Genomic DNA, 230,686 nt, shown 5'->3' on the forward strand with positions numbered 1-230,686 from the left:
TGTGCCTGCGGGTTTTGTCGCCATATCGCTGGCAGCACTTGAACAGCTCAACCCTTTTTCGGCGCTGCATGTCATGACGGTGGGCGTCATCGGCTGCATGATGCTGGCGGTGATGACCCGCGCAACCCGTGGTCATACGGGTCGTGAACTGGTGGCTTCGCCCACAACCCAGATTGCCTATCTCTGTCTGATCCTTTCAGCTCTGACCCGTCCTTTTGCGGAGATGATGCCGAATTTCTTCCACACTTTCCTGGCCGCTTCAGCACTCTTATGGATGCTGGCTTTCGGGCTGTATGTTCTCGAATATGCACCCATGCTGATGACGAAACGACGCCAGCGTACTGAATAATGGCTGGTGAAAATAGGCCGCTGGAGCGCATCCCGAAAAGTGGGATGCCGCTCTAGTCATTTGCTTTTACGCATTTCCGAACGCAAAAACGCTACGCACTTTTGCTGGAAATGCTCTAAACGGCCCATTCCACATCGGTGGTAAACGCAATCGTCAGCCAGCGATCAGGGCCTTCGCCGCCAAGCGCATCGCCGATTTCGTCACGCAAAGCATCCCATTCTTCGAGCTTTCTTGCGGGCTGATCGGGTGGCACGATGAAGTAGAGTTCTATCTGCTTGCCACGCCCGACCTTGGCGACATAGGCACGATAAGACTTGAAGCCGTTGCGCTCCACGACGTGCTTTGCGACCTGATCCACATGCTGCTTGAGATCGATAGGTGTCACAAGCAACATGTCCGCCAGTGCCTGTTTGATCGTCCCAATCGGCATCGGAATGATGGCGATACAGACGAGGGCCAGCACAGCAGGGTCGATATACGGCGTTATCCAATGGAACTGAGTTCCCTGAATGGCGTAGCCTATCAGGAAGGCGATGAGCAGTGCTGCGGTAATACCGCCTGACATGATCCAGGCTTTGGTATCCAGCGCAATGAAATCGGATTTGAGCTTGCGGTTGGCACGGGTTTCAAGCCAGGCCATGCCGAGGCAGGCAATAAGAGCAACGACGGCATAGAAGATCGCGTAACTGAATTCGAGATCACGACCGCCATGCATCAGACTGCCGATGGCATTGATAAGCGCATATATTGCAACGCCGGTCAGCATAATGCCATTAAGGCCCAGAACCATAGGTTCAAGATGCCAGAAACCCATGGTGAAGCGATCACGCAATTTTCCGCTTGGAGGCTTTGGTAGTGCAGACAGTGCAATTAACCGGGCAACAACAAGTGCAAGCCCGCTCATGGCAGCATCTGCAAACATGTAAACACCGTCAAAGACAATAGAAAATGAACCAGACAAAAGGCCAAAGACGACGCCAAAGCCTGCAACAAAAATAGTAACTGCTATGGATATTTGAAGAATAGATTGTTCACTACGCAATTTTTACTCCGAATTGACACGCAGTACGCGGCAATAGACGTTGGGAGGAGAAATGCGATTGCCGGACTGCGGCTGAAATCTATAGGAATCTTCTTGAAGAGGCAAATCGGCCTCGGGGTAACTTATTCAGAATGAGAGCCCCCCGGTGGTTTTCCGGGAGACTCTTTGGTGAGATTACTGCGACTGCTGGTCCTTGACGAAGGTGTGATCGGTCTCACCCCTGAAGAAGTCACGCCCATAAATGAGCAAGCAGAGAACAACTCCTGTGGCAAAGGCCCAACCTGCACCACGCGTTGCAAGAACTGCACCCGTAACGCCAGCAATGCCGAGATCGCGCTGCGAACGGGCTTCCATCACGCCGATACGTACCGAAACATAACCTTGGATGAGCAATGTCAGGGTGAGCGCCACACCGAGGATCGGCTGCACGAGCGTCACGATTGGCATCAGGAACAGGCCCGTATTGGTGCCCCAGCGGAAAGATCCAGCGCCACCGAAGATCGAGTGCATCGACTTTTTGCCCTTGGAGAAGCGTTCGCAGATGACAACCTGCATCGCAGCCCATACGGGTCCGCACATGGTAACATCGGGGCCAAGTACCGACATGCCGGTGTTACGCATACCGAAAACAAGGTGAGCGCGATTGGCATTATAATCGATCTTTTCATCTGGACGATGAAGCTGTGCTTCTCCGAGGATCGACTTGGTTTTCAGTACGTCGCCAAAGAGAACGATATAGGTTGCGAGAACCGTTGGCAGAGCCGTCAGGAACATTGACAATGGCGGCAGGCCCAGACCAAAGACCGTGTACTCGCGCCAGAGTGTTGCGAAATCCGGAGACGAAATCGTCCACTGGAATTCAGGCCATTTGGCTTCGCCAAACAGTGGAGCGATGACAACGGCGAGCAGGATACACGGCAGAATGCCGAGTTTTCCAATCAGGCCGAAAATGCCACCTTTGCGCGACAGGCGGGCGAATTGCGGTGAGAACATCAGATAGAAGCAAAGGCCGATAGAGATCGCGATGGTGAACGGGAAAATATCGAAGTTGCCGCCGATCTTGAAGACGGAAATAACTGCTGCAAAGCCTGCGCCGATAATAATGCCGGATTTAATCGCTTGTGGAATGGCGGCAATAACGCGATTGGCGATGCCTGTAGCACCGATCAATATTGACAATAGTCCCAGGGTCATCTGGAAGGAAACAAGCGCGTGGATGCGCTCCGGACCTTCGGGGAAGGTGGCGCAATAGGCCATGATGAGCGGGACGGCGGGTGTAATCCAGCCCGGAACGACAGGGTCACCGAGCAGGTGATGCGTGAGGTAGAACAGGCCGTTGAGGACGACAACGGCTAGGGCCACTTCAAAGGGCATGCCCAGCAATTCAGCCATCAGCGGAATAGCGGCCAGATCGACCGCGCACATCAGAAGGCCCTGACAATAATCAGGCCACTCGAATTTATAATGAACGAAAGGCAGACGGATTTTGAACGGTCCGGCAGGCCAATATGGCTGCTCCTGACCGTCGATGCGTTCAGTGCTCAAGATTTTACTCCGAATAGACGAAACAGGGCTCCGGAAGAGCGGCTAATCAAGCCCACTCGTCCGGGATGCTGTTTTAAAAGAGGGTGTGTGCTCAGAATGCTTCGCGATAAAGCGCCAGCGCGTCAGCTTCGGTCACATCGACAGGGTTGTTACCCAGAAGACGTGTCTGAAGCATTGCATCTCGTGCCAACATTTCGAGGCTTTCTTCGGTGACATCAACGTCGCGCAGACGGCGCGGTGCGCCGGAGCGGTTCATCAGATCTTCCATATAATCAACGAAAGCAGCCGAACGTTCCTCTGTCGTGCCGTCCGATTTGCCAAGAAGCAGGTCGGCAAGTTCTGCGTAAAGCTCAGCAGCACCCGTCATGTTGAAGCGTAGGACCGGTCCGAGCATCAGCGCGTTTGAGAGACCGTGTGGCACATGATAGTGACCGCCAAGCGGATAGGCCAGGGCATGAACCGCGCCAACCGGCGAGTTCGAGAAGGCCTGACCGGCATAGTTTGCGCCAAGCAGCATGGCTTCGCGGGCGTGACGGTCCTTGCCGTTTTCGCAGGCTGCAACCAGATTGGCTGACAGCAGCTTCAGTGCTTCGCGCGCAAAAGCGTCGGAAAGCGGGTTCTTCTTGATACGGCTGGTGTAGGCTTCAATCGCGTGAACCATGGCGTCAATGCCGGTGGCAGCCGTGTGAAGCGCTGGCAGGCCGCAGGTCAGTTCTGCATCCAGAATGACGAAATCTGCATAAAGCTGGCGGGAGACGACACCCATTTTGGTGGTTTCGCCGGTGGTCAGGATCGTGATGTTGGTCACTTCAGATCCGGTGCCAGCAGTGGTCGGGATCTGAATCAGCGGCAGGCGCGTGCCCTGCACTTTGCCAATACCATAAAGCTCGGACAGTTCCTGCTCGGAGACGATAAGCACCGCAGCAAGCTTTGCAATATCCATAGAAGAGCCGCCGCCGAGGCCCAGCACGATATCGCTGCCGGCGGCCTTGGCCTGATCAACACATTCGAACAGAACCGATTCCGGCGGATCAGCAACGACGGCATCGAAAATGCTGATGCTGAAGCCTGCGTTTTCCAGCGAAGCGAGCGCTTCTTTGAGAACGCCAGCCTTGTGCAGGCCCTTGTCGGTTACGATGAGGATTTTGCGTTCTGAGAAACGTTCGCCCAGAACTTCGCCGAGACGCTTTGCAGCCCCCCACTCGACAAGCATTGAGCCGACCGTGTCGAACGAAAATGGCTTGATACCTATAGTCATTATTTCCACCCTTATTCAAATTTCCCCAGAGCCGAGGTCTCTCATTCCTCGCCGGCACAGAGGCGCTGGGTTTCAAGCGGTCCGGCTTTCGCGTAGAGGAAAGCCAGACCGACAGTTTTCCGATGCAGCCGGTGCATCGGTCGTCTGAAGAGATGCTTGGGAGGATCTCTTCTTAATTGTTCAATATATTGAACAATGTTCAGGATTTAATAAAGCGATACAGGAAATGAAGCGCGGCTGTCAATTTATCCCTTCGACGAACATCAGGGATTTTAATCAGTTCAATTGATGTCCGGGAGATGTCGTTTCGTAGGGCATTGATTTCGTTAAGCTCTTTGTCTGTCATCTCACACGGCTTTGTGAAGGCCTGGTATGCCCACGAGCAAATTCTCGGTACTGGACGGCTTGACGAAGTGAATTGTAAGCTCGGAAACATGACCGTTCATGCGAGCAAGGGAGGGCTTCATGGAAGTTACGATCATCACAGGCGCATCCGATGGCATAGGTGCCGAAACCGCGCGCCAGATAAGCATGCGTGACGGGAACAAGGCAGCGCTGGTTCTGGCGGCGCGTAACGTCGAAAAGTTGCAAGCGCTTGCTGCAGAAATAGAGCAGTCAGGCAGTAAAGTTCTGGTTGTTCCGACCGATGTTACGGATCGCAATGCCTGTATTGCCCTCATTGAAAAAACGGCTTCTTCTTTTGGTCGAATTGATACGCTGATCGTTAATGCGGGCATGTCGGCCCATGCCAATTTTTCCGAGATCAAGCCGGAAGATTTGCAATGGATGCATGATCTGATGGAGCTCAACTATTGGGGCAGCGTCTGGCCGATCCATGCAGCACTCCCGCATCTGGCCAAAACCAAAGGCCGCATCGTGGCGGTTTCATCTGTTGCCGGATTGATTGGCGTGCCGGGACGTACAGCCTATAGCGGCACCAAATTTGCGCTTTCAGGGTTTTGTGAGGCGCTGCGTTCCGAGCTTGATCCAAGCGGTATTTCGGTGACGATTGTTTATCCGGGCGTCGTCAAAACCGACATTCGTAAGGTTGGCTATGGAGCCAGTGGGGGCGCTCTCGGGGTGAGTGGCGTTCGCGAAGACGATATGATGTCTGTTCAGCGGGCCGTCGAGCTGATGCTGGATGGAATCACCAACCGCAAACGCGAAGTGTTGATGACGCGTCAGATGCGTTTGGGGCGCTGGTTGAAACTATTGGCACCACATCTGGTGGATCGCATGGCATTGAAGGCCATAAAGCCCGACTTTCGACCCAGGCCTATCACGCCTGTGGAATAGTCGGCTACATATCCCTGCTATTCACAGGCTGCCCGGGGTAAAAGCCAGATTAAATTTTTTTGAACCGTCTATCCATTGACGACTTTTTAACTTCAGATACTATATCTTGTGTTCAAGGTTCTTACGATTCGTGAGGATCAAAAGCGAAGATGGGAATACGGTGCGCGGTATCCATGATGGATGTTGTTAAGCCGTAGCTGCCCCCGCAACTGTAAGCGGCGAGCTCAATCCAGATGTCACTGGCACAGGCCGGGAAGACGGATGCGAGCGATGAGCCGTGAGCCAGGAGACCTGCCTTGAACGAGAACGTCCACGGGCGGGGTGTCCGGTTGGCGCGCGATAAGTTGTGGCATTGTTTTGCCATGTCTTTTGGTGCCCCGTATATCCCTCTCATAAGCTTCGGGGTGACAAGCATGTCGAGTAATTCAAGACCAAACAGTTCCGGTCCGCCCGGTGCGGGCTAGTTTGAAGGATTCGCGCTCTTAAAGCGCGTTGAGCCTCTCAGTTTTCGTTGCTTTTCACGCGCATTTCGTCATGCGCGAACGCTTTTTTGCGCCTTCTTTCGTGTGAGGCGCAGTGGATCAAAACGTCTGTCTATATGCATTCTCCAACGCCAAATGCTTCTGCGACAGTGCTGGAAATGCTCCATCCCCAGTGAGGAAAAAATGAACGTTACCGTCTATAGCAAGCCCGCCTGCGTCCAGTGCACCGCAACCACCCGCGCGCTCGACCGTCAGGGCATTGAATATGATGTCATCGACATTTCCGCCAATGCCGATGCATATGATCTCGTTCAGGGCCTCGGATACCGTCAGGTGCCGGTTGTTGTTGCTGGTGAATCCCATTGGGCCGGTTTCCGTCCGGATATGATCAGCTCGCTGGCGTAACGCCGGTCTGCTGCCGGGGTTTGTTATGGGCCAGATCGTTTATTTTTCCAGCCGTTCGGAGAATACGCATCGCTTTGTGATGCGTCTTGGCATGCGTTCAAAGCGCATTCCGCTGGAAAGCTATGAAGACGATACTGGCCTGTTACGGGTCAACGAGCCGTTTGTGCTCGTGACCCCAACCTATGGCGGCGGTGGCGCGAAAGGCGCTGTTCCCAAACCGGTCATCCGCTTTCTCAATGATGCGGATAACCGATCCCTCATTCGCGGCGTCATTGCCGCCGGGAACAGCAATTTCGGCGAAGGCTTTGGCCTTGCAGGTAAAATAATTTCGGAAAAATGTCAGGTTCCCTACCTCTATCGCTTTGAGCTTCTGGGAACGGATGAAGACATTGGCAATGTTAAAGACGGGATGGAACGATTTTGGACACGGCAGACACAACCCTGACCCGTGAGCGCGAGACGGTCGCCGCTTCGGAAAAGCACGAACCATCTACGGGATCGGGCAGCAAGCCACAGAAGCTTGCTGAGACTTCGCTCGATTATCACGCGCTCAATGCGATGCTGAACCTCTATGATGACGAGGGGAAGATTCAGCTGCATCGCGATCGCCAGGCGGCGCAGCAATATTTCCTGCAGCACGTCAACCAGAATACGGTGTTCTTCCATAATCTGCGTGAGAAGCTCGATTATCTGGTCGATGAAGGCTATTACGAACAGGAAGTGCTGGATCAGTATTCCTTCAATTTTGTGCGCGATCTTTTCGATCATGCCTATGACAAGAAATTCCGCTTCCCGACCTTCCTCGGCGCGTTCAAATATTACACCAGCTATACGCTGAAGACGTTTGACGGTAAGCGCTATCTCGAGCGCTACGAAGATCGCGTCTGCATGGTGGCGTTGGCGCTTGCGCGTGGCAATGAGCAGCACGCACGCGAAATGGTCGATGAGATTATTTCGGGCCGTTATCAGCCAGCAACACCGACCTTCCTCAATGCAGGCAAAAAGCAGCGCGGCGAACTGGTCTCGTGCTTCCTGTTGCGCGTTGAAGACAATATGGAGTCGATTGGTCGCTCGATTAATTCGGCACTCCAGCTTTCAAAGCGTGGCGGCGGTGTGGCATTGAGCCTGACCAATATTCGTGAATCCGGTGCGCCGATCAAGCAGATCCAGAACCAGTCTTCCGGCATCATTCCGGTGATGAAGCTTTTGGAGGATTCATTCTCCTACGCCAATCAGCTTGGTGCGCGTCAGGGCGCGGGCGCGGTTTATCTGCATGCCCATCACCCGGATATTATGCGCTTCCTCGATACAAAGCGCGAAAATGCAGACGAAAAAATCCGCATCAAGACGCTGTCGCTTGGCGTTGTGATCCCGGACATCACGTTTGAACTCGCCAAAAACGACGAGGACATGTACCTCTTCTCGCCTTATGACGTCGAGCGCGTCTATGGCGTGCCGATGACCGAGATTTCGATCACTGAAAAATATCGCGAAATGGTGGATGACGGTCGTATCCGCAAAAAGAAAATCAACGCGCGTGATTTCTTCCAGGTGCTGGCGGAAATTCAGTTTGAATCCGGCTATCCTTACATCATGTTCGAAGACACGGTGAACCGCGCCAATCCGATTGATGGCCGCATCACCATGAGCAATCTCTGCTCCGAAATTCTTCAGGTCAGCGAAGCCAGCATCTTCAATGATGATCTGTCTTATGAGCATCTCGGCAAGGATATTTCCTGCAACCTCGGCTCGCTCAATATTGCAGCAGCCATGGATAGCCCAGATTTTGGCAAGACGATTGAAACCTCGATCCGTGCATTGACGGCTGTTGCAGACATGAGCCATATCGGCTCCGTCCCTTCGGTTGCCCGTGGCAATGACGAAAGCCATGCCATCGGTCTTGGCCAGATGAACCTGCACGGCTATCTCGCTCGCGAACGCATCTTCTACGGTTCGGAAGAGGGCGTCGATTTCACCAATATCTATTTCTACACGGTGGCCTATCACGCTGTCCGCGCTTCCAATCTGATCGCTGTTGAACAAAAAAGCTCGTTCAAGGGCTTTGAGAAATCGAAATATGCGACAGGTGAATATTTCGACAAATATACCGATCAGGTCTGGGAGCCTGCGACTGAGAAGGTGCGTCAGCTCTTTGAAGATGCCGGTATTGCAATCCCGACACAGGAAGACTGGCAGGAACTGAAAAAGGCCGTCATGGAAGGCGGACTTTATAATCAGAACCTGCAGGCCGTGCCGCCAACAGGATCGATCTCCTATATCAACCACTCGACCTCTTCGATCCACCCGATTGTTTCCAAGATCGAAATTCGCAAAGAAGGCAAGATTGGCCGCGTTTATTACCCGGCTGCTTTCATGACGAATGATAATCTGGAATATTATCAGGATGCCTATGAGATCGGCGCAGAAAAGATCATCGACACCTATGCAGCGGCAACGCAGCATGTCGATCAGGGTCTGTCGTTGACGCTGTTCTTCCGCGATACCGCGACGACACGCGATATCAACAAGGCGCAGATTTACGCGTGGAAGAAGGGCATCAAGACGATTTACTACATCCGCCTGCGCCAGATGGCGCTCGAAGGCACGCAGGTAGAAGGCTGCGTTTCCTGCGCCCTTTAGGATCCCGGATATTCAGACTCCGGCGGCCTGTAAATGGCGTTGTTCTGCGAGCCGGTGCTCACGTACTTTATGTACGCTGCGCTCCGGTTCTCGAACCCCACCATTTTCGGCACGCCTTAGCCAGAATCTCACGCCGATCCCAATCAAGGTAGAGACAAATGAACATGCAGTTCAAAAACAACAATGCGAAAAAGCCGGCGGTTGTGCGGGCGATCAACTGGAACCGGATCGAAGACGACAAAGACCTTGAAGTCTGGAACCGTCTGACGGGCAATTTCTGGCTGCCGGAAAAAGTGCCGCTTTCCAATGATATTCAGTCTTGGGAAACGCTGAAAGCTGAAGAAAAGCAGCTCACCATCCGCGTGTTCACAGGCCTGACGCTTCTGGATACCATCCAGAACGCGGTTGGCGCGGTAACCCTTATGGAAGATGCATCGACCCCGCATGAAGAAGCGGTTCTCTCGAACATTTCTTTCATGGAAGCGGTTCATGCGCGGTCTTACTCGTCGATCTTTTCGACGCTGTGCCTGACGCCAGATGTGGACGATGCCTATCGCTGGTCGGAGGAAAACGAGTTCCTGCAAAGGAAGTCGCAGCTGATCCTCGACAATTATAACGCTGAAGATCCGCTCAAGAAGAAGATCGCCAGCGTGTTTCTGGAAAGCTTCCTCTTCTATTCGGGCTTCTATCTCCCAATGTATTGGTCAAGCCGAGCCAAGCTCACCAACACGGCTGACCTCATCCGCCTTATCATCCGCGATGAAGCCGTTCATGGCTATTATATCGGCTATAAGTATCAGCGTGCGCTTGAGAAGCTTGATGAAGCCAAAAAGCAGGAAATCAAGGATTTTGCCTTCGATCTGTTGCTGGAGCTATACGACAACGAAGTGCGCTACACCGAGGCACTTTATGATGGCGTCGGTCTGACCGAGGACGTGAAAAAGTTCCTGCATTACAATGCAAACAAGGCGTTGATGAATCTGGGTTACGAAGCTCTGTTTCCGGCGGAAGCCTGCAAGGTCAACCCGGCGATCCTTTCAGCACTTTCGCCAAATGCTGACGAGAACCACGACTTTTTCTCAGGTTCGGGTTCATCTTATGTGATCGGCAAGGCTGTTGCCACCGAAGACGACGACTGGGATTTCTGAGCTAAAAAAGCGCGCTGTAAAAACAGCGCGCTTTTTGTTTCGTTCTTATGGTTGGTTTAGCTCTTTGGGCTCAGATCAATCGAGAACCATTTTTCAGACATTTTCGAGAGTGTCCCATCGGCCTGCATCTCGCCAAGTGCCTTATTGAGCTTGGCTTTGAGTTCCGGCTCATCCTTGCGCAGACCAATACAAACATTCGTCGCCTGAATGCCGCCGACCAAAAGCGGGCCGGTGATCTTGAGCGCGCCATTGCTTTTCTCTGCACGATCCCGTGCAAAGACGACATTGTCATATTGACCGTCGAGGCGACCGGATTGCAGATCGAGTTTGACCTGCTCGGAGCCTTTGTAAGAACGGATCTGAGCGGCATCGCCAAAATTCTGCTCAACAAATTGCAGCTGGCTGGTTGAAAGCGATGCACCGAGCGTCAAGCCTTTTACAGCTTCCTTGATGTCGGCGATGGCCTTTTTGCCTTCTTCGGTATCGGTGTTGAGGCTCTCTCCCGTATGCGGAAGGTTGGCCAAGGGACCTTCAGCGGGCACGAGGAATGTATTGGGCGTGATCACATAAGGATCGGAGAAGTCGATGACCTTACGGCGCTCTGGATTAGGGCCCATTGTCAGGACCACATCGAATTTGCCAGCAAGAAGCGATGGGATCTGACCATCCCAGTCCTGCGCAACAATATTGCATTCCAGCTCGGCGCGCTTGCAGACTTCCTTGATGACATCAAGATCAAGCCCCTGAAGTTCACCGCCGGGCGTGGTCAGATTGAAGGGCGGAAAAGCACCTTCAACGCCAACAGTTACGGATTTCCATTCCTTGGCGAGAACGCTGCCGCTGTAAAGAACGGACAAAGTGCAAAGGCTGATAGCTGCTATTTTCTTGATCATAGTTCCCTCGTTCCTGGAGTGGTTCCCGCTAAAGTTGGAACCGTGTCTCACTATTTGTTTTTACGCATCATCCCACGCAAAACCGCTCCGCAGTTTTGGCTCAAATGCTTAATCGATATTGGGATGCGTTCTTCTTCTGAGAACCATTTTTCGCACCCATCTCATCTATGAGTGTGGACCCGCTGTCGGGGGATGAAAAGCAGAATAGTGTTCACATATATGAATTTAATTCTGATTTTCCGAGCAGAATGATGTTGCAAGGCAGTGCAGAAACACCCGGCCCGAATCCCGAACCAGGTGCAATGTTGTGATAAGAAAAATATAATCTTATCAGCTGTTTAGCGTTGCATAACGCGCTATGTCCGCATGAGTTGCGAACCAGATATCCTTGTGTTGACGAATGTGGCCAATCAGCTCTTTGAGTATCCAGATGCGGGAGCGGTGACCGATAATGTCAGGGTGCATGGTCAGCTGGAAAATTCCGCCTTCTTCATAGGCCGCATCAAACTCGCGGATGAAGATCTGCAGAATATCGTGTGGCGCAATTTGCGGACGCAGGCCACCCCAACGATCCATCACCAGATAAGCGGCATCGTCGCGAATCCATTCGACAGGCAGCTCGGTTACGCCGCAGGGTTCGCCGTTCAGCAGAAGCTCGTAGCAGTCGACATCGGCCATAAGAGATGAGTCATAAATCAGGCCCATCTCGGCTGTGATTTGCAGCGTGTTGTCGCTGAAGTCCCAAGATGGTGTCCGGATGCCGACAGGCCGCACGCCGGTAATCTTTTCCAGCGCATCGGCGGAGCGGTGCTGTAGATCGCGCTCGGTATCGCCATCAAGCAAAGTATTCCGCTCATGAATCCAGCCGTGGAGCGCAATCTCGTGTCCTTCACCGATCAGGGCGCGCTGTTCTTCGGGATAATGGATCGCCGAAACTGCTGGCACAAAGAATGTAGCGGGGATGCTGTTTTTACGCAGCAATTCACGAACCCGTGGAATGCCTTGTCTTGGTCCGAACTGGCCTTGCGAAAGGGCCGAGATAGAGCGGCCGCCGTCCCGCAGTTCGAATGTGTCATGGTCGGAATCAAACGACAGGCCAACCGCACATTTGGCACCTTCAGGCCAGGCAGATGGCTTCAGGCTGCGTCCGGCACGCGCACGGTTCATGATCGTTTGCAGCCGTTCTTCCGGCCATGTCCATGTTGGAACGGGTGTTTCGGTTGTCATGTTGTTGGCCCTCCACTGACCGACAAGGTCTGGCCGGTGATCCAGCTCGCGTAAGGGGACGCGAGGAACAGCACGGCATTCGAGATATCTTCCGGCAATCCGATCCGGCGCAGTGGAATTTCGTTGAGCATGGCGGCTTGGCCGTCTTCTCCATAGGACGCCCACTGACGCTCATAATCGGGGCTCGTGCGCAGAAAGCCCGGCGCCACAGCATTCACATTGATGCCGAATGGGCCGAGCTCATGACCAAGCTGACGGGCGAGGCTGATGAGCGCTGCCTTGGCGCTGGCATAGGCCTGAATTCCGGTGAGGCTTACGCCCAGACCGGCACCGCTGGAAATGAAGACCATCTTGCCTGTACCACGGCTTTTCATGGCCGGAACGATGGCGCGCGCAACGAGAAATGCACCGCGCACATTGATGTCGTAGATGCGATCCCAATCTGCAGCGGGCACGTCTTCAAGTGGGCGCTTTTTCTGACCCAGAACACCACCAGCCACGTGGACGAATACATCGAAACCGCCTTCGGTCTCGGCTTCTGTGGCCAGTTCCGCAATTGCTGTCTCATCCGTTACATCAAGATGAACCGCGCGGATCGACCCGCCGCGTGCAGGACGCGCTTCGCTCACAAGGCTTGCCAGTTCGTCATCAAGAACATCGGTTGCCGTCACATGTGCGCCATCGGCAGCAAATGCTTCGCATATTGCCCGTCCAATTCCCCTTGCGGCCCCAGTGACCAGGACTCTTTTTTCTTTGAAATGAATATCCATTTTACTGCTTGTCTGTTGTGGATGGTTTGTGTCCGAGGCGCGCGCTCAATTCGGCGGCATGTTTGACCACCGCGTCGATCATGCGCTGACGGCAGGCGGTAAAGCGCGATGAAATCGTCGCCATATTGAGCGTGGCAATGACTTCACCACTGGCGTCAAAGACTGGTGCGGCGACGCCTGAGCCGCCGATGACCGCCTCTTCGTCGCAAACCGCGTAACCGTTTTCGCGAGCCGCATCGATGATACGGCGGATTTGCACGCGATCGATCACGGTCTTGTCGGTGAGCGGTATGATGCGTTCTTTGGCGAGATAGCTTGCTGTCTTTTCGGGCTGCCAATGCGCGAGAAGGATGCGGCCCATCGCAGTGCAGTAAGCGGGGTCCGAGCCTGTGAGGTCAGAATCGAAGCGCACCACCTGATGGCTCGCACTCTTGGCTAGAAGCTTGACGCGGCCATCCTTACGGCGCGCGCCGAGAAACACGGTTTCCCCTTCACTGTCGCGCATGGCATCCATAATCGGCTGAGCGGTGGCAATCAGATAGGCGTCGCTACCGCTGCACCAGCCAGGGCCGTTCCTGAAAGTCTCGTGGATTTTATAGGATTCTGTGTCGTCGCGAACGACATAGGCACGGGCTACCAATGTGGCGAGCAGATTGAAGGTGCTGCTCTTGGGATAACCCAGCTCCGCAACGATTGCCTTCAGCGTTACCGGTTTATGGGCGCGGGCAAGGAACTCGAGGATTTCGAGAACCCGAACTGCGGATTTCACTTCGCCGTTATTTTCAATGTTCATATATGTGAACCAAATTCCTGTTGTGGAATAATGTGACAGACATACCATCACATGGCAACACAAAAGGAGCACGTTTTGAAATGAATACAGAAAACAAGGTTGCCATCGTCACGGGGGGCGCGCGTGGCATCGGAAAGGCTTGTGCTCTTGACCTGGCGCGTGCCGGTTATCACGTCACACTGGTCGATTTGCTGGAAGCGGAACTGGCGGATACGGCTGCCGAAATCGAAAGCCTTGGTGTGCGTGCGCTGCGATGTGTTGCGGATGTCTCAAGTCATAAGCGGGCAGGCGAAGTTGTCGCCGAAACTGTAGATGCGTTCGGTCGCGTCGATTTCCTTCTCAACAATGCGGGGCGTTCCGCACCTGTCGGCATTCTTGATATTTCGGAAGACGAGTTCGATCGGGCTATCGCGATCAATCTGAAAAGCTGCTTCAACTATATTCAGCATACTGCACCACATATGCTGAAACAGGGCGGTGGCCGAATTGTTTCGATGTCGTCGCTCAATGCCTATTCGGGCGGTGTGACGGCTGCAGTCAGCAAGTTCGCTTATGCGGCAGCAAAGGCCGGTATCCTTGGCATGACTCGTTCCCTTGCCAAGGAACTGGGACCAAACATTGCAGTGAATGCCATTTGCCCCGGCGTCATTCGTACCGAGATCGATACGAATGTAACCGAACGTGCGGATGAGGTTATCAGGGGTATTGCGTTGGGACGACTTGGTTGTGCCGACGATGTTGCCCGTCTGGTGACTTTTCTGGCGACCTCCGAGCCTTGTTTCATCACGGGACAAGCATTCACGGTTGATGGCTTCCAGTTCAATGTTTGAACTTTTGCGCGCGAGACATGGATGAAGCTGGGCTCGAAAGCGCTCACCCACCCATCGGAGGCTGTGCCGGTTCTCGCCGGGGCGGCCTCTGGCTGGGACCTGGCAGGAATCTGTCTGCGAGAGGTTTCCTGTCGGGATCTGCATAAATGCTTATCAATCCGGCAACTCTTGCTGGCCATAATGTCGATTTTGATGGGGCTTTTGAGCAATTTCACTTATATCGGTTGCCACAAGTTTAGAGTACCTCTAGGTACAGCTCGGGAGGAGCGCTCTCTTCTGTGGCAGCAGTCAGATCGGATTGTTTCAGCCATAAAAGCCGATAAAAGCGGAAGCCAGAATGAAGGGCTTCTCTATTGTCCTTGATCTGCTTCTTCCATCCAAAATGTTAAAACCTGAGCCGAGAGCGTGAACCTCAAGTTGAAGAACCACCACGACATCTGGGATATTGTCGACGCGAAAAGCGCCGCCTATTTCGAACTGAGCGATACGGTTTGGGACAACCCGGAAACGAATTACGAAGAGTACAAGTCCAGCGACGCTCATGCAGCCATGTTGCAGGCGGAAGGTTTCCGCGTAGAGCGCGGCATTGCTGGTCTGCCGACCGCTGTGATGGGTGAGGCGGGCGACGAGGGTCCGGTCATCGCCATTCTGGGTGAGTTCGATGCGCTTCCGGGGTTGAGCCAGATTGCCGGTGTTACTGAGGAACAGGCGATTGAAGCGGGCGGTAATGGCCACGGCTGCGGTCACAATCTGCTTGGTTCAGGCTCCTTGCTGGCAGCAAGTGCGGTTAAGGATTACCTTGCTGCCAATGGTATCAAGGGCCGTGTACGTTATTATGGCTGTCCTGCTGAAGAAGGCGGGTCGGCCAAGGGCTTTATGGTACGCGAAGGTCTGTTCGACGACGTCGATATTGCGTTCTGCTGGCATCCGGCGCCTTTTGCGGGCGTAAACGATCCGGTTTCACTGGCCTGCAACGAAATCAATTTCAACTTCACGGGTCGCGCCGCCCACGCAGCTTCCGCTCCGCATCTGGGACGCAGTGCGCTCGATGCCGTCGAGTTGATGAATGTTGGCGTCAACTATATGCGCGAGCATATGCCGTCTTCGGCGCGCATTCATTATGCTGTCACTGATACAGGTGGTTTTGCCCCTAATGTCGTGCAGGCCAAAGCCAGCGTGCGCTATCTGATCCGCGCGCTCGATTTGCCGCAAATGCAGGTTCTGTTGGAGCGCGTTAAGAAGATCGCCGAAGGTGCAGCTCTGATGACCGAAACTTCGGTCAAGAGTGACATCGTCAGCGGCGACGCTAATCTTATTGGCAATCCAACGCTGGAACAGCTGATGCAGCGCGAGCTTGATCGCCTTGGTCCGCCGGTTTTTGATGAGCAGGACCGCAAAACTGCACAACAGTTTCAGGCAACTTTATCAAAAGAAGATATTTCCGATGCGTTCCGCCGTTTTGGTGTTGAACCAAAGGCAGAACTTGCGCTTTGCGAAGGCGTCTATGCGCCTTATAAGGGCGATAACTCACTCGTCGGCTCGACGGATGTGGGAAGTGTAAGCTGGGTTGTTCCGACCGTGCAGATGCGTGGTGCAACCTGTGCAATTGGTACGCCGCTTCATTCATGGCAAATGGTGGCGCAGGGCAAATTGCCTGCGGCGCACAAAGGCATGGCGCATGCGGCAAAGGTTATGGGAAGTACGGCTATCGAACTGTTCCTCAATCCCGAACAGATCGAGAGAGCCAAAAAAGATCATGAGAAGAAGCTCGACGGCGCCGTTTTTGTGAATCCTATTCCCGATAATGTTCAACCTGCCTTACCTGTTTCTGATAAGTGAAGCCGAGCCTAATAGAAATACCCGGAAAACAATATGACGTTCATTTCCTTATGCCCCACAAGGCCTGACGCATCATGAAGGCGTTTCTTGATATCTTAAGCTTCGGGCCTGACGGCTGGGGCCATGTGCTGATGATGGCCGCACTGGTGAGTGTATCACTCGCCGTTCTCGGTTTTCTTCTTGGTGCAATCATCGGTGTTTTTGCGGCTTGGGCGAAGATTTCCGGCGGTCTTGCACTGCGCGGCATTGCCGACGGTTACACGACAATCATCCGTGGCATTCCGGATCTGCTGGTCATTTATCTGTTCTATTTCGGTGGCAGTGCTGCTGTGACCGCGATTGGCCGCATGTTCGGCGCACAGGGTTTTGTTGGTTTTCCGGCATTTCTAGCGGGTGTGCTGGCAATCGGTATTTCTTGCGGCGCACATCACACGGAAGTTTTCCGTGGTGCATTCCGTGCGGTTTCCAAGGGCGAGCTTGAAGCAGCTTCGGCTTGCGGTATGGGACAGGCGCTCAAGTTCCGCCGGATCATTGCTCCCCTGGCGCTGCGTCACGCTCTGCCGGGCCTTGGCAATGTCTGGCAGGTTGCGCTGAAGGAATCCGCGCTGATCTCCGTTGTCGGCGTCGTGGATATTCTGCGTCAGGCTCAGATTGGTGCCGGCTCGACCGGTCTGCCGTTCAATTTCTATCTCATTGCCGGTGCGTTGTATCTGCTGATTTCATCGGTCTCAGGCACCATCCTGCAAAGAGCTGAACGCCACTTCTCGCGTGGCGTCAGGAGGGCAAAATGAACCTCGAATTTTATTCTGAAGCCTTCATGCAGATGCTGAGTGGCGTGCCACTCACGTTGCAGCTCGCTGCAAGTTCGATCGTATTTGGCGCTATTCTGGCACTGCTTTTTGCCATGATGCGTTTGTCGGGTATTGCTGTTCTTGACTGGATCGCCCGGCTCTATGTATTCGTGTTTCGCGGTACGCCGCTTCTGGTTCAGATCTTCATCATCTATTACGGTCTCAGCCAGTTCCCGGCCATCCGCTATTCGTTCCTGTGGCCGATCCTGCGTGAACCTTACTGGTGTGCGATCATTGCGCTGACTTTGAATAACGCGGCTTACGCCAGCGAGATTATTCGTGGCGGTCTTCTGTCCGTGCCAAGCGGTCAGATTGAAGCTGCAAAAGCCTGCGGCATGTCGCGTTTCACCTGCTTCCGCCGTATCGTCATGCCACTGGCAATCCGTCAGGCACTGCCCGGTTATGGCAATGAAATGATCTCCATGGTCAAGGCAACATCGCTGGCCTCCATCATTACACTGATGGAAGTGACCGGCATCGCCGCCAAGCTGATCGCGGAAACCTATCGTGCGATTGAGGTATTCGTCATTGCAGGTGCCATCTATCTCGCCATCAACTTCGTTCTGACGCGCGCACTGATGTTCGCGGAATACAAACTGACGCCCTATCTGCGCCAGCCCGTCGTCAAGATCACCACCGAAGGAAAAATATCGTGAGTAAAGTCGTCTCTCCCAATGCCGCGATTAAGACGAATGTGGCACTCAAAGTTGAAAATCTGCGCAAGAGCTTCGGCGCCAATGAGGTGCTCAAGGGTATTTCACTTGAAGCACACGAAGGCGAAGTGATCTCGATCCTCGGCTCTTCCGGTTCCGGCAAGTCAACTTTCCTGCGTTGCATCAATCTGCTGGAAACTCCAACCTCGGGTACTGTAACCGTTTCCGGCGAGACCATTCGCATGGCGAAGAACTCGAAGGGCGAAGCCTATCCGACCGATAAGAAGCAAGTTTCGCGCATTCGATCTGAGCTTGGCATGGTGTTCCAGAGCTTCAATCTCTGGTCACATAAGACCATTCTCGAAAACATCATCGAAGCGCCGATCTATGTTCAGGGCCGTTCGCGCGCTGAATGTGTGGAAGAAGCAGAAGCACTTCTGGCCAAGGTTGGTATCGCTGACAAGCGCGATTTCTATCCGGCACATCTTTCCGGTGGTCAGCAGCAGCGTGCAGCAATCGCGCGTGCGCTCGCCATGAGGCCGAAAGTCATGCTCTTTGATGAACCGACATCGGCGCTCGACCCGGAACTGGTTGGCGAAGTATTGCGCGTTATGCGTGGCCTTGCTGAAGAAGGCCGCACCATGCTGGTCGTAACCCATGAAATGGGGTTTGCCCGTGACGTGTCCAATCGTGTGGTGTTCGTGCATCAGGGATTGGTTGAAGAAGACGGTGCGCCTGAAGAAGTATTCGGAAATTCGAAATCCGAGCGTTTCCGCAAGTTTATCAGCCATGAAAATGCAGCCTGATTATTTTAAACAACGCTGATTTGTGCCAAAAGGCGCGTCAGCAAATAACTGCGTAAGGTTAAGTCAAATGAAGACCCAAATGAAAACTGTGGGATTGTTCAAAGCCCTGTTCGTTTCTGCGCTGGTTCTCACGACCGCTTCTGCACATGCAGAAGAAAAGAAGTGGACCAAGATCACGATCGCTACAGAAGGCGCTTTCCGTCCGTATAATTTCACCAAGCCGGATGGCACGCTGGATGGTTACGAAGTCGATCTCTACAAGGATCTCTGCGCGCGCATGAAGGTTGAGTGCACGCTCGTTGCACAGCCTTTCGATGGCATCATTCCAGCGCTCAATGCTGGCAAGTTCGACGCGATCATGGCTGGTCTGACCGCGACCCCAAAGCGTGAAGAAACGATCGACTTCACCGTTTCCTACGGCCTGACGCCGCAGACCTTTGCAACGCTGAAGGATAGCCCGTTCGCCAAGCTGCCGCACACTGGCGAAACGCTTTATCTCGCAAAGGATGAAGCAGCGAGCCAGAAGGCAATTGACGACGTTGCTGCTGAAATCAAGGGTCGCACCGTTGGCGTTCAGACAGCTTCGCTCGGCCTTTCGCTCCTCGACAAGTATTTCAAGGATTCAACCGATATCCGCGAATACAAGACCACCGATCAGCATGATCTTGACCTCAAGTCGGGCCGCGTCGATCTGGTCGTTGCTTCGCTGGCTTATTTGACCGATGCAGCCAAGAAGCCAGGCAATGAAGACATCGTCATGACCGGTCCTTACTTCAAGGGCGGCATCCTTGGCCGTGGTGTTGCCGTTGGTATCCGTAAAAATGAGCCTGAACTGCAGAAGATGTTCAACGAAGCCATCGAAGCAGCCAAGGCTGACGGCACGATCAAGACGCTTTCTGAAAAGTGGTTTGGCTTTGACGTAACGCCATAATCGGGACAGTTTTAGAGCATGATTCCGAAAAGTGGGAACCGGTTTTCGGATAAAATCATGCTCAAGCAAAAGTTTAGAGCGGGATAACGATTCAACTTAAAAACATCACGCTCTAGTCCAATTGAAACGCCGCCCAATGGGCGGCGTTTTTTATGGCGGATAGCTTATGCCGACGCCAAGCTTTTAAATTGATTTTATGTGTTATCCAACGCACAACCATTCATAGGGTTCTGTATGCCTCTGGATGTTGAGTGAAGAAAGAAGCTGCCGCATTGACCGACGATATTGCCCATACCGAGCTGATCGCTGTTTTGACCGCTGTCACAGGTGAGCAACCACGTGTCATGACCGTGCGTCAGGGGCAGGCTTTGCCCTCCGGGCCGTTCGAGACGGAGCACCGTTCGTTGCAGGCTGGGCTACGAGCCTGGGTGCAGACCGAAACAGCACATCCCGTCGGCTATCTCGAGCAGCTCTATACCTTTGCCGATCGCGACCGTCACAGGCAGGGTGAACGCACGATTTCAATCAGCTATCTCGGCCTCGTGCGCGAGGATGATGCCGCGGGTCAACAGGCCAGCTGGCGCGGCTGGTATGACTATCTGCCATGGGAAGACCATCGGCAGGGTGTGCCGGACGTTGTTGGCCATTTGAGCAATGGTCTGCGGGTCTGGTCGCATCAGGCGGCATCCGCAGAATTGACCGCGCAGCGCTTGCGGCGCATTGCCTTCTCGTTTGGACTGAATGGCGAGCGCTGGAATGAAGATCTCGTGCTTCAGCGCTATGAACTGCTCTATGAAGCCGGTCTGGTGAGCGAGGCCGGAAAGGGCGATGAAGAAAACGGCCGCCATATGTTTGCCGATCATCGCCGAATTCTTGCGACAGCCATCGCGCGGTTGCGGGCCAAGATCAAATATCGCCCCGTTGTTTTTGAATTGATGCCCGACAGTTTCACGCTTTTGCAGTTGCAGCGCACCGTTGAGGCATTGGCCGGATTGCGGCTGCATAAACAGAATTTCCGTCGTCTGATCGAACAGCAGGATCTCGTTGAAGAAACCGGCGAAAGCGACAGCGAAACCGGCGGTCGCCCGGCAAAACTGTTCCGTTTCCGCTATTCGATTGTCGAGGAACGCGCGCTTTCGGAGCGCCATCTCGCAGGAACAAAGCTCCCGATCTCTCGCGATTGACAATATACTCGAATCGAGTATAACTGCACATCTATGAAATACTCATTATGAGTATAATAGGATGTTCCGCTGTAGCGGGATTTTATGCGCTGCTCGGGAGGCCGCCATGAATGAATTCGTTTCCGTATCAAAGCTTTATGATCGCGTAGCCTCGGTGCTGCCCAAGGCTGAATGGATGGGGTTCGAAGACGATGTCGCGGCAATCCTTGAACTCAAGCGCAAGCGGAATGCAGTTATTCTCGCGCATAATTACCAGACCCCGGAAATCTTTCACTGCGTAGCGGATATTGTTGGCGACAGTCTTGCGCTTGCCCGCAAGGCGATTGATGTTGAGGCCGATGTGATTGTGCTCGCGGGCGTCCATTTCATGGCCGAGACGGCCAAGCTGCTTAACCCGAAAAAGACTGTTCTGATCCCCGATATGGGCGCGGGTTGTTCGCTTGCGGATTCGATTACGCCGCAAGATGTGGCGCTTCTGCGCGAGGCGCATCCGGGCGTGCCGATCATCACCTATGTCAACACATCGGCTGCGGTTAAGGCGGCATCCGACATTTGCTGCACATCCGGTAACGCGAAGAAGGTGGTCGAGTCGCTCGGCGTGCCGCGTGTGCTGATGATCCCTGACGAATATCTTGCGCAGAACATCGCGCGGGAAACCCATGTGGAAATCCTCGCCTGGCACGGCCATTGCGAGGTGCATGAGCGCTTTACCCCAGACGATATTCGCGAACTGCGTGAAAACCATCCCGGCGTGATGGTACTGGCGCATCCGGAGTGCCCGCCGGAAGTGGTGGAAGCCGCAGATTTTGCCGGGTCAACGGCTGTCATGTCGGATTTTGTCGGCGAGAAGAAGCCGCAACGCGTGGTGCTTCTCACGGAATGCTCGATGAGCGACAATGTGGCTGTCGATCATCCGGATGTCGAATTCATCCGGCCCTGCAATCTCTGCCCACACATGAAGCGGATCACACTTGCCAATATTCGGCAGGCGCTTGAAGAAAACCGCCATGAGGTAACAGTCGATGCGGCGATTGCCGAGCCTGCGCGCCGCGCGGTTGAACGGATGCTTGCGGTATGAGTACAGCACCTGTGATTGTTATCGGCAGCGGCCTCGCCGGACTGATGACAGCGTTGACCCTTGCGCCGCAACCTGTGCTGCTGGTGACAGCGGGCACCTTTGCGTTCGATGGCTCGAGCGCGCTGGCGCAAGGCGGCATCGCAGCAAGCCTTGGTGACGATGACAGCCCAGCATTGCATCTGGCGGATACATTGGCTGCAGGAGCCGGTCTTTGTGACGCAGCTGTTGCAAAAAATATAATTGAAGCTGCTGCGGAGGCGATTGCAACGCTTGAAGATTATGGCGTTCGCTTCGACAGCAAGCCGGGTGGGTCTTATGCACTGGGTCTTGAAGCGGCTCACAGCCGTCACCGCATTGTCCATGTAGATGGTGATGCGACGGGGGCGGGCATCATGCGTGTGCTGGCTGCCAAAGTGCGGGCAACGCAATCGATAACAATCAAAGAAAATACCCGCGCGCTGCGGCTTATCAAGCAAGACGGACGCGTTGCAGGCGTTGAACTCGAAGGCATTGGACCAATTGCAGGCCGTGCTGTGGTGCTCGCGACTGGTGGCGTAGGTGGGCTCTATGAGGCAACCACTACACCGCTTGGCAATCTAGGGCAGGGAGCGGCACTTGCTGGGCGCGCTGGTGGGCTGCTTGCCGATATGGAATTTGTGCAGTTTCATCCGACGGCCTTAGCCGTTTCAGCTCCCCGATTGCCATTGATCAGCGAGGCTGTGCGTGGTGAAGGGGCGATACTTGTCAATGATCGTGGCGAGCGCTTCATGCGGGATATTCCGGGCCAGGAATTGGCGGCGCGCGATATCGTCGCGCGGGCAATTGGGCAGCAACTTGTGCAAGGTCACAAAGTGTTTCTCGATGCACGTGCGTCATTAGGCAAGGGCTTTGCAAAGCGGTTTCCCGGCATTGATGCGCTCTGCAAGCAATACGGCATTGATCCGTCTTGCGATCTGATGCCGGTGCGGCCTGCCACACATTATCATATGGGGGGCGTGGCTACCGATAGCGATGGCCGTACCAACCTTCCGGGGCTATGGGCTGTGGGTGAAACTGCCTCAACGGGCCTTCATGGTGCAAATCGTCTGGCGAGCAACTCGCTTCTTGAAGCAGCAGTCATGGGGCTTCGTGCAGGCCGCGCCATTGCATCTACACCGCATGCTGCCACGCTGCCGCTTGCATCGAAAGCCAAGTCATCATCATCCAGTCTGCCTTATGTGAGATCGATTGCATCCCGGCATTTGGGCCTGTTGCGCGATGACGAGGGCTTACGATCGGCAATTACAGCGCTTCTGCCGCTTGCACAGACGGATGACGCGGCTGCGGTAGCACTCGTTACGAGTGTTGCAGCATTTGAGCGATGCGAGACTCGCGGCAGTCATGCGCGGACAGATTTTCCGGGAAAAGCGGCTGCGACCGAGCGCAGCTTTTACACATTCGAGCAGGTTTTCGCACTCGCTCGCGAAGTTGCTTTGCCTGAACCTTTATCGAGGATCGCATGATGGATTTGCCACGCCTTTCCCCATTGCTCATCGAACCGCTGGTGCGCGCCACGCTTTTAGAGGATCTCGGGCTTGCAGGTGACATTACCAGCAATGCGGTTGTGCCTTCGGACCATCGTTCGACCATGGTTTTCAGCCTGCGTCAGCCGGGTGCGATTGCCGGACTGGACGTTGCCGAAATGGCGTTTCGGCTTGTCGATCCTGCGGTCGCCTTTGAACGAATGGTCAAGGACGGCGATTTTCTGACAGAGGGCACGACGATTGCTCGCGTATCCGGTTCGTCGCGGAGCATTCTTGCGGCCGAACGTACCGCGCTGAATTTTCTCGGCCATATGTCCGGTGTTGCGACCGCAACGGCCGATCTGGTCAAGGCTGTTCAGGGCACGAAGGCCGCAATCGTGTGTACGCGCAAGACCATGCCGGGTCTGCGAGCCCTGCAAAAATATGCCGTGCGGGCAGGCGGTGGCATGAACCATCGGTTTGCGCTTTATGATGCGGTGCTCATCAAAGACAATCATATCGCAGTTGCAGGCAGCGTTGGCGAAGCCATCCAGCGTGCCAAAGCCAATGCAGGCCATATGGTCAAGATTGAAGTGGAGGTCGACACATTGGAGCAATTGCTTGAAGCAATGGCAATTGGTGTCGATGCGGTATTGCTTGATAATATGTCGCCCGCGCAATTGCGCGAAGCGGTGAAAATCATCGACGGTCGGGCGATTGCCGAGGCCTCGGGTGGGATTACGCCTGAAACTGTTGCGGCAGTCGCCGCCAGTGGTGTTGATCTCATTTCCGTGGGATGGACGACACACAGCGCGCCCAACCTCGATATCGGTCTCGACTTCAGCTTTGCCTGACAGGCTATTCGCTTAAGTGATGAGCGAAACTATTGCCGGTATAGTCTGATCGAAGCAGCCCAGCTTCACTCAGTCGTGGCATCAGCTCGTCAAGCGCGATGTGCATGGACGATGTCGAGCCGCCGGGTGCTGTGATAAAGCCGTCAATCGCTCCAGCATCAGACCATTGGCGGATTTCGGCAACCGCATCATCGACCGTTCCGATGATCTGCCAATGGGCGGCGCTGATAACTTCTGGTCTGCGGAGCAGATCATCAAGGCGGAGCGTCTCTTTTTGCAGAAGACGCTGCAACAATCCGGCATGGGTTTTGCTGTGCACTTTTTCTGGTGGTGGCGGCAAATCGGACGGGCGGATCAATCGATCTTCAGGCCAGTCTGTGAGATCAAGACCAGTCATATCCCGAATATAAGCAATCTTGCGGGTGCGGTCGCCACGCGCGTGGGTATAGGAAAACAGCTCTTCAGCTTCCTTCCGTGTTGGCGCGAGATAGAGGCTGAGGCCCGGAAGCAGGCGCACGTCATCCGCATTGCGGTCATGGGATTGTGCAAGGGAACGCAAGTTTTTGCGTAGATTGATGGCCACATCGATGTCCGGTGTTGCGGAAAAGATTGCATCGGCAACCGAGGCAGCGAAACTGCGCCCGGCGGGTGAGGCTCCAGCCTGCACAAGCGGGATCGGCACATTCTCAAGAGATGGAATGTTGAGCGGTCCTTTGACCTTGAAGAAGTCGCCTTTGTGGTCGATCGGTTGAATGCGCGCTGTGTCTGCATAGGTTCCGCTGGCCCGGTCGCGTTTGAGGGCTGAGCCGGGAAAGCTTTCCCACAATGCGCGCACGACTTCTGTAAACTCTGCCGCTCTCGCATAGCGCTCGTCAGATGTCGGCATCTCATCAAGGCCGAAATTCACATTGCCATCCAGTGCTGTGACGATGTTCCAGCCAGCACGACCATTGCTCAGATGATGCAGTGACAGAACCTGCCGTGCCACAGCATATGGCGGCATGAACGTGGTCGAGATGGTTGTGAGCAACCCGATCTTTGAGGTTTCACGGGCAAGCGTCGCCATCAGCAATGTTGCGTCGAGACTGGCAAAGCCCGGCGTAGTCTCCATGATCTGGCTGTTGAGAAACAGACTGTCGGGGCGGAATACAAAGTCGAGTTTGGCTGCTTCCGCACGTTTGGCGATATCGAGATAAAAGTCTGATCCGAATGCGCCTTCGATGTCGCTGTTTGTATGTCGCCAGCCATCACCGCTCAGCCAGGTGGGGGCGAGAGACATACCAATATGGAGCGTTTTGCAAGGAGCCATGATCAATTCCGGTTCAGGTTTTAAGCCAAAAACCGCGAGCCGAAAGCCCGCGGTTGTTTTGTTCGATTTTGAGCACGTTCCGAAAAATGAGAAATGGTTTCCGGGTCGTGCGTAGAAAGCAACCGATCAGAAGCTGCCTTTGATGCCGACACCAAATGTGCGTGGCAAGGTCATGCTGGCTTGCGTCGTTGCACCGCTGATGCCACGCGTTGCTTGCAGAGACGTTGGCGCGCGCTCGTTGAAGATGTTTTTTACAAAGCCATAAAGCTGGAATTTCTCAGTGAAATCATAGCTCATGCGGGCATCGGCAATCGTATAAGCACCAACCCAGTATGCCTTCGTGTTTGCAACATCTGAATAATAACCGTCCGTATGGCGAACATTGCCCGAGACGTTGAATTTTTCAGTTACATCCCAGCTCGCGCCGAAGTTCAGCATATAGCCGGGAGATTTTGCGAACTCATTGTCTTCATACGAAGCATTGCTGGAGATTTCATCGATCTTGGTGCGCAAAATGCCCGCACTCGACTTGAGCGTCAGATTGTCGAGCACTTGATAGTCTGCACCAATTTCAAGGCCGTAGGCATGAGCTTTTTCGGCGTTGATGGTGTAAGACTGGACGATATTATTCGGCAGGACAACGGGAATGTTATACTGCGCATTTTTCATGTCCATGTAGAATATGTTGGCGTTCAGAACGAGCTTGTTATCCAGCACTTCAGCCCGCGTGAACAGCTCATAGTTCCACAGAGTTTCTTCATCGAACTTGTTCCACTTGCTGGATGCAGGGTTCGTTGTGTTCATATAAAGCGACACGCCGCCCGGATTGTATCCGCGACTAACAAGACCACCGACTGTCAGATCGGGTGTGATAGCATAGGCCAGCGACACTTTAGGCAGGAAAGCCGAGAAGGTTTCATCGAAGTTGACGGGCTCATAGGAATAGACAGAAACACCATCACGCTGAATGTTATCCTGCTGGTAGCGCATGCCACCGGTAAGGGTCCATTGATCATTCATGCGCCAGCTTAACTCACCGAACAGGCCGAGATTTGTCTTCTTGTCATCGAATGTGGAGAGATAATTATTGGTGGTTTTATTGCTCGCATTCAGCAGATAAAGCGCTTCGTCCGTTTTGGTGTGTGCGTAATAGATGCCTGCTACGCCGCTGATAACGTCTTCCTGATCGCCATAGGTAACGCGAGCTTCATTTGAAACATTGGTCTGGTCGATATTGGCATCGCCACCGTTTACAATACCCGTCGAGCGTTCGACACTGGAGTCGGAAAACTGCGTCTGGTTGAAGAGTTTAAATCCATTATCGAGATCATAGCTGACGTCCAGTATGCCGGTATTGGTACGCTGATCCCATGTCGGCATGCTCTGTCCGTTATAGTCCAGCTCATAATAGAGAGGTGTTGCGGCCTCATAGGTCGGGCGATTGCTCTTGTTGAAAGAGTAGGTGAGCTTTGCTTCAAGGCCGGGGATCTCGGCAGGTTGCCACAGAAGCTTCGAGCGTATGTTCAGTGACTGGAAGTCGTGATCGGTGCCCGAAGAATAGAAGCCCGGATTGATATAGTCGATGAAAGTATCGCGACCCGAATAATCAATCGCGAGACGGCCAGCGACTTCGTCTTTATAAAGCGGACTGTTCAGCATGATCGAGGTGCGCTTGGCATTGTAATTGCCAATCTCGACCTGATAAGCGCCTTCCTGCTCGAATGTTGGGTCTTTGGTGTTGACGACGATCGCACCAGCAATAGCATTTGCGCCCTGCGATGTGGTTTGTGGGCCACGGAAGACTTCGATGCTGTCAACATCCCAGATTGGTGCTGAGCCAAAAATGAACTCATTGTAGTTCAGATAGTGGCCATCGAGATTGATCGTCGCGCGGGGGACAGTGCCGGAAAAGAAGGCCGTTGCACCATTGTTCGGTCCCTGGCTGTCCTGACCGCGAATAACGGGCGCGCCGACGGTATCGGTGTAAACGACATTGGGTGTGCCGCGAACAGCTTCTGAGACAGAAGAATCGCCAGTTTTTTCTTTAGCGATTTCCTTGGCGGTAATCACGGTGACCGATGAGGCGGTGTTCTTGATATCACGCGCGATTTTTTCGCCGGTAATGACCAGCGTATCGAGCACCAATGTTTTGGATTCGCCTGACGTCTGGGCATCCTGCGCAAGGGCAGGCGAACCAGCAAGTGCCACAAGCGTCAACGCGCTGACACTATAGAAAAAGCCACGGGTAGAACGGATATTCATAGGTCGCCCCAAACATGAGTGTGTAAGTCATGTTCTGTTATCCCCATGATGCCAATTCCGCAATAAGGAATGCATACCGCAATACAGTATGAGCGCAAGCTGATTGTTGATGTTGCACATTAGCAACGCATTGACCTGTCGCCCCTCGCGAAGCACAGAGTTTTGAAACGCAATCATGGAAATAGCTTTCAGGCCGGGCATGACTTTGTGTGAGCTTGAGGCTAAACATCGCTCAAAGCGGAACAAAAATGATCGAACGGTTTTGATGATCTGGAATCGTTCTGATGGGAGGCGGAGCATTTGAAAGAACAGGATGAATTTCCGGCTGATGAGGCTGAGACCGTGGGAGATAAACGCTCCGGTACGATCCAGTCGGTATCGATTGCAGCACGGTTTCTCAAAATTCTGGCCAATGCCGAAAATGAGCTCGCCTTGGGAGAGGTTGCAAAGCGGGCAGGCACAGGCGGATCGACGGCGCATCGCTATATGCAAAGTCTTGTGAAGGAAGGGCTTGCAAAGCAGGACCCGGTCAGCGGATTTTACGATCTCGGACCAACGGCACTCAGCATTGGCATTGGAGCGTTGAAGCGGGTCGATGCGGTGGAAATCGCCGCACAGCATATGAAAGCCTTGGCACAGCGTCATGCCATGAGCGGCGGCGTGGCGATCTGGACGGATCGTGGCCCAACTTTGGTGCGCTGGTATCGAAGCGCCTATTTTTCGGTAAACCCGCTGGCGCTCGGCGATACTTTGCCGGTCGATAACACGGCCTGCGGTCTGGTCTTTCAGTCGTTCCTGCCCAAGAGCAGCATTGATGCGGTTCGCAAGGTTCAGCCTGCCAGTTTTCGTGGCACGCCACCCACTAAAGCTGTTCTCGATAAGGTGCGCAGTGACCGCTGGTCAGAGATGACCAGCCATCTTTTATCGAATGTGACCGGGCAGGCGTCACCTGTATTAGATGCACAGGGCGAAATTGTTTGCGTGATGACGACCGTCGCCGATCTCGGCCAGCTTCGTACCGATGAAGAACGCAGAGCACTTTTTCATGAAGCCTGCATTGTCAATCAATCTACGGGCGGCCTGATTGTCGACACGCAGCTGGAAATGCCTGAGAGCTAAGCAGCGCTGCTTTTAGGAACAATGAGCGGCGTACCGGAAACAGGGTCTGGGATGATGATGGAGGTAAGGCCAAACACATCTTCGACCAGTTTTTCTGTAACGATATCGGCAGGCTTGCCCTGCGCAATCAAAGCGCCTTCGCGCATTGCGATCAGATGGGAAGCATAGCGGCAGGCATGATTGAGTTCATGCAAGACCGCCACGACGGTTCGTCCCTGCTTGTTAAGTTGTGCCAGAAGATCGAGCAACTCGATCTGATGCGCGATATCGAGATAGGTCGTCGGTTCATCGAGAAGCAATATCGGCGTGTCTTGCGCCAGCACCAAAGCGATCCAGACGCGCTGACGCTGGCCACCGGAGAGCTCATCCACAGGCCGGTCCGCGAGTTCGGTGATCTTGGTCGCTTCCATGGCTCGTGCCACAGCCACTTCATCCGCTTCGGACCATTGCCGCAGGAAGGATTGATGCGGGTAACGGCCACGCGCAACGAGATCGGCAACCGTGATCCCTTCAGGTGCAATCGAGCTTTGCGGCAGCAGGCCGAGCCGGCGCGCGGTTTCCTTCGCGGGCAGGCTCGCAATGTCGCCGCCGTCCAGAATGATCTTCCCGGACGTTGGTTTCAACAGCCGTGATAAAGCCCGGAGTAGTGTCGATTTTCCACACGCATTCGGTCCTACAATGACAGTAAACGATGCATCAGGAATAGACACGGACAAATCAGTCGCGACTGTTCTCTCATCATATTTCAGCGTCACGGTATCAGCGTGAAGGCGATGCATCATTGCTTTGGTTCCGGTGGCAAGTCAGTAGAAATCATTGGTGTGTTGGATGTGATCTGTATTGCATTGCAGAATGCGTTCTGCAATATGGAGTAGAATAATCATATTTTAGTAGAGTGTTTTCACTTTGCCAGAACCGCAGAAAAACGATCTCCGGTAAGGATCGGTCATGAAACCCTGGAAAATCCTCTTTTCATTCCTGACTGTGCTTGCGGCTTTTGCGCTGCCATTTAAAGCCGCGCTGGCACAGGATGATCAATGGCCCCGCACGATCAAGCACTATTCTGGCGAGCTGACGCTAAAGTCAAAGCCTGTGCGGATTGTTTCGACCGCTCCAAGCCTCACGGGAATTCTGCTTGCAATCAACGCGCCGGTTATCGCAAGCACAGCGACCACCCCAAGCATGCTGACCGACAACAAGGGCTTCTTCTCGCAATGGGCCAAGGTCGCGGATGAACGTGGTGTTGAGGTGCTCTATTCCAACCTCGATTTCGATATTGAAGCAATCATTGCGCTGGAGCCTGATCTCGTCGTGGCATCTGCGACAGGCGCCGATAGTGTTCTTCAGCATTATCCTGAGCTGAAAGCGCAGGGCATTCCAACGATAGTCGTCAATTATTCCAATCAGAGCTGGCAGGATATTGCAGCCGAATTTGGAAAAGCTACCGGCCTTGAAGATGAGGTCGTTGCAGCAGTGGCGCGCTTTAACGATTATGCCGCCAAAGCTGCAGCCACCATCGCGCGTTCCGAGGTGCCCGTCAGCATTGTCGGGTATAATATTGGCAACAGCTATTCGATTGGCAAAGAAACAAGTGCTCAGGGACAATTGCTTGAAGCGCTTGGTTTCAAGGTCGATGGGTTGCCTGAAGCGCTGGCCAGGCAGGTGACGCGCAGTTCCGATTTTGATTTCATTTCACATGAGAACCTGTCCGCGGCGATCACCGGAAACACGGTGTTTCTGCTTCGCGGCGTCGATGCTGACGTAACGGCTTTTTTGAATGATCCGGTTCTGGCCAATCTGCCTGCCGTCAAGGATAAACAGGTTTACTCGTTGGGTGCTACTTCTTTTCGGATAGACTATTATTCTGGGATTCAGCTGATTGATATTGTTGCCGCGCATTTTCGTAAATGACGTCTGATCTGACATCACTTTCTGATAGAAGCCGGGCTTTGCGCGTCTCGTTGCGCCAGCGGCGAATGTGGGGTCTTGGTGCTGGTCTGCTTGTGCTTGGCATCGCGGTTCTGGCCAGCCTTGCGCTTGGCTCCCGGTCTATACCTCTTGGCGGTACATTGCAGGCTTTATGGTTGCCTGATCTCCAGAATGATCAGCATCTGATTATTCGCGAATTGCGTATCCCGCGCACAATCGTTGCGATCCTCGCGGGCCTTGCTTTGGGTGTCGCGGGTGCCGTGATGCAGGCGGTCACACGTAATCCGTTGGCAGAGCCGGGACTGCTTGGCATCAATGCAGGTGCGGCGGTCGCCGTCATTCTTGGACTTGTTGCCTTCAACCTGACATCGATGGCGCAATATGTCTGGTTTGCATTTCTCGGGGCCGGACTTGCTGGCGTTGCCGTCTTCATTCTGGGACGAAGCAACGGAGCAGGAACCAATCCGGTAAGGCTTGTTCTTGCGGGCGCTGGCGTGTCCGTGGTGCTCGCATCAGTTACAGGGATCATCATTATCAATGCGCCATTGGCCGTTTTCGACCAGTTTCGCCACTGGTCTGCCGGTTCGGTCGAGGGCAGAGGTTATGATGTGATTACAGTCCTGGCCGTTTCCGTCGTGCTTGGACTGATCATTGCCTTTTCCATAGCTGGTAAACTGAACGCCATCGCTCTGGGCAAGGAGCTGGGAGCTGCACTCGGCGTCAATGTATATACAACATGGTTGCTGTCCTGCCTGACTGTGATGCTTTTGGCAGGTGCTGCCACTGCAGGCGCAGGGCCGATAGGCTTTGTTGGTCTTGTCGCGCCGCATCTCGCACGTGCAATTGTTGGGCCGAATTATCGTTGGATTTTGCCCTATTCGGCATTGTTTGCTGCCATTCTGCTGCTCGGTGCGGATATTATCGGACGGGTGATTGCAGCTCCTTCGGAAGTGGCTGCCGGTATCGTTTCAATGCTTATCGGTGGCCCGTTCTTCATTTTCGTCGTCCGCAGATTTCGGTTGTCCAAGCTATGAGCGACACGAACAAATCCGTTTCACGCATTGGCGGCTTCTCCATTCAGTGGCGAATGAGAGCGCTTATTATCTGTAGCCTGTTGCTGCTTACCGCTTTGATACTCGGCATTCTGCATATCGGCACAGGCACAATGTCTTTCACGCCAAGTGAGATCATCAAAAGCCTTTTGGGTGATGGTGCCAGCCCGACAACCGACCGCATCATCATGCGCGTGCGTCTTCCGCGTCTCGTGACCGCACTCTTTGTGGGTGCTTCGTTGGGAATGGCCGGATCGATCTTTCAGTCGATATCACGCAATGCACTCGGATCGCCGGATATTATCGGTTTCACGACAGGAGCTGCGACGGGCGCAATCGTCCAGATTATTCTATTCAATGCAGGCCCGTTTGAGACAGCCTTCGCAGCAGTGCTGTCGGGTATAGGAACGGCGCTTATTGTGTTTCTGCTGTCAATGAAAGGCCGCACCACCGGCGGCTACAGGCTTATTCTGGTGGGGATCGGAATCGGAGCCGTCCTCTCGGGCGTCAATACGGTCCTGTTGGTCGTGGGTGATCTGGATCAGGCGGCTTCCGCACAGCTCTGGCTGGCTGGGTCGCTCAATACGAGAACATGGTCACATGCGATTCCAGCTATTCTCGGCTTTGTCATCGTCGTACCGATTGCGATCTATCACGCGCAGCGCATTAATCTGCTCGAAATGGGTGATGATGCAGCAAGCCAGCTCGGCGTCCCGGTTGAAACCACGCGTCTGGTCATGGTTCTGGCTGCGGTCGGGCTGACATCGGTCGCGACAGCTGCCGCCGGACCCGTTGCCTTTATCGCGCTTGCAGCGCCGCAGCTTGTGCGACGGCTAACCCGCACATCGGGCGTGCCTCTGCTCGCCAGTGCTTTAATGGGGGCAGTTCTGCTTGTGGGAGCGGATCTTGTCAGTCAGCACTTCCCGCTCAATGTGAAAATGCCAATCGGCCTGACAACAGGTTTGTTGGGTGGTGTGTATCTTCTCTGGGTGCTCGCGCGCAATCGCCGGATTTCCTGAGAATATATCTCAACGTCGGACCGGCTGATCGAGCCGGAATCAATAGAGATGAATGCATCTCGAACGCAGATCTATCTGCTCGCTCATGTCCATCTGTATGTTTTTTGGAGAGTTCTGATCGGAAAACTGGAGCGGGCGAAGGGATTCGAACCCTCGACCCCAACCTTGGCAAGGTTGTGCTCTACCCCTGAGCTACACCCGCTCGCGCCAGTCATTTCCGTCAGGCAGGCGCTATATGGACTAACGACTTTGAGATTGCAACAGGGAAATTAGCGGAAAACGCTGTTTCTTGCGAAGAAACTCCTGAATCCAATCTAATTATATGAAATTATTGTATTTATTTTTGTTTAAAGAGCTGTTGATCAGGTGTTGATGGGTAAATGGAGCGCAACTTTTGCGCTTCCTGTTGGCTGTCATCCACTCTGGGGCGCAGCAGATTCCCGTGTTGAGTGATTCACCTGCACGGACTGGACGCCCTCAACCAGCCTTTGAGAAAGTCTGCGATATTGCGTGTTTAGCTCGGTGCATTAAGAGTATATAAAATCACGAATAAACAGAGTGAAACAGTCTGGAACCTTGGGGAATAGGGTTAAGCATGCCTTTGACATCGCATGAACTTCACGACTATCTGAAAAATCTCGATATCGAGGTTACAACGGTGGAGCATCCACCATTATTCACGGTTGCCGATTCACAGCACCTGCGCGGGGAAATCGCCGGTGGGCACACCAAGAACCTGTTTCTGAAAGACAAGAAGGACAATTTCTTTCTGGTGACGGTAGACGAGGAAGCTGTTGTCGATCTCAAGTCGATCCATCAGATCATTGGTGCCAGCAGCCGCGTTTCCTTCGGCAAGCCTGAAAAGCTGATGGAATATCTCGGTGTCGTGCCGGGTGGCGTGACGGTGTTTGGTGCGGTGAATGATACCGACCATAATGTTCAGGTCATCCTCGACGCTGGTCTCATGGAAAACGACGTCATCAATGGCCATCCTTTGACCAATGAAGCGACGACATCAATCAAACGCGATGATCTGATGCGGTTTCTGACTGCGACGGGGCATGAGCCACGCATATTGGCTGTTTCAGAGGATGCTAAGGCAGCATCATCGGTGTAGACTGCACATTGACGTCTTGATTGCGAAAGCGTCTTGAAATTGGCCGCTGCAAATACGAACTGAAATATCGAAACCAGCCTGGTGCTGTCCTATATGCAAGCTGGAAGACATAAGGAATATCAGATGACGAGCCAGAACAATCCTTATTCGAGTGCAAGCGGACAAATGACAGGAAACGTGTCGTTTGGCACCACAACACCAGCCGTTGGTGGTGGCGATCTTATCAAGGACACCACGACTGCGGGCTTTCAGGCGGATGTTCTGGCGGAATCGCGCAATCAGCCTGTGCTCGTTGATTTTTGGGCACCGTGGTGCGGCCCCTGCAAGCAGTTGACGCCAATTATCGAGAATGCCGTGCGTGAAGCGGGCGGCGCGGTCAAGCTGGTGAAGATGAATATTGACGATCATCCGTCAATCGCGGGCCAGCTCGGCATTCAGTCAATTCCGGCGGTCATTGCCTTCGTCAATGGCCAACCCGCAGATGGCTTTATGGGTGCTTTGCCGGAATCCAAAGTCAAGGAATTCATCGCTAAGATTGGCGGCCCAAGCGATCAGGAAGCAGCGATTACCGAAGCGGTGAATGCCGCCACAGAACTTGTTGAGGCTGGCGATTTTGTGCAGGCTTCGCAGATATTCTCGTCGATCCTGCAAGTTGCACCTGACAATGTGGATGCCGCCGTTGGTCTTGCAACATGCCTGCTTGAATCGGGCGATGCCGATAAGGCGCGTGAGATTCTGGCGAGCCTGCCCGAAGACAAGCAGGATGCAGCGCCTGTCCGCGCACTTGAAGCACGTCTTGCGCTTGCAGATCAGGTGAAACTCATCGGTGATCCGATTGAACTGGAACGCCGCGTGCAGGCCGATCCAAAGGATTATCAGGCACGGTTTGATCTTGCGCAGGTGCGCAATGCGCAGGGACGTCGTGAAGATGCGGCTGATGAATTGCTGGCGATCATGAAAGCGGATCGTAGCTGGGAGGACGATGGAGCGCGCAAACAACTTTTGCAGTTCTTCGAGGCGTGGGGCAATACGGACCCGGCAACCCTGGGCGCACGCCGCAAACTTTCGTCACTCCTGTTTTCCTGAATGGGACGCTGCGCAGCTTAATTTTGACGCGCCTCTCGACAAGATTGAAGGGGATGCGTTCTAAGGGAGAGTGTAATGCAAGTGGGCAATGCCCGTTACCGGACGGGCGCTGATATACCGGAGCTGGTGTCGATCTTCCCATTGAGAGGCGCGCTGCTTTTGCCCGGTGGACAGCTGCCGCTGAATATTTTCGAGCCTCGCTATCTGGAAATGGTGGAAGATGCGCTGGCCGGAAAGCGGATTATCGCGATGATCCAGCCGCGCATTGTGGAAGGTCCCGATGACAAGGATGAAGACGAAGACGATAGCAACAGATTTGACGAGACTGCGCGACCGCAGTTGAGCCAGGTTGGTTGTCTTGGGCGTATAACCACATATGCGGAAACCGGCGATGGGCGTGTTCTCATCACGCTTCAGGGCATATGCCGGTTCCGGGTGCTGGATGAAATCAACTGCCGCAAGCCTTATCGTCAGTGCCGGATTGCACCATTTTTGACGGATCTGGAAACTGCGCCCGATCTGGGTGAGATCGACCGTGATGCGCTGCTCCATGCGTTTAAGGATTATCTTGAAGTGCATAATCTTGAAGCCGATTGGAACAGTATCTCGCGTGCGGGCAACGATACATTGGTCAATGCTTTGTCGATGATGTCGCCTTTCGGACCTGCCGAAAAGCAGGCATTGCTGGAAGCACCTGATTTGAAGACACGTGCAGCGACACTAATCGCTATTACGGAAATGGTCCTTGCGAAGGTTAAGGATGATTACGGCTCGCGTCTGCAGTGAGCGACGAGAGCGTGTCGCGCTTAATCGCACCCATGACGCTCGCTCTAGATTCTTTTAATTGCCGCATGTTCGCGAACGCTCGATGAATTCATTTAAGCGCGACATGCTTTAGGAAAAAACCAATGACTGAGAATGAAAATACCGGCAACATCGATGTCAAACTGCTTGAATTGCTCGTGTGCCCTCTGACCAAGGGGTCGCTGAAATATGATGCAGAAAACAGCGAACTGATCTCCGAGAAAGCCAGGCTTGCCTATCCGGTTCGCGGCGGCATTCCGATCATGCTGCCGTCGGAAGCGCGCACTCTTGAATAGATCGCGCGTGGTCTTTGATCGAGACCTGTAATTTCTGTTATATAATTTCTACATATCCTCTGTTCTTTTTCATAAATTTCACACTGCTGCTTGTTGCTTGCCACGCGAGGGGGCTCTATAACCCTCGCGGAACTTGAAAGCACGATTGCGGAATCTGATTTCCCTGCCGTTATTGTGCGAGAAAAAACAGAGGCTTGGCATTATGGCATCCAGAAAACTCCTTCTCCTGCCCGGTGATGGCATCGGTCCTGAAGCAATGGCTGAGGTCCGCAAAATTATCGCTTTCCTCAACTCGGGTCTTAATCTCGGTTTTGAAACCGATGAAGGTCTGGTTGGCGGATCGGCATATGATGCGCATGGACAGGCTATTTCTGATGCCGATATGGAAAAGGCGCTTGCTGCGGATGCTGTGCTCTTCGGTGCCGTTGGTGGTCCGAAGTGGGACAGCGTGCCTTATGAAGTGCGCCCGGAAGCAGGCCTCCTGCGTCTGCGCAAGGATCTGGCACTCTATGCCAATCTGCGCCCGGCAATCTGCTATCCAGCGCTTGCCCATTCATCGTCGCTGAAGCCGGAAGTGATTGAAGGTCTGGACATTCTGATCCTGCGCGAACTGACCGGCGGTGTTTATTTCGGCGAGCCGAAGGAAATCATTGATCTGGGCAATGGCCAGAAGCGCGGTATCGATACGCAGGTTTATGATACCTACGAAATCGAACGCATTGCCGATGTGGCTTTTGAGCTTGCGCGCACGCGCCGCAACAAAGTCACGTCGATGGAAAAGCGCAATGTGATGAAGTCTGGCGTCTTGTGGAATCAGGTCGTTACGGCTCGCCACAAGGAGAAGCATTCCGATGTTGAACTTGAGCACATGCTGGCCGATGCTGGTGGTATGCAGCTCGTCCGCTGGCCAAAGCAGTTCGACGTGATTGTCACCGACAATCTGTTCGGCGATATGCTTTCTGACGTTGCAGCAATGCTGACCGGTTCGCTCGGCATGTTGCCATCGGCTTCGCTTGGCGCTGCTGACGCCAAGACCGGCAAGCGCAAGGCGCTCTATGAGCCGGTACATGGTTCCGCACCTGACATTGCAGGTCAGGGCATCGCCAATCCGATTGCAATGATTGCCTCGCTTGCCATGTGCCTGCGCTATTCGTTCAATCTGATCGATGAAGCTGATCGTCTGGAAGCAGCAATCGCCGGTGTTCTCGATGATGGTCTGCGTACTGCCGACATCTGGTCGGAAGGCAAGACCAAGATTGGTACCGTCGAAATGGGCGATGCGATCCTCGCAAAGTTCAAGGCGCTCTCGGCTTAATCACCGATTGTACGATTATTAAAAAGCCGCCGTGACGTGTTCACGGCGGCTTTTTGGTTTTAAGTATTAGAGCGCATCCCGAAAAGTGTGAAACGGTTTTCGGACAAAGATGCGCGTTAAAACAAATATTTAGAGCGCCGATCTGACCCAATCAGATCGAAACGCGCTCTAATCGAACTGAAGCGTAAAATCCGCAAACACACCAGCGATCAGAAGCGCGATGAAGAAATACTGAAATCCCTTGCGCTTGAGGCGCATGGCAAAGAGTATGGCTGCAGTTTCAACTGCAAACAGGATAAATTCGCCCAGATAGGACTCTTTGTTGTCAACTGAGAATTGCGGACCCGTGCCATTCAGGAACTGGACGAGGTTGAGGAAGATAAAGAGCGAGAAAAGCCATATCTTTCTTGATAGAAAATAGCTTTCGTAATTGCCATATTCTTTAATTTCATCCGGTGTCAGAGTAACGCATACGAAGAAAAGACCAAAGACATAGAGAAGGTCGAGTACATATGTGTATACATTGTAGCTCTTTGTCCCGCTTTGGAATAAATACTCCCACCAGAACTGGATGATCCAGAGAAAGACAACGACGACCCACCCAATATGCATATAGGATATCTTATGCTTGTTGGGGTGTTGGACGAATTTGGATGCGAAGATGAGTAATCGTGACAGGCACAGACTGATGCCCATACCATTGATAATTCTCATATGAGAAAAAGCATCAGCCGCGCTGATAGTGGTTTCAACTCCAGAAGGCAATTTCCACCTGTATCTATAGTCTCTCGAACATGATCAATAACTACCGTTTCCTGATGAATAGCGCGTTGTTTATTGAAAATGAAATGAATTGTTCTGTTGTGGTAAAGCGGTTGTCAGTACATGGCAGCGCTGTGCAGTTGACTGGATAGTTGGAAATAAACGCCCGATTTCCGGCTGCTATTTCCGACAAAGACATTAAGAATGGCAAGCATGTTGAACACCCTTCCAAATCTGAGCGTCCTATATGACGCATTGCTTGCCCGTGACGCAGCTTACGAGGGCAAAGCCTATGTTGGCGTCCTTTCGACCGGCATTTTCTGTCGGCTGACCTGCCCGGCAAGAAAGCCGCTTAAAGAAAACTGCCGGTTTTTTGCTTCTATTCCCGAATGTATTGCTGATGGTTTCAGACCTTGCAAAAGATGTCACCCGTTGCAGCCTGCGGCGGAAGCAGACGTGTCTGTTGAACGTTTGCTGAAGGCGCTGGAAGCGCAACCGCAAAGGCGCTGGAGCGAGGATGATGTCGCCGGCATGGGGTTGGATCCATCCACGGTGCGCCGCAGTTTTAGAAGACATTTCGGCATTACGTTTCTGGAAATGGCGCGGCAGGAACGATTACGACAAGGGTTTCAGGCTTTGGCGCAGGGTGAGCGCGTCATTGATGCGCAGGTCGATGCGGGTTTTGAATCGCCGGATGCTTTCCGCAATGCCTTTGCCCGCATTCTGGGGCTTCCGCCAGCACAGTTGCAAAAGGATGGTCTGCTCCGCGCTGACTGGATCAGGACGCCGCTCGGTACAATGATTGCAGTATGCGATCAGTCAGCTTTGCATCTGCTGGAGTTCGCTGATCGTAAGGCGCTGCCGCAAGAGCTTAAAAAGCTGCACAAGGCCTGCCATGGTGCAATCGGGATAGGGCGATATCCGTCGCATAATGTGTTGGAACAGCAGCTTGATACGTTCTTTGCAGGACGATCCGCCGATTTCGATATTCCGCTGGTGCTGCATGGGAGCGCATTCACGCGCGACGTCTGGCGCGAATTGCAGAATATCGGGGCAGGCGAGACACGAAGCTATAGCGAAATTGCAAGGGCCGTAGAAAAGCCGCTCGCAGTACGCGCCGTAGCGCGCGCCAATGGCGCTAATCAGATTGCCATCATCATTCCTTGCCATCGCGTTATTGGTGCGGATGGTTCGTTGACGGGCTACGGCGGAGGTCTTTGGCGCAAGCAGAAGCTGATCGAGATCGAGGCGCAGTACCGTTGATCGTCTTCCCAAAAGAAAACGCCGCCCAAATGGGGCGGCGCTTTAGCTTTAGAGCGCATCCCGAAAAGTGTGAAACGGTTTTCGGACAAAGATGCGCGTTAAAACAAATATTTAGAGCGCCGATCTGATCCAATCAGATCGGCGCTCTAAAAGTCTGACCGACTACTCGATCTTGTTGAGGTCGACGTCCTTGGTTTCCTTGACGAACATGATGCCAATAACCAGTGTGATCGTTGCAAGGATGATCGGATACCAAAGGCCGTAATAGATATCGCCCTTAGCCGCACTCATTGCGAAGACGGTTGCAGGCAGAAGGCCACCGAACCAGCCGTTGCCGATGTGATATGGCAGCGACATACCGGTATAACGGATGCGGGTCGGGAACATTTCAACGAGGATAGCGGCGATCGGGCCATAGACCATCGTGACGTAAATCACGAGGACGGTAAGAATGGCGATCGTCATAACCCAGTTAATCTGAGATGGATCGGCAATCATCTTGAACGCGCCGGCATTCGGGATGGTGTAGACAGCCTGTTCAGGCTGTGCTGCAGCATCGGCTTCTGCCTGCGTGATGATCTTGGCTTTGACGAGATCGGCGCTCGACATGGTTGCCTTTTCACCGGCACGGACAGCTTCAGCATTCAGTTCCAGTTCCGGATTGGCTGCGATGAAGGCATCGAGCTTGGAATCTGCAATTTTTGCTGGGCTACGAACGAGCGGCCAGCCTGCTTTCTGCAGGGCAAGGTTGATGTCGTGGGTCAAAGCGGCCTGCTTGGCAGTTGCTTCCGCTCCAGCCTGGATCGCATCAAAGGACGTCACAGTGGAATCGCCGATTTTGATGGTTGCAGGCTGTCCGGCAGGACCGGTTACGACGTCGTAAGGAACAGCACTGCGCGACAGGAAGCTCGTCGCGATATCACAGGAGCTGGTGAACTTCGATGTGCCGGTTGCATTGAACTGGAAGTTACAGTCGCCAGGTGCCGCAGAAACGGTGGCCCGGATCGTCTGTTCAGCTTGAGCAAGAGCCGGGTTGGCTGCATGAGTCAGTGCTTTGAACAGCGGGAAGTAGGTGACTGCTGCAAGAAGCAAGCCCGCCATGATGATCGGCTTGCGGCCAATCTTGTCCGAGAGCCAGCCAAAAACCACGAAGAAGCCGGTGCCGATAATGAGCGCGGACGCGACCATGATGTTTGCCGACTGGTTCTCGACCTTAAGTACGTTCTGAAGGAAAAACAGTGCGTAGAACTGGCCGGTATACCAGACGACAGCTTGCCCCATTGTCAGACCGAACAGAGCGATAAGGGCAATTTTGGCATTCTTCCACTGACCGAATGCTTCGGAAAGCGGTGCTTTGGAGATCTTTCCTTCTTCCTTCATCTTCTTGAAGGCAGGGGATTCGCTCATCTGCAAACGAATCCACACTGAGATGCCCAGCAGAATGATCGAAACCAGGAAAGGAATACGCCAACCCCAGGCAGCAAAGGACTCAGTGGTCATCACGTTCTGAATGCTCAGGATGACCATCAGCGAAAGGAAAAGCCCCAACGTTGCCGTTGTCTGAATCCATGACGTATAGAAGCCGCGACGGCCATTCGGTGCGTGTTCGGCAACATAGGTTGCAGCGCCACCGTATTCACCGCCGAGTGCCAGACCCTGCAACATACGCAGAATGATCAGGATTGTGGGCGCGACGATACCAAGGGTTGCCGATCCAGGCAGAATACCGACGAGGAACGTCGATGCACCCATGATAACAATGGTAACGAGAAAGGTGTATTTACGACCGACGAGATCGCCAATGCGTCCGAAGACAAGCGCGCCGAACGGGCGGACGAGAAAGCCTGCTGCGAATGCGAGCAAGACGAAGATATTGCGGGTTGTTTCCGGATATTCATTAAAGAACGCCGCGCCAATAAAGGCAGCCAGTGTTCCGTAGAGATAAAAGTCATACCATTCAAATACTGTGCCGAGTGAAGAAGCGAAAATTACCTTCTTTTCTTCACGCGTCATTTTTGGCGCGCCAGCCTTGGCGCTCGATTGAACTGACATAAGTAAGGTTCCTCCCAACAGCATTTTTGCTGACGTGTGCGGACGTTCTCCTCCAACTTCCGCGCACTTTTCCACGAGCGCATGATGAACTGAATCGTTTAATCCGTTTATTATCTTTTAGTATGAGAAAGGCTCGGCCTTGACTAAGGGGTGAAAGTTCAAATTCAGCGGGTCAAAGACAAATTGGATTGGTACTGTTGTTCGAGGTAGAATTTCACTTGGCAGTTATTCTAGGAGAGCAAGAAATGGACCGTTTTGTCGGTGGTTGTCTGTGTGGAGATGTTCGGTTCGCTGCATCCGGGCCCCCCTATCGCGTTGGCATCTGTCACTGCCTCGATTGCCGCAAGCAACATGGAGCACTGTTTCACGCCTCGGCAATTTTTCCCGAAGCTGCCGTTACCATCCATGGCGAGACGCGCGATTATGAAGGGCGGTTTTTCTGCCCTCGCTGTGGCTCGTCTGTTTTTTCCCGTTCAGATGATGAAGTTGAGATCAACCTCGGCTCGCTCGATGACATCGATCAGTTGACGCCGACCTATGAGCTCTGGACCATTCGGCGTGAGTCCTGGCTGCCGCCGTTTCCACTTAAAAGACACTATGAACGTGATCGGATTGGTACGACTCGGAATGAAGACTAGATCAGGCGATCTGGACGGAAGGTAAATTGCGCATTTTTCCTGTCTGTTTGGCACTGGAATGCCTTTATTTTAGGTGCGACTGGCTGCGCAGTGATGATGAAATTGGAATGAATATCCAAATACGACGCAAATCGGCCAGTTTTCGTCGAATTGGCTTTTTTCCTTGGGCTTTGAGTGCTAAGTCGCTCTCGCGATAAATGCCGACAAATTCCCAGAGTTCAATTCATCCGCATACCCCCAAATATCGCAGTGACGACATTGGCAGATTGATTTATGTCGCTGAGCGAACATTGAGCCAGAGCCTGAAAGCCCCAACCATGACTGCACGTCTTTCATTCGCGCGTGAGCGTATCAACGTTCTTCTTCTCGAAGGCATCAACCAGTCCGCCGTCGATTATTTCAAATCGTCTGGCTACACGAACGTCGTTCATTTGCCGAAAGCGTTGGACAAGGCTGAGCTGATTGAGGCGATTTCATCCGCTCATATCGTGGGTATTCGTTCACGCACGCAGCTCACTGACGAAGTGTTTGAAGCAGCGCAGCGCCTGATTGCTGTCGGTTGCTACTCGGTTGGCACAAATCAGGTGGATCTGAAGGCTGCTCGCAAACGCGGCATTCCCGTTTTCAATGCACCGTTCTCCAACACACGCTCTGTGGCTGAGCTGGTGATTGGTGAAATCATCATGCTGATGCGCCGCATTTTCCCGCGCTCCAATGCGGCCCATACGGGCGGCTGGGACAAGAGCGCGACAGGCAGTCGCGAAGTGCGTGGCAAAACGCTGGGTATCGTCGGCTATGGCAATATCGGTTCGCAGGTCGGCAATCTGGCTGAAAGCCTCGGCATGACGGTCCGCTATTTCGACATGACCGACAAGCTGCAATACGGTAATGTTATTCCGACTGAAACGCTCGACGAACTGCTCGAAATTTCGGACGTGATCAGCTTGCATGTACCATCGAACAAGTCGACGGCCAAGATGATCACCGAAGCCAAGCTGCGCAAGATGAAGAAGGGTGCCTTCTTCATCAACAATGCGCGCGGTTCTGTGGTCGATCTGGAAGCGCTGGCCAAGGTTCTGAAAGAAGGCCATCTCGCCGGTGCGGCAATTGACGTGTTTCCGGTTGAGCCTGCCTCGAACAAGGATCCGTTTATTTCGCCGTTGCAGGGGCTGGAGAATGTCATTCTCACTCCGCATATTGGCGGCTCGACTGAAGAAGCGCAGGAACGCATTGGTTTGGAAGTCACCCGTAAGCTGGTGGAATATTCCGATGTTGGTTCGACGCTCGGTGCGGTTAACTTCCCGCAGGTGCAGCTGCCTGCGCGTCCGAATGGCACGCGTTTCATGCATGTGCATGAAAACCGCCCGGGCATTCTCAACAGTCTCGTGAATATTTTCTCCTCGCATAATATCAACATCGTCAGCCAGTTTCTGCAGACCGATGGTGAAGTTGGCTATGTGGTGATTGAGGGTGACGCGATGGAAGAACATGCCGAAGACGTTCTTCAGGCGATGCGCGAAATTCCGGGTACTGTGCGGACGCGTCTGCTTTACTGATTAAGCAGCATGCCATTTGAAGGCCCGCGCAGCATTCGCCGCGCGGGCCTTTGCATTTCAATATCGCAACGTAATAAGCGGTATTGTTCCTGTATTTTTGAGCAGTTTTGTTGCGCTTCTCTTCGAGAAATCATTGACTCTTTTTTCAAAGGGCTTAAAAGCGCAATCGGAAAAGGAGACAATCCCGTGAACGCTTCTCGCGCATCACATAGCCTGTGTGGACTGAATGGCCTCATCGCCATCGGTGCCCTCATGGCGTCCGTTTCCAAAACTACCACGGCCACTTGCATTAAAACGACCACCAAAACGGTCTGACCCCTTGGCCTGCTCGCCCTCTCTCCCCGGGTCCGGCCCAGGGAAAAGGCCCGCTGGTCGCGGGTTTTTATGGAAGCGGAGAGGACAGGAGAAGGTAAATGGGTTTTAAGATTGCAGTCGTCGGCGCCACCGGAAATGTCGGTCGCGAAATGCTCAATATCCTCGAAGAACGCGGTTTTCCGGCTGATGAAGTCGTGGCTCTCGCTTCGCGTCGCAGCCAGGGTACGGAAGTGTCCTATGGCGACAAGACGCTGAAGGTGAAGGCGCTTGACCAGTACGACTTCTCCGACACCGACATTTGCCTCATGTCCGCTGGTGGAAATATTTCCAAGGAATGGTCGCCGAAGATCGGTGCGCAGGGTTGCGTCGTTATCGATAATTCCTCCGCATGGCGTTATGACTCCAATGTGCCGCTCATCGTTCCGGAAGTGAACCCTGACGCGATTGAAGGCTTCCGCAAGAAGAACATCATTGCCAATCCGAACTGCTCGACGGCTCAGCTCGTTGTAGCTCTGAAGCCGTTGCATGATGCAGCCAAGATCAAGCGCGTTGTAGTCTCGACCTACCAGTCGGTTTCGGGCGCTGGCAAGGAAGGCATGGATGAGCTGTTCCAGCAATCGCGCGCTGTGTTCGTTGCTGATCCTGTGACAGCACAGAAGTTCACCAAGCGCATTGCATTCAATGTGATTCCGCATATCGATGTCTTCATGGAAGACGGCTACACCAAGGAAGAATGGAAGATGGTGGCCGAAACCAAGAAGATGCTCGATCCGAAGATCAAGCTCACCGCGACAGCTGTACGCGTTCCTGTCTTCATCGGTCATTCCGAAGCCGTCAATATCGAGTTTGAAAACCCGATTTCAGCAGAAGAAGCCCGTGAAATTCTGCGTGATGCACCGGGCTGTCAGGTTGTCGATAAGCACGAAGATGGCGGTTACATCACGCCTTATGAATCGGCAGGCGAAGACGCCACCTATATCAGCCGTATCCGTGAAGATATCACCGTTGAAAACGGTCTGGCACTGTGGGTTGTTTCCGACAATCTGCGCAAGGGTGCAGCGCTCAACACGATCCAGATCGCAGAACTGCTGGTCGCTCGTGGCCTGATCACGCCAAAGGCGCTTGCTGCTTAATTGATACTGCAGTTTTAAAAACCAAAAGCGCCGGTTTCCCGGCGCTTTTTTTGTTAGAGCGGTGCCAGTTAAAACGGAGTTGCGTCGGATAATGCGAAAAACAAAGAGATAGAGCATTTCCAATGATGCAAGAAAAACAGGAAATGCTCTAGCGCGGAACACTGTCCGTAAGATTGCTGCGAATATCGAGCAATCGCGTACGTAAGTCCTTCAAATCGTCCAATGGCTGACCCAGCGCGCAGAAAATCTGCTCCGGGATACTTTCCGCAGCTTCGCGCAAGGCCTGTCCCTCATCAGTCAGTGTGATGCGCACCTGACGTTCATCCTGTGGATCGCGGCGGCGCTTGATGCGGCCAGCCGTTTCAAGGCGCTTGAGGAGAGGGGTCAGTGTGCCGGAATCAAGGTTCAGCTTCCCACCGATCTCCGATACCGTCTGATCGTCTTTTTCCCAGAGGACCAGCATGACCAGAAATTGCGGATAGGTCAGGTCGAGCTTGCTCAGGATGGGCTGATAGGCACGCGTCAGCGCATTCGCGGTTGAATAGATCGCGAAGCAGACCATATCTGATAAGTGCAAGTGGGAGTCTTTGTGGTCGCTGTTCATGATCCACCTTCCTTACCGCGACTATAAGCTATGCACAATTGAATTGCGCGTCACATAATCGTGAAAAACGATTTTGCAAAATTAGATTGCGAACAATTTAATTATTTGCAACTTTGTTCGCGAAGATAAGTTCACAAACAGGAGAAGTCGTATGTCCATTCTCTATACAACACAGTCCACCGCAACGGGCGGACGTACCGGCAGTGCCAAGACCGCTGACGGACGTCTTAGCGTCGTTCTTGATACGCCAAAGGAATTGGGCGGCTCGGGCGGTGAGGGCACCAATCCCGAACAGCTTTTCGCCTCCGGCTATGCAGCCTGCTTTCTCGGTGCTTTGAAATTCGTGGCTTCCAAGGAGAAGGTTTCGATTTCAGCTGACAGCACTGTGACCGCGACGGTTGGCATCGGTCCGCGCGACGACGGCACAGGCTTCGGTCTTGATGTTGCTCTTGAAGTTGCTCTACCGGGCGTGGACAAGGCCAAGGCCGAAGAGCTGGTCAATGCAGCACACATTGTCTGCCCTTATTCGCACGCAACCCGCGGCAATATCGATGTCCGTCTGAGCGTAGCTTAATCTGAAGAATATAAAAGGCGCCCTTTTCGGGCGCCTTTTTGGTTTTATGGTATCCTGCATATTTTCAGCAGGAAGTGACTTCGATGGGAATTTTGCCCAACATGGATGAGCTCCGTTCTACCTGTGCGAGAATGGAGCAACGATATCTCTTGAACTCATCAGTCGAAACGTCTTATCGCCGGGTTAGCGAACGTTTTGCTGCTGATCTGGCAGATGAACGAGACGTCATACTCAGTCGTTGTGCAGCTCTCATGGCTATCAAATTTCTGATCGAAGAGAGAGCGCTTTGATTTTGGCGAGTGCATTTTCCACTTGTCCATGGGTCTCCGCGGCCAATGGCAGAATGGGTCGTGGCGGCTCGATCTTTGCAAGGCCCAGAAGGTCAGCAATCACATACATGACGCGGAAGCTGCCGAAGGTCTTGAACAAGTCCCAGAGAGGTTCAAATGCTGCATTGATGCGTTCGGATTCAGCCTGATTGCCGCTTTGTGCGGCGCGGACCAGTGCTACTGACTGAGCCGGCAGAAGGCCAGCAGCGACACTGTAGAAAGCGTCAGCTCCTGCGAGCAGTGCATCCTTTGCGCCCCAATCACCGCTATAACCGATGGCGAAGTCATCTGGTGTTGCAGCACGCAGTTTTGTGATTTCTGCCACATAGCCGTCATCGGCTGGCAGAGGCATTTTGATTGCTTTGATGTTTCTGAGGCCCCCTAGTCGCGCAATCAGTTCATCACTGAAAATGAACCGGGTGGTGCCGGGATTATTATAGATACACAGCGGCAAGTCAGTCGCTTCTGCAACCGCTTTGAAGTGCTGAAAGCCTTCCTCCTGCGTTAGCGGCGTATAGGAGACGGGGGCAAGCAGCAGCGCATCAGCACCGGCATCCGCAGCATCGCGCGCAAGCGCACTCGCCTCATCGGTGCGCAATGCACCCACGCCAACGATGATCGGCGTTTTCCCGCCAATGCATTTAACGGCTGTTTTCACTGTATGCCGACGCTGTTCACGCGTGAGAAAGGCATAGCCGCCGGTGCTTCCCAGAAGGCCGATTGAATCCGCGCCCGCCTCGTGAATGCGCTCAAGGAAACGGCACAGCGCCTCCTCCATGAGATTGCCGGTTGCGTCGATTGGCGTGAGCGGGAAAGCGGAGAGGCCTTTGAAAATCTTCATTGCGGTACTCGTTTCTCAAACAGTTTCAGCGTGACAGAAGCAGACGGATACCGGCAAGACCAAAGACTGCAGCCAGTACACCTTCGATCCAGCGACGGGCGCCGCGATATAAACGCACCATGGGCGCCGTTGAAAACACAATCGCATAGCCGCAGAAAATAGTGACGCTAAGCACTATACAGCCACCCAGAAACGCGGCTGAGTGAGACCATGATGAGTTGGTGCCGAGGCCCAGTGTCACCAAAGCAATCCAGGACAGAATGGATTTGGGATTGGAGAGATGCATCAGCAATCCACGCCGGTAAAGTTCGCCGCCTGAGAGAAATGCATCGCCATTTGGCGCTCGGGCAGCGATTTTCGCATCTGACGTCATGGCGGCGCGTCCAGCCTTGAAGGCCAGATACAGCAGATAAAGACCACCGAAGATTTTAAGGATAATCAGTGCTTCTGCAAAGCGTGTCAGGATGGCCGAGACACCGGTTGCGGCCATCAAGCCCCAGAAGATCGAGCCAGTAACAACACCGGCAGCGAATACAAGCCCCGCCTTTCGACCCTGATGCATGGCGACGCCCATAATGCGCATATTGCTCGGGCCGGGGCTGCCGGCTGCAATCACATAGGTCGTGTAGACGAGGAGAAGCTGGTAGGCGGCCGGAGAAAGGCTCATGATCATCACTCAGATTGCACTGAGGGAATTCATAGCATTCTCCGCATTCAATATCTGTATGCGATTGTATCGAAATCTACTGGAAAAATACCGAAATTGTCACTGTTTTGATCAGAAATGACAAATCTGTGCAACACAACGCCAATGTGTTGCTCTAATCAGCATGCGCTTCCAGAGCTTCCATATCATCATCAGAAAGGCCAAAATGGTGGCCGATTTCATGGATGAGAACATGGGTGATGATGTCGCCAAGTGTTTCTTCATTCTCTGACCAGTAGTCGAGAATTGCACGACGAAAAAGCGTGATGCGGTTGGGGGCGTCGCCGGTTTGAAGGCTGAAACGCTCACCAATACCCACACCCTCAAACAGGCCAAGTAGATCGAAAGGCGTTTCGAGGCCCATATCTTCGACGATCTGCTCTTCGGGGAAATCTGCGATCTGAATGATGATGTCGCCGCAAAGCGCGCGAAATTCCTGCGGGAGATGCGCTAACGCTTCAATCGCAATGGATTCGACTTCATCAAGCGAGGGCGAGAGACGTCCCGCCCAGTCGCCGCTTTGATCTTCTCGGGCCATTTCAGCCAACCGGGTCCTATTCAATGATTAAGGCCGCCGGACTTTCTGGCAATGAGCTTGTAATACTAAAAGCCATTATGCCCAGGGACGCTGTTGTGCGTTCTTTGCCTCGAAGGTATCGATGTTCGTTACCTTTTCCATAGTCAGGCCGATGTCATCGAGACCATTGAGCAGGCAATGACGCTTAAAATCGTCAAGGTCAAAGGAGATTGTGCCGCCATCGGGGCCATGAATTTCCTTGGCTTCAAGATCGATGGTCAGCGTTGCATTGGCGCCGCGCGAAGCGTCGTCCATCAGCTTGTCGAGATCTTCCTGACTGACTTTGATCGGTAAGATGCCGTTCTTGAAGCAGTTGTTGTAGAAGATATCGGCGAAAGAGGTCGAGATCACGCAACGGATGCCGAAATCAAGCAGCGCCCAAGGCGCATGTTCACGCGAGGAGCCGCAGCCAAAATTATCGCCAGCAACCAGTATCTGCGCATTGCGATAACCAGGCTTGTTGAGTACGAAATCCGGGTTTTCGGTTCCGTCTTCGTTAAAGCGCATTTCGGCAAAAAGCCCCTTGCTCAGACCCGTACGCTTGATCGTCTTCAGATAATCCTTAGGGATAATCATGTCCGTATCGATATTGACGATCGGCAGGGGGGCTGCGACGCCCGTGAGCTTGGTGAACTTGTCCATGTTCCTGACCTGTCGGTTGGGTATTTTAAATTTGCTGTCTGATTTACATCAGCATCGCAGAGAGTCAATGTTTCAGGCCGCAAGTGCCCAATAGGTCGCAACCTTAGACGCGATATCAATGCCTCCGGCCCGTTTTAACGCGGACCGGAAGTGTGTGGCGGTGATCGGCGCATGAATATGTCTGAAATTCACCAGAATCATTTAGAATCATGCGCCGAAGTTCGTTTAGGCGAAATTATTGCACGCTAAGTGTAATCCCGCCGGCTTCACTGCCGGTCAGCCTGCGGGACTTTCCATCTGCCCCGACAACAACCGTAAAGCGCCTGCGCAGCATCGAGAGGTTTGGCGAGACTGCGACATTGATCGCTGGATCGAACTGCAGTGTAATCCGCCAGAGATCAGGCTTGATCGTTTCCTCGACACCGATGATGCGTGCCTCGAAAGCGGTTGTATGGAACATGCCTGAAACGCGCTGGCTGACACGATAAGGCGCAGCATTATCTTCAACGCGTGTGGATTCGGCTTTCACGCCATGGGCGGCAAGCGTGTTCCAGTCGCGCGTACCGGACTGGCGTGCAACGAGGTCAAGCGCCTTTCCGTGGCTTATGTTGATGCCTTCTTCACCCAAGGCCTGCCGCAAACGGCGAGCCTGATGTTTGAAATCAGTTGTATTGTGCCCAGCAAGCATGGCTGTGGTCATGGTTTCGCTCCTGAATGTGAGCAGCATTTTCGTAAACGGGTGCTCGCATTGCCGTTTCTGCCGTCACCGGAACAGGAACGTGAATTCAGAATGCTTTACCATGGCCATAAGGCTGCGAGCGGCGGGTGCATTCCAACCGAAGGCTGGAAAATAAGCAGGCCTAAGGCAGATTTCAAGTCTTATGAATGGGAAGCGCTGCAACACTTCAATTCTAGCAACGTTCGCTTCCGACAGATCAATTATGCTGACAGCACGGAAATATTATATGTGCTTGACCGGATCGCTTAAATAATCAAAGTCTTATCTACGTTTTTATGTCTTACGATAAGCAGCGATGGGTGGAATATGCTTCGAATTTTTCTCTTGGGATTGACAGTTGCAGTGATGAGTTTGCCAGCTTCTGCGGAAAACAAGCCTGGCTTCAATCCGCATGAAGGACTTTTTACAAGCAATAAAGGCATGGAACTTAAGGCTGATGTGACGCACAAAAGTGGCGATCAATATGCCGTATCTCTGTCTACAAGCGTCCCGATGGTCGATAATCAGCCAGGTTGCGGTGGCGGTGTCTCCGGGGATGTCACCATCAAAGACAAAAAGGCGACATTCAAAATCCAGAGTGAAGGTTTTGATCCGCAAGAAGCGGAGTCCGACCGGAACCCTCGCTATTGCGAAATCAAGATGAATTTCGTTGGTGACTACAAGCTTGAGATCGAAGAGGTCGGCGGATGCACCTATTACCACGGCGCATCATGTGAGTTCACAGGAACGCTGGAACATGAAGCAAGCGGCATTTAAAAACTTTGTGTGGCGAGTGCTTGTCTGCTGATCCAGATCGGTGCACAAATTGCACATGAAAACAATTGCTCGCCCACGCCGTTCCGTATTGTTCCTACCCGCATCCAATAGTCGGGCGCTCGAAAAGTCACTGACGCTTGCAGCAGATTGCGTGATCTACGATCTGGAAGATTCCGTTGCGCCTGAAGCAAAAATTGCTGCGCGTGATGCGCTGTCCGCACATTTTGCCGAGCATCCGAAAGTTGGTTTTGAGCGCGTTGTGCGGGTCAATGCAGCCGATACTGAATGGGGTAAGGCTGACGTGACTGCCGCGGCTAAAATCGGGGCTGATGCTGTGCTTCTGCCCAAGGTAGAACGACCGCAGGATGTTATCGATACGGCGAACCGGCTTGATCGCAACGATGCGGATCTCGATGTGCGTGTATGGGCAATGATCGAGACGCCCCGTGGCATTCTCAATGCCGATGAAATTGCAGTTCTCGGACATCGTTCCGCAGCAAGGCTTGGCTGCTTTGTGGTTGGGCCAAACGATATAGCGCGAGCAACGGGCGTCCGTCCGCAAGCTGGACGGCCCTATCTGATCCCATGGCTTATGCAGATCATTCTCGCTGCGCGCGCTGGTGGTATCGATGTGCTGGACGGCGTTTATAACGACTTTCGCGACAGCGTTGGGCATGAAGCCGAGTGCATGCAGGCGGCTCTGATGGGGTTCGATGGCAAGACGCTCATTCATCCTTCGCAAATTGAGGCGGCCAACCGTGCCTTTTCGCCCTCAGACGAAGATGTGGCTCATGCCCGTGCGGTAATTTCGGCCTTCGCCAGACCAGAAAATGCCGACAAGGGCGTCGTGTCGCTGGATGGCCAGATGGTCGAACGTCTGCATCTCGAAATGGCTGAGCGCCTGCTCGCGAAATCCAACTCATACTCATAACAAAGGAAGAAAGACTATGAAGCTCTACCGTTTCATCACTGGCCCGGACGATTCCGCATTCTGCCACCGCGTTACCGCAGCACTGAACAAGGGCTGGCAGCTTTACGGCTCCCCAACCTATGCGTTCAACGCGGCAACCGGCGTTCTGCATTGCGGTCAGCCAGTGGTGAAGGAAGTTGATGGCGTCGACTATACGCCGGATATCAAACTCGGCGAATATTGATGGCCGTCCGCCGCATCGTATCCAATATAGCCGCCGATAATCTGTCGGCCGCGAAGCGTTTCTATGGAGACGTGCTGGAACTCGATGTGGTGATGGACCACGGCTGGATCGTGACCTATGCCGCTGATGCGGACGCGCGGGTGCAGATCAGCTTTGCCACCGAAGGCGGATCGGGCACGCCAGTGCCCGATCTTTCCATCGAGGTCGATGATGTTGATGCAGTGCTTGAGCGGATGACTGCTGCTGGCTTTGCTGTCGAATATGGACCGAGTGATGAAGAATGGGGCGTGCGCCGTTTCTTTGTGCGTGATCCCTATGGACGTCTTGTGAATATTCTCAACCACAAGAACTGAAAAGGCCGGTTCCCCGGCCTTTTTCATTGAGATACTCTTAATTTAACCCACGTTTTTCAATCATCGCGTCGGGCGTCGGCATCTTGCCGCGGAAGGCTTTGTAAAGCTCTTCCGGATCGCGGCTGCCTCCGGCAGAATAGATATATTGTTTGAGCTTTGCCGCGAGTTCCGGGTTGAAGGCATCGCCGGTTTCTTCAAATGCCGAGAATGCATCGGCATCCAGCACTTCCGACCACATGTAGGAATAGTAGCCGGCTGAGTAGCCGTCACCGGAGAAGACATGGGTGAAGTGTGGTGTGCGATGACGCATGATGATCGCGTCAGGCATCGACAATTTTTTCAGCGTTGCAGCCTCAAAAGCCAATGGGTCCGCAATCTTTTCCTTGCCCGTATGAAATGCCATATCGACAAGTGCTGACGAGGTGAATTCGACCGTGTTGAACCCTGCATTGAACGAGCGGGCCGCGAGCACCTTGTCGAGCAGCGCCTTTGGCATCGCTTCGCCCGTGCGATAATGCACGGCATACTTTTCCAAAACGGCTGGCACGGTCAGCCAATGCTCATAGAGCTGCGATGGCAGTTCGACAAAGTCGCGCGAAACGGCGGTGCCGGAAACTGCTGGCCAGGTCACATCCGACAGAAGCCCATGCAGCGCATGGCCGAACTCATGGAACAATGTGCGCGCGTCGTCCAGCGAAAGCAGCGCTGGTTCACCGGCCTTGGGTTTTGCAAAATTCATCACATTGTAGATGATCGGCTTTTGCCCGGCATCGAGCTTATGGCTTGATTGCAATGCGCTCATCCATGCACCGGAGCGCTTGGAGGTGCGGGCGAAATAGTCGCCGAGGAAAAGACCGCGTTCGCTGCCATCGGCATTCAGGACATGAAACACCCTTACGTCCGGATGCCATGTGGTGATGCCTTTCTTCTCCTCGAAACGGATGCCGAAAAGACGGGTCGCCACATCGAAGCTTGCTTCAATGATTTTTTCGAGCTGCAGATATGGCTTCAATTCCGCCTCATCGAACGCGAAACGTTCAGCACGAAGCTTTTCCGCATAAAAGCGCCAGTCCCACGGCGCAACCTTGTGGTTTCCACCATTGGCTACAATCAGCCGTTCAAGTTCGGTTTCTTCTTCATGCGCTTTGGCGCGGGCCTTGTCCCAGACAGGCTCGAGCAGATCCATAACGGCTTTCGGCGTTTTGGCCATGGTGTCGTCGAGCTTGTAGGCGGCAAAGTTGGCGTAACCGAGCAAGTGTGCCTTGCGCTCACGCAGTTCCACCATTTCGCGCACAATCTCGCGATTGTCGGTCTCGCCGCCATTTTCGCCGCGCTTGCCCCATGCGTTAAAGGCCTGTTCGCGCAATTCGCGGTTTTCCGAGAAGGAAAGGAACGGTTCGACAATCGAACGTGACAGCGTAACCGCCCATGCGTCGGGCTGACCGCGCTCTGCTGCCGCACTTTGCATGGCGTTTTTGAGGAAATCTGGAAGGCCTGCGAGATCAGCTTCATCCGTGATGAAAAGCGCCCAACTTGATTCATCCTTCAGCACGTTCTGGCCGAAGCGCGCACCAAGCCCGGCAAGCTTTTCATTGATGCCCGCCAGTTCCTTCTTGCCAGCTTCATCAAGCCTGGCACCGGAACGAACAAACCCTTTCCAGGTTTTTTCCAGCACGCGCTTGGTTTCGATATCCAGATCAAGATGGTCGCGATTTTCATAAAGCGCATCGATGCGCGCAAACAATTTAGGGTCCATCATGATGCGGGAGTAGTGCCGCGACATTTTTGGAGCGATCTCGCGCTCCAGCGCCTGGATATCATCATTGCTGTGCGCGCCAGCGCGCATCCAGAAAACCGAAGATACGCGGTCGAGGGATTTGCCAGTTAGCTGCAAAGCCTTGAGCGTATTTTCAATAGTTGGCTCAGTGGTTTCATTGGCAATGGCTTCCACTTCGGCAAGATCTTCCGCAAGTGCAGCCTCGAATGCGGGTGCGAAATCATCATCCTTGAACGCAGCGAAATCCGGCAACCCCAGAGGTCCATTCCATTCGGTCAGTGCGTGATTATAGGTGGGCTTGTCGGACATCATAAAACTCTCGCTCAAATGAATTCGATATTCACCAGACTTAGGAGCTCAATGACAGCGGGGCAAGGGTGTTTCCTAAGCTTTCGGTCTGAATGAGCGTTCTGCGGGTGGGCCTTTGCTTGACCGTGCCCCATGCAGAGAATAGGGATGAAAGACGGCTTGCTCTCATGAAAATGTGGGTACTTAATTTTCCTCAAAGATTAGGCCTTGGGTTGCGGGTTTCCACCGCTGTCTGGCCGAGAGCGATTGTAGCAATCCATGAATGTGGCGCCTGATCATCACACCGCCCAGGATGCAAAGCCAGTGATGAGCGAATTGCGGGTCGGCGTTATTGGTGGTCTTCTGGCCGCACTGGGCCTCATGTCGATGGCGCTCTATACGCCAGCCATGACCGAGATTGTTCATGCCTTTGGCACGACAGAAGCGATGGTGAAGCTCACCATATCGGTCTATCTCGCAGGCTTTTGCTTTTCGCAGCTTATCTGCGGGCCGTTGTCGGACGGCTTCGGGCGAAGGCCCATCACGATCGCCTTCATGGTGATTTACCTTGCTGCCAGCATCCTCGCTCTATTCGCAACGACCATCGATATGCTGTTGGTGGCACGGTTTCTGCAAGGCGTGGGAGCGGCTGTAGGGGTTACGATTTCACGCGCAATCGTGCGTGATCTTTTCACCCATGAGGCATCGGCCCGTGTGATGAACCTCATAGGCATTGTCATTGCAGTGGGACCGGCTGTGGCGCCGACATTGGGTGGTCTCACCATGGAGCTCTTCGGCTGGCAGGCAATTTTCATCGTAATGGTCTGCCTGGGCATTCTGGTCGTCCTGATGGCGATCTTCATCATCAAGGAAACGGTCACTCGTGATCTTAGCCGGATTCGACCGAATGAACTGCTGCGCTCTTACCGCACACTGCTGACCAGCCGCCAATTCATTTACGCTAGCCTTGGGGTCGGCGGTACGACTGGCGGGTTATACACGGCGGCGACCATTCTGCCCTTCATCCTGATGGGACGCGTGGGGATGACGGCCACACAATTTGGCATGGGACTGCTTCTGCAAACGAGCTGTTATTTTGCGGGCAGTCTGTTGTTTCGGCGGTTGATGCAGGCCTATCGTCCCCGACAGCTGGCCGCGGCCGGATATGTCGCCATGGTCATTGCCAGTATTCTTATCGCAACGCTGCTGCGCATTTTCGAGCCATTCTATTTGCTCGTGATGTTGCCGATGGCGCTCTTTGCTTTCGGCGTTGCTCTGGTGATGCCTGTGATGACGTCAGCGGGCATGGCGCCGTTTCCCAAAATGGCGGGTGCTGCATCCGCAATGATGGGTTTCTTTCAAATGGGAGGCGGGCTTGCCGGCGGTGCAATCGCGGCTCTTATGGGTGATCCGGTCATTGCTTTTGCAACGCTGATTCCGGCTCTTGGCTTCATTGCCGCGATTGCTTTTCTGCTGTGGTTGCGTTTGCAGCAGACAAGTTAAAACCAAATATGAAAAAGCTTTCATCATCGTTCGCCGGGGCTTGACTTTGATTGCCGCCGGGCGCACATGACCCACGCAGCCGCATTTTCTTTGGCTGCATTTCAACCGGAGTCTTATTCTCTTATGCCAAGCGACAGTCACAGTCGATTGTTTCAGCCGTCAAGGCAGTTCGTGATCTGATCGCTTGAGGTCAGCTTGCACGGTCTGTCTTCGACGGCGGATCGACAGAAAGGCAAGCCCATGACCGGCCTTAAGCCCGACAACAACTTCGTCTCTGAAGTGCTCAATGTTGCCGACCTCCCTGCTGCAGCAATTGCCAGCCGCCTCGCCGATATTCGTACGGGCGATGCGGTCGAAATCGTCAATGAACTGGATGCCGATGATGCAATCCCAGTCATCGCTCAGCTCTCCCACGAAGACGCTATCCGCCTGCTTGATCAGCCGGAGCTGGAACGTGCGACCGAAATTTTGGCAACGCTTCCGCCAAATACCGCCAGCCTGTTGCTCGATGGTATGTCCGCCGACCGTGCAACCGACGTCTTTCAGGAACTGGAAGATGCCGATCGTGCACGTCTGTTTCCCATTCTTGCGCCTGAAACCAAGGCCGCGCTGAAGAAGCTCATGGGCTATCCGCCGAACACGGCTGGTAGCTTGATGACCATCGAATTCATCACTGTGCCTTCCAATTGGAATGTCGGGCAGACGCTCGACCATATCCGCAAGGTCGAGCGCACGCGTGAGACTGTTTACGCAATCTATGTGGTTGATCCACAAAGCCGCGTTTTGCTGGGTGTTGTCAGTTTGCGCCGTCTGATCATTCGTGAGCTGGACGAGCCGATCCTGTCTCTTGCTCGTGATGATGATCCGATCACGATCTCGCCACATGCGGATCGCGAGGATGTCGCGCGTCTGTTCCGTAAGCACGACTTGTTGGCCGTTCCTGTCGTTGATGACAGCCGCCACATCATCGGCATTGTAACTGTCGATGATGTGCTGGATGCCATGACAGAAGAAGCCAGTGAAGACGCTTATCGCTTCGGTGGTATGGAGGCGCTTGACAAACCTTATATGCGTATCGGCTTTGGCGAGATGCTCAAGAAGCGTGCGGGCTGGCTCGGCATCCTGTTTCTGGGTGAAATGCTGACGGCAAGTGCCATGCAGCATTTTGAACTGGAATTGGAAAAAGCGCTCGTGCTGACGCTGTTCATTCCGCTCATCATGTCTTCGGGCGGCAATTCCGGCTCACAGGCAACGTCACTGATCATCCGCGCGCTTGCACTTCAGGAAGTCAGGCTTAAAGACTGGTGGCGGGTCGCGATCCGCGAAGTGCCGACCGGTCTGGCACTGGGCAGCTTTCTGGGCTTGATCGGTATGGTGCGTATCGCGCTGTGGCAGAAGCTCGGTATTTACGATTACGGCGAGCACTGGATTCTGGTGGCCGCAACAGTCGGCATGGCGCTGGTCTGTATTGTGACATTCGGCTCGGTAACGGGTTCGATGCTGCCATTCATTCTCAAACGACTTGGGTTTGATCCAGCCAGTGCATCAGCACCTTTTGTTGCCACTTTGGTCGACGTGACGGGCCTTGTGATCTACTTCAGTGTTGCGCTGGTAATTTTGTCTGGAACGCTTTTATAGGCCTGGCCGACAAAAAACTGTCAGAATGGCAGTGTAAAAAAGCAAATAAATCCGGCCTTTTCGGGTTAATTGAGGGGCAGTTTCGCGCTGCCCCTTTCTAAAACGCAAAAAAACCTGTAAGAGCGCCCCATTGATTTTCCGTGCATCCATCTTGGCGCGGCTCCCAACTCATATAGAAGTGATCTCCATATGGAATTGCGTAATATCGCTATTATCGCACACGTCGATCATGGCAAAACCACACTGGTCGACGAACTGCTGAAGCAGTCCGGCTCTTTCCGTGACAATCAGCGCGTTGCAGAACGCATGATGGACTCCAACGATATCGAGCGCGAGCGCGGCATCACCATTCTCGCCAAGGCAACTTCGGTTGTCTGGAAGAACACCCGCATCAACATCGTCGATACGCCAGGCCACGCCGACTTCGGCGGTGAAGTTGAGCGTATTCTTTCGATGGTGGACGGTGCTATCGTTCTCGTTGACGCCGCTGAAGGCCCAATGCCACAGACGAAGTTCGTCGTTGGCAAGGCGCTCAAGGTTGGCCTGAAGCCAATCGTCGCGATCAACAAGATCGACCGTCCGGATGGCCGTCATGAAGAAGTCATCAACGAAGTCTTCGACCTCTTCGCCAATCTCGATGCCACCGACGAACAGCTCGACTTCCCGGTTCTTTACGGTTCGGGCCGTAACGGCTGGATGGCGCTGAACCCGGAAGGTCCGCAGGACGAAGGTCTGGCTCCGCTGTTCGATCTGGTTCTCAAGCACGTTCCGCAGCCTAAGGTTGCTGAAGGTCCGTTCAGCATGATCGGTACGATCCTTGAAGCCGATCCATTCCTTGGCCGCATCATCACTGGTCGTATTCATTCGGGCTCGATCAAGTCGAACCAGGCCGTCAAGGTTCTTGGTCAGGACGGTTCGCTTCTGGAAACTGGTCGTATTTCGAAGATCCTTGCGTTCCGCGGTATTGAGCGCCAGGCAATCGATGAAGCCCATGCAGGCGACATCGTTGCGATTGCTGGTCTTTCCAAGGGTACGGTTGCTGACACATTCTGCGATCCTACGGTAAGTGTGCCGCTTGAAGCACAGCCAATCGATCCGCCAACAGTGACCATGTCCTTCATCGTCAATGACAGCCCATATGCTGGCACCGAAGGCGACAAGGTAACGAGCCGCGTTATCCGCGACCGTCTGATGAAAGAAGCTGAGGGCAATGTTGCGCTCAAGATCGAAGAATCAAGCGAGAAGGATTCCTTCTTCGTTTCCGGCCGCGGTGAATTGCAGCTTGCTGTTCTGATCGAAAACATGCGCCGTGAAGGCTTCGAGCTTGGCGTTTCGCGTCCGCGCGTCGTCATGAAAGAAGGCGAAAACGGCGAAATGCTCGAGCCGGTCGAAGAAGTCGTCATCGACGTTGATGAAGAATATTCCGGCACCGTTGTTCAGAAGATGTCCGAGCGCAAGGCCGAAATGGTCGAGCTGCGTCCGTCGGGTGGCAATCGCGTACGCATGGTCTTCTACGCACCGACCCGTGGTCTTATCGGCTATCAGTCGGAACTTCTGACCGATACCCGCGGCACGGCGATCATGAACCGTTTGTTCCATGATTATCAGCCATACAAGGGCGAAATCGCTGGCCGTAACAATGGCGTTCTGATTTCCAACGATCAGGGTGAAGCAGTTGCCTACGCTCTCTTCAACCTTGAAGATCGTGGTCCAATGATCATTGACGCTGGCGTCAAGGTTTATCAGGGCATGCTGATCGGCATTCACAGCCGCGATAACGATCTTGAAGTCAACGTATTGAAGGGCAAGAAGCTCACCAACGTTCGCGCCTCGGGCAAGGACGAAGCCGTTAAGCTGACGCCTCCGATCCGTATGACACTGGAACGCGCTCTGTCGTGGATTCAGGACGACGAACTGGTTGAAGTGACGCCAAAGTCGATCCGCCTGCGCAAGCTCTATCTTGATCCAAATGAACGCAAGCGCTTTGAAAAGAGCGGCAAGTCGAGCGTTGCTTGATCTGCTTGATTTACAGAAGAACGGCGCCTTCGGGCGCCGTTTTTGTTTCAAATTTTATGTAATGTTGTAATTAGTATAAGTGATAAATGTTTTAGATAATTATAATATAAATATGAAATTCTTATTTTATTTGCCTATTTATGATTTTTGTTGTTCTTTTTGATGGGTAAGGCAAAATATTCCCCCATTTATAGGAATTACGACCCATGTGTTTAGCCTGCAATCCCGGACTGATGACTGTATTTAAGCACACGACTTCACGACGCGACTTCCTTAAATACATGGGCGGTGCCGCCGCCGCGACCTTTGCCGCAACGGCGGTGGAGCCCGCAATGGCCAAGGGCAACTTGTCGAGTGCCAATGCTCCGGCCGATGTGATCTTCCGTCACGGAACCATTCTCACGCTCAATGCTGAAAGACCGGGGGCCGAAACACCGAACGTCGAGGCAATTGCGGTACGTGGAAACCGCATCCTTGCAGTCGGCACCGCAGAGCATGTCGACAAGTTTCGTGATAAAACCACGCGTATTGTAGAGCTGGATGGCAGAACGCTGATGCCGGGTCTGATCGATCCACATATGCATTCGGTCTTTGTCGTCATGGATGACTGGATCGACGTCAGTCCCATCACCACGCCGACATTCGAGCAGGTCTGGAACATGTTGCGCAATGGCGTCAGCAAGGCCGGTGAAGGCGAATGGGTGCGCGCCAAGCAATTCGATCCTAGCATCACCAAGGGGGCTCATATCCCGACCTTGGCAGAGCTGGATGAGCTGGCACCGAACAATCCATTTTTCATGATGGAGAGCAACGGCCACATCGCTTATGCCAATAGCAAGGCCTTTGCGCTGATAGGCATCACCGATACGACGCCGAACCCTCCTGAGGCGCGTTACGTCAAAACACCCAACGGTCAATTGAGCGGTCGTCTTGAAGAGCCGCCTGCGTTCAATGCATTTATCGAGAAAATGCCCCTGCCTACGGCGGCTGACGTCTCGACCAGTATCCGGCGTATGCTCGATAAGGCTGCGTCGGTTGGCTGCACATCGCTGCATGACTGCGGTGTAGGAATGATGGCACCGGCGGAACATCTGGCACTGCTGGATCAGGTTATGTCGCAGAACCCGCCGATCCGATATCGCGGCATGCTGGTCTCGACCGCCATGGATCAGTGGGAGAAAATGAACATCAAACCGGGACGTGGCAGCGATCTTTATCGCTATGATGGCATCAAGGCCTGGGCGGACGGTTCCAATCAGGCCCGCACCGGCTATCAGCGTGAAAACTATCTCGGGACAAATGATCGTGGCGCGATGAACTATACGCCTGAACAGTTGACCGCTGCGGTCCGTCGTGCGCATCAGGGCGGCTGGCAGGTCGGTGTTCACGCCAATGGTGACGCGGCAATCGATGCAACGATTGCAGCCTATGAAACGGTGTTGAAGGAAATGCCGCGTGATGATCATCGCCATCGCATTGAGCATTGCAGCGTCTTCCATCAGGATCAGATGCAAAAGGCAAAAGAGCTCGGGCTGCAACCCTCCTTTCTCATCGGACATGTGCGCTGGTGGGGCAAGGCCTTTCGTGACGAAATTCTTGGACCTGATCGTGCGAAATTCTACGACCCATGTGCAACGGCGCTGGCTGAAGGCCTGCGTATTTCATTTCACTCTGACTGGAATGTGACGCCGATTGAACCGCTGCGCTATGTCGAGGATGCTGTCGCACGTGTCATGAATGACGGGGGCGACGTGTTCTTTCCTGATGAGCGTATCCCTGTGGAGCAGGCGCTGCGCGCCGTAACCATTGATGCGGCCTATCATTGCAGGATGGATGATATTGTCGGAAGTCTCGAAGAAGGCAAATGCGCTGATTTCGCGATTCTCGAAGAAGACCCGACGAAGGTTGAGCCGACGAAGATCAGCAAGATCAAGGTCAGTGAAACCTGGATGGATGGCCAGAAGCGCTATAGCGCCTGATTATAATAAAAAAGCGGCGGCAAACATGCCGCCGCTTTTTTTGCTCATCGCTCGCCGCGACGATAAGGCTGCATCAGCGCCTGCGGAACACGTGCGCGGCGCGCCATGACGATGAGCGCCACAATCGACATGATGTAAGGGATCATCAGGAAGAGCTGGTAAGGCACGACCTTGCCATAGACCGTCTGCAGGCGCAGCTGGAACGCGTCAAAGAGAGCGAAGAGCAATGCACCCAGAAGCGCGCGGGCAGGCTTCCACGAGGCAAATACGACGAGTGCAATGCATACCCAGCCGCGTCCCTGCATCATGGTGGGGAAGAACGAGTTGAAGGCGGAGAGTGTCAGAAAGGAACCGCCGACAGCCATAAGCGCGCTGCCGAACATGATCGTGAAGATACGAACGCGGATCGGGTTGATGCCTTGCGCTTCGGCAGCATGTGGGTTTTCGCCAGTCATGCGGATGGCAAGGCCGAGGGGCGTGCGGAAAAGCACGTAACCGAGCAGGAGTGCCAGTGGAATGGCGATCCATGTGAGGGCTGTCTGTGTTCCGAGGACCTGTCCGATAAAAGGAATATCCGCAAGCCAGGACGGATTGATGGGCTGGAATGGTGTGACGGTGGGCGGCGTCGATGAAAGCGGCACCAGAAGACGGAACAGGAAATAGCTGAGGCTCGACGCAAACAGCGTTATGCCCAAGCCCACCACATGTTGCGACAAGCCCAACGGCACGGTGAGGGCTGCATGAAGCAGGCCGAACAGCGCGCCTGACGCAGCGGCTGCGAGCACGCCCACCCAGAGATCCGCACCATTATAAACCGTCAGCCAGCCGATCATCGCACCAAAGGTCATAATGCCTTCGATGCCGAGATTGAGCACGCCCGCACGTTCGCAATAAAGCGCGCCGAGTGTGCCGAAGATCAGTGGCGTGGCAATGCGAAGAACCGAGACCCAGAGGCCAGCGGAGAGCAGGATATCCATCAACTCGTTCATCGGGCGATCCTGTATTGTGTGAAGAACAGAGCAACCAGCATGGTCAGAAGTGACAGAGCCACGGTAACATCGGCAATGAAGCTTGGAATGCCGATGGCGCGGCTCATGCCGTCAGCCCCAACAAACATTGCGGCAGCAAAAAGTGCGGAGAAGATTGCTCCGATTGGGTTCAGATTGGCCAGCATGGCAACGATAATGCCGGAATAGCCGAAGCCCGGTGAGAGATCGGTCGTGACGTAACCTTTAACGCCCATGACCTGTATCGCGCCTGCAAGGCCTGCAAGGCCACCGGAAATACATGCGACTTTCACCAGCGTCTTGCCAAGCGGAACGCCTGCAAAGCGCGCGGCTTGCGGATTTAGGCCTGCGGCCTTGGTTTCGAGGCCGAACACGGTGCGCTTCTGCACATAGGCAATGATCAGAGCGAGGGCGATGGCGATCACGATGCCAATATGGAGGCGCATGCCGGACATGATTTTCGGCAGAACGGCGGCATCCGGTACAGGTTCCGATTGGGGCCAACCGAAAGCGAGCGGGTCTTTCATCGGGCCTTCGATCATCATCGAGACGAACAGCACGGCAACGAAATTGAGAAGCAGCGTGGTCACGACTTCATCAACACCGAAGCGCAGGCGAAGACCGAGTGGAATGAGCAGGAAAATCATGCCAGCAATCGCGCCAACGATCAGCAGAAGCGGAATGAGCAGCGGGGCAGGAAGCGCCAATTGTGTGCCAAGTGCTACAACTGCCAGCGCCCCCATATAGAACTGGCCTTCTGCGCCGATATTCCACAGCTTGGACCGAAAAGCGACAGCCGCAGCAAGTCCGGTCAGCATCAAGGGTGTTGCACGTGTCAGTGTTTCGGTGATTGAAAGCTTCGTGCCGAAGGCTCCAATCGCAATCTGGCGAAAGGATTCAAAGACCGGTGCGCCAGCGCTTGCAATCAACAGGCCAGCAAGCACAAAGGCAGCAAGAACGGCGATCACCGGAGCGGTTGCTACCAGTGCCATGGGCCGTGTTTCGCGTCGTTCAATACGCATCAGTTCAGCCCCTTTGTGGAATTAGTCTGCCACTCGCCAGCCATCATCAGGCCCAGTCTTTGCGCGTTGGCCTCGCTTGCATCAATTGGTGGTGACAGCCTGCCCTTGACGATGGCCTGCACGCGGTCGGCAAGGCCGATGATTTCATCCAGGTCTTCCGAGATTAGCAGCACGGCGGCCCCCTTGGCGCGCGCCTCCAGAATGCGGGCATGGACGGCCGCAACCGCACCTTCGTCGAGGCCGCGTGTCGGCTGTGCCGCAATCAGGATACGAGGGGCAGTTTCAAGATTGCGACCCAGAATAAGCTTCTGCATGTTGCCGCCGGATAGCAGGCGAATGCGGCTGTCGGGCGTCCCGCCACGCACATCGAAATCCTTGATGATGCGGTCGGTGAACTCACGCGCAGCTGTGCGGTTGACCAGAAGACCATTGGAGAATTGCGGATCGCGCACGCGTTCAAGCACAGCATTTTCCCAGAGTGTCAGATCGCCGATTGCCCCTTCGGCATTGCGATCCTCTGGAATGCGGCCGACACCTTCCGCAACAAACTGGCGTGGATCGAATTTGGTGATGGCCTGTCCGAACATCACAAGCGATCCCTTGGCAGGCTGGCTGAGGCCGGAAACGAGACGCCCGAGCGCTGCCTGCCCATTGCCCGAAACACCGATGATACCTAACGTTTCGCCAGCGCGGAGGTGAAAGTTGAGATCGCTAAGGCGGGTCGCGCCATCCTCAACCACGGACACATTCTTTGCTTCCAGCAAGGTTTCGCCGGGCGTAGCTGCTGCACGCGAAGGGCGCGAAACACGACGGCCAACCATCAGTTCGGCGAGTTCCTCCTTCGAGGTTTCGGAAGCCTTGCGCTCCGCCACAACTTTGCCGCCGCGCAGGACAACAACGCGGTCGGCGGCAGACATAACCTCATGCAGTTTGTGTGAAATGAAAATGAGCGACAAGCCCTGACGCGCCATCTCTTTCAGTGTCGCAAAGAGGTTTTCGGCTTCCTGTGTCGTCAGAACGGCAGTCGGCTCGTCGAGGATCAGAATATCGGCGTCGTTATAGAGCGCTTTGAGAATTTCCACGCGCTGCTGCTCGCCAACAGACAGATCACCAAGCCGCGCATCGGGATCGACCTGCAAGCCAAAGCGCTTGGCGATTTCCGCAATCTTGCTGCGGGCAGCACTGTGCGCTGATTTGAGCTTCCAGAGGCTTTCTGTGCCGGTGGTGATGTTTTCAAGCACGGTGAGATTGGGCGCGAGCGTGAAATGCTGGTGCACCATGCCCACGCCTGCGTCAATTGCGGCGCGGGGCTTGCCCTGCGGGATTTCCTCGCCCTTGACGAAAACGCGGCCTTCGTCGGGCACATAATGGCCGAAGAGGATATTCATCAGCGTGGTTTTGCCAGCGCCATTCTCGCCTAAGAAAGCGAGGATTTCACCGCGCTCAAGCTTTAACGAAATATCGTCATTAGCGGTCAGTGCGCCAAAGCGCTTAGTTATGTTTTGCAGTTCAAGAACTGTCGTTGTCATGTGTTCAACCCCGCAACGGGAAATCTGTGCTGCCAACGCTGGTCCTCCTCCAGACGCTCGCCAAGGTTCAAGAGAAGATTGTCCGCTCCCATTCGTCCAATCAACTGAATTGCAAGTGGCATACCATTTGCGTCCTCGCCAAAAGGCATGGAAAGCGCCGGGAAACCGGAAATATTGGCCAGGGCCGCATAAGGCGCAAATTCATTCATCTTATGCCAATGTGCGTCCACATCGTCGTGATCCATCGCGTAAGAGCCGATTGGCTGTGGAGCGCTTGCGAGCATCGGCGTAATCAGTACATCGACATCATGGAAAATCTGCCAGAGCTGATAGGCGGTCATCACGCCGCCATTCATGGCGTCATAAAGCTCGATAGCGCCGAGCTTGCGCCCACGCGAGGCGACAGCTTGTGTCAGTCTTTCGAGTTTTGCTTCATCCATCGAAAAAGCATCAATTGCCGATGCGAGATTGGCTGAGATGATCCGATCAAAGGCTGTAGCGCTGGCGTCGACGAGTGGTGAAAGCACGTCCGTATCGATGGCGCGGATCGTGTGGCCCTGTGCTTCCAGAAAGTGCGCGGCGTCAGCAACCACTCGTTTGCGTTCAGCCGTCACCGGATATTTACCGAGATCGCCCGAAATAATGCCGATGCGCAATTTTTCGGGCACTGTGTCTGATGCAAGTGCTACGTCGGGAAGGAAGCTTTCGATCTTGCCAGCGACAAGTGGGAACAAAGTTTTTGCATCGCGGATTGAACGGCAAAGTGCAAATTCGCTTGCAATGCCTGCAAGATAATTGCCGAAATGCGGACCGGCTGGCATGGCGCCACGGCTTGGCTTCAAACCAATAAGTCCGCATGTGGCCGCTGGAACGCGGATCGAGCCACCAGCATCTGTGGCGTGTGCTATCGAAACGATGCCTGCTGCAACAGCTGCTGCAGCGCCGCCAGATGAACCGGCAGGGGACAGCCTCTCATCGAAGGGATGTCGCGCGACGGGGCCGTCGAGAGGTTCACTGGCAAGCGCCATGCCGAACTCCGGCACGGTTGTCGTTCCAAAGAAATTAAGACCTGCTTTGCGCAGTCGCGCGGCCAGTTCTGAATCAAGTTCGAGCGGCGCATCGGCACAGGCGCGTGAGCCAAGGCGGATTGGCAGGCCAGCGCAAGGTCCGCCCAGATCTTTGAACAGCGATGGCACACCAGCAAAAGGTGCTTTGTCCGGATTGGTATCGACGGCAGTCGCATTGCTGCGCCCAAGTTCCGTGTCGAGATATGCAATGGCGCCCAGAGGGCGCCATTTTTCTGCGGCTTCAACGGCAGCATCCATAGCCTCTCGTGCGGTCAAAACGCCCTTCGCGATCGCGTTTGCGAGCGCGGTTGCATCCTGTTGCTTCATATCGAGTGCCACTTCTGCTGCCGTGAATGTTTATTACTTAGGCTCAGCCGGATTTGGCTCGATCTTGAAAGTGCCCGCCTTGATCTCGGCGCGGCGCGCTTCCATCTTAGCTTCAACCTCTGCAGGCGCTGCGCCCTTGACGTAAACGATGTCGTTACCGCCTTCCTTCATGAGGCTGAATGGCGTGTAATCCTTGCCGGTTGGCGATCCAGCCTTAACATCAGCAATGGCTGCATTGAGGATCGGGCGGAAGTACCACATCGCATTGGCGAAGACAGTGTCTGGATAGCGCGGTGTATAGTCGATCAGCGAGCCGATTGCCTTGATGCCGCGCTCCTTGGCAGCGTCTGCTGTACCAATGCGTTCGCCAAACAGAATGTCTGCGCCAGCATCGATCTGGGCGAGGCCAGCTTCGCGTGCCTTCGGTGGGTCGAAGAACGTGCCGATGAACGATGCATTGAACTTCGCATCCGGGCGGGTTTCTTTCACGCCTTCCTGAAACGCATTGATGAGCATGTTGACTTCAGGGATTGGAATAGCACCGACCGAACCGAAAGTGCCCGACTTGCTCATGCCGCCGGCGAGCATACCTGCAAGGTAGGCTGCTTCAAAATTCCATGTGCCGAAAACGCCGAAATTGTCGCCCTGTTCTTTGCCGGAAGAGCCCATGATGAATGTGGTCTGCGGATAGTCACCTGCAACCTGGCGCGCTTCGCGTTCAACGGCATAAGATTCGCCGACGATCAGCTTGATGCCCTGTTCGGCATATTCGCGCATGGCGCGTGGGTAATCGCTGGCCGAAACGCCTTCCGAGAAGACATATTCGATGACGCCTTCGTCGTGCGCCTGCTTGAGCGCTTCATGAAGACGCGAGTTCCACGCATTTTCGACCGGCGAAGCGTGAATGCCCGCAACCTTGAGCTTCTCGTCAGCCGCAAAAACGCGCGTTGTGATGGCGGTTGCACCGAGAGCCGCAGACATCGCAAGAATGTCGCGGCGGGTAAAGTTCGATGTTTTGATGATTTTGGCCATGGACCCCTCGTGTGTGTTTTCGGCGTGCCGGGATTGCACTGCCGGTTGCTTCGTTTTGTGTGAGCAGAATGTATGAGCAACGGTTCTATCTTTGCTCAATCTGCCTCGAATACAAGCGAATTAGGTCGCGGCCTCAAAAATAGGCACGACTTTTCCAGCCGCGACTGTTCCTGTTCGTTCATCCGGCAATCTGCCGGGTAGGCCGAAACTGCTGATATTGCTAGCCGATTGGCGCGTAATCTGCCCCGTCAACCGATGACGGGCGACCTTCGAGGTTGAGCGCGCTGACGCGTTGTGGGGTCTCAGCGATGATCCTGCCGCGCTTGACGACGGTCAGGCGGTTGGCCTTGAGACGCAGCGCTTCCAGCGGATCGCGTGCCTGAAGCACTACGAAATCAGCGTTACAGCCTTTTTCAAGGCCGTAGCCTTCGAGGCCCAGCGCTTTTGCCGAATTGACGGTCAGGGAATTAAAGACCTGTTTTTTACCTTCAATCGACGTCATCTGCGCAACATGGACAGCCATATGGCCGACTTCCAGCATGTCGCCGGAACCCATCGAGTACCAGGGGTCCATAACGCAGTCGTGGCCAAAAGCAACGTTAACGCCAGCCGCCATCAGTTCCGGCACACGGGTCATGCCACGGCGCTTCGGATAGGTGTCCGCGCGGCCCTGCAATGTGATGTTGATGAGCGGGTTCGGAATGGCGTTCATCTTCGCTTCCGCAATCAGCGGAATGAGCTTCGAGACGTAATAATTGTCCATGGAATGCATGGAGGTGAGGTGCGAACCGGAAACGCGGCCCTGCAAGCCGAAGCGCATTGTCTGCGCGGCCAGCGTTTCGACATGGCGCGACATCGGGTCGTCGCTTTCATCGCAATGGATATCGACCGGCAGGCCGCGTTCAGCGGCAATGCGGCAGAGTTCTTCGAGCGAAGCGGCGCCATCGGCCATTGTGCGCTCGAAATGCGGGATGCCGCCCACGACATCGAGACCCATATCGAGCGAGCGATTGACGAGATCGACCGCGCCCGGCGAACGGTAATAACCGTCCTGCGGGAAGGCCACGAGCTGCAGATCGATATAAGGCTTTACCTTCTCGCGTACTTCGATCATCGCGGTCGCAGTGAGAAGGCGCGGGTCGCTGACATCGACATGGCTGCGGATTGCCAGCAGGCCCTGCGAGACGGCCAGATCGCAATAGCGCAGCGCGCGTTCGACCATGGCTTCAACAGTCAGCATCGGCTTGAGTTCGCCCCAGAGCGCGATACCTTCCAACAATGTGCCCGAGCGATTGAGGCGTGGCAGGCCAAGCGACAGGGTCGCGTCCATATGGAAGTGCGGATCGACGAATGGCGGGGTTACGAGCCGGTCGGTTGCATCGATTTCCTTGGCTGCCTGATGTTCGCCCCTGGAGGGTACGATATCGGCTATCTTGCTGTCCTTAACCAGAATGTCCTGCTTTTCACGTCCGTCGGGAAGATTGGCGTTTCTTACAATCAGATCGAACATCGGCGGACCTTTCATATTATCGGCAGGGGTGAGTGGCAGGCAGGAAGCGCAGCTCATTTTTCAATGCCTTATACCCTAGTTTGTATGTGTGCAATGCTAACGCAGGCATAAGGAGTCGTCATCCGCAACGTAAAATGCTAGGTCGCAAAAATACCGTTTGCAGGATAGCCATGTTCACCATCAGTCGCATTGAAACCATCACGCAGGAGATCAAGAAGAGCCGGTTTCTGGCCATTGCTGCGCCAGTGGTAAATGAACAGGCGGCTAAGGACTTTCTGACTGAGCATTCCGATCTTGCGGCTAACCATAATTGCTGGGCGTGGCGCATCGGGCAGAACTACCGTTTCAGTGACGATGGCGAGCCGAGCGGCACGGCAGGAAAACCCATTCTGCAAGCAATCGACGGGCAGCAGCTTGATAATATCGTGGTCGTCGTCACGCGCTGGTTCGGGGGCATTCTGCTTGGCAGTGGCGGGTTGATGCGGGCTTATGGTGGCACGGCGGCAATGTGCCTGCGGCAAGCCGAGAAAACCGAGGTGATCCCGGTGATCGGCTTTTCGTTGGCTTGTGATTTTTCAGATCACGCGCTTCTTAAAGCGCGTCTTATGGCTGTCGAGCACGTCACCATTGCAAACGAAAATTTCATAGCAACCGGTGTGGAAATGACCGGTGCGATGCCGCTCGCTGTTCAAAGTGAATTGGCGCAGCTTGTCACCGATCTCACACGTGGCAAGACGATTATCAAGTTTGATGACTGATCAGGAAAGTTGTGACTTTCGCAGCGCTTCCGTTGAATAGTGCATGCGCTTGTCTTCATACATCAGAAGGTCTGCACGCTTCGCAACCGTTTCCAGCTTTTCGCCGGGCATACTGGTGGCGGTGCCCATCGAAAGCTCGATTTTGAGCTGCGAGTAATACTGGTTGTTGATATCGACCAGTCGGCGAATATCTTCCATGACGGCTTCTGCACCGCGCTCATCGACATAAGGCAGCACGACTGCAAATTCGTCGCCGCCAATACGGGCAGCGTGGCCGGGCAGCTTTACAGCCTCATTCAACACTTCACCGATGCGGCGCAGCAAGCCATCGCCGCTCGCATGTCCAAGCTGGTCATTGGCGGCCTTCAGGCCATTGAGATCGATGATGATGATTGAGACAAGTGCGTGTCCCTTGCGCTCGAGGCGGTTCAACTCATCGACATAGAAGGCGCGATTATGCAGCTTGGTCAGCACATCATGCTTGCCAAGATATTCGAGATAGGCTTCGGCTTTCTTGCGCGCTGTAATGTCTGCAAGTGCGACCTGAACAAGTGACCAGTCTTCTTCATGGCCCGGCAGGACCGAGAATTGCAGGAGCAAATGCCGTTCGGTTCCGTCGAGCGCATAATTGACAACTTCGCGGCGCTGAAACAGTACGCCATTCCAGAGGTCGATCAGTTGCTCGCGGAAATTGGTTTCCATATCGGCTTTGAAAACGTTCGGCAGGTTTTGCAGAAGCGTCTGCTTGTCTGGCGCGAGAAACAGTTCGAGCGTTTCCCGATTGATATCCAGAACGCGAATTTCGCTCATGCATTGGCGCACGAATTCCGGGTGTACATCAGTGAAAACGCGGAAGTCGACGATGCCGCGCTCGCGGATATCGTCCATCATCTGTTTGATGCGGCTGAAGTCTTCCACCCAAAGTGAGACAGGAGAATGCTCAAACAAGCCTTCTGCGTGCTGTTTGTGCTTGTTTTGCTCGCGTCGGGCCTCTTCACGTGCTGTCACGTCTTCGATGGACAAAAGAACGCGGTCCCAGCTTTCCTCATGGCCTGGCAAAACCACGCCTTTGAGCTGGATGTCGAGGCGCTTGCCGCCTAGCGAATAATTCACTGTATCGCTGATGAAGGCGTTGTCGCCGTTCCAGAGCTGAACCATTTCTTCAATATGCGGATCGAGCATGTCGTCGCGGAAAACGCGCTCAAGATTTTCGATCAGATGGTTGACATCACGCGCCTCATAAAGAGACAGAGTTTTGCGGTTGACCTTGAGAACACGGATGAGGCTTGTGCAGATGCGCAACCGGGTCGTGTCTTCGTGAAGAAACGCCCTAAGATCTGTAACGCCTAGTTTTCGCCATTGTTCGAACTGCGCACGCAATCCGCTATAGTCCTCAAGCCACAGGGAAATTGGAGCCAGTTCGAAGACATTGGCACCGTCATTCAAGGCAGATTCAATATTCATGGTCGGCTCTAAACCTGAGGCGTTCGTGCAAGAAGCGCAGATCAAACTGGAAAATAATCAACGCCTTATATTACGCGATGAAAAGATAGACCAGCAATTATTGGGATCGCTGGTTTATTAACCAAAACTTGTAGTGATTGTTTAAAGGGCAGTTTGGTAGAGACAAGCCCGTTAATAACAATTATCGATTGCAGAGAAGACTAATCATTGTTCATTTGTACTTTCGTCTTATGGGTCGCCAAGGGGGCTTGGCTGACGAGAGTTGCCGGGGGCGGGTTTGAGAGTGATGACGAAAAATGGATGAGCGGCTCAAAAGTCAGGACGTGCCTCTGGCCGTGGATCTCGACGGAACGCTCATCGCAACCGATTTGCTTTGGGAGAGCGCCTTCGTTCTTCTGAAGAAGAATCCGCTTTATCTTTTCCTGCTGCCGATCTGGCTTTTGTCAGGCAAGGCTCATCTCAAGCAGCAAATCGCGCGTCGGATCGTCATTGATGCGTCATTGTTGCCGTATCGGGAGGAATTTCTCGAGTATCTTCGTCAGGAACATGCCAATGGGCGCAAGCTGGTTCTGGCAACTGCAGCAGCAGACCCGCTGGCACAGGCGGTTGCTTCGGAGCTTGGTATTTTTGAGACTGTTTTAGCCACGACAGGCAAAAACAATCTTTCTTCGCATGCCAAGGCGCGTGCTCTCACAGAACATTATGGCCCGAAAGGCTTCGATTATGCTGGCAACGACCGCGCCGATATAGCGGTCTTCGAAGCTGCGCGAAAGGTGGTCGTCGTTGCTCCGGATCGGGCAGCAGCGCGTTTTCAGAAAGCCAATGATAGTCGGCTCTTCGAGAAAAGTGCAGCGGGCATCAAGTCCTATCTGAAAATGCTGCGTGTGCATCAATGGCTCAAGAACCTTCTGGTTTTTGTGCCGGCGATCCTTGCTCACACGATCTTCTTTCCCGACGTGCTGTTAGCGTCCATCCTTGCATTCCTTGCCTTTTCTGCGGCGGCCTCAGCGATCTATATTCTCAATGATATCATTGATCTGCCGCTTGATCGCCAGCATACCCGAAAGCGCTCGCGCCCCTTCGCAAGCGGTGCATTGAGTATTCCGTTCGGCCTCAAGGTGTCGGCGCTGCTTTTGTTGATTGCCGCAGCAACCTGCTTTTTCCTGCCGCCGATTTTTGCGCTGGTTATCGGTCTTTATCTGGTTGCGACGACCGCCTATTCGCTGGTGCTGAAGCGCGCATTGCTGGTTGATGTCATTTGTCTTGCAGCGCTTTACACCCTGCGGCTGCTGGGCGGTACGGCGGCGACCGAAATTCCGCAGTCTTTCTGGCTGACGGCATTTGCAATGTTCTTCTTCCTGTCGCTGGCCCTGGTGAAACGCTATGTTGAATTGCAGCACTCCACGGTCACGGAAAAGGACCGTATCGCCGGTCGGGGCTATCGCCCCGAAGACAGAGACATTGTCGGCCAGAGCGGTGTTGCTTCCGGCTTCACCGCCGTCGTAGTTCTGGCGCTCTATATCAACAGTGCCGCAGTGCAGGAACTTTATACCTATCCATGGCTCATCTGGCCGCTTGTTCCGATCGTTCTCTACATCATCATCCGCGTGTGGATTCTGGCGCATCGCAAGGAAATGGACGACGATCCTGTTGTGTTCCTTGCCAATGATTGGCGCAGTCAGGCGGTGATTGCGATTGGCGCAGTTCTGCTGTTCGTATCCGGGATGCGGTGATGGACCAGTCGTTTGACAGTTTTGGACGCATTAATCGTCGCAGGCGAAGCGCGATTGCGTTCGACGGTGTGTTTTCCAAACTGGAAGGCCCGGAGAGCTTGCTCGCTTTCGGCAATGGCCGTTCTTATGGTGACAGCTGCCACAACGACGCAGGATTGCTTGTGCCGATGCGAACGCACGCCCGGATTGTTAGCTTCGATGTTCATACTGGTGTTCTTGAGGCTGAATCCGGTGTTCTGCTAAGCGAAATTATCGAGGCTGTTGCCAAGCACGGTTACTTTCTACCGGTGACGCCCGGCACGCGTTTTGTAACGCTCGGTGGTGCAATCGCCAACGATGTGCATGGCAAGAACCATCATTTGCGCGGAACATTCGGCAGCCATGTCGAAAGCCTGGAACTACTACGTTCTGATGGCGTGCAATACATCTGTTCGAGTGCAGAAAATGCGGAACTCTTTTCAGCAACAATTGGCGGTATGGGCCTGACAGGTCTGATCCTTAACGCCCGCATCCGACTGATGCCGGTTAGCTCCCTCGATGTTGAAGAACGCATCACATCTTTCCGGAACCTGGCCGAATATTTTGCGATTGCTGAAGAGTTCGACCGGCAGAATGAATATGCGGTGGCTTGGGTAGATCAGCTGGCAAGTGGCCGCTCGGAAGGCCGTGGTGTGTTGATCACTGGCAATCACGCGATCAATGGCAATCATACAGCGAGCAGCGGTGAAGCGCGGCTCGGTGTACCGTTTGATCTGCCGTTCTCGATGCTCAACAGGTTGAGCCTGACGGCATTCAACAACCTTTATTTTCACGCTAAACGCCGCAAACAAGAGCCGCATCTGACGGGATTTGCAGGCTTTTTCTATCCGCTGGATGGTCTTCGCAACTGGAACCGCTTTTATGGTCCTGCAGGGCTTTATCAGCATCAGAGCGTTGTGCCTTTTGAGGCAGCGGAAAAGATGATTCCGGCACTGCTTCAGGCAAGTCGCGATGCAGGCCAGTCGTCCTTTCTCACGGTCCTCAAGCGTTTCGGCAATCTGCATTCTCCGGGTCTGCTGTCATTTCCAAAGCCGGGCTATACTCTGACGATGGATTTTCCTAATCGCGGGCGGAAGACGCTGGAACTGCTCGATCATCTCGACAGCATGACGATCGAGGCGGGCGGGCGCGTCAATCCCTACAAGGATCAGCGGATGAGTTCGGAGACATTCAAAACGGGCTTTCCAGAATGGCAGCAGCTTGAGGACATGCGTGATGCGCGGTTCTGCTCCGATTTCTGGCGGCGGACCGCTTTAACCAATTAAGACGGGACAGGACATGAAATATATCCCCTTCATTCTTTTCACGGTCATGACGAATGCGGCGGCACAGCTGCTGCTCAAATACGGCATGATGTCATTCAGTACGGCTAGTTACTCAGCGGACACACTGATTTATCGGATATTTCAGATTGTCTTTAATCCGTGGGTTTTCGCCGGATTGACCATGTTTGTGATTTCCATGGCATCACATATGTATGTGCTGTCGAAAGTAGATCTGTCTTTTGCATATCCTTTTTTAAGCCTCGCCTATGTCGCGGTCGCGTTGTTCGCATGGCTTTTGTTCAAGGAAGAACTGGGCGCTTACAAGATTGCAGGTATCGCCTTCATTTGCATTGGAACAGTGCTGATCGCACAGAGCGGCAAGTCGTCGAATGCCGAACAGAACGCGGCGGTTCACGACCGCTCAGCATCATAAATTTAAGGTTGGGGCAGGATTATGAGACATATTATTTTCGGTGGTGACGGGTTTGTTGGACGATATCTGGCGCCCTTGCTTCTTGCCGATGGGCATGAAGTTATTGTCGCTGACATCGTGAAGAGCGATCTGGCGCATTATAGTGATGCGACTTTCGTTCATACCGATGTCACCGATCCTGAGGCGATCCGCAAGCTCGGCATTCGCGCCGACGATATGGTCTATAATCTCTCGGCTAAGATGCTGTCGCCGCTTCAGGTGCGGGCCAAGCGTCACGATTTCTTCTTCCCGGTCAATTATTACGGCACGGAAAACATCATCAAGGCGATGGATGAAGCTGGTGCAAGGCGGCTCGTGCATTTCACGACCGATATGGTTTATGGCCACACCTATGTCTGGCCGCAGAAGGAAGATCATCCCTGCAACCCGCTGGGCGAATATGGCTTGTCGAAGTTCAAGACCGAGGAACTGGCCGTAGAATGGCGCACACGCGGGATGAATATTTCGCTGTTCCGTCCGCGTCTGATTATCGGACCGGGACGCCTTGGTATTCTGGAAAAACTGTTCAAGCTGATCGATAACAATCTGCCGGTTCCGATGATCGGCTCGGGCAAGAACCCCTATCAGTTTATCTCGGTGTTTGATTGTGCATCTGCTTGCTACGCGGCCTTCAAGGCAGGCGTGCCGAACGAGGTTTATAATCTCGGCTCGCTCAACCCGCCGCCAGTACGTAAACTGCTCGGTGATCTGGTCAAGCATGCAGGATCGAAATCCATTCTGGTGCCGACGCCCGCGTGGGCGGTCAAGCGCACGCTGGATTTTCTTGACTGGCTCAACAAGCCGTTGATGGACCCGGAGCAATATCTGATCGCCGATGAAATGTGCGTTCTTGATGTTTCGAAAGGCGAGCGGGAATTGGGCTGGATACCGCAATATCGTGATGAGGACATGCTGATCGCGGCCTATAGCGAATATCGCAAGAAACTTGCCAATGCATCGAAGGCGGCGTGAGGACAGAACCATGACAAAGACAGTTACGACATATGATGCGGTTGCTGTTGCCAACCACACGCCCAAGCCGAAGCTTCTGACGGTCGAAGATGCAAAGGCACTCGATCTGCCGCGCATGACAGAGCTTTTTACCGGTCATCTTAACCCGGGCCAGCTGCATTTCATGAAGCTGCTCGGCTTTCACAAGGTTAAGATCGAGCGCGCCGAAGGCATGTATTATTATGACCAGAATGGCCGCAAGATTCTCGATTTCTTCGGCGGTTTCGGATCTCTGGCGCTGGGACACAATCATCCGCGCATTCTTGAGGCGCGCCGCAAGTTCCAAGAAGAAATGCGGCACGAAATCGCCATTGCTTTCATGTCGCAATATGCAGCAGCGCTTGCTTATGACATTGCGGCCTGCTCGCCGGGTGATCTCGATATGGTCTTCCTGGGGTCGTCCGGTTCGGAAGCCATGGAAGCTGCGATCAAGGTTGCAGAACGTGCCGCTGGTCCTAAGAAGCCGAAGATTGTCTATGCTGAAAACTCATTCCACGGAAAGACCAAGGGCGTACTGTCGATCACCGATGGCGGGCTTTATCGTGGCGAGTTCAAGCTGGTCGATAATACGGTTCGCGTGCCGTTTGGTGATATTGACGCCATCGAAAACGCGTTCCGTTCTGATCCTGAAATTGGTGTCATCGTGCTTGAAACTGTTCAGGGCGGCGGCGGCATCATTCAGGCCGATACTGCTTTCTGGCAGAAGCTGCGTCAGTTGTGCGATCAGTATGGCGTGATCTGGGTGGCGGATGAAGTGCAGTGCGGCTTTGGTCGTACCGGCAAATTCTATGCCTTTGAGCATTATGGCGTCATTCCCGATGTCACCGCCCTTGCCAAGTCGCTTGGCGGCGGTAAGACGGCGATGGCTGCGATGATCGCAAAGCGCGACGTCTATATGAAAGCGTATGGCACGCCGAAAACAGCGATGATCCATGCCATGGCGACCTTCGGCGGCATTGGTGAAGCCTGCATAACGTCGATTGAAACGATCAATGTGCTCTATGATGAACATCTCATCGATAACTCAGCAGAAACTGGCGATTATTTGCTTGATCAGTTGAAAGAGTTACACGCGCGTTATCCGAAACTCATCAAGGACGTGCGCGGCAAAGGCATGATGGTGGGGCTGGAGTTCCATGACTTCTCCAACGCCATGCCGATTGTGCTGCGTCCTGTACTCGCCATGCTGGATGATAAGCTGAAAGGCTCGTTGCCGGGCTTCATCGGCAGTCATTTGCTGCGTGACCATGGCGTGCTAGTGGCTTTCACCGAGTATAATCGCAATGTGATCCGGCTGGAGCCGCCATTGATTTGTGGGCGAGTGCATGTCGATGAGTTTATTGCAGCACTTGATGAGATTCTCGGACGCGGCATCGTCGGTATCGTCAAGGATTTCGTGAAGGCGCAAATCAAGTAAAAAGAAAGGCCGGGTGGTTTCATCCGGCCTTTTGCCTTTCTTGCTCTATTTTTGCAAAATTCCGGGACGCAGCAATAAGTCCCAGCATGCATCAAGCGGCACTACTTGGCGATCTTTGAGTGCGTCTGCGTAAATTTCCTGCAGGGCCAGACGGGTTGTTGTCATCGGGCATTTAGGTCGTAGAACGCCGTCCGTTGCTTCAACCGCCGCTCTGGTTTCATCAGTCATTGCAGGAACCGTGCGAAACGGATCGGCACCGATCTGGATTTTCCGGGTCGGCTCGCGGTTCAGTAGCCATGGAAAAGGATCGGTAAAATCAAGCGTCATCAGCGTTTTAAGATAAACGCCGTTGCTGTTCTCAAAGGCTTTGAAGGCTTTGATGGCCTCATCGGCAGAGATGATCCAGTACATCTGATAATCCAGCTCTGAGTAAAGCCGCCAGCTTGGCAATTGCCCCTGCGTTGCCAATGCTTCGTAAGGTGCAGAATAATCCGCATAATGCACGGGCAGCAATTTCGCGCGGTCCATGATGTCCGGTCTGACGGATACCTGGCGCATGGTTTTGAGTTCTGTCACAGGTGGCTGGATATAGGTGGGCGCTACTGCAATGACGCGCAAAATCTTGTGCGTGACTTTGCTGAAGGTGGGAATGACGCTGAAGGCAGCAAGCACCAGAAAAGCAATCTTTGCCTTGCCTTTGACGTGCTTGATGCGCTCGTAGATCATCAACAGAAGAGGCCAGATAAAGATGAATTCCTGGCTGCCGGTATTTTGCGTTTCCAGTATGACGCCACCGAGCAAAATGACCACGAGCCATATGGAGCTACGATCAAAAAAGCGTGCCGCAGGCGTGCCGCGCGTCAACTCGATCCAGAAGAGAACCGGAACGAGAATTGTGGCTGGCAGGATCACATCAAGCTTGCCGGATAAGACCGTCAAAAACCGCGGCAGCAGCGCGCCTTCATTCAGGACCAGAAGTTGCTCGATATCGACGAGATAGGCAGAAATCATGTGGCCGTTTAGTTCGAGTGCGGCCAATCCGATCAGTGTTATGGCGGCAGAAATCAAAACGGTTTTAATTGACACGCGCCCTGCCAGAAGTGCTGTGAGCCCAAACAGACCGCCAACCAGAAAGCCTGTGATCTTGGTAAGAAACAAGGCAAGCATTGTAATGGCGCAAAAGGCTGCGAGCTTGCGTCCGTCTGCAATAAACATCAGACCGCATGTCAGCACATAAAGCAGCAGCGACACCTGCCGGTTATAGATGCCGAAGCCGTCGAGGCCGGGATAGGACGTATAGGTTTGCACATTGGCGGGGAATATGGCGAAGACCAGAAAAGGAATGAGAAGCGCGAAGGCAATCGGTCGGCTTTTGTGTTCCACTTCGGCGAGAACCACTGCCATGAGGGGAGCTGCCACGACAAGCATGGACCACTGCACAAGCAGCAAGGATTGCGCTTGAGGGAATAGCTTCTGTCCCCAGGAAAAGAGATAATACCCCAGCGGGCCTACCGGGGTGAAGAAATCGACTGAGGGAATCTGCCCTGTATTTATGCGCTGCGCTGCATCGAGATAGAGATAAGTATCCCAATACATCGGGCCAATAGGAACGGTCAGCGGGATGCTCAACAGACCAACCAGCACGACAAGGACAAGCAGCATCCAAAAGATGCTTCCCCCCAAAAAACGGGTCCGCCCGTTCGCTATATCAGGCACTGAAGAGACTGAAACCTTCAAATTCTGCCCCCGCTTCTTTGAAAATGGTCCAACTTTATACTCGTTCTAACTGCCAGATGTTTAAAAACTCCAAAACATGTCTTGCGCTTGCGATATAGCGCAATATGGTGCCGCGAAGAATTGACCCGGAGTTGAATGTTGCAGAGCGTCGATGTTTTGGTGATAGGCGCTGGCGCTGCTGGCATGATGTGTGCGGTTGAAGCGGCTAAGCGCGGGCGCTCTGTGCTGGTGCTGGACCATGCGAGAAAACCCGGTGACAAGATCCGCATTTCTGGCGGCGGTCGCTGTAACTTCACCAATATCCATGCAAGCCCGAAGAACTTCCTGTCGCAAAACCCGCATTTCTGCATCTCGGCACTAAGTCGTTATACACAGCGCGATTTCATCAAGCTCGTGGAAAAGTATCGCATCGCCTATCACGAAAAAACGCTTGGACAGCTTTTCTGCGACGGTTCTGCAACGCAGATCATCGATATGTTGCTTGATGAGATGCATCGCTACGGCGCGCGTTTGCAGCTTGAAACAGCAATCGAGACTGTTGAGAAAACCGATCGCGGCTTTGTCATTCGCCACTCTGGCGGCACCGTTTCAGCAAAATCATTGGTTATTGCGACCGGCGGTAAATCCATTCCGAAGATGGGTGCGACAGGCTTTGGCTATGACGTTGCCACGCGTTTCGGTCTGCGTATTGTTGAAACTCGTCCCGGTCTGGTGCCGCTGACTTTCGAGCCGCATTTGCTTGAGCGGTTGAAGCCACTTGCGGGCGTTGCGGTCGATGCTGTGGTTTCATGCAAGAAGACGAAATTCGCCGAGGCGATGTTGTTCACGCATCGTGGCATTAGCGGCCCTTCCATTCTTCAGATTTCATCCTACTGGCGTGAAGGCGATGAAATTGTCATTTCCATGCTGCCAACGACCGATCTGTTTGAAGCTCTTAGGGAGCAGCGCTCCAAGAACGGTAAGCAGGCCCTGCAAACGGCTCTGTCGTTCTTCGTTCCGAAGAAGCTCGCGCAGCTTATCGCGGCCGATTTCCCCGCAACCAATCTCGCAGATCTTTCGGATGCCGTATTGCGGCGGGCTGCAGCTGCGGTCAATGACTGGCATGTAAAGCCAGCGGGTTCAGAAGGCTATCGCACCGCTGAGGTGACATTGGGTGGTGTCGATACACGCGACCTCGATTCCAAAACCATGGAAGCGAAGAATGTACCCGGCCTTTATTTCATTGGCGAAGTGGTCGATGTCACCGGTTGGCTCGGCGGCTATAATTTCCAGTGGGCATGGTCGTCCGGCTGGTGTGCAGGGCAGGTAGCTTAAGGTTTCACCAGACCGTCGGCGAGCTTTGGCGGATACTCAAGTTCGATTTCGTTCTCGCCATAAATGAAATTGCCGAGGCCTGGATCGGTGATGATCGGGCGAACACGATACTTGCCGGGCATAAGGTCCGGCGGGAAGAAAAGAGGATAGGCGTCCTGCCCGTCATTATCGTGATAAATCACAAATTGTCCGTCGCGCTTCTCAATCGGATTGTCGTCGAGCATATGGCTTTCGCCGGGCGTGAGCTTCGTATCGGAGATATCGTAGAGCTTGTGGGCTAGTCGCGTGCCGTTGTCTCCGTTAAAGAGAAGAAAAAGCTCAGCATTCGACAATTGGATTTCCGTATCGCTGGTGTTCTTCATCGTCAGCGTGAAGAGGTTGCGATAATAATCAGGATTTTCCGTTGTATTTTTGTAGTCGGAAAGGCCGAGGGAGGCCGTTTGCGGCTTGGTTCCGTCAGCATCATAACGGGCGACAAGGTCATAAGCTTGTTTAAGCGATACCCAGCCGCCGGGCAGGTTATCGGTGCCTTTGCGGGCGAACTTCATGAAGTCGCCGCTAAAAGCAAGAATGCGGACGGTTTCGCCTTTGACAAGATGGGCAGGCGTCCTGCTTTGCAGATCAGCCGCGCTATATATTTCGAGCTTAGTGACAGGGACTTCCCAGCTATTCTCTGTTTCATCGCTGGCAATGACTGTTTCCAGAGCGATGTTGCCCTGCCGGTCATACGAGACCATGCGAGCGGGGCGGTCGTGATAGGGCCAATGCCAGTTTTCGTCCTTTGGGCGCGATTGTTCCAGCAAATTTGCACCGCCGTCGGGGTCTATCTGCACAACATCGATACGCGCATCTTCGCCCTCAAAGTTACAGCTGCTTTTGAGCGCTTTCCTGCTTTCGATTAACTCAATATTCCATAGAGCGCCGCAGTTAAGCTGCTCGCTGAAATCTTCCGTGAAATTGAGCGCCGCATAAGATTTTGTTGTTGGCTTATAGAGAAAAAGACCAAACCCTATATCGGGACTCTCACTTGTAGTTGCGCCAAGCGCCACATCGGGAAATCCATCGAAATTGAAATCCGCGACTGTAAAGCTCGGGTTGCCGTCAAAATTTGTGGCCCATTCGGCGTCAATCATCAAGAGCTCTGCCCCATCGGATTGCACAATGACATAGCCCTTTTCGGTCTTTGCGATATGGGCCGTGACACCAATTTCCGGCGTCAGTTGTGGCAATGCCTCCGCAGTAAAAGCGTCAGTTGATAATCCGGCAGACAAACAAACGAGGGCAAGTCCAAACAGAGAAGAGCGGGATGGCTGTGTCATCTTGAACGCATTTTCATGAGGGAGTTAAACCTGTTTACATGATCCCGCCAGAAAGTGGGAGTATCCGCTTTCATTATCTTCAAGCTGGTTCAGTGGTTTAAGTGTGTCGTCCGGTCGCGCTTGATGGAAGCTGCTTGTTCCCTGGATGCGATTCGCGTATCGCCTAAGGGAACGGATGAGGATGGAGGTCGTCCGAATGCCGCAAAGAAATTCCCCCCTGGCGCCGTTTCAGTACGGAACTTTTCGCGCCTTATGGTCTGCCACGCTATTTTCAAACCTGGGCGGTCTTGTGCAGACTGTTGGTGCGGGCTGGATGATGGCCACCATCGCGCGTTCGGATGATATGGTCGCGCTGGTTCAGGCCTCCACAACTTTGCCGGTGATGATCTTCTCGGTTGCGGCAGGCGCGCTTGCGGATAATTTCGACCGCCGCCGCATCATGCTTACGGCCCAGATTCTCCTGCTGGTCATTTCGGTTGCGCTTGCAGCTTTCGCCTATCTTGGCATGTTGACGCCCTGGATGTTGCTCGGGTTCACCTTTCTCATCGGTTGTGGAGGTGCCTTGCATAATCCGTCGTGGCAGGCATCAATGGGAGACATTGTTCCGCGAGCAGATTTGCCTGCAGCGGTTGCTCTTAATTCCATGAGTTTCAATCTGATGCGCAGCATTGGCCCGGCCATCGGCGGTGCAATAGTTGCGGCTGCGGGTGCTGCTTTTGCGTTCATTTTCAATGCTTTCAGCTATTGCGCACTTATTCTGGCACTTTGGCGCTGGCAACCACAGACGACGAAATCCACTTTGCCGCGCGAAGCATTAGGGCCTGCAATGGTTGCGGGGCTGCGCTATGTGGCAATGTCGCCAAATCTTCTGAAGGTTATGTTTCGCGGCTTTCTGTTCGGTCTGTCTGCGATTGTCATTCTCGCGCTGCTACCACTTGTGGCGCGAGACCTCGTTAAAGGCACAGCGCTGACATATGGCATCATGCTCGGCTTTTTCGGGATAGGTGCTATTGGTGGTGCGCTTTCAAGCGCGCGATTGCGCGAACTACTGGGCAATGAATGGCTGGTGCGTGGGGCTTTTGTTGCTTTTGCACTAAGCTGTCTTTTGCTCTCGGTGAGCCGCAGCATCTGGATGAGTTGCATCTTCCTGCTTCCTGCGGGATTGTCGTGGGTTCTGGCGCTTTCCCTGTTTAACGTGACCGTGCAGCTTTCAACTCCACGATGGGTGGTTGGCCGCGCGTTGGCGTTGTACCAGACTGCCACATTCGGTGGCATGGCGGCGGGCAGTTGGCTCTGGGGTTCTGTTGCCGATGAGTTCGGTGTTCCGGGCGCTTTGCTGGCGGCAGCCTGTGTTTTGCTCTTCGGTGCGCTTGTTGGGTTTCTGCTACCGCAGCCGGAATTTGAATCGCTCAATCTCGATCCGCTCAATCGCTTCAGTGAGCCGCAATTGCGCCTCGACCTACGGTCACGCAGTGGTCCGATCATGATCATGGTCGATTATAAAATCGCTCAGGAAGATGTGCAGGCATTTCTTGCTGCCATGGCGCTACGCCGCCGCATCCGCATTCGCGATGGCGCACGACAATGGGCCTTGCTGCGGGATCTGGAAAATCCGGAAACGTGGACAGAAAGCTATCACGTTCCGACATGGGTGGAATATGTGCGTCACAATCAGCGGCGTACGCAATCAGACGCGGAAGTTTCAGAAAGGCTGCTTGCGCTACACAAGGGGGCAACGCCCCCTCTGGTACATCGCATGATCGAACGGCAGACTGTGTCTATTCATGATGATATGCCGCTTAAGGCGCATCTCGATCTGACGTGATGCAGTCAGCTCAGGCTGCCGAAAACTCGGTCCTCGCAATCTGATTGCGACCGCTTTTCTTGCTTGTGTAGAGCTGATGGTCGGCTTGCTGCAGCCAAAGTGAGCCGCTCATACCCGGATGGGTACGCGCAGACGCAATCCCCATGCTGACGGTTACGTTGGTGCTGACTTCCGAACTCTGATGTGGAATGTTCAGCGACTGGATCTGAAACTGGATTTCATGCGCTGTGGCCAAAGCTGTTTCGGGGTCTGCTCCGGGCAGAACACAGGCAAATTCTTCACCGCCATAACGCGCCGTCATGCCCGAAACCTTATGCACCGCACGATTCAGAGCGGCCGCAACCATGGCAATGCACCGATCGCCTTCAGGATGACCATAGGTGTCATTGAAGAGCTTGAAGAAATCAATATCAAGCATGATAACCGAGAGCCATGCACCAGCAGGCGCAAGGCGCGAGATTTCACCGGCCAGAATGACCTCAAGCTGACGACGGTTGCTAAGGCCCGTCAAAGCGTCGGTAACAGCCATCTGAGCAAGCTGATCGCGCAGACGCTTGAGTTCGATATGGTTGGAGACACGTGCCCGCAAAACGACCGGATTGATCGGCTTTGTTACATAATCGATAGCGCCCAGCGACAGGCCGCGTACTTCGGCTTCCTGATCATCGAGACCTGTCGTGAAGATGACCGGCACGTCAGCCAGCAAGCGATCATTCTTCAGGCGGAGGCAGACTTCATAGCCATCGAGACCTGGCATCATGACATCCAGCAAAATCAGATCCGGTAAAACTGAGCGAGCGACTTCCAGCGCCTGCTCACCAGATGTGGCAAAGCAGATTTCATAGTGGTCTTCCAGCACCGCGTTCATGATCTCGATGTTTGAAACTTCGTCATCGACGATCAGGACGGTTGCACGATCAGGCATTTTTTTACTCCGGTAGTGTTTAGATCGCCGAGTGGTTTTTATGATCTGTGGCGAATTCTGGAGCGTCGATCTGATCCAATCAGATCGACGCCCTAACTATTTGTTGCAGGCATTGTCCAACGCAAAACTGCTTCGCACTTTTGCTGGAAATGCTTTATCTCGCTGGAGGAAGTTCTTCAGAAAAAGCTTCATCCAGACTGCGCAGGGCTTGCTCATAATCGAGCTTGTCCAGCGCAGCCTTTGCCACGCGCAAGGCTCCCGCATTGTTGCCTTGCTCGGCATCAGAGCCGAGCATTTGGAGCAACGCGTCAAAACTGCTGCGCGCACGCATGCTCCGGCGGGTGAGGTGGTCGCGCAGTGTGGTCACAGCTGATGCAATATCTGCGGTCTGAGGGCCGGAGTTTGCCTGCTGCTGTGGCGCTGACACTTGATCCTTCAGGCTGGCTGCAGCCTTCAAGGCTGGCTTCATGGCGGAATTCAGCGCCGATAGCGTTGGCTCCAGACCGACCAGCTGTTCGTTGGCTATTGCCAGTTCCACCTCAGCAGAAATACGCGCAATTTCTGGTAGCTCCAGCGATGCTGCAACACCTTTGAGCGTATGAGCAAGGCGTCGCGCTCCGGTCAGATCACCCTTGGCAATCTGATCCATCAGGGTTTCTATGACATTCGCAAAATCATCATGGAAGCTTATGATGAGACGACGCAGAAGAGCCTGTTTTCCATTCACCCGAACGAGTGCCCGAGTGAGGTCGAATGGCGGAAGGCGTTCAGGAAGGTCGGCCTGAACAACCTCAATCTTGTTTTCCTGCGGTTGGGCGGCCGCGAGATCCACCCGGCGTGGCTTCATCCAGCGCTCGAGCGTTCCGATAAGTATGCTCGGATCGATTGGTTTGGCCACATGATCGTTCATACCGGCTTCGGCGCATCTGCGGCGCTCTTCTTCATAGGCATGGGCGGTCAGAGCGATAATGGGCAGAGCCTCCGGGCTCCAGTCGCGACGAATATGACGTGTGGCTTCCAGACCATCCATTTCCGGCATTTGAACATCCATCAGCACAGCTGAATAGAGCGAACCGGATCGCGCAACGCTTTCGCAGGCAATGCGTCCGTTCTCGGCGGTATCGACATCAAGACCCGCATCACAAAGAAGCTGATAAGCGATTTCGCGATTGATCGCATTGTCTTCGACGAGCAGAACATGTGCGCCGCGCAGCGGCTCTGCGATCAATTCTGAATCTCTTGCGGCTTCCTTGGCATCTTTCGATAGTGGGAAAAGCATATTCAGTGTTAGCAGAATTTGCTGGGCTTCGATTGGCTTTGGGAGATAGGCTGCAATGCCGGCGCGCGAAGCTTTTTCCTTGAATTCGTCACTGCCATAGGCCGTTATCAGGACGATTTCGGGCAGTTTGGCGAGCTTTGCATTGGCATAAAGGCTACCCACTGTTTCCATGCCGTCCATACCAGGCATTTTCCAGTCGAGCAGCAACAGATCGTAGGGTTGGCCATGCTGGAACGCAGTTTCCAGTGCGCCAATAACCTCAGTGCCGGATGCGACCAGATCGACCGGGATCGACCAGTCCGCGAAAATGCTTTGCAGAATTTCGCGGGAAGCCGGATTGTCGTCTGCTACAAGTATCCGAAGCTTCTGGATATGCGCTTGCGGCTTTTCGACAATTGAGTGCGCGCGATCCACGTTGCCAAGAGTGGTTGTGACGGTGAAGACACTGCCCTTGCCGGGGGTGCTGAGTACGGTGATGTCGCCGCCCATCTGCTCGGCAATCTGCTTGCTGATCACCAGTCCAAGTCCGGTGCCGCCGAAACGACGCGTGGTGGAGCTATCGGCCTGCGAGAAGGAACTGAACAGCTTGGATTGCTGGTCGGGCGTCATGCCAATACCGGTATCGGCAACGGCAATCTGCAGGCTGTAGTCGCCACTATCTGATGGTTTTCCGCTTACGCGAAGAGTAACGGAACCATTCTCGCTGAACTTGATGGCATTGCTCATCAGGTTAAGCAGCACTTGTCCAAGGCGCATTTCATCGCCGACAAGGCGTTCTGGAACGCCCTGATCGATATGCAGGCTCACGGTCACATTTTTGGCTCGGGCATCGGCACTGGTAATCTGCAATTTGCGATCAAAGAGGGCGCGCAATTCGAACGGACGGTTTTCCAGTGTAAGTTTGCCAGCATCGTTCTTGGAGAAATCCAGAATGTCATTGATCAGGCGCAGCAGCGAGCCACTGGCTCCGTTGATTTTGGAAAGATAATCGCGCTGGCGCTCCGTCATGTCGGTGCGGAGCATCAGATGGCAGAAACCCAATATCGCATTGAGCGGGGTGCGGATTTCGTGGCTCATATTGGCCAGGAACATGCCCTTGGCCTTGTAGGCCTGTTCAACCTGGGCAGAACGTTTCTCGATTTCCGCATTCTTGACCATGATTTCGTCGCGCATTCTGCTGATGCTTTCGACGCAAGCGACAAGCATGTCGCAGAACCAGACGAGAACGGCTGCCTGAAAAGCTACAATCACAGCGTGAATCATCACGCGACGAATATCGCTGCCTGTCGGGAAAACGAGGGATGGCAGAAAGTAGTCGAGTGTCAGATGGTGCAATGCAACCGCAACGGCTGCAATGATGGTTGCTCTGCGGTCGCACCAGCCGATAGTGAGCGCGAGCATGGCAAAGAAATACATATGCATGTCCATCTGCCAGATATGCCCACGAAGCAGATAGAGCAGGATCGCAGGTTCAGCCACGAGAGCTACGGCAGACAGAAAGCGGGTTGCGGGCGCGATATCGGCGCGCCACCACATCAGATTATAGCTTGCTGCAAGGAAGGCTCCCGCAAGAGCCCCGCCGAGGACGGAAGCGCCCGTTCCATATGCGATGACCGCGAACAGCGGAACATGCAGCCAGAAAAGAATCACCAGAAAACGCGCAAAACGTCTGCGAATATCATCAAGCTCAATGATCATGGATTAGGCCCCGGTAACGGCAAGGTCAAAACAGCCGGACAGCTGTGCGGGTTCAAAAACGAGCCACGCGCCTGCATCGTAAAGTGCGTCGATTGCGTCAGGACGTGCGGCGTATACAACCACAACGTTCATGCGCTCATTGAAGGAAAGGATCTGTGCGTCGGCTTTGCCAAGCAGCGTTGCCACTTGTGAGGCATTCGCCCATGGCTGCATGAGAACAGCAAACTGGCCGTTCTCGCCACGTGGAGAAAGCATCGCATAGATGAGTGCTGTGAGGCCGATCACGAAAAGGGCTACGGCTGGCAGCATGTCTAGCATGCGCCATTTTGACTGCGCTAAATGGGAGGTCATGTGTCTGTATCCGCAATTCAACACGCCTTGGACGTTACCATTTCATAGTATATAAAAAAGCGCGTGTCTTGCTGTATATGCTAATTTAAGATTGTATTATTTGTTGAGCGCCAAGGTCTAATCATCCACCGTTTTGGAGCGCATCGTGAAAAGTGTGCAACTGTTTGCGGATGAAATGCGCATCAAAACAAATAATCAGATCGAAACGCGCTCTGATTGCCCGGTAACGTGGCAGGGTATGTTGTACATCGAATTTGCGGCCTTTCAATATAATGCGGTGCGCTTTGTCTTCTCACTATCGAGTGACGCACGGTACGCTGAATATCAGCCCAAATTATGATTTGAGTATACCCCTTTAGTTCAATGCTCAAATTGCTATGCCGCCTTTTGCTGGAAGCGGTCATCTATTAATTGCCAATGATTTTTGTGTTGCGTAGAATTTTGCTTTACGTACCTCAAAGCCAACGTTAAGGTTGCACAGTGAAGCTTTGGGAGGAGTTCACATGCAAGTGGAAATTCTGACAATCAGAAGTCATGGCGGGCGCTCAAGCTATAGTGCTTGCGTTGGTGCGTGCATATGAACGCAACCCGAAACGAGCATGGCACACCGCTTCTGGAGGCGGTTTCGCTGTCGAAATCGTTCGGACCTGTTCAGGTTCTGAAAAATATAAATCTCAGCATTTTTGGCGGCGAAGTTCACGCTATTATCGGCGAAAACGGCGCTGGTAAATCGACATTGATGAAGCTGCTCGCCGGTAATGAGCGTCCGACCAGCGGTGAAATCCACATCGATGGCAAACCAATCTCGTTTTCCGGGCCGGTGGAAGCTGAAGCGCAGGGCATTGTTCTGGTGCATCAGGAAATCCTGCTGGCTCCTGATCTCACTGTCGCCCAGAATATTTATCTGGGACGCGAACTATCCAACGGCCTTGTTGTCGATGACAAATCGATGCGCGAAGGCGCACGCCAAGCCATTCGTGATCTTGGTGCGGATATTGATCCTGATGCCATCGTGGGCAGTTTGTCCATCGCACAGCGTCAGCTTGTGCAGATCGCTCGTGTTTTGCTCGTGCCGCATCGTGTGGTGATTTTTGACGAGCCAACGGCATCGCTTACTCCGGTCGAGACCGAGGCGCTTCTGAAAGTCATTTGTGACATTCGCGCTAAAGGTGTTGCGGTTCTCTATATTTCGCATCGCCTGCCGGAAGTGAAAGAGATTTCAGATCGTGTGACCGTGCTTCGCGATGGCAAGCTTGTTTCCGCGCATCTGGCCTCGGAATTGCAGCCGTCGGATATGGCCCGGCTGATGGTGGGGCGCGATGTTGCCAAACTTTACCCGGATCGCGCAGTACATCATGGACAGGTGCCCGTGCTTGAGGTCGATGACTTCAGCGTTCCGGGCTATGTTAAGACCGCAAGTTTTACATTGAGCAAGGGTGAAATTCTGGGCTTTGCGGGGCTTGTCGGTGCTGGTCGAACGGAATTGATGGAAGGCATTGTTGGCTTGCGTCCCGGCAAAGGCCAGGTCCGTCATAATGGACAGCCTGTCAATTTCCGCAATGCCCACGAAAGTCTTTCCGCTGGCATCGCCTATCTGAGCGAGGATCGGAAAGGCAAGGGGCTGCTGCTTACCAAAGACCTCGGTATCAACCTGACCCTCGCTTCGATCAGCAAATTCGTCCGGGGGTTACAGATTGATCGGCGCAAAGAGCGCACGGCACTCGACGATGCGATCAAAGAGTTCGATATCCGCACGGGCCGGAAAGATATTCTTGCCGGGCAGCTTTCTGGCGGCAATCAGCAGAAGCTTCTTCTGGCAAAGATGATGATGCTCAACCCGTCCATCGTTATTATTGACGAGCCAACCCGCGGTATCGATGTGGGTACCAAAGAACAAATCTATCAGTTCATTGCCAATTTGGCCGACGAGGGCAAATCGATCATCGTCGTATCGTCTGAAATGCCGGAACTCATTGGCGTATGCGACCGTATCGTCGTCATGCGCGAGGGCAGGGTTGCAGGCGAGGTGACAGGCGAACGCATGACCGAAAATGACATCGTTGTCTTAGCAACCGGCGTCAGCACCGAAGAAGCGGCTTAAACAAAAAAAGGGGAGTAAATGACAGACGTAGTGACCGATAAAAGCAGAGTGCCGAAAACGTCCAAAGACTGGGATCTGAGGGCTGTTGCGCCTTTTATTGCGCTGCTTTTGCTGCTTGTTCTGGGTACAATTGCCAATCCAAACTTCATCAGCATCGATAATCTGTTGAATGTTGCCACACGCAGTGCGTTCATTGCCATTATCGCGCTTGGTGCCACCTATGTAATTTCGTCGGGCGGGCTGGATTTGTCGGTTGGCGCCATGGCGGCTTTTGTCGGCAGCATCATGATCATGTTCATGAACAGCGGTGTTATTGCCGATCCGGTCATGATGTTGATCGCAGCCGTGCTTCTGGCCGTTGTCGTGGGGGCGCTTTGCGGCCTGACAAATGGATTGATCACAACACTCGGCGGTATAGAACCGTTCATCGCCACACTCGGCACGATGGGAATTTATCGTGGCCTGACAACATGGCTGTCGCAGGGCGGTGCTATCACATTGCGCAATCCTGACATTCAGGCGCTTTACAGGCCTGTCTATTTCGGTTCCGTTTTTGGCATTCCGATTCCGGTTATTGCGATCTTTGTGACGGCAGCAATTGCGGCATTCGTTCTTTATCGCACACGCTATGGCCGCCATGTGATTGCAGTTGGTTCCAGCGAGGATGTTGCCCGTTACTCAGGCATCTCCGTCAAGCGTGTCCGCACGATTGCCTATATCGTGCAGGGGCTTTGCGTGGCTGTCGCGGTGCTTCTCTATGTGCCGCGACTGGGGTCGACATCTGCAACAACCGGCATGTTGTGGGAGTTGCAGGCGATTACTGCCGTCGTCGTTGGTGGTACGGCATTGCGCGGCGGCGTGGGGCGTGTCTGGGGCACGATCTGCGGTGCATTCATTCTGGAAATTGTCGGCAATATCATGCTGCTTTCCAACTTCATCAGCGAGTATCTGATCGGGGCCATCCAAGGGGCGATCATCATTATCGCCATGCTGGTGCAACGGTCGTTGTCGCGACGATAAAAACCTAGGATGTGATGGGTAATCTCATCACGTCCTGGACAGCGAGTTTGACGGGATTGAAGGGGCGGTCCGGTCACAGAGGGATAAAGCCCCCTGAACATTTGGGAGGAAATAATGCGAGGAAAACTTTTAGGCGTTGCTTTTGCAGCATTGGCCGCTGGTGCGCTGGCCTTTACGGGTATTGCAAGCGCGCAGGACAAGAAGGTCACTATAGGCGTATCTATTCCAGCAGCCGACCATGGCTGGACTGCTGGTGTGGTCTATCATGCCGAACGCGTGGCCAAGCTTCTGATGGCTGAGCACCCGGGCCTTAACGTCATCGTCAAGACGTCGCCGGATGCGGCCAGTCAGGCAAATGCATTGCAGGATCTTGCTGTGCAGGGTCTGGACGGTCTTGTGGTGCTGCCATCCGATCCTGATCCGCTGGTAAATGCTATCAAGGAGATCAAGGACAAGGGTACGTTTGTGGCACTGGTCGATCGCGCGCCAAGCAACAACGACAACTCCATCCGCGATCTTTATGTGGCAGGCAACAATCCGGCACTTGGTCAGGTTGCTGGCGAATACATCAAGAAGACCACGCCAGACGCACAGGTTGTCGTCATTCGCGGCCTGCCGATCCCTATCGATCAGCAGCGTCAGGACGGCTTTGACAAGGGTATCGAAGGCTCGAACGTCAAGGTTCTTGATCGCCAATATGGCAACTGGAACCGCGACGATGCGTTCCGCGTGATGCAGGACTTCCTGACGAAATATCCGAAGATCGATGTCGTCTGGTGTCAGGATGATGACATGGCCGTTGGTGTGCTCGAAGCGATCAAGCAGGCCAACCGTGAAGATATCCAGTATGTCATCGGCGGTGCTGGTTCCAAGGATATGATCAAGAAGGTCATGGATGGCGACAAGCTGATGCCGGTTGATGTTCTTTATCCACCTGCGATGGTTTCAACCGCCATGCAGCTTGCTGCCGGTCATTTCTACGATCAGATTCCAGTGAGCGGCAACTATATCCTCGATGCCACGTTGGTAACCAAGGATAACGCCGAGCAGTTCTATTTCCCGGATTCTCCGTTCTAATACTCATCTGCGCGTCTGCTTTGGCGGGCGCGCAGTTTAACGCTTGAGGGCTTTAGGCCCTTATTCCCGATATCGGTTAGAATTTTCAGTTGGAGGACTTTTGATGAAAACGATCAAAGGGCCTGGGATATTTCTCGGGCAGTTTGCGGGCGATGAAGCGCCATTTAATACATGGGACGGCATCACCAAATGGGCCGCAGAAAAAGGCTATGCCGGTGTACAGGTGCCGACATGGGCGAGCCAGTTGATCGATCTGAAAAAGGCCTCGGAATCCAAAGATTATTGCGATGAGTTTGCTGGCGTCGCACGCGAAAATGGCGTTGAGGTGACTGAGCTTTCAACACATCTGCAAGGCCAGCTTGTTGCCGTGCATCCGGCCTATGACGAAGCTTTTGACGGATTTGCAGTGCCGGAAGTGCGCGGCAACCCAAAGGCACGTCAGGCATGGGCGGTTGAGCAGGTGAAGATGGCCATCAAGGCGTCGCGCAACTTGGGCATTGGTGCTCACGCGACCTTTTCTGGCGCTTTGGCATGGCCGTTTATCTATCCATGGCCGCAGCGTCCTGCTGGTCTGGTTGAAACGGCATTTGACGAACTGGCTCGTCGCTGGACACCTATTCTCGATCATGCGGACGAACATGGCGTGGATATCTGCTATGAAATCCATCCGGGTGAAGACCTGCATGACGGCGTGACATTCGAGATGTTTCTGGAGCGGGTTAAAAATCATCCACGCGCGAACATGCTCTATGATCCGTCACATTATGTGCTGCAATGCCTCGATTATCTTGACAATATCGACATCTACAAAGACCGCATCAAGATGTTCCACGTCAAGGATGCCGAGTTTAATCCAACCGGACGTCAGGGCGTCTATGGCGGTTATCAGGGTTGGGTCAATCGCGCTGGTCGCTTCCGTTCGCTTGGCGATGGTCAGGTTGATTTTGGTGCGGTGTTCTCGAAGATGGCTGCCAATGATTTTGATGGCTGGGCTGTGGTCGAATGGGAATGCGCGTTGAAGCACCCGGAAGACGGTGCGCGTGAAGGCGCTGAGTTTGTTAAGCACCACATCATTCGCGTGACCGAAAAAGCATTCGATGACTTTGCTGCTGGCGGAACCGATGATGCAGCCAATCGGCGCATGCTGGGGCTTTGAGGGGAAGCAGACACAATGACCATTGAAGCAAAAACCAAAGAAACCGCAAATCCACGCATTCGTTTAGGTATGGTTGGCGGTGGTGCGGGGGCTTTCATCGGGGGCGTGCATCGCATGGCCGCGCGGCTCGACAATCGCTTTGAACTGGTGGCGGGAGCGTTGTCTTCGTCGCCAGAGAAAGCGCAAGCCTCTGGCCGTGAGCTTGGCCTTGCGGAAGACCGAATCTATTCAAGCTACAAGGAAATGGCAATTCGTGAAGCGCGCCTCAAGAACGGCATTGAGGCGGTGGCCATCGTGACGCCAAATCATGTGCATTACGATGCGGCCAAGGAATTTCTGCGGCGGGGCATTCACGTGATCTGCGACAAGCCGCTGACCTCGACATTGGCTGATGCGAAGAAGCTCAAGAAAGTGGCCGATGAGAGCGGCGCGCTGTTTGTGCTGACCCACAATTACACCGGTTATCCGATGGTTCGTCAGGCGCGCGAAATGATCGTTAATGGTGAGCTGGGTGATCTCCGTGTTGTTCAGGTAGAATATGCGCAGGACTGGTTGACTGAAGCGGTGGAAAAAACCGGTGCCAAGGGGGCTGTCTGGCGCACCGATCCAGCTCAGTCCGGCCTTGGTGGCGCAACGGGCGACATCGGCACGCATGCCTTCAATCTTGCTTCGTTTGTGACTGGTTTGACGCTCGACAGTCTCGCAGCTGATCTCGATAGCTTTGTTCCCGGTCGTCGTCTTGATGACAATGCGCATGTGATGCTGCGTTTTGCAGGCGGTGCCAAGGGGATGCTCTGGTGCAGTCAGGTCGCACCCGGAAATGAAAATGCGCTGCGTCTTCGCGTTTATGGCACCAAAGGTGGGATCGAATGGGCGCAGGAAGACCCGAACCGGCTGTGGTTCACGCCGTTTGGTGAACAGAAGCGGCTGATCACGCGTGGCGGTTCAGGCGTTGGCGACGCCGCAACCCGCGTTACGCGCGTACCGGGCGGCCATCCGGAAGGCTATCTGGAGGCGTTCGCGACAATCTATGTTGAAGCCGCCAATGCCATTCAGGCCAAGCGTGACAATACCAAGCCTGACAGTGCTGTCATGTACCCAACTGTCGACGATGGTGTCAAAGGCGTCGCATTCATCGATGCTTGCGTCCGATCCTCCAACAAAAATGGTGGATGGGTTAGTCTCTGACATTTATTCAAATTCCAAAACGCCGCCATTTATGGCGGCGTTTTTGTTTGTGCGTTACGGCCTGGCCAGTGGTCCAATTTAACCGCCGTAGAAAAGCCATCTTGATTTCATGTTTGACTGAGATGTGCCTGATATAGCTGACCCGTTGGATCTGTCGGCCCGGTAAGGCACGCGAATTCAAAGCCGTTCGAAAGCGTGTGCCATGCAGAAATTCCGCCCCACAATTGCCAGTGGACCGCTGTGCCTTTTAACAGCGCTCTACATTCTCATTTTCACAAACAGGTCCTTCTGGCATGCAATCAGCACTTATTATGCTGATGCACCATTAAGGCTTGCAGGCATACTGGCCGCGCTGTTGCTGCTGCACGTGGCGCTCTTTGTGCTGTTTTCGGCAAAATACGTCATCAAGCCGATGCTTATCGTATTCGTGATAATTGCAGCCGGTGGTTCTTATTTCACGGATACATTTGGCACGATCATCGACAAGAATGTCATTGAAGCAGCGCTTACAACCACGCAGGCTGAGTCCGGGGCATTGCTGACACCAAGCTTCCTATGGCACATGCTGTTTTACGGTGTTGTTCCGTCGCTGTTGATTGTTTGGGTGCGCGTTAAGCACCGTCCGCTGCTTGGAAAGCTGATGGTCAACGCAGGCGTCATCTTCACTTGCCTCATTGCCGCTGTCGTCATACTCGGGACAAACTATGCGGCCTATTCATCCATGTTCCGTGAACATGGCGCGGATATCATACAGAAGCTTATGCCAAGCACCCCGATCACCAGCACGATCCAATATGTTTCGCATGTGTATAAAAATCGCGATATCCCGATGCAGCCGCTGGGCTTGGATGCCAAACAGACACTGACGCAATTGCCAGCAGGCAAAAAACTGGTCACGGTTGTGGTTGTGGGTGAAACGGCGCGTGCACAGAATTTCAGCCTCAATGGCTATGACCGTGAAACCAATCCGGAATTGAAGAAGCGCGACGTCGTTGCCTTTACTGATACGACGAGCTGTGGCACGGAAACTTCCGTTTCAGTGCCTTGCATGTTTTCGCCTTTCACCCGCGATGACTATTCCAATACAAAGTTCCGAGGCTCGGAAAACCTGATGGATGTGCTTAAACATGCAGGCGTTGAAGTCAGCTGGTACGAGAATAATACCGGCAGCAAAGGCGTTGCAGAGCGGATCAAGCTGATTGATTTGCAGGGTGTGCAGGACAAGCGCTATTGCGAAGGCGGTGAGTGTATCGATCAGATACTGGTAGATAGTCTGTCAAAAGAGCTGAACGAAGTTTCCGGCAATGCGACAATCGTTCTGCACATGACGGGCAGTCACGGCCCGGCTTATTATCGCCGCTATCCGACAGAATATACAGGCTTCAAACCGGATTGCCGCTCCAACGATTTCGCTAAATGTTCGCAGGAAGAGATCGTCAACGCCTATGATAATTCGATCCTCTACACGGATCATATTCTATCCGAGGTGATTGATCTTCTCAAAGCGCATGAAGACAAATTTGCTTCCGCGATGATCTATATGTCCGACCATGGCGAGTCGCTTGGTGAGGACGGTCTATACCTCCATGCGGCCCCCTATTTCATCGCGCCATCGCAGCAGACCCATATACCGTTCATCACGTGGTTTGCGCCGGAATATGCAGCGGATACCGGTCTTAATCTCGATTGTCTGCGCAAGACGACGGCAGAACCGTCATCGCATGACAATCTGTTCCACACGGTGCTTGGCATGATGGCGGTCAAGACTTCCGCCTATGACCAGACGCTTGATCGTTTTGCCGCTTGTCGGACGCCGCATAAGGTGGCATCGAACTAAATATGAAAAGCCCCGCTCATTGAGCGGGACTTTTGTTTGTTTCGTCGCATTATCCCACGCAAAACCGCTTCGCACTTTTTGCTGGAAATGCTTTAAACGTAGCGGTTGACCACGTTTTCCAGATATTCCTGACGACCGGATCGTGGCTGCGGATTGATGTCTTTTGTTTCGACTTCTGAAGCAATCTGTTCCAGCGACATGCCGGTTGCGACTTTCTTGCCGAAATCGCCAGACCATCCGGCATAGCGCTCATCAAGTGGCTTCGATAGTGCGCCGTCTTCCAACATGCGGGCAGCAGCTTTAAGGCCACGTGCACAGCAATCCATGCCGCCGATATGGCCGATCAACAGATCTTGCGGGTCGAGCGACTGGCGACGCAGCTTGGCATCGAAATTGGTGCCGCCATTTTTGAAGCCGCCGTCGAGCAGCACCTGATAATAGGCGAGCGCCATTTCCGGCACATTGTTTGGGAACTGATCTGTATCCCAGCCCGACTGATAATCGTTGCGGTTCATGTCAATGGAACCGAGAATGCCGAGGCTGCGGGCCAGCGCCAGCTCATGCTCGAACGAATGACCGGCAAGAATTGCATGGCCCTGTTCGATATTGACCTTCACTTCGTTTTCGAGGCCATAGCGCTTGAGGAAACCGTAAACCGTCGCGACATCATAATCATACTGATGCTTGGTTGGTTCCTGTGGCTTTGGTTCAATCAGGATCGTGCCCTTGAAGCCGATCTTGTGCTTGTATTCGACCACGAGGTTGAGGAAGCGGCCCATATTGTCGAGCTCGCGTGTCAAATCGGTATTGAGAAGGGTTTCATAACCTTCGCGACCACCCCAAAGCACGTAATTGTCACCGCCAAGACGCTTGGTTGCGTCGAGACAGGTTTTGACTGTGGCTGCTGCAAAAGCGAACACTTCCGGATCAGGATTGGTTGCAGCACCAGACATATAGCGGCGATGTGAGAAGAGATTGGCTGTGCCCCATAGAAGCTTGATGCCGGTTTCGGCCTGCTTCTGCTCAAAAACATCGACGATCGCTTCGAGGTTTTTGGTGTTTTCAGCGAAGTTATTGCCTTCCGGACGGACGTCGGCGTCGTGGAAGCAATAGAAAGGTGCACCGAGAAGCGAGAAGAATTCAAACGCCACATCGGCCTTCAGCTTTGCAGCTTCGAGGCCGTCCTTATACCAGGGGCGGTCGAAGGTACGTCCGCCAAAAGGATCGCCACCCTCCCATGCAAATGTATGCCAATAGGCGACCGCAAAGCGCAGGTGGTCTTCCAGACGTTTGCCAAGAACAATCTCGTCTGGATTGTAATGACGGAATGCCAGCGGATTGTCGCTGTCTGGTCCTTCGTAACGTATTTTCTGGATGTCGCCGAAAAATCCGGTGCTCATCATGCTCCTCCAATGTTGATGCTGGTGACGCTGTGGTCCTGCTTGTTAAGCGAGTGGACGCAGCGCGGGATAAAGTGCGTGGTAGCGCTGATAAGCTTCGTTGTAAGACGAGATCAGCGACTGTTCAGGTTCAATCGTGCGGGCTGTGCGTGGCGGTGTGCAGATCGCAAAAGGATCGGCGCCACTTGCAGCAATCAGGCCTAGGCGCGCGGCACCGAATGCAGCACCGAAGTCGCCTTCTTCGGGAAGTGAAATGGGCACATTCAATGCTGTGGCGATTGATTTCAGCCAATAGCCAGACCGTGAGCCGCCACCAACTGCGATCAGCGATTTGATCTCCGTGCCTGCCGATTGCAGTGCTACGAGATTGTCACGAATGGCAAAGGCCACGCCTTCAAGCACAGCCTGCGTCATCGCCTTGCGGTCAGTTTCATGCTCAAGGCCGCTGAAGACACCGCGAATTTTTGCGTCATTGTAAGGCGTGCGTTCACCAGAAAGATAAGGCAGGAATGTTGCACTGCCGGGTGCCTTGAGTGTGCCGCCAAGCTCGGAGTCGAGCGCATGCGGGGTTGCGCCAACGATGTGGGAAAACCAGTCGAGCGCGCTCGCGGCAGACAGGATGACGCCCATCTGGTGCCATGTGTGGGGAAGTGCATGGCAGAACGCGTGTACGGCACTTTCAGGCTTTGGCTGGTAGGCACCATTGGCGGCAAACAACACGCCGGATGTGCCGAGTGAAACGAAAGCATGGCCGGGCTGGACCGTTCCCATCCCACAGGCAGAGGCCGCATTATCGCCTGCACCACCTGCTACGACTGGAGCATTTGTAAGCCCCCAACGGGCGGTGAGTTCAGCACGCAAGGTGCCAGTTGCATCGCTGCCTTCGGCAAGCTTAGGCATATGGTTTTCAGTCAGCCCGGTCTTTGACAAAAGCTCAGTCGACCATTTGCGCGCGCCGGTATCGAGCCAGCTTGTGCCAGCCGAATCTGACATGTCAGACACATATTCGCCGGTCAGCCAGAGACGCAGATAATCCTTTGGCAGAAGAACCTTACGGGTGCGCGCAAAAACATCCGGCTCATTGCGGGCAACCCAAACGAGTTTAGGCGCTGTGAAACCCGGAAAAACGATGTTGCCGGTGATGGCACGGAAGGCCGGATCGGTATCAAGTTCTGCCGCTTCCTTATAGCTGCGTGTGTCGTTCCACAGGATGCAGGGGCGAAGCACCTGATCGTTTTCATCGAGCAACGTCGCGCCATGCATCTGACCGGAAAGGCCGATGCCAGCAACGGCTGCAAACTCTTTAGGATGCGCTGTGCGCAGGCCATCAATAGCTGTTTCGCATGCGCTGATCCATTGTGCTGGATCTTGTTCGCTCCAGCCGTGGTGCGGGCGTGAAACATCAAGTTCACCATGGGTAGAGCCAATCAACTTCTGTTCGCTGTCGATCAGAAGCGCCTTTACGCCGGATGTTCCAAGATCAAGGCCGAGATACATAGTCGCTCCTGTGGAATTGTCGTTTGGCCTGCGCCTCAGTCGAGCTGTGGCAGGTTGTCTTTGAGAAAGATTTCGATGCGGATGTGTTCCTGTCCCGGCACAATGGCGAGGCGATCCGCCGTTGCTTTGAGAACACGGATGGCACTGCGGATTTCATGGCCCGCGTCTTGCGCAAGCACCGCATGCACAAGACCGTCTTTCAGTGCCTGCGATGTGATATCGTCGCGTTCATGGGCGATGACCAGGGGCCGACTGTCATTTCGGGAGGCCGCGAGTGCCCGGATTAGTCCGCTGTTTCCTGCACCTAAGCTATAAATTCCCGCGAGGTCTTTTCGCTTTTCAAGGAGTTCAAGCACAAGCTTTTCAACGCGCGCGCCTTCATCGAAGCCCTCCAGAACCGGTAGAATCTCACGCCCGGAAAAGTCGGTTTCCATAGCGCTTTTGAAGCCTTCAAAACGCTCCTGATGGTCGTGCACTTTCAGCGAGCCAGCGATAACCGCAATGGCACCATCGGTACCGCTTGCAAAAAGGCCCAACAAGCGTGCGGCAGTGCAGCCAGCAGCACCATTATCAATGCCGACATAATGTGCGCGGGATGAATTGCCGAGGTCGGAAACAAGCGTAACCGCATGAACGCCCTGTTCTGCAAGGCGTAAACAGGCGTCGCGTACCGGGTCGGTGTCGACCGCAACAAAGGCGACACCATCGGGTTTGTGTTCTGCACTTGCATCCAATGCTCTAACAAGGGCTGCTTCATCAAATGCCGGCACAAGCACGAGATTGATGAGAACACGCTCGGAGAGCCCGCGTTCTGTTGCCGCTTCAAGCTCTGCGCGAAGGCTCTGCATGAAGGTGTTTTCATTATCCGGCAAAATGAAATCGAACTGATAAAGCCTGCCACGCGCAAGATTGGCAGCACCCACATCACGCACATAGCCAAGCGTGTTCATCGCGTCCGTAACACGGTCGCGGGTCTTTGCTCTCACACCAGGGCGATCGTTCAGCACACGGTCAACCGTGGCGAGACTGACGCCCGCAGTTCTGGCTATATCATGCACGGTAGGTTTCATTCTCACTCCTCGGAGCGGAACATAGGATCAAAAATGAGGTACGTAAATCAAAAAATGCTTGCTATTCATTTTTGTTCACGTATCAATTGCATCCGAGGATGAGATCTTGCACTTTCACGGGTGAGACTCACTGGAGTGGTCTTGGTGCATTGCACCGCAGGGAGGATCAGCCAGATATGAAATCAAGCAGCTTCGTCAGGAGCTGTTTTGTCGTGCCAGACTCCGGGGGCGGGTTCGTTCGGGGCGAGGAATTTATATCAACCGGCATAATGCCGGCGGTGATTGGAGGAACAGTGCATGAAACGTCGTAATTTTCTAACAGGCGCGCTGGTTGCAGCAGCTCTCGGCATTGGAGCCATGGGTGCAACACCAGCTTTTGCATCGCCGGAAAATCCGGTTATCGGTTTTTCCATTGACGATCTGCGCGTTGAGCGCTGGGCGCGCGACCGCGATTATTTCATCGCGGCAGCAGAGAAGCTCGGTGCCAAGGTCAATGTTCAGTCGGCTGACGGCAACGAAGAAAAGCAGGTCAAGCAGGTCGAAAACCTGATCTCGCAAGGCGTCGATGCCATCGTGATCGTGCCGATGAATTCAAAGGTCTTTGACGCGGTTGTTGCCGACGCAAAGGCTTCCGGCATCAAGGTTCTTTCCTATGACCGTCTGATCCTCAATGCCGATATCGACGCTTACATTTCCTTCGACAATGAGCGCGTTGGTTTCATGCAGGCTGAGGCTGTGCTGAAGGCAAAGCCGGAAGGCAATTATTACCTGCTCGGCGGATCGCCCACCGACAACAACGCGAAGCTGCTTCGCGCTGGTCAGGAACGGGCTCTAAAAGAAGCTGTTGATTCAGGCAAGGTCAAGATCGTTGGCTCGCAGTGGGTCAAGGAATGGAGCCCGACTGAAGCGCTTTCGATCATGGAAAATGCGCTGACTGCTGCACAGAACAAAGTTGACGCGGTTGTCGCTTCCAATGATGGCACCGCAGGCGGTGCAATTCAGGCACTTGCAGCACAGGGCCTTGCTGGCAAGACTGCTGTTTCCGGTCAGGATAGCGATCTGGCAGCCGTGAAGCGCCTGGTTGATGGCACGCAGACCGTTACGGTTTACAAGCCACTCAAGCTGATCGCTGAAGAAGCTGCCAAGCTCACCGTGCAGATGGTGAAGGGCGAAAAGCCGGAATTCAACGGCAAGATCGACAACGGCTCCAAGGAAGTTGATACGCTTCTCCTCACGCCAACGGCTGTGACCAAGGACAATATCGACATCTACGTGACCGACGGCTTCTACACCAAGGAGCAGATCGAAGGGAAATAAGCCCTCTTTTCTGCAAAGCTGAGAGTAAAATGCGGGGCCGGATGTTGGGAATTCATGCTTCCGACGTCTGGCCTTACATCAAGTTTGTCAGGCCTGTCTTTGACAGCGTTGTCGGCTAAAATTCTCCAGATGAGTGGCTTTCAGGAGCCTTCTTAGGGCTCAGCATCGAGCCAAGTTTTGAAAATACTGCAAGGTCGTTGTTGATGTCCGAATATCTTTTGGAAATGCGAAACATCGGTAAAGAGTTCAACGGCGTGAAGGCGCTGGATGGCATTTATCTGAAAGTGCGTGCGGGAGAATGTGTCGGACTGTGCGGCGAGAACGGGGCGGGCAAGTCCACCCTGATGAAAGTGCTTTCGGGTGTTTATCCCTATGGCACATGGACTGGCGAGATATTCTGGGAAGGCAACGAACTAAAGGCGAGCGGCATTCGTGACACGGAAGCCGCCGGTATCGTCATCATCCATCAGGAGCTGATGATGGTGCCGCATCTGTCCGTGGCTGAAAATATCTTTCTGGGTTCCGAGCCAACCAATGGCGGATTCATTGATTACGATCAGATGAATGCGCGGGCAACGGAGCTGCTCGCACGCCTCAAGATCCACGACATCAATGTTGCATTGCCCGTTTATCATTACTCCGGCGGTAAGCAGCAATTGATTGAGATCGCAAAAGCGATCAACAAAAACGCCAAGCTGCTGATCCTTGACGAGCCAACCTCGGCGCTGACCGCATCTGAAACGCGGGTGCTGCTTGACCTGATCAAAGACTTCAAAGCGCAAGGCATGGCTTGCGTTTATATCTCGCACAAGCTCGATGAAGTGGCGGAGATTTCCGACACTGTGACAGTCATCCGTGACGGCGCGCATATCGCGACGAGGCCGATGGCTGAATTGACCACGCCTGACATCATCACCATGATGGTGGGGCGCGAGATGAAGAACCTCTTCCCGCGCGAGCCGCATGACATTGGTGAGGTGATGTTTGAAGCCCGCAATGTGAGCTGCTGGGACGTGACCAATCCCGACCGCAAGGTGGTCGACAATGTTTCCTTTGCGTTGAGACGCGGTGAGATTTTGGGTATTGCGGGTCTTGTTGGGGCCGGGCGTACTGAACTCGTATCGAGCCTGTTTGGTGTGTGGCCGGGAGCCCATGAGGGGCAGGTTTTCCTAGAAGGCAAAGAAATCAAAATCCGTACGCCGCGCGATGCTGTGCGACAGGGCATTTGCATGGTGCCCGAGGACCGTAAGCGCGATGGCATCCTTCCGATCATGCCAGTCGGCCATAATATGACGATCTCTGTGCTGGATCGTTTTTCGCTGCGCGGCCTGATCGATAAGGAATCGGAGCTTGCAACCATTCAACGCGAGATTTTGCGGCTTAAAGTGAAAACTGCCGATCCAATGCTGGCGATTGCCTCACTATCTGGCGGTAATCAGCAGAAAGCCGTGCTTTCAAAAATGATGCTGCCTGATCCCAAGGTCCTCATACTCGATGAGCCGACACGTGGCGTCGATGTCGGTGCGAAATATGAGATCTATAAGCTGATATTCGCGCTCGCCAAACAAGGCGTGGCAATTTTGATGGTTTCGTCGGAAATGCCGGAGGTGCTTGGCATCAGCGATCGTGTCCTTGTGATTGGCGAGGGCAAATTGCGCGGCGATTTTCCGAATGAAAATCTCACCCAGGAGAAGGTTCTTGCCGCTGCAATCGGCAAGCCTGCAACCAATGCGGCCTAGTCTTTGAAGACTGATCTGCAACTAATCTAACCGGTGCATGACATGACATTGACAGGCAAAAGCCTCAGAAAATTCCTTGCAGAATACAAGATCGTGGCGCTGCTGATTGTGGTGGCCCTTATCTGGGCATTCTTCGCCGTGATGACTTATGATCCCGAAATGGGGCGGTCGCAGTTTCTGACAGCGCGCAATTTCTCCAACCTTCTGCGTCAGATGGCGATTACAGGCATGCTGGCTTCGGCGATGGTGTTTGTCATTGTCGCGGGTGAAATCGACCTGTCCGTCGGGGCACTGCTTGGACTTCTTGGCGGTGTCGCGGCGGTGCTCGATGTGGTTTATGGTTGGCCGCTATGGGCCACAGTCAGCACGGTTCTTGTTCTTGGCGTGATCTTGGGTGGCTTTAACGGCTGGCTGACAGCCTATCTCGGTATTCCCTCGTTCATTGTCACGCTTGGTGGGCAATTGGTGTTTCGCGGCATTGTGCTGGGCATCATGGGCGGTGTGACGATTGCGCCGATTTCGCCGGAGTTCAAATATATCGGACAAGGGTATCTGCCCGGCTGGCTTGGCAATGTCTGCGCTATGGTGCTCTTTACGGTCCTTATTCTGATTACGCTCAGAACTCGTGCCAGCAAGCGCAAGCACAGTCTGCAAACCCTTTCACCGGCGATGGAAACTGCGCGTCTTCTTGGCACGGGCATCCTGATCCTTGGCTTTATCCTGATCCTCAACAGCTATCAGGGTGTGCCAGTTCCAGTTCTGGTGCTGCTGGTCATTCTGGGTGTTTTCACTGTCATTTCGCGCCAGACGGTCTTCGGACGACACATTTATGCGGTCGGTTCGAACCTTGAAGCCACGCGGTTTTCGGGCGTTAATGTGAATTTCGTCAAAATGGCGGTGTTTGCGCTGATGGGTTTGATGGCTGCGGTTGCTGGTCTGACGACAACAGCTCGTCTTGCGGCAGGGACACCATCTGCAGGCTTTGGCGGTGAGCTGGATGCGATTGCGTCCTGCTTTATCGGCGGTACATCAATGCGTGGTGGTGTGGGATCGGTCATTGGTGCGCTGGTCGGCGCGCTGATCATGTCGAGCCTCGACAACGGCATGTCGATGCTGGGTGTCGATACGTTCTGGCAGCAGATCATCAAGGGCAGCATTCTGGTGCTGGCCGTTTATCTCGATATCGTTTCGTCAGGCACGCGTCGCGCTTGATAAAAGCGGGCGCTTGATGTGGGCGGGGGCGTGTCGCGCAGAACCTTAAAGGTTCTGCGCGACACTATTATTTAGCTTTTTTCATCGCCGCTTGGACGCCCGATGCTGAGCAGCTGATAGATTATCAGAGCTGCAAAAGTGGATGTGCCAATACCACCCAGCGCAAAATCGCCAATATTGACAGTAAAGTCGCCAGCACCAAAAAATCAGCGCCACGCCTACTGTGAAGAGATTGCGCGGGTCGGCGAAATTGACCTTGTTCACCACCCAGATGCGCGCCATCGCGGAGGCAATAAGCCCGAAGACCGATACTGCAAGACCTGCGAGAACAGGTGCTGGAATGGTCTGCAGGATTGCGCCGAACTTTGGTGACATGCCGAGTGCAATGGCGACTATGGCAGCGATTACGAAGATCAGCGTCGAATAGACCTTGGTCATGGCCATGACGCCGATGTTTTCCGCATAGGTGGTAACACCGGTGCCGCCGCCGGAACCGGAAATCATGGTTGCAAGACCATCGCCCAGAAAGCCGCGACCGATATAGCGGTCCATATTCTGACCTGTGATCGAACCAAGCGCTTTAATGTGTCCAAGATTTTCAGCCACAAGAACAATCGCAACAGGTGCAATCAGTGTGATAGCGGGCCAGGTGAAAACCGGCTTTGCAAAAGCGGGCAGACCGAACCATGGAGCAGCACTGACCGCTGCGAAATTGATGCCAGGGACCATGCCGAGACCATTGCCGAAAATCAGCACAAGGCAATAACCAAACAGAAGTGCGAGCAGCACGGCAATGCGTTTTGTGGCAAGCGGACCATAGGCCGAAATCATAGCCATACAGAGAACCGTCAGCATTGCGATGGTCATATGCGCGCCCGTACCCTTGAGCTGACCCACAGCCACAGGGGCAAGGTTCAGGCCGATGGCAACGCCGATGGCACCCGTGACGGCAGGTGGCATGAGTTTCTCAACCCAACCTGTGCCGATCGTCATCACCACCAGACCGATGACGGCATAAAGTGCGCCACAGGCAATGATGCCGCCAAGCGCCAGACCGATATTGGGATTGGGACCGCTTCCGGAATAGCCGGTGACGGCAATGACGACGGCAATGAAAGCGAAAGACGAGCCGAGATAGCTCGGCACGCGACCGCCGGTCATCAGGAAGAACAACAATGTGCCGATGCCTGAGAAGAACACCGCAACATTCGGATCAAACCCCATAAGCAAGGGGGCGACAATGGTGGAGCCGGACATTGCCAACAGATGCTGGATGCCCATCGGCACAGCCGCTGCTGTTGGAAGCCTCTCATCAGGCAATACTACGCTGTTATTGGTAAGACGCCATTTCGGGAAGTAAGACATAGACCCCTCATACTCATATTTATCAAAGTGCATTTATCCGCATTCCTTGCAGATCGCCAGTGTCTATAAGCATGGGAGAATGCGACCGTGGCGATCGCACAATATTTCCTTTGGAGAAGTGAGTTTGGGAGACAATCTTGAGACCATCTCCCAGATTGACTTCGTTAAACACTGGCCAGTTGATTGAGCTCACTGGCTGCTTTGATTATTGAACCGAGTTTTTCAGAAGTCTGGGTTTGATTGACGAAGTAGATGTAATGGAAGGCATCGGCTCTTCCGCCAATCAGGCAGATATCCTGACGGCTCCATTCCCATTCCAGGGCATCAAGTGTCTTTTCAAATTCGGATGATGCAGTTGCTGACCAGAAACTCGCTATACCGTTAGATATGAGTGCGTTTTCTACCACAGTCAGACCGTGATCTGCATAAATTGCATCATTCGTGCTTCGGACCAGAAAATCAGGACCATTATCGGTATCCATCAAAATCAGATCATATGTCGCCTGGTTCTGACTGAGGGTATCCATTACATCGCCGATCTGAATTTTCACGCGGCGGTCATCAAGCGGGAAACCAGCCAAGTGGCCAATGCGAGAGCGATTCCATTCCACAATTTCGGGTACGAGCTCACAGACCGTAACCTCGGTATCAATCGGGAGGTAATCCAGAGCAGCCCGGAGCGTGAAGCCCATACCGAGTCCGCCAATAAGGACTCTCTTCGGGGCACGGTCAAGCAGCCTCAGCGATCGTTCCGCCAGAACTGTTTCAGATTGGAAGTTGATATTCGACATGAGTTCCAGACCATTATATCGGATCTCGAAAATATCGTCTCTTTGACGCAAGAGAATTTCGTCGCCAGCATCATTGCTGGCACGCGCCAATTCAGTCCAGATAGCCATAATAAATCCCAAACGTTGGCACTACCGGTTGCCCGGCAGGACTTTTCGTATTCAGTGTGACTGGAATTTGAGGGTCGCTGCGGGGCTAGGCGCGCAGCAACCCAATGGCATCGTCCGACTTGGCGTCCATCATCAGAGGAAAGGCCGACTGGTTATTCGAGATAACGAGTGAAAGCAGCGTATTTCGAAAATTAGCCGTCATGTCCCCAGACTGAATTGCTCACCACGATAGTATGGCTCCGCCTTAGGTCTAGGAAATAGCCAGACCTTTTGCAAGTTAGACGGACTGCAACTGCGAAGTCGGAGTGAGACTGATGGGAGAACAGGACGGTGGAACGGTTCTGTGCCGACGCCGACATTGGCGAAATGATAATCTTTAATTCGATCTGGGGGATAGTCTCTACACATCTACGCACTATCTGACTCCCTGCACTGGATTGGTTCCAAGGAGGAAATGACAATGCAGCACAGAATCCACGAGAATATGGAAGTAATCGGAGCAGATGGCGTTCATGTTGGAACGGTTGATCGGCTTGAAGGGAATCGTATCAAGCTGAAGAAAACTGACAATTCGGAAGCCCACCGAAATCATCATCATTATATCGAACTTGGCTTTGTGGCCGATATAGAGAGCGACGATAAGGTCCGGCTATCAGCCAATGCCGATGTAGCGGTGACTCTCGAAGAAGAAGACTCTGGAAAGCCGGTTGATCTCTGAGGATTCGGGTTTTGCGCCAAAGAAAGGCGGCCTCTTCCGATGAAGGGCGCCTTTCTTTTGAGAAACCAAGCTGCGCTTACTATTGTCGAGGGATTGCCGATGTTCTCAGCACGCGCAATCACAGTGACTGAAAGCCTGATCTATCTGCCTGATATCTCGGACAGTAACATATGGATAGAATTTCGTGACTTGCCCTCCTTCATCAGAAGGAGGATTGTAACTAGATAACATTGAGCAAAGAAGGCAGAAAGATCATGATCAATTTCAAAGCATTTACGTCGATGGGCGTGATCGCCTTGCTGTCATTTTCTCTGTCTGGATGCGTGAGCGAGTCGTATTCCTACGATGGTTATCGTAATTATGGTCCTGCATATGGTGATTTCTATTCTGGACCAGATATTATTTACCGTAGCGGGCCGAGGTATAACTCAAGGTATTATCGAGATGATCGTTACTACCGTGATAGATCATACCGCGACAGATCATATCGGGACAGATCAGACCGCGAAAGAACCCGCCCACGACCGGAGCAGCGCACTGATTATTCCAGACCTGCCAATCGCTCCGATAAACGGCTTATCGTTGTGCCGAGGAACGACCAGCCAAACAACACTTCAGTCAACTCAGGTGCAGTTCGTATCATAAAAAGAGAGTCTCAAAACTAAAGCGATCCCCAAAAGTGGGTGCGGGTTTGGGATAGAAGGTTCATAAAAACAAAGACTTAAAGCGTGTCTCATGGATATGATAAAACACGACACGCTTTAGAGTTTGATCGTGGTTTCGCGCAACTTGATTGTGGGTGTAAGCAAAATTGAGCGTTGCGGTGCATCTGTTCCCAAAAGTGCGGCGACGGCGTTCTCAGCTATTGCCTTAACAGGCTGCACAATCGTCGAAAGGCGTGGTGTGGTAAGACGAGCCAGCGGAATGTCGTCGAAGCCAATGATGGAAACATCGCGGGGAATGGAGATGCCGTAATCGGACGCCCCGCGCATGATGCCAATTGCCTGCTGATCACTGGAGGCTGCGATAGCTGTCGGCAACTCTTCCCGCTTTCGCATAAAGAGTTGCGCGGCCAATGCCTCGCCTGAATTATAGTCGAAACCAGCTTCCAGCAATTCGGGCATAGGCATCTCTGCCTCTCCAGATTGAATGGCACGTTGGCAATAATCCATAAACCCTTTCCGCCGTTCAGCGGAGATTGTCAGATTGGATGGGCCAGAAATATAGCTAATCTTTCGGTGTCCAAGTCCAAGCAGGTGACGCGCCGCCAGTTCTCCGCCTGCATAATGATCGACCGCAACAAGTGGGTGATTACCATAAGGGCGATCAAGTGCAATTGTTCGAATTGAACCCGTCAAAGAGCTGGGAGAGTGGGCATTGACGGGGATAATCAGAAAACCTGCGGGCAGGTGCGCTCGCAGTCCGAGTATCTGTTGTTCTTCACGCGCCGGGTCGCCATGTGTATCTGCCAAAACGACAAGATGCCCGTAGCTATAGGCCGCAGCCTCAATGCGCTGAGCCAGCTCAGAGAAATACGGATTGGTTATATCGGGCAAGACAAGCGCGATCATATTGGTGCGGTGTCGCCGCAATCCTCGCGCAAGATTGTTCGGTCGGTATCCAAGCGCAGAGACTGCCTCGCCGACCGCTTCGCGCATTTTAGGTGTGACGGAAGGATTGTTGCTCAACACGCGCGAAACCGTTCCGACCGATACGCCAGCCCGTTTCGCAACATCCTTTATCGTCGCCATGAATGTCTGTCCTGCAAATTACTTTCTTGCCTCTCCCATAAATCGAGAGAGGCAAGGAATTAAAGCATTTCCAGCAAAAGTGCGAAGCGGTTTTGCGTTGGATAATGCGTAAAAAAGTAGATAGAGCGGTTCCAACGATTAAGTCTTAACTGGAGCCGCCCTAAGTTCTATTGGTCGAACTTGATTGGCACTGGACGCTGCATCAAATCCACATAGAGATCAAAGAAGCGCTTTTTGTCGAACTCTTTGACAACTTTCATCTTTTGCAATAGCGGCGTCGGCTGCTTCTGCCAATAGCCAAGAGTGCGCCCATAGCCTGGGCCAAAAGCGATATCGACGTCCATATAAAGATCGTCCACTTTCGTTGCGTAGCTCGGGTCAATTGCATAGGCCAGAGCGAGCGTATCAAAGACGCTTGCGCCGGCTTTCGGGTCTTTCGCAAAGGTCTCAGCCATCCAGCTATCTGCAAAAAGCTTTTGAACTGGTCCATCACCTGCAGTCACCCGGTCAAATGTCTCTTTATCAAGCTGTGTGATATCGGTGACATCCAGCGGAATCATAGCCTGTTCAATTGGCGCGCGCATGACGATACGTGCGGCTTCCGGATCGACCCAGACATTCATTTCGGCCGCTGGTGTCGTGTTGCCTTTTACGTCGACAGCACCCGCCATATAGACGATGCGCTTGATAAGCGGCACAATCTCCGGATTCTTGCGAATGGCCAGAGCGACATTTGTGACAGGACCGATAACCAGAAGCGTTACTTCATTCGGGTTGGCCTTGATTGTATTGACTATAAAATCGACTGCGTCTTCTTTTTCGAGTTTTGCCTTTTTTGCAAAGCCATCCGGCGGAGCGATCAAGTCTTTTTCGGTTGGTTCGGGACGATGAAAAGCCGTCTTGTAGCTCTCGCCAAAGCCAAACAGCGCTCGCTCGCTTTCAAAACTGCGGGGATCATGTACCAACGGTAGGTTGGCTCCCGCATAGACACCAACTTTATCCTCGATACCCAGGCGTTCTACGGCGCGAAGCGCATCGGCCACTTCCTGTTTCAGCCAGTTATTGCCGGTGACAACAGTGACGCCCAGGAGATCAATGGTGCCTTGCTTGTAGAGCTGTGCAGCCATGATCAGGACCTGACCATCGTCACCAATTGTGCTGAAATCGGTATCAATGATCATTTTTTCAGTGGCGGCTTGTGCCGGTAGCACGAGTAAAGTGCTCGCTGCGATACAAATGGCGGCTAGTAATCGTTTCATTGATAACTCCTCCTCTTCTCCCAAAGACCGAGCCGTCTCTTTTGGAATAATGTTACATTTTTCAAATGAAACGGTTCATCTTGTAAACGTAACAACTGAAAATTCTCTTGTCCAGCAGTTCAGACAACGTGATGTGGCTTGAAAATCTGATCATTACTTCGGTGAAGTCGCTAAAATTGGGAGGCGGTTCGATGAAATCACGATTGTTATCAATGAACCGTTTCATATTGACTCGAAAATTCTATTCTGTTTTTGATTGGGTGTGTGGTTGCCATGTTATAAGCATGTCGACCATTGGGTAGGAGAGATGTTTCCCGGGCAAGCCGCTCGCGGGACAATTATTGGGCCAATCGTCAACATCGTCGCAGGTCTTGTCCAAGACGAAAAGCGACGGACGGGGAGGAAAGAATGCGCTTTAAAGCTTTTGTTGCCGCAGCGACTGTGGCGAGTGGATTGATCGTAGCTCCGGTAGCCAGCTACGCTGCCGATAAACCTGTCGTCGGTCTTGTGATGAAATCACTCGCCAACGAGTTCTTCAAGAACATGCTCGAAGGGGCACAGGCCCACAATAAGGAAAAGGGCACTTACGAGCTGAAGGCCGTGGGTATGCAGTCCGAAACAGACATCGAAACCCAAATCAATGCTGTCGAAAATTTCATCACACAGGGCGTGAATGCCATCGTTATCGCTCCAGCAGATTCACGCGCATTGGTTCCCCCGCTTAAACGCGCGGTTGATGCGGGTATCGTGGTTGTGAACATCGACGTGGAGCTTGATGCGCAGGCCAAGAAGGATGCAGGGCTTGAGCTGGCATTTGTGGGCCCGGACAACCGCGCTGGTGCAAAAATGTCCGGTGACGAACTTGCCAAGGCGATCGGCAAAGGCGGCAAGGTCGTGATGCTTGAGGGGAATCCCGGTGCCGATAATGCCGTGCAGCGCAAACTTGGTTTCGACGACGCCGCAAAAGAGGGCGGTCTGGACGTGCTCGACTCTCGTACGGCTCACTGGGAAACCGAGGAAGCCAATTCGGTATTCACGAATATGTTGACCGCACATCCTGATATCCAGGGCGTAATGGCAGCAAATGACTCGATGGCACTTGGCGTTGTTAAAGCACTCGACGCGGCCAAGCGGAACGATATCAAGGTCGTGGGCTTCGACAATTTGCCTGCGATACAGCCGGAAATCAAAGCCGGAAAGGTTCTGGCTACGGTTGACCAGTTTGGATCGCAGATGGCTGCGATGGGTATCGATAAGGCACTTGAAGTGGTTGCCGGTGGTGCACCGCTTACAGGTTGGGTGAAAACCGATCTGGAGCTGATTACGGCTGATAAGCTGAAATAATCTCAGTCGAGTGGTGGCTTCATACGGATGGAGCCACCATCATTCAACCGGAGAAAAGCTATGGGCGAGGCCAGCGCTGACGCGCAATCTGCTCCGATCCTTTCACTCAAAGGAATTCGGAAACGCTTCGGCGGCATTGTTGCCTTGGACGGTGTCGATCTTGAACTGACACCTGGTGAAATTCACGGACTTGTCGGTGAAAATGGTGCGGGTAAATCGACGCTCATCAAGATAATGAGTGGTATTATCAAGCGTGACGACGGCACTATGACGCTGGATGGTCAATCCTACGAGCCTGCTTCTCCACGCGAAGCCAAGCAGGCAGGCGTTCAGGTTGTTCATCAGGAATTCAGTCAGCTTCCTTACATGTCTGTTGCAGAGAATATCTGCTTCGAAAATCTGCCAAGAAATGCCCTCGGAATCCTCGATCGCACGACCTTAAAGCAAAAAGCGCGCGCGGCCCTTGATACAATCGGCCTTGATGAAGTGGATGTAGCGACACCGGTCGAGCGTCTGGGTATTGCACATCGTCAGCTCGTTGAAATTGCCCGGGCATTGATGAGCGACAGCCGTATCTTGATCCTTGATGAACCGACAGCGACGTTGACCGCGCATGAAGCACGCCGCCTTTTCGAGCTGCTCGATCTGTTGAAAGCGCGTGGTGTGGCTATCGTCTTCGTTTCGCATCATCTCGATGAAATATTTGATCATTGTCAGCAAGTTACAGTCATGCGCAATGGCAAGACCGTGTTTACGAAGCCGATCAGTGAAACCAATAGTGACGATCTCATCCAGGGTATGGTCGGGCGTAATCTGGTCGATCCCATGCATGCAAAAGTTCCTTCGGCTGCGACGGCGGAAGTGCTGTTGCGCGTGGATAGACTAAGGCATTCGAGATCTCCCAATCCAAATGGCGTGAGCTTCTCTCTGCACAAGGGGGAAATTCTCGGTATTGGTGGACTGATCGGCGCAGGCCGTACCGAATTGCTGCGCGCGATCTTCGGGATTGATAAAGCTCTTTCAGGCGATGTCTTCATCGAAGATGTGAAAACCACGCTCCGTTCTCCAGCCGAAGCAATTGAAGCGGGAATAGCCTTCGTAACTGAGGATCGCAAAGACGAAGGTCTGATCCTCGAAATGCCGATTGCAGCAAATATCAGCCTTGCCGATATGAAAGCCGTCTCCCGGTTTGGCGTTCTGGATCGCCAATCGGAGTTAAAACTGGCAAAAGAAAAAGCTTCTGATCTGAAACTGAAATTCGGAGCTCTTGGTGATCGCGTTGCGACGTTGTCAGGCGGTAATCAGCAAAAAGTTGTCCTGGCCAAGTGGCTCGCCCGTTCACCCTCTATCCTATTGCTTGATGAACCTACGCGCGGTGTCGATGTGGGAGCTAAAGCGGAAATCTATTCGCTGCTTCGTTCTTTTGCCGCTGAGGGCAAGGGACTGCTCGTTGTTTCTTCCGAATTGCCGGAGCTCATGGCCCTGTCAGATCGTATCCTCGTGATGGCCAACCACACAATTACCGGGGAATTGAAACGCGAAGAGTTTTCGGAAGAGCGGGTTCTCAATCTCGCTTACAAGACCTCAAAACCTCAATTGCATGCTTCAGAACAAGGAATGGCAGCCCATGGCTAATGTCGCTCCGAACCGCTCTTCTTCAATTCGGTTCGCAAATCTTTTGCGCGATTCTGGCATTGCCCTCGCGCTTTTATTGCTCATCGTAGTGTTCTCACTCACCACGCAGCATTTCCTGTCGTTCAATAACATCACCAACATTCTCACCCAGGTGACCATCAATCTTATTCTGGCGATAGGTATGACCTTTGTCATATTGATAGGCGGTATTGATCTGTCGGTGGGTTCGCTTCTGGCCCTGTGTGCCGTGGTCGGTGGCACGGTGATGAACCTACCCGGACTTGGCGTTGTCGAAGCCGTTGCTCTTGCCACACTCGCGTCCATCGCGGTGGGCATTGCTTGCGGGTTTGTTAACGGCTTCATAAGTGCCTATTGGGGGCTGCCGTCTTTCATCGTGACATTGGGTATGCTGAACATCGCGCGAGGTGCAGCACTGCAGGTGACTGACGCACGCGCGATCTATTCCTTTCCGCCAGCGTTCAATGCATTTGGTTCGCAGACTCTGTTCGGAATACCGCTGGCCTTCCTCGTCGCATTGGCGATGGTGGCTATAAGCTGGTTTGTACTTAATCGGACTGTTTTTGGTCGTCTGCTTTATGGCATTGGCAACAATGAAGAAGCGGTGCGGTTGGCTGGACATCCGGTATTCTGGTATAAAATTGCTGCTTTCACGATTGCTGGCGCGGCCGTTGGGATTGGTGCAATCATCTATATGGCGCGCCTGAACGTCGCCAGCCCAATCATCGGTATCGGTTTTGAGCTGAACGCCATCGCCGCAGTCATCATTGGCGGTGTCAGCCTGACCGGCGGCAGAGGCTCCATTCTGGGAACGCTTCTTGGAGCGGTGATTATCGGCGTGCTCGCCAATGGCCTCGTGTTGCTTGGCCTTAGCGATTTCATGCGTCAGATGATTACGGGATTTGTTATTATTCTCGCAGTCATTGTCGATAAATATCGTGAGCGCCTGTCGGCCATTGGCTGACCCGGAGACATCAGCGTTTCTGCGACAGTGCAGTCTCTTAGAGCGCGTTTCGATCTGATTGGATCAGATCGAAACGCGCTCTAAATATTTGTTTTAACGCGCATCTTTGTCCGAAAACCGTTTCACACTTTTCGGGATGCGCTCTAAATAGACGCTCTGGCCGTATATCGGTCCAGAGCGTTATTGTTTTCTTATGCCCTCAATATCGGGCGTCTTTCGGCTTCTTGCTGTTTGGCCAATCCTTCACCTTTCCGGCAAAATCCGGTCGTGGCATGTGGGTGAAATATTCCGACACATCAATGGCTTCCTGATCGGTCAGAACACCGCCCTGACCTATAGGCAGGTTGTGGTTCTGTGCAGGCGGCATCGCATATTTTACGAACTGTGCTGCCTTATAGGTACGGGCGAGTCCCGCGCCGATGTTGAAACTTTCGTCACCCCAAAGTGGTGGGAAAATGTAATCACCGGCCATGTCCTTCATGCCCTCTCCGTCCGCGCCGTGGCAGGTCGAACATTGCGCTGCGTAGATCTTTGCTCCGTTGGTGGGATCTGGAACGAGACTGTCATCGATAGGCCCAGCATTTCGGACTGCTACTTTGGTTCCCTTGGTCACGCCTTGCCCGAGCCAGTCCATGTAGGCAACCATCGCGGTCATATCTGGCCCCTTCGGTGGCAGAGGCTTGCCGTTCATTGAGCGTTGGAAGCAGCCATTGATGCGCATCACCAGATCAACTTCTTTTCCAGCACGCGGCATAACAGCAGGATAGAAATTGCTGGTGTTGATGTAAGAGGCGACATTATCCACCTTGCCCTGTCCTATATGGCAGGAACTACAGTTCAATCCATTGCCGACATTATCAGGAAGAAGGCGGGCTGTTTCGTTGAGCAGCCGCTTACCCTGCATGATGTCAGAAGCATTGGGTTCTTTCAGGATGTCGCGGTCTGGTGGCACGACATAGGTGCCGATCTGCTTCTTATCTTTATCCAGCACTGCATAGGTCACGGATGCCGGGGCGTCCAGAACTGGTCGAAGATGGTTGAAGAGGAAGGCGCCGCCTGTTACCGCCACTGCAAATCCCGCACCGAGAACGACTATCGTAGTGGCTTTCATTGCTTGTTCTCCGGAACATAGTGCACAGGTTTGTGGGCAATTTCGCGCCGCATTCGCGCGATATCCTGCTCTGTTATGACGCTGCCATGATTGCCCCAGCCATTGCGGATGAAATTGAGGATTTCAGCCACCTGCCAGTTTGGAAGACTGGCGAAACCGGGCATCGTGAAAGCCATTTTATCCGCAGCGGTCTCGGGCGTTTTGCCGCCGGTCAGTGTGACCTGAATGAGCGAGCTTGGATCATCGGCGAAGACGATGGAGTTGTCTGCAAGTGCGGGGTAAATGCGCGGAGCGCCTTTGCCGTCCATACGGTGGCAGACAGAACATTGCTCGACATAGGACATGGCGCCCGGCGCGCTGAAATCACCGGCTTTGAGCGCAGCCGTTGTGACATCTTCCTTTGGGTTCCACTGTCGCTCGCGACCTTCACTTGGTGGCAGTGATTTCAGATAGCGCGCAATCGAGCGTAAATCTTCTTCCTCAAGATGCTGGGTTGAGTGTTGAACAACATCAGCCATAGAGCCAAATGCAGCTGTCCGATCTGTGCGTCCGGTTTTGAGGAAGGTAACGATCTCATCTTCGGCCCAGGTCGAAAGGCCTGTATCCTGATCGCGTAAGTTCTTCGCATACCAGCCTTCAAGCACTGACCCGGAAAGGAAGCTGCCTTTTGGATCGTTCTTTACGGCTTTTTCCTCATAGGCCAATCCACGCGGCGTATGACATGCGCCGCAGTGACCAAGGCCCTCCACAAGATAGGCACCGCGCGCAATGACCGGGTCGGTATCGGCTGCGATTTCGAATGCGCGGGAATTTCCGAAAAGCAGCTGCCAATAAGCAAGTGGCCAGCGCATATTCGTCGGCCAAGGCAACGTGCTTGGCTGATTTTCCTGCTTTACGGCGTCGACTTTCGACATGAAGAAAGCGTAAAGCGCTTTGATATCGTCATCACTGACCACCGTATAAGAAACGAAAGGCATAGCCGGATAAAGGTGAACATTATCCTTGCGCACACCCTGTCGCACGGCGCGTTCAAAGTCGCTGTAACTATAATTGCCGATACCCGTTTCTGTGTCGGGCGTAATGTTGGTTGAATAAATCGTGCCAAGCGGCGTTTGCATCCCCAAGCCGCCCGCAAAAGCTTTGCCGCCGGGGGCCGTATGGCAGGCCGCACAGTCGCCTGCATGGGCTACATATTCACCTTTGGCGATTAGCTTTTTGTCGCTGACATCAACGGTGTTTTCCTGCACGGGTGTCAGCCAATATGGTGTCGAAAGCGCAAAAAGCCATGCTGCCGCCAGCGCTCCCGCGCCCGCAACCCCCGCTTTCCAGATCAGTTTCATGTGCCTTAGCCCCCAAAGAATAGGAATAGCCAAGGCTATGCTGAAATTGGGCGTCAGCGGCATTGATTGGAATCAAATGCTATAAATTATGACGTTAATAGATGTTTATTTCGACATATGCCGCAAGTTGAAATGGTAGTATGCTAATAATTCAATCAGGATGGAACAGTTTTTCACTGAGATTAGGCTGATCCACTTTTACTGATACCCGGCAAGCCAGAGCGTTTCTGATGATTCAGCTTGATCGAGAAGTGCTCTAATCTCTTGGCAGCTGCCTCGAATTCCACTGCACTTCAGGGATAGTCTTGCCAATAGAATAGCTGAAATCAGTTATCTTCATTGCTTTGGTATCGACCTGACATTTGAAATCGATCGAATACCACTTCGCCCGACTGCGAAAAGCTCCGTCGCGGATCGTGAAGCTGGTTTCTGAAACAACACCAGCGCTGGGAGCCAGCATGTCTGGAAAAGTGCCGGGTCTTTGGTGGCGAACCTGTTCCAGCGCCTCGATCCCGCAAATCTGAACGATCCGATCTCGTGGAGGGAGTTTGCCAATCGCTTGTTTCACGCGAGGATCTGAGAGCGTATCCTTCGAATATATTTGCCGCGCCGAAGTGAGTTTTGGCTTCACTTCCATGGGCTGGTCAGGTGTTACGGTTGGGTTCTGCGGCGCTGGAGCAGCCGCTTTTGTTGCGGCGGGCAGACCCTCGGCGTCAGTGCGCAACTCAGTGACAGACTGCGCGCTATTATCAGATTTTTGCAGAGCTTCGTTCTCTTCTTTCGAAGCGGGGGAATGATTTTCAGATACTGTTTGTTGTGGTTCGGACTTGTTCATTGCCGGTTGAGCGTTGTTCGCGGGGACGGCCTGGTCTTTTTCTGCCGAAGCAGATTCGAAAGCCTGAGGCGACAGCTTGGTATCCGTATTCGATTTGCCATCTGATGGTGGCGCGTTTGGTTTCGGAGGAACCAGTTCCACATTGACGCTTTGATCCTGAGCCGGAGGCGACAATTCAGGGACATGGTAAAGCAGCAACAATGCCAAAGTCAGATGAAGAACGACGGATGCCGGGAACCCCCAGCCTGCTTCTTCCAGTATTTTTTTGGCCAAGTGCTGCATTTGTTAAACGGGTTGGTCTCCACGCGTCAACACTAAGGGTTAGCGCCACAGGCAACAAGGGGGGGGAGAGATGTTACCTCACAGCAGACCTCATGATTGACGAGTTTTGATGTGTTCCGGATACGCTCGGTTGCTGCATGTGGCGATATGCTATGTGTCAGAACGAAGGGGCAAAAGACGCCTGTTTGCGGACAACAAAGGTGAATGATTGCTGTGGTATATTGCGTTTTCGTATAGACAGTGAGCAATACCCGCTCCAATCTGCAACACTTAAAAAACAATATTTTTAGTCAAGAGAATGTCACTTTCTTATTTTGATTATATTGCGTAGTTGCCTACGCCAGAAGCGGTCAGATGAGCCGCTGTGCACAGTCCGACGATAGACAATACCTGATCATATGCAGGTGTCTCGCCTAACGCGTACAAATGCCCGGCGATGCGCGACCTTTGGTCAGTGAGTATTTAGAATGAGCCACGGTATTGATGGTGCTGGATTGGATAAAATTCCATCCACAAATGATAAAAATGATGTCAACGCAAGCGAACTGAATGTGGGCATGCAGCCACATGCTTCAAGCGCTTCTGCGCTGCATCAGCAGGTTTTGCTCGGTGCGGATTTTGCACAGGCTGGCGAGCCCGGCGAGCGGCTTGATATCTTTTTTGAAAGGCTCGCCGAGAAGTTTGCAGGATCTGTGGCCGTCGTCTCCGATGGACTGTCCTGGACTTACAAGGAACTTGATGAGCGCGCCAATCAGTTCGCGCGATTGTTGATCGAGCATGACGTGAAGCCCGGTGATCGCATCGGCCTGTTGCTTGACCGCTCTGCCGAGACTTACATCACCCTTCTGGCGGTCATGAAGGCGGGTGCTGCATATGTGCCGCTCGCCACCGCCTTCCCAGAAGACCGTATGGCACTGATCATTGACGATGCCGGGGTCAAGCTTGTGATTTCCCTTCGTGCCTATTCGGCACGCGTGGAACAAATGCCGGTTCCCCATATATTGATCGATGCCTGTTCGGCGGAAATTTCTCAGCATTCCAATGCTCGACTGGATCTCGCTGCTAGAGCCACCAACCCCGACGAGATTTGCTACATTCTTTATACGTCGGGTACGACCGGACGACCAAAAGGCGTCGCCATTCGTCACCAAAGTTTCTGCAACTTTCTGCGTGTGGCAGCCGTTTCTTATGGGTACAAACCCAGTGACCGTGTCTACCACGGCATGACGATTGCTTTCGATTTCTCAGCCGAGGAATATTGGGTTCCCTTCGTGGCAGGCGCTACCGTCATCCCCGCGCCTGGTCCCTTGACGCTGGTTGGTGAAGAACTGGCTGATTTTCTACGCACAAACGACATCAATTGCATGGCGTGCAGCCCGACATTGCTATCGTCTATCGAAAGTGACGTCCCCAAGCTGCGCCTCCTCATGGTCGGCGGAGAGGCGTGTCCACTCAATCTGGTGACCCGCTGGACAAAGCCCGGGCGCCTACTTCTGAATACTTACGGTCCCACTGAAGCAACCGTCACTGCCACTATGGGTGTGCTCACACCCGATAAACCGGTAACAATCGGCGCTCCGTTGCCGACTTATTCGATTGTCATTATCGATCCGACTGAAGCAAAGCTGACGGACCCTGATGAACTCGGTGAAATCGGTATTGCCGGCATTGGTCTTGCAGTGGGTTATCTCAACAGGCAGGACCTTACGGATCAGAAGTTCATTCCAGACTTCATAGGTCTACCGAATAATCCTTCAAAACGGATTTATCGTACGGGCGATCTCGGACGTATCAACGCACAAGGCGAAATCGAATATCGCGGTCGTATCGATACGCAGGTGAAAATACGTGGCTATCGTATTGAGCTTGGCGAAATCGAAGCGGTTCTTCTCGACAATCCTTCGGTGGCACAGGCAGCTGTGACAACGTGGGAGATCGAGCCGGGCCGGGTGGAACTGGTTGCCTATTATGCGCCTAAATCCGGAATGCCGCCCATCCAGCGCGCCGACATTGCGCGCGAACTCAAACGCCGCCTTCCGTCTTACATGGTCCCGACCTATCTGGAAGAGCTTGACGCAATTCCGATGACAGTTTCCAACAAAGCCGATCTGCGCCAGTTACCGAAGCCAACCAATGTGCGTCTTTCGGCAGAACGCGTCATTATTCCGCCAGCCAATGACGACCAGCGTTTCATGGCTGAAGCCCTGGCGGAAGTGCTTAACCTTGATGAGGTCTCTGTCGAGGATAACTTCTTTGATGACCTTGGTGCCAATTCCTTGCTGATGGCACGCTTCTGTGCGCGTCTGCGCACCGTGCAAGGCTGGGAAATGGCGTCAATGCGGGACATTTATCTGCATCCGTCAATCACCGGTCTTGCGAAGCATCTTCATTTGCCACAGCAATCGGTTGCATCTGTCACTGAACAAAGCCTCACCCATAAGGCATCCAATTTTGCATATTGGACGTGCGGCGCAGCCCAGCTCGCATTTTATGCAATCTACAGCTATGTCGGTTTGCTGTTTTTCGACAAGGGCCTCGACTGGGTCTATGTCAAACTCGATGAGCCTTTGCAGCTTTATTTCCGCTGTGTGGTTCTGGCTGGCGCCAGCTTTTTCGGGATGACGGGCTTTGCGATCCTTGCAAAATGGCTGCTTATTGGTCGCTGGAAAGAAGAACGTTTCCCGATCTGGGGCTTGCGATATTATCGCTTCTGGGTGGTCAAAACATTGATCCGGACGGCACCTGTGGTGCTTTTCCGCGGCAACCCGCTTTATAGTCTCTATTTGCGACTGCTTGGAGCAAAGCTTGGTCGCAACACCGCCATCGAATGTCGGGCAATACCGGTTTGCACTGATCTGATTTCGATTGGTGAAAATTCGATTTTGCGTCGCGAATCCAATATTCTGGGATACCGGGCCGAAAGCGGCTACATTCACACCGGGTCGATTACCATCGGAGATGATGCTTTCGTTGGTGTAGGGTCCACGTTGGACATTGACACCAGGATTGGCAGCGGATCCCAGCTTGGCCACGCTTCTTCGCTTCAACGCGGGCAGGCCATTCCTGATGGCGAACACTGGCATGGATCGCCTGCGACGCAGACCGATGCCGACTATTGCAAAGTTCGCAATATCACGTTGTCCAAGACCCGACGCGTGACGTTTGAAATGGTGCAGCTTATCGGGCTGTTTACGCTCGTCACGCCATTTCCACTGTTGTTCCATAGCTATTGGCAGAACGTGAGTGACGACTATCAGGAAACGATCGGTATCGTCGCCATCGGTACAACGGTAACGCTTTTTGGTGCGATTATTGTTTCGTTACTGGCTGCGGTATTTGTGCCGCGTATTGTCAGCCTGTTTTTAAAGCCAAACCGAACCTACACACTTTACGGCTTTCATTACTGGCTTCAGTCGATGGTGGAACTGAGCAGCAATTCGCGCCTGCTTAACCTGTTGTTCGGGGATAGTTCTGCGATCGTGCATTACATCCGGGCGATTGGCTGGAAGCTCAACAAGGTCGTCCAGACCGGTTCAAACTTCGGCACAAACCAACAACAGGAAAATCCGCTTCTGTGTGAAATCGGCACCCAGACAATGGTGTCGGACGGATTGTTCATGATCAACATGCACAAATCGGCTGCGACGTTCCGACTGGAACATACCAAAATCGGTGAGCGAAACTATTTTGGCAACAATATTTTCTATCCGCCAGATGGCCGTACGGGTGACAACTGCCTGCTTGGCACCAAGGTAATGGTGCCTATTGATGGGCCGGTGCGTGAGAATGTCGGTCTGTTGGGATCGCCATCCTTTGAAATTCCGCGCATTGTAAATCGCGATAAGGAACTGATTGCGAATATTGAGGAAGAGGATCGCCTGCGCCGGTTGCGGCGTAAAAACTTCCATAACCTGCGCACGGGATTGATGTTCCTCGCGGCACAATGGCTGATGCTGTTTGCAACAATCGCAATATGGGATCGCGCACTCAATTATTATGATGCATGGGCACATAAAGCATTGTTTGTCGCGGTTGTGCTGACATCAGCTATCGCTATACCGTTCTATATCCTCATTGAACGCCTTTCTTTGGGTTTCAAGAGGTTGAAGCCGCGGATGACGACGATTTACGATGCAGCTTTCTGGCGTCATGAGCGGCACTGGAAACTATCGGATTCACCCATTACACAGCTATTTGCGGGTACACCATTCCGTCCGCTGATCCTTCGTATGCTGGGCGTGAAAGTCGGTAAACGTGTTTATGACGGAGGCGCAAACCTGACAGAGCGTTCCCTTGTAGAGATTGGCGATGATGCCACCCTCAACGAAGGGTCGGTTATTCAGCCGCATTCGCTGGAAGAGGGGGCTTTCAAGTCCGACTTCATTCGCATCGGCAGCGGTTGTACGTTGGGCCCTGCAGCGTTCGTTCATTATGGTGTGGTGATGGGCGAAGGTTCGATTGTTGATGTGGATTCGTTCGTAATGAAGGGCGAAGTACTCGAGCCATATTCTGTCTGGCGCGGGAATCCGGCAAAGCTCAATCGTTTTGTGGTTCCGGTTGATGAAAATGGCATCGTACTTTTAGACGTTATTCATGCAGGGAAACTTCATCGCAGCGGAACTGTGGCATTGGACGCAAAGAAAGGCTTTGTGTGAGGAAGCTTCCTCTTGAAACGATCAAGGTCGAACTTCTGCCTGTGACCGGAGGAATCCGGTCGCAGGTGGAGGCATTGGAACTCGCCTCCGGTCAAACGAATTTGGTTGCAAGTAACACGGATTCCCTGCTTGAAGCCGATGAGGATGCGAATGCCAGGCCACGAGCGATTTTTGTCGCTGGAACACTTGTCGGCTTTCTTATGTATGATGCCACCAGTGAAGCGGGAATGGCCCAGCTTTACCGCTTCATGATCGACAGGTCTTTTCAGGGACTGGGTTATGGTAAGGCGGCGTTGCAGGCAGTGCTTGCGGAGATCAGAATGCTTAATCAGGTCCGCCAGATTTCTATCTGTTATGAACCGGAAAACTTAGCCGCCCGACAACTTTATGCAAAAGCAGGCTTTGTGGAAGATGGACTTGATGAAGACGGTGAGATGATCGCGTATCTTACTCTCGAAGGGTAATCTGACCTATGTCGTGCTCTGCTGTCGATGGTTGGGATTTAGCCCATGCGGATCAAGCATTAACGGAAGCTTTGGCGGCTGTCGCACCACGCGGAGTTTCGGTCGGCTGTCGCACTATTCAAAGCGGAGACGAAGCCCTCCTTCTTGCGGAAGAAAGGCAATCAATTCAGACCAGCTACCTCAAGCGGCTCAAAGCAAGCGGCGCGGTTCGCTACATTGCGCGCGGGTTGCTTGGGGAACGGGGCATAGATGAATTTCCGGTTTTGCGTGCGCCAACTGGAGAGCCCATTTGGCCCGAGGGTATCGTCGGTTCGCTCGCCCATGATGACGATGTTGCTGTTGCTGCTGTGGTAAGCGCGGTGGATTTCCAGGGGCTGGGCATTGATGTCGAACCGGCAATCCCTCTTCCTGCAGATATTCAATCTCTTGTAAGGATTCCTACCGACAAGATAGGAAATGAACATACCTCAGGCATTTCTGATCGCGTCCTGTTTTGTGCGAAGGAGGCCGTCTATAAAGCTGTCTATCCGCTTGATCGGGTGATTTTGAACTACGACAATATCAGTGTTAATCTGACAAAACGATACGCAACAACAACGACGGGCAGACGGGCGGAGCTCGTCTTTTGCACGTCCCCCAGAATTGTGGTCCTGGCGTTTATTCCAGAAGCCCAACCGCGCGCCCTGAAAAGTGCGAAATGATTTTTTGGGATGGAGACATGCGTCTCAACAAATAGATAGAGCATTTCCAGCGGTTCATCGCAGACAGGAAATGCGTCAATTATTTAAAAGTCAGATTGCCGCGCACAAGCATGATTGCTCTAAATGCGATATCCTGGAAGGTATATCGCGTCTCGCAAACAGCTGCATCAGAAGCAGCCCGGCATATGTTCCAGCTAGATGAAAAATATGCACACGCTAATATGAGATCCGCTGCATATTGTAGAGGAATTAAAATATGTCGGAGACAGATAGTCCGGAACAGTTAATATATAATATATCCTATGTCTATAATTTATCATTATCACTATCAAGTAACAGCGCTGCGCTGAGCCCCTCTCCACTGAGATATGCCACCGCGAATAAAGTAAGGGCAACTATATCTTCGTCATATGTCGACGGTGGAAGTCCCGCACCCAACCTTGATATTATTCTTCAGGTCAATCCACCTGCGGATGTTTTCACGATCTACGATGAAAAAGGATTGTTTATCCGAAGCTACGAGGAAGGTCGATACCGATTAAAGACAGGTTCTGATGGTAAAGTAGTCGTATATTTTGCCAGCACTGACAATATATACGAGTTTATACAGTTAATAGTTGAAAGAGATGGTACATCATCGCCGACAGAATATATAGTATTCTTTGGTGATTATGCGAGAACGCCAACTCATATACCACCTCCAGTCGTTGATCTGGACGATGATAATTCATTGAATATACCGGTGGATTCGCCCTATTTTCGTGTCAAAATACCCCAGCAAGACCCTCCCGCTATTTCGGCCGGCCTGAGTTGTGTCGCAATAACCAATACAGTCAACTTCACGAAACAAAGTTATTCCGATGCGCTGAGGGATTCAGGCATGCAGATACCATCTGCATATCTTAGTACTGAACAAGACAATGAAATTGCCTACTTCATTGAAAACAACGTGGGAGGAGGGAGTCAAACTTCGCCAAAAGTAACGTTCAAGGCTAAGGGGCTTCCCTATACGCATCCGTCAAATGATGCGAACCAGAACCGCATACTAACGTCACGGCCTTACCTAAATGAGGGGCAGACCTCTATCACCCCAGACAATGTTCAAGATCTTACGGTTTATCTACCGAACAAAGAGGAGTCGGACGGAAATCACACGTTTGAAGTTGGTGATACCATTATATTTACTATGTATATCAATGGATATTTTCCTGGTTCAGATACTAAAAAAGTCGATGTTTTTGATCTGCCCGCTGTTGAAGTGAAGGAGCCTCTTCCTTCAAGTATAAGTTCAGTAATCTCAACTAATATTCTGCCAGGGTATGGATTAAATTCGTTGAGTACGCCGGGGCGATATGATTTAGATTATGTCGTAAAACGTGGAAATAGCAAGAACGGCACAGTTTGGAATCGCCCCAAAAGCTGGCTAAAAGGAAACTTAGTGACAGTATAGTCGATAAATATACGAATTATAATTAAAATACAGAATATAATAAATAATATATATTAACATAAAGGAAATATACTATGTCTGAATACGTATCTTCTGAAAATAACGATCAAATACCAGATTATCTTTACAATGTAATTATATCATTTGATAGACCGTCTACGGCAACGAGTCAAAACAACAAGTACGCGCTCGCAAACAAAATAAAGATGACGTTATCGGTCACGCTTATATCGGATGGCAAGTGTGTAGCCAATAAAGATGTGATTGTTCAAATTAATCCTCCTTCAGCCGATGTAACCATATATAATGTGGATGGGTCTTATGCCACACCTGCTGCTGAAGGTGACTATCCGGTGACGACGGACGCAAATGGCAATGTAGTCTTATACTTCTCATCTACCAATAACGGTTATCAGAACGTACAGGCTTACGTGGCTCAGAATTCCAGCTCTATTTCATCAGAGTATGTTATATTTTTTGGCGATTATACACATGCTCAAGTGGATGTTCCATCTCCATCGGTTGACCTGAACGAACAGCAAATATTAGAAATATCAGATGTTGATCCTTATTTCTATGTTTCAATAACACAGTACGATAATCTCGTCGGAGCGACGAATGCGTACAGTTGTGTTGCAATTGTGAATGGTCAATATTTCAGAAAAATGCCTTATACAGATGCGCTGGAAGCTACCGGGATGAATGTGCCCTCAGCTTACCTGCAGACGGTCAGCGATAATCAGATCGCGTATTTTCTCGAGAATGATAAGGGAGCAAACGTTGTTTCTTCTCCTACCTTAAAATTTGCGGCCGCAGGCATACCGTATAATCATCCTAAGGTTGATCCGATAAACTTGCCTCGTAATCTGACGTCGCGCCCGTATTTGAACCAGGGGCAGACTTCGATAACGACGAGTAACAGCGCAAACCTTTACGTAAACCTTGACCGGAAATTAGAATCTAAAAATGTCTACACTTATAATGCTGGTGATACTGTAAATTTCACTATGTATATAAATGGATTTTATGCTGGATCTATTGTTCAGAAAGTTGATGTATTTGATTTGGAGAAGTGCGTAGTTGGATCAGGATGTCCTCCGACCGTAAGTGCACAGATTCCAGCCTATCTACTAGAGGGCTATGGATCGAATATTGCGAATACTCCCGGCCGATATGATCTTGACTATGTGGTAATGTATGAGCACGTTACTGACCCAAAGATTTGGGGTCGCCCGGTAAATTGGCTTAAGGGTAATATTAATACCGTAGGTTAAGGCGATGCCAATTTTTGGCCTCTTGATAGTAGAAAAATAATAATTTAGTCATAGATACATTATTTTCACTCCCATTTATTGGGTGGCGAGCGGGGTATTCCGTTCTATCTGAGGCCGGCAGCATGCGGCGATGATAAGTCATGTCTAACCTGGTTGGATTGCTTTATCATCGCCAATTATTATTCATTTGCGGCTCCATTTGAGGTCCGCAGTTAATTGCGTCACCAAACTATCCAACGGTCTGTGGCGCATCATCACGAAGAAATGGCACGCGATTTGCAGGGTTGTATATCTGTCGGTAGTCGCACTGCAATCTTTAGTCCCTAATTCACGACCACTACGGGTTTTATTCACCGCCAGTTGTATCTGGCTGTATTCCTTAGATGTTGAACAATGGGACTGACGCATTCCTCACATCAATAGTATCAAAATCAAACTGCATCCATTTTTATATAAAGGTATACTTCATCATGACGAGAGACACTTCAAATTCGAACATAGATCCCAAAGTTGCCTCAGGGGGCTCCGCCACTGCAGTCAATCATAAAAGTGAAGCATCAAGCGATAACAGTACCGCTTATGGCGCTGGCGCTGTTGCCTCTGCGCCAAACACTTCGGCTTTTGGAGCGAATAGCAAGGCCCTGGTTATTGGTGGTACGGCTTATGGTTCGGGGAGTACATCGTCGGATGCTGATGGTACCGCTGTGGGCAGTGCAAGCGCGGCATCTGCTATGCATAGCACCGCTGTAGGTGCACAGAGCAGTGCATCTGGCCAATTTGGTACGGCTGTTGGGTCAAATAGTACGGCGAGCGATATAAGTAGCACTGCGGTTGGGTGCGGCAGTGAAGCCTCTGCGCAAAACAGTACCGCGACGGGTTTCAGCTCTAAGGCTTTAGCCGATTCTACCACAGCTACAGGAAGTGGGAGTATCGCTTATGGTATTAATAGCACTGCAACCGGGCAGTTGAGCAGTGCCGCACGAGAATATAGCACAGCCACTGGCCATGCGAGCAAAGTACAGGGTGCAAATGGCACTGCAACCGGGCAAAGCAGCATGGTCTCGGGGAATTACAGTGTAGCAACCGGCCAAAATAGTGTTGCTTCTGGTGATTTCAGCATTGCGGAAGGCCAGGGCAGTGTAGCGTCTGGAACGAACAGTACGGCGATAGGACAGGCCAGTTCTGCCTCAGGCGACAATGGAACAGCGATTGGTCAGGGTGGTGCCGCTTCTGGCCCGAACAGCACCACCGTCGGTTTCGGTAGTGCAGCGTCTAATCGCAACAGCACGGCTTATGGTGCAAGTAGTAAAGCCTCAGGTCTGGATAGTACTGCGATCGGTTCCTTTGGTGAAGCGACAGGCCTAGCCAGTACCGCGCTCGGTTACACTAGCAGTGCCCATAATGACTATTGTACGTCTGTAGGGTTTAGTGCGCGTGCTACTGGTATTAACGGCACGGCAGTTGGACACGCAGCAAACGCAGCTGGGGCCTACAGTGCCGCTTATGGCGCGGTATGTTGGGCTGGGGGAGCCTACAGTACTGGAATGGGCTACTACAGTGTAGCTTCAGGTGATTTCACGGTTGCGATTGGACAAGGCAGTGAAGCCTCAGGTGAGGACGGGATCGCCATAGGCCAGGGAAGCGTTGCTTCGGGCGACCTTAGTGCTGCAACGGGCAATGCCAGCTCGGCTTCAGGTCATTTCAGTACAGCGATGGGGCACAGTAGTACTGCTTCGGGTGACAATAGCGTCGCTATGGGGCAGGATAGCTATGCTTCCGCCGTGAGTAGCATCGCGATTGGCCAGAACAGTAAGGCCTCGGATGATTTTAGCGCTGCGTTGGGTTCATTGAGCCTGACAGCACCAGCCGTTTCTACTACCGGCATGACGATCAATAGCAAATCCTATATGTTCGCAGGATCCGTCGCGAAAGCCACTCTCAGCATCGGAAATAGTAATGGCAACGCTATTTTCAGAACAATAACCAATCTTGCTGCAGGAAGAGTAGACGAAAGCTCAACGGATGCAGTTAATGGTAGTCAGTTGAGTGCACTCGTAAAGGCAATAGAATCGTTGAATGCGCGACTGGACCAGCTTAACAAATAAATGTATCACAAAAATTGGAGTGCCTTATTGATATGGCATTTCTTATTCGCGACACTGTTTATGATTTATATTGTACGTGGTGGGAATTATATTTGGAGAGCAGTTCGATCAGTTCGAACCGCTCTCTAGTTTCTACTCTCATTCAGACGTTGTTCTGTGCCTCGAACCGTTAGAGCCTGAACCAAAATGAATATAACGATATCAGGCTCCAACGACCCTGTGGGAGCGCAACGGGGTGTTTGCAATGTCGGCCAATGCTTCAGCGGAAGCGGCGGTTTTGCGGGCCTTTCTGGCCAATCTGTAGCGTTGCCCCAGTCATGCAAATGTGCGCTCAACAACCCATCTGCGGGGGAGGAGTTCGAAGCCACTGGTATGATTTGATCGTTTAATTACTTCCAACCTGAATCTTCCGACCTTTTCGAACCTGCTTTTCCAGAGCCATTTCATGGCGAATTAGAAGGTGGTGAAATTGCCGGGCGGGCGCACTTCACAACATATCGTGCCGTCGGCTCATTGTCGGTGCTGACTATGCCGATCAGTCTCCATTTTCAGCAAACTATCACCGTTGGTTGGCAGCTATCCCTGCTTTAGTCGCTTGTTCCGATAAATGACGGGCGTAAGAGAAACTGTACGGTTCGGCCGTTAAGAGAGGTGCCCCGAACTTACCTGCATCTTTAGGAGATAAGCCAAACCGGACTTTGAACGCTTTGGTAAATTGCACGCTATCGTGAAACCCATAGCGATAAGCAATGTCCTTCAAGGAAACGGGTTGGCCTCTTTGTTTAATTAACATCCTATATGCGTTGTCCAGTCTCTTGTCGCGAATGACTTTGGCTACGCCGCCATCCGGCTCGAACGCTCGATAAAGGTGCGACCGGGAGACACGAAAATGATGCATGATAGTCTGCGGACTAAGTAGTGGGCTGGTAAGGTTCTCATTGATGTAAGTGAGTATGCACTTACGCATTGTGAGATTAACGGCGAGGTTTTCCGGTGCACCTGCCGTAACGCTGGCGCCCAGCAGAGATAACATTGCTTCTTGTGCCGAATAGACCTCTGTAGCGTCCAGCTCGCCTGCCACGTCATTCAGGCCTCTCAAATAAGCAAACAGCAGCCGTGTTGTTGGTTCGTGCGCGCGCAGAACAACACCGTGCAGATTACGCCAGCCAATTACTTTTTCCAACTCGTCGCGGGCCAGCATAACTGTTATTCGGCTGCCGTCATATGCAGTGCTTTCAACAGTTTGTGTGAAATCAATAATGACGATATCGCCAGGCTTTGCGCATAAGTCGACACCGTTAAAATTGCCGCGCAAATCACCAGCGGTGATTAATTGCAGAATATAGTGATCCAGACCGCCATGGGCGATGATCTTTGGTGTGCGTAAATAGTTTTGAGTATTGAAAGATGTTGAACCTATTTGAAGAGATGCGCCAATTGCGCGTCCCTTTGCGGAGCCGAAAAGTTGGTAATTCCGCATCTCCTTGTCCAACGTGATTTCATACATTGGTTTCAGGACTTCACGCCAGAAATCGTTGCGAAGTTCGTCTTCAATCATGTCAGTTGAAAAAGAGATCTGATTCATTATCGCTCGTCGACACTCTTAACTTGAGAACCGACAGTTACCACAGCCGCTTTTTATTTTAAAGAACAGAATAAAAATATGCCATTCATAAAATTTTAAATTAATTAGGAGCAGTATTACCTTTCTTCGTTCAATATTATTTATAATATACGCAATAGTGTAATATATTCTGATTATAATTTTAAATTGAAATTCCATTTTTCTATTTAATTTTTTAGTACTTCGATGTGACAAGTGTGAAGCAACCCCCGTAGATATCAGGTATGTGAGCGAAGCTGTTTCGTAGGTCGGTAATTATATTATCAAGTCGTCTGTGGTGTTTCCACAAGATGCGATGTTTAAGAAAGTATCAGGCAAATTCTTGTGCGATCGCGTCTCTAAGTATCGTCCACTTCATGGACGGTTTGCGCTGTAGTTGCCCATCAGGTCCAGCAATCGAGCGGACTCATAAGTCGTTGGAATCTTCGGTTCTGATACAGCAGCAGCCTCCGATAATGACCTGAAATAGCCGTATCGCATAGACTTGTCGACATGGGTAGTTGTCTAAGATGGTTGCAACATGTTTGCTATGCAGCCGTAGCTTCGTTTTATTGGGGAGTGTTTTCGTGTGTGTCGCCATTATATGTCAGCGAAGCTGTTTGGCCGCCAGATATGTAGCAAATGTTGGATGTAGTTTAGGAAATTTTAGTATTTTCTTAAAAAGAGTCCGAATTTAAGATAAAAATCAGATATAGCAGCGTAATAATTATAAGTGTTATTTGATAGCAATAGTTAATTTAATAATACTTTTTAAAGTAATATATTATATATGGATAATTATTATAAAATTACAAAATACTAATAATAATTAGTGTGAGATGTATTGCTTGAAATGTATATTAATACATAGTATGTAATAATAAATTTATTGATTATAAGTATATTCTTTTAAAAGGACTCGGATTGTCCGATATGAAAAAATTATCTGTTGCGCTTCCTCGCACTCTCGTTAGTAGAGCCGCTGATTTAACCCGTTCGGTCTCACCCGGCGCCCTCATCAGGAGTGCGCGTCCAGTTGCGGCTCTTGCCGTATGGAGTGTAGCCAGCATTTTTGTTCTGGCAGCAAACGTGCCTGCTCTCAGCCAGAGTGGGAGCGGTTTAGCCGCCAACACGGAGAGTAGTGGTGGTGCTGGTGGAACATCATCCAACGGAACAAATGGAGTCGCCGGGACGGCAGGGGCTGACGGCGTCGGGGGTGCCGGAGGTGATGGCGGTGACGGGGGTGCTGGAGCCGGAACGCCGAACGGCGCGGGAACAGGTGGCACTGCCGGTGGCTTGGGTGCCTCAACTGTTGATCCAAGTTCCACTACAGCTGTTTCGGGCACAGATGGTGGTGACGGCGCAGATGGAACGTTGGCTCAAAACCAGAGCGCAGGCGGTGGTGGCGGTGGCGGCGGCGGCGGAACAGGTGTCTTTTCCACCGATACTGTATTCGAAAGCAAAACGACTATTAGCGGTGGCGGCGGTGGTAACGGAGGACGTGGTTTCACTGCCGGGGCTTCAGCGGATACAAGCGGTAGTGCTGCCGGTGGCGGTGGTGATGGTGGTACAGGTGTCTATTATGGGAGTGCTACAACTGCCAAAAATTCCGGCACAGTTCAGGGAGGCAGTGGCGGAAATGGTGGCGACGGCGCAAGCGGGCTAGATGCAAACCAACCTTTAGCGGTATTCACGCGGGATGGAGGAGCAGGTGGCAATGGCGGTGTGGGCGGCACGGCGGCAATATTTGGCGATGGTGTAACGATTAGCAATGAGAGTGCAGGATTAATTACTGCGGGCAGTGGCGGTGTAGGAGGGGCAGCTGGAGATGGGGGTACCGCTAACGGCCAAACGGCCGGTATTGCCAGCAATGGAGGAAATGGTGCCAACGGAGGAAATGGAGGAGCTGGCGCGCGCGCAATCAGTGTTCTGGGTGCTGGTACGTTAACCAACGACGGAACTGTCAGTGGTGGCGATGGTGGTCATGGAGGTAAGGGCAGTAACGGCGGCAGCGGTATGAGCTCCGCAGGTTCCGGTGGAGATGGTGGCAATGGTGGGGACGGTGGAGCAGCAATTAGCTTTTCGGCAACTGCAATCATATCCAATACTGGACATCTACTTGGAGGAAATGGTGCTTCAGGTGCTGATGGTGGTGGTGCAGGTACGACTCAGGCAACCAACCTTAAGCGGTCCGGTAATGGCGGTGCGGGCGGCAAGGGTGGAATTGCAGTGCAGCTATCTGGTACTAACAATTCCGTGACAAATACGGGCGGCACGATTACTGGTGGCGACGGTAAAGACGGTGGCATCGGCGGGGATCCCGGGAGCACCACGAGATATGCCAATCATGGTACGGCCGGCAACAGCGCAGACGGCGGAAGTGGTGCTGATGCTATGCAGCTTGGGGATAGCAGCACAGTCACAAACACAAATGGTACGATTCGGGGTGGAAATGGTGGCAATGGTGGCAAGCAATCAAGTGCGGACGCTGGCAGCCCTCCACCGGGCTTCGGAGGGGTTGGGGGGAATGGATAACGGCGAGCCAGGGTGGCGCTGTTACCAATGCAGGTACGATTACAGGCGGGAATGGTGGAAACGGCGGTTTGAAATCCGATGGATCTGCCAGCGCATCAGCGGCGGGTGGTTATGGTATTCTGCTTTCGGGCGGCGACGGTAAAGTTATCAATGCTGGGACAATAAGCGGGGGACAGTCCGGTGATGGCGGTATTCGCACATTGGCGATCAGTTTTATGGGCGGCAATAGTACTCTTGAACTGCATTCCGGTTCGGTTATTGTTGGCGACGCTGTTGCCCAGGGAACCGGTAATACGTTCACCCTTGGCGGCGATGATAATGATACTTTCTCCGGCACTGTGACGACCGTCACCACGGGCACTGCTCAATATCGAGGGTTTCAGACAAATGTGAAGGATGGCACCAGCACCTGGACGTTGACCGGAGACTCTGAGAGCTGGACGATCAAAAATGGTGTGCTGCAGATCGGTGACGGCGGAACAAACGGTAGTGTATCTGGTGATGTTATCACAGGAACTGATGACAATACAAAAGGCACGCTTGCATTCAATCGTCCAAGTCTGGTTTTCGCTGGCTTAATATCCGGCACCGGTAGTGTTGAGCAAAAGGGTGCAGCGGATAGTGTAGTCTCGCTGACTGCTGACAACACTTATACTGGTGGCACGACTATTTCGTCAGGCACATTGCGTCTGGGGGATGCCGGTACGACAGGCAGCATTGTCGGTGATGTTATCAATAACGGAACGTTGGCTTTCAATCGCTCCAGCTTTACCTTTGACGGTCTCATCTCCGGCACGGGCTCTGTGTCGCAGATTGGTGTTGGTGCTACGATTACTCTGACAGGTAACAGTACCTATACCGGCGGTACGACGGTTTCGGCTGGTACGTTGCGGCTGGGTGATGGCCATGTGAGCGGCAGCATCAAGGGCGATGCCTTGATTGATATGAATGGAAGGCTTGCCTTCAACCACTCAGATGCATTGGATTTTGATGGTGTGATAAGCGGTACAGGCCTGCTGAACCAGATGGGTTCGGGCGCGCTTTCGTTGAATGGCGACAGTTCCGCTTTCACGGGTAAAACATTGGTGAGCAGTGGCACACTTCTGGTACATGGCACGCTTGGCGGCACAGTAGAAGTGGCTACTGGTGCAAGCCTTGGCGGTGATGGCACGATCAAAGACAATGCTGTGCTTGATGCTGGTGGAGCCAATCTCGTCGGACGAGAGGGGCAGACGCTGACTTTCGAGCATGATCTGACGTTAGTTACAGGGAACAATGTCAATGTCTCGCTTGGTGTGCCAACCGACATTGGCCTGTTTAATGTCAAGGGCAATCTGACGCTGGATGGCACACTGAATGTCACGGATATTGGCAGTTTTGGCCCAGGACTGTACCGCATCTTCGATTATGGTGGTGCGCTTACGGATAACGGGCTGACCCTCGGCACGGTTCCAGGTGGCAATACGTCTCATATGAGCATTCAGACAAGTGTCGCCAATCAGGTCAATCTGATCAATACAGCCGGGGTTTCGCTCAACTTTTGGAATGGGGGCGATGCCAGCAAGCATGGCAATGGGCTGATCAATGGTGGCGATGGCACCTGGGATGCTATCAATCAGAACTGGACGGATAGCGATGGCCTAATCAGCGGCACATGGAGTAGTGACCAGTTTGCTATCTTCACAGGCTCTGCGGGTAAGGTAACAGTAGACAATGGCAGCGGTGTAGTGTCTGCCAGTGGCATGCAGTTCTCTACCGATGGCTACCGACTTGAGGGCGATGCGCTGAAACTGACGGGCAACGCCATACCAATCATCCGCGTGGATAAGAATGTGACAGCCACGATTTCCGCTGAGCTTCAGGGCGCTCAAGGTTTGAACAAGACCGACTTTGGAACATTGGTTCTGACGGGTGCGAACCACTATACGGGTGGGACGACTGTGAATGAAGGCATCCTGCAGCTTGGCGATGGTGGCGCATCGGGTAGCATTGATGGCGACGTGATGTTGGCGCGCACAGCTTATGATTATGGCACCCTAGCCTTCAACCGCTCGGATTCAGTCAGTTTTGAAGGTGTCATCAGTGGTGAAGGCGAAGTCTTGCAACAGGGCGAAGGGACGACGACCTTCTTGGGCAATAACACCTTCTCCGGTGGTTTGAACGTCGAGAAGGGGGACGGCACAGGCTGGTATTATAGACAACGCCTTTGGCTCTGGGCGCCTTACAGTTAATGCGGGTGCAACCGCCGATCTCAACAACTTCAATACAACTGTCGCCGGCTTGCTTGATGGCAAAGATGGCGGCGGTGCTGTCATGCTGGGTTCTGGTACGCTGACGCTCAATCAGGATTTTGACAGCACATTCTCCGGCACACTATCGGGAACCGGTGGACTGACCAAAAAATAGCTCCGGAACGCTCACATTTTCAGGCTTGAACAACTATAGCGGTGCAACTGATCTCAATGGCGGTACATTGCGTCAGGGTGCCAAAGGCGGTTTCAGCGGAGCCTCCGCCTATTTCATCAGTGCAGACGGCACCCTCGCACTCAATGGCTTTGCTACATCAATGACATCTCTCTCTCCAATGGCGGCCTGACTGATTTTGGCGGAACTGGCGGAACAGTGCTGACCGTAGCGAGTAACTACACCGGTAATGGCGGCACGCTTGTGCTCAACACTGTGCTGGGTGATGACAGTTCAAAAAACCGACATTCTGAAGGTTGGCGGAGACACATCAGGTAGCAGCGCGGTGAAGGTGATCAATCGTGGTGGGCTTGGTGCGCAGACCAGCGAGGGCATCAAGATCATCGAGGTTGGCGGTCAATCAAATGGCACGTTCAATCTGGTAGGCGATTACACCACCAAGGATGGTCAGCAGGCCGTTGTGGCCGGTGCCTATGCCTATTCTCTGCACGAAGGTGGCGCCAGCGCGCCCACTGATGGTGATTGGTATCTGCGCAGTGAATTGAAAGACGGCACAGGCCCGATCATCAATCCGGGCGTGCCACTCTATCAGGGTGCGGTTGCCGCTATGCAGGCGCTCAACAAGTTGCCAACATTGCAGCAGCGTGTCGGTAATCGCTATTGGAGTGATGCTGCAAATCCGGTGATCGAACAGGGGGCCGATGCAGTTGGCACACCACTTGTCTCTTCAGATGAGGCCGGTGCAGCCGTTGATCGACGCGGCATATGGGGACGTATTGAAGGCGCGCATAACCGTCTTGAACCCAATGGCTCAGACATAAGACAGGACATAAACACCTATCTTCTGCAAGCCGGAGTTGATGGCCAATTCTATGAGGGTGAGAGTGGCAAGCTGATTGGCGGTATAATCGGCCAGTATGGCAATGCCCGCTCGGATATCTCTTCCACGCAAAGCGAGGGCGATGTCGACACTCAGGGCTGGGGGCTCGGTACGACGTTGACCTGGTATGGAGATAACGGCTTTTATGTCGATACACAGGCGCAGGCCAACTGGTACGACAATGACTTCAATTCCAAGACCGCTAACAAGAGCCTTGCCGATGGCCGCAAGGGCTTTGGTTATGCATTAAGTACAGAAGCCGGCCAGCGCGTTGATCTTAACAACAACTGGTCGCTGACCCCCCAGGCACAACTCATGTGGTCGTCAGTCGATTTTGATGACTTCAACGATGTATTCGATACAGCGGTGGCTTTACACGATGGCGACAGCCTGACAGGGCGCATCGGGATCTCGGCCGACTACCGCAATGCCTGGCGCGATGCCAATGGCCAGCTTACACGTACCAGCCTCTATGGTATCGTCAATCTCTATCAGGAACTGATGGGCGACATGAGTGTGAAGGTTGCAGGGACCAAGTTTGTCACCAGCAATGACAAGACCTGGGGTGGCATTGGCGCTGGCGGCACCTATGCCTGGGCTGACGACAAATATGCACTCTATGGCGAAGGCTCGCTCAACACCAACCTCAATAACTTCGCTGACAGTTATGCCCTCAAGGCAACAATAGGCTTCAGAACAAGATGGTGAACAAGGGTTGAAGTGCAGGGACCTGTATTTAGCTGTGAAATATTGAACCTAATGCAAGCGCGATGATATTTAAGGGTGCATTCCATTGTATACTGCAGCACTCCAATGAATTCCTAGGGTTAACCATGGAGGAAATTGGGTGTCAAACTGCTATGTGCAGAGTGGTTTATTTTGTAAAGCGCTGATGTTCGTGAAGAAATTTTTTGTTGGGAACCTGGATTCGAGCAGAGACAAATGGGGGAGGAGGTCTTCTTAATTGATCGAAATACAATAATTTTTCTCAAACGGGCTGTTCTTTTGGCCTTTTTGAACCAACGAGTTAGCGGTGAAGCGCAAACCAACTTTCAGCAATTTCACACAACGGGTTCTCATATATTTCTGTCTTTCCTAGATTTCTGACGGTTTCCCCGAAAGCCGCAACTGCTACTGGTTCCAGCTGTCGGTGTGGATGTGGCTGCTAGCAGCCTGTCCGCTCCCAGAGATGCACACCAGAAAGCGGCCATTTGTCCCTGCATTTTCTAAGAGACCGTATTCTCGATCTTGGTATGTCCAAGCAAAGCTTGGTTTGCGAGCAGGTTGCCCGTCGTTTTGTAGATCATCGCGGCCTTCGTGCGTCGAAGCGAGTGCATCACATGGCTTAATTCTCAATGGAAATTATGCGCTGATCCGGATCAGTTCTGGCTGGAAATCAACAACCTTCTGTTCGTTCGATCAATCGTGAATGACTCATGCGAGCAGAAAACGGATGGTCAGCCTCCTAGAGTATGGCGATGATGCATATGTAGGAAGTCGGCTGCTCAGTTTAACTGGGGTTAGTTCCGGCCAGGGGGAATGACAAGCGTTGCGAACAGTTGAATGTGGTCCAGTTGAGTCTGTTGGAGGAAACAATGGATGAGGATCTTGCCGCCATCGAGGAGGAACTGGAGGCATTGCGTGACGCACCGGCACCTCAACCATCGAGACCACGTCTACGGTTGCCTGCCGAATTGCCACGTGTCGACATTCATCATAAACCGGCCTTATGCCTATCTCAAGGACGCGCTGACCCGCCTGCCAACGTTGCCCAATCGCGGCATCACTGGATATCGACCGACTAATCTGAAGCGTCAAAGGTGTCTTCGGCGGGTGCTTACGGTCCGCTGGCTTCGTTATTTCTCTTTCTTCCCTTGATCATAGTGCCATTTGATCGCGAGGAACATGCCTGTGCCCAGTACGAGAACTTTGAACGTAACGAAGACTATAATGAACCAGTCCATCTTTTGAATATTTCCAGGCTGCTATCTATCGTGAGAGGTATTACCTCAAAACTGCAGATTTAACAGCTTCAAATTTTGTTGAACCCATCGTCTAACCGCCCTTGAGGCGGTTTTTCATGCCGAAAGGAAGGCCTTGGAAAAAAGAGATGCCACAATTTGCGAGGGATAAGTCGAACGCATCCTGCAGAACGATCCGGCAAAAGTTGAGCGTCTTGTTGAGGTGTCGCTGACTGACAATCAGTTTGTAGCGCTGGTGTGCGTTGCTATCGCTGCTGTGATTGTCGGGCTTGCCCTATGGGGCATCTGGCGTAAAATCAAATCATGATTTGGGCAGCTACACGACGGCATGAAAAAATGCGAGACCAAATTCGCGAAGGTCTGAAGGAAACGAATAAGCGACTTAATCAGGTTCTTGCTGTGCTGGCGCAGGATAAAAAAGTGTAATTCTTAAAAGTGTTATTGGCAAATCCATGTTGCATTGATTTTCTTGAAGAAATTTTTGGCTGGGGAACCTGGATTCGAACCAAGACTAACGGAGTCAGAGTCCCTGTCAATGTATTGAAAAGATTACAAAGAATATCAAAACGGTACAAAAAGACACCATAATGAATCAATGACTTACACGATAAATGCAAAGTAGGAAATGGTGATTGCGGCCCGCCTATATTTTGTGTTTTCATTATAATCATACGCGAATATTCGGGTAAGCCGGGGTGCCCGATCGGCTTTCTTCGCACTTGCGATCGAGCTAAATAGCTGCACTGGGGGGGATGAAGATGAACAATCGGCACAAGAGACGCCTGCGGAGGTTGGCCAAGAAGGGGAACATTTCCGGTTACTTAGTGGATGAGAAAAACAAAACGGTCATGATCCTCACGAAGGACATACTAACTAATCAAATCTACCGTGAAGGTCCCAATATCGCGGGGTCCTTCGACGAGCTTGGTCGGGGCGATATTAATGATTGCAGCGAGGTCTTTTCGCGAACCCTAACGATGTTGGTTCGTCATCTACCGAACGTTGATGATAAAGGCTCGGAAGCGACCTGTGCTAGGTTACTCAACAGTGCAGCTCAGACATACGTTGCAGCCCTTGAGGTAGCTCGACGAGGTTATCCGCGCGAGCACGGAGCACTTTCGAGGGGGATCATTGAAACAATCTCTACAGTATTAGCCATTGTAATGGACGGGGGAGGAACACTCGATAAGTTTCATAAAGGAACGCTAGAAACAACTAAAACTATTGGATTAGCAAAGAAGGCTCTGCCTTTCATTGGGAAATTGAACGGAAGTCTCAGCAACGATTTTGTACACATAGGATCTCTTCATGATAGCGTAGATGGCCCGAAGCGTTATCAAAAAGGTGATGAACGTTTTGATTTCGTAATTACCTTGAGCCGTTTGACCGTCTTATTACTCGACATAGTCACCGAACTTATATTTTCCCATGAGATGGAAAGCTTGCGTTACTGGCGTAGGAAAGGTGAAGGATGGGTTTTTGACCCGGGCGAGGAGACCGAGAAATGGATGCAATCGTTTGTACCGGAGGAAAAGGCTTCGAAGTTTGATGGTGTCACCGTTCAGGATATTATTGGAGCCTCCCCTGCGACCCAAACCTCATAGAGCGTTCCGATATTGTCGGAGTTTGTGACCCCTACGATGTCAACGCAATCACAATATCTTAAAATAGCGGAACCCTGCGGCTTTTCAAGGTAGGTCACCAGCAGACGTTTGCAGAACATGATACGAACAAAAGCAGTCCTGCACCCAAGCCGCACCCAAAAAGGCAAAGGGCTGCGGGGGGAAAATTACAGAGGAATAAGATGCTGCTACTTTTGTTAGCTGCGGCAATAGCGATCAGCGTTCCGCAGTCCGGATGCCTCTAGTACATAGCCGCGCGATACTTCATAGACGGATGCGGTTATTAAGGGGAATGAACATTCACGCAAGATTTTGAATCATTCGTTATAATCGGCGGTTTCAAGTGCGGCCAAACATAACGCGAAGTTATCCGGAGAGACGAGAGTTTCATAACGGATCATGGACTTGTAGTTACGGTTTCCAAGCCATTTTTGTACGATACGTAAATCAATACCACGTTTGGCGAGGCGTGCTGCACACGTATGTCGTAAAATCGTCGGTACTATAGAGCTGTCTTCTAAGCCGACCTCCAATTTCACTTCATTCCATACACCTCGATATTTGGGTTGTTCGATTCCACAAAACGGGCCTTTTGCCTCGGTCTTCATTTCCTCAATCGCGTTCTTTGCCTTTTTTGTTAAAGGCAGCGTTCTTCCCAATCCAATCGAGCTTTCAACAATGCGGATCTTATGTGGTTGGATGCTTTCCCAACGTATCGCTATAGCCTCACCAAGCGTAACTCCTGTTTCAACGAGTAAACTGGTCAGCGCTGCGTATGGTTTGGATCGTGTGGCGATTGAATTGATAATTAGGTGCTCTTCCTTAGACGACAGAAAACGAAGCTGATTAGAATGTTCGTCTAATCTCTTATATACTGGGACGTTTGGAAGTTCGCCGGTAGTCACCGCATATCTTAGCAACTTAGTAAGAGCGTTGATTTTCCTATTGATAGTGGAATTTCGATTCTTGCGCTTTTGAAGTGCCTCGATAATTTGGTCGAAGTCTCCCTTTTTAAATTCGCTGAACGGTTCGGGTATTATCTCGGAAATCTCGTAAAGAAAAGCCATCGCACCTTTCCGATGGGAACCTTCGCCCCAGAGACCGCTCGCGTGACGTTCAACCATATCCTTTATGGTTAGATTCCCAGCACTCATTCTAGCCCCCATGATTAAAGTGTCCGTCAGGTTAGCAATGAGCTTTAAAGTTTACAAAAAAATTGTCTGATCCATACCGAATTGAGGCGGACTGAGAAAATTGCCGTTTACAAACTGTTAGTAATTAGCGCGCATTTGGCGGGAAATGTGGAGAACTGAGGCGATTTTGTGTTAATTGTGCAACACACGAGTTCGTGAAAATTTTCAAAGTGATTATCGCAGTTGCGAGTCGTGACCATTACAGATTATTCATGAGTCGTTGAATCGAGCGCTGTTAGGGCTCGGAGAAAAAGCTTTGATCTTGGAGGTCAGAAATGAACATTAAGAGCCTTCTTCTCGGCTCCGCGGCTGCTCTCGTAGCAGCGACCGGCGCTCAGGCTGCAGACGCAATCGTCGCACCAGAACCAGAAGCAGTTGAATATGTCCGCGTTTGCGATGCTTACGGCGCTGGCTACTTCTACATCCCAGGCACCGAAACCTGCCTGCGCGTTCATGGTTATGTCCGCGCTGACATTACCGGCGGCGACGATGTTTATTCTCGTGGTGGCGGTCTGTCGCGTACTGCTGACGGTGGATTTGAGTACAACGCAGGTGGCAAGGATCGTGATACCTACGATTGGCTCGCTCGCTTCACGCTTCGCTTCTCAACCGCATCGGAAACTGAACTCGGCACTCTGAAGACCTTTGCTGAAATTCGTTCCGATTGGAAGAATGGTGCATCGTCCGCCTCCAATCTGCGTTACGCATACATCCAGCTCGGTGGTCTTCGCGTTGGTCTTGATGAGTCGAACTTCGTAACCTTCCCTGGTTACCTTGGCGACGTCATGAATGACGACGTAATCCTTGCTGGCGGTTACCGCACCAACGCAATCAGCTACACCTTCACTGGCGGCAACGGCTTCTCGGCTGTAATCGCTGTTGAACAGGGCAACGACGTTGACGTTGACTACAACGGCGTTATCGATGACTACACACCACATGTTGTTGGTGGTCTGAAGTATGCTCAGGGCTGGGGTTCGATCGCAGCTGTTGGTGCATACGACGCAGTTAACGAAGAATGGGCCGGTAAGCTTCGTTTGGACGTAAACGTAACTGACCAGTTCTCGGTTTGGGTAATGGGCGGCTACAAGTCGAACGACGACACCTACTATGGTTACACCGATGCAGACGGTCGCTTCCGCGGCGTCCGTGCAATCGACAGCTTCTACGGCACCTGGGGTGGCGATTGGGCTGTTTGGGGTGGCGCGAAGTTCAAGGCAACCGAAAAGGCTACCTTCAACCTTCAGCTCGCTTACGAAGACGCAAAGACCTTCGCAGCTACTGCAAACGTAGCTTACGAACTGGTTCCAGGCTTCACCATCACTCCAGAAGTTTCCTACACCAAGTGGGACGACAAGCTCTCCGTCCTCGACGGTCAGGACGCTTGGCAGGGTATGGTTCGCTTCCAGCGTTCGTTCTAATCCTTACGGATTGGTTACAGGAAACCCGGCAGCAACAGCTGCCGGGTTTTTTGGTTGACAAAATCTCACAGCATCCTATTTGAATAGAGCCATCATCGTAGAAGGACTACGATGATAGACGATGATGATGTGACCTCCAGTCCGTTGTCGTTTGGCGAAAGGGCAGGGCGTAAAGCTCTGCCCTTTTTGTTAGTGGAACGCATGGCCCCTAAGATGACTCTCTACCGGGTTGATTCATTAACGCCCCACTTCAAATGAGCTCATCGATTGTGACATTGAGAACTTCCGCAAGTTTCTTCAAAGCATCAAGCGAGCCTTCGCGAGCACCGCTTTCAATCTGCGAGAGGTAAGGCGCACTGATCCCAGCAGCATCGGCAAGCGCCTTGGCGCTCATGCAGCGAAAGTCACGCCAAACCTTGATTTTGTTTTCACCGTCGATCATACGATTAACGTATTGGGCGGGGATCAATTCTTCTTCGCCAGCGGACAGTTTAGCACGGAACTTGCGACCGGCTTCGACGTCTTCGCGATCTTCAAAAGCTTCGAGCAGCTTGTCGTAATCAGCTTTGGGAAGGACGGCCATTTCGTCCCCCTGTGGTGTCTTGATGATCTGAACGTTCATTTCCGTTCTCCTTTATTCGTATGCCCCGCCACGCGGCGCAATCCTGATAATCTCTAGAACGTGCCCCTCTTCCGAGAAGATCACGCGCCAGTCACCCACCCGCAGGCGCATCAAGCCTTCGTCGCCCTTAAGAAACTTGACGTTGTTCGCAAGGCTTGCCGGTTCGGCAGCATACTGTTCGATTTTTGACCGGATCAGCTTTGCCGTGTTGGCTGGCATCTTGATCAATGTCTTGGTTGCTTCGCGGGAGTAGCTAATCTGTTTCATGACCAGAAAATAGCATAATGCTAATTATGATGCAAGCAGAAAATTAGCATATAGCAAAGGAATCATCCTGCCTGCTATACGTGACTGGCACCCTAACCGAATGCGTACTTATGGTAAATTTACAACCTCTGGGTCTTTGTTATCCATGATTATCACCTCTGACACTGGTTTTCCGTCCCCGCCAGCAATCGTGTAGGTTAATGGGACATCGCAAATCCGAAACTCTGCGAAAACCTCGCGCACTTCAACGCGATCATTCAATGACACGACGAATCGGCCCTTGATTGAACTAAGCTTTGCTGCGATCCGCATAAAATCGGAACGCGAGAAGACGTTCTTTCCATAATCGGTCTCGCAACCGAGATAGGGTGGATCGAGATAGAACAAGGTGCCGGCATTATCGTAGCGATCAATGAACGCCTCCCATGGAAGCCGCTCAATCACAACACCGGAAAGCCGTTCGTGAACTTCTTCGAGAATTGGACCAAGACGGTTGATATTGAATCTGGCGGGGCCAGTGGTATCAACACCAAAGCTTCGACCTTTGACCTTACCCCCGAAGGCCAGACGCTGAAGATAAAGAAACCGCGCTGCGCGTTCCAGATCGGTCAAGGTATCTGGATCAGACGAAGACAGCCGCTCAAATTCCTTGCGGGATGTAATCTGAAACTTCATTGTTTCCATAAATTGCAGGTAGTGGCGCTGGAGAATCCTAAAAAGAGTGACGACATCACCAGTGATATCGTTAATAGCTTCCGCCTTTGGAATCAGATTTCGGCGAAAGAAGACGCCACCCATCCCGACAAATGGTTCCGCATAAAGCGTATGGGGAATTTGCTCAATAACTGAGGCGAGCCGCTGTGCTAGAGCAAATCCTGTTCAATCTGGGTCATATCCAGCGGCCTTGAAGTAGTTGGCGCATTCTGCCGCCGTGAAGCGAGGTATCAATGCGCCGACCGCATCCCATAGGGCATCGATCTTCCGCTCGGCTCGACCCCGCAGCATGGCTTTCAGCTTCGAGAATGCGTTCTCGATCGGATTGAAGTCTGGGCTATAGGGCGGAAGGAACATGAGCTTGGCGCCGGCACGCTCGATGGCATCGCGTACGCCGGCTGTCTTGTGTGCGGGCAGATTATCCATAATGACCACGTCGCCGATCTCCAGCGTCGGCACCAGCACCTGTTCGACATAAGCAAGGAAGACGTTGCCGTTCATCGCGCCATCGTAGACGAATGGTGCGGTCATTCCGCTGATGCGCAAAGCACCGGTGAAAGTCGTTGTCTTCCAATGGCCGTGCGGCACGCCGGCGCGGCAACGCTCACCTCGCAATGCACGCCCGCGCAGGCGTGACATCTTGGTCGAAAGGCCGGTTTCGTCGATGAAGATCAGCTTCTTTGGATCGAGGTCCAATTGACCATCGAACCAGGCACGCCGGCGCTTCAGGACATCCGGTCGGTCTTGCTCCAGTGCGTGTGCGGTCTTTTTTTAAACGTCCACCCGCGGCCTCGCAGCCAGGCACCAAGTGCGCTGCGACTGATCTTCACCTGCCGCTCCGCGAACAAGCGCTCAACCATCTCATCGAGCGTCACATCCTTACGATCGGCGATCAACGCGACAACGAATTTCTCGTGGGCATCCACGACCGATGGTCGTCGCCAGCCTTGCGGCCGAGGTGTTAACTCGCCCTCTTTCGCTCTCGCGATCCAACGGATCGCTGTCGAAATTCCAACGCCGAAACGAGCTGCAGCCTGTCGGGCCGACATGCCCGACGCAGATGCCTTCAATACCCGTATTCGCAGATCATCGCTCAGGGCTTGTCCCATCATCCACCTCTCCGTTGTGGATGTTGAATCAGCTTCGACCGGCGCCGTCACCTCACAATCGATTCATCGATCGCAGCACATGCTCTAGTTGTTTTTTGCCACCGATATAGCTTGCTGGTGGTGAAACTGGGCGAACCGTTGTGAATGAAAAACCTTCTTGCATTTTTGTTAACCTGTTGAGGCCAGTATGCCCGCGCCCACAAGGGTCGGGGTGTGGCATTTGACCTACCGTCATGCCGGGCGGGTTCGGACGCCAATCTTGAACCGCCGCTTTTCGGTGTTTGTCCACCGATAGCCACCCCGTAAAGGGCGGATTTCCACAACCGCAGAATGCGGATTGACTCTTTTTCAAAATGAGAACATTTTGGGAACATTTGTTTGAAGAGGTATATAAAGAGATCCATGGCAATCAAGTTTACAAGCTCACCCGACCGTCAACCGGAACCCAAAGCGGGGAAAGGGAAAGCTTCTAAAAAGAAATCTGCTAACTCGTCGAAAGAGAATGCAGAGCTTGATCTCAACACCGAGGGAAAGTGAATTGAATGGCAGCTGCTCGACTAATCGTGGTTGCGGCTTTTGATAAAAACGATGACGGTGAACTGATTCCAGCATTTGACCCTATAGCCTTTGAAACAGAAGGCCGTGCGATGAAGTCAGCGCTTGCGCTGGAAGGCAAACATGCAGGGGGCGTAGCATGGAGCAGAGAAGCCGATCCAGACATTGGCGAATATGGACCTCCAGCCATTATTTTCCAATATGGCGAAATTCCCGATATGGAATGAGCCGGATACTCAAACGACAAAAGCCCCGCCTAAGCGGGGCTTTTGTTATTTCTTGTCCTGAGCAAGCACAGCGAGAACCTGATCTAGGCGTGTATTCGTACCCCTTGACGCCTCTCGCGTTTCGTCGCGAAGCTCCCTCACACTGTCCCGCAATTGCTTCACATGATCATCCAGATCAACGCGCCTGACATATTCGTCTCGGACGCGGTTCACGCGTTCATGCAGTTGATTGTCGCCATCCCTTATTGAAGATGACAGAGAACGAAATGTGGCAATGAGAGCGACAGTAAATGTTCCTCCTAACCCTGTAGCAAGTCCGATCAGCCACTTGATATCATCTCCCATTACCTCACACCTCCGCCAGCCCATCATAAAAATCAGCACATCGATCTGTGCGCGCATTCTGTCGATCAAGCGCCTGCCGTTCCCGCTTGAGAACCGATCGAACTTCCGCCCCATCGATTAGCGGCGCATGGTCTTCTTTCTTGCGGCAGTCATCCGGATATGTAGGCAATTGCCGTTCTGCCTGCGCCCGTCCCACTTGTTCAGCCGATTCCTGCAAAAGCTTGTTACTTGCGCAGGAACTCAATGTCATCGCGGTCAAGCAGACAAACCCGCCCCGCATCAGCAAGCCGCTTTTCATAGCCGGCAATCTCCTGTTCTGATTTTTCAACTTGTGCGGCTTCAGCTGCACGAGCGTTGCGCAACTGCACCTGATAGGCTTCGATAACGAGGCCATTGGCGCGCCTGATTAATTTGAGCTGAGCGAGTTCAGCCTTTAACGCGAGTGCCTGAAACTCAGGCACCATCCCTTTCTTCGCCTGCCCCTCAAATGCGGCTCCGATGTAAGGAATGTCCTTCAACACCGGGACGCCGTTGTAATAAATCGATGCAAGCACGATTCCGATTGCAACACCTGCCATCACCTTGATGACGTCGAGGATATGGCTCATTTCAGACCCGCCAGACAAAGTTCAAGCTCGCCGATGCGTTGCGCATCGCCCAGCTCGCGACGCTTGCGCAGCCCTTCCACGACTTTGCCGCCAGCCCGGTTGAATGCTGTCATGGCGTTGCACGCCATACGCCATTGCTTTTCAGTCATGCGCCTTGCGGCGGTCGATTTGCAGGCAGCGCCAGTGCCGATGTTGTATGAGAGATCGAGCATCGACGCTTGCACGCTGATAGGAGCCTGATCAAAGGTCCGGATACATTTGCGAAGCGGCTGTCGAAAATCTGTTTCAAGCCGCTTGATCAGCATTTCCTGACACTGTTTGTCGGTGTAGCTGTCGCCCTTCTTGACGCCCTTGGTTTCCCCCAGGCACACTGTCCATACCTTGCCGAGCTTGTCGTAATAGGCATGGTTTTCCATCCCCTCCCACGGAGCAGTTAGATATGTTGCGGTCAATGCAACCAGACCAAGGGTGGACGCCAAAGCTGCCTTTGCACGTTTACTCATCGCGAAAAACCTTCTGTGATTTGATGCGCATGACAAAGGCCAACACCGTCACGAAGAAGGTGAGAGCTGCAAATGCGCCTGTTGGGATGGGGAAAGCGTCACCCAGATAGGGCAACACGACTTCAAGGCCGGACAAAATTGCAGCGGCCAGCAGCAGACGGATGCTCCACGCATAGCGAAGCACCCGCCTCCAATCGGAGACAAGTTTCATGATTGCTTCCGGTATTAAAAAGCCACCCAGGAGGGCGGCACAGTGATTACGGTTTCAGGGGGTAATAGAAGGCCTAGTACTCTCCGAGATCGCGCTGGGGGGTATCGCCGCTACTACTGCTGCTCTTCTTTTGTTTTTTTCGGGTGTCTTTCCCGGCAGTCCCACCGGGTTGTTTCACTTCCAAAGAAGTCGTGCTGCCACCGCTACGATCTGCCTTGTGGCGGACTGAGGCGATTCTATATTCACCGTCGACGCCAGCACGCGCGCCAGAAAGGATAAAACTGGCTTCGGCCTGCGCTTCCACAGTTAGGTCCAACTCAACACTTCCTTCACCGCCCTCGCGTTCGGCTTCCCGCTTGCGCGCATCGCCCACACTTTCGGCCTGGCTTTCATCGCTCACCGTCGCACGAACGATGTTGGCGGATTCCGGCAAATCGCGATCAAGATTGAACTCGATTTCCTTGGATTTGAATTCGGCTGCCTTGCGGTCGAAATAGCGAACTTTGGCTTTTGTGAATGATCTGCGACCTTTGAAGGGTGCAATATCCCATGAGATGACATTCTCTCCGACTATACCAGTGATGGTCGGTAACTTTGTTCCCGTAGTGGCTTTGCCTTCGCCGCGCTTGGCCATTATGGCCTGATTGCCCCGAACCTTAAAGGTCCCGCCAAACTCGTGAGCGAGCTTCTCTCCAAGGTGCAGAAAGCTTTCCCCATCCGCAGACCAATAGTCGCGACGAATGTTGCCAAAGTCCGGATCAAGCTTGATGGATGATATTCCGGCACGTTTGGCGGCATCATCCATAAATTCCTGCAAGGTTGCATCGTCCTTGTGAAACAAGAGAGGCTGCTTGATCTTGCCTCTGCTATCGAACCCTTTTGCTGTTACGCGCAGGATTCTGCCACCTCCACGCGAGCCAGAAGATCGGGCGCTATCCAGTGTGCCGTTGAACTTTGACACGCCATTCAAAAACACTTCGACGGAAGCGCCGTCTTTGGGCAACTCCACCTGCCCATTCGTATCATCGAATGTCAGGGAGCATGTATCAGATGCGCTGCCATCCTTGTCCGTAATCTCGATATCGATGAGATACGGACGCATTGCACTGGTCATGTCCTTGCCATCGACAACAACTTTCCAGGTGACTTTCCACTGGCTACCCATGGATTACCTATTCAAAAAGGGAAACGACTTGGCGTGATTGGCCGGTTTCTTCAGGTGGAAGGTCAGGCAGTTGCACCAAAGTGCCCAAGGGAATGATCGCGCCGAGAGCGGCGAGATCAGTATTCAGGGCCAACGCCTCCTCAACAAGGATGCGCCCACGCACGCCATAGGCGCGCCATAACAGCAGGTCGAGGGTTATACCTTCGCCCTTGACGGTGATTGACTGCATAGCGTTGTCCTAAAATAGTCCGAAGAGCGAAAGCAGTCCGGTAATTACCTGTTGTCCAGACCCGACATCGGGCTGCACCTTCGTCATGACAATTGTGTGCTTGACGACAAATCCAACGCCTTCGCGGGTAAGACTGGTGTGGTTTTCTGAAATGCGGGTGATGGCAAACCATCCGAGCCGCGTGCCATCACCGCGTTGCAGCGGAAACTTGGTCCCGCTACGGCGCATTTCGTGGGCAATTTCCAGTTCTTCCAATCCGCCAATCTTGGTTGGTAAAAGCTGCCCGGAAAGTGTGATTTCGTCATCGCCTTCCCCGGTAAATTCCTTGCCGGGGAAGGCTCCCATAAGTGGCTTAGATGCGATATCAGCTGAAGCCGATCTTTGCATGTCATCGATACTGAAAGGTCTGGTATCGATAGCCAGCGTTCCAAGCATGTAAAGCATCAGGTCACCCCATATTCGAGATCGGCGTGAATGCCATCAGCCTCCATCCGGAAACGTCTTTGAAGTTCCGCTATGGCCTTCTGGATCAAAGATTCTTCACTCATGCCGGGTGCCGCGTGGATATGCAGCGCACCGATAGAAAGGCCACTTCCACCCCCACCCATGCGGGCATTGCCGCCGTTGGGAATAATGGTGCCGGTACGATTGGCAGTGAAAAGCTCAGGGCCTTTCTCGCCGACCAGATAGGTTCTTCCGCCAACAACGGAGCCACCTGCCGCTTTTGCCCCAGACAATTTAGGAATACCCTGCGCCCACGTTGGCGCATTAGGATTAGACGGTGCGCCTGAGCCCCCGGTAATCCACGGATTGGAAGATGCAGGGCCTGTATTGCCTATCAAGCTGTCGAAGGCTTGCTTGAGCTTCACAGCACCTTCGTAAGCGGATTTGAAACCGCCGACTATGCTACTGATACCGGAGGCGACTGCATTCACGCCTGCTGCAACCGAACCACCAATTGTCTCGCCCCACGAGCGCCACTCACCTGTAGAAGCCTGAAGTGGCCCAAGCAGCCCGGAGATGCTCTCCCATAGGCGCTTTGCCATATCTACAATAGGTTGGAGGATCGGTTGGACCGGAGCAAGCCCAGCCATAAATCCTTCACCGACACCTACCAGCAGTTCCTTGATGCCTTGCCAGTTGTTGTAAATCCACGTACCGGCCATAGCGATACCGACGACAATCGCTCCGATGCCAGTTCCGATCAAAGCGAATTTGAGAGCTCTCAGCGCTGTAGAAACATACCTAAGGGGATTAATTAATCCAATTAGCGAGCGCCCCATTATGGCAAGTGCAGTGCCATTCCCGGCAATTGAAGCTGCTGCAGCGTAGCCAATCATGGCGGTGCGGAGCGCCCGTAGGGATGCTGTGACAGGCGTGAAAACAAAAGCCAATCCAGCAAGCACCAGACGCAACGATCTCAATGCAATGATGCCACCCGTAATAATTCCCCCCTTCATCCAAAGCAGGCTGAATTGAGTGGCGATTGCAGCCACTCGAAGAGCGATCAGCGCTGCCGTCGTCGCAATGACAGCACGGGTAAGGGCGGGATGTGCCTCGGCAAATTCTGCCATGCGATTGACGATTGGCACGATCACATCACTGAGATCGTTTAAAGCTGGGAGGAGGGCCGAACCAATAGCAAGGCTGATATTCTCCATCGCGATGCGAAATCGCTTGCCAGCAATGGCACTCGTCTTGAGGCGTCGATCATAATCCTCCTGAACGACACCTTGCGCCTTCATTGCCTCTTCGCGAATCCGGCGATATTCCTGCATGTTCTGAATGAGTGGGCGTAAACCCTGCTGCACCTGAGCATCTTGGAAGAGGTCGCCGAGCTTACCTAGGTCTCCCTTCAAAGTGCGATTGGTGATTTCAGCGATTGCCTCAATTGGAGTGAGGCCTTTTTCTGCAGCCTTCTTCATCTCCCTTTCGAGATTAACGCCCATCTTGGCAAAAGATTTGCGGGTCAATGGTGCATTGATCTTCTGAAGGACGTTTGAGAGATTGGTCGCAGCAGATGCACTGTCGCCTGTGCCTTTCCGCACAATTTGCAATGCGGCGGATAGATCGGCAACTGCAGGTACACCCTTTTGACCAAGTGCCTGATAGCCCGCGCCAAGCGTGGGGAAATATTTGGCCATGTCTTTCAGTTCGAAAGCACCGGCTTTACCTGCCTGCGCCATGGCATCCAGAGCGTTCCCAAACTGGTTGGCCGGCACCTTCAGATTATCGAGTGCCGCATAACCAGCCTGTGACAAGTCGGCGATCTCGGCATTGTAAGCGGTTGCCGCTCGTCCAATATCAGGCAACAAGCCAAGCGCGTCTTCACGGCTCGCACCCATGCCAGCTAAAATGTCCATACCATCCGCCATGTCAGCAGCTGATTGAGTGGTATCGCTGGCGACCTTACGAATTTCCTTACCCAGTTGAGGCAACGCAGAAATTGGGGCTTCAATTTTTTGGGCGATATCTTCCAGTTTTGTTTCAAATTCTGCTGCAGCTTCCGCTGGGGCTTTAAGGGCACGATAGAGTCCGTATCCGACCGCAGTGGCTTCGACCATTCTTCCGCGCATCTCATCCAGACGCCGCGAATTATTGGCCTGTATATTCTGAAGGCGCGTCATGGCACCTTCAATAGCCCGCGACGGGCGCGAGAAACGGTCGAGTAACTCGATAACGAGTGACGATGTGACTACACCCATTGCGGCACCATCTTCTTATTTTTGTGGATTTTCAGACCGTACGACGCGGGCAAGACTGCTGGAGTAATCCAGCAGCTTGTCAACTTCCCACTCTTCTATCTGGTCAATCGGAGTATGCAGGTGGCGGGCTACAGCCGTCAGGATGTCTCGCCAAGCGACGGTTTTTTCTCCGTATCCATCTTGGCGTTCGCTGACTTTCCCATAAGGGGGGTTACCTTCTCGCCGATGGTTTCGATATCTTCGATGTCGAGTTCTTCGATCACTTCCACATCGACTTCAGCGAGGGCGGCAAAAACAAGAAACCCGGCTTTGGCCTTATTTTCTTCACCCTCAGCCACAAGCGTGTCTTTGGCCTTCATGCGACGGAAAGTCAGCTCTCTAATTTCCTGATCATTGTGAGTGATGGGATATTCCAGTGGGACGGTTACGGTCGTTACCTTGGCCATGATTATTCCTGACTATACAAAGGATGATTGCCTATGCGCCAAGCGCGCGACGAACGTCGGAAAAGATGTCCTTGCCGCCGGTGCGCAGAACTCGTTCCCAGAAATCGACGTAGAAAAGCTCTTCACCGTTGAGATGAAATTCGTAGTGTGTGACTTCTTTAAAGGCATGATTGCAGCCTACGAAATCTTCCGGGCTTCCTTCATCAGGCGTCCATTCAACGATGGCCCCTTCGATGATGGCGCGCGATGGCACAGTCTTACCCGTCTTCTTATCCTTGACGGCTCCCGCGAAAACCCACCGGCTCACCTCGCCAAGGTCACGGAATACGTCTGTGTCGAAGCCTTTGATTTCCATCGCCGGTTCCGGTGCCTCAATGCGGGGCAAGGCGAAATCGGCGCTCATGATACCGCCGCCTGGATTGTGGTTGGCGGTAAAGAATTTGAGCGGGGGGATCGTGAGTTTGGAAATGGTATTGGCACGGGATGTGCCGGCTTCTTCGGCACGGCGTGCGTCGACGGCCACCATCATATACAGCGTTTGCATGATAGTTCCCTTCAAGAATGGAATGATTGAGTGTCAGGCGGTAGCGTTCAGCCGTGCGATGATTTCAGCGACAAGGCCTTCAACCGCAGGTCGGTAGCGGCGCACTTCATGGTTGGCGACCTTGAAGGCTGGGGCAGGTTCAATGCCAATGTTCACTGTGAGGTGACCGAGGCGAATTTGCTCAGGGCTGTTTTTGTCGGCGATAAATTTCACCTCGAAGCCCAGAATGTCGTCATCAACCTTATGGTCTCGCAACATGAACTTCTGCGAATTCAGCCATGCTTCCGCCGTGTCGGCTGTGATTTTCGGGCCAAGGAATTGGCGGGTAATCTGCGCCAACTTGACCGTCAGGTAATCTGCACCGCGCACCTGATGGATTTGCTTCCAAAGTTCACCAGTATCGGTGTTGTCAGTGCCGATGAAAACGAAACCACCGTCAGCAATTGCACCGTCAACGCCGGTTTCCCCTCGCGCAACAATCGAAACATTGCCCTCTAGCATCTGCTGGCCTTCAGTCGAGCCGTCAAAGAGCGAGAAATTAATGTTGCGAGAAAGACCCGCCAGCCCTTGAATTGGCCGGTTTGCAATAGGGTCGAATGGCTTTCCCCCATGCTGGTTGTCAACAGATGCAAACAGACCTGCAACGCGCGGACCCATTGGCCGAGTGACAATGTTGGTTCCCTCGTAAACCCGCGCTGCCACACCAATCGGCATAAGGCGCTGTGAGTTCATCGTCTCGCGGGCCGATACCGCAAGTGCTGCTGATGTGTCATCAACGTCGACGGGGGCGATGGCGAGAAGCCGCTCACAGGCGGAAGGCAGGGCCGCGACAACAGGATTGACCGTATCGGCGTCCAGACGCCATGCCGTTCGACCAGCCCAGATAATGCGAGGTGTTGAGTTTACTGCAGAAGGAATTTCAGAAACGCTACCCAGACATTCTGCGATTGCGGCAGACGTGGCCGCAACGTCAGCGCCTTCCTTGATACGAAAGATTGTCACGTCAGCACCGGAGTTCAGCCCGGTAAGCTGTGCATTGATGCCCTTTACAGCGTCGGCAAGATAGCCTGCACCAAGCGCCTCAACAGCATCTCTATTGCTTGTTGAAATGCGAATGGGCGTATCGACTGGATATTCAGTAGCCGACGCATCGTCCGATGTTTCAATGAGCAGTATTTTCGAAAAATCTGCGCCGAGTACGGGCAACGGCTCATCATTAGGCCGAGTGAAAGTCATGCCGAAAGTCGGTGTCGACATCGGGTTAGCTCCTTTGAATTTTAAGGTAGGCCTCGCCACAGGCTGATTTCGGCAAGAAAAAGCCCAGCGCGATGGCTGGGCTTGGAGACAAAAAAACCGCCCGAAGGCGGTTGTTGTTTAGAGTTTGTAGGCTTCTCGCCAGAAGTCGTCTTTTTGCTCGACAGACCAGCCTAGCGAGAGGCGAACTGTCTCGCTTAATGGATGCAGGCAATTGAAGTTCTGTGCGCCGATAATGAACATTTGCGCTTCGTATTGGTCATTATCGGTTGGAAGCTGGTCAATAATCGCTTGCAGGGGCGCGGGGATCGTACCGCTTTGGAGGGCCGCAAGTGATTCCTGTCGTGTGATGATTTCAAGCACCGCGAGATACTGGAAGAACTGGCGGCGGCTGATTTCGTCGGGAACCGGCTCCGGTTGCGGTTCCGGCTCCTGATAATCGAAGATCGGTCCATATTTGCCGAGATCGGCATCCGCCCAAATCTGACGACCAACTTCCGTATCATAATTTGCATGAATACAAATCGGGATCACGCCGAGGTCAGATGTTTTGACCGTACCGCCGAGCAGAGTGTGATCAGGGTCCAGCCATTTGAGGGCCAAAACGTCGATGACTTTCATTTAACCGATCCTTTTGACTAGCCCGGCGGCGCCTTGAGTTATCGGACCGGAAACCGCGCGCCAAGTTCCATAGTTAATTTGCCCCCCAGATGAACCAGCCACCGTATTAGAATAATACAACGCGGCTCCGTTGCGATCCGCGCCAATTCCAATGGTTTCGTTTCCGGTAGGACGAGCCAAGGTGTAGCCACCTACGGGAATATTCTCGGCGAGCAAATACTCTTGGGTTCGCCAGTAGGCGCGGTCGTTAATGTAATTTTGGACATCGCCTAGCGTCCAGCCGTTACTTCCCAGCCTATCCGCATAACCCGCGCCGTTCGCCCAGTTGACGTTGAAGTTTGCGGGGTTCCAGACATACATTTGCCCGCCATCGTTTCCGCCCCAAAGCCAAGACGGTTGCCCTGTCTGACCATTCCAATTGAATGTCATTTTGCCGCCATCGGCACGACGCGGAAAGGCAAACGCTCCCAAGAGGGTATTGCTTGAGTTCAAGTAATCGAACAACCAGACGCCGCCGGTTCCCCAACGCGTTCCCTTGATATTGCCGTCTGTCGCAATTTGAGCGCCCCCGGCTTCGATGCCCGCCGATGAACGAAAAACGCCGTCATACCCGAAAGAGAAAAATTTCGTGTTATTCCCGGTCGCGTCGTCAACGTGGATATTGAAGCCCAGTTCGGTATCGTTGGGGGCGTAAAGCGCCGCCATTCGCGTGCCGTCCGCGCGCAAAAACCGAATAACCTTATTCACAGAGTTTTGCAGTTGAAGCGCCCCGGACAACGTTCCGCCTACGAGGGGCAGATAATTCATCGCGGGCAATTGCCCTACGGGCACCTTACCGCCACCATCAAGCGAGGCCACGCCATCGGCCTTGCCTTTGTCGACAATGCCGAGCGCGTCAAGGTTCGAACGTCCCTGCGTTTTCTGCGCGAGCGAGAACGACTGTGCGGCATCAACACGGATGCGAAGTGCAAGCGCATTGCTGACGGTTGTTGCAAACTGCGGATCATTACCGAGCGCTTCGGCAAGTTCCTTAAGTGTGTCGAGTGCCGCGCCGGAACCGTTGACTAGATCGCTTACGGCTTGCTGAATGGCGGCGGCAACTTCTGTTGCCGTCATTCCGTCTGTAATGCCATACCCGCCAAGAGTGGTAGGTCTTTCCAGCAAGTCCACAAACTTATGCTTATGCGTCGAAAGCGCCGTTTCAGCAGACTTGAGCTTGGCATCTATCGCGATGAGAGAGGTCGCAATTTTTGCGACCTCCTCCATCTGGTTGCCTCTAGGCGACGGCAAAGGCCAATCATAATTTGCCGTGTTAGCCATCTATCACACCTTTGAAAGTAACATGCGAACGGCCGAGATTTCCGGCCGCGCCGCAGGCGTGCCGGTAATCGTGATCAGCGTTCGCGCGTCGAGGTTTGCCGCCGGATAGGCGGATCGGATGAAAGTTTGCTCGACAAGGCCGTCGCCGAGTTGGGTGGCACTGGAGACCGGGATATTCGGATAATCATCCGGCATTCCGATTTGAACCGTTGCCGATGATCCCGCAGGCAATCGCGCATCCAGAGTTACGAGAACGCGGTTTGTATCTGCGGCATCTATTGCGCGAGTTGCATAGTTCGCGGTCGGCTGTAGTTCGCCCTCGATAATCTGGATATCGGGGAACAAAAACGGCGTTACGCGTTCCGTGCCACGCAAGATCGCCTCGACTTGAATATCCTCGTTCTGGATATACTCGTCGAACCGGATCGTTTGCGAAGGCGCTGTCGTGATGGTTTCGCCACTCGGTCGGCGCAGTCTGATAGACACATCGACCGAAGGATCGGGGTATTCAACACCGGCGCGAATAATCACGTCGGACATTTTATTCGCTTTGAATGTGCCGATAGGGATAACCCTTTCAACGGGATCAAAGCGACAGCCGATCATTTCAAACCAAAGGTCCGCTTCATTGTGAACCGTCCATGTCGAAGCGTTCGACGAGGACAGGAGCACGCCGACGGTAAAAGGCTGCTCGGAAATAACCGCCTGCGTATCGAGATCGATCTTGCCAATCTCGGCAACGAACAAGGAATGTTCGGCATCGTCTGTCAGGGCTACGAAAGCAAACTCCCGACCGCCTTGCAGGAAGACAGGGAAATTGAAACGAGCCGTAAAGACTTCTCCTTCCACCAAATCGGTGCCGGGGACAAACGCTTCGGCCAGAACCGTTTGCGTTGGCATTCCGACTTCAACCGTCCGAAGCTGTACAGCAATCGAATTGCTTCGAGAGCCGATCTTTGCGCACATCAAGCGGATGCTCGACAAGCACCACGATTGAGCGAGCGTGAACGTCTGTGCAAGCGGATCGTGACCGCCACCGCCGTCGCTTCCTTCTCTACGAACGATGGGGGTCGAGTTGTTCGCAGCAACATTCGTTACGTTGGTGACGTTCGTCACATTGTTGATAACGGTGTTGTTAACGACCGGCTGCGGCATCGTTTCGGTCGTCGTTTCGAGTGACGACGTTAAACGGTATTCCTCGACCGTGATCGAGCCGCGCCCGACATAGGTGCAACCCGCTTCCGTGCCGACCGAACCTTCGAAATAGATCGACTTGGAACCAGCCGGGATATTCGGCGGTGTTGTAAAGTGCCCTGTTATGACGCCGTCTTCATCGGCAGGGCCGGACACTATCGGAGTGACTTCAACGCCATCGAACTCGACCACCATCAAAGTTTCACCTTCGATGAAGCCTTCCAGCCGGAAATTAACGTCGCGCTGCCGGATGAATTCAGCATTGACGACGCGCTCGCTGACTTTCTCGACCTTTTGTTCAAGCGAGATACCGCTGATGAACTCGCCTTCATTGGCCTCGAAAGCCTGTGTTTCCGGTGAAGTCCAAACCGTCTGTTTGTCTGTCCAAACGTCCGTTGACGGCTCAATGCTTGCGCGCCCTGGCATCGGGGTAAACGTCTGATATGGATTGATCTTCATTGCCTTGCTTCGCCGTGGCTGGCGAATGACTGCAACTTCGGAAAACTCCAGATGACGGATACCCACAAAGGCTGGGAACTCATGCAGACGGGCATAAATCGGCAACGTCATTTTGCCGCCGAATACCGCTGCCGTCTGCGCTATGCCCTGATCACGCATCGCATCATTGCGAAGCGGATCGACGAACAGCCCGCGCTTTGCACCGACGTCTCGCGCAGACACGTCATTCTTTAGACGTTCCTGCGCGACGAGATCGTATAAATCGAGCAACATCGTGCGAATGTCCTGAATTTCGCTATAGGGCACGTTGCGAACGCCGGTGCTTTCAACGAATGGCTTTTGTCCCCATTCGTTCGATATGCGTGCAAGCTCGATCATGCTGTCCGATACAATCGGAGGGCGCGGACGCGACACGGCAGATGTGCCGGTCACGTAGACCATTGATCCGGTCGTATCCATGCAAACGGCATCAATACGCGGGAGCTTGTAGGCATAATCGATCAGAACGTTCGTATCCTTGGCCGCCCCCGTCACTTTGACAGTGTCGCGCGTAACCTCGTCGGGCTGGATATTCTCGTTGTACCGATACTTGACTGTATAGGTCGAACCGGGAGCGGGTTCCGCTCCGGAGGGCGACCAGTCGATTTGCCCTTGAGAAAGCAACCAGCTTGCAGGCGACGTGTAAACGGTGCTGTCCTGCTTGATTTCGAGGATCGCCGTTACCGAAGGATGCGCGAGAGGATCGACAGCGCCGGAGAACGGCCCATGCAGAACGCTTTCGGTGATTTCCTTTTCAACCGTGACGCGCCGGACGTTATCGATTGGCGCTTTCGATACCTTGAAAGTCTGTGTGCCGCCGGTCGCCTCGGTAAATGGATGCGGTTCGGCGTCGACATTGCGCAGGTCCGGCTTTTCCTCGACCTCGAATGGCAACGACTGACGTCGGCTGATGCGTCGACCGTTGACGTAAGCAGTTCCTTCGGAAACAGAGAAGCCCTGTTTTCCGTTGGCTTTCGGGCCGAGTGCTGTGATTAGAAAACCATCGTAAACGTAAGAGCCGTTGCTCTCGCGTGAATAGCCTTCAATTGCCTTGTAGATTTCCGAGAAGTCAACGTTCGTCGACGTCGTGAGAATAACGCCGTCGCGCACCTGATAAACGGAAACGAGAGGCTTCGGGTCGCCGTCCTGTGAGTGGCCCCACAGGACGGTTATCTCAACCCGGCTCGGACCTTCTTCCATGTAAGCTTCGGTGCCGGGGATCGAGCCTTTCAAATCCACGTCGACGACGTCGGTTATCAAGACTTCCATGCTCCGGACACCGATAGTTAGGTCGCCTTTATTAGGAAGAACAAAGGTTGCATCGGGCACGTCGTGGACGATGCCCTCAATATAGATCGGGCACGCTGGCAGACGGACGCGGATATGATTGTCGTCTTCGATTTCGACGACGGGGTCTTGCCCATCCATCACGCGACCATCTTGCAGGATATAATCAAAGCCCCTGCGCATATGGTCGATATTCATCGACTGCATTTCGTTCAAGTCGGCGGATTGAAGATAAATGCCCTTCATATCCCTGCCGACGTCTTGAAATGCGATCGCGTGACGGCGGAGAGAGCGATCGAACCTATCGCCGTAACCGGCGCGTTTAATGATGCTGCTCATGGCACCTCACATTGTCAGGATGAAAGTGAACGTCTGTCCGATTGAGCCGTCGCGAACGATCGGCGAAAACCGATCGACCTCGATCATCTTGCCAAGGTCCACAACGTCAGCGACAGGGATAAACATTTGACCGCCGGGGACGCTTTCGGCCAACTTGGTTCCGACAAACATGCCGGTTTCTCGCAACGTGTTGCTACTCGCGTCGTCGAGATCGAGTTGAAACCGCAGGAATACAAAGCCGGTTGGGTCGGCGCTTTGCGAAAACTTTGCGCCGTCAGCCATGACAATGTCGCCGTCAGGGTCCGGCACCACGAAATACTTATCCCGCGTACGCGTAACACCGACCGGGCTTTCCAGATTGGAAAGGACAGACCAAACAGCATCTTGCGCGGACTGCTCTTCGGGCGTTGTCGGGCGGGGCTGGTCGTCCCATTCTGGCAAACCTTCCCCGACCGCGAGAAAGAGCGTCATATCGTAAAGCGCTTTCGCCAATGCGACGCGCCCGTCTTGGGTAAAGACAGCCATTATTCTGATCCTGTTTGGACACGCGGCACCGGAGCGCCGAAAGGTTGATGAACAAACGGCGCATTCTGGAATGCGACCGTTGCGCGGTTGCGGTACTCGACCCGAACCGCAGCCAGTGAGGCAAATCGCGCTGAAAGCTGATTGGTCGGAATGTTCGCTCGAACAGTTCGAACCATTTCGACGTTCTGAATATCTTTGACGACGACGCGTCCGCCGGTCGGAACAACAATTTGCTTCCTGTGATTGACGCGGATCGAAACGACAGGCCCGCCGGGTTCCTTCCGGGTGCCCGACCAAGTGTTGAGGCCAGCGTCACCGTTGAGCCGATGCTCATTCAGGCGAAAAGCTCGCACGTCCCAACCGGCGGTCATTCTCGCGAATTCCGACCGGAGAGGTTTTGACGACATTACTAAGCGCGTCATAGGCCGGAGAAACTGCGTATTGCTCGGCTCAAACGGTAGGTGGATTTGAAACCACCACCACTTGCGCGCCGTTGCAGGAAACTCCTCAATATCACCATCGTGGTTTATCCAGCGCAGAGCCTTGTGCACCGCTGCTGGCGTGCCGATCAGCCGTTGCCACTGGATGCCCTCCCGAAGAGTGGACCGAAGATCGGGTAAAAAGTCGGCAATTTCATTAAGCCCATATTCTGCAATCAGATACGGCACGACTGAATCGGGGGGATTGAACTTGAATCCCCGCAGCGCCTCAACTCCCGGCAGAAGCACGGGAAGGTTATCCAGCGACTCAGAAAGTACTCTTTCCAAGGGTGTCGGCGCAGCATCGTCGCCGAGGAGATGCTGCCGATCCATCAATAATCCCGTCCTCTATAATTGAGTTTGATTGTGCCGAGCGAAATGGCCACACCGGGAGGTGCAATCTCGGATTTGGTGGGGGACAGAATATCGACACGCTTCACGCCGGAAACGTGAAGTCGTGATTCTATCCATGAGGGTTCGAGGTCAAATCCGATTTCGGATTCTATAAGCCATGCTTGGCGTAACACGTCAGGAAGTGCATCAAGAATACCAAAGGCAGCGTCAGGCAGCAGCCAGATATCGGCTTCTACATCAGTGCCAGTTGCTACGGCTGGTTCTATGATCAAGGTGTCATTCAGCAGCCGCACATGCTCGCTCATGACTTCGGCTGTTACCGCGTCAATCATGGCCTGATCTGGGATGCCGCCATTTTCGCGCGAAAGAACCGCTATATGGATGATGGGCCAGAATGCCTCGCGATAGACTTTTACACTGCGGATTCTGACATCGGCACGCCGTGCAGCGGCTTCATACCAATAGGCGCTACCACCCGGAGATCGGCCCTTAATTTCGATGATAAGACGCGACCGGAAAGCTTCGTCTGTTTCTCCGTCAAGTCTGTAAACATCATAAAACGCGCCGAGATGGTCGAGATCACTTCGCAAGGCAAAGGCAAGCAGATTGGCCTTGGCTGCATCATTGATCGCTGCGCGCAGCCCGACTTCACGATATGAATCTGCAAGGTGAACGGTCTTGAGGATATCCGTTTCCAGATGCCCGACATTGTAGTCGATACCTGCAGCAACGAAACGCTGGCGCAAATCGTCCATGCGCTCTGCAAGGATCGTTTCGTAATAGAATGTCTTGATAACTTCGGGCGGCGGCAGGCTGGAAAAATCGAAAGCGATTGTGCTCATATCGGTTTCACCACTACCTTTCCCGAAGATATCGAAAGTCCAAATGAAACGACCCGTTCAACAGTCGTATCCCCAAGATGTCCGCGCGGTCGAAAGTCAGCGAGAATTTGAAAACCTGCGCGTCCGGCCCTGATTTCGTCGACGCTGCCTGTCACAATGACACGCCGGACCTGAAACCTTGGCTCCCAGAGGTCTATCGCTGTTGCAATCAGAGACTGGAAAGCGGCGAACAGGTTAGGCGTCATCTTGCGACCAAGTAATTCGACGACGCCGGCACCAAACTCGCGGCGCATAATCAAAGAGCCGATGCGCCTCATTAGTATCACTTCAACACCCTGATACGCAGATTCCAGATTACCGATCGGCAATCCTGTGTGGCGACTAATTCCTACCATCTTGGCTGCCTTCGCCATCACTTGCGCGTGGCTTTGCGCCGGATGGCTCTATCCGCCCAAGATCGAGATCAAAGCGGGCCTCTGCATCAGATAGGTTTACTTTACGAGTTGCAGGCACACGTGCGCCGTTCACCCACTCAACGCCCGGACGGACGCGATAGGATTTCGTGGTCATTTCTCTACCCTTAATTTGATGGAGGGTCGGTGTCTTGCCTGCCGCGCTCTACGCCCCCATGAACATGGGTGTCGCCGATATCGACTTCGTTGTGTCGGACATGCCCACCCTTGAAGTCGACGTTGCCATTGACGACAAAATCACCATCGATAGTCACAACACCATCTTTGACAGTGGCAGTGATGCCGAATGCCTTGAACACATTGGCCAGTAAGTCACTGCTTGGCGGTTGGTTGCTGTCCGAAAATCCACCCCGGATAAGCAATCCTTGTCGTGGGTCGCCATTGGGATTGATCATTCCGACTGTCTGTCCCAAAGAAAGAGGCATCCAGGTACTGGAGTTTCCGCCCGATTCCGGGTGCGGATACCAAGGTGATAGAAACGGCTGGCCGTTTTCATCTTCTCCGAATTTGATACGATACCCTTTTTGGGCGTCAATAGCCGCAACAGGGCCGACTTTGAGAGATTTGCCGAAAGCGTTTTTCAGCATTTCTATGTCGATTTTCATGCCAAGAAGATCGCGGATCATTATGGCACCTCGAGTGTCGGTGAAATCCCCTCAAAACTTATCGTACTGCTCGACCATGCAGGCGTTTCACGGTTCACGTCCGAAGATAGTGGTCCCAAACCAAGCGCAAGTAATTCCTGCGCTGTCAGACCGTGAACCTGCTGCAACCGTTCCCACGGCTCACGTTCGCCAGTGATTATCGCTTCGATAAAGGTTGCCTTTTTCTGCAGGCTCTTATCGTTGCTGGCTTTTGCCATGGTGATAAACCGGGCAAACGGTGCGTCGGGATCTAGCGCTCGCTGCGGTTCGGGATCATCAATCAGGTCGACAGTAATTTTTGTCTGGTGCGCGGCAAGGCGTACACCTTCGCTGACATTCCCGATCCGCCCACGTTCAAGAGAGACGGTTCGGTAGATGAAGCTTAGAAAAATCTGTCCCCAATCATTGTTAGGGTCAGTCAAAGCCTGCGCGATTTCCCGCGAAATCAGATCAAGAGTAAATTCAAAATTGCCATCTGTGTCCGGGATACCTATTTCGGGCATCTCAGCCGTCCCATCTTGGGGGCTGGTAACGAGCATCTTGGCAGTAACCCCTGTTTCAAACAAAAGTTCTGTTCGGCCATTTAATAGCAAAGCACGAAGTTCGTTGTCTCCGACTTGTGCTTTACCTGCATCAGTATAAACGGCAATAAAATAACTGTCGGATTCGATACCGATCTTTCCGGTTCCATCGTTGTCGATGATACCTATTTCGCTATCAAGAACATTATTCTGCGCGCGAGTTCGGCCTTTGAGAGCTTCGACGCCGGCAGCACGTAACGCGATACGGGCAAGGCTCATAATCAGACATTCCCTGTTTTCCCGGCTGTAAATTCACCGAGAGCGGCATAAAGGCGACGATGAGAACGCGGGTCTACAAACTGCACTTCGAAGAATGGAGTATCGGGCCGAGCGATAGCACACACACGATAACCCTTATGCAGTTCGATATCCGGATATCTTGAGCGGTCAATTGCGATTGCCGCCTTGCCAGCGGCAAGTTTGATATTCCAATCGCTATTGTTCCCACCATCGGGCTGTAAAGATGTGCGATCCTCGGTACGGAGAACGGCCTCAATTTCAAACGGAAACTGGCCTGAGATTGTTTGGCCGTGCTTAAGTGGAAAAATGCGAAGCGACTCTGCGAATTCCGCATCTACCGCTTCATAGAGTGCAGCCCGGTGTTCATCAAAACGTGAAGAATTCATTTTGACTTTCCGTCACCATCGATTTTCAGCGTTTCCTGCTGCTGGACTGGTGGCTTCGTTGTTTCGGCCAATTGTTCGGTGAGCGTTGCAACGTTCTTGCGTTCCGCTTCCAGTTCCTTGCCAAGTTTCTCGCGTTCGTCGGCAAGTAACTTGTTGGCGTCCTTCAGGTCTCCCTGCAGCGAGCCAATCTCGCCAGATAGCTTGACCTTGTCCGATTCCAGCGCGGAAATCTTCTTGTCGGCTTCATCCAGATCGGCAGTCAGCTTTTCGTTCTCGGAGGCGAGCTGGGTGATTTGCTCATTGAACGCTTCCAACGCTTCCGCATCCGCACGCGTGGTTTTGGCATCCTTTGCCGCCGATTCGGCGTCTGCCTTCTTCCGCTTCTCTGCCTCGACAAAATCATAGGCGATGCGGTCGGAAATCAGATGGTCTCCATAAACCTTCGGCACCTCGATAGGCTCATGGGGGAGAACGGAGATATTCTTGTCCTCGTCCAGAACCCGTGCGGGAATAATACCGCCGTGCGGGAACGCAACGACAATAGTCGATTTCTTTGACATAGAGGGTTCCTCATGAACACTTCGGCCCGCTTCAATTGGCGCGGGCCTGTGTAAATTGTGCTGGTTAGAGGGTGATCTTGCGCAGAGCGCCGGGCTTGGTGCACAGCGAGATCGGATTCGATTGCACTTCGATATCGACACCTTTGTCGTTGCGCATTGGAATCTGTTTCATGTAGCGCGGCAGACCCTTGGTATTGACCGTCTCCATGTAATCAGCCGGAGCAAAACGAGTGATAAAGAGGCCAGGCGCTCCAATTGGAGTAACGCGACCCTCGTCATGGTCGATATAAGCTGCCTTATTATTGGCTGTCGCACGCGAACCCGTTTTGTAACGCTCGAAAACGAATTTGCCGATTGTGAACTTGTCGGGGATCGCTTCGCGAAGCTGCCCAGCACCATTGGTAGCGAGGAAAGTTTCTCTAACGCGCTTATGCCCCCAAAGCTTGAGGTGGAGATTGCGCCCGGTCCAAACATGAAAATGGTCATAGAAGCCGTCAAGGTCATCTTCGATGGACCAAGCAACTTCCTTTTCCAAAATCTCATCGACCTTGGCGGCGTCGTTATTCAAATCAAGCGACACTGGAGCCGGGACGGCTATGCCGAACCGGTTATAAAGATTGTGCAGCACGCGTCCCGATTTTGAGGTCACGATGCCCTTGATCGCACCGACACGCTGATGTTCAAGCGTCATGTCGAGGTCGAGCAAGTGCCTGTCGACTTTACTCATGACGCGATCAGTTACCTGTTCGACGTCGCTTTCAGTACCGAACGCGCGGACGTTTTGAACTTCGTCTGCTTTAACAGAGTCGTTCCGCTCGTAATGGTCCACATTAAACGGGATCAGATTGCGGTCCTCGCCGGTAGCAGTTTCACCCGGTCCGCCGCGTTCAGTCGGTTCAACAAGGCTTAGCGAGCCGTCGCGTTCCTCGACCGAAACAATCGTTGTGGTGACGCCATCTTCTTCGAACATACCGGAAGCGCCGATCTGACCGGGGCGGTAAGGTTGATTGTTGACGGTTGCGGTCAGCGTCTGCACCGAAAACGCGTCATCGTTGAAAATATCAAGTCCTGGCATGTGGGAATCTCCTTAGCGGGCCTTGATATGAACGGCGCGCAACTGTTCGAGTTTTGCCGCCTGCTTGGCAGCGTCGTTGACTGAAGCGTCGAACACCAGCAGCGAAGTTTTCACCTCGGCGTGCACATTGATGATGACGGCTTCTTCATCGTTGTCGGTGGCGTCAACGGCATAGCAAAGGATAGCCTTTGCTGTTTCAGCCCCTTCCTTCCCAGCAACTTCGGCGGCGGGAGAGGGGATGAAGCTGCCCTTCGTGGCAGTCAGCTCACCGAGAACGGTGCCGGGCTTCAGCTTGCCAGTGCCAGCCGGGATTTTCGCGACATCGCGCGAGATATGACCGTCGCCTTCATGCAGAATGAATTCGAGCGGGCGCGGACCCATAACCTTGTTTTCCATGGGTGGATTCTCCTACTTGGCCGCTTGACGGCGGGAGGCGTAAATCTCGCCGGTGTTGATCTTGGCAGTCGGCGTTCCCTGCTTGCGCGGAGGCTGCGGTTGCGACTGGCCCGAAGCCAACATGCGACGCTGCTCATAATCCTGAGCCGGGTCAGGTTCGGGCTGGCCTCCGGCTTCCGCCTTTGGAGCGACCGTCAATGCCGTGATGGCATCTTCTGCTGACATGGTGGTGTCGTAGGCAAAATGGCCTGCAAGCTGTTCACGCCCCGCTGCTTCGGGGCTGGTCATGATCGCCTTGATCCGCTCCTTGGTTGCCTTCTCGGCATTGGCGGTTGCAGTGGCGATATCGGCGGGTGCTGGGCCCGCCTGTGGCTTTTCAGTCATATCGTCTTCCTCCTGACTGGTTGGCGCGCCGGCGGGTGCAGACGCGGTCATCTCACGGTCGAGTGACCATGAATTCGTCTTTGCCATTCGCTTCAGACGGGCTGGAGCGTTGGCATAAATGCGGTAATCAAAAGCGGAATACGCGACAGCTTTGAGCTTCTCTGTCTCTGTCGCAAAGCCTCGGGCGACAGCCTCCTCGCCTGTAAGCCAGATTTCCTTGCGCATATCGGCGCGGATGGTTTCTGTATCCTCACCCGTGCGCTCGGCGTAAATGTCCGCCATCAGGTCGCCCAGCTTGTTGAGAAAGCCTACGGCGGCTTCGTGGTCATCGGCGTTGCCGTAAGTGACCGAGGCCGGATCGTGGATCATCATCATAGAGCCGGTTCGCATAATGCGTTCTTCGCCGGCCATGGCGATGACGGACGCAGCCGAACCGGCGAAGGCATCGACAACGACAGTGACCTTGCCTTTATGTCCGACGAGTGCGTTGTAGATAGCTACACCGTCATAGACGTAACCGCCTGCCGAATTGATGCGGACGGTGATGTCAGTGTCGCGTCCAACTTCGGCAAGTGCCGCGAGGACATCCTGCGCCGTAAAGCCTTCATCCCAAAAGTTATCGCCGACGAACCCGTAGAGCACGAGTTCGCCGTCTTGAAGAACGGGCATTGTGGAATCTCCTGTTAGGTCAGCAGAAGCGTATGCGCTTCGCGAAACGGCGGCGTGTGCCGCCGGTGATGCTCTGGCACTCCGCTGTTAGGCGCTCAATTTCCTTATCGAGCGCGCTGATATTGGCTTTGCCATAACGAACTTCGTCATCGCCATAACGAACAACTTCTGTCTGGCCACCGGCAATAATCTGAATGCGCAACCCGCGAAGCTTTTTCGCGGCGGTGCATGGGTCATCCAGATTGACTTCTGTTTTGCGGATTCTGACGTTTGTCATGCAGCTTTCTTTCCGCTCTTTGCTGGCTCAGGGTCATCATCGGGAAGCGGTTGTTGATAAGGGCGCTCATAGGGTGAGCGCATTCCAGCTTTGACATAACGATTATGTTCTCGCTCCTGCTGATCGAACAGTTCGTCAGGATCAATGCCTTTCACACCGCATTCCATGGCAACACTGGAAGTGCCGTTAGAAATGCGCTCCGATACAGCACGTTCACTTTTATAGTCATCAGCAGTTGGCGCGGCAGGGCCGTACCACAGTGCCCACGTGAATTTGTCTCGATTGGCAGCGAAGACATCGTAGCTGATTTTGAGCTTGATGCGTCCTTCGCCGACTTCCTCATCCAACCAGTTCTCAAAAATCGCCTGTTTGAGCGGAGCCGCGAGACGCTCACGGCGGCGAAGAACAATAGGCCAGATTGTGGCTGTTTCCATACGAACGGAGGAATAAGTCGCGTTCGAGTGGTCCATTGCATAGCTGCTATAGGTAACGCCGATGGCACGGGCTGTCTCGCGATCAAGACTGGCGGCGAATGGAAGATAGCTCCCCCCCGGTGTCGTGGCCGTTCGAAACTGCAGATCTTCATCCGGACCGAGATGCGAAACTGTCGGCGTGCCGTTGATGTTAATGGAAGATTTTTTGGCTCCTTCCATCTTTGCCTGAAAGTAGTCAGCGAAATCCTCGCGCAACTCTGCTTTCAGTTCTTCATCGTCTATGGCCTCAATTGCCTCGAAAGCTTCGCGTGACGGTGCATCACTCGTCAGAATAGCAGCGAAGATTGTTTGCAGAATAGCAGTCTGCAGGGTGGCTTCGTCCAGCGTTTCTTTCTGCGCATGTTTACGTAGCGCCGATGCAAGGACAGAAATTCCTCGAACATCGGTCGCATCAACAGGGTCGAAAATGTGCAGAACAATGGGCCGCCCTTCGGCGTCTTTTGCTGGATAACGGACCTTTTTGCTGAAGCGGCGCTCCTTTTCCTCGAACAAGTAGGCGATAGGCCGTCCGTTTTCATCGTGATAGACACCCTGAAACAGGTTTTCTGTTTCGTTGGTATCCTGCACCAACTTGTTCGGCGGGATCATGCAGACTTTAAGACCAGAGGTGATCCCATATTTACGGCGCTCGGCGCGACTCATATAAGTCATCATTCCGGTAATTTCACCGAATGCCATGTTCCAGCGCAGACCAATATCCACCATCTGCGGCACGGTAAACTTACCACGTGCATCACACTCGGCTGGATTCCAGGCCCATTTTTTCCAGCGCTTCTTGATCAGTGCGACCAGTTCGGCGGTTTCTTCGCGAGAATACCCGAACTCCGTAAGATCAGGTTGGGGCTGCAAGATCAGTTCAACGCCAACCGTATCGGCTATGACCTGATCACTCGCACCTTTGAGCTTGCCTGAGTTCTGAATGAAATCCAATGCATAGGCCGCAACGCGAGACCAGCTGCGCCGAATCTCATCCCGGCTATCAACAATGGAAACCTGACGAGAAGCGAGAGCGCCAGACTTTGTGTCTCGCAACATGCGAGCGACAGGGCGCATTGATGAGACAGATAGAGCCGTGCCAGAGCGCAGGGCGCGACCCAGCCCCTTGATACGTTCTACCAGATTCATCGGTTGTTCCATTTCTCGCGACGGGTTGCTTTGTCCCGTTGCTTTTTGGGTTTCTGTGGTTTGTCGAAAACATTTGTATCGGCATGGCCGAACAAATCTTCCTCGGCTGGCACGCCATGAACCTTGACCAGCAGGTCAGCCCACCGCACGGCGGTCAGGCGCAGTTTGCGTTCCAGGTGCCAGCCGAGCGCGAAGGCGTAAACGGTGGTGTCAAACCAGTCGTTTTTGCGCCCCGCGATCTTTTTCCAGATGCGCCCCGCCTTTGACGGGATCAGCTTTCGTTTGCCGCGTGAAGGCTTGGACAATACCTCTTCGTCAGGATCGACAAGGCTTTCGGCAGTCAGTTCTTTAGCGAAGTCTTCGTCGCAAAGGTCATTGCCGATATGCAGCGTATTCCGCGACCATTGCCCGCTTTCATCGGCACCCAGCACCAGATTGGCTAAGGCTCCGACAACTGCGGTTTTCACATCGTAAAGGCCGACAGGATACAGAAGTACCTTCGCAATGATGCGGCGGTTCTTATCCTTGATGTCACGTTTGACTGGCGTTCCAAGCCAAGGCAGGCCCTGCGGCGCTCGTCCATCCAGCGCATAAACGTTTGGGCGGGGGGCGCAGAAGCGATATACGCGGTCGGTTGCAAAGCCGGAGTCGACGCCAGACAGGTCTATACCTTTTGTCCCACCACCTGCAGTCGAATATTCCCGCTCGAAGGCATTTGCGAGAGCAATCCACGGTTCATCGCTCTGATCTGGCGCCCCCTCGAATACCTCCCGGTCAATGACTTGGTATTGACCATTAGGACCAAGAGCGAGAACCATCCATTTAATACCGTAGCCCTGAACGTCTGCGGCAGAAACTACAAGTCCAGCCCATGACGGAATAACCCGTGATGGCAGCAGTTCTTTGCGAACCGCATCAACAATTTTCTCATGCTCGACTGCGATGCCGGCAGGATCATATGGCAACGCCAAATCCTGCTGAAAGAAGGTGCGCATCTTAGTGATGTTGCCTTGCGCATCCGTCCAACGCGTCCATATATCGGCCCATCGTTCACGCGGGGCATAACCTGCCCACAAATGCCACGATGGTTGCCATTCTCTGCAACGACCCTCACATGGGGCGCAGTACCAGAACGCGATCTGATCCTCTGGGATTGCCAGAGGCACGGCGGGTTCACCTTCGCGAACACGCCGCGCAATCCATTTTCCCTGTGGCAGCATTTCATGCTTATGGCCATCAATGATAACCTCGTTGCAGGATATGCAGCGGAAATGAACGGGCAATCCGTTGTCAGCATCTGCAGCCAACATATTGTCGAATTCGAGTGCCTGATATGTTCGACAATGCGGGCATGGCAAATAATAATAGCGCTGATCGCCAGCATCAAAGTCTTCAGAAATAGCACAGCTACCAGCAATGCCTGGTGTAGAACCTTGCCACTCCTTGGCCATGTCCCCGTGCATTTTTTGGCGGGCACGAGCCTGATCGCGTGGGCTACCGCGCCCGTCAACATCACTCAGATAGCCTGTGATCTCATCCATCGCGAGATACTTGATGGAGACCATCTGCAAGCCCTTGGATGAACCTGCATTCACGATCTGGCAAAAGCCACCGGCGAAACGCTTGAACGCCGTGGTTGAGCCTTGCTCGTCACGACTGTTGACAGGAAGCACCTTGTGCTTAATGCGCGGCGTTGCCTCAATCGTCGGGTGCAGCTTGATGCGATTGAACTTGGTCGCTTCTTCCAATGTTGGAAGAACGATCATCATCGAACCGGGAGCCTGATCGACGATAAAGCAAAACCAGTTCTCGATTGCCGTCGATTTTCCTAGCTGCGCCGCCCAACGTGCCGTGCAGCGACGTGCCGGATGGTCGGGGTGCAGACAATCCTGTGGTTCTTTGAGATAGGGAACACGGTCGGTACGGAAATCCCCCGGCCATGGGGAACCCGATTCTGATGATACTTTACGGTATCGGTCAGCATGTTCCGATATGGACAAGTTTTCAATCGGGCGGCTGGCAGCTTCAAGCCCCCGTAACAACACCAATTCACCACGCGGCAATTCTGCAAATTGCGCGAGTGGATCAGGGGCGTTCATGGAAGTTCTAGTTCCTCTTTCACTTCATCGGTAAGGTCTGCCTCGTCACGCTGACGCATGGCATCGATCCTTCCGAGAATTGTTTGATTGAATACATCCAGACCTTTACGCATGAATGCCTTGAGCACGATACGCGCAGACCGTTCATCAAATCCGTATTTTACTGACGCATTCGCGGCTTCGGTTTCCAAAGCACGTTCGAAAGCGCTCTGCATGAGGGCGACAGCATCTCGACCCGCCCGATCAACCTCGGACACTTTGGTCAACGTCTTGCGACGTTCGGCGAGATCCATCTCGCGCAATTCAGCATCGGCCTGCGCTTTTCGTGCGGCACCGTCAGACTGGCTCCCGCTAAATCGCGGCGCAGGGCGATATGTGCCCTGCGCCGCAGGCGTCCGCGCCGTGGGAGGAGTCGCGCGGATACGAATATTCTCACCACGGTGAGCAACAAGAGTGTTGAACTCGACCAGACGCGCCTTGCCTTCCTCGCGGATTTCTATCGCTTCGCCATGCTGCTTGATGTAGCGGGACAGCGTTGAGCGTTCGACAAGATCACCCATTTCAGTCAGCCGTTGCGCGGCTTCCGATATCGAAATCCAATCGCCGTCTGACATGATGATCCGTTCAAGGTTGTGTGTATGCACACGTGCAAGCACGTGTATCTGTGTATCGCTTTCAAAACGACCCACTGGTGAAAACCGGCAGTCGAGCACGCCCGTACAGTGGGTTTTAGAGGCATACGGTCCCTAAAAAGGGGGGGGTGGGTCAGGTCAAAAGCTTACGAATGACCGCCTCGATCCTCGGTGGCATGGTCACCGAAGCCTCGTGCTCGAAGGCCTCACGGGTCTCGCCTCGTATCATCTCATCAGGGATACGAACTTCTGACCGAACCTGCGTTACGTGCCGGCTGCTGGCCTTGCCTATACGACGATAGACATGACCGTCTAAATTCCATTGCTTCACATGGCGGTATGGGAACAGACCACCCATGATAAACGTGCCACCGAATATTCGGCGCTTGCCGAAAGGGGTTGCCGAAACACCGCGCCGCGTCTCACGAGCGTTAAAGTATTTCAGACGGATGAACCCGCCCTTAGATTTGAGCGAATATAACAACTTACCCGACTTGGCCTTATCCACGTTCTTGACCGCCCGGACGATGACACGCCGATGCAAGCCGGTCTGCTTGGTCAGATTTCGCACAACACGAGTGCGCGCCCTACGACCAACTTGGTTGACAATACGGGGCAAGACCTTGGGGAACTCGGTGTTGAGCCGCTTAATGCCATCAGCATATCTGCGCAGCCCTTCGATGTTCTGCCATCTGGACGTGAACATGAACCCGAACTTCCCAAACAAAAACCCCCGGTCGCGGATGCGCCGGGGGTTTCATCTAATCTTTTTTAGCCTCCAAGGTGTAAGTCAAGTTTCCGCCACACGTCAATAAGCTTTTTCAGGGTGATAGACATTCGCACCCTGAAAAGCCCGGAAAAGCTGGATGCCGAGCATATCTTTTTCTTCAATCCATGGTGTCACTGATACCGTTGAAAAAGTCATTCGGTGGTCAGTCAGGGTATTCGCCACGGCTGATTCCAGAACTTTGAGCGCTGCCGCCCATATTTGATAATCGATCCTGCCGAGAATATCCGAAAGTGGGTCTGGCGTTAGAATAAATTTTTGATAGGCACCACGATAAGGTCGATGCGATCGACGGTTATATCCATCGATTTCGACGGAATACTCGCGCCCGAAAGCATCCACAGCCTGTCGCTGCATGAACCAAGATGGATGAAGCCCGCCGCGTTTGAAGACTTCGCATTTCGGTTCGGGTGCCGCGTAATCCGGCACGCGTCCGAGTATGGCAGTGGAAATCACGAGCGACACGATAGATGCACCGCGCTTGCCGGCAGGGCGCAGACTGAAACGCTCAACAGCACGCGCAACCGCATCACGTGTCAGTTCACCTTGTTCGGCCCAATCACCAACCGGGTTCCAGCCTTCAGGGAACATCACGTCATATTTGGCCAGATCGGCAACCGCTCGGCCAATCTCAAGCGCATCCTCGTGTGGCGCTCCCTGTTCCACCCATGTGCCGGGGGCGGGCCGGTCGCGATCAACCAGTGTCATCAGTTCGGCATAGCCAAGAACCTTGCCCCAGGACGAAGCTTCCAATTGCCGCCATGCAGAATGAATGTTATCCAGCCCATCAGCACCGCCGCCTTTTGGCAGTTCGTGAACGAAAGCCCAGACGAGAAGTTCTTCAATCGTTACGGTTTTCATCGTTTGCACTACTTTCGATAGTTTGCGATAGTTAGCGATAGTTAGAAAATCAAGAATAACTTAATTAAATCAAAGAGTTGCGATAGTTGCGACAGTTGAAGCTCGTATATATAAGAGCATTTCCCCCATCCCCCTTTTTTCCTTATATATACGTAGGAAAAACTGGTGCAAACTATCGCAAACCATTGATTTCATTTCATTATTTCCGCTGTTTAAACTATCGCAAAGTATCACTAACTGGTGCAAACTATCGCAATAGATAAATGTAAACATATCAAAGGGTTGCCAGTTTGCAGGCGCAAATAGACAGCCAAAGGCGGGGTTGCAGGGCGTAGGCTTGCTCAGTGTCACGAGGGCGGCTCATAATCGGTTGAACCACCTCTGTCGGCAGGTTTCGGAACATCTGCAAGGCGGAACCCAAAGTACATCTTGATGCGCCCATCCTCGCGCCGGTACTTCTTCTTCATGATCAATCCAAACTTGGTCAGTGAGATGGGCCTGCCGCCTTGATCGACGGTGTAGTCCACATAAGCCTGATAGAAGTCGCGGGCGGTCACCTGCCCATGTTCGTCAGGTTCAATACATCGCGCAGCGAAAGCCGATGTGGGGTCCATTTCGTCGCGATATTCCTGCGTTTTCAATTTAACGGAATCAGGGATCAACAGCCCTTCGCGCAGGAAAATAAGCACGCCTTCAATCAGCCAGTTCAGGATGCCGGAATATTCAGGCCGGAACTCGGAGACAACATCTTCAAACTCGCGTTGCTCCTCAGTTTTGAGCGTCACTGGCCAGTGCACAACGACCATACGTCGCCATATGCCGTTATCGGTGCCCGTGATGCGCGGATAGCCGTTGCCCGACATATGGCCAGTAAAGATGGGTTTGAAGTCGAAATAGCCTTGAAAGAGATCGCGGACGGTAAAGTCTTCACCACCAGTCAAATCCTTGACCAGATTTTCCCGCAAATCCTCGCCTTCCGGCAATTCTTTCACTCGCAGAAACCGTCGCCCATAGAGCCGCGCCATATCGGGTGAGGCAGCTCCACCGGAGTTTCCCTCACCAATGAAGGATTCAGAAGGCAATGTGACGGCAATATCACCGAAAAGCCGGCTCAGAGTTTCCATGTAAACCGACTTGCCGTTTGCACCGAAACCATAATGGAAGAACAGTTTCTGCACCGTCAGGCCGACAAGGCCGAGGCCTGACGCAACCTGCACCATGCGGCGCACATCTTCGCTTGGCAGCATCCGCTCAAGAAACGCTGTCCATTTCGGGCATTTGGCCTTTTTGTTATAGGCAACGGGCACAATCTGGGTCATCAGGTCCGAGCGTTTGTGACCTTTGATGGCTTCGACCTTTGCAACTTTCTGCTCGATATATTCCGGCAGATCATCGCGGTTGTCGTCGGGGTCGTCATATGCAGGATTGCGTAGGGTTTCGGTTTTCCGCGAAAACACAAGTGTATGATCGAGAAGCGCAACTTTGAGCGGATCGGCGTTAAAGTCGTCCGGACCACGCATCACATGCGGCGCAAGACATGTAAGCATGGCTTCCAGTCGCGCCTTGTTCTTAGATGTCACCGCATGATCCATGCGGCGTTTTCTTCGCTTGGCGAGGTTCTCTTTGGCGTTTAATGCGACATTTGCCAGCTTTTTTTCGAGGGGCGTTCTTTCATTTTCTGTCTTTTTTAAAGCCTCCTTAGCCGCCTTCACGACTTCCAATTCCTCCGGCGAATATTGCAGAAACTCAGTTTCCATGGCGATGCGCCCGCCCAATTGCTGCGCAACAGCAAGGGAGCGTGGATCGCCGGTATCAATATCCCAATGCGTGCCATCCCATATCGCATAGGTCGCCTTGCGCGCCTTGCTCTGGGCCAGCACCAGCATATCTTCGCCGAAATGCCGTTGAAGGCGCTCTGCATTGTCAGTGTCGGAATGATCAAGTTTGGCGCAGGTCTTAACCACGCCGCGATCTACAGGGCGGCTGTCCCGCAACGTGGCTTGTGGTTCGCCATCGTCATTATGTGCGCCATCTGCAGCGTACTCGCCATCAGGCGCGGGGTTGCGGGGTTCCAGTGCGGCAGCATCCGCCTGTCGTGTGGCTTCATTCAAAATGGCGCGCACAGCAGCAGGAACGTCTTTGGTATTCTTGGTCACGCGGCACCTGCCATCATTTCAGAAAAATCAATCCCGGCTGGAGGCCAGGCAATCGCCACGCGTCGGCCATCGCGCATGATGCGGGCTTTCGCACGCGCCATTGCGGCAGCAGTCATGATTCGCTCGGAATCCCCGTCACCCAACAAAATAACGTCGCGCACATGGTCAGGCATCCAGAATGCATCGTCGGATGCTTGATCCGCGCGCGGCACAGGCCCGGCAATCATAACGGGGCGCAACCGGGCCTTGCTGTCGGCCTTCTTCAGTGTGGGATGTGCAAACCTCGATGCGGGCTCCGCAGGCCCAGCCAGATTGCCAAGGTCGCCTGCAGCAAAGTAAAATGTATCATCGCGAAAGCCTTCCGCGCGCCCGACAGCCGCCACATTCTCAATTCCTTCACCGCCAACCCATCGCAACGCGTCGGGCGATCCGGCGATAGGTATAAGACCGCCCTTTTTAGAGCCACGCATCTTCTTGGAAGGCAGAAACTCCCCGGATTGTGGGTCAACGATTTCGGGCCGACATTTAGGGCGACAGTCCAGCGCGATCCAGGTGATATGACAGCCGATAACCGTCATGTCCGGGCAGACAAACGGCGCTACCATTGCGGGGCCATCATGAATAACCTCATCGCCATGCCAGTAAGGTACGGATGGCGAAACGCGTAACCACGTCGCTTCTGTTACGCCGGCACCGCGTGCCATGAGATAAAACCGGCCTTCTGGCTGACCGGCTGAAACCAAATTAACAGCACGGCTATAAATGCCACGCGCCTTGTTCCGCTCTTTCTCGCGGAAATCGACCTGCTGCGCATTCTGTCTGGCTTGTTCTTCCTCATTCTTGCGTCGCTGCGCGTCAAGGCGTGCAAGCCGTGCTTGCCGGTCGTTATCACTTTCGCGCTCACCACCTTCGGGAATCGGCTCACCAGTCAGCAGCGAGCAGGCTTCCAGCAGCCCGTCACGGCTGCGCGGATTAAGCCCCCGGATATGCGCTGCCATGCCAATGGCGTCGTTACCGCCAATGCCACCCTGCCGGCAGTTCCATTTGCCTTTCTGGGTATTGAAGGCAAATGTATCCGTTCCACCGCAAGCGGGGCAGGGTTGCGGGTGTTCGTTGCCGCTCGCCCGGAATTTCAGGCCGAGCCGCTGCGCGCCGTCCGCAATGGAAACTGCGCGCGCGTTCTCGATAAAGAGTTCAAGAGCGGTGTTCATTCTGCACCTATATCTTTCCGGCGCGCGAGCGCATTGCGGCTTGTCACCATGGTGTAGCCATCAGGGAACCGGACCAAACACGAGTTCATCACCTTAGCGCGTACATCGACGGCGCAAGGCTGACCTTTTCGTCCTTGGCGGTTCCAACGATAGAGATAGGGGAACTGGACAGCCGTCGTCATTCCGCTGCCTCCATCTGCATGGCAAGATGGCTGCAATTTGCCGCAACAAGCGCGGCAGCAACGGGCGGGCAAACGCTATTGCCGCAGCATGAAACCTGCACGGTTTTGGAAAACTCTGTTCCATCCAGACCGCGTTCAATTTCGTAACCTTCGGGAAAACCTTGCGCTCGAAAGAGTTCACGCGGCACCAGCATGCGCATGCCAATATCGACAATCACATATGTCACGCCCGCACTTGTGAGCGTTACAAACTCGCGTTGATCCCAGAACCCAAACGAACGCAGAAAATCAGCAACTGCCCTCGCTCTGGCGGCTTGTTCGGGCATGAAGGGCGGCACATCAAGTGCCGCTTCAACATGGCCATGTCGATCCTTGGTGGTAACGGTGCGAACAGGTTCATTCCCGACACCTCCGTCGCCAGTGCCATAATAGGCTTGCAGATAGGGTGCTACGACACTCTGCTGACTGCCGGTGCGGGTGACGGTCGATAACGGCGCATTTGCTGCGCGTCCCGGATTTACACCACCCTTACGACGACCATCATTGTTGTGCTGCGCGATGAAGGCCGAAACCAACTGAGATTTACCCGCACCGTCGGGCATGACCGTGTGTGCCGGTTCATTCATCCCATGTCCCGTCGACGTACCGAATTGCCGCGCAACGAAAGCAGAAATGACTCCGTTTTGATCCTTTCTGCTGGCAGTAATGGTATGCGCTGGGGCCGTCATTGGACGCACAGACCCGCCATGCTGCGCAGCAGTAAGTATCGGGGTAATCAAAGCATGACGATTTTCAGTCACGACTGTTGCAAGAGGCCCGACAAGCTCGGAGGTTCTCTCCCACCGTCCGCCGTCATGGCCATAATAGGAAGCGAGATGCGGTGAAACGAGCGCTTTCTCACCCCTGTGCGCACCCGTGACCGTTCGACATGGCTCATTGATATCCTCAACACGCCCACCATGGGTGAGATTGACGAGAAATGGACGCTCTGCATCAAGCACATAACGCTTTAGTCCGCGTGCGACGCGGGCCATGGTATTATCAGCAAGAGGTCGCACCGCCCGCAAACCGTATTGTTCCTTTATCTGATCGCTTGTCTCGAAGATGGAAGGGCAAGGCAGTGACCAGTCGATAATTTCTGCTGCCGTCCGCCACAGCTGCTTTTTCCCAGCAATAACGTCCTTGTCGTCAGGCGCGCCATGCGTCGGCTTTGGCCAGATGATGGGCTGCCCGTCGAAGCGGATGACGGCAAAAAACCGTTTGCGAATGGTCGGCGCGCCATAGTCGCATGCACGCAATTCCCGCCACTCGATTTTTCCACCCAGCGAACGGATCTTGCGACACCATTTTTTGAAGTACTCGCCCTTGCGCTCAGGGTCCGGCATAAGTCCGCGTGGGGTTTCGATCAGCGGGCCGTAATCCTGAAATTCTTCCACATTCTCCAGACAGACAACATCGACCCTACCGCCGCTTTTTTGAATGCGCTCAATCCAGCCCGGAATGATCCAGGCAAGGTCACGAATATTGCGTTCGACGGGTTTTCCGCCCTTTGCTTTGGAAAAATGCTTACAGTCAGGGCTAAACCATGCCAGCCCCACATGTGCACCACGAAGATAGTCGAGCGGGTCGATCTTGTAGACGTTCTCGGAGAGATGAAGCGTTTGCGGGTGATTGGCTTCATGCAGAGCAAGTGCTGCAGGGTTATGATTGATGGCGATATCCGGCGAGCGTCCGAGAGCCATTTCAATACCCGTCGACGCACCGCCGCCACCCGCAAAGGAATCAACGATAAGCGGCAACATCATTGCTCAACCTCCCCAATGGTAGCGCGCCCATCGGGAAGCCTGATTTGCGCCGTTGATGTGGTGAGATGCCTGCGAATAGTGCGTTCACTAAATCCGGACGCCTCACGCATTTGCTTTCGCGTCAGGCCCATTTCTCGCAGAAGAGATAGGCCTTCAATGACAGTTGCGGGGTGAAGATCGGGACTGAAACTTGCAGGCGTGATACTGCCCGGCTGGCCGAAAGTTTTCATGGAAAAGCCTTCCGTCTGTTGGTGAGTTCCTGGATTTCAAAAAAGCTGGTGGGCCGCTCAAGCCAGTTGCAGAGCGCCTGAAGGGATTCCGTGCCGACGCGCTTGCCGCTAATCACACGGCGAACATCATCCGCGGGGATTGCGCATATGCGCGCCACATCAATCTCCCTCATGCAGGAGCACATGCGCTGACGGTCGACATACATGCCGAGAATGGTGAAGTCGGTCTTGGCGGGGGCAGTCATTCTGCTGCCTCATTGCTGAAAAGCGGGCCTAAATCCGCCGCTTGCTCAGGGACGTTGCTGACCCGCCATTCTTTCTCGATCCGGCGTTGCGCAAGCTCGGCATATTCCGGGTTAAGTTCGATCAGGATTGCCCGCCGCCCATGGCGCGCAGCTACAAGTCCTGTCGTTCCAGCACCACCGAATGGATCAAGCACAACACCATCTTTCGGGCATCCAGCGAGAATGCACCGTTCAGCAAGTTCAGGTGGGAATGTGGCGAAGTGAGCTTCTGAGAAAGCCCGCGTTGCAATGGGCCAAACTGAAAGTGGAGCAGGTTCGAAATTGCGAAGGTAGCGCCCATTAGCCCCTTGCTCGGCCTTGGTCATCTTGTCCCAACGGCCTTTAAAACCTTCGTGATTGCGTACGTGTCCACGATGTTTCTCTTTTTCAGGCCGGTTATGTGCAGCTGGCGTGTGTGGCTCACTACCGGTTGCCCATCCTGCCACTGTTGGAATATTTCCAGTGGCACTTATCTGCCGCACGGCTTCTGCATCATAATATGCACCAATGCGTATCCAACGCGCACCTTCCCGAGCTGGATCAGTAATTAATGGGCAGCGTTCAGTCAGATCCGGCGCAAATGAAATTTCGCCAGTATCGCGTGCACGCCATACGTCGCCGTTGTCCGATTTTGTCAGCATGAAAATCTTTTCATGCGAAGTGGATGGACGATAAGCGCCGGAAGAATCCGGCATTGGGTTGGATTTGCCCCAAATGATTTCCGAACGCACCCACCAACCCGCATCTTGCAATGCTATAGCAAGCCGGTTTGGGATCATAAGTAGGTCTTTAGACTTGATGCCTTCGCCCACTGTCGAGAACGGCTTATCCCGAAAGGTCCGGTCGTCTGTACCTTCCGCCTTGTACTCAGCGGCAGACTTTCCATTTGGCGTCGTGGCATAGCAATCACCGTAATTGATCCAGCAAGTGCCGGTCGGTTTAAGCACACGGCGCACCTCTGCAAACACCGCCACCATGACGGTGAGGTGTTCAGCAAGTGTGGGTTCCAGCCCCATCTGTCCTTCGACGCCATAATCGCGAAGCCCCCAATATGGAGGTGAGGTGACCACGCAATCGATACTGTCCGAGGGAATGTGGGATAGTGCGTCAAGACAATCAGACACTATAATTTCGATGCGATCATCAAGTATGAAAGCACTCATCGCGCCCCAGCCTTTATCAAAAACATGAAAATGGAAATCCACACGCCCACGAGCGTTGCGCCAATACACAGTGAGGCGATGATGAGTGCGGTGCAGATTGGGTGATTGGGTTGCCGGCGTGTCATCATTCATCACCGACAATGCGCAAGCTGGCGTCGCCGCGTCGGGCGTTCGCCATTTGATGGGAAATGCTGGTGCGAAGTTCAGTAACCGAGCGCTCCAGGTTGGAACTCACACGATCCATCTGTGTGGCTTCAGCATGCGTAACCCTGCCGTCCGCAAATGCCTGCGCGCTTACATTCATAAGTTCGCTTGTGTTGCGCATCACATCGGAATGGGCTGCGAGAAGGTTGCCAGCTGCACGGACATCATCGTCGGGATCAGCCAGCCGTCTTCCATTGAGTGCGGCCATAGCAGTGGTAACCACCGGCACCCCGCATTCATGCTCAAGCATATACACAGCATTGAGTGACATGAGGTCGGTGTCGGTGGTGTTGTTCCATCGGCCCACATGGCTCTTGGAAATACTGGTGATTTCGGAAACGCGCTCAATCCCGCCGCAATATTTGATCAGGTCGCGCTGTGCGGATTTGATCCGCAAAAACCATGCCTCGTTTGCAAGTGCCATAGTTGTGTCCTCAAAAGACAAAGCTTTCCCGTGGCGGGAAAATCCGCAGTTTTTTCCCGTTTTGGGAAAGGTTTTTGAGTGTCAGGTTGGCGTGGTCGGAGCGCTAAGGCGGGCTAATCACCTTGGCGCTTCGGAAAGGTCGGACAAACAGTCGAAGGAATGGGGAAATCCACCGATGCCAATACCGAATGTGGAAACGTTGCTCATCATGGAGCGCATCAAGAGTGAAGCTCTCGCCAAGGCCTTTGAGGAGGTTGCCGTATTGCTTGCTGGTCGGATCGACCACGGGCATTACCGGGCACTGAATAAGCGCCTTGTTGAAGTCGTCGAGCGAATGCCAGTAATCCCACTGAAATATGCGGCGGGCGTTGAGATTGCCGCGCTCGATCAGCAGATGATCAAGCAAAATGCGATAGGGCTCACAATCCACGCTATCGATGACGCCTTCAAGTTGGCTCGCAAGAGACTCCGCCGTTAAACGACAGGATGTGGAATGAAATGAGAAATAATCGTCCCGCGCGGATTCACGTTCAAGGCGTGCAATTTCCCTACGTACCAACAGGCGCAAGCGAGCCAAACGAATACGGTCAATGTCACGGCATGAGTGACCATGGATCATTGCGCAAAATGCAACATCGAAACGGCGGAGAAAGCGTCGGAGGTTACTCATACGGGTTCCTCCATCTTGTTCGGTGCATCATAAGCAGGCAAAAAATCATCCGCAGAAAGATGGATGCCTCTACTCGCCGCCGCAGCAATGATTGGGCGGATATGCTCGATTGGGATCAATCCACCTGTGCCGCCCTTTTCCTTCGCATACATCCAGCGATAGGCTCGCGAGACGTGTACGCCGCAGACTTGGGCAACATCGTCGGCACCGATTTTGGTGATGATACTTCTGGCTGGTTCAAGATGTCGTTTGGTCATGCAGGCATTATTCGCGAAAATCGCGATAAGTGTCAAGCACGTTTCGCGAAAATCGCGATAGAAAAAATCGCGATAGTCGCGATGATATCATCATGAGTGATAGGCAATTTACATATAGACTTTGGCTTAAGCAGGAATTGGAAAAGCGCCCCAGAGGAACCAAGGGTGCCTTGGCCAAGTTTTTGGGTGTGAGCGCCGATGCTGTCACTCGAATGTCGAATATCGAGAGTGGCAAAGAAGCGCGTGAAATAAAAGCGCACGAGCTTCCTTTAATTCAGAAGTTTTTTTCGGAACAAGGATCGGAGCCAGATCCTTTGCCGTCTGTGGTTTCGGATGATGGCCCGATCAGAGGAGATCAGGCCATTCTTGACATGTTAAAACGCATAGAAGGCTTGGATCAACGCGGTGTTGAAGTGGTGTTCTCTGTCATCGATACGGTTATTCAGCGTCAGCCCGCCAAACAAGAATCGTCATCCGCTGATGATCAACCCGAGATTTCCATTCCCCACCATGTACTGAAGCCATAGTTTCAGCGAGTTCATTGGCTTTAAACTCAATCTTCTGCATTGAAGCAAGAAGGCCACCGTTTAGGGTGGCCACTCTAAGAAGTTCTATTCTATCGCTTTCCTTGCCTGCTTCTATGCGAGCAAACTTGATCATTCCTCTCTCCCGCAGCTAGACTTTTTCCATCTCATCGACCTCTGGAGGCAGTTGGTCGCCATGGGCGAAGATCAGCTTTGGTGGTTCGAAATCACCTGTTTCAGCGTCGCCGGTGTTCGAAAACGCAATAACCATGGGGCTTCTATTAGCCATGCGCTCGGCTGTACGCCGTGCATGCGCCACGTCTTTTGCGATGAAAGGCGTGTCGGGCCGCAAGTTCCCGCCCTTAATTTTGGTGTAGCTTTGCACGATAAAATTAGTTTGCATGCCCATTACCCTTACTCCCTGTTACGCTCGTTATGTGTGACAGGATGACTCAGAAAGCAGAACGGAACAAGAACAAAGTTGATAAAAGGTTAACGGCGTTTTGCCGTTGCTAGATGTTGTATGCAGAACGGGCACCACAGTCCGATACTAGATATGAAAGAGGCCCCTGCCGATAAGCGGGGGCCTTTTTTGTTTGCGCGCAATGCGCTGCTGTTCACATTGATACCTCCCTTTTGCTAACAATTTTCATGGTCGAATTGCCAAGCTTGGATTACCTGATTCTAGCACAGATCGTTGACGAGGCAAATAAAATCGCGAAAATCGCGATAAGGCAATTGACACTATTCGCGATATTCGCGAATATACCTCCATTGAACCGTTGGAGGCGACGATGAATCTTTCCACCAAAATAGCATCATATGCGTCAGCGAGAAGCTTTCGCCCTGTTTATCCTAGCCGCGCTGCTGATCCGCGCGGGTCTGAAACAACACCCCATCTGCGTGCCATCGAAATGGCGAAGACGATGCAGGATGTTGCTGCATCACGAGGCGCTGCCACCCTTCGTGATCTGCTTAATGCGGGCTTCACATCTGCCGAAATCATTGAATTCGGCATTCAGGCGCAGAATCTCGCTGCTGAGTGGAAATCGGAGAGCCGCAAAGGCGCTTACGACAACATTGAAGACATGGTGATGAAGGTGCGGGAGCCAATGCCGAACCGTCCACCGATGACCGAGAACTTCCTGACATCGTCCGCGTTTTTTGAGGCATGGGGCCTGTATTGTGCAGGCCGCGCGGCACTTATGCTTGATCCATGGGCCGCACAGCGTGAGCGCTGCATTGTGCATCTGGGCCGATTCCTCAACATGCTACCGCTGCTTCCGGCAGAACGCGCTCGCCTCATGCAATCGGCGGAAAAGACACTCCCGAAAATCGCGGTTGTTCATTCGAGGGCAGTAGCATGAATGCCACGTCCCTTAGCAGTCAGGAACAGGCAACTTATGATGCCTGCATGCCGGTTCCCAGCGAGTGTCAGGCGGTCATGTCATTCAGGCCTGATGGCAGCCTGATGAACCTGGCTGGACCGACGGAGGCAGATGTCCATTGGCAGACGCTTGGCAACGCTCTTTCAAAAATTGCCCGTTTCAATGGAATATATAGATGCCTAGCCTATTCGGTCGCCCAACATAGCGTCATGGGTGCCGATGCTTTGATAAACGAAACTGGCGATCCTATCCTTGCAGGTCACTTCTTGTTGCATGATGCTCATGAAGCATGGATTGGCGATCAATCCCGGCCCGCTACTGAGCTTTTGGCAGACGCACTATTCCGTATGCACGGCTTGCCTGTGCATTGGGTCCATAACGCAGTCAATGAAATAAAGGCGCGGCTGGATCAGCCCATTTATCACAAGGCGGGCCTGACACCCGTTTTACCGCAGATCGTGCGCGACATGGATGAGCGCATGCTGCAGGCCGAAACACTCGCTCTATTTGGCCCCACCGGCTATCGCAATCTGGCAGGCCGGGAAATGCCCATGCCAAAGCTCACAGGCGCAATCAAGCCATGGGGCGCGATGAAGGCCGAGGAACAATGGCTTGATCGTCTCAGCCGTTATCTCGGTATCGATTGGAGGGCTGCATGAGCCTCAATCGTCATGAGATGATTGGCCGTCTTGGTGCCGATCCCGAAGTGCGCAGAGGCAACAGTGGCGACACGATTGTCACAATGCGTATCGTCACATCCGATACATGGCGCGACAGGACCACCGGCGAGAAGAAAGAAAAGTCCGAGTGGCACAGCGTTGTAATTTTCAATCAGCACATCGCGAAGACGGCAGAGCAGTATCTGAAAAAGGGCAACATCGTTTTCATTGCCGGCAAGGTACGCACCCGCAAATGGGAAGATCAGAGCGGAAACACCCGTTATTCGACCGAGACGGTGTTGGAATCTTTTGGCGGCGAGCTTGAGCTATTGCCGCAAGGCAATGGCAGCACGCGCGGAACGCCAAGCCCCGATGATTACGGCGAGACGAAAACCCGCGAACCATCCAGCAATACACAAACGTCCGACAGCTACTCCAACCAGAGTGGCGGTGGGTTTGCGCGTGACCTTGATGACGAGATTCCATTTGCGCCCGAATGGCGCGGATAACAGCCCCAACACCTTTCTAAAAATCAGCAGAGGAAGCCATGCAACGCATCCGTGACTCCAATACCATCATCAGCATTCTTGAAAACGGTGAGGTGGTTCCCCGGCTTTCAAACGAAATGCTGGAAACTTTCCTCGCCTTGAAGGAACACACCGGCGACCGCCCGAAGGTTAAGGCCAAGGGATCAGTCACGCTCAAACTGAATATCGAAGTGGTCGACGGCACTGTCACCATTGAAGCCGAAATCAGTTCAAAGCGTCCGAAGCCTGTTCATGGCTCTTCCCATTTCTGGATGCTCGAAGACGGCAGTCTTTCGACCCAGCACCCCAAACAAATCGACATGTTCGGTGGGCCGCGTGACGCAATGCGCAGCACGTCAGGAACGATCAACGGCTAACCCCAATTTAATTCAGGAGTTATTATGTCTGAAACGACAAACAGCACCATTCATCACGGCGTTTCCTTTGATATCGCCGCTGCCGCTGCACTTGGCAGTCAGGCCAATGCTGTCGAGATTACGACAATCAAATCTACTGGTGACCAAAAAGGCCTTCCGAAGGAAGTTCCGGTTGTACTCACCAAGGGTGATGAACCCGGCGTACGCAGTGTCGCAGGATTGCTTGAGGAATTCCGTCTGCATCCTGAACGCAAGACAGGCATCGCACAGGTTCAGACGCTGGAAACGCTCATTGATCTGACCAATCGTCATAAGACGGATCATTCGGCTGTTTTCGTCAATCTGGACTGGCGCAAGCCCTCAATGACGACTGTGATTGATTATCACCAGAACGAAAACGGCGGCATTGCAGATTTTTGCCGCCATCGCATCCACTATGATTTCCCACTCTCGGAAGAATGGAAATTATGGGTCGCAACCAACGATACATTCATGGAGCAGGAGAAGTTTGCCTATTTCCTTGAGGATCGTATCCCTGATCTGGCCTCGCCATCTGAGATTGAACGGGTCAATTTCGAGCGTGATTTTTCCAGCACCGTGACCACGCCATCCCAATTGATCGAGCTTTCGCGCAAGATGCAGGTCAATGTAGAATCCAAGGTGAAGGTCAATCACGCCCTGCAATCGGGCGAACGACAGTTGCAATGGGAAGAAGTGCACGTCGGTGCTGATGGCAAAGCGATCACCATTCCCGGCATGTTCATTCTTTCTATCCCGGCATTCTTTATGGGCGATACAATCCGCATTCCGGTTCGGCTTCGCTATCGCGTGTCAGGCGGCACGGTGTATTGGAGCTACGCCATTTATCGCCCGGATCAGGTCATCACAGAGCATCTGCTGCATTCGGTGGCGGACGTGAAGCGTGAAACCGAACTGCCATCATACACTGGCAAGCCGGAGATCAATTGATGTCGGCATCCAGCTTTACAATCGCGCGGGGAGCATTGCTCCCCGCCTTGAAGGCGGTCAATCGGGCCGTCGAAAAGCGCAACACGATTCCTATTCTTGGCAATGTTCTGATCCGTGCCGAGAATGATCATCTGACGATTACCGGCACCAACCTTGATCTTGAAGTGCGCGCCAGTGCAGCGGCTCCCGGTCTTGGTTCGATTACGCCTTTCACCATGCCATCAGCGCTGTTGCATGATGCAGTCAATAAATTTGCAGAGGGTGCTGAAGTCAGGTTTGATGGCGATGACGCACATATCAACGTGTCCGCAGGTCGCTCCAAATTTCGCCTTCAGGTACTGCCGGCTTCTGATTTCCCGGAAATGACGGCGGGTGAATTCACACATCGCTTTAAACTGGCAGGATCAGAAATCGCTGATGCGATGTCGAAAGTCAGCTTTGCAATTTCCACTGAGGAAACCCGCTATTATCTGAATGGCATCCACCTGCACAGAACTGATGAGCATCTTGCCTTTGTCGCGACTGACGGGCATCGTCTCGCATTGATCAAATTACTGCCGCCAGAGGGCAGCGAAGGAATGCCAGGCGTGATTGTCCCGCGCGCGACAGTTGCCGTTCTCAGGCATCTTGTGAGCACTGAGGGCGTTGTTTCAGTCAGCCTGTCGGAAAGAAAAGTCCGCTTTGAGTTGCCGGGCGGCGTTGTGATCACATCAAAGCTGATTGAAGGAACCTATCCGGATTATCAGCGTGTCATCCCGGCCAATAATGACAAGTCCTACACGATTGAGCGTGAAGCCCTGTCGGCAGCGTTGGGACGCGTCATGACGCTTTCATCGGAACGCGGACGCGCGGTGAAATTCACATTCGCACCCGACGAATTGCGTCTGGAAACGAACAATCCGGATAGCGGCAACGCACAGGACACCATCAACATTTCGGATGGTGCATCGGATGGACTCGAAATCGGGTTCAATGGGAGCTACTGCCTCGACATTTTGGAAGCGCTCGAAGCGAAGGAACTGACGTTCGAACTCGAACAGGCAGGTTCTCCTTGCAAGATATCAACCACAGATGCACCAGCGAGCGGCGAGAAGCCTCTTTTCGTGCTGATGCCCATGCGCGTTTGAGGAGAGCTGAAATGGGAAAAGTCTTTCCAGATATTCCTGACTTTGCCTTATCTATTCAACAGCCATGGGCGTGGTTGATCGTCAACGGCCATAAGGACATTGAAAACCGGGATTGGCGGACGCGGTTTCGCGGCCCCGTGGCAATTCATGCTGGCAAGAAAATTGACTATGATTGTGCAGTCGCAATCCAACAGTGCTCTCATCCGGTTACGGGCGGCGTTCTGGACGTCGATACGTTCTTAGAAGCAGGTAAGGGCACTGGAGGCATCGTCGGGGTTGCTGAGATCGTTGATTGTCAAGCCGCGGATGATTGGGAGACGAGGGATAACCCTTGGTTCGTCGGCAAGTATGGCTTTGTCATCCGCAACGCCCGGACTGTCCCATTCATCCCCTGCAAAGGCGCACTTGGTTTCTTCGACTGGAGAAAAAAAATGTCTCCAGTGGGAGGCGCACTATGAACTGCGCCGAAATTCCAATTCAACAGATGGCTGAGGCTGCAGGCAAAGTTATCTTTGGCGATATGTTTTCTGCACCGAAAGATGATGATCCGAAATGGGTTAAGCAGACATGGGAGCGCGTAGTAGCGGCGATTGAGTCCGCGCTCATATACTTTCCTGACACCGCCATGGACAAGCTCACCCGTTGCCGAATTCGGGAGGCAGCCCTCTCTGAGGCTGCGAATTGGCATCAAGGCGAGGCAGAGCGTAAACGTGTTTGCCCTGAGAAGAATAGAACTCTGCGCGCACAGATTTCAACACACGTGGCGAGCGAGGCGGCTATTCGATCCCTTGCAGCTAATGTCAGTGCTATGGTGTCTGAACCATCCCCGCGTGCGCAGGCGTCAGTGCTAAGCCGCAGACTAGAGGATTTCCTCACGGAGAATGAGGATTGCTTTTTTGACAGCGAAATTCAGACGGTCAAAGACGCCATAAGCGCCCTCGCGTCTCAGCCTGTAGCGAACCATATTACCGAAGCCGGTAAAATGGTTTCGGATGGTTTGCCTACGCATCGCCATAAGAAGCGCGGTACTGAATACGTGCTGATAGGCGTCGGAAAAATGCAGGCGGAAAACTGGCGTGATCCAGACATAGACGCGGACTATGACAGCCAACTTGTCGATATGCGAGAGGTCGCTGTTTATCGGAGCGTCGATGATGGCGCGATCTGGGTTCGCCCACGTGAAGAGTTTGAAGACGGTCGCTTCGTGGCCCTCCCAGCCTCACCGGGAGCGTCGGAATGAGAGAGCTTTCAACAGATGCCCGCGTAATTGCTCAATCGGTTTTCGGGTTTGGCGGAAAATCGATGCTTCGTGCTGGCGGCTCAGGATCGGAAAACGTCCTAACGAACCGATCATTAGCGGCTATCAATGAGCTCATCGAAGCTGGTTATGTTCAATCACGGCCTTACAACGATTATGGACGGATCGAGTATCAAGGCACCGAAAAACTATATCAAATCCCGAAGTTAACATTCGCGGAAATGGAAACGCATGGACGTTTTTCGCTCACCCGCCCCACTCAGGAGGTAGAACCGTGAAAAGGCAGATTCCATTCAAGCAAGCTGATGTGACCCGTGCCATAAAAGGAGCGCTCGCTGCCGGCATGAAGGTGGCGAGGGCCGAGATAGACCAAACTGGAAAGATCATTGTGGTATCTCCCAGTGAAGACGCGGTGAAGCCCACGAATGAACTCGACAGGTGGTTGGCAGAGAATGCGCGTGCATCTTAAAGGTATCAACAAAGCGAAGGTGAAGTTGGCGAACGGCGATACCGTGACTTACTGGTATGCTTGGCGCGGAGGTCCGAGGCTGAAAGGTCAGCCTGGAGATATTGAATTTATCAACTCTTACAATGAGGCGATTGCCACCAAAGTTAAACCCAAAGCAGGCTCCCTCCTGTCGCTTCTCAACGGTTTTCAACAAACGACTATTTGGGACGATCTCGCGCCGCGCACCAAAAAAGACTACATAAAACTCATTAAAGTGATCGAACAGAAATTCGGCAGTTTCCCGTTATCTGCTCTCGCTGACACCCGAACTCGTTCTGTTTTCATGCAGTGGCGTGACGAGCGCGCTAAACAATCGCGCAGGCAGGCGGACTATGGGTGGCAGGTTCTTGCGCGTATCCTTTCATGGGGGCACGGCAACGGACTTATTCTTGCTAATCCCTGCGAGAAGGGTGGGCGGGTGTATAGAGGGTCGCGGGCTGAAAAAGTCTGGACAACTGACGATGAGAATTTGTTTCTGGAGAAAGCCCCGGCCCATTTGCACTTGGCGCTGATTCTAGCCCTATGGACAGGGCAAAGGCAGGGAGATTTACTAAGCCTGACTTGGCAAGCGTACGATGGGCAGCGCATCCGATTGCGACAATCGAAGACAGGCGCACGTGTTATAATTCCAGTTGGCGCGCCCTTGAAGGCAGCGCTTGATGCTGTGGCTGAAAAGTCAGGCGAGATCCTGAAAACGACGGATGGGACGCCATGGACTGCCCATGGATTTAGTTCATCTTGGCGAAAAGCTTGTGCTAAAGCCGGTGTAACCGGGGTGACATTCAACGACTTGCGAGGGACGGCTGTTACACGGCTTGCACTGGCTGAATGCACCGAAGCGGAGATAGCAACAATCAGCGGGCACAGCCTTCGCGATGTGCGCTCAATCCTCGATGCACACTACCTCAACCGTGATCCGAAGCTGGCAGAATCAGCAATACGAAAGCTCGAAAACAGAACAAAGTTTGCAAAATGATCTGCAAAACGCTCTAAAGTGTTCTAGCTCTGTTTCAGAGATTATGTAATGAAATCAATTGGCTGGGGAACCTGGATTCGAACCAAGACTAACGGAGTCAGAGTCCGTCGTTCTACCATTAAACTATTCCCCAGCAGGGTTCGCGTATCAGTTATATTTGCCTGAAGCGCGATTGCGACAGAAGCGTGAAGCTTTGTTTGTCGACGGCCTCCATCTAGCGAACTCAAACGATGAGTGCAAGCCCTTCTTTTAAAAAATCTTGGCAAATTCAGTTATTTCGCAGTTACTCACAAAAAGACCGGCATTTGGGTGAGGTGGCGAAGGGGTTCTGCATAAAAAAAGCCCGGCAGCAGAGATGCGGCCGGGCAAAGAGACAGGCTGGCCGAGAGGGGACCCGACCTGTGAAGGTGGCGCCTGCCAGATGTTCGATCAGCAGATGTGGCGCGTGGCCTCAACGCGCGAACGCGCATCTGCAAGGGCAGCCAGAATGCGGGTTGGATCGTCCGCTCCGCGCTGGTGAACTGCCGTATAAATATCTCCACTCTGCAGCCCGATATCCTTCAGAAGGTAATTGTCGAGCTCATTGAGGTGCATCACATGGCGCCGGTTTCGGAAAAGCGTCCAGCGACGCAGAACCGACGTAAACACGGCTTGAACCATTTGCTTGAGCACGGAGGTCGTTGCGCTCGTTGCTGGTAAGGGCGTTATTGTGGTCTTGCTTATCGCTGTCATTGCCGCTCTCCTTCAAGCGCGCTTGGTCAAAAATGTTTCTATCGTCAGGTCATTCGCTTTCGCGTCTCCGTTCTCTGCGATGTCGCCTTTATCCAATAATTAAATTGATTGTTCTAACGAATGTTTTTAATGTGATAGTTCAATAATTATGATGGATGGTTCTGATGAGCGCACCCTTGGATCTTGACCAGTTGCAGACCTTCATCGCCATTGCCGATACGGGTAGTTTTACCAAGGCGGCGGACGCTGTTTTCAAGACACAATCGGCAGTTTCCATGCAGATGCGTCGTCTTGAAGAGCGGATCGGCAAAGCGTTGTTTGAACGTGATGGCCGCATGAATCGTCTGACCGAAGATGGTGAGAGATTGCTTCTTTACGCCCGTCGTATGCTGCTGCTGAACGGCGAAACCATCGCTGCTTTTGATGACACGCAACTCGAAGGCCATGTGCGTATCGGTACGCCAGATGATTATGCGGATCGGTTTTTGCCGGAAATCATGGCACGGTTTGCGCGTTCCAATCCGCGCGTCGAGCTGTCGGTGGTTTGTGAGCCGACAGTTAATCTTGATGAAATGATCCGTCGTGGGACGCTTGATATTGCCCTTGTGACGCAGTGTGATGACAAGCGGCGGTCTGAGGTGGTGCGTACAGAACCGCTCCTGTGGGTGACGTCGGCCAATCATGCGGTGCATGAGGAGGCGATGCTTCCGCTTGCTGTTGGGCGCCCGACCTGTATCTGGCGTCATGCGGCCATTGATGTTTTGGAACAGGTAGAGCGCGATTATCGCATTATCATCACGAGCTGGTCTGCAACAGTTCTTGCGGCGGCAGTGCTTTCAGGCCTTGCCGTATCGGTTTTACCGGAATGTGCGCTGAGGCCGGGAATGCGTGTGTTGGGCGAGGCAGATGGATTTGGTACTTTGCCAGAATTTGGCATTGGGATCATGCGCGGGCACACCAAGCAGAATGCGATTGTTGACGCTCTGGCACAGCATATCATTGAAAGTCTTGATAATATCTCCTCGCCTGCGCCAGCTTCTATGGTTTCCGCTGAAATTGCATCGTTCCCGTCCGTCCGCACCCGTCGCGTGCGCAGCAACGAGTTGATGCCGGGTTGGTGACCGTGCATAATCGAAACAGGCGGCGTCTTGACCAGTTGACCGAAGGGGCGGGCTGGTTGCCTATGATGGGATGAGCATGGGTTCCGATTCTATACCAAGCGGCACCGCTTCGAATGTAGCGGAGTATAGCGTTTCCGAGATTTCCGGCGCTTTGAAGCGGACGGTTGAGGATACGTTTTCGCATGTGCGCGTGCGCGGCGAGATTTCCGGCTATCGTGGCCCGCATTCGTCGGGTCATGCCTATTTTGCATTGAAGGATGATCGCGCACGGCTGGAAGCTGTGATCTGGCGCGGTTCCATGGGTCGTTTGCGCTTCCGTCCCGAAGAGGGGATGGAAGTCATTGCCACTGGCAAGCTGACAACCTATCCGGGTTCTTCCAAATATCAGATCGTCATCGAGCAAATGGAGCCGGCAGGCGCGGGCGCTCTGATGGCTCTTCTCGAAGAGCGTAAGCGACGGCTTGCTGCGGAAGGTCTTTTCGATCCGGCAGCAAAGCAGCTTTTGCCTTTCATGCCGCGTGTGATTGGCGTTGTGACATCGCCGACGGGTGCGGTCATTCGCGATATTATTCACCGCATTTCGGATCGTTATCCGCTGCATGTGATTGTCTGGCCAGTGCGCGTGCAGGGGGAAACCAGTGGTGCCGAAGTGGCGGCAGCGGTTGAAGGGTTTAATGCCTTGGCCGAAGATGGCGCAATTGCGCGGCCTGATGTGCTGATCGTGGCGCGTGGCGGCGGCAGCCTTGAAGATCTCTGGGGCTTTAACGATGAAATCGTCGTGCGGGCGGTGGCGGCATCGCATATTCCGGTGATTTCGGCTGTCGGTCATGAGACGGACTGGACATTGATTGATCTGGCCGCCGATGTGCGCGCGCCGACGCCGACAGGTGCTGCTGAAATGGCGGTTCCGGTCAAGGCGGATCTGGTCGCAACGGTTGCAACGCACTCCGCGCGTCTGGCTTCGGCCATGTCGCGGTTTATCGACTTGAAACGTCAGGCGCATCGCGCGGCAAGCCGGGCATTGCCTTCGGCCGATCAGCTGCTGGCATTGCCGCGTCGTCGTTTCGATGAAGCCGCTTCGCGGTTAACGCGGGCGCTTTTTGTGAATACGCAAAAGAAACGCGTTCATTTTGAGGGTCGTGCGCGTCAATTGTCGCCGCGCTTGCTGCAACGCGGTTTCGACGAGCAAAAACGCCATATGAAGCTACTCGGTCAGCGGCTGCCGCGCGCGCTTGAGGCGTTCTTACGCGAACGCCGGACGGTGTTTGCAAGGCGCGCTGACAGGCTGACGCCCGAGCCCTTATTACGGCGCACCACACTTGCAAAGAATGCAATTGAGCAGCTTGATCGCCGGCGCGATCAGGCGATCAGTCTGCTTCTGGAACGGACAAAACGTCGAGGACAGGAGTTGGAGCGCCTCATGCGTTCGCTGTCTTATGAAAGCGTGTTGGAGCGTGGCTTCGCGATTGTTTTCGATGCGGAAGGCAATCCGGTCAAACAGGCGGCGAGCGTTTCTGAGGGTGACGCCTTGTCGATTCGCTTCCGTGATGGCGATGTTGCGGCGATCGCGGGCGAAACTCCAGGGGCACCTTCGTCCAAAGGTGCAACACGCAAAGCATCCTCTTCGCGTCCTGGTGGACAGGGATCGCTATTTTAGCAACAGTCGCTCGCTGATTGCCTCGTGATGCCCCTCAGTTTGCGCGTAAGTTGCAGATTATGTTGTTTTCTTAAGGCTGACTTAAGTTTGGCCTTCTCTTTCTCGGCACACATTCGCCGACGTGTTTTCCAGTTTGGAAGGCACGTGGTTTCAAGTCGTGCAGATGAAAGAGTTTTTGAATGTCGCGTAAATTTTCTGAAAGTGGTGGCGGGCCGCTCTTGCCAAACGGCGTGACAAGCCGCCGGGCGTTCCTGATTGGTGCCAGTGCGATTGCACTTTCCGGCTGTGTTTCGACAGCCCAACAGGCAAGCCCCGTTAAAATGGCTGCTACGCCAGCTCCGGTGCGCGCTGTTCCCCCAATGTATGAGGCGATGCCCTATGAGCAGTTTCCTCTGCCCGCAGTGAATGTTGCGAAGGTCGACCCTAAATTCTGGCGACAGGAAGTTGATTATCCGACCGACGAGAAGGTCGGCACGGTTATTGTCGATACGCCGAACAAATATCTTTATCATGTTCGCAGCAATGGTCGTGCCATGCGCTATGGTATCGGCGTTGGGCGCGACGGCTTTTCGTGGGCTGGCCGTGCAATTATCGCGTATAAACGCCAATGGCCGCGCTGGACTCCGCCAGATGAAATGGTGGCACGTCAGCCAGCGCTTGAACCCTACAGCATCGCCAATGGTGGCATGCCTCCCGGCTTGAAAAATCCGCTGGGTGCACGAGCGCTTTATATTCATAAGGACGGGCGTGACACGATCTATCGTATTCACGGCTCAACCGAAGAATGGAGCATTGGCAAGGCCGTGTCGTCTGGTTGTATCCGCCTGCTCAATCAGGATGTCATCGACCTTTACAACAATGTGCGTGACGGCAGTACGATTGTCGTGATCCCTGATCCGACAAAAGGGACACAGGTGACGAGCTGAATGTGAACAAGGGCGCGATTATCGCGCCCTTTTCAATTCTGTTTGGTGCCGTGATCAGATGCCTGTTTGTTTGCAGATCACAACGCGCCAGCCGTCGGGGTCTTCATAGGTAAAGCTGCGGTCGATCCAGTAGGGGTTCTCAGGTTTGACCGGAGCATAACCTTTACCCTGCATGCGGCGGTTCAGCTGTTCATAGGCATTCTCGTCAGTGATATAAATCACAAGCAGATTGTCTTCTGACGGAGCCCGGCAAGGGCTACCTGCCTGATGCTCGGTGAATTCCAGATGCGCGCTTTTCCCGGGTAGGCCGAGCATGATGCCATTGTATCCGGCATGATCTGCAAAAGACCCCAGCTCTGGTAGGCCAAGACCGTCTCGGTAGAAAGTAACGACTTCGCTGAACTTCTCAGTTGGGCGGGCAAAGCGGATCTGTACCGGGATTGCGCCTTCGCCCAGCGTGAGAAAGGTCGATCGGGTATTCATAGTCATCTCCTTCAGTTCTGTCCGGAAGCGGCTGTAATGGTTTGCGCAGTTCGCCAGAGCGATGGGCCTTGCATGACGATGACGCCGATGACGACAAGTGCAACGCCAACAATGCGGGAGGGGGTGATTGCCTTGCTCGCAAAGCCCATGATGCCGAAATGGTCGATAAGCACCGAGGCAATCAGCTGACCGGCAATGACTGCTGTCATGAAACTCGCGGCACCGAGCTTTGGCGCGAACAGTATTGCGGCGGTGATGTAAACCACACCGGCTACGCCGCCGATCCATATCCATTTTGGTTGTCCGGCAAGCCCGGCGAATGTGGGCAGTGAAGCCTTCATTGCGAGCAAGACCGGAAGCACACAGATGATGCTGACGAGCAACGATACGACCGTTGCTCAGAGTGGATGGCCAAGTGCGCGCCCCAATGCCGCATTGGCGCCAGCCTGAAACGGCACCACCGCACCGGCAATGAGGGCAGCGAAGAGAAATGTAAATGATCCTTGAGCCTGCATGGAAACCTTTCCTGTATTCCTTTGGCTCTGATCTAGCTATAGATATGGGGAATTTGAAATTCAGATTTTCGAGGTAATCATGCATCATACGAATAATCTGCGGAATGTTGATCTCAATCTGTTGGTGATTCTGGACGTGCTTCTGACAGAGCGTCATGTGTCGCGTGCAGCCGCGCGGCTCAACATGAGCCAGCCAGCGGCCAGTCACGCGCTGGCGCGTCTCCGCGAGTTGCTGGACGACCAACTTCTCATTCGGGAAGGTGCAGGGCTATCTCTGACAATCAAAGCCATGGAAATTGCAAAGCCGCTCACTGAAATTCTCTCGGGCGTTCGCAGTGTGCTTGGCCCTTCAGGTTTTGAACCTGCAACCACGCAACATCGCTTTCATCTTTCTATGTCCGATTATGGCGGCAGTATCGTCTTACCGGGATTGGTCAGAGCATTACGAAAGGATGCGCCGGGCATTGATCTGGCTATCAGTCAGTTCAGTCGCGAAGGCATGATCGCGCGCGTTCTGGATGGCGAGATCGATATGGGTTTTGGGGTGTTCCCACATTTGCCCGCTCAAATCGCGGCCGATGTGCTGATGAAGGATGAATATGTGTGCTTGCTGGATCGCCGCAGCCTTGAAGGACGACAATTCGACGCCGATGCTTATTTCGCGCGACCGCATGCGCTTGTTGCAGTGCGTGGCGACGCGACGACAGAGATTGACGAGAGCCTGAAACTTGCAGGACACACGCGCCATATCGCTGTGGTTGTTCCACATTGGGGTGTTGCGCCACAGTTGATCGCGGGCACAGACCTGATTTTGACCATCGCGCGTGGCGGGCTCAAAAATCTGCCGCCGGATGATAATCTGATCGTGCTGCCTGTACCTGTCGCGTTGCCGCCTATACCCTTTGTGCAGATATGGCATAAGCGCCGGGAAAGTGACCCGGCGCATCGCTGGTTGCGGGCGAAGACGACCTCCGCTCTAATATGCGTATTCGAGGAAGATTGGTTCGACTGAACCGGCCCATACGCTGTTGTAGGCCTTGAGCATGCGCTCGGCGTCAGTGATACCTGCAGCGACGATTTCTTCCAGTGGTGCCAGGAAATGCGTTTCGTCAAACCCGTCCGCGTTCAGCTTGTTGCGGTTGAGAAGGCCGAGGCGCGAGATTTCCAATGTCTTACGGGCGATCTGCGCAACAGGCTTGCCACGGAATGAAGCATTGAGTGCCTTTGCTGGCACCTCATTGCGCAACGCAAGAACTTCTTCATAGGTCCAGTCTTTTGTCAGATCTTCTGCCGCATCGAGCGCTTCATCATCATAGAGCAGGCCAACCCAGTAAGCGGGCAGAGCACAGATACGACGCCAGGGACCACCGTCAGCTCCGCGCATTTCGAGGAAGCGCTTGAGGCGCACTTCCGGGAACAGCGTCGACAAATGGTTGGTCCAATCGCCCATATTCGGCACAGGATCGCTGACTTCGCCCTTCAAAGCGCCATTCATGAACTGGCGGAAGGTCACATGCGTGCAGTCATGATAGCGCCCGTCGCGCAGAATGAAGTACATCGGCACATCCAGCGCCCATTCGACATAATCGATGAAGCCGAAGTTTTCCGAGAAGACAAATGGCAACACGCCCGAGCGCTGGTTATCGGTGTCGCGCCAGATATTGGAGCGCCACGACAGAAGATTGTTCGGTCTGCCTTCGGTGAAAGGAGAGCTTGCGAAGAGCGCTGTCGCAATCGACTGCAGCTTCATCGAAACCTGCATCTTGCGGCGCATATCGGTCTCGGAACCAAAGTCGAGATTAACCTGAACGGTCGATGTGCGGTACATCATATCGAGACCTTCATGCCCGACTTTCGGCATGTAGTTACTCATGATTTTATAACGCGATTTCGGCATGACGGGCGTTTCAGCCAATGTCCATTTTGGACTGCCACCAAGACCCAGGAAACGAATGCCGAGTGGCTCAGCAATCTCGCGCACCTGCGAAAGATGGGCGTTCACTTCACGACAGGTCTGATGAATGGTCGAAAGGGGCGCGCCGGAAAGTTCGAACTGGCCACCAGGTTCGAGCGAAATCGCGCCCTGTCCGGTCGGCTCTACCAATCCGATGATATTGCCTTCATCCATGATCGGCTCCCAGCCGAGCTTGGCCTTCATACCGTCCAGAATGGCTTTGATACCGCGCGGGCCGTCATAAGGAACAGGGCTGTTGTCCGCGACGTAGAAAGGAAATTTCTCGTGCTCCGTGCCGATGCGCCAGGCATCTTTCGGCTTGCTGCCTTCGGCAAGATAGGCTGCGAGTTCTTCAACGCCGGTCAGTGTTGTTTCATCGGTCGTGTCGCGCGCCATGCGTATTGTCCCTAGTCGGATTTATATTTGTCAGCGTGATTGGACAAATTTGTCAAATCGCGCAAGTCAATTTCATTGATGATTGGTTTTTCTCTTATTCATGTGTTCGCTTTCCAATCGCCTAACACCGTTTGGACAAGTGTAAGTGCTGCAACGGCTGCTGTATCTGCGCGCAGAATTCGAGGCCCCAGCGGAATGGCGGTCACAAAAGGGAGGCCGTGCAATTGCTGTCGCTCAATCTCTGAAAACCCGCCTTCCGGGCCGATAAGAACCGCATAGGGGCCGGGCTGTAAGCTGCTCAGAATAGTCAGCGGGTCATTTGCTTCATGGCCTTCATCGCAGAAGATGAGGCGGCGCGACTGGTCCCACTGCTCCAGAAAACGATCAAAGCGGATTGCATCGCGGCATTCGGGGATCGCAAGTACACCGCATTGCTCCGCGGCCTCGATGGCATTCGCCTTGATGCGGTCCGTTCCAAGCTTTGGCACCTGCGTATGTTGCGTTACAACAGGCTGCAAAACGCCTGCGCCCATTTCAACGGCCTTCTGCACCATATAATCAAGCCGTCCCTGTTTTAGCGGGGCAAAGCAGTAGATCAGATCGCAAGGTTCGGGCTGCGGACGTGTTTGCTCAGTTGCTTCCAGAAACAGCCGCTTCTTGCCTTCAGGCCGCAACCGCATTTTCCATTCACCATCGTGCCCGTTGAAAGCGAGGATTTCGTCGCCTTCCTTCAATCGCAGCACATGCGTCAGATAGTGAGCGGCCTGCGTTGGCGCTTCCACGTTTACGCCATCACCAAGGCCAGCTTCGATATAAAGTCTTTGCATTTTATAATTTGCGCGCATGATCGCATCGATGGCAGAGGGCTGGCCCAATGGTCAAGCTTTTTGGTTGTTTGGGGCAAATTGAATGCGTTGCTACACAAACATTTGATGGGACTAATAAAGTAGTTGATATGAACTAGATTGTATCCATATAGATATGAAGCTATCTATTTGAATGGAATTTAAGTGATGAAACAAGCTTGGGTCGAATTTGCACCGCTGCTGTCAGCCAATGCCCGCGGATGGCGCAAAGCCTTCGATGCGGCAATGGCCGAGCACAGCCTATCGGATGCCAAAGCCATCCCGCTCATGACGCTTTTACGGCATGGCGATTGCATTCCTCAGGGCGTGCTTGCTGAAAGAGTTGGAATTGAAGGGGCAACGATCGTTCGCGTCGTGGATGAATTGGAAAAGGAAGACCTTATCCGCCGGATCCCTGACGACACGGATCGCCGGGTCAAGCTCATTCAACTGACTGATGAGGGGCGGGCTCTTGCGGCCAAAGTGGAAAAGACTGCGGCGCGTCTGCGCACGGCTTTTCTGGGCGACCTTGATCCTGATGCGGTTGATGTTGCGATGGATGTTTTGCGCAAGCTTCACGAGAAATTCCAGAACCAGCCTTCCTGACAGGAAGGCAAGCGACCCCCGGCCTTCCTGACAGAAAGGCTGGCAACTTATTGTAATGAACATTCTTAAAGCTGATGATTAAGCCCGCTGAAACAATGCCGCGATTTTGGGACGTGGTCTTCTCGCTGAAGACCTTTGCGGCGGCTATGCTCGCGCTCTGGATTGCATTGATGGCAGACTTGCCCAATCCCTATTGGTCGGTTGCGGCAGTTTACATCGTAGCGCATCCGCTTTCAGGGGCTACGACGTCCAAAGGCTTCTATCGTCTCATTGGTACGATTATCGGTGGTGCTGTCACGATTCTTTTCGTGCCGCATCTGGTCAACTCGCCTGAAATTTTAACGCTGGCAATCGGCCTGTGGATGGGGCTTTGTCTCGCTATCAGTCTGCTCGACGGCACGCCGCGCAGCTACCTTTTCATGCTGGCTGGTTATACTGTGGCGATTGCAAGTTTCGCGGTTGTCTCCGCGCCTGCCACGACCTTCGATTATGCCGTGGGCCGGGTCGAAGAAATTGCTATCGGCATCATTTGTGCAGCCGTGGTCAACCGTCTGGTTTTTCCGCGCCATAGTGGTCCCGTTCTGGTTGCGCGTATTGATAACTGGCTGCGTGACGGTTCAAAGCTCGCCGTTGCGACATTGCGCGGTGATGGCGACAGCCCCGAATTTAAGCGTGATCGCCAACGGCTTGCGGCCGATGCGCTGGAACTGCGTAATCTGACGACGCATGTGGCTTATGATACATCATCCATCCGCAATGTCGGTGCGCTTTTGCACGTATTGCAACAGCGTATGGTTGCCGTTCTGCCAATCGTTTCCAGCCTGCATGATGTGTTGGCGCTCAAGCCCGGGAAGGGCGAAAAGCCGTGGCATTCTGCGGTGCAGAAACTTCTGGATGAGGCCTGCGACTGGCTTGAAAGTGGAGAAGCCCTGACGGAACAGCGCCGCGCAATACTTCTTGGTTATCTCGATGAAATCGAAAAGCATGGCAGGGATGCGGATAGCTGGGCCGAATTGCTGCCGTTCAACCTGGCAGCGCGTGTGCGTGATCTGGTCCAGATCTGGAGTGACTGCATTACGCTGCGTCAGGACATAATTTCCGGTTCGCGTCATTCGTTGCGTTGGCGCCGCTACGACGCGCATCAGAAGGCGCGTCCGCAGCACAGAGATTATGGCATGGCTTTCCTCTCTGGCTTTTCGGCTTTTCTGGCAACCTGTATTGCCACGGCCTTCTGGATTGCGACCGGCTGGTCGCAGGGCAGTGCCGCCGCCATGATGGCCGGGATATTTTGCTGTATTTTTGCAGGCATGGATGATCCCGTCCCGGTGATGCGCAAGTTCAACTGGCTGCTGCTGATCGTGATTGCCGCCGCCTTCGTGTTTGAATTTGCATTATTGCCGCTGGTGGATGGGTTTTTCCCACTGGTTCTCGTGCTCGGCCTGTTTCTGGTTCCTGCCGGTTTGCTTCTTGCAATTCCATCGCAGTTTTTGCTCGGTATGGTGCTTTGTGTGAACCTGCCAAACATGCTGATGCTGCAAGGCCATCTGACACATGACTTTGTGAGCTTTGCCAATGCCAACCTCGCTACCGTTCTGGGTATTGTCATTGCCGCTGGGGTGACATCCATCGTGCGGTCGGTCGGTGCCGAATGGAGCGTGCGTCGTCTCGTCAAAGCGGGCTGGAACGACATTGTGCTTGCAAGCGAGCGCCAGCCGGGCCGCCATCGTCGTCAGCATATGAACCGTTTGCTGCTCAAGATGATTGATCGCATCGGTATGATGACGCCACGCCTTGCTTTGATACCGGCTGCCGACATTGCCAAGGTTGATCTGCTGCGCGATTTGCGCAACGGCATGAACACGATTGATCTGCAGCAGTATCGTTCAAAATTGCCTGCATCCTGCCGTGAAGCGGTGGACGCTGTGCTGGATGGTGTTGGTGCGCATTATCGGGCGCTGTCGCGTGATGCCAAATCGGAAGCACGGGAAGACATTGATGCCGGTCTTCTGGTGGCCATCGATCAGGCGATCACAGTCATCATCGAAAATGGTTCACCAGCCATCGCCAAGAGGCCTCGTATTGCCCTGATTGGTTTGCGCTTCAACCTGTTTCCGAAAGCGCCGCCCTTTGCCCTTCCGCCGCAGCCGCAACTTGAGCTGCCGCAGGCTGCATAAGGCAGGTAATTCGCACGAATGGAACCTGAATAGTCATGAGACCCGAACTCGACATCTATGGGATTTATCTGCCGACTTTGGCTGTTTTGGCGCTGGGCGCTTATTTCGCCAATTCTGTGCTGCAGCGTCTGCTGGCGCGCGCTCGCTTCTATCGTTTTGTTTGGCACCGACCTTTGTTTGATGCTGCCATGTACTTCTGCATTCTCGGCGTAAGTGTCGTACTCTTGAATGGAATACCGCTATGAAAAAGCTCTTTGCACATTCCGGCCGGGTCTTCCTCACCCTCGTCATGGTCACGATGGCAGGGCTGCTTGGCTGGCATCTTTGGGACTATTATATGAATGCGCCGTGGACACGCGACGGCAAGATCCGCGCGGATGTCGTGCGTATTGCGCCCGATGTTTCCGGTCTCGTGAGCGAAGTTCTGGTTCATGACAATCAGACGGTCGAGCAGGGCGAGGTGATTTTCCGCATTGATCAGGCGCGCTACAAACTGGCGCTCCAGTTGGCCGAAGCGAAGCTTGCCAGCAGCAAGGCGGCGCTGGATATGGCCAATCGCGATCAGACCCGCTATCGCAAGCTCAACGATACGACCGTGACCCAGCAAAAAATGGAACAGATTGAAACGACAACCCAGCAAGCGGAGGCCACCCATCGTCAGGCTGAGCTTGACCGTGATTTGGCATCGCTTAATCTGGAACGGTCGTCGGTCAAGGCTCCGGTCAATGGTGTGATTACCAATTTCTCGCTTCAACGCGGTGATTATGTGACGACGGGCTCTGCCGTCACAGCACTGGTCGATACGGATTCTTTTTATGTTTCCGGTTATTTCGAAGAAAACAAACTGGAACGTATCCAGATCGGCGATCCGGTTCTGGTTGATGTGATGGGCAGCAAAGTGCAGCTGAAAGGCAAAGTTGAAGGCATTGCTGGCGGTATTGAAGACCGCGAGCGCACGGATTCAACCAATTTGCTTGCCAATGTTTCCCCGACATTCAACTGGGTTCGCCTTGCACAGCGCGTGCCGGTCAGAGTGAAGCTGGAGGAAGTGCCGCAGGGTGTTCATCTGGTGGCTGGTCGTACGGTCAGCGTTTCGGTCGTCAACTAAGATAACCAAATCAAGCAGCAAAGCCCGGCTATTGTCCGGGCTTTTTTCATGATAGCAATTTGGGTGAAGAAGTCGCTGTGGGGCTTGGACTATGAGCGTATTGGTGATCCAGAATTATCCAGATTCGGGCCTCGGACAAATTGGGCCTATATTGCTTGAGGCGGGCCATCCGATTGATCTGCGCCATGCTTATCAGGGCGATGCTCTTCCGCAGGACGACAGCGCTTATCAGGCGCTCATCGTACTTGGTGGGGAGCAGAATGCGCTTGCCGATGCTGAGTTTCCGTATTTCCCTGATCTCCTCAATCTCATTCGTGCTTTCGGCGATAAGGACAAGGCTGTGCTTGGTATTTGCCTCGGTAGCCAGCTTGTCGCGCGCGCATATGGAGCCGAGAATATTCTGGATCGGCCAATGGAATTTGGCTGGCATGAAGTGCGGCTGACCGAGAAGGGGCAAAGCGATCCGGTGCTTGCCGCTGCAGGATCTGTTTTTCCGATTTTCCACTGGCATCGCGATACGTTTTCATTGCCAGAAGGTGCCGTTCACATGGCATCCAGCGACATGACTGCACATCAGGCTTATCGGATTGGCCGTGCTGTCTATGGCACTCAGTTTCACTTTGAAGCTGACACTGCACTTGTTGTCGACTGGAATGAAACACTCAGTGACGTGATCGCCGAGTTTGATCCTGAATGGCCGGCTGAATTTCCAGCACATTTACAACGTTCGGGAGCTGCTGCAGACAAGGCTGGCGCCGCTCTTGCGCGGGCGTGGACCAGTCTGATCTAGCGCAGATGTGCTAAAAGTTGCCGGTAAACAACACTCCGCACCCATAAGGCGTTGCGCCTTTGCCACAGGGGAAAACCATTTGAGTTTTTCCCTGTGAAAGCGACAATTGTAACCCCTGCGTTCAGTTGCAGGTAACTTTTTTCAGGTGTAACTGAGGCCAACTTCCGGGTGGCAAGTGATTGGGCAGGGTGCAAACCTTGCTCATTATGAAAGCTCGGTTCCCCGATCCCCCCGGTAACCCTCCTCCGGTGCCTCTCGAAAGAGTTTTCGATCATGACCGCTAAGCATGCCACACTCCTCACCGTCCTGATGATTTCTGCGATCGTGTTTATGGCAGTTGGTATTTTTACAGTCGATGCTGGTAGCAGCATGACCTCGACTGACGGTTACGGCGTTTCCAACGCGCGTTAATTTTTTAACCAGAGCACCGTGCGCCCGGTTAGGCGCACTAAGGTCGCTCTGGCACTTGGAGTTCTCCGCATGATTATATCTTAAGCTGGTTCAGGTTTAAGGAATTATGCAGTAGCGGCTGGACCGGTCGCTTCCAGAAAGCGCTTTTCAGAGCCATCGATTACGATGGCTGACAGCTTTCCGCTCTTCCAGGCATAAGTATCAAGATTGACCCGGTTGGGTTGGACGTCGATTACGCTCTGTGGTGTATGGCCGTGGACAATGACTTTTTCCAATGGATCGGTCCATTTCAGAAACAGCGTTCTGATCCACATCAGTTCGTCGGGGTCTTGAGCGTCGAGGGGCACAGCCGGGTTAACGCCCGCATGGCAGAAAAAGAAATCACCGAAACTCATTGAATGCGGCATGGAGCGGATATAGTCGATATGCGCTTGCGGCACCGTGTTTACGAGTTGTCGATATCCTGACGTTGCGGATTCCGGATCACTGAAGTTCACCTCAACCCCGTAAGAGCGCGCAGTGTCGCTGCCGCCATGATGGGCAAAAATCCCGTTCGTATCTCCCGTCGCAAGATAGTGCAGGAAACCATCGTCATGGTTTCCGATCAAAGAGAGGATACGCGGATCATGCGCTGAAGCATTGATCAGAAAATCAAGCACACCTTTGGAATCCGGCCCCCGGTCGATGTAGTCGCCGAGATGGATGATACGCCAGTCATGTGCCGGATTGCGGTCGAGATCGGCGCGGATAAGGCCATGCATATCCTGCAAAAGATCAAGGCGCCCGTGAATGTCGCCGATGGCGTAAAGCCGAACGCCTGCAGGTCCTTTAGCGTCCTTCAACATCACGCCATTCATAAGTCGTCGCTTTCTTTTGCGTCTTTTCCTGCACGCTGACGATACCGCAAACGGGATACGCGCTCACGTTCATCATTCAGCTCCCTGTCGTTCGTCGCCTGTTCGACAAAACGGATATGTTTCTGAACCGCTTCGCGGGCCGCCTGCGGATTACCTGCGATAACGGCATCGTAGATGGCGCGATGCTGCGACAGGAACATGTCGGCGACGCCGGGGTAATTGTAAATAAGACTGCGGTTGTAAAAAACCCCATCTTTGAGCAATTGATAGCAGGAGCGTAATGTGTGCAGCAGCACGATATTGTGTGCGGCTTCGCCAATCGCATTGTGAAAATCGACATCAAGCCGCGCTTCCGTATCGAAATCACCAGCGCCGTGCGCCGTTTCCATTGCGATGATGATTTCCTTCAAGAGAGCCTTGTCCGCGGGCGTTGCCCGCAGCGCAGCAAATTCAGCGGCAATGCCTTCTATTTCGCGGCGGTATTCCAGATAATCGGCTTTGGCTTTGCGATGGTCCGCGAAAAGCTTCACCACGGGTGCACTGAAAACCTGTCCGATGACATCTGCCACAAAAGTGCCACCGCCATGACGCGATGTGAGAAGGCCTGCATTTTCAAGCCGCTTCAGGGCATCACGCAAAATGGGACGGGAAATATCGAACTGGCGCGCCAGTTCCCGCTCACCCGGAAGGCGGTCTCCACCGCGCAAGACGCCTTCGAGAATCAGGCCCTCGATCTGATGGACGACATCATCCGCTGTGCGGCTCGCCTGGATACGTGAAAAAATTGTCTCGGCCATGCCGTTTGAAGCCCTCTCCATATCGGCGGCAAGGTAGCCTTAAGGCGTCAGCCGAGCAACGGGGAGTTTGTAAGTAAAGCATTTCCAGCAAAAGTGTGAAGCGGTTTTGCGCTGGATAATGCGTCGAAACAAATCGTTAGAGCGGTTCCGACAATTCAGTCCCAACTGGAGCCGCTCCAACAAACCCCGGAAGACATGCTTCCGGGGTTTGAGAGGATTAGAGTTTTGCTTCAGGCTTTCTTACGCTTGCGGCCTGAAAAGAATGCGACGAGGCCTGCAACAAGGCCATACATTGCCCACTTGAAGGGAAGAGCATCGGCTGTTTCGCTACGAATAGGAAGCACAGTGACCGTGCCCGGGCGGCTTTCAAAACCAGCCTTTCCTTCGGCTTTCGCCTGTTCGATTTGCTGCGGGGAGACGACCCATTCTGCGCCGCGCGATTTGTCATAGAACATGAAGCCGAAACCGACGATAGCGGCAACGACGATTGCGAGAATAAGGCGGGTAGGTGTGTTCATTATCATTCCTCAAAAATCGGACTGATGTGGGAGGAGGTCCATCCGATTCGTTGAATTATGGGGCTATAAGGCTATTGCTAATCAATTGCTTAGCCGGCTGCATTGCGCGCTTTCAAATAAAGCGCCGTGCTTTCATAAGCAATCACATCGGCTTCGTCTATTTTGAGGGCATGTCTTGTGGAGAACTGCCGCTTTCCCAATAAGGAACCGGTCCGTAAAGATCAGCCAGATAGTCTATGAACAACCGCACTTTAGCGGGCAGGAATTGCTTTGACGGATAGACGGCGTGGATTGCGACATTGCGGGAAGCAGAATAATCAGGCAGCACTTGCACGAGCTTACCCGCGGCCAGTTCCGGTCCGACATCCCATGTCGAGCGCTGCGCGATGCCAAGCCCGGCCAGAACCGCCTCGCGTACCATCTCGCTCGAATTGGTCTGCAGTGGTCCTTGTGGGCGAATGGTGATCGGCCCTTTCGGTCCTTCCAGCCGCCACGGATCATTATTGTGCGGAGCAAGACAAATATGCGCCTGCAGATCCTCGATGGTTTCCGGCGTGCCCCGCTCAGCGATATAATGCGGTGAGGCAACCAGAACGCGGCGCACTGGTGCCAGACGTCGCGCGACAAGCGTAGAATCTGACAATTCACCGATGCGGATCGCAAGATCATAGCCATCGCCGACAATATCCACCATCTCGTCGGAGAGCTGCATATTGACGGTGAGGTCTGAATTGGTGCGCATGAAAGGCACCAGATAAGGCGCGATATGCATACGGCCGAAGGTCGTGGGGGCTGATATTTTCAGTGTGCCGCGTGCATTTGCCGATCTGCGGGCGACGAAGGCTTCGGCCTCTTCAATATTGCTCAGAATTGCCAATACACGCTCATGATAGCCTTGGCCTGCTTCAGTCAGGGCTATCTGACGCGTGGTTCGCTGCAGGAGACGCGTGCCGAGACGTTCTTCAAGTCTTCCCAGTCTTTTGGAAACGACTGCCGGTGACAATCCAAGATCACGTGCTGCCGCTGACATGCTACCTGTTGTGACAACACGTGCGAAAATCTCCATATCGGCCAGACTGCTCATCATGATAGTTTTAAATCCTCCCTGGCAGATATATGCACATGGTTGATGTAGCCGAGGCAGGCGATGGATCGCAAGGCGATTATGCCGCAGCGTCATAACTGTTTCGCTATAGGCCAATTGGTAAAATAATATTACCACTTGATCCAAGCTATGCCGAATGTACTCTGGGGAGGCGGAGGATCACATGAGCGGACTGATTATGCCGGAGCCAAATGCTTCGGTCCTCGAGCGGCGCGAGACGATCGTTGCTGACCTTAGGGCAATTGTACCGGGTGAGGGTGTTGTCGATACGACCAATGCCATGCGGGTGTTCGAAACCGACGGACTGACCGCGCATCGCGCGCTGCCACTTGTTGTGGTTCTGCCAGAAACGGTCGAACAAGTTTCACAGATATTGCGCTATTGCCATGAGAATGAAATTCGCGTCGTGCCGCGCGGTGCGGGCACGTCGCTTTCCGGCGGCTCCATGCCATTGGTCGACGCTGTGTTGCTGGGCATGTCCCGCTTCAATCGTATTCTCGAAATCGATTATCCAAACCGCGTTGCAGTTGTGCAGCCGGGCGTAACCAATCTTGGCATTACAAAGGCTGTTGAGCACGAAGGCTTCTATTATGCGCCTGATCCGTCTTCGCAGATCGCATGCTCCATCGGTGGCAACGTCGCGGAAAATGCGGGCGGCGTGCATTGCCTGAAGTATGGCCTCACGGCCAATAATGTGCTTGGCATCGAAATGGTGCTGATTACGGGCGAAGTGCTGCGCCTTGGCGGCAAGCATCTTGATAGCGAAGGCTATGACCTGCTGGGTCTCATGACAGGCTCTGAAGGTCTTTTGGGGGTGGTTACGGAAATCACCGTGCGCATTCTGCAGAAGCCGGAAACAGCACGTGCGGTGATGGTTGGGTTTCCATCAAGCGAGCAGGCAGGTCAGTGTGTGGCCGACATCATCGGTTGCGGGATTATTCCCGGCGGTATGGAAATGATGGATCGTCCGGCCATTCAGGCAGCGGAAGATTTTGTCCGTGTCGGTTATCCGCTGGATGTCGAGGCACTGCTAATTGTCGAGCTCGATGGTCCTCCGGTAGAAGTCGATCATCTGATTGGTCAGGTGGAAGCAATTGCGCTTAAAAATGGTTCAACCACTTGCACACTTTCGCAATCGGAAGAGCAGCGCCTTGCTTTCTGGGCAGGGAGAAAAGCCGCCTTCCCGGCGGTAGGCCGCATCTCGCCCGACTATCTTTGCATGGATGGCACGATACCGCGCAAGGAATTGCCGCGTGTGCTTTCCGGCATGCGCGATCTTTCCGAAAAATACGGACTTCGTGTCGCCAATGTTTTTCACGCAGGTGATGGTAATCTCCATCCGCTCATCCTTTACGATGCGAATATTCCGGGTGAACTGGAAGCGGCCGAAGATTTTGGTGCCGATATTTTGCGGCTTTGCGTCAAGGTTGGCGGTGTGTTGACCGGCGAGCACGGCGTTGGCATCGAGAAGCGCGATCTTATGCCGGTCATGTTCAACGAGATCGATCTCGATCAGCAGATGCGGGTCAAATGTGCTTTTGATGCCAAGCATCTGCTCAATCCGGGCAAGGTATTCCCACAATTGCGTCGCTGCGCCGAACTTGGCCGCATGCATGTGCATCGTGGCGAATTGGCTTTTCCGGACATTCCCCGATTTTAATAAGCGGTTTTGATGATGACTGACACAAACATAATAAAGCCGCAGGATGAGGCGGGTGTTCTGGAGGCGGTGCAATGGGCCTTGGCCAATTCAACGCCGCTTGAAATCATCGGTCGGGGCAGCAAACGCGGTATCGGACGACCGATGGCAACAGGCGCTGTGCTTGATGTGTCGAACCTGTCCGGCGTAACTCTTTACGAGCCCGATGAGCTGGTGCTTTCTGCAAAGGCTGGAACGCCTCTTTCCGAAATCGAGAAACTGCTGGCCGACAATAAGCAGTGCTTTCATTTTGAGCCGATGGATTACGGTCCACTTCTTTCCGGTGAGGCGGGAAGCGGCACGATTGCGGGCGCGCTTGCGGCCAATCTGTCAGGTCCGCGTCGCCTCAAGGCGGGTGCCGCGCGCGACCATATATTGGGTGTGCGTGTGGTTTCGGGGCGCGGTGAGCTGTTCAAATCCGGCGGACGTGTGGTCAAAAACGTTACCGGCTACGATCTTTCAAAAGGCATGGCCAATTCATGGGGGACGCTGGGTGTCGCCACCGAAGTGACCTTCAAGGTTTTACCTTCGCCTGAAACAGTGGCAACGCTTGCTGTGCGCGGGCTTGATGACGAGGCTGCAAGCCGGATCATGGCCATGGCTATGGGGTCGCGTGAAGAGGTTGCTTCAAGTGCCCATCTGCCGCCAAGCGTGGCATGGCGCTTTCTGGATGGTAAACTGGGCGGAGAAGCCGCGACCATTCTGCGGATAGAGGGCTTTGCGCCTTCGGTTCGCCATCGCAGCGCACAATTGCAGGCGTTGCTGGGCTCTGCTGGGGTGATTGATCTTCTTGATGAAACACAGTCGCGTCAGCTTTGGCGTGAGGTGCGCGATGTGCTGCCTTTTGTGAAAAAGGGCGATCAGCGTGCGGTCTGGCGTGTTTCCATGGCTCCTATGCAGGGCTGGAAAATGGTGGATGAGCTCCGGCGCCATGCTGGTGCCGATGCTTATTATGATTGGCAGGGCGGATTGATCTGGCTGCGCATGGAAGCTGAGCCAGAGGCTCACGTGCTGCGCGCTCTTATTGCCAAATATGGCGGTGGCCATGCCACGCTGGTGCGGGCTTCGGAGCATGTGCGCGCAAACACGGATGTGTTTGAACCGCAATCGGCAGCTCTGGCCGCTTTGTCGCGACGTCTGAAGCTGCAATTTGATCCGGAGAATATTCTCAATCCGGGCCGTATTTATCCTGAGCAAGCAGGAGTGTGACGCCATGCAAACCCAATTCAGTCCTGAACAACTGCTTGATCCCGGTGTTAATGAGGCCGAAAAAATTCTCCGCAAATGCGTGCATTGCGGCTTCTGTACGGCAACATGTCCGACTTACGTGACGCTTGGCAATGAGCTGGATAGTCCGCGCGGACGCATCTATCTCATCAAGGATATGCTGGAGAATAATCGTCCGGCTGACGAAGAGGTTGTGCGGCATGTTGACCGCTGTCTCTCGTGCCTGTCATGCATGACGACCTGTCCGTCCGGTGTCAATTATATGCATCTGATCGATCACGCGCGGTCGCATATCGAGAAGACCTATAAGCGCCCATTTATGAACCGCTTTCTGCGCGGGGTTCTGGCACAGGTTCTGCCATATCCGGGTCGGTTCCGGCTGGCGCTGCAACTGGCAAAACTTGGCCGTCCGTTTGCTTCTCTGTTTCGCAAGAGCGATACATTGAGGCCCGTAGCCGCCATGCTCGATCTTGCACCGCAACATTTGCCCGCTCATCAACCCGTCGATGCTATCAGCCCGGCCAAAGGCGATAAGCGCGGACGGGTTGCAATCCTCAACGGCTGCGCGCAGCCGGTACTCAATCCCGGCATCAATGCAGCCACGCTGCGCTTGCTTAACCGGATCGGTATCGAGGTGATAACACCCAAGGGCGAAGGCTGCTGTGGTTCGCTGGTGCACCATATGGGCCGTGAGGAGCAGGCGCTTGAGCAAGCGCGGCACAATGTCGATGTCTGGACCCGTGAAATCGAAGCCGGTGGCCTGGATGCCATTATTGTGACGACGTCGGGCTGCGGTACGACGATCAAAGACTACGGCTATATGCTGCGGCTCGATCCTGCATATAAGGACAAAGCAGCTAAGGTCTCCGCGCTGGCCAAGGACGTGACCGAATATCTGACCTCAATCGAACTGCCCGAGCCGCCGCAGCCTGCAGGCCTGACTGTTGCTTATCACTCGGCTTGCTCCATGCAGCATGGTCAGAAGGTTGTTCGTCAGCCGAAGGATTTGCTCGCTAAGGCAGGCTTTACCGTGCGGGAACCCCTGGAAGGTCATCTTTGCTGTGGCTCGGCTGGTACCTACAATATCATGCAGCCTGAAATCGCAACCAAGCTTCGTGACCGCAAGGTCAGGAACATTGAGGCCACTGGGGCGGATTTGATCGCTACCGGTAACATTGGCTGTATGACGCAAATCGCAACCGGCAGCCAGTTGCCCATCGTGCATACAATTGAATTGCTCGATTGGGCATATGGCGGGCCAAAACCTGCAGCCCTTTCAAGCGCCAGTCTTCATTGATCGGGCATAGTGCAAAGGGAAACCTTTGAACCCTTTCGTCTCTTTCAGAACGAAGGTGGTTTGCATTTCCTTGATGCGAGGCAGGCGACGTAAGGTCGACATAGCGAAATCTGCATAGGTGTCGAGGTCACGCGATACGACTTGCAGCAGGAAGTCTGCATCGCCCGCGATGCTGTAACAGGTTATGACTTCATCAAGGCCCATCAGCTCGGCAGCAAATTGCTCAGCCTCCGCTTCACTGTGGCTGTCGATCTTGATTCGAACAAAAGCCAAAACACCAAGGCCAATGGCTTTCCGGTCCAGTGTGGCGCGATAGCCTTGTATGACTCCGTCTTCTTCAAGCTTGCGCACTTTGCGCCAGCTTGGTGATGTGGACATATTGACCTTTCCAGCCAGCGCCTGATTAGTCAGACGTCCATCGTCCTGCAATGCGTCGAGAATCTTGATGTCGGATGGTTCGAGTTGGCTCATTTGAATCTACCTGAAATTCCCTAAATTGAGGTAGATACTACCAAATTTCAAACCACAATGGGCAATAAAGATAAGAACTACCTTCTTGTCCAGTGTAATTCTGATCGAAATATCAATTCCGCCGGAGCTACCATGCAAGAAGATTTACGCCTCGCCATTATCGTCAATCCGGAGATGCCCTTGGGATTGCTTGCCAATACGGTCGGGGCGATTTCCATCGGTCTGGGTGCGAAGCTGCCATTCATTGCAGCGCGACAACTGACCGATAAATCAGGCACTGCAATCGATATCAGTTCTGATCGCCCAGTACCTATCCTGCAGGCTGATGCGGAGACTATTCGGGCCATTGTTTTGAAGGCCGCAAGCTTTGAAGAACGACAGGCTGTTGTGGCATTCCCAGCCTTTGCCCGCGCACTGCATGTCTATGCCGAATATGAAAAGACATTCCCGGATAAGGAGCTTTCATCGGAAACGATCGATGGAGTGGGCATTGCTGGCCCGGCCAAGTGGGTGCGCTCACTGACCGGAAGCTTAAAGCTTTTGCGATAAAAAGAGGCCTGACAAGAGCGGCTCCAACTAAGACTTAATCGTTGGAGCCGCGTCTCGCTATTTGTCCTTACACATTATCCTGCGGAAAACGTGTTCGGGTTTGGTCCGATACGACCATCAGCCTTGTCGAGCTTGGTAATTGCATCATGATCGGTGCCGTTGAGGCGGAAATCGAAAATATCGAAATTTTCTTTGATCCGTGCAGGTGTAACCGATTTCGGGATGACGATATTGCCGGTCTCGATGTGCCAGCGCAGGATGATCTGAGCGACAGATTTGCCGTGCTTATCGGCGATTGATTTCACCGTTGGATTTTCCAGAATGGTGCCCTGACCAAGCGGGCTCCAGGCTTCCGTCGCGATATCGTGTTTGCTGTGAAACAGACGCAGCTCGTCCTGCTGGAACTGCGGATGCAGCTCAATCTGGTTCAGAACTGGCGTAACGTCGCTTTCCTTCAGAATGCGCTCGAGATCGGCAGTGCGGAAGTTCGACACACCAATGGATTTGGCACGACCTTCTTCCTTCAGCTTGATGAAGGCGCGCCATGTTTCCATGAACAGGTCTTTGGAAGGGATAGGCCAATGGATCAGATAAAGATCCACATAGTCAGTTCCAAGCTTCTTCAGGCTGGTGTCGAACGCCTTGAGGGTCGATTCATAGCCCTGATCGCTGTTCCAGAGTTTGGTCGTCAAATAAATGTCGCTGCGGGCAATGCCTGAATCGTTGATCGCTTTGCCGGTGCCTTCTTCGTTGCCATAGATGGCAGCGGTGTCGATGTGGCGATAGCCGACTTTCAAGGCTTCGCTGACAGCCGCAATGGCTTCATCGTTGCCAACCTGCCAGACACCGTAACCGAGCTGTGGAATGTGATTGCCGTCGTTCAGTTTTACCGCCGGTACGGTCATAATCTGTCCTTCCCTCTTACGTGCATACTGTTTGATGTATCATCTCCAGCATATGGGTGTTCGCACAAAAAGTGAAAGGCATTTCCGACATGTTTGTCAGCGATCAGCGCGCTTTCTCCGAGAAAAAGCCAAAGGTTTCAATTTGATGACAAAAAAGGCCGCCGTTATGGTGATAACAGCGGCCTGATAGCTTTGTTTGTAAAGAAAAGGCTTAGCGGACCACCACCTGTGTACCAACAGGGACACGTCCGTAAAGATCGGTCACATCTTCGTTACGCATGCGGAAACAACCAGAAGACATGGCTTTGCCAATGGTCCACGGCTGATTGGTGCCATGGATACGGTAAAGCGTCGAACCGAGATAAAGTGCGCGTGCGCCGAGCGGATTGTTGATGCCGCCTTTCATCTGAGCAGGCAGAATGCGCCCCTTCTTTCGCTCGCGGGCGATCATTTCCTTTGGTGGTGTCCAGGTTGGCCATTCGGCTTTGCGGCTTATGCGCTGCGTGCCTTTCCAGCCAAACCCTTCCTTGCCAACGCCGATGCCGTAACGGCGCGCCTGGCCATTCCCTTCAACGAGATAGAGAAAGCGCTTGCTGGTATCAATCACCAATGTGCCGGGCTTTTCGCCACCCGAATAAGAAACTGTCTGAGGCAGGAAAACTGGATCAAGCTGCTGCTTCTTACGCACAACCTTGGCCGGGTTAGCTGCCGGGCGCTGCTGACTTACATTCTGATAGCGCGGCTTTTGTGGCTGCTTCTGACGGACGATTGTGCGCTTTTGCGGCTGTGCTGCATCGAGCTGCGGCAGGACACGGACTGCGGGTCCACCGAGCTGCGCGATCCAGCGCTGCGATGTTTCATTGTCAACGCGAACCGGTGGTTGGGTCGCGTAACGATCATTGGCAAAAGCCATGCTGGTGGTCACAATGGAGACGGCGATTGCCGCAAGTGATCCGATCAAAAGCAGATGACGTGGTTTCATAAGCCAAATCCGACTATTTTGCGTCCTGCATTTACGCTGACGCGGTTACCCGTCGCACTCCTGACATCACCTGTCAGGAGAACGGCCCCGAAATTCATGGGTCCATTGTGCCGGGCAATGGAATCATAAAGGTAAATTTTGCCGCGTGTCGGGCTTTGACTTGCTTCAAATTATAGTTGTGGTTAGCGGCAAGTTGCGCGACATGATTAAAAATGAATGAAACTTCGGAGGACAGAAATGAGCGACACGGTGCAGGAAAAGACCGGTTTGATCGTCAATGCGGACGGCAAAATGCGCTGTTTCTGGCCCGGTGAATTGCCTGATTACATCGCCTATCACGATAATGAGTGGGGCGTTCCGGTAACGAGTGATCAGCGTCTGTTCGAGAAAATCTGCCTTGAAGGTTTCCAGTCCGGCCTGTCGTGGCTGACGATCCTGCGCAAACGTGAGAATTTTCGTGCAGCTTTTGACGGGTTCGATTTCCACCGCGTAGCTCTATACGATGATACGGATATCGAGCGGCTACTGGCTGACAAGGGCATCGTGCGTCATCGCGGAAAGATCGTGTCCACAATCAACAACGCCAAGCGCGCAATCGAGCTGGTCAAAGAAAAAGGTTCGCTCGCTGCTTATTTCTGGTCCTTTGAGCCGGGTGCAGAGGATCGCCCGCAAGTGGTGGATTATCCGACCTTGTCTGCCAATCCCACAACGGCTACCTCAACCCGGATTTCAAAAGATCTCAAAAAGCGCGGCTGGTCTTTCGTGGGGCCAACCACCGTTTACGCCTTCATGCAGGCCATGGGGCTGGTCAATGATCACATTGAGGGCTGCCATTGCCGCCCGAATATCGAGAAGCTGCGGCAAGCATTGTCCCGACCGAAGTAGTTGCGATTGCGCCGGATTTTGTTTTCTGGGACACCCGCGAGGCTTTATTTCAGGAGTGGACTATGGATCTGACATCGCTCGTGACTTTTGCCGGCATTCTGGTTGTGGCCGCAGGGACGCCAGGGCCGAATATCGGTGCGCTGGTCGCCCGTGTCCTTAGCCGTGGTCATAAAGGTGTGTTTCCTTTCATGTTCGGGCTTTGGCTGGGTGACGCGATCTGGCTGTCGCTTGCGGTTTGGGGCCTGTCTGCACTCGCCAACAGCTTCCATGCCGTTTTCCTTGTGTTGAAATATCTTGGCGTCGCTTATCTGATCTATCTTTCGTGGAAAATGTGGTTTGCTCCCGTTGCTGAGAGCGTGGATGAGGATGCTATCCCGCGCCATGGAGAGGCAAAGAAGCTTTTCTTCAGCGCATTGGCGGTTACGCTCGGTAATCCCAAGATCATGGTATTCTACGTCGCGATCCTACCAACCATCATCGACATCACCCATGTTTCAGTTGTTGGCTGGATGGAATTGCTGCTTGTTATGTTTGTCGTGCTCGCGCTTGTCGACAGCGCCTGGGTGGTGCTTGCAACACAGGCACGGCGCCTGCTTCGCAGTCCACGCGCAATGCGTATTGCCAATCGCACCAGTGCCGGAATGATGGCTGGTGCGGCGGTTGCCATCGCTACACGCTGATTGTGTAGACTACCCTTGCCGCACTCGTCTTGATGCGTTAGGAAACCGGCAACGGATTTGCCGGGTTTGTCCGGCGCAACATGAACAAAATCAACGATCAGGCGGAAAAAATGGCCGATAAAGCGGACAAGATGAAAGCGCGGTTGCCACGCGGGTTTGTCGATCGGGTGCCGGATGATCTGCGCGCCACAGAAAAGATGACAGCGACCATCCGTGAGGTCTACGACCTTTATGGATTTGAGCCGGTGGAAACGCCGCTCATCGAATATACCGACGCGCTTGGAAAGTTCCTGCCTGATCAGGACCGCCCGAATGAAGGTGTGTTCTCGTTTCAGGACGATGACGAGCAGTGGTTGTCGCTGCGCTATGATCTGACCGCACCACTCGCACGCTTTGTGGCTGAGAATTACGAAAGCCTGCCAAAGCCTTATCGCAGCTATCGCAATGGTTGGGTTTTCCGTAACGAGAAGCCAGGTCCGGGCCGTTTCCGCCAGTTCATGCAGTTCGATGCCGACACGGTCGGCGCGCCGAATGTTTCGGCTGATGCCGAAATGTGCATGATGATGGCTGATACAGTTGAGCGTCTTGGCATTCAGCGCGGCGATTACGTGATCCGCGTCAACAATCGGAAAGTTCTCGACGGCGTTCTCGAAGCGATTGGCCTTGCAGGCGATGAGAATGCAGGCAAACGCCTCAATGTTCTGCGCGCCATCGATAAGCTCGACAAGTTTGGTGCCGAAGGCGTGCGTCTTCTGCTCGGCAAGGGTCGCCTCGATGAAAGTGGCGATTTCACCAAGGGCGCATTGCTTGACGATGCAGCCGTGGAAAAAGTTCTGGCTTTCACCTCTGCGGGCGGTGCCAATGGTGCCGAAACCATTGCCAATTTGCAGGCCGTTGTAGCTGGTAACGCGAAGGGCGAAGAAGGCGTTAAAGAGCTTGCCGATATGGAAGCACTTTTTGATGCTGGTGGTTACGAAGGTCGCGTGAAGATCGATCCGTCCGTGGTTCGCGGTCTTGAATACTACACCGGCCCTGTTTTTGAAGCAGAGCTTCTGTTTGATGTGACCAACGAAGACGGCCAGAAGGTTGTGTTCGGTTCGGTTGGTGGCGGTGGTCGTTATGACGGTCTGGTTTCGCGTTTCCGTGGCGAACCTGTGCCAGCAACTGGTTTCTCGATTGGCGTTTCGCGCCTGATGACCGCTTTGAAGAACCTCGGCAAACTTGATGTTTCCGACGTGGTTGGCCCGGTTGTCGTTCTGGTCATGGACAAGGACGCTGCAAGCCTTGGCCGCTATCAGAAGATGGTTTCCGATTTGCGTCAGTCTGGCATTCGCGCTGAAATGTATGTCGGTGGTTCCGGCATGAAAGCGCAGATGAAATATGCGGATCGTCGCGATGCGCCATGCGTGATCATTCAGGGTTCGCAGGAGCGTGACGCGGGCGAAGTTCAGATCAAGGATCTGATCGAAGGCAAGCGTATCTCTGCCGAGATCGAGGACAATGTGACCTGGCGCGAAAGCCGCCCGGCACAGGTTACGGTCAAGGAAGAAGGTATCGTTGAAGCAGTTCGCGAAATCTTAGAAGCGCAGGCTCGCGATCGCGCACAGCAGGCAAAGTGACGGGACGATGACTGGATCACGCACATCACCGATCTTCGCGACGCTTCGTGGTCAGCTTGATGCCAGCGAAGCGGAACTTGTTGATATTCCGCTGATCCAGCCAGCTGATCCGTTTCTGGATATGGCGGGCGAGGATTTGCGCCGCCGTATTTTCCTGACCGAAAACGAGAATGGCGACAGCCTTTGCCTGCGCCCGGAGTTCACCATTCCGGTCTGCCGCAATCACATCGCGCTCAATGCCGCAACGCCCAAGCGTTATGCCTATCTTGGCGAGGTTTTCCGTCAGCGCCGTGATGGCGCTGCGGAGTTCTTACAGGCAGGAATCGAAGATCTCGGTGCTGCCGATGAAGCGGCATCGGATGCGCGTTCGATTGGTGATGCGCTTGCCTGTGTGAAGTCTGCGGTCGCGGACGTACAGCTTGAAATCGTTCTCGGAGATCAGGCCGTTTTTGCAGGAATGCTTAAGGCGCTTGGTTTGCCACAGGGCTGGCGCAAGAAACTGCTGCGCGCTTTCGGTGATGAACACACGATGGAAGCAGCCTTTGCAGAGCTGACGGGTGAACAGCGCAACGATCCACTGCCTGAACAGCTCGCCGGACTTGTCGCCGAAGGTGATGAGGCCGGGCTCGCACGCATGCTTGAAACCGAAATGCTGGAAGCCGGTATTTCACCGGGAGCGGGCCGTACGCCTGCCGAGATTGCTCGCCGCCTGATCGAGAAGGAAGATTTGGCCGCAACGCGGTTTCCATCCTCGGCCCTTGAAGTGTTGAAGCGTTTCCTTGCAACGCGTGTTTCGTTGGAAGCTGCAAGCATCACGCTGCGCGCTTTCGCTGCCGACAATGCGCTTGATTTGAGCGCCGTTCTGCAAAAATTCGAAGCACGTACCGATGCGATTATTGCAGCTGGCATTTCGGTGGAAGACATTGTCTATGACGCGTCTTTCGGTCGTCCGCTCGATTATTACACAGGCCTTGTCTATGAAATCCGTCAGGCGGGCAGCGACAAGGATATGGTGCTGGCAGGTGGCGGTCGTTACGACCGTCTGCTGACCATGCTTGGCGCATCCGAAAACATTCCGGGCGTCGGCTTTTCCATCTGGCTCGACCGGCTTCAGGCGCTGAGCGGAGAACAATCATGACTGTGACATTGGCACTCCCTTCCAAGGGACGGTTGAAGGAGCAGACGCTCGCGGTTCTGGAGACGGCTGGATACAAGGTTATTCTGCCTGACGATTCACGCAATTATCGCGCGCGGGTCGAGGGCGAGAATGACATCGATATTCTGTTTCTCTCGGCATCTGAAATCGCACGCGAGCTGGGTTACGGCAGCGTCGATCTGGGCGTGACCGGCGAAGACCTCGTGCGTGAGACACTGGCTCATGCCGACGAGCGTGTGGCGATTGAAGCGGAGCTAGGCTTTGGCCATGCCGATGTTGTCGTTGCAGTGCCGGAAGTCTGGCGCGATGTGACCACAATGGCTGATCTTGACGATGTTGCTGCCGATTTCCGCCAGCGTCATGGTCGCCGTTTGCGCATCGCCACCAAATACTGGCGCCTGACGCAGCAGTTCTTTTCACAGAAGCACGGCATCCAAGTCTATCGCATTGTCGAAAGCCTTGGAGCAACCGAAGGTGCGCCAGCAGCAGGCTCGGCTGATATGATCGTCGATATCACGTCAACCGGTTCGACCCTGACGGCTAATCATCTGAAGGTATTGGAAGACGGTATCATCCTACGCTCGCAGGCTTGTCTTGTATCTGCCCGTCGCGGTGAGACAAGTGCGCGTGTTGCGGAAGTCGTTGCACGTATTCGTAAAGGTCTTGCAGGCTGATAAGTGCCAGATTGAACTAAAAAAGCCGGTCTGAAATTCAGACCGGCTTTTTTGTCTTTAGAGCATTTCCTGTTTTTCTTGAATCATTGGAAATGCTCTATCTCTTTGTTTTTTCGCATTATCCGACGCAAAACCGCTTCGCATTTTTGCTGGAAATGCTCTAGTTCGCTGGTTTGCTGCCAATGAGGCCATAATAAGCGATATAAATGTAGCAGACGATTGGCATCAGGAATGCCAGATGAATGCCCACAGTATCGGCTAATGCGCCCTGAATGAGCGGGATAATTGCGCCGCCAACAATGGCCAGACACAGAATGCCGGAACCCTGGCTGGTGTGTTTGCCAAGACCATGCAGCGCGAGGCTGAAGATCGTCGGGAACATGATTGAGTTGAACAGGCCGATAGCAAGTACCGACCACATGGCAACATGGCCTGTGGTAGCGACCGTAATGAGCAGCAGGACGATTGCCATAGCGGCATTAAACGCCAGCGCCTTGCCATCATCGATATAACGCATTGCAACGGCGCCGACGAAACGGCCAAGCATGGCACCGCCCCAGAAATAGGAAACGTAGTGCGCAGCTTCGGATTCGGCCAGGCCCGCAACATTCGGATCGTTGAGGAAGTTGACTAGGAAACTGCCAACGCTGACCTCAGCACCGACATATACGAACAGGCCAACAGAACCTAAGACCAGATGGCGATACTGCCAGGCTGAACCATCTTCCTTGGTAATGACTGCGGTTTCTTCTTCCTGAACGTCAGGCAGTTTCAGGATTGCGAAAACGATTGCGAGAACTGCGAAGGCGAGGGCCAACAGCAGATAAGGGAACTGAACAGCGTCTGCCTGCGCAGAGCTTGCAGCATCGCTGGTTGCTGCGGACAGGATCAGGAGGGCACCAAAGGATGGCGCGACGGTTGTGCCGAGCGAGTTGAAAGCCTGAGTAAGCGTCAAACGGCTCGCTGCGGTTTCAGGTGCACCCAAAACTGTGACATAAGGATTTGCCGCGACCTGCAGGATCGTGACGCCTGAGGCCAGAACAAAAAGCGCTCCGAGAAACAGTGCGTAGACGCGATAAGATGCAGCCGGAATGAACAGGGCGCAGCCGATAGCAGCTATCACCAGACCGGTTACAATGCCCCATTTATAGGAGATGCGTTTGACTAGTGCACCGGCTGGCAGCGAGACGATGAAGTAAGCGCCGAAGAAGCAGAACTGGATCAGCATCGACTGGAAGTAGTTGAGCTGAAACACGCCTTTGAGATGCGGGATCAGGATGTCGTTGAGACATGTGATGAAGCCCCACATGAAGAAGAGCATGGTGAGGCTGGCAAGCGCAAAGCTGTAATTTTTGCCCGAATGGGCGTCAGCACGAAGCTGACTGTTCGTTGCGGGTGAAACGGCCATTTTTTCTCTACAAGCTAAGTTATGAGACACGTCTGGGAGGACGAAATGTCTTTCCAAAATGAAAATAGGCGGTTGCATTATCTTACAAGAACGAAGGATGCAATCATTGCGCGTTCTAAGTAACAGTTCTGTGTCTTGATAAAGCGGATACTAAAAAAGCCGCGCTGTTGCGGCGCGGCTTTTTCAAAATATGTATTGCAGCTTGATCAGCCGCGCTTGGCATCGATCGAAATCGAACCCGCACCCTGAAGTGCAAGAAGGATCAGACCACCAGCAATGGCGAGGTTCTTCTGCGCCATCATTGCGTTCATGCCTTCAGCGAAGTTCATGTGCGCTACGAGCGTTGCGCCGATGGTGAACAGAGCCACGATTGCAGCAGCAATACGGGTCTGGAAGCCAACCAGAATGGCGAGACCACCGAGGAATTCAACCAAACCAACCAGAACGGCAGTTACAGTTGGAACCGGAAGGCCGAGGCCTGCAAAGTAACCAGCGGTGCCGGAAATTGCGGTCAGCTTGCTGAAGCCAGCGAGAATGAACAGGATCGAAAGAAAGACGCGTGCGACGAGCGTGGCCAGGCCGTTGCTCTGAGGAGTGATAGAGGACATCAGGGGTATCTCCAATTAAACTGAGCAATCAAATACCTACTCCACACTGTCAAGGAAAGATAGATATTCCTCGACAGTTTGTTCACCGCTTGTGCACAATCATTCCGGTGCGATCATTTTTTCAGCGCGCACCAAACGGTCATAGTCTTCTTCGGAGACGTGCCCGCTCTTCAACGCTTCTTCCCGCAAGGTTGTTCCGTTCTTGTGTGCAGTCTTGGCGATCTTGGCCGCATTGTCATAACCGATAGCTGGAGCCAGAGCGGTCACAAGCATCAGCGAACGTTCAAGAAGATCCTTGATGCGATCTTCATTCGCTTCAATACCTTCAACGCAATGATCTGCGAAGGAAACCATGGCGTCGCTCAGAATACGGATCGATTGCAGCACATTATAAGCAATGACTGGCTTGAAAACATTAAGCTCGAAGTGGCCCTGACTTGCAGCAACCGTAACGGTCGTCTGATTGCCGAAGACTTGTGTTGCGACCATCGTCAAAGCTTCGGCCTGTGTCGGGTTGACCTTGCCGGGCATGATCGAGGAGCCCGGCTCGTTTTCCGGCAGCGATAGTTCGCCAAGGCCGGAGCGTGGGCCGGAACCCAGGAAGCGGATATCGTTGGCTATCTTGAAGAGGTCAGCGGCCAGCGCATTGAGGCTGCCGTGGAAGTTTGCAAGAGCACCGTGGCTTGCAAGTGCCTCAAATTTGTTCGGTGCCGTCTTGAAGCTCAATCCGGTAATTTCGCTCACTGCATCGGCAAAGCCGGTGTCGAAGCCTTTAGGCGCATTCAGGCCCGTACCAACGGCGGTGCCGCCCTGTGCGAGCAGAAAGACGTCAGCGAGGGACTGTTCGATGCGATGGCGCGCATATTCGAGTGCTGCGCGATAGCCGGAGAATTCCTGTCCAAGTGTGACCGGCGTTGCATCCTGCGTGTGCGTGCGTCCGATCTTGATGATGTCCTTGAACGCCTCTTCCTTGGTCTTGAGTGCTTTGGTGAGATACTCAAGTGCCGGGTAAAGCCGGTTTACGGCTTCAACGGCAGTCGCGATGTGAATCGCGGTTGGAAAGCTGTCGTTTGACGACTGGCTCATGTTGACGTGATCGTTTGGATGAACCGGCTTTTTGGAGCCAAGTTCACCGCCGAGAAGCTCAATCGCGCGGTTCGAAATGACCTCGTTGGCATTCATGTTCGACTGCGTACCGGAACCGGTCTGCCAGACGACAAGCGGAAAATGATCGTCGAGTTTGCCTTCAATCACTTCCGATGCCGCAACGGCGATGACCTGCCCCAGAACCGGGTCAAGCTTGCCCAACGCAATATTGGTTTCGGCTGCCGCACGCTTGACGACGCCCAACGCATGAACCAAGGGCAGGGGCATACGCTCGCCGCCAATCTTGAAGTTTTGCAAAGAACGTTGAGTTTGCGCGCCCCAATAACGGTCGGCGGCAACATCGATCGGTCCGAAAGTATCTGTTTCGGTACGCGTGGCAGTCATTTTCAGTCTCCGGCTTGTTTCAAGCGGGTGAAATGCCCGCCTGTAGAATCGAGAATAACAGCATTGGTGGATTATTGGCTATGGAATGCTTGCATTGCAAAGCCTTAGCTCTCAACCATTTGATAAAATATGAATATAAAAGTCAAATTTTATCGACCGCAGCGCATGTCCGGGATTTAGTTATCCTCGTTGTCGTCATCGCCGTCGTCGGTTTCGGAAATCCATGCGGTCGGTTCAACCTTCTGCTGGGTTTTGCTATCGGTGAAAATCCACCAGCCCGTGTCTGTTTCGTCCCAGTCACCACCGCCAGCTTTGAGCTTGTCGAGCGAACGATACTGGCCAACCGACTCATTGCGCTGATCGTCATCATCGATCCAGACCACAGTGACTTTCCGCCCGTCTTTTGGCGCGGTCGCTATCGGTAATTCTTTACGCATATGATTATCCATCCCAGTTGTCGTTCTGATAATCATAGGGCGAAAAAGCGTTGCGACAAGCCGGGTTATGCGACCCGTGAGCCATTGTCCGGCTTGTCGCAAGTAAACTAGCCGAGGCGAGCTGCCTTCAAAGCATGGCCCCACCATGCAAGCTGATCAAGCATGTTCTTTGCAGCTTCAGCCAGATGCGGGAAATCATCCAGCGTGTTTTCTTTTTTTTGACGACTGCCAGATAGTCCGGAAACAGGATGTGCACGCCGGTTTTAACCGACATGGAGGACATTTCGACGGCAATCATGCGTAATTGTTCGACTGCTCGTGCACCGCCGACGCCGCCGTGTCCGACAAAACCCATTGGCTTCTGGATCCAGTCACCATAGTCAATAGCATTCTTCAAAACAGCAGTCGGCGCATGGTTGTATTCAGCCGCGGTGAGGATGTAGGCGTCAAATTCGCGAAGCTTGGTTTTCCACTTATCGGCGGTCTCGGCCTGTGCGGTCGTGGTTGTCGTGTCGCCATAAAAAGCCCATCGGATAATCGGCGAGATCCAGAATTTCGACATCGAATTCAGAACGTTCAGCAGCGACCTTTGCAATCCATTCTGCCGACACCGGCGAAAAACGCTGTTCGCGGGTGCTGCCGACAATCACGGCCACTTTAAGCTTGCTCATGGATATTTCCTTTTTGAGTGGTAACCAATAGAGACTAACGCTATACTAGTGACTGATTATATCGCGCAAGGAGGCACTTTTATGAAACCCGGTGACTTCAAGGAAACCAGCGCTTGTAGAGCCGTGACGGATATTCTCTCCCGTGTCGGCGATAAATGGACGGTTTTGGTGGTGAGTTATCTCGGCAATGGTCCGATGCGGTTTAATGAAATCCGCCGTACGGTCGAGGGCATTTCACAGAAAATGCTGACAACTACGGTGCGTAATCTTGAGCGTGATGGATTCGTATCCCGGACTGTGTTTCCAACCATCCCGCCAAAGGTCGAATACGAACTGACGGAATTGGGTCGCGATCTTCTCAAACCTGTTCGTGGTTTGGGGGAATGGGCAATTGCCAATGAGGCACAGGTAATGATGGCGCGGGCGCGCTATGATGCCCGTCTATCTGGCGATGACCATGTGCACGCAGATGCGGCGGAATAAGCAAGCTAAATGATTGGGCGCTTAAAAGTGGAAAGGCAGGCTTGCGCCTGCCTTTCCTGTTGCCTGAGACAGGACTTCCAAAGTGCGGGGGCAAACAGGAAGTCCATCTCGTATAGCTAGCGATTGATCACGAAAGTTGCCGAAAGTAAATCAGAAAATGCTAAAATACATACGGGCAACATAATAAAGCTTGCGCTAGGTAAATTTTCCATAAATCACAAAGAGTTACATGATGTAAGAAAGGCGTATAAGCGGTGCCTTTCTTCGAATTTCAGACCGTGGGTCCTGATCAAACCCACCCGGAAAATTCTAACCATCGCTTAAATCGAGCATAAAAAAACCTCCGGTCTCGACCGGAGGTTTTCTATTTTTGAGCTGCCACCTCCGCCAGATTTCAGCGCAGGTTTGTGCTTTATGGATTTCTTAGAAATCCATGCCGCCCATGCCGCCCATACCGCCAGGCATGCCAGCAGGAGCTGCGTCCTTCTTAGGAAGTTCAGCAATCATGGCTTCCGTGGTGATCAGCAGGCCAGCAACCGAAGCTGCGTTCTGCAGAGCAGTGCGGACAACCTTGACCGGATCGACGATACCGAGTGCGATCAGATCGCCGTATTCGCCGTTTGCAGTGTTGTAGCCGAAGGTTTCCGAAGCGTTTTCAAGGATCTTGCCAACGATTACGGATGCTTCTTCACCGGCGTTGGTCGTGATCTGACGGGCAGGAGCCTGCAGTGCGCGACGAACGATGGCAATACCAGCTTCCTGGTCAGCATTGATACCCTTGACGGAAACCTTTGCCGAAGCGCGGAGCAGAGCGGTACCACCGCCAGCAACGATGCCTTCTTCAACCGCAGCGCGGGTTGCGTTCAGAGCATCGTCAACGCGATCCTTCTTTTCCTTAACTTCGATTTCCGTTGCACCGCCGACGCGGATAACTGCAACGCCGCCAGCAAGTTTAGCAAGACGTTCCTGCAGCTTTTCACGGTCGTAGTCGGAAGAGGTTTCTTCGATCTGCTGCTTGATCTGGCCAACGCGTGCGTCGATCTCAGCCTTCTTGCCAGCGCCATCAACGATGGTGGTGGTTTCCTTGGTGATCGATACCTTCTTGGCGCGGCCGAGCATGTCGAGCGTAACGCTTTCGAGCTTGATGCCGAGGTCTTCGGAGATAACCTGACCGCCGGTGAGGATCGCGATGTCTTCGAGCATTGCCTTACGGCGATCGCCGAAGCCAGGAGCCTTAACGGCAGCAATCTTCAGGCCGCCACGCAGCTTGTTGACTACGAGGGTAGCAAGAGCTTCGCCTTCGACGTCTTCAGCAACGATGATGAGCGGCTTGGAAGTCTGAACGACGGCTTCGAGAACAGGCAGAAGGGCCTGCAGGTTCGAAAGCTTCTTTTCGTGCAGAAGGATGTATGCGTCTTCGAGATCAGCAACCATCTTGTCTGGGTTGGTGACGAAGTATGGCGACAGGTAGCCGCGGTCGAACTGCATGCCTTCAACGACTTCGAGTTCGGTTTCAGCGGTCTTGGCTTCTTCAACCGTGATGACGCCTTCGTTGCCAACCTTCTGCATCGCTTCAGCGATCATCTTGCCGATTTCGGCTTCGCCGTTAGCGGAGATGGTACCGACCTGAGCAACTTCTTCCGAAGTGTTGATCTTCTTGGCCTTCTTGAGAAGTTCAGCAACAACTTCGCCAACTGCGAGATCGATGCCGCGCTTCAGGTCCATTGGGTTCATGCCAGCGGCAACAGCCTTGGCGCCTTCCTGAACGATAGCCTGACCGAGAACGGTCGCAGTGGTGGTGCCGTCACCGGCAGTGTCGTTGGTCTTCGAAGCCACTTCGCGCAGCATCTGTGCGCCCATGTTTTCGAACTTGTCTTCCAGTTCGATTTCCTTGGCAACCGATACACCGTCCTTGGTGATGCGTGGAGCGCCGAAGGACTTGTCGATAACAACGTTACGACCCTTTGGGCCGAGCGTTACCTTAACAGCATCAGCGAGGATATCGACGCCGCGCAGCATCTTTTCGCGCGCAGTGCGGCCGAATTTTACGTCTTTAGCAGCCATTTTACTCTCCTGGGAATTTCCCGGTCAGATTATGGTGATGAATGAATTTTTACCGGCTAGACCGCCGGTCAGGCGAAGGTATTAGCCGACGATACCCAAGATGTCGGATTCCTTCATGATCAGCAGGTCTTCGCCACCGATCTTGACTTCGGTGCCCGACCACTTGCCGAACAGAACCTTGTCGCCAGCCTTAACTTCCAGAGCGATCAGCTTACCAGCTTCGTCACGGGCGCCTGCGCCTACAGCGACGATTTCGCCTTCCTGTGGCTTTTCCTTGGCGGTTTCAGGGATGATGATGCCGCCAGCAGTCTTTGCTTCCGATTCTACGCGACGAACGACTACGCGGTCGTGAAGCGGACGGAACTTAATCTCAGCCATGGTATAACCCTTGGTGTTGTAGACGTTGAACCCTGTTTAAGCGAGCCGGCCGGCCCGCGCTGTTAGCACTCTAGATGTCTGAGTGCTAACGTGCCTCTGAGATAGAAGCAGGGCTATTCTTTGTCAAGGATCGTTGCCGTTTTTTGACAGAGCGGAAAATAAATTCTGCATATACAGCTGCCCAGGGCATGGGCGTGCTGTTCCCCGGAATGTGGGGACTATACAGGCGCGGGGCAAGGAGGGCAGGAAAATAAGCGCCTGTGGCTGGTTATGTTCAGGAAATGGCAGGCTTGGTTAACGGCGTCTGATCGGGAGAAAGACTTATCGTTTAAACACAATGCGTTCATCCGGGCGTTCATTTGGACGCAGACGAGCTCAAGCGTGGTGACAGATCAGGCTCATTCTTGTAGAGGAAACCGCAGGATGCCTAAGATGCATCTACACCAAAGTCGACCGTTTGCTTGAGAATAGCACGGTCGGGCTCCCGATTTTACCGGTCATGGACTGGACCAGCATACTGAGGAAAACCATGAAGATGCCTGAACGCCTGGACGATCTGACGGATGGATATGATGCGATCTTCTGTGATGTCTGGGGTGTTCTTCACAATGGTGAGGTTGCGTTTGCGCCAGCCGTTGCCGCTTTGAAGCGGGCACGCGCCAAGGGATTGACGGTTGTCCTCGTGACCAATGCGCCGCGTCCATATGCGAGCGTGATCGCACAAATGACTCTGCTTGGCGTGCCGGAAGATGCTTATGATCGTGTCGTGACGTCAGGCGACGTGACCCGTGACCTTATTATCGAAGGACCGCGCAAGGTCTTCCATATCGGCAGCGAACGCGAGTTGGCGATTTATGAAGGTCTGGATGTCGAGCTCGTTGAAGAGTTCGAAGCTTCGGGTGTTGTCTGTACTGGTCTTTATGACGATGAAACCGAGACGCCGGAAAATTATACTGAGCTGTTGCAGCGCTTGCGCTCGCGCAATCTCCCATTCATCTGTGCCAATCCGGATATCATGGTTGAACGCGGCCCACGTCTGATCTGGTGTGCTGGTGCGCTGGCGCGTGATTACGGTCAGCTTGGCGGTCGTACTCTGATTGCAGGCAAGCCACATCGCCCGATCTATGAAGCCGCTTCGAAGGCGGTCGAGGAAGTCCGTGGGCATGCCGTTGATAGAAAACGCATTCTCGGCATCGGCGACGGTGTATTGACTGATGTGAAGGGCGCGGCGGATTATGGTCTGGATGTGCTCTATATTTCGGGCGGCGTCCATGCCGCCGATTACGCTGCCGACGGGAATGTTGATTTTGATAAAATGAATGCTTTTCTACAAAAGCACGGCCATTCTCCAATCGCTTCGCTTTATGCCCTCGTCTGATATTTTCGAGAAACTGCTTCGATCATGACAAAACCTGTCTTCCAGCGTCTTTCAGGAACCGATGCACTACCGCTTAACCTACGTGATTGCGTGGTGGCGATCGGCAATTTTGACGGTGTTCATCGTGGCCATCAGGCCGTGCTGGAGCGTGCGCTGGAACTCGCGCACAGGGATGGATTGCCTGCAGTTGTGTTGACTTTCGAGCCGCATCCACGCAGTTTTTTCAAGCCGAACGAGCCCATTGAACGCCTCACAGATGCAGTTGAAAAGGCCGAGATACTCCGGCTCATGGGGTTTGATGCGGTTGTTGAGCAGCCGTTTACCGCCGATTTTTCAGCACAGTCCGCAGAAGATTTCGTGCGCAATATCCTTGTCGGGCGGCTGCATGCCAACCGGGTTGTCACGGGGTATGATTTCCATTTTGGCAAGGGACGCCGTGGCACACCGGAATTCCTCGTGGAAGCCGGAACCTCATCGGGCTTTAGTGTTTCTCTGGTAGATGCATTCAGCGACGAGGGCGGTAATGTCGTTTCCTCGACGCGTATTCGCGCGCTTTTGTGCGATGGCGAGGTTGCAGAAGCTGCGGGTCTTCTTGGCTATCGCTACCGAGTCAGCGGTGAAGTTATTCACGGTAAGAAGCTTGGTCGCACGCTTGGCTTTCCAACCGCCAACATGACAATCGATGATCATGTCAGCATGAAACACGGCATTTATGCTGTGCGGTTCCGCAGGGCAGATGGCAGTTTGCATGACGGTGTTGCAAGTTTTGGCCGTCGCCCGACCGTCGACAGTGATGGCAAGCCCTTGCTCGAAACCTTTGTTTTTGATTTTTCCGGCGACCTTTATGGTGAAGTCGCTGAGGTGTCTTTCTTTGGCTATCTGCGCGGTGAAATCAAATTTGACGGTCTCGATCCGCTGATCGTTCAGATGAAACGCGACGAAGAAGAAGCGCGCGCGATTCTGGCGGGAGCACAACCGATATCCGGACTGGATCGTCTCCTGTCCTTTCCAGCTTAGCTATAGCGACGGTCCTGACTTACAGTGAATTTCCACTTCTGAGAGTCATACCGCGAAAAAACTGTAGTAATTTCTACCTGAGATTTAAGTTTAATTTTACATATTCCGTTCAAACAGTGTTAAATGCCCGCAAAGTTTACGGGCCACTGTTCATCGGAGTTTCATGTGACGCGTATTGTCCCTCTTGCCTTTGTTACAGGCGCAGCATTGTTCGTAGGTCCTTTGTCGGTCGTTGCTGCGGATATGCAGCAAACGGACGTATATGCGGCTGAGGAAGTGAAGCCCGCCCGCAAGTACTTCTGGTCAGGTGACTGGTATCTCAAGGTCGGTGCGGCTGGCCTTGTTGCTCCGAAGTTCGAAGGTTCCAACAAATATAAATTCTCGGCGCAGCCGCTGGTCTCGCTCGGTCGTCAGGGTGAAGCCGAGCGCTTCTCTTCGCGTAACGACAACGTCTCCTTTGCGGTGATCGATACGGATCGCTTTCGTGTCGGTGCGACGGGCAAGCTTCTGTTCAAGCGCGATACCGATATTGATGGCCTTCACGAAACCAAATTCGGCGGTGAAGCCGGTGGCTTCGTAGACGTCTATCCAACCGATTGGCTGCGTTTCCGTGGCGAAGTGCGTCAGGGTATTCGCGCCCACAAGGGCGTCGTTGCCGATGTTGCAGCAGACGCATTCTATGACGTGACGCCAGTGATCCGCGTTTCGGCCGGCCCACGCGCGACCTTCGCGTCCAAAGACTATTTTAAAACCTATTATGGTGTGACGGCTGAGGAAGCGGTTGCATCTGGCGTTAAGGAATATCGTCCAGGTGGCGGTTGGGAATCGGTCGGTGTTGGTGGCGCGGTTACATGGAAAGCAACCGACAAAATCGATACCAGCCTGTTTGGTGAATATAGCCGTCTTCAGGGTCCGGCAAAGGACTCGAGCATTGTGAAACAGCACGGTTCACGTGATCAGTTTATGGTTGGTATTGCTGCGACCTACCGCTTCGATTTCTCGCTCGACTGATCGAAACACTCTATCCATTTGTTTTTACGCATGTCTCTATCCCAAAACCGGTTCTCACTTTTGGGAGGCAGGCTCTATCTGTAAAGTTTTGGAGGGCAGGGCTGCAAGTTTATTGCGTCCTGCCTCTTTATTCCTGCGAAGGTCATTGCTAAAAGCGTGCCCATGATGACGGATTTTCGGCATATCATCGCGGCCATACGAATTATTGGCCCGGCCTTCCTCTAAGCCTTGATGGCGTTGCGTGAAACGCAATGCATGGCAGGAAGGTCCGGGAACGACCGGCTGTGCCTCGCAGCCTTTTGAATTTTCCCGGCTGTATGTTGCAGCCTCCTGAACTTTCAGCATTTTCGCCCGCCATATTGCTGCGCGGGATTGACAGGCAAGTAATAAAATGACCGAGACGACTGCCAAGATCGACTATTCCAAAACTCTCAATCTGCCACAGACCGAGTTTCCAATGCGTGCGGGACTGCCTGCGCGCGAGCCTCTGTTTGTACAGCGCTGGGAGGAAATGAACCTCTATAAAAAGCTGCGTGAAGACGCGAAGGATCGCCCGCTTTATGTGCTGCATGACGGCCCTCCTTATGCAAATGGCAACATCCATATCGGTCATGCGCTGAACAAGATCCTCA

Annotated in this window: 216 protein-coding genes, 2 tRNA genes, 6 pseudogenes and 1 riboswitch (2 of these 225 cut by a window edge); of the genes and pseudogenes, 109 read left to right on the forward strand and 115 right to left on the reverse strand. The window is 53.3% G+C overall.

From position 1 onward, the window contains the following. Nucleotides 1-349, forward strand: the end of a protein-coding gene (locus tag C9380_RS18465) for an NnrS family protein (RefSeq protein WP_100557633.1). 920 nt of this gene lie to the left of the window's left edge; the window shows 349 of its 1,269 coding nt (coding positions 921-1,269); the start codon falls outside the window, past its left edge; the stop codon is at nt 347-349. 115 nt (nt 350-464) lie between these two features. On the opposite strand, the gene C9380_RS18470 is transcribed toward C9380_RS18465, so the two are convergent. The 3 genes from C9380_RS18470 to C9380_RS18480 form a co-directional block, all read right to left on the reverse strand. Continuing rightward, the gene (locus C9380_RS18470) at nt 465-1,391 is read right to left on the reverse strand and encodes a cation diffusion facilitator family transporter (RefSeq protein WP_128094240.1); all 927 of its coding nucleotides are present in this window, start codon (nt 1,389-1,391) and stop codon (nt 465-467) included. Between the two features lie 174 nt (nt 1,392-1,565). Next, nucleotides 1,566-2,936, reverse strand: a complete 1,371-nt coding sequence (locus C9380_RS18475) for a hypothetical protein (RefSeq protein ID WP_100557635.1) — start codon at nt 2,934-2,936, stop codon at nt 1,566-1,568. A 91-nt stretch (nt 2,937-3,027) separates the two neighbouring features. Beyond that, nucleotides 3,028-4,194 (reverse strand): iron-containing alcohol dehydrogenase, encoded by a 1,167-nt coding sequence (locus C9380_RS18480; RefSeq protein WP_170289489.1) that lies wholly within the window; start codon nt 4,192-4,194, stop codon nt 3,028-3,030. A gap of 465 nt (nt 4,195-4,659) precedes the next feature. On the opposite strand from C9380_RS18480, the gene C9380_RS18485 reads away from it, so the two are divergent. From C9380_RS18485 to nrdF, 5 genes are all read left to right on the forward strand, one after another. Further along, a complete protein-coding gene (locus C9380_RS18485) occupies nt 4,660-5,490 on the forward strand; it encodes an SDR family oxidoreductase (protein WP_100557636.1) in 831 nt (276 codons plus the stop codon). 98 nt (nt 5,491-5,588) lie between these two features. Further along, a riboswitch (cobalamin riboswitch) is annotated at nt 5,589-5,803 on the forward strand. A 352-nt stretch (nt 5,804-6,155) separates the two neighbouring features. Further along, nucleotides 6,156-6,377, forward strand: a complete 222-nt coding sequence (gene nrdH, locus C9380_RS18490; protein ID WP_024897583.1) for a glutaredoxin-like protein NrdH — start codon at nt 6,156-6,158, stop codon at nt 6,375-6,377. A 25-nt stretch (nt 6,378-6,402) separates the two neighbouring features. Then, nucleotides 6,403-6,822, forward strand: coding sequence for a class Ib ribonucleoside-diphosphate reductase assembly flavoprotein NrdI (gene nrdI, locus C9380_RS18495; RefSeq protein ID WP_100557637.1), 420 nt, complete (start codon nt 6,403-6,405; stop codon nt 6,820-6,822). Further along, nucleotides 6,798-9,017, forward strand: coding sequence for a class 1b ribonucleoside-diphosphate reductase subunit alpha (gene nrdE / locus C9380_RS18500; RefSeq protein WP_128094241.1), 2,220 nt, complete (start codon nt 6,798-6,800; stop codon nt 9,015-9,017). Before nrdI ends, nrdE begins: the two co-directional genes overlap by 25 nt. A 158-nt stretch (nt 9,018-9,175) precedes the next feature. After that, complete coding sequence (gene nrdF, locus C9380_RS18505) at nt 9,176-10,165, forward strand: class 1b ribonucleoside-diphosphate reductase subunit beta (protein ID WP_100557639.1); 990 nt, start codon at nt 9,176-9,178, stop codon at nt 10,163-10,165. Between the two features lie 56 nt (nt 10,166-10,221). Here nrdF and C9380_RS18510 read toward each other — a convergent pair whose 3' ends face one another. From C9380_RS18510 to C9380_RS18525, 4 genes are all read right to left on the reverse strand, one after another. Beyond that, on the reverse strand, nt 10,222-11,058 hold the full coding sequence (locus C9380_RS18510) for a transporter substrate-binding domain-containing protein (protein ID WP_100557640.1): 837 nt from the start codon (nt 11,056-11,058) through the stop codon (nt 10,222-10,224). A 330-nt stretch (nt 11,059-11,388) separates the two neighbouring features. Further along, entirely contained in the window at nt 11,389-12,285 is an 897-nt protein-coding gene (locus C9380_RS18515) for a polysaccharide deacetylase family protein (protein ID WP_128094242.1), read from the reverse strand. Next, on the reverse strand, nt 12,282-13,055 hold the full coding sequence (locus C9380_RS18520; RefSeq protein ID WP_128094243.1) for an SDR family NAD(P)-dependent oxidoreductase: 774 nt from the start codon (nt 13,053-13,055) through the stop codon (nt 12,282-12,284). Before C9380_RS18520 ends, C9380_RS18515 begins: the two co-directional genes overlap by 4 nt. A 1-nt stretch (nt 13,056) precedes the next feature. Then, nucleotides 13,057-13,848 (reverse strand): IclR family transcriptional regulator, encoded by a 792-nt coding sequence (locus C9380_RS18525; RefSeq protein WP_128094244.1) that lies wholly within the window; start codon nt 13,846-13,848, stop codon nt 13,057-13,059. A gap of 80 nt (nt 13,849-13,928) precedes the next feature. On the opposite strand from C9380_RS18525, the gene C9380_RS18530 reads away from it, so the two are divergent. From C9380_RS18530 to nadC, 10 genes are all read left to right on the forward strand, one after another. Next, nucleotides 13,929-14,678, forward strand: a complete 750-nt coding sequence (locus C9380_RS18530; RefSeq protein ID WP_024897591.1) for an SDR family NAD(P)-dependent oxidoreductase — start codon at nt 13,929-13,931, stop codon at nt 14,676-14,678. Between the two features lie 405 nt (nt 14,679-15,083). Then, nucleotides 15,084-16,517: a M20 family metallopeptidase gene (locus tag C9380_RS18535; RefSeq protein WP_128094245.1), complete on the forward strand. Its 1,434-nt coding sequence runs from the start codon at nt 15,084-15,086 to the stop codon at nt 16,515-16,517. Nucleotides 16,518-16,591: 74 nt separating this feature from the next. Next, a complete protein-coding gene (locus tag C9380_RS18540; RefSeq protein WP_024897594.1) occupies nt 16,592-17,308 on the forward strand; it encodes an ABC transporter permease in 717 nt (238 codons plus the stop codon). Further along, nucleotides 17,305-18,024 (forward strand): ABC transporter permease, encoded by a 720-nt coding sequence (locus C9380_RS18545; protein WP_128094246.1) that lies wholly within the window; start codon nt 17,305-17,307, stop codon nt 18,022-18,024. Before C9380_RS18540 ends, C9380_RS18545 begins: the two co-directional genes overlap by 4 nt. After that, nucleotides 18,021-18,827, forward strand: a complete 807-nt coding sequence (locus tag C9380_RS18550) for an ABC transporter ATP-binding protein (protein ID WP_128094247.1) — start codon at nt 18,021-18,023, stop codon at nt 18,825-18,827. The genes C9380_RS18545 and C9380_RS18550 overlap by 4 nt, the downstream gene beginning before the upstream one ends. A 79-nt stretch (nt 18,828-18,906) precedes the next feature. Beyond that, on the forward strand, nt 18,907-19,758 hold the full coding sequence (locus tag C9380_RS18555; RefSeq protein ID WP_100557647.1) for a transporter substrate-binding domain-containing protein: 852 nt from the start codon (nt 18,907-18,909) through the stop codon (nt 19,756-19,758). Between the two features lie 272 nt (nt 19,759-20,030). Then, on the forward strand, nt 20,031-20,942 hold the full coding sequence (locus tag C9380_RS18560; protein WP_094539429.1) for an NUDIX hydrolase: 912 nt from the start codon (nt 20,031-20,033) through the stop codon (nt 20,940-20,942). Nucleotides 20,943-21,048: 106 nt separating this feature from the next. Next, nucleotides 21,049-22,020, forward strand: a complete 972-nt coding sequence (gene nadA, locus C9380_RS18565; protein WP_128094248.1) for a quinolinate synthase NadA — start codon at nt 21,049-21,051, stop codon at nt 22,018-22,020. Then, entirely contained in the window at nt 22,017-23,522 is a 1,506-nt protein-coding gene (locus tag C9380_RS18570; RefSeq protein WP_128094249.1) for an L-aspartate oxidase, read from the forward strand. The genes nadA and C9380_RS18570 overlap by 4 nt, the downstream gene beginning before the upstream one ends. Continuing rightward, complete coding sequence (nadC, locus tag C9380_RS18575; RefSeq protein ID WP_105534955.1) at nt 23,522-24,376, forward strand: carboxylating nicotinate-nucleotide diphosphorylase; 855 nt, start codon at nt 23,522-23,524, stop codon at nt 24,374-24,376. Before C9380_RS18570 ends, nadC begins: the two co-directional genes overlap by 1 nt. Before the next feature lie 4 nt (nt 24,377-24,380). Here the strand turns inward: nadC and C9380_RS18580 are convergent, their stop codons facing one another. Then, on the reverse strand, nt 24,381-25,685 hold the full coding sequence (locus tag C9380_RS18580; protein WP_128094250.1) for an NtaA/DmoA family FMN-dependent monooxygenase: 1,305 nt from the start codon (nt 25,683-25,685) through the stop codon (nt 24,381-24,383). Between the two features lie 126 nt (nt 25,686-25,811). Continuing rightward, complete coding sequence (locus tag C9380_RS18585) at nt 25,812-27,947, reverse strand: TonB-dependent receptor (RefSeq protein ID WP_128094251.1); 2,136 nt, start codon at nt 27,945-27,947, stop codon at nt 25,812-25,814. A 300-nt stretch (nt 27,948-28,247) separates the two neighbouring features. On the opposite strand from C9380_RS18585, the gene C9380_RS18590 reads away from it, so the two are divergent. Continuing rightward, the gene (locus tag C9380_RS18590) at nt 28,248-29,066 is read left to right on the forward strand and encodes an IclR family transcriptional regulator (RefSeq protein ID WP_198513185.1); all 819 of its coding nucleotides are present in this window, start codon (nt 28,248-28,250) and stop codon (nt 29,064-29,066) included. Here the strand turns inward: C9380_RS18590 and C9380_RS18595 are convergent. Then, complete coding sequence (locus C9380_RS18595; protein ID WP_100557652.1) at nt 29,063-29,848, reverse strand: ABC transporter ATP-binding protein; 786 nt, start codon at nt 29,846-29,848, stop codon at nt 29,063-29,065. The two genes, C9380_RS18590 and C9380_RS18595, sit on opposite strands and share 4 nt — an antisense overlap. A 166-nt stretch (nt 29,849-30,014) precedes the next feature. Between C9380_RS18595 and fepB the strand changes: the two genes are divergently transcribed. The 3 genes from fepB (at nt 30,015) to C9380_RS18610 (ending at nt 33,066) form a co-directional block, all read left to right on the forward strand. Continuing rightward, a complete protein-coding gene (gene fepB, locus C9380_RS18600; RefSeq protein ID WP_128094252.1) occupies nt 30,015-30,977 on the forward strand; it encodes a Fe2+-enterobactin ABC transporter substrate-binding protein in 963 nt (320 codons plus the stop codon). Nucleotides 30,978-31,042: 65 nt separating this feature from the next. Then, complete coding sequence (locus C9380_RS18605; RefSeq protein WP_210249764.1) at nt 31,043-32,029, forward strand: FecCD family ABC transporter permease; 987 nt, start codon at nt 31,043-31,045, stop codon at nt 32,027-32,029. Next, on the forward strand, nt 32,026-33,066 hold the full coding sequence (locus tag C9380_RS18610) for a FecCD family ABC transporter permease (protein ID WP_128094254.1): 1,041 nt from the start codon (nt 32,026-32,028) through the stop codon (nt 33,064-33,066). The genes C9380_RS18605 and C9380_RS18610 overlap by 4 nt, the downstream gene beginning before the upstream one ends. Nucleotides 33,067-33,193: 127 nt before the next feature. Here the strand turns inward: C9380_RS18610 and C9380_RS18615 are convergent. Next, nucleotides 33,194-33,268, reverse strand: a tRNA-Gly gene (locus tag C9380_RS18615). Between the two features lie 393 nt (nt 33,269-33,661). Between C9380_RS18615 and C9380_RS18620 the strand changes: the two genes are divergently transcribed. The 5 genes from C9380_RS18620 (at nt 33,662) to leuB (ending at nt 37,684) form a co-directional block, all read left to right on the forward strand. After that, entirely contained in the window at nt 33,662-34,183 is a 522-nt protein-coding gene (locus C9380_RS18620; RefSeq protein ID WP_024897610.1) for a prolyl-tRNA synthetase associated domain-containing protein, read from the forward strand. Between the two features lie 123 nt (nt 34,184-34,306). Then, entirely contained in the window at nt 34,307-35,269 is a 963-nt protein-coding gene (trxA, locus tag C9380_RS18625) for a thioredoxin (protein WP_111786656.1), read from the forward strand. A 75-nt stretch (nt 35,270-35,344) separates the two neighbouring features. Then, a complete protein-coding gene (locus C9380_RS18630) occupies nt 35,345-36,055 on the forward strand; it encodes an LON peptidase substrate-binding domain-containing protein (protein WP_024897612.1) in 711 nt (236 codons plus the stop codon). A gap of 122 nt (nt 36,056-36,177) precedes the next feature. Continuing rightward, nucleotides 36,178-36,369: a Trm112 family protein gene (locus C9380_RS18635; protein WP_024897613.1), complete on the forward strand. Its 192-nt coding sequence runs from the start codon at nt 36,178-36,180 to the stop codon at nt 36,367-36,369. Nucleotides 36,370-36,571: 202 nt separating this feature from the next. Next, nucleotides 36,572-37,684 carry a 3-isopropylmalate dehydrogenase gene (gene leuB, locus C9380_RS18640; protein ID WP_128094255.1) on the forward strand — a complete coding sequence of 371 codons (1,113 nt, stop codon included), beginning with the start codon at nt 36,572-36,574 and terminating at the stop codon, nt 37,682-37,684. 168 nt (nt 37,685-37,852) lie between these two features. Here leuB and C9380_RS18645 read toward each other — a convergent pair whose 3' ends face one another. After that, nucleotides 37,853-38,296 carry a hypothetical protein gene (locus tag C9380_RS18645; protein WP_128094256.1) on the reverse strand — a complete coding sequence of 148 codons (444 nt, stop codon included), beginning with the start codon at nt 38,294-38,296 and terminating at the stop codon, nt 37,853-37,855. Nucleotides 38,297-38,659: 363 nt separating this feature from the next. On the opposite strand from C9380_RS18645, the gene C9380_RS18650 reads away from it, so the two are divergent. Further along, nucleotides 38,660-39,709: a bifunctional transcriptional activator/DNA repair enzyme AdaA gene (locus tag C9380_RS18650; RefSeq protein ID WP_128094257.1), complete on the forward strand. Its 1,050-nt coding sequence runs from the start codon at nt 38,660-38,662 to the stop codon at nt 39,707-39,709. Nucleotides 39,710-39,871: 162 nt separating this feature from the next. Here C9380_RS18650 and C9380_RS18655 read toward each other — a convergent pair whose 3' ends face one another. Next, entirely contained in the window at nt 39,872-41,761 is a 1,890-nt protein-coding gene (locus tag C9380_RS18655) for an MFS transporter (protein WP_100557659.1), read from the reverse strand. A gap of 245 nt (nt 41,762-42,006) precedes the next feature. On the opposite strand from C9380_RS18655, the gene C9380_RS18660 reads away from it, so the two are divergent. From C9380_RS18660 to C9380_RS18670, 3 genes are all read left to right on the forward strand, one after another. Further along, entirely contained in the window at nt 42,007-42,399 is a 393-nt protein-coding gene (locus C9380_RS18660; protein ID WP_105534894.1) for a GFA family protein, read from the forward strand. 317 nt (nt 42,400-42,716) lie between these two features. After that, complete coding sequence (gene serA, locus C9380_RS18665) at nt 42,717-43,955, forward strand: phosphoglycerate dehydrogenase (protein WP_100557661.1); 1,239 nt, start codon at nt 42,717-42,719, stop codon at nt 43,953-43,955. A gap of 413 nt (nt 43,956-44,368) precedes the next feature. Beyond that, nucleotides 44,369-45,403 (forward strand): aspartate-semialdehyde dehydrogenase, encoded by a 1,035-nt coding sequence (locus tag C9380_RS18670; RefSeq protein WP_024897620.1) that lies wholly within the window; start codon nt 44,369-44,371, stop codon nt 45,401-45,403. Between the two features lie 148 nt (nt 45,404-45,551). On the opposite strand, the gene ohrR is transcribed toward C9380_RS18670, so the two are convergent. Next, complete coding sequence (ohrR, locus tag C9380_RS18675; protein ID WP_128094258.1) at nt 45,552-46,007, reverse strand: transcriptional regulator OhrR; 456 nt, start codon at nt 46,005-46,007, stop codon at nt 45,552-45,554. Nucleotides 46,008-46,158: 151 nt separating this feature from the next. Here ohrR and C9380_RS18680 point away from each other — a divergent pair, with 151 nt between their 5' ends. Then, the gene (locus C9380_RS18680; protein WP_024897622.1) at nt 46,159-46,581 is read left to right on the forward strand and encodes an organic hydroperoxide resistance protein; all 423 of its coding nucleotides are present in this window, start codon (nt 46,159-46,161) and stop codon (nt 46,579-46,581) included. A 258-nt stretch (nt 46,582-46,839) separates the two neighbouring features. Here the strand turns inward: C9380_RS18680 and C9380_RS18690 are convergent, their stop codons facing one another. The 5 genes from C9380_RS18690 to C9380_RS18710 all read right to left on the reverse strand — a co-directional run bounded on the left by C9380_RS18690 (nt 46,840) and on the right by C9380_RS18710 (nt 50,376). Beyond that, nucleotides 46,840-47,751, reverse strand: a complete 912-nt coding sequence (locus C9380_RS18690) for a dihydrodipicolinate synthase family protein (RefSeq protein WP_105534895.1) — start codon at nt 47,749-47,751, stop codon at nt 46,840-46,842. A 25-nt stretch (nt 47,752-47,776) separates the two neighbouring features. Then, on the reverse strand, nt 47,777-48,418 hold the full coding sequence (locus C9380_RS18695; RefSeq protein ID WP_105708085.1) for a LysE family translocator: 642 nt from the start codon (nt 48,416-48,418) through the stop codon (nt 47,777-47,779). Between the two features lie 154 nt (nt 48,419-48,572). Then, nucleotides 48,573-48,995 carry a metallopeptidase family protein gene (locus C9380_RS18700; RefSeq protein WP_100557666.1) on the reverse strand — a complete coding sequence of 141 codons (423 nt, stop codon included), beginning with the start codon at nt 48,993-48,995 and terminating at the stop codon, nt 48,573-48,575. Nucleotides 48,996-49,070: 75 nt separating this feature from the next. Then, nucleotides 49,071-49,676 carry a 3-isopropylmalate dehydratase small subunit gene (leuD, locus tag C9380_RS18705; RefSeq protein WP_100557667.1) on the reverse strand — a complete coding sequence of 202 codons (606 nt, stop codon included), beginning with the start codon at nt 49,674-49,676 and terminating at the stop codon, nt 49,071-49,073. Between the two features lie 235 nt (nt 49,677-49,911). Then, nucleotides 49,912-50,376 (reverse strand): glyoxalase superfamily protein, encoded by a 465-nt coding sequence (locus C9380_RS18710; RefSeq protein WP_128094259.1) that lies wholly within the window; start codon nt 50,374-50,376, stop codon nt 49,912-49,914. A 384-nt stretch (nt 50,377-50,760) separates the two neighbouring features. Between C9380_RS18710 and C9380_RS18715 the strand changes: the two genes are divergently transcribed. Genes C9380_RS18715 through C9380_RS18730 form a run of 4 tightly spaced genes read left to right on the forward strand, consistent with a single transcriptional unit; the run spans nt 50,761 to nt 52,678 of the window. Continuing rightward, nucleotides 50,761-51,171, forward strand: coding sequence for a hypothetical protein (locus tag C9380_RS18715; RefSeq protein ID WP_051514765.1), 411 nt, complete (start codon nt 50,761-50,763; stop codon nt 51,169-51,171). A gap of 55 nt (nt 51,172-51,226) precedes the next feature. After that, nucleotides 51,227-52,102 carry an HpcH/HpaI aldolase/citrate lyase family protein gene (locus C9380_RS18720; RefSeq protein ID WP_128094260.1) on the forward strand — a complete coding sequence of 292 codons (876 nt, stop codon included), beginning with the start codon at nt 51,227-51,229 and terminating at the stop codon, nt 52,100-52,102. A 16-nt stretch (nt 52,103-52,118) separates the two neighbouring features. Beyond that, nucleotides 52,119-52,325, forward strand: a complete 207-nt coding sequence (locus C9380_RS18725) for a DUF1737 domain-containing protein (protein ID WP_007877777.1) — start codon at nt 52,119-52,121, stop codon at nt 52,323-52,325. Then, the gene (locus tag C9380_RS18730; RefSeq protein WP_100557670.1) at nt 52,325-52,678 is read left to right on the forward strand and encodes a VOC family protein; all 354 of its coding nucleotides are present in this window, start codon (nt 52,325-52,327) and stop codon (nt 52,676-52,678) included. Before C9380_RS18725 ends, C9380_RS18730 begins: the two co-directional genes overlap by 1 nt. Nucleotides 52,679-52,715: 37 nt before the next feature. Here C9380_RS18730 and C9380_RS18735 read toward each other — a convergent pair whose 3' ends face one another. Next, the gene (locus tag C9380_RS18735; protein ID WP_128094470.1) at nt 52,716-54,764 is read right to left on the reverse strand and encodes a M3 family metallopeptidase; all 2,049 of its coding nucleotides are present in this window, start codon (nt 54,762-54,764) and stop codon (nt 52,716-52,718) included. Nucleotides 54,765-55,070: 306 nt separating this feature from the next. On the opposite strand from C9380_RS18735, the gene C9380_RS18740 reads away from it, so the two are divergent. The 4 genes from C9380_RS18740 (at nt 55,071) to C9380_RS18755 (ending at nt 61,879) form a co-directional block, all read left to right on the forward strand. Beyond that, nucleotides 55,071-56,246: a multidrug effflux MFS transporter gene (locus C9380_RS18740; RefSeq protein ID WP_235822396.1), complete on the forward strand. Its 1,176-nt coding sequence runs from the start codon at nt 55,071-55,073 to the stop codon at nt 56,244-56,246. Nucleotides 56,247-56,486: 240 nt separating this feature from the next. Further along, complete coding sequence (gene mgtE, locus C9380_RS18745; RefSeq protein WP_128094261.1) at nt 56,487-57,884, forward strand: magnesium transporter; 1,398 nt, start codon at nt 56,487-56,489, stop codon at nt 57,882-57,884. A gap of 189 nt (nt 57,885-58,073) precedes the next feature. Continuing rightward, nucleotides 58,074-59,900, forward strand: a complete 1,827-nt coding sequence (gene typA, locus C9380_RS18750; RefSeq protein ID WP_128094262.1) for a translational GTPase TypA — start codon at nt 58,074-58,076, stop codon at nt 59,898-59,900. Nucleotides 59,901-60,106: 206 nt separating this feature from the next. Next, nucleotides 60,107-61,879 (forward strand): amidohydrolase, encoded by a 1,773-nt coding sequence (locus C9380_RS18755; protein ID WP_164844681.1) that lies wholly within the window; start codon nt 60,107-60,109, stop codon nt 61,877-61,879. A gap of 44 nt (nt 61,880-61,923) precedes the next feature. Here the strand turns inward: C9380_RS18755 and C9380_RS18760 are convergent, their stop codons facing one another. The 6 genes from C9380_RS18760 to C9380_RS18785 all read right to left on the reverse strand — a co-directional run bounded on the left by C9380_RS18760 (nt 61,924) and on the right by C9380_RS18785 (nt 69,373). Then, entirely contained in the window at nt 61,924-62,868 is a 945-nt protein-coding gene (locus tag C9380_RS18760; RefSeq protein WP_100557673.1) for an ABC transporter permease, read from the reverse strand. Next, on the reverse strand, nt 62,865-63,908 hold the full coding sequence (locus tag C9380_RS18765; protein ID WP_100557674.1) for an ABC transporter permease: 1,044 nt from the start codon (nt 63,906-63,908) through the stop codon (nt 62,865-62,867). The genes C9380_RS18760 and C9380_RS18765 overlap by 4 nt, the downstream gene beginning before the upstream one ends. Further along, nucleotides 63,908-65,437 (reverse strand): ABC transporter ATP-binding protein, encoded by a 1,530-nt coding sequence (locus C9380_RS18770; protein ID WP_128094264.1) that lies wholly within the window; start codon nt 65,435-65,437, stop codon nt 63,908-63,910. Before C9380_RS18770 ends, C9380_RS18765 begins: the two co-directional genes overlap by 1 nt. Then, on the reverse strand, nt 65,434-66,831 hold the full coding sequence (locus C9380_RS18775; RefSeq protein WP_128094471.1) for an amidase: 1,398 nt from the start codon (nt 66,829-66,831) through the stop codon (nt 65,434-65,436). The genes C9380_RS18770 and C9380_RS18775 overlap by 4 nt, the downstream gene beginning before the upstream one ends. Nucleotides 66,832-66,864: 33 nt before the next feature. Next, nucleotides 66,865-67,854 carry a BMP family protein gene (locus C9380_RS18780; protein WP_374844447.1) on the reverse strand — a complete coding sequence of 330 codons (990 nt, stop codon included), beginning with the start codon at nt 67,852-67,854 and terminating at the stop codon, nt 66,865-66,867. Between the two features lie 229 nt (nt 67,855-68,083). Continuing rightward, on the reverse strand, nt 68,084-69,373 hold the full coding sequence (locus C9380_RS18785) for an amidohydrolase family protein (protein WP_128094472.1): 1,290 nt from the start codon (nt 69,371-69,373) through the stop codon (nt 68,084-68,086). Between the two features lie 170 nt (nt 69,374-69,543). On the opposite strand from C9380_RS18785, the gene C9380_RS18790 reads away from it, so the two are divergent. Beyond that, on the forward strand, nt 69,544-70,131 hold the full coding sequence (locus tag C9380_RS18790; RefSeq protein ID WP_128094265.1) for an IMPACT family protein: 588 nt from the start codon (nt 69,544-69,546) through the stop codon (nt 70,129-70,131). Here the strand turns inward: C9380_RS18790 and C9380_RS18795 are convergent, their stop codons facing one another. Continuing rightward, nucleotides 70,132-71,595 (reverse strand): sensor domain-containing diguanylate cyclase, encoded by a 1,464-nt coding sequence (locus C9380_RS18795; protein WP_024897644.1) that lies wholly within the window; start codon nt 71,593-71,595, stop codon nt 70,132-70,134. Between the two features lie 296 nt (nt 71,596-71,891). On the opposite strand from C9380_RS18795, the gene C9380_RS18800 reads away from it, so the two are divergent. From C9380_RS18800 to C9380_RS18820, 5 genes are read left to right on the forward strand one after another with little or no spacing between them, the layout of a single operon-like run. Continuing rightward, the gene (locus C9380_RS18800; RefSeq protein WP_128094266.1) at nt 71,892-73,328 is read left to right on the forward strand and encodes a UbiA family prenyltransferase; all 1,437 of its coding nucleotides are present in this window, start codon (nt 71,892-71,894) and stop codon (nt 73,326-73,328) included. Next, entirely contained in the window at nt 73,328-74,632 is a 1,305-nt protein-coding gene (locus C9380_RS18805) for an FAD-binding oxidoreductase (protein WP_128094267.1), read from the forward strand. Before C9380_RS18800 ends, C9380_RS18805 begins: the two co-directional genes overlap by 1 nt. 13 nt (nt 74,633-74,645) lie before the next feature. Then, on the forward strand, nt 74,646-75,065 hold the full coding sequence (locus C9380_RS18810) for an EamA family transporter (protein WP_024897647.1): 420 nt from the start codon (nt 74,646-74,648) through the stop codon (nt 75,063-75,065). A 21-nt stretch (nt 75,066-75,086) separates the two neighbouring features. Then, complete coding sequence (locus tag C9380_RS18815) at nt 75,087-76,076, forward strand: NAD-dependent epimerase/dehydratase family protein (protein WP_128094268.1); 990 nt, start codon at nt 75,087-75,089, stop codon at nt 76,074-76,076. Nucleotides 76,077-76,086: 10 nt separating this feature from the next. Further along, complete coding sequence (locus C9380_RS18820; protein WP_128094269.1) at nt 76,087-77,532, forward strand: aspartate aminotransferase family protein; 1,446 nt, start codon at nt 76,087-76,089, stop codon at nt 77,530-77,532. Between the two features lie 45 nt (nt 77,533-77,577). On the opposite strand, the gene C9380_RS18825 is transcribed toward C9380_RS18820, so the two are convergent. Further along, nucleotides 77,578-79,194, reverse strand: coding sequence for a hypothetical protein (locus C9380_RS18825; RefSeq protein WP_235822395.1), 1,617 nt, complete (start codon nt 79,192-79,194; stop codon nt 77,578-77,580). Nucleotides 79,195-79,407: 213 nt separating this feature from the next. Between C9380_RS18825 and C9380_RS18830 the strand changes: the two genes are divergently transcribed. Next, the gene (locus tag C9380_RS18830) at nt 79,408-80,583 is read left to right on the forward strand and encodes a BaiN/RdsA family NAD(P)/FAD-dependent oxidoreductase (protein WP_105534961.1); all 1,176 of its coding nucleotides are present in this window, start codon (nt 79,408-79,410) and stop codon (nt 80,581-80,583) included. Here C9380_RS18830 and C9380_RS18835 read toward each other — a convergent pair. Then, nucleotides 80,580-81,902 carry an FG-GAP repeat protein gene (locus tag C9380_RS18835; protein WP_128094270.1) on the reverse strand — a complete coding sequence of 441 codons (1,323 nt, stop codon included), beginning with the start codon at nt 81,900-81,902 and terminating at the stop codon, nt 80,580-80,582. The genes C9380_RS18830 and C9380_RS18835 overlap by 4 nt on opposite strands. A 196-nt stretch (nt 81,903-82,098) precedes the next feature. On the opposite strand from C9380_RS18835, the gene C9380_RS18840 reads away from it, so the two are divergent. Then, nucleotides 82,099-83,727, forward strand: coding sequence for an MFS transporter (locus tag C9380_RS18840; RefSeq protein ID WP_036567291.1), 1,629 nt, complete (start codon nt 82,099-82,101; stop codon nt 83,725-83,727). Nucleotides 83,728-83,737: 10 nt separating this feature from the next. On the opposite strand, the gene C9380_RS18845 is transcribed toward C9380_RS18840, so the two are convergent. The 3 genes from C9380_RS18845 to C9380_RS18855 all read right to left on the reverse strand — a co-directional run bounded on the left by C9380_RS18845 (nt 83,738) and on the right by C9380_RS18855 (nt 87,980). Then, nucleotides 83,738-84,652, reverse strand: coding sequence for a diguanylate cyclase (locus C9380_RS18845; protein ID WP_100557684.1), 915 nt, complete (start codon nt 84,650-84,652; stop codon nt 83,738-83,740). 154 nt (nt 84,653-84,806) lie between these two features. Next, nucleotides 84,807-87,629, reverse strand: a complete 2,823-nt coding sequence (locus tag C9380_RS18850; RefSeq protein WP_128094271.1) for a response regulator — start codon at nt 87,627-87,629, stop codon at nt 84,807-84,809. Nucleotides 87,630-87,632: 3 nt separating this feature from the next. After that, nucleotides 87,633-87,980: a hypothetical protein gene (locus C9380_RS18855; protein WP_128094272.1), complete on the reverse strand. Its 348-nt coding sequence runs from the start codon at nt 87,978-87,980 to the stop codon at nt 87,633-87,635. Between the two features lie 145 nt (nt 87,981-88,125). On the opposite strand from C9380_RS18855, the gene C9380_RS26925 reads away from it, so the two are divergent. From C9380_RS26925 to C9380_RS18885, 7 genes are all read left to right on the forward strand, one after another. Further along, the gene (locus C9380_RS26925; RefSeq protein WP_164844682.1) at nt 88,126-88,320 is read left to right on the forward strand and encodes a hypothetical protein; all 195 of its coding nucleotides are present in this window, start codon (nt 88,126-88,128) and stop codon (nt 88,318-88,320) included. Nucleotides 88,321-88,557: 237 nt separating this feature from the next. Next, nucleotides 88,558-90,081: a sugar ABC transporter ATP-binding protein gene (locus tag C9380_RS18860; RefSeq protein ID WP_100557687.1), complete on the forward strand. Its 1,524-nt coding sequence runs from the start codon at nt 88,558-88,560 to the stop codon at nt 90,079-90,081. An 18-nt stretch (nt 90,082-90,099) separates the two neighbouring features. Further along, nucleotides 90,100-91,101: an ABC transporter permease gene (locus tag C9380_RS18865; protein WP_024897659.1), complete on the forward strand. Its 1,002-nt coding sequence runs from the start codon at nt 90,100-90,102 to the stop codon at nt 91,099-91,101. Nucleotides 91,102-91,215: 114 nt separating this feature from the next. Then, nucleotides 91,216-92,178, forward strand: coding sequence for a substrate-binding domain-containing protein (locus tag C9380_RS18870; RefSeq protein WP_024897660.1), 963 nt, complete (start codon nt 91,216-91,218; stop codon nt 92,176-92,178). A 103-nt stretch (nt 92,179-92,281) separates the two neighbouring features. Then, a complete protein-coding gene (locus tag C9380_RS18875) occupies nt 92,282-93,334 on the forward strand; it encodes a sugar phosphate isomerase/epimerase family protein (protein WP_105534911.1) in 1,053 nt (350 codons plus the stop codon). Nucleotides 93,335-93,349: 15 nt separating this feature from the next. Further along, nucleotides 93,350-94,522 carry a Gfo/Idh/MocA family protein gene (locus C9380_RS18880; RefSeq protein ID WP_105707994.1) on the forward strand — a complete coding sequence of 391 codons (1,173 nt, stop codon included), beginning with the start codon at nt 93,350-93,352 and terminating at the stop codon, nt 94,520-94,522. Between the two features lie 202 nt (nt 94,523-94,724). Continuing rightward, nucleotides 94,725-96,359 (forward strand): phosphoethanolamine transferase, encoded by a 1,635-nt coding sequence (locus C9380_RS18885; RefSeq protein WP_128094273.1) that lies wholly within the window; start codon nt 94,725-94,727, stop codon nt 96,357-96,359. A gap of 92 nt (nt 96,360-96,451) precedes the next feature. On the opposite strand, the gene xylA is transcribed toward C9380_RS18885, so the two are convergent. From xylA to C9380_RS18900, 3 genes are read right to left on the reverse strand one after another with little or no spacing between them, the layout of a single operon-like run. After that, nucleotides 96,452-97,759 carry a xylose isomerase gene (xylA, locus tag C9380_RS18890; RefSeq protein WP_105707998.1) on the reverse strand — a complete coding sequence of 436 codons (1,308 nt, stop codon included), beginning with the start codon at nt 97,757-97,759 and terminating at the stop codon, nt 96,452-96,454. 45 nt (nt 97,760-97,804) lie between these two features. Continuing rightward, complete coding sequence (xylB, locus tag C9380_RS18895; protein WP_105707999.1) at nt 97,805-99,256, reverse strand: xylulokinase; 1,452 nt, start codon at nt 99,254-99,256, stop codon at nt 97,805-97,807. A 35-nt stretch (nt 99,257-99,291) separates the two neighbouring features. Beyond that, the gene (locus C9380_RS18900) at nt 99,292-100,326 is read right to left on the reverse strand and encodes a LacI family DNA-binding transcriptional regulator (protein WP_100557693.1); all 1,035 of its coding nucleotides are present in this window, start codon (nt 100,324-100,326) and stop codon (nt 99,292-99,294) included. Between the two features lie 297 nt (nt 100,327-100,623). Between C9380_RS18900 and xylF the strand changes: the two genes are divergently transcribed. The 3 genes from xylF (at nt 100,624) to C9380_RS18915 (ending at nt 104,594) form a co-directional block, all read left to right on the forward strand. Beyond that, nucleotides 100,624-101,643 (forward strand): D-xylose ABC transporter substrate-binding protein, encoded by a 1,020-nt coding sequence (gene xylF / locus C9380_RS18905; RefSeq protein WP_024897667.1) that lies wholly within the window; start codon nt 100,624-100,626, stop codon nt 101,641-101,643. A 203-nt stretch (nt 101,644-101,846) separates the two neighbouring features. Beyond that, entirely contained in the window at nt 101,847-103,382 is a 1,536-nt protein-coding gene (locus C9380_RS18910; protein WP_100557694.1) for a xylose ABC transporter ATP-binding protein, read from the forward strand. Between the two features lie 42 nt (nt 103,383-103,424). Continuing rightward, nucleotides 103,425-104,594 carry a sugar ABC transporter permease gene (locus C9380_RS18915; RefSeq protein ID WP_100557695.1) on the forward strand — a complete coding sequence of 390 codons (1,170 nt, stop codon included), beginning with the start codon at nt 103,425-103,427 and terminating at the stop codon, nt 104,592-104,594. Nucleotides 104,595-104,665: 71 nt separating this feature from the next. Here C9380_RS18915 and C9380_RS18920 read toward each other — a convergent pair. Then, nucleotides 104,666-105,959, reverse strand: a pseudogene (locus tag C9380_RS18920) (solute carrier family 23 protein). Nucleotides 105,960-106,123: 164 nt separating this feature from the next. After that, nucleotides 106,124-106,858 carry a spermidine synthase gene (locus C9380_RS18925; protein WP_128094274.1) on the reverse strand — a complete coding sequence of 245 codons (735 nt, stop codon included), beginning with the start codon at nt 106,856-106,858 and terminating at the stop codon, nt 106,124-106,126. A gap of 460 nt (nt 106,859-107,318) precedes the next feature. Between C9380_RS18925 and C9380_RS18930 the strand changes: the two genes are divergently transcribed. Then, nucleotides 107,319-107,576 (forward strand): DUF2171 domain-containing protein, encoded by a 258-nt coding sequence (locus C9380_RS18930; RefSeq protein ID WP_024897672.1) that lies wholly within the window; start codon nt 107,319-107,321, stop codon nt 107,574-107,576. Nucleotides 107,577-108,337: 761 nt separating this feature from the next. Here C9380_RS18930 and C9380_RS18935 read toward each other — a convergent pair. Beyond that, nucleotides 108,338-109,327, reverse strand: coding sequence for a LacI family DNA-binding transcriptional regulator (locus C9380_RS18935; RefSeq protein WP_105534918.1), 990 nt, complete (start codon nt 109,325-109,327; stop codon nt 108,338-108,340). 167 nt (nt 109,328-109,494) lie between these two features. Then, nucleotides 109,495-110,586 carry a nucleoside hydrolase gene (locus tag C9380_RS18940; RefSeq protein WP_128094275.1) on the reverse strand — a complete coding sequence of 364 codons (1,092 nt, stop codon included), beginning with the start codon at nt 110,584-110,586 and terminating at the stop codon, nt 109,495-109,497. Between the two features lie 408 nt (nt 110,587-110,994). Here C9380_RS18940 and C9380_RS18945 point away from each other — a divergent pair, with 408 nt between their 5' ends. The 3 genes from C9380_RS18945 to C9380_RS18955 are packed head-to-tail and all read left to right on the forward strand — an operon-like array spanning nt 110,995 to nt 114,547. After that, the gene (locus tag C9380_RS18945; RefSeq protein ID WP_024897677.1) at nt 110,995-111,930 is read left to right on the forward strand and encodes a sugar ABC transporter substrate-binding protein; all 936 of its coding nucleotides are present in this window, start codon (nt 110,995-110,997) and stop codon (nt 111,928-111,930) included. A gap of 60 nt (nt 111,931-111,990) precedes the next feature. Further along, nucleotides 111,991-113,565 (forward strand): sugar ABC transporter ATP-binding protein, encoded by a 1,575-nt coding sequence (locus C9380_RS18950; RefSeq protein ID WP_128094276.1) that lies wholly within the window; start codon nt 111,991-111,993, stop codon nt 113,563-113,565. Further along, nucleotides 113,558-114,547, forward strand: a complete 990-nt coding sequence (locus C9380_RS18955; protein ID WP_105534962.1) for an ABC transporter permease — start codon at nt 113,558-113,560, stop codon at nt 114,545-114,547. Before C9380_RS18950 ends, C9380_RS18955 begins: the two co-directional genes overlap by 8 nt. A 199-nt stretch (nt 114,548-114,746) precedes the next feature. Here C9380_RS18955 and C9380_RS18960 read toward each other — a convergent pair whose 3' ends face one another. The 3 genes from C9380_RS18960 to C9380_RS18970 all read right to left on the reverse strand — a co-directional run bounded on the left by C9380_RS18960 (nt 114,747) and on the right by C9380_RS18970 (nt 118,115). Further along, entirely contained in the window at nt 114,747-115,658 is a 912-nt protein-coding gene (locus C9380_RS18960) for a c-type cytochrome (RefSeq protein ID WP_128094277.1), read from the reverse strand. After that, nucleotides 115,655-116,998, reverse strand: coding sequence for a c-type cytochrome (locus C9380_RS18965; protein WP_105708003.1), 1,344 nt, complete (start codon nt 116,996-116,998; stop codon nt 115,655-115,657). The genes C9380_RS18960 and C9380_RS18965 overlap by 4 nt, the downstream gene beginning before the upstream one ends. A gap of 256 nt (nt 116,999-117,254) precedes the next feature. Further along, nucleotides 117,255-118,115 (reverse strand): DUF930 domain-containing protein, encoded by an 861-nt coding sequence (locus C9380_RS18970; RefSeq protein WP_128094278.1) that lies wholly within the window; start codon nt 118,113-118,115, stop codon nt 117,255-117,257. 557 nt (nt 118,116-118,672) lie between these two features. Between C9380_RS18970 and C9380_RS18975 the strand changes: the two genes are divergently transcribed. The 6 genes from C9380_RS18975 to C9380_RS19000 all read left to right on the forward strand — a co-directional run bounded on the left by C9380_RS18975 (nt 118,673) and on the right by C9380_RS19000 (nt 128,764). Continuing rightward, complete coding sequence (locus tag C9380_RS18975) at nt 118,673-122,770, forward strand: Pls/PosA family non-ribosomal peptide synthetase (RefSeq protein WP_128094473.1); 4,098 nt, start codon at nt 118,673-118,675, stop codon at nt 122,768-122,770. Next, a complete protein-coding gene (locus C9380_RS18980; RefSeq protein ID WP_247877584.1) occupies nt 122,767-123,234 on the forward strand; it encodes a GNAT family N-acetyltransferase in 468 nt (155 codons plus the stop codon). The genes C9380_RS18975 and C9380_RS18980 overlap by 4 nt, the downstream gene beginning before the upstream one ends. 8 nt (nt 123,235-123,242) lie before the next feature. Further along, the gene (locus tag C9380_RS18985; protein ID WP_100557705.1) at nt 123,243-123,935 is read left to right on the forward strand and encodes a 4'-phosphopantetheinyl transferase superfamily protein; all 693 of its coding nucleotides are present in this window, start codon (nt 123,243-123,245) and stop codon (nt 123,933-123,935) included. A 256-nt stretch (nt 123,936-124,191) separates the two neighbouring features. Then, a complete protein-coding gene (locus tag C9380_RS18990) occupies nt 124,192-125,385 on the forward strand; it encodes a hypothetical protein (RefSeq protein WP_128094279.1) in 1,194 nt (397 codons plus the stop codon). 74 nt (nt 125,386-125,459) lie between these two features. Next, a complete protein-coding gene (locus C9380_RS18995; protein WP_128094280.1) occupies nt 125,460-126,659 on the forward strand; it encodes a hypothetical protein in 1,200 nt (399 codons plus the stop codon). 731 nt (nt 126,660-127,390) lie between these two features. After that, nucleotides 127,391-128,764: a hypothetical protein gene (locus C9380_RS19000; RefSeq protein ID WP_353954650.1), complete on the forward strand. Its 1,374-nt coding sequence runs from the start codon at nt 127,391-127,393 to the stop codon at nt 128,762-128,764. 315 nt (nt 128,765-129,079) lie between these two features. On the opposite strand, the gene C9380_RS28545 is transcribed toward C9380_RS19000, so the two are convergent. Together C9380_RS28545 and C9380_RS19005 are read right to left on the reverse strand one after the other, a co-directional pair. Beyond that, on the reverse strand, nt 129,080-129,211 hold the full coding sequence (locus C9380_RS28545; protein ID WP_342749934.1) for a transposase: 132 nt from the start codon (nt 129,209-129,211) through the stop codon (nt 129,080-129,082). A 112-nt stretch (nt 129,212-129,323) separates the two neighbouring features. Continuing rightward, nucleotides 129,324-130,352: a helix-turn-helix domain-containing protein gene (locus tag C9380_RS19005; protein ID WP_374844448.1), complete on the reverse strand. Its 1,029-nt coding sequence runs from the start codon at nt 130,350-130,352 to the stop codon at nt 129,324-129,326. A gap of 948 nt (nt 130,353-131,300) precedes the next feature. Here C9380_RS19005 and C9380_RS19010 point away from each other — a divergent pair. The 3 genes and pseudogenes from C9380_RS19010 to C9380_RS28880 form a co-directional block, all read left to right on the forward strand. Further along, complete coding sequence (locus tag C9380_RS19010; protein ID WP_128094283.1) at nt 131,301-132,902, forward strand: hypothetical protein; 1,602 nt, start codon at nt 131,301-131,303, stop codon at nt 132,900-132,902. Nucleotides 132,903-133,117: 215 nt separating this feature from the next. Beyond that, nucleotides 133,118-133,999: pseudogene (locus tag C9380_RS28875) on the forward strand (autotransporter-associated beta strand repeat-containing protein); the annotation flags it as partial. Between the two features lie 639 nt (nt 134,000-134,638). Beyond that, a pseudogene (locus tag C9380_RS28880) lies at nt 134,639-136,914 on the forward strand (autotransporter family protein); the annotation flags it as partial. 518 nt (nt 136,915-137,432) lie between these two features. Here C9380_RS28880 and C9380_RS27570 read toward each other — a convergent pair. Then, a pseudogene (locus C9380_RS27570) lies at nt 137,433-137,540 on the reverse strand (integrase); the annotation flags it as partial. Between the two features lie 231 nt (nt 137,541-137,771). On the opposite strand from C9380_RS27570, the gene C9380_RS27095 reads away from it, so the two are divergent. Together C9380_RS27095 and C9380_RS19035 are read left to right on the forward strand one after the other, a co-directional pair. Beyond that, the gene (locus C9380_RS27095; protein ID WP_353954643.1) at nt 137,772-138,011 is read left to right on the forward strand and encodes a hypothetical protein; all 240 of its coding nucleotides are present in this window, start codon (nt 137,772-137,774) and stop codon (nt 138,009-138,011) included. Nucleotides 138,012-138,946: 935 nt separating this feature from the next. After that, the gene (locus C9380_RS19035) at nt 138,947-139,792 is read left to right on the forward strand and encodes a hypothetical protein (protein ID WP_128094285.1); all 846 of its coding nucleotides are present in this window, start codon (nt 138,947-138,949) and stop codon (nt 139,790-139,792) included. Nucleotides 139,793-140,127: 335 nt separating this feature from the next. On the opposite strand, the gene C9380_RS19040 is transcribed toward C9380_RS19035, so the two are convergent. Then, nucleotides 140,128-140,964: a tyrosine-type recombinase/integrase gene (locus C9380_RS19040; protein WP_128094286.1), complete on the reverse strand. Its 837-nt coding sequence runs from the start codon at nt 140,962-140,964 to the stop codon at nt 140,128-140,130. A 314-nt stretch (nt 140,965-141,278) separates the two neighbouring features. On the opposite strand from C9380_RS19040, the gene C9380_RS19045 reads away from it, so the two are divergent. Then, nucleotides 141,279-142,424, forward strand: a complete 1,146-nt coding sequence (locus C9380_RS19045; protein WP_128094287.1) for a porin — start codon at nt 141,279-141,281, stop codon at nt 142,422-142,424. Between the two features lie 250 nt (nt 142,425-142,674). Here C9380_RS19045 and C9380_RS19050 read toward each other — a convergent pair whose 3' ends face one another. The 4 genes from C9380_RS19050 to C9380_RS19065 form a co-directional block, all read right to left on the reverse strand. Further along, nucleotides 142,675-143,046 carry a helix-turn-helix domain-containing protein gene (locus tag C9380_RS19050; protein WP_128094288.1) on the reverse strand — a complete coding sequence of 124 codons (372 nt, stop codon included), beginning with the start codon at nt 143,044-143,046 and terminating at the stop codon, nt 142,675-142,677. Between the two features lie 12 nt (nt 143,047-143,058). Beyond that, nucleotides 143,059-143,313, reverse strand: a complete 255-nt coding sequence (locus C9380_RS19055) for a type II toxin-antitoxin system RelE family toxin (RefSeq protein WP_128094289.1) — start codon at nt 143,311-143,313, stop codon at nt 143,059-143,061. A gap of 108 nt (nt 143,314-143,421) precedes the next feature. Further along, nucleotides 143,422-144,156 (reverse strand): DNA adenine methylase, encoded by a 735-nt coding sequence (locus C9380_RS19060; protein WP_282183927.1) that lies wholly within the window; start codon nt 144,154-144,156, stop codon nt 143,422-143,424. 36 nt (nt 144,157-144,192) lie between these two features. Continuing rightward, a protein-coding gene (locus C9380_RS19065; RefSeq protein ID WP_210249762.1) for an IS630 family transposase occupies nt 144,193-145,136 on the reverse strand; the annotation gives its coding sequence in 2 pieces (ribosomal slippage) (nt 144,193-144,800 and nt 144,800-145,136; 945 coding nt in all). Nucleotides 145,137-145,678: 542 nt separating this feature from the next. Between C9380_RS19065 and C9380_RS19075 the strand changes: the two genes are divergently transcribed. Continuing rightward, nucleotides 145,679-145,918, forward strand: coding sequence for a hypothetical protein (locus C9380_RS19075; RefSeq protein ID WP_128094292.1), 240 nt, complete (start codon nt 145,679-145,681; stop codon nt 145,916-145,918). Nucleotides 145,919-145,963: 45 nt separating this feature from the next. Here C9380_RS19075 and C9380_RS19080 read toward each other — a convergent pair whose 3' ends face one another. The 41 genes from C9380_RS19080 to C9380_RS19280 form a co-directional block, all read right to left on the reverse strand. Further along, entirely contained in the window at nt 145,964-146,263 is a 300-nt protein-coding gene (locus C9380_RS19080; protein ID WP_128094293.1) for a hypothetical protein, read from the reverse strand. Between the two features lie 4 nt (nt 146,264-146,267). Continuing rightward, nucleotides 146,268-146,513: a hypothetical protein gene (locus C9380_RS19085; protein WP_353954644.1), complete on the reverse strand. Its 246-nt coding sequence runs from the start codon at nt 146,511-146,513 to the stop codon at nt 146,268-146,270. Next, entirely contained in the window at nt 146,488-146,871 is a 384-nt protein-coding gene (locus C9380_RS19090; protein WP_128094294.1) for a hypothetical protein, read from the reverse strand. The genes C9380_RS19085 and C9380_RS19090 overlap by 26 nt, the downstream gene beginning before the upstream one ends. Beyond that, the gene (locus C9380_RS19095) at nt 146,868-147,374 is read right to left on the reverse strand and encodes a lysozyme (protein WP_095447009.1); all 507 of its coding nucleotides are present in this window, start codon (nt 147,372-147,374) and stop codon (nt 146,868-146,870) included. The genes C9380_RS19090 and C9380_RS19095 overlap by 4 nt, the downstream gene beginning before the upstream one ends. After that, nucleotides 147,367-147,585 carry a DUF7940 domain-containing protein gene (locus C9380_RS19100; protein ID WP_128094295.1) on the reverse strand — a complete coding sequence of 73 codons (219 nt, stop codon included), beginning with the start codon at nt 147,583-147,585 and terminating at the stop codon, nt 147,367-147,369. Before C9380_RS19100 ends, C9380_RS19095 begins: the two co-directional genes overlap by 8 nt. A 73-nt stretch (nt 147,586-147,658) precedes the next feature. Then, nucleotides 147,659-148,750 carry a phage late control D family protein gene (locus C9380_RS19105; RefSeq protein WP_128094296.1) on the reverse strand — a complete coding sequence of 364 codons (1,092 nt, stop codon included), beginning with the start codon at nt 148,748-148,750 and terminating at the stop codon, nt 147,659-147,661. Nucleotides 148,751-148,757: 7 nt separating this feature from the next. After that, the gene (locus tag C9380_RS19110; RefSeq protein WP_111786610.1) at nt 148,758-148,979 is read right to left on the reverse strand and encodes a tail protein X; all 222 of its coding nucleotides are present in this window, start codon (nt 148,977-148,979) and stop codon (nt 148,758-148,760) included. A gap of 9 nt (nt 148,980-148,988) precedes the next feature. Continuing rightward, entirely contained in the window at nt 148,989-149,423 is a 435-nt protein-coding gene (locus C9380_RS19115; protein ID WP_128094297.1) for a phage tail protein, read from the reverse strand. Then, nucleotides 149,423-151,684: a phage tail tape measure protein gene (locus tag C9380_RS19120; protein ID WP_247877583.1), complete on the reverse strand. Its 2,262-nt coding sequence runs from the start codon at nt 151,682-151,684 to the stop codon at nt 149,423-149,425. The genes C9380_RS19115 and C9380_RS19120 overlap by 1 nt, the downstream gene beginning before the upstream one ends. A 137-nt stretch (nt 151,685-151,821) precedes the next feature. Next, the gene (locus C9380_RS19125; RefSeq protein ID WP_128094298.1) at nt 151,822-152,130 is read right to left on the reverse strand and encodes a phage tail assembly protein; all 309 of its coding nucleotides are present in this window, start codon (nt 152,128-152,130) and stop codon (nt 151,822-151,824) included. Between the two features lie 31 nt (nt 152,131-152,161). After that, on the reverse strand, nt 152,162-152,674 hold the full coding sequence (locus C9380_RS19130) for a phage major tail tube protein (RefSeq protein WP_128094299.1): 513 nt from the start codon (nt 152,672-152,674) through the stop codon (nt 152,162-152,164). Between the two features lie 33 nt (nt 152,675-152,707). Further along, nucleotides 152,708-153,931 carry a phage tail sheath protein gene (locus C9380_RS19135; RefSeq protein ID WP_128094300.1) on the reverse strand — a complete coding sequence of 408 codons (1,224 nt, stop codon included), beginning with the start codon at nt 153,929-153,931 and terminating at the stop codon, nt 152,708-152,710. A gap of 117 nt (nt 153,932-154,048) precedes the next feature. Beyond that, nucleotides 154,049-154,549, reverse strand: coding sequence for a hypothetical protein (locus C9380_RS19140; RefSeq protein WP_128094301.1), 501 nt, complete (start codon nt 154,547-154,549; stop codon nt 154,049-154,051). After that, on the reverse strand, nt 154,550-155,869 hold the full coding sequence (locus C9380_RS27575) for a hypothetical protein (protein WP_247877582.1): 1,320 nt from the start codon (nt 155,867-155,869) through the stop codon (nt 154,550-154,552). A gap of 3 nt (nt 155,870-155,872) precedes the next feature. Next, complete coding sequence (locus tag C9380_RS19150) at nt 155,873-159,187, reverse strand: DUF4815 domain-containing protein (protein ID WP_128094302.1); 3,315 nt, start codon at nt 159,185-159,187, stop codon at nt 155,873-155,875. A gap of 6 nt (nt 159,188-159,193) precedes the next feature. Then, nucleotides 159,194-159,712, reverse strand: a complete 519-nt coding sequence (locus tag C9380_RS19155; RefSeq protein WP_128094303.1) for a BW3TFN family phage tail fiber component — start codon at nt 159,710-159,712, stop codon at nt 159,194-159,196. After that, on the reverse strand, nt 159,712-160,524 hold the full coding sequence (locus C9380_RS19160; protein ID WP_247877581.1) for a phage tail protein: 813 nt from the start codon (nt 160,522-160,524) through the stop codon (nt 159,712-159,714). The genes C9380_RS19155 and C9380_RS19160 overlap by 1 nt, the downstream gene beginning before the upstream one ends. Further along, on the reverse strand, nt 160,524-161,387 hold the full coding sequence (locus C9380_RS19165; RefSeq protein ID WP_210249760.1) for a baseplate J/gp47 family protein: 864 nt from the start codon (nt 161,385-161,387) through the stop codon (nt 160,524-160,526). Before C9380_RS19165 ends, C9380_RS19160 begins: the two co-directional genes overlap by 1 nt. Continuing rightward, nucleotides 161,384-161,782: a GPW/gp25 family protein gene (locus C9380_RS19170; RefSeq protein ID WP_128094305.1), complete on the reverse strand. Its 399-nt coding sequence runs from the start codon at nt 161,780-161,782 to the stop codon at nt 161,384-161,386. The genes C9380_RS19165 and C9380_RS19170 overlap by 4 nt, the downstream gene beginning before the upstream one ends. Continuing rightward, nucleotides 161,769-161,957 carry a hypothetical protein gene (locus C9380_RS19175; RefSeq protein ID WP_128094306.1) on the reverse strand — a complete coding sequence of 63 codons (189 nt, stop codon included), beginning with the start codon at nt 161,955-161,957 and terminating at the stop codon, nt 161,769-161,771. The genes C9380_RS19170 and C9380_RS19175 overlap by 14 nt, the downstream gene beginning before the upstream one ends. A gap of 10 nt (nt 161,958-161,967) precedes the next feature. After that, nucleotides 161,968-162,486 carry a phage baseplate assembly protein V gene (locus C9380_RS19180; RefSeq protein ID WP_128094307.1) on the reverse strand — a complete coding sequence of 173 codons (519 nt, stop codon included), beginning with the start codon at nt 162,484-162,486 and terminating at the stop codon, nt 161,968-161,970. Further along, on the reverse strand, nt 162,486-163,304 hold the full coding sequence (locus tag C9380_RS19185) for a hypothetical protein (RefSeq protein ID WP_128094308.1): 819 nt from the start codon (nt 163,302-163,304) through the stop codon (nt 162,486-162,488). Before C9380_RS19185 ends, C9380_RS19180 begins: the two co-directional genes overlap by 1 nt. A 2-nt stretch (nt 163,305-163,306) precedes the next feature. Then, a complete protein-coding gene (locus C9380_RS19190; RefSeq protein WP_128094309.1) occupies nt 163,307-163,711 on the reverse strand; it encodes a hypothetical protein in 405 nt (134 codons plus the stop codon). Next, nucleotides 163,708-164,271: a hypothetical protein gene (locus C9380_RS19195; protein WP_128094310.1), complete on the reverse strand. Its 564-nt coding sequence runs from the start codon at nt 164,269-164,271 to the stop codon at nt 163,708-163,710. Before C9380_RS19195 ends, C9380_RS19190 begins: the two co-directional genes overlap by 4 nt. Before the next feature lie 64 nt (nt 164,272-164,335). Continuing rightward, on the reverse strand, nt 164,336-165,346 hold the full coding sequence (locus C9380_RS19200) for a major capsid protein (RefSeq protein WP_128094311.1): 1,011 nt from the start codon (nt 165,344-165,346) through the stop codon (nt 164,336-164,338). A gap of 12 nt (nt 165,347-165,358) precedes the next feature. Beyond that, nucleotides 165,359-165,742: a head decoration protein gene (locus C9380_RS19205; RefSeq protein ID WP_128094312.1), complete on the reverse strand. Its 384-nt coding sequence runs from the start codon at nt 165,740-165,742 to the stop codon at nt 165,359-165,361. A gap of 12 nt (nt 165,743-165,754) precedes the next feature. Continuing rightward, entirely contained in the window at nt 165,755-166,795 is a 1,041-nt protein-coding gene (locus C9380_RS19210) for a head maturation protease, ClpP-related (RefSeq protein WP_128094313.1), read from the reverse strand. A 19-nt stretch (nt 166,796-166,814) separates the two neighbouring features. Continuing rightward, nucleotides 166,815-167,072: a hypothetical protein gene (locus C9380_RS19215; protein ID WP_128094314.1), complete on the reverse strand. Its 258-nt coding sequence runs from the start codon at nt 167,070-167,072 to the stop codon at nt 166,815-166,817. Further along, the gene (locus C9380_RS19220; protein WP_128094315.1) at nt 167,069-168,691 is read right to left on the reverse strand and encodes a phage portal protein; all 1,623 of its coding nucleotides are present in this window, start codon (nt 168,689-168,691) and stop codon (nt 167,069-167,071) included. Before C9380_RS19220 ends, C9380_RS19215 begins: the two co-directional genes overlap by 4 nt. After that, nucleotides 168,688-170,790 (reverse strand): terminase gpA endonuclease subunit, encoded by a 2,103-nt coding sequence (locus tag C9380_RS19225; RefSeq protein ID WP_128094316.1) that lies wholly within the window; start codon nt 170,788-170,790, stop codon nt 168,688-168,690. The genes C9380_RS19220 and C9380_RS19225 overlap by 4 nt, the downstream gene beginning before the upstream one ends. Continuing rightward, nucleotides 170,787-171,479: a hypothetical protein gene (locus tag C9380_RS19230; protein WP_247877580.1), complete on the reverse strand. Its 693-nt coding sequence runs from the start codon at nt 171,477-171,479 to the stop codon at nt 170,787-170,789. The genes C9380_RS19225 and C9380_RS19230 overlap by 4 nt, the downstream gene beginning before the upstream one ends. 76 nt (nt 171,480-171,555) lie before the next feature. After that, a complete protein-coding gene (locus tag C9380_RS19235; RefSeq protein ID WP_128094317.1) occupies nt 171,556-172,128 on the reverse strand; it encodes a hypothetical protein in 573 nt (190 codons plus the stop codon). 102 nt (nt 172,129-172,230) lie between these two features. Beyond that, nucleotides 172,231-173,070, reverse strand: coding sequence for a hypothetical protein (locus C9380_RS19240; RefSeq protein WP_128094318.1), 840 nt, complete (start codon nt 173,068-173,070; stop codon nt 172,231-172,233). A 347-nt stretch (nt 173,071-173,417) separates the two neighbouring features. Then, nucleotides 173,418-175,226, reverse strand: coding sequence for a DNA primase family protein (locus tag C9380_RS19245; RefSeq protein ID WP_128094319.1), 1,809 nt, complete (start codon nt 175,224-175,226; stop codon nt 173,418-173,420). Continuing rightward, entirely contained in the window at nt 175,223-176,437 is a 1,215-nt protein-coding gene (locus C9380_RS19250; protein ID WP_128094320.1) for a DUF7146 domain-containing protein, read from the reverse strand. Before C9380_RS19250 ends, C9380_RS19245 begins: the two co-directional genes overlap by 4 nt. After that, on the reverse strand, nt 176,434-176,619 hold the full coding sequence (locus tag C9380_RS19255) for a hypothetical protein (RefSeq protein ID WP_128094321.1): 186 nt from the start codon (nt 176,617-176,619) through the stop codon (nt 176,434-176,436). Before C9380_RS19255 ends, C9380_RS19250 begins: the two co-directional genes overlap by 4 nt. Then, nucleotides 176,616-178,424 carry a DNA cytosine methyltransferase gene (locus C9380_RS19260; protein WP_128094322.1) on the reverse strand — a complete coding sequence of 603 codons (1,809 nt, stop codon included), beginning with the start codon at nt 178,422-178,424 and terminating at the stop codon, nt 176,616-176,618. Before C9380_RS19260 ends, C9380_RS19255 begins: the two co-directional genes overlap by 4 nt. Then, entirely contained in the window at nt 178,421-178,654 is a 234-nt protein-coding gene (locus C9380_RS19265) for a hypothetical protein (protein WP_128094323.1), read from the reverse strand. Before C9380_RS19265 ends, C9380_RS19260 begins: the two co-directional genes overlap by 4 nt. Beyond that, nucleotides 178,651-178,899: a hypothetical protein gene (locus C9380_RS19270; protein WP_128094324.1), complete on the reverse strand. Its 249-nt coding sequence runs from the start codon at nt 178,897-178,899 to the stop codon at nt 178,651-178,653. Before C9380_RS19270 ends, C9380_RS19265 begins: the two co-directional genes overlap by 4 nt. Then, nucleotides 178,896-180,101, reverse strand: coding sequence for a DNA-methyltransferase (locus tag C9380_RS19275; RefSeq protein ID WP_128094479.1), 1,206 nt, complete (start codon nt 180,099-180,101; stop codon nt 178,896-178,898). Before C9380_RS19275 ends, C9380_RS19270 begins: the two co-directional genes overlap by 4 nt. Before the next feature lie 124 nt (nt 180,102-180,225). Then, nucleotides 180,226-180,729, reverse strand: a complete 504-nt coding sequence (locus C9380_RS19280) for a phage regulatory CII family protein (RefSeq protein ID WP_128094325.1) — start codon at nt 180,727-180,729, stop codon at nt 180,226-180,228. A 175-nt stretch (nt 180,730-180,904) separates the two neighbouring features. On the opposite strand from C9380_RS19280, the gene C9380_RS19285 reads away from it, so the two are divergent. Continuing rightward, entirely contained in the window at nt 180,905-181,207 is a 303-nt protein-coding gene (locus C9380_RS19285) for a hypothetical protein (RefSeq protein ID WP_128094326.1), read from the forward strand. Nucleotides 181,208-181,395: 188 nt separating this feature from the next. On the opposite strand, the gene C9380_RS19290 is transcribed toward C9380_RS19285, so the two are convergent. Continuing rightward, nucleotides 181,396-181,656, reverse strand: a complete 261-nt coding sequence (locus C9380_RS19290) for a hypothetical protein (protein ID WP_084486960.1) — start codon at nt 181,654-181,656, stop codon at nt 181,396-181,398. A gap of 92 nt (nt 181,657-181,748) precedes the next feature. On the opposite strand from C9380_RS19290, the gene C9380_RS19295 reads away from it, so the two are divergent. Next, nucleotides 181,749-182,183, forward strand: coding sequence for a hypothetical protein (locus C9380_RS19295; RefSeq protein WP_128094327.1), 435 nt, complete (start codon nt 181,749-181,751; stop codon nt 182,181-182,183). A gap of 148 nt (nt 182,184-182,331) precedes the next feature. Here the strand turns inward: C9380_RS19295 and C9380_RS19300 are convergent, their stop codons facing one another. Then, entirely contained in the window at nt 182,332-182,583 is a 252-nt protein-coding gene (locus tag C9380_RS19300; RefSeq protein ID WP_247877579.1) for a hypothetical protein, read from the reverse strand. 391 nt (nt 182,584-182,974) lie between these two features. On the opposite strand from C9380_RS19300, the gene C9380_RS19305 reads away from it, so the two are divergent. The 10 genes from C9380_RS19305 to C9380_RS19350 all read left to right on the forward strand — a co-directional run bounded on the left by C9380_RS19305 (nt 182,975) and on the right by C9380_RS19350 (nt 189,969). Next, nucleotides 182,975-183,547, forward strand: coding sequence for a hypothetical protein (locus tag C9380_RS19305; protein ID WP_128094329.1), 573 nt, complete (start codon nt 182,975-182,977; stop codon nt 183,545-183,547). Next, a complete protein-coding gene (locus tag C9380_RS19310) occupies nt 183,544-184,227 on the forward strand; it encodes a hypothetical protein (RefSeq protein ID WP_128094330.1) in 684 nt (227 codons plus the stop codon). Before C9380_RS19305 ends, C9380_RS19310 begins: the two co-directional genes overlap by 4 nt. Then, nucleotides 184,224-184,736, forward strand: coding sequence for a single-stranded DNA-binding protein (gene ssb / locus C9380_RS19315; RefSeq protein ID WP_128094331.1), 513 nt, complete (start codon nt 184,224-184,226; stop codon nt 184,734-184,736). The genes C9380_RS19310 and ssb overlap by 4 nt, the downstream gene beginning before the upstream one ends. 38 nt (nt 184,737-184,774) lie before the next feature. Next, nucleotides 184,775-185,131, forward strand: coding sequence for a YfdP family phage-associated protein (locus C9380_RS19320; protein ID WP_111786577.1), 357 nt, complete (start codon nt 184,775-184,777; stop codon nt 185,129-185,131). Nucleotides 185,132-185,155: 24 nt separating this feature from the next. After that, nucleotides 185,156-186,100 (forward strand): DUF2303 family protein, encoded by a 945-nt coding sequence (locus C9380_RS19325; RefSeq protein ID WP_128094332.1) that lies wholly within the window; start codon nt 185,156-185,158, stop codon nt 186,098-186,100. Continuing rightward, entirely contained in the window at nt 186,100-187,227 is a 1,128-nt protein-coding gene (gene dnaN / locus C9380_RS19330; protein WP_128094333.1) for a DNA polymerase III subunit beta, read from the forward strand. Before C9380_RS19325 ends, dnaN begins: the two co-directional genes overlap by 1 nt. Nucleotides 187,228-187,238: 11 nt before the next feature. Next, nucleotides 187,239-187,685 (forward strand): ASCH domain-containing protein, encoded by a 447-nt coding sequence (locus C9380_RS19335; RefSeq protein WP_128094334.1) that lies wholly within the window; start codon nt 187,239-187,241, stop codon nt 187,683-187,685. Continuing rightward, complete coding sequence (locus tag C9380_RS27100) at nt 187,682-188,467, forward strand: hypothetical protein (protein WP_210249759.1); 786 nt, start codon at nt 187,682-187,684, stop codon at nt 188,465-188,467. Before C9380_RS19335 ends, C9380_RS27100 begins: the two co-directional genes overlap by 4 nt. After that, nucleotides 188,464-188,763: a hypothetical protein gene (locus tag C9380_RS19345; RefSeq protein WP_128094335.1), complete on the forward strand. Its 300-nt coding sequence runs from the start codon at nt 188,464-188,466 to the stop codon at nt 188,761-188,763. The genes C9380_RS27100 and C9380_RS19345 overlap by 4 nt, the downstream gene beginning before the upstream one ends. Before the next feature lie 147 nt (nt 188,764-188,910). Beyond that, nucleotides 188,911-189,969, forward strand: coding sequence for a tyrosine-type recombinase/integrase (locus C9380_RS19350; RefSeq protein ID WP_247877578.1), 1,059 nt, complete (start codon nt 188,911-188,913; stop codon nt 189,967-189,969). Between the two features lie 59 nt (nt 189,970-190,028). Here C9380_RS19350 and C9380_RS19355 read toward each other — a convergent pair. Together C9380_RS19355 and C9380_RS19360 are read right to left on the reverse strand one after the other, a co-directional pair. Further along, nucleotides 190,029-190,102: transfer RNA gene (locus tag C9380_RS19355), tRNA-Gln, on the reverse strand. Between the two features lie 296 nt (nt 190,103-190,398). After that, the gene (locus C9380_RS19360; RefSeq protein ID WP_128094336.1) at nt 190,399-190,701 is read right to left on the reverse strand and encodes a DUF1127 domain-containing protein; all 303 of its coding nucleotides are present in this window, start codon (nt 190,699-190,701) and stop codon (nt 190,399-190,401) included. Nucleotides 190,702-190,865: 164 nt separating this feature from the next. On the opposite strand from C9380_RS19360, the gene C9380_RS19365 reads away from it, so the two are divergent. The 3 genes from C9380_RS19365 (at nt 190,866) to C9380_RS19375 (ending at nt 194,405) form a co-directional block, all read left to right on the forward strand. Then, the gene (locus C9380_RS19365) at nt 190,866-191,822 is read left to right on the forward strand and encodes a LysR substrate-binding domain-containing protein (protein ID WP_100558073.1); all 957 of its coding nucleotides are present in this window, start codon (nt 190,866-190,868) and stop codon (nt 191,820-191,822) included. 76 nt (nt 191,823-191,898) lie between these two features. After that, nucleotides 191,899-193,479: an exodeoxyribonuclease VII large subunit gene (xseA, locus tag C9380_RS19370; RefSeq protein WP_128094337.1), complete on the forward strand. Its 1,581-nt coding sequence runs from the start codon at nt 191,899-191,901 to the stop codon at nt 193,477-193,479. Between the two features lie 179 nt (nt 193,480-193,658). After that, on the forward strand, nt 193,659-194,405 hold the full coding sequence (locus C9380_RS19375) for a L,D-transpeptidase (protein ID WP_128094338.1): 747 nt from the start codon (nt 193,659-193,661) through the stop codon (nt 194,403-194,405). A 54-nt stretch (nt 194,406-194,459) separates the two neighbouring features. Here C9380_RS19375 and C9380_RS19380 read toward each other — a convergent pair whose 3' ends face one another. From C9380_RS19380 to C9380_RS29025, 3 genes and pseudogenes are all read right to left on the reverse strand, one after another. Then, nucleotides 194,460-194,888 carry a VOC family protein gene (locus C9380_RS19380; RefSeq protein ID WP_247877577.1) on the reverse strand — a complete coding sequence of 143 codons (429 nt, stop codon included), beginning with the start codon at nt 194,886-194,888 and terminating at the stop codon, nt 194,460-194,462. 11 nt (nt 194,889-194,899) lie between these two features. Next, nucleotides 194,900-195,274, reverse strand: a pseudogene (locus C9380_RS19385) (DMT family transporter); the annotation flags it as partial. Nucleotides 195,275-195,286: 12 nt separating this feature from the next. Further along, on the reverse strand, nt 195,287-195,403 hold the full coding sequence (locus C9380_RS29025; protein ID WP_247877575.1) for a DMT family transporter: 117 nt from the start codon (nt 195,401-195,403) through the stop codon (nt 195,287-195,289). 79 nt (nt 195,404-195,482) lie between these two features. Here C9380_RS29025 and C9380_RS19390 point away from each other — a divergent pair, with 79 nt between their 5' ends. Further along, nucleotides 195,483-196,415, forward strand: coding sequence for a LysR family transcriptional regulator (locus tag C9380_RS19390; RefSeq protein ID WP_128094340.1), 933 nt, complete (start codon nt 195,483-195,485; stop codon nt 196,413-196,415). On the opposite strand, the gene C9380_RS19395 is transcribed toward C9380_RS19390, so the two are convergent. Beyond that, nucleotides 196,380-197,753: a glutamate--cysteine ligase gene (locus C9380_RS19395; protein WP_128094341.1), complete on the reverse strand. Its 1,374-nt coding sequence runs from the start codon at nt 197,751-197,753 to the stop codon at nt 196,380-196,382. The genes C9380_RS19390 and C9380_RS19395 overlap by 36 nt on opposite strands. A 98-nt stretch (nt 197,754-197,851) precedes the next feature. Beyond that, complete coding sequence (locus C9380_RS19400) at nt 197,852-198,598, reverse strand: 16S rRNA (uracil(1498)-N(3))-methyltransferase (protein ID WP_128094342.1); 747 nt, start codon at nt 198,596-198,598, stop codon at nt 197,852-197,854. Between the two features lie 168 nt (nt 198,599-198,766). Here C9380_RS19400 and C9380_RS19405 point away from each other — a divergent pair, with 168 nt between their 5' ends. The 6 genes from C9380_RS19405 (at nt 198,767) to C9380_RS26930 (ending at nt 203,687) form a co-directional block, all read left to right on the forward strand. After that, nucleotides 198,767-199,204 (forward strand): MarR family winged helix-turn-helix transcriptional regulator, encoded by a 438-nt coding sequence (locus tag C9380_RS19405; RefSeq protein ID WP_100557719.1) that lies wholly within the window; start codon nt 198,767-198,769, stop codon nt 199,202-199,204. Nucleotides 199,205-199,278: 74 nt separating this feature from the next. Beyond that, the gene (locus tag C9380_RS19410; RefSeq protein ID WP_128094343.1) at nt 199,279-201,378 is read left to right on the forward strand and encodes an FUSC family protein; all 2,100 of its coding nucleotides are present in this window, start codon (nt 199,279-199,281) and stop codon (nt 201,376-201,378) included. A gap of 35 nt (nt 201,379-201,413) precedes the next feature. Beyond that, nucleotides 201,414-201,623, forward strand: coding sequence for a DUF1656 domain-containing protein (locus C9380_RS19415; protein ID WP_128094344.1), 210 nt, complete (start codon nt 201,414-201,416; stop codon nt 201,621-201,623). Further along, the gene (locus C9380_RS19420; protein WP_111786563.1) at nt 201,620-202,486 is read left to right on the forward strand and encodes an efflux RND transporter periplasmic adaptor subunit; all 867 of its coding nucleotides are present in this window, start codon (nt 201,620-201,622) and stop codon (nt 202,484-202,486) included. The genes C9380_RS19415 and C9380_RS19420 overlap by 4 nt, the downstream gene beginning before the upstream one ends. Nucleotides 202,487-202,577: 91 nt before the next feature. Then, nucleotides 202,578-203,276: a type 1 glutamine amidotransferase gene (locus C9380_RS19425; RefSeq protein WP_128094345.1), complete on the forward strand. Its 699-nt coding sequence runs from the start codon at nt 202,578-202,580 to the stop codon at nt 203,274-203,276. 273 nt (nt 203,277-203,549) lie between these two features. After that, complete coding sequence (locus C9380_RS26930) at nt 203,550-203,687, forward strand: hypothetical protein (RefSeq protein ID WP_164844685.1); 138 nt, start codon at nt 203,550-203,552, stop codon at nt 203,685-203,687. Nucleotides 203,688-203,791: 104 nt separating this feature from the next. On the opposite strand, the gene C9380_RS19430 is transcribed toward C9380_RS26930, so the two are convergent. From C9380_RS19430 to C9380_RS19445, 4 genes are all read right to left on the reverse strand, one after another. Further along, nucleotides 203,792-204,544 carry a metallophosphoesterase gene (locus C9380_RS19430; RefSeq protein ID WP_128094346.1) on the reverse strand — a complete coding sequence of 251 codons (753 nt, stop codon included), beginning with the start codon at nt 204,542-204,544 and terminating at the stop codon, nt 203,792-203,794. Next, nucleotides 204,541-205,341 (reverse strand): FCD domain-containing protein, encoded by an 801-nt coding sequence (locus tag C9380_RS19435; protein ID WP_128094347.1) that lies wholly within the window; start codon nt 205,339-205,341, stop codon nt 204,541-204,543. Before C9380_RS19435 ends, C9380_RS19430 begins: the two co-directional genes overlap by 4 nt. Nucleotides 205,342-205,571: 230 nt before the next feature. Next, nucleotides 205,572-205,859, reverse strand: a complete 288-nt coding sequence (locus C9380_RS19440; RefSeq protein ID WP_024897716.1) for a hypothetical protein — start codon at nt 205,857-205,859, stop codon at nt 205,572-205,574. 157 nt (nt 205,860-206,016) lie between these two features. Then, a complete protein-coding gene (locus C9380_RS19445; protein WP_105534937.1) occupies nt 206,017-206,946 on the reverse strand; it encodes a LysR family transcriptional regulator in 930 nt (309 codons plus the stop codon). A gap of 181 nt (nt 206,947-207,127) precedes the next feature. On the opposite strand from C9380_RS19445, the gene C9380_RS19450 reads away from it, so the two are divergent. The 3 genes from C9380_RS19450 to glcF are packed head-to-tail and all read left to right on the forward strand — an operon-like array spanning nt 207,128 to nt 211,187. Beyond that, a complete protein-coding gene (locus C9380_RS19450) occupies nt 207,128-208,624 on the forward strand; it encodes an FAD-linked oxidase C-terminal domain-containing protein (RefSeq protein WP_105707908.1) in 1,497 nt (498 codons plus the stop codon). 15 nt (nt 208,625-208,639) lie between these two features. Further along, on the forward strand, nt 208,640-209,872 hold the full coding sequence (gene glcE, locus C9380_RS19455; RefSeq protein ID WP_105707918.1) for a glycolate oxidase subunit GlcE: 1,233 nt from the start codon (nt 208,640-208,642) through the stop codon (nt 209,870-209,872). A 4-nt stretch (nt 209,873-209,876) separates the two neighbouring features. Further along, on the forward strand, nt 209,877-211,187 hold the full coding sequence (gene glcF / locus C9380_RS19460; protein ID WP_105707906.1) for a glycolate oxidase subunit GlcF: 1,311 nt from the start codon (nt 209,877-209,879) through the stop codon (nt 211,185-211,187). Here glcF and C9380_RS19465 read toward each other — a convergent pair. Next, nucleotides 211,167-211,658: an Lrp/AsnC family transcriptional regulator gene (locus tag C9380_RS19465; RefSeq protein ID WP_128094348.1), complete on the reverse strand. Its 492-nt coding sequence runs from the start codon at nt 211,656-211,658 to the stop codon at nt 211,167-211,169. The two genes, glcF and C9380_RS19465, sit on opposite strands and share 21 nt — an antisense overlap. 132 nt (nt 211,659-211,790) lie before the next feature. On the opposite strand from C9380_RS19465, the gene C9380_RS19470 reads away from it, so the two are divergent. After that, a complete protein-coding gene (locus C9380_RS19470; protein ID WP_105707916.1) occupies nt 211,791-212,207 on the forward strand; it encodes a DUF2000 domain-containing protein in 417 nt (138 codons plus the stop codon). Between the two features lie 74 nt (nt 212,208-212,281). On the opposite strand, the gene C9380_RS19475 is transcribed toward C9380_RS19470, so the two are convergent. Then, complete coding sequence (locus C9380_RS19475; protein ID WP_128094349.1) at nt 212,282-213,112, reverse strand: aldo/keto reductase; 831 nt, start codon at nt 213,110-213,112, stop codon at nt 212,282-212,284. A 211-nt stretch (nt 213,113-213,323) separates the two neighbouring features. Next, a complete protein-coding gene (locus tag C9380_RS19480; protein WP_100557728.1) occupies nt 213,324-214,094 on the reverse strand; it encodes a L,D-transpeptidase in 771 nt (256 codons plus the stop codon). 237 nt (nt 214,095-214,331) lie between these two features. Here C9380_RS19480 and C9380_RS19485 point away from each other — a divergent pair, with 237 nt between their 5' ends. The 5 genes from C9380_RS19485 (at nt 214,332) to hisG (ending at nt 219,108) form a co-directional block, all read left to right on the forward strand. Continuing rightward, entirely contained in the window at nt 214,332-214,979 is a 648-nt protein-coding gene (locus tag C9380_RS19485) for a DNA-3-methyladenine glycosylase I (RefSeq protein WP_128094350.1), read from the forward strand. A gap of 62 nt (nt 214,980-215,041) precedes the next feature. After that, nucleotides 215,042-215,659 carry a LysE family translocator gene (locus tag C9380_RS19490; protein WP_128094351.1) on the forward strand — a complete coding sequence of 206 codons (618 nt, stop codon included), beginning with the start codon at nt 215,042-215,044 and terminating at the stop codon, nt 215,657-215,659. Between the two features lie 110 nt (nt 215,660-215,769). Beyond that, nucleotides 215,770-217,278, forward strand: a complete 1,509-nt coding sequence (gene hisS / locus C9380_RS19495; protein WP_128094352.1) for a histidine--tRNA ligase — start codon at nt 215,770-215,772, stop codon at nt 217,276-217,278. A gap of 7 nt (nt 217,279-217,285) precedes the next feature. Next, nucleotides 217,286-218,416 carry an ATP phosphoribosyltransferase regulatory subunit gene (locus C9380_RS19500; protein WP_111786554.1) on the forward strand — a complete coding sequence of 377 codons (1,131 nt, stop codon included), beginning with the start codon at nt 217,286-217,288 and terminating at the stop codon, nt 218,414-218,416. Further along, nucleotides 218,413-219,108: an ATP phosphoribosyltransferase gene (hisG, locus tag C9380_RS19505; protein ID WP_024897729.1), complete on the forward strand. Its 696-nt coding sequence runs from the start codon at nt 218,413-218,415 to the stop codon at nt 219,106-219,108. Before C9380_RS19500 ends, hisG begins: the two co-directional genes overlap by 4 nt. Before the next feature lie 160 nt (nt 219,109-219,268). Here hisG and C9380_RS19510 read toward each other — a convergent pair whose 3' ends face one another. From C9380_RS19510 to C9380_RS19530, 5 genes and pseudogenes are all read right to left on the reverse strand, one after another. Then, nucleotides 219,269-220,516 (reverse strand): sugar MFS transporter, encoded by a 1,248-nt coding sequence (locus tag C9380_RS19510; protein ID WP_128094353.1) that lies wholly within the window; start codon nt 220,514-220,516, stop codon nt 219,269-219,271. A gap of 206 nt (nt 220,517-220,722) precedes the next feature. Beyond that, complete coding sequence (locus tag C9380_RS19515; protein ID WP_024897731.1) at nt 220,723-221,124, reverse strand: DoxX family protein; 402 nt, start codon at nt 221,122-221,124, stop codon at nt 220,723-220,725. Between the two features lie 99 nt (nt 221,125-221,223). Continuing rightward, on the reverse strand, nt 221,224-222,615 hold the full coding sequence (gene fumC / locus C9380_RS19520) for a class II fumarate hydratase (RefSeq protein ID WP_024897732.1): 1,392 nt from the start codon (nt 222,613-222,615) through the stop codon (nt 221,224-221,226). 176 nt (nt 222,616-222,791) lie between these two features. Further along, on the reverse strand, nt 222,792-223,052 hold the full coding sequence (locus tag C9380_RS19525; RefSeq protein WP_024897733.1) for a hypothetical protein: 261 nt from the start codon (nt 223,050-223,052) through the stop codon (nt 222,792-222,794). Between the two features lie 127 nt (nt 223,053-223,179). Continuing rightward, a pseudogene (locus C9380_RS19530) lies at nt 223,180-223,723 on the reverse strand (NADPH-dependent FMN reductase). 81 nt (nt 223,724-223,804) lie between these two features. On the opposite strand from C9380_RS19530, the gene C9380_RS19535 reads away from it, so the two are divergent. Beyond that, nucleotides 223,805-224,206: a winged helix-turn-helix transcriptional regulator gene (locus C9380_RS19535; RefSeq protein ID WP_024897735.1), complete on the forward strand. Its 402-nt coding sequence runs from the start codon at nt 223,805-223,807 to the stop codon at nt 224,204-224,206. A gap of 423 nt (nt 224,207-224,629) precedes the next feature. Here the strand turns inward: C9380_RS19535 and groL are convergent, their stop codons facing one another. Beyond that, entirely contained in the window at nt 224,630-226,270 is a 1,641-nt protein-coding gene (gene groL / locus C9380_RS19540; RefSeq protein WP_024897736.1) for a chaperonin GroEL, read from the reverse strand. 81 nt (nt 226,271-226,351) lie between these two features. Beyond that, nucleotides 226,352-226,648, reverse strand: coding sequence for a co-chaperone GroES (groES, locus tag C9380_RS19545; protein WP_024897737.1), 297 nt, complete (start codon nt 226,646-226,648; stop codon nt 226,352-226,354). Between the two features lie 529 nt (nt 226,649-227,177). Between groES and C9380_RS19550 the strand changes: the two genes are divergently transcribed. From C9380_RS19550 to C9380_RS19560, 3 genes are all read left to right on the forward strand, one after another. Then, nucleotides 227,178-228,026 (forward strand): TIGR01459 family HAD-type hydrolase, encoded by an 849-nt coding sequence (locus C9380_RS19550; RefSeq protein ID WP_100557734.1) that lies wholly within the window; start codon nt 227,178-227,180, stop codon nt 228,024-228,026. 24 nt (nt 228,027-228,050) lie between these two features. Beyond that, nucleotides 228,051-229,043: a bifunctional riboflavin kinase/FAD synthetase gene (locus C9380_RS19555; RefSeq protein ID WP_024897739.1), complete on the forward strand. Its 993-nt coding sequence runs from the start codon at nt 228,051-228,053 to the stop codon at nt 229,041-229,043. A 165-nt stretch (nt 229,044-229,208) separates the two neighbouring features. Further along, nucleotides 229,209-230,054 carry a MipA/OmpV family protein gene (locus C9380_RS19560; RefSeq protein ID WP_247877574.1) on the forward strand — a complete coding sequence of 282 codons (846 nt, stop codon included), beginning with the start codon at nt 229,209-229,211 and terminating at the stop codon, nt 230,052-230,054. Nucleotides 230,055-230,108: 54 nt separating this feature from the next. On the opposite strand, the gene C9380_RS19565 is transcribed toward C9380_RS19560, so the two are convergent. Continuing rightward, nucleotides 230,109-230,465, reverse strand: a complete 357-nt coding sequence (locus C9380_RS19565) for a hypothetical protein (RefSeq protein WP_128094355.1) — start codon at nt 230,463-230,465, stop codon at nt 230,109-230,111. Between C9380_RS19565 and ileS the strand changes: the two genes are divergently transcribed. Continuing rightward, a protein-coding gene (gene ileS, locus C9380_RS19570; protein ID WP_128094356.1) for an isoleucine--tRNA ligase crosses the window boundary here: on the forward strand, nt 230,446-230,686 show its beginning. The gene runs 2,675 nt beyond the window's last position; 241 of the gene's 2,916 nt are visible here — the first part of the coding sequence; its start codon is at nt 230,446-230,448; its stop codon lies beyond the right edge, outside the window. The genes C9380_RS19565 and ileS overlap by 20 nt on opposite strands.

This window comes from Brucella pituitosa (assembly GCF_003049685.1).
GTDB lineage: Bacteria > Pseudomonadota > Alphaproteobacteria > Rhizobiales > Rhizobiaceae > Brucella > Brucella pituitosa.

Bases quoted from the DNA above. Each gene is read 5' to 3' on its own strand.
- C9380_RS18480 (WP_170289489.1), bottom strand. From the start codon at position 4,194: ATGACTATAGGTATCAAGCCATTTTCGTTCGACACGGTCGGCTCAATG.
- C9380_RS18485 (WP_100557636.1), top strand. From the start codon at position 4,660: ATGGAAGTTACGATCATCACAGGCGCATCCGATGGCATAGGTGCCGAA.
- nrdH (WP_024897583.1), top strand. From the start codon at position 6,156: ATGAACGTTACCGTCTATAGCAAGCCCGCCTGCGTCCAGTGCACCGCA.
- nrdI (WP_100557637.1), top strand. From the start codon at position 6,403: ATGGGCCAGATCGTTTATTTTTCCAGCCGTTCGGAGAATACGCATCGC.
- nrdF (WP_100557639.1), top strand. From the start codon at position 9,176: ATGAACATGCAGTTCAAAAACAACAATGCGAAAAAGCCGGCGGTTGTG.
- C9380_RS18510 (WP_100557640.1), bottom strand. From the start codon at position 11,058: ATGATCAAGAAAATAGCAGCTATCAGCCTTTGCACTTTGTCCGTTCTT.
- C9380_RS18515 (WP_128094242.1), bottom strand. From the start codon at position 12,285: ATGACAACCGAAACACCCGTTCCAACATGGACATGGCCGGAAGAACGG.
- C9380_RS18520 (WP_128094243.1), bottom strand. From the start codon at position 13,055: ATGGATATTCATTTCAAAGAAAAAAGAGTCCTGGTCACTGGGGCCGCA.
- C9380_RS18525 (WP_128094244.1), bottom strand. From the start codon at position 13,848: ATGAACATTGAAAATAACGGCGAAGTGAAATCCGCAGTTCGGGTTCTC.
- C9380_RS18530 (WP_024897591.1), top strand. From the start codon at position 13,929: ATGAATACAGAAAACAAGGTTGCCATCGTCACGGGGGGCGCGCGTGGC.
- C9380_RS18540 (WP_024897594.1), top strand. From the start codon at position 16,592: ATGAAGGCGTTTCTTGATATCTTAAGCTTCGGGCCTGACGGCTGGGGC.
- C9380_RS18545 (WP_128094246.1), top strand. From the start codon at position 17,305: ATGAACCTCGAATTTTATTCTGAAGCCTTCATGCAGATGCTGAGTGGC.
- C9380_RS18555 (WP_100557647.1), top strand. From the start codon at position 18,907: ATGAAAACTGTGGGATTGTTCAAAGCCCTGTTCGTTTCTGCGCTGGTT.
- nadA (WP_128094248.1), top strand. From the start codon at position 21,049: ATGAATGAATTCGTTTCCGTATCAAAGCTTTATGATCGCGTAGCCTCG.
- C9380_RS18570 (WP_128094249.1), top strand. From the start codon at position 22,017: ATGAGTACAGCACCTGTGATTGTTATCGGCAGCGGCCTCGCCGGACTG.
- nadC (WP_105534955.1), top strand. From the start codon at position 23,522: ATGGATTTGCCACGCCTTTCCCCATTGCTCATCGAACCGCTGGTGCGC.
- C9380_RS18580 (WP_128094250.1), bottom strand. From the start codon at position 25,685: ATGGCTCCTTGCAAAACGCTCCATATTGGTATGTCTCTCGCCCCCACC.
- C9380_RS18585 (WP_128094251.1), bottom strand. From the start codon at position 27,947: ATGAATATCCGTTCTACCCGTGGCTTTTTCTATAGTGTCAGCGCGTTG.
- C9380_RS18595 (WP_100557652.1), bottom strand. From the start codon at position 29,848: ATGATGCATCGCCTTCACGCTGATACCGTGACGCTGAAATATGATGAG.
- fepB (WP_128094252.1), top strand. From the start codon at position 30,015: ATGAAACCCTGGAAAATCCTCTTTTCATTCCTGACTGTGCTTGCGGCT.
- C9380_RS18605 (WP_210249764.1), top strand. From the start codon at position 31,043: ATGTGGGGTCTTGGTGCTGGTCTGCTTGTGCTTGGCATCGCGGTTCTG.
- C9380_RS18610 (WP_128094254.1), top strand. From the start codon at position 32,026: ATGAGCGACACGAACAAATCCGTTTCACGCATTGGCGGCTTCTCCATT.
- C9380_RS18620 (WP_024897610.1), top strand. From the start codon at position 33,662: ATGCCTTTGACATCGCATGAACTTCACGACTATCTGAAAAATCTCGAT.
- trxA (WP_111786656.1), top strand. From the start codon at position 34,307: ATGACGAGCCAGAACAATCCTTATTCGAGTGCAAGCGGACAAATGACA.
- C9380_RS18630 (WP_024897612.1), top strand. From the start codon at position 35,345: ATGCAAGTGGGCAATGCCCGTTACCGGACGGGCGCTGATATACCGGAG.
- C9380_RS18635 (WP_024897613.1), top strand. From the start codon at position 36,178: ATGACTGAGAATGAAAATACCGGCAACATCGATGTCAAACTGCTTGAA.
- leuB (WP_128094255.1), top strand. From the start codon at position 36,572: ATGGCATCCAGAAAACTCCTTCTCCTGCCCGGTGATGGCATCGGTCCT.
- C9380_RS18645 (WP_128094256.1), bottom strand. From the start codon at position 38,296: ATGCATATTGGGTGGGTCGTCGTTGTCTTTCTCTGGATCATCCAGTTC.
- C9380_RS18650 (WP_128094257.1), top strand. From the start codon at position 38,660: ATGTTGAACACCCTTCCAAATCTGAGCGTCCTATATGACGCATTGCTT.
- C9380_RS18655 (WP_100557659.1), bottom strand. From the start codon at position 41,761: ATGTCAGTTCAATCGAGCGCCAAGGCTGGCGCGCCAAAAATGACGCGT.
- C9380_RS18660 (WP_105534894.1), top strand. From the start codon at position 42,007: ATGGACCGTTTTGTCGGTGGTTGTCTGTGTGGAGATGTTCGGTTCGCT.
- serA (WP_100557661.1), top strand. From the start codon at position 42,717: ATGACTGCACGTCTTTCATTCGCGCGTGAGCGTATCAACGTTCTTCTT.
- C9380_RS18670 (WP_024897620.1), top strand. From the start codon at position 44,369: ATGGGTTTTAAGATTGCAGTCGTCGGCGCCACCGGAAATGTCGGTCGC.
- ohrR (WP_128094258.1), bottom strand. From the start codon at position 46,007: ATGAACAGCGACCACAAAGACTCCCACTTGCACTTATCAGATATGGTC.
- C9380_RS18680 (WP_024897622.1), top strand. From the start codon at position 46,159: ATGTCCATTCTCTATACAACACAGTCCACCGCAACGGGCGGACGTACC.
- C9380_RS18690 (WP_105534895.1), bottom strand. From the start codon at position 47,751: ATGAAGATTTTCAAAGGCCTCTCCGCTTTCCCGCTCACGCCAATCGAC.
- C9380_RS18695 (WP_105708085.1), bottom strand. From the start codon at position 48,418: ATGAGCCTTTCTCCGGCCGCCTACCAGCTTCTCCTCGTCTACACGACC.
- C9380_RS18700 (WP_100557666.1), bottom strand. From the start codon at position 48,995: ATGGCCCGAGAAGATCAAAGCGGCGACTGGGCGGGACGTCTCTCGCCC.
- leuD (WP_100557667.1), bottom strand. From the start codon at position 49,676: ATGGACAAGTTCACCAAGCTCACGGGCGTCGCAGCCCCCCTGCCGATC.
- C9380_RS18710 (WP_128094259.1), bottom strand. From the start codon at position 50,376: ATGACCACAGCCATGCTTGCTGGGCACAATACAACTGATTTCAAACAT.
- C9380_RS18715 (WP_051514765.1), top strand. From the start codon at position 50,761: ATGAGTTTGCCAGCTTCTGCGGAAAACAAGCCTGGCTTCAATCCGCAT.
- C9380_RS18720 (WP_128094260.1), top strand. From the start codon at position 51,227: ATGAAAACAATTGCTCGCCCACGCCGTTCCGTATTGTTCCTACCCGCA.
- C9380_RS18725 (WP_007877777.1), top strand. From the start codon at position 52,119: ATGAAGCTCTACCGTTTCATCACTGGCCCGGACGATTCCGCATTCTGC.
- C9380_RS18730 (WP_100557670.1), top strand. From the start codon at position 52,325: ATGGCCGTCCGCCGCATCGTATCCAATATAGCCGCCGATAATCTGTCG.
- C9380_RS18735 (WP_128094470.1), bottom strand. From the start codon at position 54,764: ATGTCCGACAAGCCCACCTATAATCACGCACTGACCGAATGGAATGGA.
- C9380_RS18740 (WP_235822396.1), top strand. From the start codon at position 55,071: ATGAGCGAATTGCGGGTCGGCGTTATTGGTGGTCTTCTGGCCGCACTG.
- mgtE (WP_128094261.1), top strand. From the start codon at position 56,487: ATGACCGGCCTTAAGCCCGACAACAACTTCGTCTCTGAAGTGCTCAAT.
- typA (WP_128094262.1), top strand. From the start codon at position 58,074: ATGGAATTGCGTAATATCGCTATTATCGCACACGTCGATCATGGCAAA.
- C9380_RS18755 (WP_164844681.1), top strand. From the start codon at position 60,107: ATGTGTTTAGCCTGCAATCCCGGACTGATGACTGTATTTAAGCACACG.
- C9380_RS18760 (WP_100557673.1), bottom strand. From the start codon at position 62,868: ATGAACGAGTTGATGGATATCCTGCTCTCCGCTGGCCTCTGGGTCTCG.
- C9380_RS18765 (WP_100557674.1), bottom strand. From the start codon at position 63,908: ATGCGTATTGAACGACGCGAAACACGGCCCATGGCACTGGTAGCAACC.
- C9380_RS18770 (WP_128094264.1), bottom strand. From the start codon at position 65,437: ATGACAACGACAGTTCTTGAACTGCAAAACATAACTAAGCGCTTTGGC.
- C9380_RS18775 (WP_128094471.1), bottom strand. From the start codon at position 66,831: ATGAAGCAACAGGATGCAACCGCGCTCGCAAACGCGATCGCGAAGGGC.
- C9380_RS18785 (WP_128094472.1), bottom strand. From the start codon at position 69,373: ATGTTCGATCTGATTGTAAGAAACGCCAATCTTCCCGACGGACGTGAA.
- C9380_RS18790 (WP_128094265.1), top strand. From the start codon at position 69,544: ATGTTCACCATCAGTCGCATTGAAACCATCACGCAGGAGATCAAGAAG.
- C9380_RS18795 (WP_024897644.1), bottom strand. From the start codon at position 71,595: ATGAATATTGAATCTGCCTTGAATGACGGTGCCAATGTCTTCGAACTG.
- C9380_RS18800 (WP_128094266.1), top strand. From the start codon at position 71,892: ATGGATGAGCGGCTCAAAAGTCAGGACGTGCCTCTGGCCGTGGATCTC.
- C9380_RS18805 (WP_128094267.1), top strand. From the start codon at position 73,328: ATGGACCAGTCGTTTGACAGTTTTGGACGCATTAATCGTCGCAGGCGA.
- C9380_RS18810 (WP_024897647.1), top strand. From the start codon at position 74,646: ATGAAATATATCCCCTTCATTCTTTTCACGGTCATGACGAATGCGGCG.
- C9380_RS18815 (WP_128094268.1), top strand. From the start codon at position 75,087: ATGAGACATATTATTTTCGGTGGTGACGGGTTTGTTGGACGATATCTG.
- C9380_RS18820 (WP_128094269.1), top strand. From the start codon at position 76,087: ATGACAAAGACAGTTACGACATATGATGCGGTTGCTGTTGCCAACCAC.
- C9380_RS18825 (WP_235822395.1), bottom strand. From the start codon at position 79,194: ATGCTGCTTGTCCTTGTCGTGCTGGTTGGTCTGTTGAGCATCCCGCTG.
- C9380_RS18835 (WP_128094270.1), bottom strand. From the start codon at position 81,902: ATGACACAGCCATCCCGCTCTTCTCTGTTTGGACTTGCCCTCGTTTGT.
- C9380_RS18840 (WP_036567291.1), top strand. From the start codon at position 82,099: ATGCCGCAAAGAAATTCCCCCCTGGCGCCGTTTCAGTACGGAACTTTT.
- C9380_RS18845 (WP_100557684.1), bottom strand. From the start codon at position 84,652: ATGCCTGATCGTGCAACCGTCCTGATCGTCGATGACGAAGTTTCAAAC.
- C9380_RS18850 (WP_128094271.1), bottom strand. From the start codon at position 87,629: ATGATCATTGAGCTTGATGATATTCGCAGACGTTTTGCGCGTTTTCTG.
- C9380_RS18855 (WP_128094272.1), bottom strand. From the start codon at position 87,980: ATGACCTCCCATTTAGCGCAGTCAAAATGGCGCATGCTAGACATGCTG.
- C9380_RS18860 (WP_100557687.1), top strand. From the start codon at position 88,558: ATGAACGCAACCCGAAACGAGCATGGCACACCGCTTCTGGAGGCGGTT.
- C9380_RS18865 (WP_024897659.1), top strand. From the start codon at position 90,100: ATGACAGACGTAGTGACCGATAAAAGCAGAGTGCCGAAAACGTCCAAA.
- C9380_RS18870 (WP_024897660.1), top strand. From the start codon at position 91,216: ATGCGAGGAAAACTTTTAGGCGTTGCTTTTGCAGCATTGGCCGCTGGT.
- C9380_RS18875 (WP_105534911.1), top strand. From the start codon at position 92,282: ATGAAAACGATCAAAGGGCCTGGGATATTTCTCGGGCAGTTTGCGGGC.
- C9380_RS18880 (WP_105707994.1), top strand. From the start codon at position 93,350: ATGACCATTGAAGCAAAAACCAAAGAAACCGCAAATCCACGCATTCGT.
- C9380_RS18885 (WP_128094273.1), top strand. From the start codon at position 94,725: ATGCAGAAATTCCGCCCCACAATTGCCAGTGGACCGCTGTGCCTTTTA.
- xylA (WP_105707998.1), bottom strand. From the start codon at position 97,759: ATGAGCACCGGATTTTTCGGCGACATCCAGAAAATACGTTACGAAGGA.
- xylB (WP_105707999.1), bottom strand. From the start codon at position 99,256: ATGTATCTCGGCCTTGATCTTGGAACATCCGGCGTAAAGGCGCTTCTG.
- C9380_RS18900 (WP_100557693.1), bottom strand. From the start codon at position 100,326: ATGAAACCTACCGTGCATGATATAGCCAGAACTGCGGGCGTCAGTCTC.
- xylF (WP_024897667.1), top strand. From the start codon at position 100,624: ATGAAACGTCGTAATTTTCTAACAGGCGCGCTGGTTGCAGCAGCTCTC.
- C9380_RS18910 (WP_100557694.1), top strand. From the start codon at position 101,847: ATGTCCGAATATCTTTTGGAAATGCGAAACATCGGTAAAGAGTTCAAC.
- C9380_RS18915 (WP_100557695.1), top strand. From the start codon at position 103,425: ATGACATTGACAGGCAAAAGCCTCAGAAAATTCCTTGCAGAATACAAG.
- C9380_RS18925 (WP_128094274.1), bottom strand. From the start codon at position 106,858: ATGGCTATCTGGACTGAATTGGCGCGTGCCAGCAATGATGCTGGCGAC.
- C9380_RS18930 (WP_024897672.1), top strand. From the start codon at position 107,319: ATGCAGCACAGAATCCACGAGAATATGGAAGTAATCGGAGCAGATGGC.
- C9380_RS18935 (WP_105534918.1), bottom strand. From the start codon at position 109,327: ATGGCGACGATAAAGGATGTTGCGAAACGGGCTGGCGTATCGGTCGGA.
- C9380_RS18940 (WP_128094275.1), bottom strand. From the start codon at position 110,586: ATGAAACGATTACTAGCCGCCATTTGTATCGCAGCGAGCACTTTACTC.
- C9380_RS18945 (WP_024897677.1), top strand. From the start codon at position 110,995: ATGCGCTTTAAAGCTTTTGTTGCCGCAGCGACTGTGGCGAGTGGATTG.
- C9380_RS18950 (WP_128094276.1), top strand. From the start codon at position 111,991: ATGGGCGAGGCCAGCGCTGACGCGCAATCTGCTCCGATCCTTTCACTC.
- C9380_RS18955 (WP_105534962.1), top strand. From the start codon at position 113,558: ATGGCTAATGTCGCTCCGAACCGCTCTTCTTCAATTCGGTTCGCAAAT.
- C9380_RS18960 (WP_128094277.1), bottom strand. From the start codon at position 115,658: ATGAAAGCCACTACGATAGTCGTTCTCGGTGCGGGATTTGCAGTGGCG.
- C9380_RS18965 (WP_105708003.1), bottom strand. From the start codon at position 116,998: ATGAAACTGATCTGGAAAGCGGGGGTTGCGGGCGCGGGAGCGCTGGCG.
- C9380_RS18970 (WP_128094278.1), bottom strand. From the start codon at position 118,115: ATGCAGCACTTGGCCAAAAAAATACTGGAAGAAGCAGGCTGGGGGTTC.
- C9380_RS18975 (WP_128094473.1), top strand. From the start codon at position 118,673: ATGCAGCCACATGCTTCAAGCGCTTCTGCGCTGCATCAGCAGGTTTTG.
- C9380_RS18985 (WP_100557705.1), top strand. From the start codon at position 123,243: ATGTCGTGCTCTGCTGTCGATGGTTGGGATTTAGCCCATGCGGATCAA.
- C9380_RS18990 (WP_128094279.1), top strand. From the start codon at position 124,192: ATGTCGGAGACAGATAGTCCGGAACAGTTAATATATAATATATCCTAT.
- C9380_RS18995 (WP_128094280.1), top strand. From the start codon at position 125,460: ATGTCTGAATACGTATCTTCTGAAAATAACGATCAAATACCAGATTAT.
- C9380_RS19000 (WP_353954650.1), top strand. From the start codon at position 127,391: ATGCATAGCACCGCTGTAGGTGCACAGAGCAGTGCATCTGGCCAATTT.
- C9380_RS28545 (WP_342749934.1), bottom strand. From the start codon at position 129,211: ATGAAATGGCTCTGGAAAAGCAGGTTCGAAAAGGTCGGAAGATTCAGG.
- C9380_RS19010 (WP_128094283.1), top strand. From the start codon at position 131,301: ATGAAAAAATTATCTGTTGCGCTTCCTCGCACTCTCGTTAGTAGAGCC.
- C9380_RS19035 (WP_128094285.1), top strand. From the start codon at position 138,947: ATGAACAATCGGCACAAGAGACGCCTGCGGAGGTTGGCCAAGAAGGGG.
- C9380_RS19040 (WP_128094286.1), bottom strand. From the start codon at position 140,964: ATGAGTGCTGGGAATCTAACCATAAAGGATATGGTTGAACGTCACGCG.
- C9380_RS19045 (WP_128094287.1), top strand. From the start codon at position 141,279: ATGAACATTAAGAGCCTTCTTCTCGGCTCCGCGGCTGCTCTCGTAGCA.
- C9380_RS19050 (WP_128094288.1), bottom strand. From the start codon at position 143,046: ATGAACGTTCAGATCATCAAGACACCACAGGGGGACGAAATGGCCGTC.
- C9380_RS19055 (WP_128094289.1), bottom strand. From the start codon at position 143,313: ATGAAACAGATTAGCTACTCCCGCGAAGCAACCAAGACATTGATCAAG.
- C9380_RS19075 (WP_128094292.1), top strand. From the start codon at position 145,679: ATGGCAGCTGCTCGACTAATCGTGGTTGCGGCTTTTGATAAAAACGAT.
- C9380_RS19080 (WP_128094293.1), bottom strand. From the start codon at position 146,263: ATGGGAGATGATATCAAGTGGCTGATCGGACTTGCTACAGGGTTAGGA.
- C9380_RS19085 (WP_353954644.1), bottom strand. From the start codon at position 146,513: ATGACATTGAGTTCCTGCGCAAGTAACAAGCTTTTGCAGGAATCGGCT.
- C9380_RS19090 (WP_128094294.1), bottom strand. From the start codon at position 146,871: ATGAGCCATATCCTCGACGTCATCAAGGTGATGGCAGGTGTTGCAATC.
- C9380_RS19095 (WP_095447009.1), bottom strand. From the start codon at position 147,374: ATGAGTAAACGTGCAAAGGCAGCTTTGGCGTCCACCCTTGGTCTGGTT.
- C9380_RS19100 (WP_128094295.1), bottom strand. From the start codon at position 147,585: ATGAAACTTGTCTCCGATTGGAGGCGGGTGCTTCGCTATGCGTGGAGC.
- C9380_RS19105 (WP_128094296.1), bottom strand. From the start codon at position 148,750: ATGGGTAGCCAGTGGAAAGTCACCTGGAAAGTTGTTGTCGATGGCAAG.
- C9380_RS19110 (WP_111786610.1), bottom strand. From the start codon at position 148,979: ATGCAGTCAATCACCGTCAAGGGCGAAGGTATAACCCTCGACCTGCTG.
- C9380_RS19115 (WP_128094297.1), bottom strand. From the start codon at position 149,423: ATGCTTTACATGCTTGGAACGCTGGCTATCGATACCAGACCTTTCAGT.
- C9380_RS19120 (WP_247877583.1), bottom strand. From the start codon at position 151,684: ATGGGTGTAGTCACATCGTCACTCGTTATCGAGTTACTCGACCGTTTC.
- C9380_RS19125 (WP_128094298.1), bottom strand. From the start codon at position 152,130: ATGGCCAAGGTAACGACCGTAACCGTCCCACTGGAATATCCCATCACT.
- C9380_RS19130 (WP_128094299.1), bottom strand. From the start codon at position 152,674: ATGCAAACGCTGTATATGATGGTGGCCGTCGACGCACGCCGTGCCGAA.
- C9380_RS19135 (WP_128094300.1), bottom strand. From the start codon at position 153,931: ATGTCGACACCGACTTTCGGCATGACTTTCACTCGGCCTAATGATGAG.
- C9380_RS19140 (WP_128094301.1), bottom strand. From the start codon at position 154,549: ATGAAAGTCATCGACGTTTTGGCCCTCAAATGGCTGGACCCTGATCAC.
- C9380_RS27575 (WP_247877582.1), bottom strand. From the start codon at position 155,869: ATGGCTAACACGGCAAATTATGATTGGCCTTTGCCGTCGCCTAGAGGC.
- C9380_RS19150 (WP_128094302.1), bottom strand. From the start codon at position 159,187: ATGAGCAGCATCATTAAACGCGCCGGTTACGGCGATAGGTTCGATCGC.
- C9380_RS19155 (WP_128094303.1), bottom strand. From the start codon at position 159,712: ATGGCTGTCTTTACCCAAGACGGGCGCGTCGCATTGGCGAAAGCGCTT.
- C9380_RS19160 (WP_247877581.1), bottom strand. From the start codon at position 160,524: ATGGATCGGCAGCATCTCCTCGGCGACGATGCTGCGCCGACACCCTTG.
- C9380_RS19165 (WP_210249760.1), bottom strand. From the start codon at position 161,387: ATGAGCACAATCGCTTTCGATTTTTCCAGCCTGCCGCCGCCCGAAGTT.
- C9380_RS19170 (WP_128094305.1), bottom strand. From the start codon at position 161,782: ATGGTAGGAATTAGTCGCCACACAGGATTGCCGATCGGTAATCTGGAA.
- C9380_RS19175 (WP_128094306.1), bottom strand. From the start codon at position 161,957: ATGACCACGAAATCCTATCGCGTCCGTCCGGGCGTTGAGTGGGTGAAC.
- C9380_RS19180 (WP_128094307.1), bottom strand. From the start codon at position 162,486: ATGATCCGCGATCTTCTTGGCATGAAAATCGACATAGAAATGCTGAAA.
- C9380_RS19185 (WP_128094308.1), bottom strand. From the start codon at position 163,304: ATGAGCCTTGCCCGTATCGCGTTACGTGCTGCCGGCGTCGAAGCTCTC.
- C9380_RS19190 (WP_128094309.1), bottom strand. From the start codon at position 163,711: ATGAATTCTTCACGTTTTGATGAACACCGGGCTGCACTCTATGAAGCG.
- C9380_RS19195 (WP_128094310.1), bottom strand. From the start codon at position 164,271: ATGTCAAAGAAATCGACTATTGTCGTTGCGTTCCCGCACGGCGGTATT.
- C9380_RS19200 (WP_128094311.1), bottom strand. From the start codon at position 165,346: ATGCCAGGACTTGATATTTTCAACGATGACGCGTTTTCGGTGCAGACG.
- C9380_RS19205 (WP_128094312.1), bottom strand. From the start codon at position 165,742: ATGGAAAACAAGGTTATGGGTCCGCGCCCGCTCGAATTCATTCTGCAT.
- C9380_RS19210 (WP_128094313.1), bottom strand. From the start codon at position 166,795: ATGCCCGTTCTTCAAGACGGCGAACTCGTGCTCTACGGGTTCGTCGGC.
- C9380_RS19215 (WP_128094314.1), bottom strand. From the start codon at position 167,072: ATGACAAACGTCAGAATCCGCAAAACAGAAGTCAATCTGGATGACCCA.
- C9380_RS19220 (WP_128094315.1), bottom strand. From the start codon at position 168,691: ATGAATCTGGTAGAACGTATCAAGGGGCTGGGTCGCGCCCTGCGCTCT.
- C9380_RS19225 (WP_128094316.1), bottom strand. From the start codon at position 170,790: ATGAACGCCCCTGATCCACTCGCGCAATTTGCAGAATTGCCGCGTGGT.
- C9380_RS19235 (WP_128094317.1), bottom strand. From the start codon at position 172,128: ATGTTCACGTCCAGATGGCAGAACATCGAAGGGCTGCGCAGATATGCT.
- C9380_RS19240 (WP_128094318.1), bottom strand. From the start codon at position 173,070: ATGAAAACCGTAACGATTGAAGAACTTCTCGTCTGGGCTTTCGTTCAC.
- C9380_RS19250 (WP_128094320.1), bottom strand. From the start codon at position 176,437: ATGAACACCGCTCTTGAACTCTTTATCGAGAACGCGCGCGCAGTTTCC.
- C9380_RS19255 (WP_128094321.1), bottom strand. From the start codon at position 176,619: ATGACGACGGCTGTCCAGTTCCCCTATCTCTATCGTTGGAACCGCCAA.
- C9380_RS19260 (WP_128094322.1), bottom strand. From the start codon at position 178,424: ATGATGTTGCCGCTTATCGTTGATTCCTTTGCGGGTGGCGGCGGTGCG.
- C9380_RS19265 (WP_128094323.1), bottom strand. From the start codon at position 178,654: ATGAAAACTTTCGGCCAGCCGGGCAGTATCACGCCTGCAAGTTTCAGT.
- C9380_RS19270 (WP_128094324.1), bottom strand. From the start codon at position 178,899: ATGACTGCCCCCGCCAAGACCGACTTCACCATTCTCGGCATGTATGTC.
- C9380_RS19275 (WP_128094479.1), bottom strand. From the start codon at position 180,101: ATGAGTGCTTTCATACTTGATGATCGCATCGAAATTATAGTGTCTGAT.
- C9380_RS19280 (WP_128094325.1), bottom strand. From the start codon at position 180,729: ATGGCACTTGCAAACGAGGCATGGTTTTTGCGGATCAAATCCGCACAG.
- C9380_RS19285 (WP_128094326.1), top strand. From the start codon at position 180,905: ATGCCAATACCGAATGTGGAAACGTTGCTCATCATGGAGCGCATCAAG.
- C9380_RS19290 (WP_084486960.1), bottom strand. From the start codon at position 181,656: ATGACCAAACGACATCTTGAACCAGCCAGAAGTATCATCACCAAAATC.
- C9380_RS19295 (WP_128094327.1), top strand. From the start codon at position 181,749: ATGAGTGATAGGCAATTTACATATAGACTTTGGCTTAAGCAGGAATTG.
- C9380_RS19300 (WP_247877579.1), bottom strand. From the start codon at position 182,583: ATGCAAACTAATTTTATCGTGCAAAGCTACACCAAAATTAAGGGCGGG.
- C9380_RS19305 (WP_128094329.1), top strand. From the start codon at position 182,975: ATGAATCTTTCCACCAAAATAGCATCATATGCGTCAGCGAGAAGCTTT.
- C9380_RS19310 (WP_128094330.1), top strand. From the start codon at position 183,544: ATGAATGCCACGTCCCTTAGCAGTCAGGAACAGGCAACTTATGATGCC.
- ssb (WP_128094331.1), top strand. From the start codon at position 184,224: ATGAGCCTCAATCGTCATGAGATGATTGGCCGTCTTGGTGCCGATCCC.
- C9380_RS19320 (WP_111786577.1), top strand. From the start codon at position 184,775: ATGCAACGCATCCGTGACTCCAATACCATCATCAGCATTCTTGAAAAC.
- C9380_RS19325 (WP_128094332.1), top strand. From the start codon at position 185,156: ATGTCTGAAACGACAAACAGCACCATTCATCACGGCGTTTCCTTTGAT.
- dnaN (WP_128094333.1), top strand. From the start codon at position 186,100: ATGTCGGCATCCAGCTTTACAATCGCGCGGGGAGCATTGCTCCCCGCC.
- C9380_RS19335 (WP_128094334.1), top strand. From the start codon at position 187,239: ATGGGAAAAGTCTTTCCAGATATTCCTGACTTTGCCTTATCTATTCAA.
- C9380_RS27100 (WP_210249759.1), top strand. From the start codon at position 187,682: ATGAACTGCGCCGAAATTCCAATTCAACAGATGGCTGAGGCTGCAGGC.
- C9380_RS19345 (WP_128094335.1), top strand. From the start codon at position 188,464: ATGAGAGAGCTTTCAACAGATGCCCGCGTAATTGCTCAATCGGTTTTC.
- C9380_RS19350 (WP_247877578.1), top strand. From the start codon at position 188,911: ATGAACTCGACAGGTGGTTGGCAGAGAATGCGCGTGCATCTTAAAGGT.
- C9380_RS19360 (WP_128094336.1), bottom strand. From the start codon at position 190,701: ATGACAGCGATAAGCAAGACCACAATAACGCCCTTACCAGCAACGAGC.
- C9380_RS19365 (WP_100558073.1), top strand. From the start codon at position 190,866: ATGAGCGCACCCTTGGATCTTGACCAGTTGCAGACCTTCATCGCCATT.
- xseA (WP_128094337.1), top strand. From the start codon at position 191,899: ATGGGTTCCGATTCTATACCAAGCGGCACCGCTTCGAATGTAGCGGAG.
- C9380_RS19375 (WP_128094338.1), top strand. From the start codon at position 193,659: ATGTCGCGTAAATTTTCTGAAAGTGGTGGCGGGCCGCTCTTGCCAAAC.
- C9380_RS19380 (WP_247877577.1), bottom strand. From the start codon at position 194,888: ATGAATACCCGATCGACCTTTCTCACGCTGGGCGAAGGCGCAATCCCG.
- C9380_RS29025 (WP_247877575.1), bottom strand. From the start codon at position 195,403: ATGCAGGCTCAAGGATCATTTACATTTCTCTTCGCTGCCCTCATTGCC.
- C9380_RS19390 (WP_128094340.1), top strand. From the start codon at position 195,483: ATGCATCATACGAATAATCTGCGGAATGTTGATCTCAATCTGTTGGTG.
- C9380_RS19395 (WP_128094341.1), bottom strand. From the start codon at position 197,753: ATGGCGCGCGACACGACCGATGAAACAACACTGACCGGCGTTGAAGAA.
- C9380_RS19400 (WP_128094342.1), bottom strand. From the start codon at position 198,598: ATGCGCGCAAATTATAAAATGCAAAGACTTTATATCGAAGCTGGCCTT.
- C9380_RS19405 (WP_100557719.1), top strand. From the start codon at position 198,767: ATGAAACAAGCTTGGGTCGAATTTGCACCGCTGCTGTCAGCCAATGCC.
- C9380_RS19410 (WP_128094343.1), top strand. From the start codon at position 199,279: ATGATTAAGCCCGCTGAAACAATGCCGCGATTTTGGGACGTGGTCTTC.
- C9380_RS19415 (WP_128094344.1), top strand. From the start codon at position 201,414: ATGAGACCCGAACTCGACATCTATGGGATTTATCTGCCGACTTTGGCT.
- C9380_RS19420 (WP_111786563.1), top strand. From the start codon at position 201,620: ATGAAAAAGCTCTTTGCACATTCCGGCCGGGTCTTCCTCACCCTCGTC.
- C9380_RS19425 (WP_128094345.1), top strand. From the start codon at position 202,578: ATGAGCGTATTGGTGATCCAGAATTATCCAGATTCGGGCCTCGGACAA.
- C9380_RS26930 (WP_164844685.1), top strand. From the start codon at position 203,550: ATGACCGCTAAGCATGCCACACTCCTCACCGTCCTGATGATTTCTGCG.
- C9380_RS19430 (WP_128094346.1), bottom strand. From the start codon at position 204,544: ATGAATGGCGTGATGTTGAAGGACGCTAAAGGACCTGCAGGCGTTCGG.
- C9380_RS19435 (WP_128094347.1), bottom strand. From the start codon at position 205,341: ATGGCCGAGACAATTTTTTCACGTATCCAGGCGAGCCGCACAGCGGAT.
- C9380_RS19440 (WP_024897716.1), bottom strand. From the start codon at position 205,859: ATGAACACACCTACCCGCCTTATTCTCGCAATCGTCGTTGCCGCTATC.
- C9380_RS19445 (WP_105534937.1), bottom strand. From the start codon at position 206,946: ATGATGAGCAGTCTGGCCGATATGGAGATTTTCGCACGTGTTGTCACA.
- C9380_RS19450 (WP_105707908.1), top strand. From the start codon at position 207,128: ATGAGCGGACTGATTATGCCGGAGCCAAATGCTTCGGTCCTCGAGCGG.
- glcE (WP_105707918.1), top strand. From the start codon at position 208,640: ATGACTGACACAAACATAATAAAGCCGCAGGATGAGGCGGGTGTTCTG.
- glcF (WP_105707906.1), top strand. From the start codon at position 209,877: ATGCAAACCCAATTCAGTCCTGAACAACTGCTTGATCCCGGTGTTAAT.
- C9380_RS19465 (WP_128094348.1), bottom strand. From the start codon at position 211,658: ATGAGCCAACTCGAACCATCCGACATCAAGATTCTCGACGCATTGCAG.
- C9380_RS19470 (WP_105707916.1), top strand. From the start codon at position 211,791: ATGCAAGAAGATTTACGCCTCGCCATTATCGTCAATCCGGAGATGCCC.
- C9380_RS19475 (WP_128094349.1), bottom strand. From the start codon at position 213,112: ATGACCGTACCGGCGGTAAAACTGAACGACGGCAATCACATTCCACAG.
- C9380_RS19480 (WP_100557728.1), bottom strand. From the start codon at position 214,094: ATGAAACCACGTCATCTGCTTTTGATCGGATCACTTGCGGCAATCGCC.
- C9380_RS19485 (WP_128094350.1), top strand. From the start codon at position 214,332: ATGAGCGACACGGTGCAGGAAAAGACCGGTTTGATCGTCAATGCGGAC.
- C9380_RS19490 (WP_128094351.1), top strand. From the start codon at position 215,042: ATGGATCTGACATCGCTCGTGACTTTTGCCGGCATTCTGGTTGTGGCC.
- hisS (WP_128094352.1), top strand. From the start codon at position 215,770: ATGGCCGATAAAGCGGACAAGATGAAAGCGCGGTTGCCACGCGGGTTT.
- C9380_RS19500 (WP_111786554.1), top strand. From the start codon at position 217,286: ATGACTGGATCACGCACATCACCGATCTTCGCGACGCTTCGTGGTCAG.
- hisG (WP_024897729.1), top strand. From the start codon at position 218,413: ATGACTGTGACATTGGCACTCCCTTCCAAGGGACGGTTGAAGGAGCAG.
- C9380_RS19510 (WP_128094353.1), bottom strand. From the start codon at position 220,516: ATGGCCGTTTCACCCGCAACGAACAGTCAGCTTCGTGCTGACGCCCAT.
- C9380_RS19515 (WP_024897731.1), bottom strand. From the start codon at position 221,124: ATGTCCTCTATCACTCCTCAGAGCAACGGCCTGGCCACGCTCGTCGCA.
- fumC (WP_024897732.1), bottom strand. From the start codon at position 222,615: ATGACTGCCACGCGTACCGAAACAGATACTTTCGGACCGATCGATGTT.
- C9380_RS19525 (WP_024897733.1), bottom strand. From the start codon at position 223,052: ATGCGTAAAGAATTACCGATAGCGACCGCGCCAAAAGACGGGCGGAAA.
- C9380_RS19535 (WP_024897735.1), top strand. From the start codon at position 223,805: ATGAAACCCGGTGACTTCAAGGAAACCAGCGCTTGTAGAGCCGTGACG.
- groL (WP_024897736.1), bottom strand. From the start codon at position 226,270: ATGGCTGCTAAAGACGTAAAATTCGGCCGCACTGCGCGCGAAAAGATG.
- groES (WP_024897737.1), bottom strand. From the start codon at position 226,648: ATGGCTGAGATTAAGTTCCGTCCGCTTCACGACCGCGTAGTCGTTCGT.
- C9380_RS19550 (WP_100557734.1), top strand. From the start codon at position 227,178: ATGAAGATGCCTGAACGCCTGGACGATCTGACGGATGGATATGATGCG.
- C9380_RS19555 (WP_024897739.1), top strand. From the start codon at position 228,051: ATGACAAAACCTGTCTTCCAGCGTCTTTCAGGAACCGATGCACTACCG.